The 230,686-nt window shown below is 35.0% G+C and carries 156 protein-coding genes; 112 read left to right on the forward strand and 44 right to left on the reverse strand.

What is annotated here, in order from left to right; translation table 11 throughout:
- The 3 genes from DFQ02_RS09320 to DFQ02_RS09330 form a co-directional block, all read left to right on the forward strand.
- A partial coding sequence (locus DFQ02_RS09320) for a T9SS type A sorting domain-containing protein (protein ID WP_147297758.1) occupies positions 1-734 on the forward strand: 734 nt, incomplete at its 5' end.
- 1 nt (position 735) lies between these two features.
- Complete coding sequence (locus DFQ02_RS09325) at positions 736-1,443, forward strand: fibronectin type III domain-containing protein (protein ID WP_116524164.1); 708 nt, start codon at positions 736-738, stop codon at positions 1,441-1,443.
- 157 nt (positions 1,444-1,600) lie between these two features.
- A complete protein-coding gene (locus DFQ02_RS09330; protein WP_116524165.1) occupies positions 1,601-3,514 on the forward strand; it encodes a hypothetical protein in 1,914 nt (637 codons plus the stop codon).
- On the opposite strand, the gene DFQ02_RS09335 is transcribed toward DFQ02_RS09330, so the two are convergent.
- On the reverse strand, positions 3,511-4,386 hold the full coding sequence (locus DFQ02_RS09335) for an AraC family transcriptional regulator (protein WP_116524166.1): 876 nt from the start codon (positions 4,384-4,386) through the stop codon (positions 3,511-3,513). The genes DFQ02_RS09330 and DFQ02_RS09335 overlap by 4 nt on opposite strands.
- Before the next feature lie 177 nt (positions 4,387-4,563).
- Here DFQ02_RS09335 and DFQ02_RS09340 point away from each other — a divergent pair, with 177 nt between their 5' ends.
- The 29 genes from DFQ02_RS09340 (at position 4,564) to DFQ02_RS09480 (ending at position 65,110) form a co-directional block, all read left to right on the forward strand.
- Complete coding sequence (locus DFQ02_RS09340; RefSeq protein ID WP_116524167.1) at positions 4,564-7,830, forward strand: family 78 glycoside hydrolase catalytic domain; 3,267 nt, start codon at positions 4,564-4,566, stop codon at positions 7,828-7,830.
- 17 nt (positions 7,831-7,847) lie between these two features.
- A complete protein-coding gene (locus DFQ02_RS09345; protein ID WP_116524168.1) occupies positions 7,848-10,382 on the forward strand; it encodes a family 78 glycoside hydrolase catalytic domain in 2,535 nt (844 codons plus the stop codon).
- Between the two features lie 17 nt (positions 10,383-10,399).
- Positions 10,400-13,648: a family 78 glycoside hydrolase catalytic domain gene (locus tag DFQ02_RS09350; protein WP_116524169.1), complete on the forward strand. Its 3,249-nt coding sequence runs from the start codon at positions 10,400-10,402 to the stop codon at positions 13,646-13,648.
- Positions 13,649-13,658: 10 nt separating this feature from the next.
- Positions 13,659-15,068: an L-fucose/L-arabinose isomerase family protein gene (locus DFQ02_RS09355; protein ID WP_116524170.1), complete on the forward strand. Its 1,410-nt coding sequence runs from the start codon at positions 13,659-13,661 to the stop codon at positions 15,066-15,068.
- 137 nt (positions 15,069-15,205) lie between these two features.
- Positions 15,206-17,968 carry a family 78 glycoside hydrolase catalytic domain gene (locus DFQ02_RS09360; protein WP_116524171.1) on the forward strand — a complete coding sequence of 921 codons (2,763 nt, stop codon included), beginning with the start codon at positions 15,206-15,208 and terminating at the stop codon, positions 17,966-17,968.
- 214 nt (positions 17,969-18,182) lie between these two features.
- Entirely contained in the window at positions 18,183-18,455 is a 273-nt protein-coding gene (locus DFQ02_RS15380; protein ID WP_116524172.1) for an aldose epimerase family protein, read from the forward strand.
- Between the two features lie 68 nt (positions 18,456-18,523).
- Positions 18,524-18,745 (forward strand): aldose epimerase family protein, encoded by a 222-nt coding sequence (locus DFQ02_RS15440; RefSeq protein ID WP_116524342.1) that lies wholly within the window; start codon positions 18,524-18,526, stop codon positions 18,743-18,745.
- 209 nt (positions 18,746-18,954) lie between these two features.
- Positions 18,955-21,336, forward strand: a complete 2,382-nt coding sequence (locus DFQ02_RS09375; protein ID WP_116524173.1) for an alpha-L-rhamnosidase-related protein — start codon at positions 18,955-18,957, stop codon at positions 21,334-21,336.
- Between the two features lie 20 nt (positions 21,337-21,356).
- Positions 21,357-23,717: an alpha-L-rhamnosidase-related protein gene (locus DFQ02_RS09380; protein WP_116524174.1), complete on the forward strand. Its 2,361-nt coding sequence runs from the start codon at positions 21,357-21,359 to the stop codon at positions 23,715-23,717.
- 14 nt (positions 23,718-23,731) lie between these two features.
- A complete protein-coding gene (locus DFQ02_RS09385) occupies positions 23,732-24,436 on the forward strand; it encodes a 3-keto-disaccharide hydrolase (RefSeq protein ID WP_116524175.1) in 705 nt (234 codons plus the stop codon).
- 1 nt (position 24,437) lies between these two features.
- Positions 24,438-26,432 (forward strand): heparinase II/III domain-containing protein, encoded by a 1,995-nt coding sequence (locus DFQ02_RS09390; RefSeq protein WP_220340255.1) that lies wholly within the window; start codon positions 24,438-24,440, stop codon positions 26,430-26,432.
- Positions 26,429-27,979 (forward strand): sulfatase, encoded by a 1,551-nt coding sequence (locus DFQ02_RS09395; protein ID WP_116524176.1) that lies wholly within the window; start codon positions 26,429-26,431, stop codon positions 27,977-27,979. Before DFQ02_RS09390 ends, DFQ02_RS09395 begins: the two co-directional genes overlap by 4 nt.
- A 3-nt stretch (positions 27,980-27,982) precedes the next feature.
- Entirely contained in the window at positions 27,983-29,071 is a 1,089-nt protein-coding gene (locus DFQ02_RS09400) for a PKD domain-containing protein (protein WP_116524177.1), read from the forward strand.
- Positions 29,072-29,083: 12 nt separating this feature from the next.
- Positions 29,084-30,871 carry an amidohydrolase family protein gene (locus tag DFQ02_RS09405; protein ID WP_116524178.1) on the forward strand — a complete coding sequence of 596 codons (1,788 nt, stop codon included), beginning with the start codon at positions 29,084-29,086 and terminating at the stop codon, positions 30,869-30,871.
- 37 nt (positions 30,872-30,908) lie between these two features.
- Positions 30,909-32,072, forward strand: a complete 1,164-nt coding sequence (locus DFQ02_RS09410) for a glycoside hydrolase family 88 protein (protein ID WP_116524179.1) — start codon at positions 30,909-30,911, stop codon at positions 32,070-32,072.
- A 61-nt stretch (positions 32,073-32,133) separates the two neighbouring features.
- Positions 32,134-34,884 carry an alpha-L-rhamnosidase gene (locus DFQ02_RS09415; protein ID WP_116524180.1) on the forward strand — a complete coding sequence of 917 codons (2,751 nt, stop codon included), beginning with the start codon at positions 32,134-32,136 and terminating at the stop codon, positions 34,882-34,884.
- Positions 34,874-36,310 carry a sulfatase gene (locus tag DFQ02_RS09420; RefSeq protein WP_220340256.1) on the forward strand — a complete coding sequence of 479 codons (1,437 nt, stop codon included), beginning with the start codon at positions 34,874-34,876 and terminating at the stop codon, positions 36,308-36,310. The genes DFQ02_RS09415 and DFQ02_RS09420 overlap by 11 nt, the downstream gene beginning before the upstream one ends.
- 72 nt (positions 36,311-36,382) lie before the next feature.
- Positions 36,383-39,604 carry a glycosyl hydrolase gene (locus DFQ02_RS09425; RefSeq protein WP_181896386.1) on the forward strand — a complete coding sequence of 1,074 codons (3,222 nt, stop codon included), beginning with the start codon at positions 36,383-36,385 and terminating at the stop codon, positions 39,602-39,604.
- A 47-nt stretch (positions 39,605-39,651) separates the two neighbouring features.
- Positions 39,652-42,915, forward strand: a complete 3,264-nt coding sequence (locus tag DFQ02_RS09430) for a glycosyl hydrolase (RefSeq protein ID WP_116524182.1) — start codon at positions 39,652-39,654, stop codon at positions 42,913-42,915.
- Positions 42,916-42,940: 25 nt separating this feature from the next.
- The gene (locus tag DFQ02_RS09435; protein ID WP_220340257.1) at positions 42,941-44,374 is read left to right on the forward strand and encodes an arylsulfatase; all 1,434 of its coding nucleotides are present in this window, start codon (positions 42,941-42,943) and stop codon (positions 44,372-44,374) included.
- Positions 44,375-44,466: 92 nt separating this feature from the next.
- A complete protein-coding gene (locus DFQ02_RS09440) occupies positions 44,467-45,858 on the forward strand; it encodes a sulfatase (protein ID WP_116524184.1) in 1,392 nt (463 codons plus the stop codon).
- Between the two features lie 305 nt (positions 45,859-46,163).
- The gene (locus DFQ02_RS09445) at positions 46,164-49,481 is read left to right on the forward strand and encodes a glycosyl hydrolase (protein ID WP_181896387.1); all 3,318 of its coding nucleotides are present in this window, start codon (positions 46,164-46,166) and stop codon (positions 49,479-49,481) included.
- A gap of 115 nt (positions 49,482-49,596) precedes the next feature.
- A complete protein-coding gene (locus DFQ02_RS09450; protein WP_116524186.1) occupies positions 49,597-52,527 on the forward strand; it encodes a sugar-binding domain-containing protein in 2,931 nt (976 codons plus the stop codon).
- Between the two features lie 6 nt (positions 52,528-52,533).
- Positions 52,534-55,455, forward strand: a complete 2,922-nt coding sequence (locus tag DFQ02_RS09455; RefSeq protein WP_116524187.1) for a sugar-binding domain-containing protein — start codon at positions 52,534-52,536, stop codon at positions 55,453-55,455.
- A gap of 5 nt (positions 55,456-55,460) precedes the next feature.
- Positions 55,461-58,556 (forward strand): glycoside hydrolase family 2 TIM barrel-domain containing protein, encoded by a 3,096-nt coding sequence (locus tag DFQ02_RS09460; protein WP_116524188.1) that lies wholly within the window; start codon positions 55,461-55,463, stop codon positions 58,554-58,556.
- A gap of 3 nt (positions 58,557-58,559) precedes the next feature.
- Positions 58,560-60,836 (forward strand): glycoside hydrolase family 3 N-terminal domain-containing protein, encoded by a 2,277-nt coding sequence (locus DFQ02_RS09465; RefSeq protein WP_245940248.1) that lies wholly within the window; start codon positions 58,560-58,562, stop codon positions 60,834-60,836.
- Positions 60,837-61,071: 235 nt separating this feature from the next.
- On the forward strand, positions 61,072-62,124 hold the full coding sequence (gene rhaT, locus DFQ02_RS09470) for an L-rhamnose/proton symporter RhaT (RefSeq protein WP_116524189.1): 1,053 nt from the start codon (positions 61,072-61,074) through the stop codon (positions 62,122-62,124).
- Positions 62,125-62,410: 286 nt separating this feature from the next.
- Positions 62,411-63,871 carry a sulfatase family protein gene (locus tag DFQ02_RS09475; protein ID WP_116524190.1) on the forward strand — a complete coding sequence of 487 codons (1,461 nt, stop codon included), beginning with the start codon at positions 62,411-62,413 and terminating at the stop codon, positions 63,869-63,871.
- A 15-nt stretch (positions 63,872-63,886) separates the two neighbouring features.
- Positions 63,887-65,110: a mandelate racemase/muconate lactonizing enzyme family protein gene (locus DFQ02_RS09480; protein ID WP_116524191.1), complete on the forward strand. Its 1,224-nt coding sequence runs from the start codon at positions 63,887-63,889 to the stop codon at positions 65,108-65,110.
- Positions 65,111-65,125: 15 nt separating this feature from the next.
- Here DFQ02_RS09480 and DFQ02_RS09485 read toward each other — a convergent pair whose 3' ends face one another.
- Complete coding sequence (locus tag DFQ02_RS09485; protein WP_116524192.1) at positions 65,126-66,016, reverse strand: hypothetical protein; 891 nt, start codon at positions 66,014-66,016, stop codon at positions 65,126-65,128.
- 174 nt (positions 66,017-66,190) lie between these two features.
- Between DFQ02_RS09485 and DFQ02_RS09490 the strand changes: the two genes are divergently transcribed.
- The 8 genes from DFQ02_RS09490 to DFQ02_RS09525 all read left to right on the forward strand — a co-directional run bounded on the left by DFQ02_RS09490 (position 66,191) and on the right by DFQ02_RS09525 (position 79,594).
- The gene (locus tag DFQ02_RS09490) at positions 66,191-69,037 is read left to right on the forward strand and encodes an alpha-L-rhamnosidase (protein ID WP_245940249.1); all 2,847 of its coding nucleotides are present in this window, start codon (positions 66,191-66,193) and stop codon (positions 69,035-69,037) included.
- A 70-nt stretch (positions 69,038-69,107) separates the two neighbouring features.
- Positions 69,108-70,619 (forward strand): nucleoside hydrolase-like domain-containing protein, encoded by a 1,512-nt coding sequence (locus DFQ02_RS09495; protein ID WP_116524194.1) that lies wholly within the window; start codon positions 69,108-69,110, stop codon positions 70,617-70,619.
- A 13-nt stretch (positions 70,620-70,632) separates the two neighbouring features.
- Entirely contained in the window at positions 70,633-72,030 is a 1,398-nt protein-coding gene (locus tag DFQ02_RS09500) for a BNR repeat-containing protein (RefSeq protein WP_116524195.1), read from the forward strand.
- Positions 72,031-72,174: 144 nt separating this feature from the next.
- The gene (locus DFQ02_RS09505; protein ID WP_116524196.1) at positions 72,175-73,572 is read left to right on the forward strand and encodes a 3-keto-disaccharide hydrolase; all 1,398 of its coding nucleotides are present in this window, start codon (positions 72,175-72,177) and stop codon (positions 73,570-73,572) included.
- Positions 73,573-73,574: 2 nt separating this feature from the next.
- Positions 73,575-74,912, forward strand: coding sequence for a Gfo/Idh/MocA family protein (locus tag DFQ02_RS09510; protein ID WP_116524197.1), 1,338 nt, complete (start codon positions 73,575-73,577; stop codon positions 74,910-74,912).
- Positions 74,913-74,922: 10 nt separating this feature from the next.
- Positions 74,923-76,179: a Gfo/Idh/MocA family protein gene (locus DFQ02_RS09515; RefSeq protein ID WP_116524198.1), complete on the forward strand. Its 1,257-nt coding sequence runs from the start codon at positions 74,923-74,925 to the stop codon at positions 76,177-76,179.
- A gap of 15 nt (positions 76,180-76,194) precedes the next feature.
- Positions 76,195-77,982, forward strand: a complete 1,788-nt coding sequence (locus DFQ02_RS09520; RefSeq protein ID WP_116524199.1) for a glycoside hydrolase family 43 protein — start codon at positions 76,195-76,197, stop codon at positions 77,980-77,982.
- A 22-nt stretch (positions 77,983-78,004) separates the two neighbouring features.
- Positions 78,005-79,594, forward strand: a complete 1,590-nt coding sequence (locus tag DFQ02_RS09525) for a sulfatase (protein ID WP_116524200.1) — start codon at positions 78,005-78,007, stop codon at positions 79,592-79,594.
- 128 nt (positions 79,595-79,722) lie between these two features.
- Here DFQ02_RS09525 and DFQ02_RS09530 read toward each other — a convergent pair whose 3' ends face one another.
- The 4 genes from DFQ02_RS09530 to DFQ02_RS09545 all read right to left on the reverse strand — a co-directional run bounded on the left by DFQ02_RS09530 (position 79,723) and on the right by DFQ02_RS09545 (position 86,585).
- Positions 79,723-81,243, reverse strand: coding sequence for a RagB/SusD family nutrient uptake outer membrane protein (locus tag DFQ02_RS09530; RefSeq protein ID WP_116524201.1), 1,521 nt, complete (start codon positions 81,241-81,243; stop codon positions 79,723-79,725).
- A gap of 12 nt (positions 81,244-81,255) precedes the next feature.
- The gene (locus tag DFQ02_RS09535; protein WP_181896388.1) at positions 81,256-84,630 is read right to left on the reverse strand and encodes a SusC/RagA family TonB-linked outer membrane protein; all 3,375 of its coding nucleotides are present in this window, start codon (positions 84,628-84,630) and stop codon (positions 81,256-81,258) included.
- Positions 84,631-84,789: 159 nt separating this feature from the next.
- On the reverse strand, positions 84,790-85,926 hold the full coding sequence (locus tag DFQ02_RS09540; RefSeq protein WP_116524203.1) for a FecR family protein: 1,137 nt from the start codon (positions 85,924-85,926) through the stop codon (positions 84,790-84,792).
- Positions 85,927-86,015: 89 nt separating this feature from the next.
- Complete coding sequence (locus DFQ02_RS09545) at positions 86,016-86,585, reverse strand: RNA polymerase sigma factor (protein ID WP_116524204.1); 570 nt, start codon at positions 86,583-86,585, stop codon at positions 86,016-86,018.
- Between the two features lie 336 nt (positions 86,586-86,921).
- Between DFQ02_RS09545 and DFQ02_RS09550 the strand changes: the two genes are divergently transcribed.
- Complete coding sequence (locus DFQ02_RS09550) at positions 86,922-87,698, forward strand: 3-keto-disaccharide hydrolase (RefSeq protein ID WP_181896389.1); 777 nt, start codon at positions 86,922-86,924, stop codon at positions 87,696-87,698.
- A 55-nt stretch (positions 87,699-87,753) separates the two neighbouring features.
- Here the strand turns inward: DFQ02_RS09550 and DFQ02_RS09555 are convergent, their stop codons facing one another.
- Both DFQ02_RS09555 and DFQ02_RS09560 read right to left on the reverse strand, forming a co-directional pair.
- Positions 87,754-88,491: a ThuA domain-containing protein gene (locus DFQ02_RS09555; RefSeq protein WP_116524205.1), complete on the reverse strand. Its 738-nt coding sequence runs from the start codon at positions 88,489-88,491 to the stop codon at positions 87,754-87,756.
- A 99-nt stretch (positions 88,492-88,590) separates the two neighbouring features.
- On the reverse strand, positions 88,591-89,454 hold the full coding sequence (locus tag DFQ02_RS09560; RefSeq protein ID WP_116524206.1) for a hypothetical protein: 864 nt from the start codon (positions 89,452-89,454) through the stop codon (positions 88,591-88,593).
- 475 nt (positions 89,455-89,929) lie between these two features.
- Between DFQ02_RS09560 and DFQ02_RS09565 the strand changes: the two genes are divergently transcribed.
- The 33 genes from DFQ02_RS09565 to DFQ02_RS09725 all read left to right on the forward strand — a co-directional run bounded on the left by DFQ02_RS09565 (position 89,930) and on the right by DFQ02_RS09725 (position 155,496).
- Positions 89,930-92,980: a SusC/RagA family TonB-linked outer membrane protein gene (locus DFQ02_RS09565; RefSeq protein WP_116524207.1), complete on the forward strand. Its 3,051-nt coding sequence runs from the start codon at positions 89,930-89,932 to the stop codon at positions 92,978-92,980.
- 18 nt (positions 92,981-92,998) lie between these two features.
- The gene (locus DFQ02_RS09570; protein WP_116524208.1) at positions 92,999-94,588 is read left to right on the forward strand and encodes a RagB/SusD family nutrient uptake outer membrane protein; all 1,590 of its coding nucleotides are present in this window, start codon (positions 92,999-93,001) and stop codon (positions 94,586-94,588) included.
- Positions 94,589-94,743: 155 nt separating this feature from the next.
- Positions 94,744-96,138 (forward strand): cellulase family glycosylhydrolase, encoded by a 1,395-nt coding sequence (locus DFQ02_RS09575; protein ID WP_116524209.1) that lies wholly within the window; start codon positions 94,744-94,746, stop codon positions 96,136-96,138.
- A 25-nt stretch (positions 96,139-96,163) separates the two neighbouring features.
- Complete coding sequence (locus DFQ02_RS09580; RefSeq protein WP_116524210.1) at positions 96,164-98,338, forward strand: beta-xylosidase; 2,175 nt, start codon at positions 96,164-96,166, stop codon at positions 98,336-98,338.
- A gap of 76 nt (positions 98,339-98,414) precedes the next feature.
- A complete protein-coding gene (locus tag DFQ02_RS09585) occupies positions 98,415-100,301 on the forward strand; it encodes a glycoside hydrolase family 88 protein (protein ID WP_116524211.1) in 1,887 nt (628 codons plus the stop codon).
- Positions 100,302-100,500: 199 nt separating this feature from the next.
- A complete protein-coding gene (locus DFQ02_RS09590; RefSeq protein ID WP_116524212.1) occupies positions 100,501-103,077 on the forward strand; it encodes a hypothetical protein in 2,577 nt (858 codons plus the stop codon).
- Between the two features lie 409 nt (positions 103,078-103,486).
- Entirely contained in the window at positions 103,487-103,801 is a 315-nt protein-coding gene (gene rhaM / locus DFQ02_RS09595; protein WP_116524213.1) for an L-rhamnose mutarotase, read from the forward strand.
- A gap of 98 nt (positions 103,802-103,899) precedes the next feature.
- On the forward strand, positions 103,900-106,095 hold the full coding sequence (locus tag DFQ02_RS09600) for a BNR-4 repeat-containing protein (protein WP_116524214.1): 2,196 nt from the start codon (positions 103,900-103,902) through the stop codon (positions 106,093-106,095).
- Between the two features lies 1 nt (position 106,096).
- Positions 106,097-106,804, forward strand: a complete 708-nt coding sequence (locus tag DFQ02_RS09605; protein ID WP_116524215.1) for a fibronectin type III domain-containing protein — start codon at positions 106,097-106,099, stop codon at positions 106,802-106,804.
- A gap of 8 nt (positions 106,805-106,812) precedes the next feature.
- Complete coding sequence (locus DFQ02_RS09610; protein ID WP_116524216.1) at positions 106,813-109,494, forward strand: DUF4955 domain-containing protein; 2,682 nt, start codon at positions 106,813-106,815, stop codon at positions 109,492-109,494.
- Positions 109,495-109,678: 184 nt separating this feature from the next.
- Entirely contained in the window at positions 109,679-111,856 is a 2,178-nt protein-coding gene (locus DFQ02_RS09615) for a beta-N-acetylhexosaminidase family protein (RefSeq protein WP_116524217.1), read from the forward strand.
- Positions 111,846-113,351 (forward strand): nucleoside hydrolase-like domain-containing protein, encoded by a 1,506-nt coding sequence (locus tag DFQ02_RS09620; protein WP_220340259.1) that lies wholly within the window; start codon positions 111,846-111,848, stop codon positions 113,349-113,351. Before DFQ02_RS09615 ends, DFQ02_RS09620 begins: the two co-directional genes overlap by 11 nt.
- Before the next feature lie 10 nt (positions 113,352-113,361).
- Positions 113,362-115,518: a hypothetical protein gene (locus DFQ02_RS09625; RefSeq protein WP_147297752.1), complete on the forward strand. Its 2,157-nt coding sequence runs from the start codon at positions 113,362-113,364 to the stop codon at positions 115,516-115,518.
- A 3-nt stretch (positions 115,519-115,521) separates the two neighbouring features.
- The gene (locus DFQ02_RS09630) at positions 115,522-117,090 is read left to right on the forward strand and encodes a nucleoside hydrolase-like domain-containing protein (RefSeq protein ID WP_116524220.1); all 1,569 of its coding nucleotides are present in this window, start codon (positions 115,522-115,524) and stop codon (positions 117,088-117,090) included.
- A gap of 190 nt (positions 117,091-117,280) precedes the next feature.
- Positions 117,281-120,070, forward strand: coding sequence for a family 78 glycoside hydrolase catalytic domain (locus DFQ02_RS09635; protein ID WP_116524221.1), 2,790 nt, complete (start codon positions 117,281-117,283; stop codon positions 120,068-120,070).
- Between the two features lie 3 nt (positions 120,071-120,073).
- Positions 120,074-122,827 carry a family 78 glycoside hydrolase catalytic domain gene (locus tag DFQ02_RS09640; RefSeq protein WP_181896390.1) on the forward strand — a complete coding sequence of 918 codons (2,754 nt, stop codon included), beginning with the start codon at positions 120,074-120,076 and terminating at the stop codon, positions 122,825-122,827.
- Positions 122,824-123,801: a family 43 glycosylhydrolase gene (locus DFQ02_RS09645; protein WP_116524222.1), complete on the forward strand. Its 978-nt coding sequence runs from the start codon at positions 122,824-122,826 to the stop codon at positions 123,799-123,801. Before DFQ02_RS09640 ends, DFQ02_RS09645 begins: the two co-directional genes overlap by 4 nt.
- 19 nt (positions 123,802-123,820) lie before the next feature.
- Positions 123,821-125,275: a sulfatase gene (locus DFQ02_RS09650; protein ID WP_116524223.1), complete on the forward strand. Its 1,455-nt coding sequence runs from the start codon at positions 123,821-123,823 to the stop codon at positions 125,273-125,275.
- 147 nt (positions 125,276-125,422) lie between these two features.
- Positions 125,423-126,466, forward strand: a complete 1,044-nt coding sequence (locus DFQ02_RS09655) for a GntR family transcriptional regulator (RefSeq protein ID WP_116524224.1) — start codon at positions 125,423-125,425, stop codon at positions 126,464-126,466.
- A gap of 224 nt (positions 126,467-126,690) precedes the next feature.
- Complete coding sequence (locus DFQ02_RS09660) at positions 126,691-130,728, forward strand: hybrid sensor histidine kinase/response regulator transcription factor (protein ID WP_116524225.1); 4,038 nt, start codon at positions 126,691-126,693, stop codon at positions 130,726-130,728.
- Positions 130,729-130,891: 163 nt separating this feature from the next.
- Positions 130,892-133,933, forward strand: coding sequence for a glycoside hydrolase family 2 TIM barrel-domain containing protein (locus DFQ02_RS09665; protein ID WP_245940250.1), 3,042 nt, complete (start codon positions 130,892-130,894; stop codon positions 133,931-133,933).
- A 14-nt stretch (positions 133,934-133,947) separates the two neighbouring features.
- The gene (locus DFQ02_RS09670) at positions 133,948-137,454 is read left to right on the forward strand and encodes a glycosyl hydrolase (protein ID WP_116524226.1); all 3,507 of its coding nucleotides are present in this window, start codon (positions 133,948-133,950) and stop codon (positions 137,452-137,454) included.
- The gene (locus DFQ02_RS09675; protein WP_245940251.1) at positions 137,444-138,865 is read left to right on the forward strand and encodes a BNR-4 repeat-containing protein; all 1,422 of its coding nucleotides are present in this window, start codon (positions 137,444-137,446) and stop codon (positions 138,863-138,865) included. The genes DFQ02_RS09670 and DFQ02_RS09675 overlap by 11 nt, the downstream gene beginning before the upstream one ends.
- Before the next feature lie 32 nt (positions 138,866-138,897).
- Entirely contained in the window at positions 138,898-140,241 is a 1,344-nt protein-coding gene (locus DFQ02_RS09680; RefSeq protein ID WP_116524227.1) for a sulfatase-like hydrolase/transferase, read from the forward strand.
- A 34-nt stretch (positions 140,242-140,275) separates the two neighbouring features.
- Positions 140,276-142,198, forward strand: coding sequence for a hypothetical protein (locus tag DFQ02_RS09685; RefSeq protein ID WP_116524228.1), 1,923 nt, complete (start codon positions 140,276-140,278; stop codon positions 142,196-142,198).
- Between the two features lie 6 nt (positions 142,199-142,204).
- A complete protein-coding gene (locus DFQ02_RS09690) occupies positions 142,205-144,025 on the forward strand; it encodes a glycoside hydrolase family 2 protein (protein WP_116524229.1) in 1,821 nt (606 codons plus the stop codon).
- A 9-nt stretch (positions 144,026-144,034) separates the two neighbouring features.
- Complete coding sequence (locus DFQ02_RS09695) at positions 144,035-145,528, forward strand: sulfatase (protein WP_116524230.1); 1,494 nt, start codon at positions 144,035-144,037, stop codon at positions 145,526-145,528.
- Between the two features lie 40 nt (positions 145,529-145,568).
- Complete coding sequence (locus DFQ02_RS09700; protein WP_181896391.1) at positions 145,569-146,987, forward strand: sulfatase; 1,419 nt, start codon at positions 145,569-145,571, stop codon at positions 146,985-146,987.
- 5 nt (positions 146,988-146,992) lie between these two features.
- Entirely contained in the window at positions 146,993-147,775 is a 783-nt protein-coding gene (locus tag DFQ02_RS09705; protein WP_116524232.1) for a DUF1961 family protein, read from the forward strand.
- Between the two features lie 57 nt (positions 147,776-147,832).
- Positions 147,833-148,903 carry a sulfatase-like hydrolase/transferase gene (locus tag DFQ02_RS09710; protein WP_116524233.1) on the forward strand — a complete coding sequence of 357 codons (1,071 nt, stop codon included), beginning with the start codon at positions 147,833-147,835 and terminating at the stop codon, positions 148,901-148,903.
- Between the two features lie 48 nt (positions 148,904-148,951).
- Entirely contained in the window at positions 148,952-151,819 is a 2,868-nt protein-coding gene (locus DFQ02_RS09715; RefSeq protein ID WP_116524234.1) for a glycosyl hydrolase, read from the forward strand.
- Complete coding sequence (locus tag DFQ02_RS09720; protein ID WP_116524235.1) at positions 151,812-154,358, forward strand: heparinase II/III domain-containing protein; 2,547 nt, start codon at positions 151,812-151,814, stop codon at positions 154,356-154,358. Before DFQ02_RS09715 ends, DFQ02_RS09720 begins: the two co-directional genes overlap by 8 nt.
- The gene (locus DFQ02_RS09725) at positions 154,351-155,496 is read left to right on the forward strand and encodes a lactonase family protein (RefSeq protein WP_181896392.1); all 1,146 of its coding nucleotides are present in this window, start codon (positions 154,351-154,353) and stop codon (positions 155,494-155,496) included. Before DFQ02_RS09720 ends, DFQ02_RS09725 begins: the two co-directional genes overlap by 8 nt.
- 87 nt (positions 155,497-155,583) lie before the next feature.
- On the opposite strand, the gene DFQ02_RS09730 is transcribed toward DFQ02_RS09725, so the two are convergent.
- A complete protein-coding gene (locus DFQ02_RS09730) occupies positions 155,584-156,624 on the reverse strand; it encodes a GntR family transcriptional regulator (protein ID WP_116524350.1) in 1,041 nt (346 codons plus the stop codon).
- 496 nt (positions 156,625-157,120) lie between these two features.
- Here DFQ02_RS09730 and DFQ02_RS09735 point away from each other — a divergent pair, with 496 nt between their 5' ends.
- The 5 genes from DFQ02_RS09735 (at position 157,121) to aldA (ending at position 164,779) form a co-directional block, all read left to right on the forward strand.
- On the forward strand, positions 157,121-159,226 hold the full coding sequence (locus DFQ02_RS09735) for a bifunctional aldolase/short-chain dehydrogenase (RefSeq protein WP_116524237.1): 2,106 nt from the start codon (positions 157,121-157,123) through the stop codon (positions 159,224-159,226).
- A gap of 105 nt (positions 159,227-159,331) precedes the next feature.
- Positions 159,332-160,612: a sugar isomerase gene (locus DFQ02_RS09740; protein WP_116524238.1), complete on the forward strand. Its 1,281-nt coding sequence runs from the start codon at positions 159,332-159,334 to the stop codon at positions 160,610-160,612.
- Positions 160,613-160,622: 10 nt separating this feature from the next.
- Positions 160,623-161,999 carry an FGGY-family carbohydrate kinase gene (locus tag DFQ02_RS09745; protein ID WP_116524239.1) on the forward strand — a complete coding sequence of 459 codons (1,377 nt, stop codon included), beginning with the start codon at positions 160,623-160,625 and terminating at the stop codon, positions 161,997-161,999.
- Between the two features lie 27 nt (positions 162,000-162,026).
- Positions 162,027-163,316 (forward strand): class II aldolase/adducin family protein, encoded by a 1,290-nt coding sequence (locus tag DFQ02_RS09750; RefSeq protein WP_116524240.1) that lies wholly within the window; start codon positions 162,027-162,029, stop codon positions 163,314-163,316.
- Between the two features lie 23 nt (positions 163,317-163,339).
- Complete coding sequence (aldA, locus tag DFQ02_RS09755; RefSeq protein WP_116524241.1) at positions 163,340-164,779, forward strand: aldehyde dehydrogenase; 1,440 nt, start codon at positions 163,340-163,342, stop codon at positions 164,777-164,779.
- Between the two features lie 107 nt (positions 164,780-164,886).
- Here aldA and DFQ02_RS09760 read toward each other — a convergent pair whose 3' ends face one another.
- The 5 genes from DFQ02_RS09760 to DFQ02_RS09780 all read right to left on the reverse strand — a co-directional run bounded on the left by DFQ02_RS09760 (position 164,887) and on the right by DFQ02_RS09780 (position 169,729).
- On the reverse strand, positions 164,887-165,555 hold the full coding sequence (locus tag DFQ02_RS09760) for a carboxylesterase family protein (protein ID WP_181896393.1): 669 nt from the start codon (positions 165,553-165,555) through the stop codon (positions 164,887-164,889).
- A 180-nt stretch (positions 165,556-165,735) separates the two neighbouring features.
- Positions 165,736-166,314 (reverse strand): LutC/YkgG family protein, encoded by a 579-nt coding sequence (locus DFQ02_RS09765; protein ID WP_181896394.1) that lies wholly within the window; start codon positions 166,312-166,314, stop codon positions 165,736-165,738.
- A complete protein-coding gene (locus tag DFQ02_RS09770; protein WP_116524244.1) occupies positions 166,307-167,674 on the reverse strand; it encodes a LutB/LldF family L-lactate oxidation iron-sulfur protein in 1,368 nt (455 codons plus the stop codon). Before DFQ02_RS09770 ends, DFQ02_RS09765 begins: the two co-directional genes overlap by 8 nt.
- 2 nt (positions 167,675-167,676) lie before the next feature.
- Entirely contained in the window at positions 167,677-168,429 is a 753-nt protein-coding gene (locus DFQ02_RS09775) for a (Fe-S)-binding protein (RefSeq protein WP_116524245.1), read from the reverse strand.
- Between the two features lie 268 nt (positions 168,430-168,697).
- Positions 168,698-169,729, reverse strand: coding sequence for a LacI family DNA-binding transcriptional regulator (locus DFQ02_RS09780; protein WP_116524351.1), 1,032 nt, complete (start codon positions 169,727-169,729; stop codon positions 168,698-168,700).
- A 156-nt stretch (positions 169,730-169,885) separates the two neighbouring features.
- On the opposite strand from DFQ02_RS09780, the gene DFQ02_RS09785 reads away from it, so the two are divergent.
- The 4 genes from DFQ02_RS09785 to era all read left to right on the forward strand — a co-directional run bounded on the left by DFQ02_RS09785 (position 169,886) and on the right by era (position 173,530).
- Positions 169,886-170,932 carry a sugar kinase gene (locus DFQ02_RS09785; protein ID WP_116524246.1) on the forward strand — a complete coding sequence of 349 codons (1,047 nt, stop codon included), beginning with the start codon at positions 169,886-169,888 and terminating at the stop codon, positions 170,930-170,932.
- Between the two features lie 92 nt (positions 170,933-171,024).
- Positions 171,025-171,693, forward strand: a complete 669-nt coding sequence (locus DFQ02_RS09790) for a bifunctional 4-hydroxy-2-oxoglutarate aldolase/2-dehydro-3-deoxy-phosphogluconate aldolase (protein ID WP_116524247.1) — start codon at positions 171,025-171,027, stop codon at positions 171,691-171,693.
- Positions 171,694-171,805: 112 nt separating this feature from the next.
- Positions 171,806-172,537 carry an FKBP-type peptidyl-prolyl cis-trans isomerase gene (locus tag DFQ02_RS09795; protein ID WP_116524248.1) on the forward strand — a complete coding sequence of 244 codons (732 nt, stop codon included), beginning with the start codon at positions 171,806-171,808 and terminating at the stop codon, positions 172,535-172,537.
- A gap of 114 nt (positions 172,538-172,651) precedes the next feature.
- On the forward strand, positions 172,652-173,530 hold the full coding sequence (gene era, locus DFQ02_RS09800; RefSeq protein ID WP_116524249.1) for a GTPase Era: 879 nt from the start codon (positions 172,652-172,654) through the stop codon (positions 173,528-173,530).
- Positions 173,531-173,789: 259 nt separating this feature from the next.
- Here the strand turns inward: era and DFQ02_RS09805 are convergent, their stop codons facing one another.
- Positions 173,790-174,314: a GTP-binding protein gene (locus DFQ02_RS09805; protein WP_116524250.1), complete on the reverse strand. Its 525-nt coding sequence runs from the start codon at positions 174,312-174,314 to the stop codon at positions 173,790-173,792.
- A 116-nt stretch (positions 174,315-174,430) separates the two neighbouring features.
- On the opposite strand from DFQ02_RS09805, the gene der reads away from it, so the two are divergent.
- The 7 genes from der to DFQ02_RS09840 all read left to right on the forward strand — a co-directional run bounded on the left by der (position 174,431) and on the right by DFQ02_RS09840 (position 181,725).
- The gene (gene der / locus DFQ02_RS09810; protein WP_116524251.1) at positions 174,431-175,735 is read left to right on the forward strand and encodes a ribosome biogenesis GTPase Der; all 1,305 of its coding nucleotides are present in this window, start codon (positions 174,431-174,433) and stop codon (positions 175,733-175,735) included.
- A gap of 81 nt (positions 175,736-175,816) precedes the next feature.
- On the forward strand, positions 175,817-176,638 hold the full coding sequence (locus tag DFQ02_RS09815; protein ID WP_116524252.1) for an ABC transporter ATP-binding protein: 822 nt from the start codon (positions 175,817-175,819) through the stop codon (positions 176,636-176,638).
- Positions 176,639-176,641: 3 nt separating this feature from the next.
- A complete protein-coding gene (locus DFQ02_RS09820; protein WP_116524253.1) occupies positions 176,642-177,439 on the forward strand; it encodes a hypothetical protein in 798 nt (265 codons plus the stop codon).
- 1 nt (position 177,440) lies between these two features.
- A complete protein-coding gene (locus tag DFQ02_RS09825) occupies positions 177,441-177,806 on the forward strand; it encodes a GntR family transcriptional regulator (RefSeq protein WP_116524254.1) in 366 nt (121 codons plus the stop codon).
- A complete protein-coding gene (locus DFQ02_RS09830) occupies positions 177,807-178,553 on the forward strand; it encodes a hypothetical protein (protein WP_147297753.1) in 747 nt (248 codons plus the stop codon).
- A gap of 134 nt (positions 178,554-178,687) precedes the next feature.
- Entirely contained in the window at positions 178,688-179,128 is a 441-nt protein-coding gene (locus tag DFQ02_RS09835) for a protein-disulfide reductase DsbD domain-containing protein (RefSeq protein ID WP_116524256.1), read from the forward strand.
- A 32-nt stretch (positions 179,129-179,160) separates the two neighbouring features.
- Positions 179,161-181,725, forward strand: a complete 2,565-nt coding sequence (locus DFQ02_RS09840) for a TlpA family protein disulfide reductase (RefSeq protein ID WP_116524257.1) — start codon at positions 179,161-179,163, stop codon at positions 181,723-181,725.
- Between the two features lie 83 nt (positions 181,726-181,808).
- Here DFQ02_RS09840 and DFQ02_RS09845 read toward each other — a convergent pair whose 3' ends face one another.
- The 5 genes from DFQ02_RS09845 to DFQ02_RS09865 form a co-directional block, all read right to left on the reverse strand.
- Positions 181,809-182,624 carry a TPM domain-containing protein gene (locus tag DFQ02_RS09845; protein WP_394343006.1) on the reverse strand — a complete coding sequence of 272 codons (816 nt, stop codon included), beginning with the start codon at positions 182,622-182,624 and terminating at the stop codon, positions 181,809-181,811.
- A 64-nt stretch (positions 182,625-182,688) separates the two neighbouring features.
- Positions 182,689-183,126, reverse strand: a complete 438-nt coding sequence (locus tag DFQ02_RS09850) for a TPM domain-containing protein (RefSeq protein WP_116524258.1) — start codon at positions 183,124-183,126, stop codon at positions 182,689-182,691.
- 12 nt (positions 183,127-183,138) lie between these two features.
- Complete coding sequence (locus DFQ02_RS09855; protein ID WP_116524259.1) at positions 183,139-183,735, reverse strand: LemA family protein; 597 nt, start codon at positions 183,733-183,735, stop codon at positions 183,139-183,141.
- Positions 183,736-183,815: 80 nt separating this feature from the next.
- Positions 183,816-184,145, reverse strand: coding sequence for a MerR family transcriptional regulator (locus DFQ02_RS09860; RefSeq protein ID WP_116524260.1), 330 nt, complete (start codon positions 184,143-184,145; stop codon positions 183,816-183,818).
- Positions 184,145-185,116: a M23 family metallopeptidase gene (locus DFQ02_RS09865; RefSeq protein ID WP_116524261.1), complete on the reverse strand. Its 972-nt coding sequence runs from the start codon at positions 185,114-185,116 to the stop codon at positions 184,145-184,147. The genes DFQ02_RS09860 and DFQ02_RS09865 overlap by 1 nt, the downstream gene beginning before the upstream one ends.
- A 221-nt stretch (positions 185,117-185,337) precedes the next feature.
- Here DFQ02_RS09865 and alaS point away from each other — a divergent pair, with 221 nt between their 5' ends.
- The 6 genes from alaS to DFQ02_RS09895 all read left to right on the forward strand — a co-directional run bounded on the left by alaS (position 185,338) and on the right by DFQ02_RS09895 (position 194,165).
- A complete protein-coding gene (gene alaS, locus DFQ02_RS09870) occupies positions 185,338-187,950 on the forward strand; it encodes an alanine--tRNA ligase (protein ID WP_116524262.1) in 2,613 nt (870 codons plus the stop codon).
- 37 nt (positions 187,951-187,987) lie between these two features.
- A complete protein-coding gene (locus DFQ02_RS09875) occupies positions 187,988-188,953 on the forward strand; it encodes a GSCFA domain-containing protein (protein ID WP_116524263.1) in 966 nt (321 codons plus the stop codon).
- Between the two features lie 246 nt (positions 188,954-189,199).
- The gene (locus DFQ02_RS09880) at positions 189,200-191,053 is read left to right on the forward strand and encodes a PQQ-binding-like beta-propeller repeat protein (protein ID WP_116524264.1); all 1,854 of its coding nucleotides are present in this window, start codon (positions 189,200-189,202) and stop codon (positions 191,051-191,053) included.
- Between the two features lie 228 nt (positions 191,054-191,281).
- Positions 191,282-191,566: a hypothetical protein gene (locus DFQ02_RS09885; RefSeq protein WP_116524265.1), complete on the forward strand. Its 285-nt coding sequence runs from the start codon at positions 191,282-191,284 to the stop codon at positions 191,564-191,566.
- Between the two features lie 5 nt (positions 191,567-191,571).
- A complete protein-coding gene (locus DFQ02_RS09890) occupies positions 191,572-193,518 on the forward strand; it encodes a tetratricopeptide repeat-containing sensor histidine kinase (RefSeq protein WP_181896395.1) in 1,947 nt (648 codons plus the stop codon).
- Positions 193,515-194,165 carry a response regulator gene (locus DFQ02_RS09895; protein WP_116524267.1) on the forward strand — a complete coding sequence of 217 codons (651 nt, stop codon included), beginning with the start codon at positions 193,515-193,517 and terminating at the stop codon, positions 194,163-194,165. The genes DFQ02_RS09890 and DFQ02_RS09895 overlap by 4 nt, the downstream gene beginning before the upstream one ends.
- A gap of 180 nt (positions 194,166-194,345) precedes the next feature.
- On the opposite strand, the gene DFQ02_RS09900 is transcribed toward DFQ02_RS09895, so the two are convergent.
- The gene (locus DFQ02_RS09900) at positions 194,346-194,651 is read right to left on the reverse strand and encodes a rhodanese-like domain-containing protein (protein WP_116524268.1); all 306 of its coding nucleotides are present in this window, start codon (positions 194,649-194,651) and stop codon (positions 194,346-194,348) included.
- Between the two features lie 106 nt (positions 194,652-194,757).
- On the opposite strand from DFQ02_RS09900, the gene DFQ02_RS09905 reads away from it, so the two are divergent.
- Entirely contained in the window at positions 194,758-195,507 is a 750-nt protein-coding gene (locus DFQ02_RS09905; RefSeq protein WP_116524269.1) for an enoyl-CoA hydratase/isomerase family protein, read from the forward strand.
- Positions 195,508-195,598: 91 nt separating this feature from the next.
- Here DFQ02_RS09905 and DFQ02_RS09910 read toward each other — a convergent pair whose 3' ends face one another.
- The 5 genes from DFQ02_RS09910 to DFQ02_RS15200 all read right to left on the reverse strand — a co-directional run bounded on the left by DFQ02_RS09910 (position 195,599) and on the right by DFQ02_RS15200 (position 199,522).
- Positions 195,599-196,207 carry a hypothetical protein gene (locus DFQ02_RS09910; RefSeq protein ID WP_116524270.1) on the reverse strand — a complete coding sequence of 203 codons (609 nt, stop codon included), beginning with the start codon at positions 196,205-196,207 and terminating at the stop codon, positions 195,599-195,601.
- Between the two features lie 10 nt (positions 196,208-196,217).
- Positions 196,218-196,418 carry a hypothetical protein gene (locus tag DFQ02_RS09915; protein ID WP_116524271.1) on the reverse strand — a complete coding sequence of 67 codons (201 nt, stop codon included), beginning with the start codon at positions 196,416-196,418 and terminating at the stop codon, positions 196,218-196,220.
- 63 nt (positions 196,419-196,481) lie between these two features.
- Positions 196,482-198,251, reverse strand: a complete 1,770-nt coding sequence (locus DFQ02_RS09920) for an aromatic amino acid hydroxylase (protein WP_116524272.1) — start codon at positions 198,249-198,251, stop codon at positions 196,482-196,484.
- 417 nt (positions 198,252-198,668) lie between these two features.
- The gene (locus tag DFQ02_RS09925; RefSeq protein ID WP_116524273.1) at positions 198,669-199,229 is read right to left on the reverse strand and encodes a DUF4136 domain-containing protein; all 561 of its coding nucleotides are present in this window, start codon (positions 199,227-199,229) and stop codon (positions 198,669-198,671) included.
- Positions 199,230-199,348: 119 nt separating this feature from the next.
- Positions 199,349-199,522 (reverse strand): DUF5522 domain-containing protein, encoded by a 174-nt coding sequence (locus DFQ02_RS15200; protein WP_181896401.1) that lies wholly within the window; start codon positions 199,520-199,522, stop codon positions 199,349-199,351.
- Between the two features lie 43 nt (positions 199,523-199,565).
- Here DFQ02_RS15200 and DFQ02_RS09930 point away from each other — a divergent pair, with 43 nt between their 5' ends.
- From DFQ02_RS09930 to hemL, 3 genes are read left to right on the forward strand one after another with little or no spacing between them, the layout of a single operon-like run.
- A complete protein-coding gene (locus tag DFQ02_RS09930) occupies positions 199,566-200,477 on the forward strand; it encodes a 1-aminocyclopropane-1-carboxylate deaminase/D-cysteine desulfhydrase (RefSeq protein ID WP_116524274.1) in 912 nt (303 codons plus the stop codon).
- Positions 200,478-201,266 carry a glucosaminidase domain-containing protein gene (locus DFQ02_RS09935; protein ID WP_116524275.1) on the forward strand — a complete coding sequence of 263 codons (789 nt, stop codon included), beginning with the start codon at positions 200,478-200,480 and terminating at the stop codon, positions 201,264-201,266. It begins immediately after the preceding gene.
- A gap of 3 nt (positions 201,267-201,269) precedes the next feature.
- The gene (hemL, locus tag DFQ02_RS09940; protein WP_116524276.1) at positions 201,270-202,556 is read left to right on the forward strand and encodes a glutamate-1-semialdehyde 2,1-aminomutase; all 1,287 of its coding nucleotides are present in this window, start codon (positions 201,270-201,272) and stop codon (positions 202,554-202,556) included.
- A 72-nt stretch (positions 202,557-202,628) separates the two neighbouring features.
- Here hemL and DFQ02_RS09945 read toward each other — a convergent pair whose 3' ends face one another.
- The 3 genes from DFQ02_RS09945 to DFQ02_RS09955 form a co-directional block, all read right to left on the reverse strand.
- The gene (locus tag DFQ02_RS09945; protein ID WP_116524277.1) at positions 202,629-203,102 is read right to left on the reverse strand and encodes a hypothetical protein; all 474 of its coding nucleotides are present in this window, start codon (positions 203,100-203,102) and stop codon (positions 202,629-202,631) included.
- A gap of 142 nt (positions 203,103-203,244) precedes the next feature.
- Positions 203,245-204,462 carry a hypothetical protein gene (locus tag DFQ02_RS09950; RefSeq protein WP_116524278.1) on the reverse strand — a complete coding sequence of 406 codons (1,218 nt, stop codon included), beginning with the start codon at positions 204,460-204,462 and terminating at the stop codon, positions 203,245-203,247.
- A 79-nt stretch (positions 204,463-204,541) separates the two neighbouring features.
- Positions 204,542-206,041, reverse strand: a complete 1,500-nt coding sequence (locus DFQ02_RS09955) for a hypothetical protein (RefSeq protein ID WP_116524279.1) — start codon at positions 206,039-206,041, stop codon at positions 204,542-204,544.
- Positions 206,042-206,191: 150 nt separating this feature from the next.
- Here DFQ02_RS09955 and DFQ02_RS15205 point away from each other — a divergent pair, with 150 nt between their 5' ends.
- The 5 genes from DFQ02_RS15205 to DFQ02_RS09980 all read left to right on the forward strand — a co-directional run bounded on the left by DFQ02_RS15205 (position 206,192) and on the right by DFQ02_RS09980 (position 209,728).
- Positions 206,192-206,335 carry a hypothetical protein gene (locus DFQ02_RS15205; protein WP_181896396.1) on the forward strand — a complete coding sequence of 48 codons (144 nt, stop codon included), beginning with the start codon at positions 206,192-206,194 and terminating at the stop codon, positions 206,333-206,335.
- Positions 206,336-206,803, forward strand: coding sequence for a hypothetical protein (locus DFQ02_RS09960; RefSeq protein WP_116524280.1), 468 nt, complete (start codon positions 206,336-206,338; stop codon positions 206,801-206,803).
- Positions 206,804-206,909: 106 nt separating this feature from the next.
- A complete protein-coding gene (locus DFQ02_RS09965; protein ID WP_116524281.1) occupies positions 206,910-207,392 on the forward strand; it encodes a hypothetical protein in 483 nt (160 codons plus the stop codon).
- 462 nt (positions 207,393-207,854) lie between these two features.
- Positions 207,855-209,147, forward strand: coding sequence for a DUF2157 domain-containing protein (locus DFQ02_RS09975; RefSeq protein WP_116524283.1), 1,293 nt, complete (start codon positions 207,855-207,857; stop codon positions 209,145-209,147).
- A gap of 11 nt (positions 209,148-209,158) precedes the next feature.
- Positions 209,159-209,728, forward strand: a complete 570-nt coding sequence (locus DFQ02_RS09980) for a GDYXXLXY domain-containing protein (protein WP_116524284.1) — start codon at positions 209,159-209,161, stop codon at positions 209,726-209,728.
- Between the two features lie 434 nt (positions 209,729-210,162).
- On the opposite strand, the gene DFQ02_RS09985 is transcribed toward DFQ02_RS09980, so the two are convergent.
- The 3 genes from DFQ02_RS09985 to lysS form a co-directional block, all read right to left on the reverse strand.
- Positions 210,163-210,792 (reverse strand): hypothetical protein, encoded by a 630-nt coding sequence (locus DFQ02_RS09985; RefSeq protein WP_116524285.1) that lies wholly within the window; start codon positions 210,790-210,792, stop codon positions 210,163-210,165.
- 181 nt (positions 210,793-210,973) lie between these two features.
- Positions 210,974-212,839, reverse strand: coding sequence for a helix-turn-helix domain-containing protein (locus DFQ02_RS09990; RefSeq protein WP_116524286.1), 1,866 nt, complete (start codon positions 212,837-212,839; stop codon positions 210,974-210,976).
- A 494-nt stretch (positions 212,840-213,333) separates the two neighbouring features.
- Positions 213,334-215,025, reverse strand: a complete 1,692-nt coding sequence (gene lysS, locus DFQ02_RS09995; protein ID WP_116524287.1) for a lysine--tRNA ligase — start codon at positions 215,023-215,025, stop codon at positions 213,334-213,336.
- A gap of 130 nt (positions 215,026-215,155) precedes the next feature.
- Between lysS and DFQ02_RS10000 the strand changes: the two genes are divergently transcribed.
- Both DFQ02_RS10000 and lipB read left to right on the forward strand, forming a co-directional pair.
- Positions 215,156-215,314: a YqaE/Pmp3 family membrane protein gene (locus DFQ02_RS10000; protein ID WP_116524288.1), complete on the forward strand. Its 159-nt coding sequence runs from the start codon at positions 215,156-215,158 to the stop codon at positions 215,312-215,314.
- Positions 215,315-215,343: 29 nt separating this feature from the next.
- Positions 215,344-216,042 carry a lipoyl(octanoyl) transferase LipB gene (gene lipB / locus DFQ02_RS10005; protein ID WP_116524289.1) on the forward strand — a complete coding sequence of 233 codons (699 nt, stop codon included), beginning with the start codon at positions 215,344-215,346 and terminating at the stop codon, positions 216,040-216,042.
- Between the two features lie 82 nt (positions 216,043-216,124).
- Here the strand turns inward: lipB and DFQ02_RS10010 are convergent, their stop codons facing one another.
- From DFQ02_RS10010 to rsfS, 6 genes are all read right to left on the reverse strand, one after another.
- Positions 216,125-216,391, reverse strand: coding sequence for an acyl-CoA-binding protein (locus tag DFQ02_RS10010; RefSeq protein ID WP_116524290.1), 267 nt, complete (start codon positions 216,389-216,391; stop codon positions 216,125-216,127).
- Entirely contained in the window at positions 216,391-217,041 is a 651-nt protein-coding gene (locus DFQ02_RS10015; protein WP_116524291.1) for a phosphatidylserine decarboxylase family protein, read from the reverse strand. The genes DFQ02_RS10010 and DFQ02_RS10015 overlap by 1 nt, the downstream gene beginning before the upstream one ends.
- A complete protein-coding gene (locus DFQ02_RS10020; RefSeq protein WP_116524292.1) occupies positions 217,031-217,852 on the reverse strand; it encodes a phosphatidate cytidylyltransferase in 822 nt (273 codons plus the stop codon). The genes DFQ02_RS10015 and DFQ02_RS10020 overlap by 11 nt, the downstream gene beginning before the upstream one ends.
- A gap of 4 nt (positions 217,853-217,856) precedes the next feature.
- Complete coding sequence (locus tag DFQ02_RS10025; protein WP_116524293.1) at positions 217,857-218,465, reverse strand: LUD domain-containing protein; 609 nt, start codon at positions 218,463-218,465, stop codon at positions 217,857-217,859.
- Positions 218,466-218,598: 133 nt separating this feature from the next.
- The gene (gene ftsH / locus DFQ02_RS10030; protein ID WP_116524294.1) at positions 218,599-220,581 is read right to left on the reverse strand and encodes an ATP-dependent zinc metalloprotease FtsH; all 1,983 of its coding nucleotides are present in this window, start codon (positions 220,579-220,581) and stop codon (positions 218,599-218,601) included.
- Between the two features lie 8 nt (positions 220,582-220,589).
- A complete protein-coding gene (gene rsfS, locus DFQ02_RS10035; RefSeq protein ID WP_116524295.1) occupies positions 220,590-220,961 on the reverse strand; it encodes a ribosome silencing factor in 372 nt (123 codons plus the stop codon).
- Between the two features lie 93 nt (positions 220,962-221,054).
- On the opposite strand from rsfS, the gene DFQ02_RS10040 reads away from it, so the two are divergent.
- Positions 221,055-221,783 carry a biotin--[acetyl-CoA-carboxylase] ligase gene (locus DFQ02_RS10040; RefSeq protein ID WP_116524296.1) on the forward strand — a complete coding sequence of 243 codons (729 nt, stop codon included), beginning with the start codon at positions 221,055-221,057 and terminating at the stop codon, positions 221,781-221,783.
- A 1-nt stretch (position 221,784) separates the two neighbouring features.
- On the opposite strand, the gene DFQ02_RS10045 is transcribed toward DFQ02_RS10040, so the two are convergent.
- Both DFQ02_RS10045 and pyrE read right to left on the reverse strand, forming a co-directional pair.
- Positions 221,785-222,180: an SRPBCC family protein gene (locus tag DFQ02_RS10045; protein ID WP_116524297.1), complete on the reverse strand. Its 396-nt coding sequence runs from the start codon at positions 222,178-222,180 to the stop codon at positions 221,785-221,787.
- A gap of 46 nt (positions 222,181-222,226) precedes the next feature.
- Positions 222,227-222,871, reverse strand: coding sequence for an orotate phosphoribosyltransferase (gene pyrE / locus DFQ02_RS10050; protein WP_116524353.1), 645 nt, complete (start codon positions 222,869-222,871; stop codon positions 222,227-222,229).
- Positions 222,872-222,991: 120 nt separating this feature from the next.
- On the opposite strand from pyrE, the gene DFQ02_RS10055 reads away from it, so the two are divergent.
- Together DFQ02_RS10055 and DFQ02_RS10060 are read left to right on the forward strand one after the other, a co-directional pair.
- On the forward strand, positions 222,992-223,573 hold the full coding sequence (locus tag DFQ02_RS10055; protein ID WP_116524298.1) for an NUDIX hydrolase: 582 nt from the start codon (positions 222,992-222,994) through the stop codon (positions 223,571-223,573).
- A gap of 175 nt (positions 223,574-223,748) precedes the next feature.
- Positions 223,749-225,368 carry a SulP family inorganic anion transporter gene (locus DFQ02_RS10060; RefSeq protein ID WP_116524299.1) on the forward strand — a complete coding sequence of 540 codons (1,620 nt, stop codon included), beginning with the start codon at positions 223,749-223,751 and terminating at the stop codon, positions 225,366-225,368.
- A gap of 41 nt (positions 225,369-225,409) precedes the next feature.
- On the opposite strand, the gene DFQ02_RS10065 is transcribed toward DFQ02_RS10060, so the two are convergent.
- The 3 genes from DFQ02_RS10065 to DFQ02_RS10075 form a co-directional block, all read right to left on the reverse strand.
- Entirely contained in the window at positions 225,410-225,856 is a 447-nt protein-coding gene (locus DFQ02_RS10065; protein WP_116524300.1) for a HEAT repeat domain-containing protein, read from the reverse strand.
- A 59-nt stretch (positions 225,857-225,915) separates the two neighbouring features.
- Positions 225,916-226,371, reverse strand: coding sequence for a pantetheine-phosphate adenylyltransferase (coaD, locus tag DFQ02_RS10070; protein WP_116524301.1), 456 nt, complete (start codon positions 226,369-226,371; stop codon positions 225,916-225,918).
- A 101-nt stretch (positions 226,372-226,472) separates the two neighbouring features.
- A complete protein-coding gene (locus DFQ02_RS10075) occupies positions 226,473-227,456 on the reverse strand; it encodes a D-alanine--D-alanine ligase (protein WP_116524302.1) in 984 nt (327 codons plus the stop codon).
- A 136-nt stretch (positions 227,457-227,592) separates the two neighbouring features.
- Between DFQ02_RS10075 and DFQ02_RS10080 the strand changes: the two genes are divergently transcribed.
- Positions 227,593-228,153: a PASTA domain-containing protein gene (locus DFQ02_RS10080; protein WP_116524303.1), complete on the forward strand. Its 561-nt coding sequence runs from the start codon at positions 227,593-227,595 to the stop codon at positions 228,151-228,153.
- Positions 228,154-228,162: 9 nt separating this feature from the next.
- Positions 228,163-229,200 carry an RluA family pseudouridine synthase gene (locus tag DFQ02_RS10085; RefSeq protein WP_116524304.1) on the forward strand — a complete coding sequence of 346 codons (1,038 nt, stop codon included), beginning with the start codon at positions 228,163-228,165 and terminating at the stop codon, positions 229,198-229,200.
- Between the two features lie 287 nt (positions 229,201-229,487).
- Here DFQ02_RS10085 and DFQ02_RS10090 read toward each other — a convergent pair whose 3' ends face one another.
- Positions 229,488-230,291, reverse strand: a complete 804-nt coding sequence (locus DFQ02_RS10090) for an alpha/beta fold hydrolase (protein ID WP_116524305.1) — start codon at positions 230,289-230,291, stop codon at positions 229,488-229,490.
- Positions 230,292-230,686 lie beyond the last annotated feature (395 nt).

A 230,686-nucleotide genomic window follows, 5' to 3' on the forward strand; every position in this document is an offset into this window, starting at 1 on the left:
CATACCTTCAAATCATAGATTTAGGCATTGTACCACAAGACCCCTTAGCAGCAAATAATTTTACCATAGAGTCTGTAGGAGAGACCTGTGCCGATAAAAATAACGGTAAGCTTATTATTACGGGTAATGCTACGCATGATTATACAACCACGATCAGTGGAGTAGCATATGATTTTACCAAGGAATTGACTGTTGAGAATTTAACTCCAGGCACATATGATTTTTGTATTGATGTGGTAGGAGAGAATTATAGTCACTGTTATGAAGTTACCATAGCGGGAGGCGCAAGTTTAAGTGGAAAAATAGAGGTTGTTAAGAAATCAGCCAATGTATCCGTTACCTCAGGCACAGGGCCCTATAAGGTTTACAAAAACGGTTTGGAGCTTTTTGAGACCCATCAAACCAATTTTACAATAGCGGTAGAGCATGGTGATGAGATTCAGGTAAAGAGCAAAGAAGCCTGCCAAGGAAAAATGACAAAGACTATCAATTTACTAGAAGATGTCAAGGCCTATCCCAACCCATCTAATGGTCTATTTGAGTTATACATTCCCAATGATGTAGAGACCCTGAACTTAGAGGTTTATAACATCCAATCACAGTTAATAAAGTCAAAAACATACAGAATAAATAACGGTAAAGTTAGTTTAGATCTAACAGATAGTCCAAACGGAATCTATTTTGTAAGAATGAATTTAGAAAAACCAGTATTCACAAAATTAATAAAGAAATAAAATGAAAAAGGCATATTTATATTTAGTTGTATTCACAAGTATTTTAATGTCATGTAGTGGCGGCGGTGATGGTGATGGCGGTGGTCCAGATCCAGATGTAGAGAACACGGCACCTACAGTTCCCACATTGGTTTACCCATTAAGCAATACGTTATGTATAGACAATAATGTTGTATTTGAATGGAACGCCTCTACCGATAGTGAAGGCAATGCGATAACCTATAGAGTTGAGGTATCTGAAAACAGTAATTTCTCAACATTGTCACATGATCTATCAAGTTCCACAACCTCAAGAGTTATTAGTTTAGAAAAGGGTAAATCCTATTATTGGCGATTAAAGGCCAGAGACGTTAAAGGAGCGGAGAGTGGCTATTCCTCGGTTAGTCAATTTTTAACAGAAGGCGATGGTGTATCCAACCATTTACCATTTGCACCAGAGTTGGTAGCACCAGCAATGAATTCAGAGATAGATGGTACGAGTACGACATTGAGTTGGACCGCCAGTGATGTAGATGGCGATACTTTGAGTTATGATGTGTATTTAGATACCAACAGTAGTCCATCAACAAAAGTATCAGAGGGTCAATCAGGGACTAGTTATGATGCCACAGGATTAAGTGCCGCATCTACCTATTACTTTAAGGTAGTAGTTAAAGATGGTAACGGAGGGGCAACCATTGGACAAGTGTGGAGTTTTAAGACTAAATAATTTAAATTATTTTCTCAACTTATTCTAAGTTGAAACACTAATAATAACAAAACCAGAATCTAAATTCTGGTTTTTTTTATCCATTCAGGATAAAACAGGATAGATGTAAAATCAATTTTTGGTACTTTCAAATTCCAATAATCTCATAATATAAAAAATGCAAAGACGCAACTTTATACAATTATCAACTCTTGCAGGCGTAGGGCTTTCATTACCTATATCAGGTATTTTAAACGCTTGTGAAAACCATATAGAGCACTCAATAGAATTTAAAAATTTAACGTCCAGTCTTTTAAAAGATTGGTGTGATGGGATGTTAAAACAGCAAATTGTAAATCCATCTAATTTAGAAGAACACGGCGCTTTAGAGTGTCCTTCTTGTTCACACATACATGGCCGTTGTATGGATGCGGTGTATCCTTTTTTATATATGGCAGACAAAACAGGAGACGAAAAATATGTAGAAGGTGCAAAATTGGTAATGCTTTGGGCTGAAAACAATGTGTCTCAAGAGGATGGTAGCTGGACCGTAATTACCAACCCTAAATCTTGGAAAGGTATTACGGTTTTTGGAGCGATTGCCTTGGCTGAAGCATTGCACTATCACGGTCATGTTTTAGATCAAGAAACTAGGTTAGCGTGGATGAGTCGCCTTGAAAAAGCAGGGCAGTATATCCATGATACCTTTACCATCGATTTTACCAATATCAATTATCCAGGTACGGCAGTTTATGGGTTAGATTTAATAGGAGATGTTGTAAATAGAGATGATTTTAAAGCCAAGAGTAAGACATTGGCATTAGAAGTAAAAGCCTATTTTACACCTAATGAAGGGTTGTTGTTTGGTGAATGTAAAAAGAGTTCCAGTAAACTAAGTGAAAAAGGATTGCATGGTGTAGATTTAGGGTATAATGTAGAGGAAACCTTAAACAGTTTAGTAATGTATGCGCTAAAAGAAAAAGATGAAGATTTATTGCAAATTCTAACCAAATCTTTGAATAGCCATTTAGAGTTTATGATGCCCGATGGTGGATGGGACAATAGTTGGGGTAACCGCATGTACAAATGGACGTATTGGGGTAGTAGAACTTGTGACGGTAGCCAACCCGCATTCGGAATGATGGCACACATCAACCCAGCTTTTGGTACAGCAGCGGTTAAAAATACAGAGCTTTTAAAACAATGTACATCAGATGGTTTAATTCATGGCGGACCGCATTATGTGTCGGCAGGTATTTTACCCTGTATTCACCATACCTTCACACATACAAAACCTTTAACAGCATTATTGGATCACTGGGAGCATTTGCCAGAAATAAATGCAAACACAGAATTACCAAGAGCTACCGCAGATGGGGTAAAACACTTTAAAGATTTAGATGTCTTTTTATTTGCCAGAGGCGATTGGAGAGGAACAGTAAGTGCTTATGATGCAGAGTACCATTACAAAGAAGATTTTCGTCAGGCGTCTGGTGGAGCCTTAGGTGTATTGTATCACAATAAAGTGGGCATGCTTTGTGCTGCCAGTATGGCAAAATATGAAATGGTTGAAAAAAATAATCAACAAGAACAACCAGGAAAAGATATTTGTTTAACACCAAGGATAGAAACTTTTGTAGATGAGGTTTGGTACACCAATTTATACGATTTACCAGCTACAGTTACTTCTAAAGATGAAAATGACACTATTGAATTGGTTGCAGATGTAAAATTGAAAAATGTAGCTAGAGAAGAAGTAAAAGAAACAGCTTCTAAATTCGATATTAGATATAAGTGTGATTTAAATCAAACGGTAATTTCAGTAAAAACAGACCAGAATATTACTTCGCCAACTGCTTTTGTCTTACCTATTGTTTCGCCAAACAATGAGGTTATTTCTAGTGTAAGCGATACGGAAGTTACCATTCAAAAACCAGAGGGGTTAGTTACCATCAAGGCAAATTCACCAATCAATATGAAAGCACTTGAAGGTAAAAGAACATTTAATATGGTGCCAGGTGTAGAGGCTCTACCATTTGAAATCTTTTTTGAAGATAATAAGGCCTTGGTAATATCCATTACTGTTAGTTAATTGGATAAATTTCTAAATATCCCAGGAGCTAAACCTGTTTTTCGTTTAAATAAACGGTTAAAATAAACATCTGATTCAAACCCCAATTCAAAAGCAATTTCTTTTTGAGATTTATTGGTGTTTAACAGTAATTCCTTAGACTTTTCAATTTTTAGAAGCAAATGGTACTGTAATGGCGAAATACCTGTTTGCTTTTTAAAATCAATCCTAAATTTGGAGTAACTCACACCTAATTCTTGTGCTACTTTTTTCAAATTTAAAGTTGAATAAATATTTTTGTACATGATGCTTTTGGCTTTTGCTACTAGCGAGTTTAAACTTTCAATATTACTGCCACCACTTTTAATATTATATAAATCAGCCATAAGCTGTAGGCAAATACCCGATGCTGTGCGCTGAAAACCATAAGGTTCTTCATCAAATAATTTAAAGAGCGAATTAAAATGTTGTAATATAGAAGGTTTGTTACACTTTGATATTACAGGTTCATTTGTACTGAAAAACCCATTTGATAGGAATTGAGAAGCAATCTTACCTGAAAATCCTACCCATCGTTCAGTCCATCCGGTGCTTTTTTTTGGTTTATAACGGTGCCAGATACCAGGAAATAATAAAAAAGCATCACCATCGGATACGTTTATTTTTCCCGTAGCCTTGCTTTCAAAAATACCTTCGCCTTTAGTAATTAGAACTATATGAAATTCGTTTAATATACGCCCCTTATCCCATGTAAATATATATTGGTCTGGGTGGTCTTTAGAAGGATATTCTGTGTTTTTTTCAATAACATTTCGTCCTAAATTATTAATATAAAAACCCCATGAAGTTTCTATTCTACTGGTTATTAAGTATTTTCTGTATTTATTTATCATATCATTTTGTGCAACTAATATATCAATTTGTTAATTGTTAATTTTAAGAAATTAAGAGAAATTTACAAACAAGTTATAAATGAAGTGGATTGAAATCTTGCGGGAGGGGACAGGATAGTAATCTATGTGTTTTTCGTTTTATTTATTACTTTCAAACTAAACCAAATAGTATATCGCATGAAACTAAAGAACGCTGGCAGCATTTTTCCAAGTTCTATATTATTGTTAATAATTATAAGTGGACTAATATGTATCTCTTGTGGGCAATCGCTTTTAAGAGTTAAAGATTTAAAATGTGAGTACCGTACAAATCCTCTCGGTATCGATAATACAATGCCAAGATTTGGTTGGAAATTAATTGATGAAAACAACGAGAGAGGACAAAAACAAACCGCTTATCAAATATTAGTGTCTAGTAATATTGAAGGATTAAAAAATGATAAAGGTGATGTTTGGGACTCGGGTAAATTGAAAGCGGATAAATCGGTCAACATTGAGTTTTTAGGAAAACCTTTAGAATCTGGAAAAGAGTATTTCTGGAAAGTGAAAGTTTGGGATGCTAGTGGTTTAGAATCCAAATGGAGTGAGGTTGCTAATTTTTCAATGGGCTTATTGAACCCAAAAGATTGGAAAGGCGAATGGATATACAAAAAAGACCAAAATAAAAAAGACCATAATTGGTATAGAAAGAACGTGTCTTTAGATAAAACACCACAATCTGCCTTTATTCATGTAGCATCTTTTGGGTATCACGAATTGTACGTGAATGGGAAGAAAGTTGGTGATGAGGTGATGAATCCTGTCAACTCATTCCTTAAAAAGCGCTTACCCTATCTCACTTATGATATTAAGGATTATTTAAACGAAGGTGATAATGTTATTGCTATTTGGCATGCAGCAGGTTGGGCAAGATGGGGACGTGTAAAAGATTATTTCGACCCGCCTTTTGTATTTAAGGCTCAGGCTCATATTGATTTAGGTGAAGACAGGATTGTCATAGTTTCAGATGCCTCATGGAAATGCAAAAAAAGCTATAGTGCTTACCATAGTTCTTGGGATATATTGGATTTTGGTGGTGAAATTATTGATGAACGTTTACGTGAAGACGATTGGAATACTGCTGAATACGATGATGGTAATTGGGCAAATGCAGTTGTTTTTGATGAAACAGAAATGCAAGAAGTTGAAGTAACCAATATCAATTTGGGACCTAAAGGGGCTATACGAGCACCAAGTACAGATGCTAACCCACCAATAAGTAAAATTACAGCGACCTTAAGTGCACAAATGGTAGAACCTCAAGTGAAATTTAAAGAAGTGAAACCTATTGGTGTTACAAAAACTGAAGATGGCCATTATGTGATTGATATGGGCGAAAATTACACCGGTTACTTCGAAATGAACCTGTATAACGGTAAAGCGGGCGATACCGTTACTTTTGAAATTGCCGACCATAAAGAGGTGTCCACGTCTTGGGAACAGCGCAGTAAATATATTTATGATGAAACCGGCAAAGGCCATTTTACCAATCGATTCAATTTGGCAGGAGGCCGCTTTGTAACCATTTATGGTATTAATTATAAACCCGAATTAAAAGATATTAAAGGCTATGTTATTACGAATAATCGTAAACAAATAAGTCAGTTTGAAAGCTCAAGCGAGTTGTTAAATAAGATATATCAAGTGAATCTGAATACCTACATCGCTAATACAATAGATGGTATTTTGGTAGACTGTCCGCATCGCGAACGCCGTGGTTGGGGCGAAGTTACCGTGGCCGCCATTTACGGAGATGCACTACCTAATTTTGAAAGTGGCGCCTACATGATGCAATATGCACAATTTATGCAAGATGCACAGGCTGAAGATGGTAAAATGCGAGCTGTAATTAATGGCGACGATTTTGAGTTTTTAATGTGGATGGCAAATAGCCCAATTACTATTTGGGAAACTTACCGTATGTTGGGAGATAAACAGTTGTTAGAAAACCACTATCCGACTTTAAAAAAATGGATGCATTGGTTGTATGAACATTCTAATTATGAAACTCAAGATGCTTTAAGAATTGGTGAACGAGGTACTCTAGAATTCCCAGGATTGGGCGATTGGTGTACCCCTAGAGGTAATTTTTGGACGTCGAGTAATTCACCAGAGTCGGAGCATTTTAATAATTGTGTGTATGCTTTTATGCTAGAATCGGCTTTAGAAATCGCAAAAACCCTCAATAAAAAGGACGATGTAAAACTATTTTCAGACCGTTTGAAAGTACAACGAAAAGCAACACATCAAAAGATATATGATACCCAAACTGGGAAATATGGCGAAGGGCATCAGGTAAATCAAGCTTTTGCTTTGCTTTCTGGAGTTACTCCCAAGTCAGAACAACAAAAGGTATACGATAATTTAGTAGACCAAGTTTTATATAAATTCCCATATTACGACACCGGTAGTTCGGGACAAGCCCTCTATACGCGCTATTTTATAGAGCATGGTGAACGCATGGATTTAATTTATGAACTGTTAAAAGATAAACGTCACCCGAGTTACGGATACTTTTTAGAACAAGGTAAAACCGTCTGGCCAGAACGTTGGTCGGCAATCGGGAACAGTCAAATTCACACCTGTTACACGGGTATTGGCGGTTATTTCATAAAAGGTTTTGCGGGAATTAGGCCAGACCCAGAGCAACCAGGAATGCAACAATTTATCGTGAAACCAGCTCCGGTAGGCGATTTAACCTATGTAAATACCAGTTACCAATCTCCTTATGGAGATGTCGTTTCAAATTGGAAAATTACTGATGATACTGCAACGTTTCATATTGAAATCCCTGTAAATACTTCAGCTAAAATTTATATCCCATCAAATGAAATCGACTTAGTTATTGAAGGTGGGATGAGTATTGAAAAATCAGAAGGTATTAAATATATCGGTTCAGAGAAAAGCGATGCGGTCGGTAATTATATCATTTTTGAAGTGGCTTCTGGTGTGTATGATTTTGAAGTATCAAAATTACCAAAAGTAACATACCCAGACCCAATAAATAAACCTGATAACTTGGCATTAATAGGGCGTATAAACGCTTCTACAATGACTATCGATTCTGAAAAACTACCTCTTTATGAAGCATTTAGAGCAAATGATGAAAAGTTAGAAACACACTGGAAAGCGAATTCTAAAACTAACGAATGGTTGGAAGTGGAATGGTTTAAACCACAGACCTTTAACAAAATTGTGATTCATGAAAAAGGGAATAATATTTCAAACTATAAAATTCAATATTTTGAAGATGAAACTTGGGTAGATTTGGTGCAAGATACCTCTTGCGGGGTTAATAAAATGCATCAATTTCAAAGTGTAACGGCTTCAAAATGTAGAATACTAATAGAAGCTTCGAGAGCTATACCTGAAATTTCAGAAATCGAAATAAATTATTCAAACTAAATATTTTCAAAACTGAAATGAATAATAAAATGTATTTAAATAAAAACAAAATTAAGGCCTTTCTTTTTGGAACAATAATTTGTCTTTCAAGTAGTTGTTTGCAATCCAAGAAAAAGGATTCCGAGACGGCATTACATGTAGATGTATTCACTTCCATAAACTGGGACAGCGCCAAATGGATTGGTTATACCAAAGACCATCGTCCCGAAAAATGGGCAGCGAGAGATTTGGTACGTAACCAACCACCCATGAATATTAATACTTGGGAGCCCACGGAAGAGGACCTAAAAGTAACCCGACGTAAAACCCATCCTTCTGTGCTTCTAAGAAAAGCGTTTTCAATAACTAAGGAAGTAGCATCAGCAGAAGTAGCCATTTGTGGATTAGGACTTTATGAACTGTATTTAAATGGTGAAAAAGTAGGCGACCGTGTGCTCGACCCAGCACAAACCTCCTATGATAAACGTGCTTTTTATGTACGTCATGATGTAACCAAAGCGCTTCGTAAAAACAACAGTTTGGGAGTAATGTTGGGTAATGGGTTTTACGGACAAAATATGGCGTTTGCCCCTGGGCTTTCTTATGGAAAACCTCGAGCAACAATGGTGTTAAATATCCTCTATAAAGATGGGACAAAAGAACAAATTGTGACTGATGAAAGTTGGAAAGCACACAGCAGTCCTATTCTTTTCGATAATATTTATCATGGAGAAACTTACGATGCACGTGAAGCGATAACTGGTTGGAGTAGTTATAAGTTTGATGATACCTCTTGGGAACCTGTTGAGATAATGAAAGCACCAACACAAAATTTATTGGAGCAGGATTTAGAACCCATCCGAAAGATTAGAACAGTTACACCTATAGCGGTTTGGAAAGCAGAACGGGGATGGATATTGGATATGGGACAAAATATGACGGGTTGGTTAGCCATTTCCGTAAAAGAAAAGGAAGGTACTGTTGTAAAAATGCGTTTTGCCGAACACCTCATGCCTGATAAACAAAACATAGACCCTGCATCTACTGGTATTCACGTTACTGGAAATACCCAAACCGATATATATATCTGTAAGGGTGATGGAACTGAAACTTGGGAACCCCGTTTTACCTATCATGCCTTTCGCTATGTTCAAATTGAAGGACTCAGTGAAAAGCCAGATTTAAGTCAATTTACAGGATGGTTAGTGCGCACCGATGCAGAGAGAATAGGGACTTTTAAATCTTCGGACACACTTATAAATAAGTTTTACGATGTGTCCATGTGGACTATCGAAGATAATATTCAAGGGTTGTTGAGTGATTGTCCGCACCGCGAGCGCTGTGCGTGGATGGGCGATGCTTATGTAGTAGCCGAAGCAGCTAGTTTTAATTTCGATTTAAAACGCTTGTGGCAAAAAACATCTGCCGATATGGAAACGGTTTTAGGGGTGTCTAAAGCACATTTTAAAGACCCTTTTCCTTATGATGCGCGCACACCTGCAAATATTTCCGTTGGAAAGCGTCTCTGTTTACAAGCACGACCAGACTGGGGGGCTGCCACCATTATGGTACCATGGTTTTCGTATGTGTATTATGGAGATAAGTCAATTATTCAAGGCGCTTGGGAGATGATGGAAGGTTGGATGGCTTACCTAGATGAAAAAGTACAAGAAGGCGGTATTATAAACGGTGGATTTGGCGATTGGTGTCCTCCAGGAGGTAATCCAGAAATGGATACAGCACCCGCATTAACGTCAACTGCACTGTATTATCAGTCTTTAGTATCTATGGAAAAAATGGCATTGGTTTTAGAAAAAAGAGAAGTCGCTAATAATTATGCTGAAACAGCGAAATTGGTCAAGACGGCTTTTAATAAAACCTTTTTTAAAGAAAAAACGAAGTCCTATGGTTCTCAAACAGGTAATGCCTTTGCGTTGTATTCTGGTTTAGTTCCTAAAGGCTTAGAGCAATTGGTTGCTGATGATTTAGCAAACCTTATCATGAAAGATAAAAATGGGCATTACAGCACGGGTATTTTTGGGCATCGTCCGTTATACACCGTATTAAATGATTACGGACATGATGCGGTGACAAAGCACTTATGGAGTATTACCGATTATCCTAGCTTAGGATTTATGACCGAGGAGCACGATTTAACCGTATGGCCAGAAGGCGTTAGCAATTGGGATAAGAACGAGCGGTATTATCGACATTCATTTAACCACCCCATGCAAAGTGGATTTGCTGCTTCGTTTCATGAAAGTTTAGGAGGCATAAGACCTAATGAGGATTATCCCGGATTTAAAAAGTTCTATCTAAAACCAACATTTCTTGAAGGTGTAGATTGGGTTGAGGTAACACACAAATCCCCGCAAGGCACGATAGAAAGTTCGTGGAAAAAGGAAGGTGAAGAAATTATTTGGACCATTTCAGTACCAGAACAATCAGAAGCTATTGTGCAGTTACCATATTATCAAAATGAACAAATCAAATTAAATAATACATCAGTTAGAGCTAATATGTTTAATGTATCATCAGGTAAACACATTATACGAATATCAAATTCAAAATAAAAAATCATAGTGTTAAAATGAAGTATCTAAGGAATTTTAGAACATATCTAATCATTGTATTGACTCTTAATCTGTTTGGTAGTTGTAATACGAAACCTTCCCAAGTAAAGGTTACAGACCTTAAATGTGAATATAAATCAAACCCTTTGGGTATTGATAACACGGCGCCAAGGTTAAGTTGGAAACTTTTAGAAGATATGCAAACAATGGGTCAGAAACAATCGGCGTATCAAATTTTAGTGTCTAGTACTTTAGAAAATTTGGAAAGCAATAATGGTGATGTTTGGGATTCTGATAAAATTGAAACCAACCAATCGGTAAATGTCAATTATCAAGGAAAAACATTAGAATCGGCTAAACAATACTTCTGGAAGGTGAAAATTTGGGATAAAGATGAAGTCCCTTCAAACTGGAGCGAACCCGCTATATTTTCTATGGGCTTATTAAACCAATCTGACTGGAAAGGCGATTGGATTATGAAACCAGACCAAAAAAAGAAAGACCATAACTGGTACAGAAAGAATTTTGAATTAAAAGAAAATCCATCTTCGGCATTTGTGTTTGTGGGGTCTTTCGGTTATCATGAATTATATGTAAATGGTCAAAAAATCACGGATAATGTGTTGAATCCTGTGTCTTCATACATGAAAAAACGCATTCCGTACCTCACTTATGATATTACTGATAAATTGAAGGAAGGTGATAATGTGATTGCCATTTGGCATGCTGCGGGTTGGTCTCGATGGCGACGTATTAGGGAATACCGAAATATTCCTTTTGTGTTTAAAGCACAAGCTGAAATTGTTGTAGGAAATGAGCATATCACTTTAAAAACTGATGCGACTTGGAAAACCAAAAAAAGTCATTCTGAATATTATGGCGATTGGGATATTTTGCGCTTTGGCGGTGAAACCATTGATGACAGATTAAAGGAAGATAACTGGTGTAACGCCGATTATGATGATAGCGATTGGATAAAAGCTACTATATATAATCACGAAGTATTAAACGCGAAAATACCCGAGGGTAATAACATTAGTTTTGCATTAAATAGTAATAAGGATAGGGAGTTGCGAGCTTTATACGAACCCATAAAGGCAGAATTAAGTGCACAAATGGTAGAGCCTCAGGTAAAATATGAGGCATTTAGGGCTAAGGCTATCAGAAATAATAGAGATGGCTCTTATCGTATAGATATGGGACGAAATTATACAGGGTTCTTCGAAATGAAATTGCATAATGGTATAGAAGGCGATTCTGTACTTTTTGAAGTTAGCGACCAGAAAGAAGTGGTGATGAACTGGAAACAAAAGAGCAAATACATTTTTGGAAAATCTGGAAAAGGCATATTTACCAATCGTTTTAATGTAGCTGGAGGGCGCTATATCACGGTTTATGGTTTTAAATACGAACCTAGGGTATATGACGCCAAAGGTTATGTAGTAACTAATGATAGAAAGCAAATAAGCCAATTTAAATCTTCCGATTCATTGCTAAATGGAATTTACAAAGTAAATCTGGATACCTATCTCGCAAATACGATGGACGGTATTTTGGTAGATTGTCCACATCGCGAACGAAGAGGTTGGGGCGAAGTTACTGTGGCAGCCATGTATGGTGATGCATTGCCAAATTTTGAAAGTGGCGCCTATATGGATCAGTATTTACAGTTTACACGCGATGCACAATTATCAGATGGGCAAATACGCGCGGTTTTAAATGAAGAAGACCGCCCATTTTTAATGTGGAAAGCCAACAGTCCTTTAACCGTTTGGGAAACCTACCGTATGTTGGGTGATAAAAAAGTGTTGGAAGATAATTACAAGTCCATGCAAAAATGGATGCATTGGTTATACAAGAATTCCAATTTTAGTCAAGGAGGTGCTCTAAAAATTGGCGAGCGTGGTAAACGGGAGATGCCTGGGTTAGGTGATTGGTGTACACCACGTGGTAATTTTTGGGATAGCAGTAATTCTCCGGGAGCGGCACATTTCAATAATTGTTTATATGCTTATATGTTGCACTGTGCCCAAGGTATAGCAAAGGCTTTGGGTAAAACTGAAGATGAAAACGCCTATGCCAATAGATTGGAAGTACAACAAAAAGCAACACATGCTTTGTCATATAACACAGATTCTGGAAAGTATTTAGATGGTATTCAGGTGAATCAAGCGTTTGCATTACTAACAGGCGTAACTCCAACAGAGGAGACCCAAAAAGTAACCTCCCAATTGGAAAACAACGTGTTATATGATTTTCCGTACTACGATACAGGGAGTTCTGGGCAAGCCCTTTACACGCGCTATTTTATAGAATCTGGTGAGCGTATGGATTTAATTTACGAATTATTAAAAGACAAGCATCATCCAAGTTACGGTTACTTTTTAGAGCAAGGGCATACCACTTGGCCAGAACGATGGTCGGCCATAGGCAATAGTCAAATACATACCTGTTATACAGGTATTGGAGGCTATTTTATAAAAGGATTTGGTGGTATTCGTCCCAATCCAGAACAACCGGGGATGCAGCACATGCTTATTAAACCTGCTGTAGTTGGCGACTTAACTTTTGCAAATACCGAGTATCAATCCATGTATGGAAAGGTAGTTGTTAATTGGAAAAAACAGGATAATGGTGCTTCGTTTCATATTGAAATTCCAGCAAACACTTCGGCTAAGGTGTATTTACCTTCAAATGATAAAAATGATATTTATGAAGGTGAACAATTAGCTGAGAAATCTGAAGGTGTTGAATATGTCGGTTCAGAAAAAAATGAAGCGGTTGGTAATTACATCATATACAATGTAGCGTCAGGTGTTTATGATTTTAAAGTGAATGCATTACCAAAAACAGAATTTCCAGACCCAATAGATTTACCAAGCAATTTAGCATCTATTGGTAGGATGAATGCCTCATCTATGTTTATTGAAACAGAAAAACTACCCGGATTTGAAGCCTTCAAAGCTAATGATAACAACGAAGAAACCCAGTGGTTTGCCAATGGTAAAACGAATCAATATTTAGAGGTAGAGTGGGTAAAGCCTCAAACATTTAGCAAAGTGCTTATTGACGAATACGGACAAAATATTTCAAAGTATACCATTGAATATTTTCAAAATAATGAATGGGTTATTTTGACTAACGGCTCTAAATGTGGAGCAAATAAAGAACATGTTTTTGATGCGGTAACTTCCAATAAGTGTAGGGTATTCATTGAAGCAGCAGATAAAGCACCCTCCATTAAAGAAATTAAAATTTTTAAATAAATAGTAACAGATGAAAGTAGGATTATTTGGTATCGGTTTAGATACGTATTGGCCGCAGTTTGAAGGTTTATTAGAACGATTAGAAGGCTATCAGCAGCAAATTGCAGATAAAATGGAAGGCTTTGGGGCTGAGGTGATAAATGTTGGTTTGGTAGATTCTCCTGAGGTAGCAAGAGAGAAAGCACAGATATTAAAAACAGAAGATATAGATATCTTATTTTTATATGTATCTACTTATGCTTTGTCATCTACAATATTACCTGTGGTGCAAAAAGTGAAATGCCCTGTAATAATTTTAAATATTCAACCCGTAGCAGCCATAGATTACGAGAACTTCAATAAACTGGGTGATAGAGGTAAAATGACAGGTGAATGGTTGGCACATTGTCAAGCATGCTCTGTACCTGAATTTGCTAATGTACTCAATCGTTCAGGAATTGATTATGAATTTGTTACTGGTTATTTGGATGAACAATCGGTTTGGGATGACATTCAAGATTGGATCGATGCCGCCAAAGTAGCTAAAGTTATGGCGAATAATCGCTTGGGTGTTTTAGGGCATTATTACTGTGGTATGCTAGATGTATATGCGGATCTAACAAAACAATCGGCAGCTTTTGGTACACACATTGAAATTGTAGAAATGTGTGAAGTAAAAAAATACCGCGATGCTGTGACTGAGCAAGAGGTTGAAGAAAAAATCACCGAATTTAGAAGTGCCTTCGAAGTAATTGATGCCTGTGAACAATCTGAATTAGTGCGTGCCGCAAAAACTTCTATAGCTTTAGATAAATTGGTTGAAAACCATAATTTGGGGTCTATGGCTTATTATTATGAAGGGGAAACGGCTAACAAATATGAAAATATAGTAACATCTGTCATCGCAGGAAATACGCTACTAACAGGTAAAAATGTTCCAGTTGCAGGAGAGTACGAAGTGAAAAATGCCCAAGCTATGAAAATTATGGATGCTTTTGGAGTAGGCGGTTCGTTTTCAGAATTTTATGCCATGGATTTTAATGATGATATCGTCATGTTAGGTCATGATGGTCCTGCACATTTTGCTATTGCAGAAGGGAAAGTGCAGCTAGTACCTTTGCCTGTTTATCATGGAAAACCAGGAAAAGGACTATCTATTCAAATGACGGTGAAACATGGTCCTGTAACCTTACTTTCTGTTGTAGAAGGAAAAGAAGATGTCTTTTTATTAGTTGCCGAAGGCGAATCGGTTGAAGGTCCAGTACTTCACATTGGTAATACCAACAGTCGTTATCGTTTTTCTATCGGTGCAAGAGCTTTTATGAATGAATGGTCCAAACAAGGGCCATCGCATCACTGTGCCATAGGTGTTGGGCATATTGGAAATAAGATTGAGATGTTGGGTAGTATATTAAAATTGCGGGTGGTTCGTATTTGTTAGTAAAGCACAAAAATCTGGAATAAAACTTGTTTAAGTTGAAAGAAAATGCTACGCTAACGCATAAAATTACAACTAACAAACAGGAAGCTCTTAGTGTTAGTTTATGTAAAAAAAGAAATCAATTATAAAAAACAATTATGCACTATTTTAACAAATTAATAGTATTATTAGTCATTTTAGTATTGCCTTTTACATTATTTGCTCAAATCGTACCTTACGATTTAAAATTAGAGTACAGAGAAAATCCAGAGGGTGTAGATGTAAAGAAACCACGTTTTTTCTGGAAATGCAAAAGCAATGAATCCGAACAGTATCAAACTGCATATCGTTTACTGGTAGCCACCTCAATTGAAAATTTGAAAAGTAATAAAGGTGATGCTTTTGACTCAAAAAAGATAAAAGGCTCTGCCAGTACCCAAGTTGAATACAAGGGATTGGCATTAAAACCTGCCTCAAAGTACTTTTGGAAAGTAATGGTTTGGGATAAAAACAAACAGGCTTCAAATTGGAGTGAAACCGCAACGTTTACAACCGGACTTTTTGATGCTGCTGATTGGAAAGGTGCACAATGGATTGCCTGGCGAGATAATGACGAATGGACAAAAGAATGGTGGCGTAAAAAGGAAATTGAAGAACAGTGTGCCGAGTTTCGATTGCCAAGTTATTTTGGTGCTCGTATGAATATGTTTGAGCGCTATCATTTTTACCATGATAAACCCCACGATCCTGCACCGCTTTTACGCAAAAGTTTTGACATAGATAAAAAGGTGAAATCAGCTCATGCCTTTATTAGCGGAATAGGATACTATGAGTTATACGTCAATGGAAAACGCATAGGCAACTCAGTGCTTGATCCGGGGTGGACTGATTACCGAAAAACAATACTTTATGCTACTCACGATATAACCAAAAACCTACAAGATGGAACAAACACTGCAGGTGTAATGTTAGGTCGTGGGTTTTATGGCCAGTTAGCGATCGATCATTGGGGGTTTTATAAGAAAAACGGATACGTTGGTCAGCCCAAATTGTTATGTCGTATTAAAGTGGAATATGATGATGGTACGGTCACGGATATAATCAGTGATCTAAGCTGGAAAATTACCGGAGGACCTGTTATTTACGACGGTCCGCATATGGGAGAGATTTATGATGCTACTAAAGAAATTAATGGCTGGAATGAGCCTGGCTTTGACGATAGCGATTGGGAAAACGTTAATCCTGCACCGCATCCGGGCGGAGAGTTGGTCGCTCAATTATGCCAGCCTATCAGGGTTACAAAAACGTTTCATCCCATTAAAACAGCAGGCAAAGGAAGTTACGGACAATGGTTCGATGCCGGAACTAACATGTCGGGCTGGGTACGCTTACGCATTAAAAATGCAAAGAAGGGACAACGCGTAAATGTGTTCTTTGGTGAGCATGAAGATCCGTTGTCGTCAGGACAGCCTGGGCGTCTGCAGCAAATGGCTTACATCTGTAAAGGAGACGCTGAAGAGTTTGCTGAATGTCGATTCTCATACAAAGGCTTTCGTTATTTTCAGGTTCAGGGTTTTAAAGGAATGAAGTTTGATTTGGAGGATGTTGAAATAAAATATGTGCATTCCGATGTTCCTCAAGTTGGACAATTTACATCGTCTGATGAAACGGTAAATGCAGTTCACGAAATATGCAGAAAGTCGCTAATATTCAACTTACACAGTATTCCAACTGATTGTCCCCATCGTGAGAAAAACGGCTGGCTTGGCGATGCCGTTACAGGCATGGAGTTTGGTATGGCCAATTATGATCTGGCTGCACTCATGACCAAATTTACCCGCGATATTTTCGACACTCAGGATGAAAAAGGCGGAATGGCTGCTATCGCCCCAGCAAATCATTACCGCAACGGCAATTCAACATTATGGTCTTCAGCTGCAGTACACATTCCATGGTACATGTATAATTATTATGGCGATACCCGGCTATTTGAAAAGTATTGGGACAAAATGATGTTATGGGTTGATTTTTCATGGAAAAATAACAATTCGATTGAAAAGGATGGCATGTTTTCAGAAGCATATAACGATTGGTGCCCTCCGTATGATAAAACTTATAAAGGTAGAGGAAAACCGGGTGGTAATGAGGTGATTGCCTCTATGAACTTTTACCTCGTATTAAAGCGCTTAGCCTATATGGCAGATCTTTTAGGTAAAAGTGAAGATGCAAAACGACTACATACACAAGTTGAACGCATTTATACCGGTATCCAAAAATGGGCGTTTGACAAAGAGAAAGTGGAGTATGCAGGCTTAAAATATTTCGATGAGTTTTTACCGGTGGTTAATATTCTTGCTCTCAACTACAACATTGTACCAGAAGAGTATCGCAGTCGGTTAGAAAAGAAAGTAGTTGACAATATAGTTATCGATAAAGACAATCATCTGTGGGGTGGGGTGTTTACCGTACACTCTGCTTACGAATATTTACCCAAAAATGGCTATGCCGATTTAATACACAAAGTTTTGATTAATGAAACCTGGCCATCGTTTGGATGGATGATTAAAGAGGGGGCAACTACACTACCCGAAGGTTACAAATTTGAGTCTTCAGACATTCATCATTTTATGGGTGCTGTAGATAATTTCTTTTATCGTCATATGGTAGGCATCAATTCAGACCCTGAAGCTCCAGGTTTTCAAAGCATCATTTTAAAACCAAATTTTATTAAAGCCATGTATTTTGCCAAAGGAAGTTACATTTCAATTTATGGTACAATTAAAGCAGAGTGGAAAAAGGTAAACGATGGAACCTATGAATACAAAATTGAGATTCCAACAAATTGTCGGGCTAAAGTGCTGTTGCCAAATAATACAGTGGAAGTAAAAAGTGGAATGTATTCTTATATCGTTAAAATTTAGTTTTCACACTATTCCAAAAAAATTGGTTTGGTTCAAATAGAAAGAAGAAAATAAAACAATGAATCCTACACATCGAATCTTTTTAATATGTAGCATTTGTTTTAGTTTTGGTCGTACAAGGTGGAGTGTCAGAAAAATATTCTTTTCAATCTTCAAGCAGAAAACTTTAAGACTATTATCAATGGCAAAGATGTTGGACTTTATTTCTTAAAAAATGGCGCAATCAACACCTGTCAACCTTAGCAACCATGCGTTTTTCAATTTAGGAGGAAAGCCCTTTGGAACTATACACAATCATATTCTTAAAATAAATGCCGATAGATTTACCTCTGTTGACGAAATCCTAATTCCATTTGGAGAGAATGCTTTTGTAGAAGGTACTCCATTCGATTTTAGAAAAGGAAATATAATTGGTAAAGATTTGCCATTACAAGAAAGCAACGAACAGCTTAAAAAAGGAAAGGATACGGCCATAATTTTGTGTTGAATAAAAGTAATGAAGGAATAATGTTGGCCGCCGTTGTGGTAGAACCAAAAAACGGAATAAAGATGTAAATTTTCACAGAAGAACCAGGTCTACAATCCTATGGTGGAAATTTCTTTAACGGCTCCGACACAGGTAAATATGGTAATAGGCATAACTATCGCGAAGCATTTGCGCTGGAAACTCAACATTTCCCCGATGCTCCAAATCAGGAATTATTTCCATCAATTATTCTGAATCCAGGTGAAATTTACCAAAGTAAATCGGTTTTTAAGTTCTCTATCGAATACTAGCTGTGTATGGGATATTTTTAAATTGAATATAATTAGCATGATTAATTTCTAATAAAATTAAGAAATTGGGAAGTTTATTGAAATTACGGGTAGTTAGGGTTTGTTAAAATTTCATTCTCGTCCATGACATTACAGGATAACTATAATGTAAACTTTGGTTAATTTTCCGTTTTTAAATCAAAGAAAGTATTTAACACAAACTATCAGTAATGTCAACATCACATAAAACAATTCAATTTCTGATAAACACAATTATAGTCTTTTTTTTAACCATTAGTTCTTCAGCTTTTGCTAATAATCCAAATTGGGACAATGCCCAATGGATTTGGCAACAAGAAGACAGCCCTTCTAATACTTGGATGAGTTTTAGAAAGACTGTAACACTAGACGAAATTCCTAAAAGCGTTGAAGCTTACATCTCAGTAGATAGTAAATTTTGGCTTTGGATCAATGGAGACATGGTAATTTTTGAAGGCGGTTTATCTCGTGGGCCAAGTCAAGCTGGTGAGTGGAATCGTAAAGAAAAAATAACACCAGCCAACTCTTGGTATGAAACGTTAAACATTCAACCTTATTTAAAAAAAGGAGAAAATACCATTGCTGTTTTGGTGTGGTATTGGGGACGTGAAACCCACAAAGGAACCCATATCGACAGTGGAAAAGGAGGTTTATTATTTTCTTCAGAAATAGGAAATCAACACTTGGTTTCTGATAGCACTTGGAAGGTTCTACAACATCCAGGTTATGATAATACCATTGAACCTGCTAGCAGAATGCTAGTTCAATATAGCGTAAAGTTTAATGCTCAAAAGGGATTAAATGATTGGACAGACCAAGCTTGGTACAGCCAAAGTTTTAACGATGCTAATTGGGCAGACGCTTCAGAAAAAGGAAAATTAGGAGTAGCTCCATGGTATAATGTTGAAAAAAATATAGTGCCACATTTAATCAATCATGGATTGCAGGATTATGCAAATCATGAAGATTTAAAAATCCCTTTTGTTAGTGATGGTACAACTATAAAAGCGAGGTTACCATTCAATAAGCAGGTAACGCCTTATCTGGAAATTGAAGCCAAAGCAGGAGATAGTATTTTTATCACCACCGATAATAATAGAAATAGTATCCATGCTACATACATTGCCAAAGACGGATTACAAAAGTTTGAAAGCTACTCATGGTTTAATGGCCATGAAGTGCAATATACCATTCCTGCAGGCGTAAAAGTAAAGGCGTTAAAATACCGATGGATGAGTGTAGGTGAAATGGCGGGTAATTTTCAAATAGACGACCCATTTTACAACCGCTTGTGGGATATGGGTAACAATACACTTTTTGTATGTGCTCGCGATAACTTTATGGATTGCCCAGACCGTGAACGTGCTCTTTGGATTGGTGATGTAGCAGACCAAACAGGCTATTTGTTTTATGCTATGGATGATGCGGGGCGTAAACTTTTAAAAAAGGCCATTTTGCAAACAGTGTATTTTAGTGAGAATGATGTCATTGGCGCTTTAGGCCCATTGCGAGTTCGGGAGTTGGTTTGCCAAAGTTTACAGTTTATTGCTCAAGTGGTTTGGCCATATTACTTGAATACAGGTGATAAAGAAACCCTTGAAATTGCTTATCCGTATTTGTACAGGTATTTGGATTTATTTCCAATGCGAGACAATGGATTTCCAGAATATAGAAAAAGTAAAAGTCCAGATACTTGGAACTGGTTGGATTGGGGCGTAAAAGGTACTATAGACGAGCAACCGATACAAATGGCTTTCTACTATTTAGCTTTAAGAAAAGCTAAAAAAATGGCAGAAGTTTTGGGTAAAGAAGATCATATACAATGGTATGATGAGCGCATGACTTCCATGAAATCGGCTTATGAAAAAGAATTTTGGAAAGATGGTTTTTACAGTAGTAATGCAGCAAAGTTTAAAGACGATCGTGCCAATGCTATAGCTATTGTATCAGGTATTGCAAACCCAGAATATTACAATCAAATTGTTGACAATGTGTTAATTCCGAACCGGTTTTCTAGCCCGCATTTCGAATGGATGGCAGAAGAAGCCATGTTTATAGCAGGCAGACCAAAAGCCTCTTTGCAGCGTATGAAAGAAATGTATCAAAGTCAAGTTGATAAAAAGAATATGACGACGCTTTACGAGAAGTTTCCTGATGGAGGAAGTTACAATCATGCTTGGAATGGTTCCAATACCATATTATCCAAATACGTTGCAGGTGTAAAACCAATTAAAGTGGCTTGGAGTGAATTTCAAATTATGCCAACAATGGTACATTTTAAGAAGATAGAAAAAACAATCCCAACCGTTAAGGGTAATGTTGTTATTGGGATTAATGAATCAGATAGCTCTTATCAATTAAACTTAGAATCACCAAATAATACTGATGCAATTATTGGTATTCCTACATCAGAAAAACAAGTTGCTTCAGTTGAAATAAACGGAAAAATAGTTTGGAAAAAAGGGAAAGCAAAAAAGAGGATTGCAGGTGTAAGTTATGTTGGTGAAGATGATCAATTTTTGAAATTTAAATTATCTTCAGGAGAATGGAGTGTAAATGCTGAGTACAAATAAATGGATTCTCAGAAAATAGCATGGAACTAAAAAAAAGCACATTCGTATTTTTATTTGCTTTATTAACTTCAATTTCAGCAATTGCAAATTCGCCTATCTGGGAGAATGCAAAATGGATTTGGCAAGAAGAAGCTGGACCTGCTAATACTTGGGTAGCCTTTAGAAAAGAATTCAACCTTAAAGAAATTCCTAAAAACGCATTGGCAAATATTGCTGTAGATACCAAATATTGGCTTTGGGTAAATGGTGAAATGGTATTGTTTGAAGGAGGCTTAGCACGTGGTGCTGCCCCAAATACTAATTATTACGACGAGGTTGATTTAAAATCTTATTTAAAAAAAGGAGAGAATACTATTGCCATTTTAGTGTGGTATTGGGGAAGAACCCGAAAAGTTCATGACGATAGTGGTAAAGGTGGTTTGTTATTTTATGCCGATTTTGGACAGCAAGTTTTAAAATCAGATGATACTTGGAAAATGAAAGTGCACCCTGCGTATGACCCCAAAAGCGGAGGAGGAGGAGGTAGTGCCAATCGCGTCAATGCTTACAATGTAAAATTTGATGCCCAAAAAAGTTTAGGTGATTGGACAGATAATGCTTGGTACTCGAACAATTATAATGATAAAAATTGGGATAAGCCCATTTTAAAAGGTGTTGCCAATGGTAAACCTTGGGGGACTTTAGTGAAAAGAGCCATTCCACAATGGAATGATAGGGGTTTGGTAGACTACGAATCTCTTGTACTAAAATCGAATAAAGAGAAGATTAATTTACCTTTTAAGAACACAACGGATTCATTACTCGTTATTAGTGCCAAATTGCCTTTTAACAAGCAAATAACGCCCTATTTAAAAGTAAATAGTAAAGCTGGTAAAACTATTGTAGCAGATATGGAAAATCCCTTCAATATGCTTAAGGGAACTTTTATCACTAAGGATGGTGTACAGGAATTTGAAAGTTATTCTTGGATAAATGGACATGTTGTAGAATATTCAATTCCTGCTGGAGTGGAAGTATTAGCACTAAAATACAGATGGACCGGAGTAGGAGAAATGACTGGTAATTTTGAATGTAGTGACCCTTACTTTTCAAGACTGTGGTGGATGGCAAGAAATACGCTTTATGTTTGTGCAAGAGATGGTTTTATGGACTGCCCAGATAGAGAACGTGGTTTGTGGATAGGCGATGTGGCCGACCAAACAGGTGCCATTTTTTATTCCCTTGATGATGCAGGGAAGCAACTCTTAAAAAAAGGAATAGACAATACTATTGCTTATAGAGCGGGAGATACCATACAAGGCTTAGCGCCTGGTTTTGGTGCTTATCGAGGTAAAAGTAGTGAGCTAACAGGACAAAGTTTACAATTTATAGACCAAGTTGTTTGGCAGTATTATTACAATACAGGTGATAAAAAAACTTTAGAAAATGCATATCCGGCCATTTTGAAGTATTTAAAACTCTGGGAAATGCAATCCAATGGGTTACCCGAACATCGCAAGGGATATGCCAATTGGATTGATTGGGGGATAGACCCAGACCAAGTTCCCGTAAATGTTATTTTGTATTACATGGCATTGAATGCCACAAAAAAAATGGCGACTACTTTAGATAAAGAGCAGGATTTAGAATGGTTAAATCCAAGAATAGAGAGTATTAAGGCCAATTTTGAAAACGAGTATTGGCAAGGGAACCGTTATGGTAGTAAAGATAAGGTCATTGAAGAACGTACAAGTGCTTTAGCCATGATTAGTGGTTTGGCCAAAAAAGAACATTACAATATTTTGGTAGATAGTGTTTTAGTACCCGTGCGAAAATCGAGTCCGCATATGGAATGGATGGCAGAAGAAGCCATTATGCTTACTGGTCAATATGACAAGGGTTTAGAACGTATGAAAGTGCGTTACGAAGAACAAGTAAATATGGAATGGCTAACTACTTTATATGAGAAGTTTTTGCCAAAATTAAGGGGTACTTATAATCATGCTTGGAATGCTCCCAACTACGTGTTGTCTAGATACATTGCAGGTATTAAACCAACAAGTGTTGCTTGGAAAACCTTTGAGGTAAAACCAAATTTAGCGCACATGACTTCTGTAAAGCAGGTTGTACCTTCTGTAAAAGGAGACATCACTATGGAAGTTAATAAAACAGCAAGCAAATATCAACTAGATTTAATCTCTCCAGATAAAACCACAGCTACAGTTTACATTCCTAAAGAAGACAAAGCAATTTCAAAAATTTTGGTAAATGGTAAAGAAATTTGGAAAAAGGGGAAATTGAAAACCAAGTTAAAAAATCTAAGTCTCATTGATGAAGATGTTGATTTTATTTCATTTGAGGTTGAGGAAGGAACTTGGAATTTTACAGCTGTATATAAATAATGTGAAAAAATCTTATGAGAACCAAACAACAAATTTTTATTCTATGTAGTGCTATTCTAATTGGTTTGAGCACTTTAGCACAGAATAATCAAAAAAATAAAAAACAACTACTAAATACAGATAAAGAGCCAAAGTTAAAAAGTAAAAAATTCAAATCGTTGTTTGATGGAGAAACATTAAATGGCTGGTCGCCCAAACAAGGAACTATGAAATTTGAGGTCGTCAATGGAGATATTGTCGGTACTTGTAGTGCAGGACCAAGTACTTTTTTATGTACCGATAAAACGTATACAGATTTTATTTTTACTTGTGAAATGAAATGGGAAGTTGATGGAAATTCAGGTGTTCAAATTCGTTCTCGAATCCGAAAAGACCCCGATAGAAATACCGTAATTGGTCCACAAGCCGAAATGGAAGATTTGGCAAAAAAAGGACGTGGTTGGTCTGGAGGTATTTATGGTCAAAATTGTGGTGGTTGGTTTTATCCATTAAAAGCCCCTGAACATAGACTACTAAAGAATGCTATTGATAGAAGTGGCTGGAACAGACTTACCATTAAAGTAGTAGGAAATGTTTTTAAAACTTGGGTAAATGGAATTCCTGCGGCACATTGGATTGATGAAGAAAATGAATATCCAACAGGTTTTATCGGTCTACAGGTTCATGGAGGGAAACAAGGTATTATTCATTGGAGAAATTTAAAAATCAGAGAACTGTAAGATGAATGCCAGTTGTTTAACAAGAAATAAACAAAAGTCTTTAGTTGAAAATGCTAAAGCTAAATCGATGAATACACCATTGATTTTTTTGTTTTTAGTAATTCTTTCTATTCATTTTTCAATATATGCACAACGTGATTTTTTGGTAGCATCTTGTACTCCTGAAGAGTTGCAGGAAATGTTAGTGATGGATCAGAAATGGGTAATTTATCCAGACTACAGCAATCGCGAAGCATGGGACAATTTATTGGGAAGTCATAAAGTAAGCTTGATTGAAAACGGAGAAGCTTATTTAGATTACGAATGGCAAGTGGTTAAAGCAACCGATTATCTCGATTATTCGAGAACGGGTAATCGTCAAACCATGCAAGACCCATATTTTGATAATCAAGATGCGATAAGCGCTTTAATTTTAGCTGAATTAGCAGAAGGAAAAGGACGTTTTTTAGATCAGATCATTGATGGTATATTTATGAATTGCGAAATGACGTCTTGGGTACTATCGGCTCACTTTAAAATTTCGTCCAAAGAAGTTAAAAACCATTTTCCCGATGTAAACGAAAACTTAATTGGATTGTATTCCTCGCAAACTGGAGCTATGTTATCTTGGGCACATTATTTTTTTAAAAATGAGTTTGATAAGGTCAATCCACTTATTTCAGATCGTATTCAATTTGAAGTAAAAAAGCGCATTTTAGAGCCTTATATGAATATGAACTATTGGTGGACAGCACTTCCTCCTTATGAAAACAAAAAACCAAAAGTAAACAATTGGAATCCTTGGTGTAATGCCAATTTATTGCAGTGTTTTATGTTGATGGAAAATGATAAGGACAAATTAGCAAAAGCAGTGTATCGGTCTATGCAATCGGTAGATATGTTTATTAACGAAGATAAAGACGGTGCTTGCGATGAAGGCCCTGGATATTGGGGTGTTGCTGCAGGAAAAATGTACGATTATTTGTCATTATTAGAAAAACTCACAGCAGGTAAAATTTCCATTTTTGATAAGCCTGAAATAAAAGCCATGGCAGAATATGTTTATCGAGCTAATGTTGGCAAAGGTTGGGTCGTTAATTTTTCAGATGCCTCGGCAAAGTCAAAAGGAAATCCTTATTTTGTTTATGGTTTTGGTAAAGCGGTGGCAAGTCAAGATATGATGCAATTTGCTGCTTATCTGAAAAAAGAAAACCCTGAGATAAACATTGCTTACAATAGAGATATTGATAGAGCTTTAAGAAATGCAACCATATCTAAAGTACTAGAAGATACAACACCTGTTTTTAAAACTCCTGAATATTCTTGGTATCCTAAAACAGAATACTGTTTTATGAGTAATGAGGAAGGTCTTTTTCTGGCTACAAAAGGAGGGTATAATCAAGAAAATCATAACCATAATGATGTTGGGTCATTTATGTTTTATGTAAATGCCACACCCATATTTATTGATACAGGAGTAGGTTCTTATACCGCCAAAACCTTTGGGCCAGATCGTTATACTATTTGGACCATGCAAAGTAATTATCACAATGTGCCAATGATTAATGGCGTTGCACAAAGTCCAGGAGCAATTTTTAAAGCTACCAACACACGTTTTAATAAAAATAAAAAGACATTTACTACGGATATTTCTAAAGCATATCCAGAAAGTGCTGAGGTTACGTCATGGATACGTAACTATCAACTAAAAAAAGATGGGCTAACTATAAAGGATAAATTTTCATTATCCGAAACACTAGCCCCCAATCAATTAAATTTTATGACATGGGGTAAAGTTAATATAGATAATCCAGGCAAAGTTTCAATTCAAATTGAAAAAGAAAAAATAGACTTATTTTATAATGAACAAGAATTCTCGATCGCTTTAGAATCTATTCCGCTCAATGAGAAAAAGTTGAGTGGTGTTTGGGGGGCAACTATTTACAGGCTTACTCTTACTGCAAAGTCATTGCAAAAAGAAGGCGAGTATACGTTTCAAATTAAAAAGACCAAATGAAAAAAATAATAACTGTTTTAGTATTGAGTTTCATGTTTATTGTTGTTAAAGCACAAGAAACTGACAACAAAAAAATGAATGTAGTGTTTATTTTGGCCGATGATTTGGGTTGGGCAGATGTAACATTATATGGCAAAACAAAACTATACGAAACACCAAATTTAGAACGATTGGCTGCTCGTGGCGTAACGTTTACTCGTGCATATGCTGCTAGTCCCTTATGTTCTCCAACAAGAGCCAGTATTTTAACAGGGCAAACACCCGCAAGAACGGGAATTACCTCACCTGCTGCACATCAACCTAAAGTACAATTAAAAGCATCCGTACCTCCAAAAGCGGCTCCAGATTCTAAATCAGTTGCCTGCCAACCTGTTACAAGACTGGATACTATTATTCCAACACTTGGTAAATTATTAAAGGCTCATGGTTACAATACGGCTCATTTTGGTAAATGGCATTTAGGTAAAGAACCTTACACACCTCTTCAACATGGATTCGATGTAGATATCCCACACTGGCCAGGACCTGGACCAGCAGGTAGTTTTGTAGCACCTTGGAAATATCCAAAGTTTAAGGCGAATTATGAAAATGAACACATTGAAGATAGAATGGCAGATGAAGCTATAAACTGGTTACGTTCCATTGATTTGAACGAGCCATTTTTCATGAATTATTGGCAATTTTCGGTGCATGCTCCTTTTGATGCTAAGGAAAGTTTGATTAAATATTATCAGTCTAAAATAGATTTTACAGACTTACAACATTCGCCAACCTACGCAGCTATGGTACATTCTCTAGACCAAGCTGTAGGTCGATTATTAGATGAAATAGACAGGTTAGGTATTAGCGACAGAACTGCTTTTGTTTTCTTTAGTGATAATGGAGGAAACATGTATAATGGAATCCGAGAAACAACGCAATCAGGAGAAGAATTCATTACAGAACCCACAAGCAATCGTCCTTTACGAGGAGGTAAAGCCACCATTTATGAAGGCGGTACAAGAGTGCCTTGTATTGTGGCATGGCCAAAAATTACACAAGCAGGAACAACATCAGATGTGATGATTCAATCCACCGATTTTTATCCAACAATATTGAATCAATTAGGAATCCAATTCCCTAAAAAACATAAAATTGATGGTGTAGATATTACAAAAGCATTACAGGGCGAAAACCAAAATAGAGGGCCAATCATTACCTATTTTCCGCATCAACCAAAAATACCAAATTGGTTACCGCCATCGGCTTCAGTTCATGAAGGTGAATGGAAGCTCATAAGAGTGTTTCATAACGGAAAAGATTTTGCTCATCAATACTTTTTATATAACTTAAAGCAAGATATTGGAGAAGTACACAATCTTGCAGGAAAGTATCCAGAAAAAGTAAAACAATTAGATGCCATAATTGAAGCGCATCTACAAGATTCTAATGCTGTTTTACCAATTGTAAATCCTGCATTCGAACCAGAAAAATACCATCCTGAAACTGTAGGTATTCAAAAGGGTGGTTTACGAGTAGCAAAGAGAATTGATAGAACTAAAAATTAGGAAATGCGTACACTGTTTTGTTTTGTATCAGTAGTGGTTTTTGGTTTGGGTTTTATTACATGTAATGCCCAATCCACTCGAGATACGATTTACCCCATTTTTCAATTTCCACAACACAAAATGCCTCGAATAGATGGTGACTTTTCCGACTGGAATCTGGTTCCAGACACCTATGCCATTGGCTTAGACCAAATGAAGGAAGCTATCAATGGCAATGGTTTTAATCTGGATGCAACCGATTTAGATATTTCAGTCAAAGTAGGGTGGGTAAAAGACTTGAACCGATTGTATTTTTATGTTGAGGTTTTTGATGATTTCTGGGAATTTGAACAACTTGATATTAAACAGGATATTTTTGAATTGGTCGTTGACGCCGATGTTTCTGGTGGTAATTTTATAAAAAAATGGAACGCCAACAAAAAATATATTCCTATCGAAGAATTGCACTTTAGAGGTCATGGAGCGCATGCTCAAAACTATCATGTTTTTATGCCTGCCGTAAATAAGGACTGGGCCATGGTTTGGGGTAATACGCCTTGGATTAAAGACTTTCCTTATGCCAATGCTGCTTATCAGCATAATTTAAAACAGGGTAAATCTGGAGCACTTAAAATGGAATTTTGGATTACACCATTCGATTATGCCGCTATTGAGGGTATCAATCGTTCCGCTATTTCAACGCTTAAAGAAAATGAAATTATTGCTATGTCTTGGAGTGTTATCGATTATGATAATGATAACAAAGAAAGAAAGGATTTTACAAGTCTTTCGCATAATATTAATATGATTCATGATGCCGATTTTATGAATGCGTTTAGATTAATGCCACTGATTGAGGAATTTGCACCTGAACTTCAAGCCAATTGGTCTTTTGTTGAGGTAAATAGAGAAAGACGTGTTTTTGCTTTTAAAGATGAATCTGTGGGTGACGTTGAAAAGTGGACTTGGGATTTTGGAGATGGAACAACTTCTAATGAACAAAATCCGGTTCATCAATATAATTCTGCAGACCACTGGACTGTGGTACTCACAGTAGAAAATAAAAACGGTAAATCCATACGTTCTAAAGTTTGGGATGTGGTTACAAAATAGATATAATGTTTTATGACGTTTAATTTAAAAGTATATGTAATTTTTCTTTCGCTTTTGGCGTTTGTCGTATCCGCTTTTGGTCAAAACAATACTGCTCGAATAGATGCACATATTCACCTTTACGATATTAATCGAGACAGTAGTTTTACTTTTTTAAACAAACAAAATAAAGATACCAACCCAGAGCTATTTCGTCCGCATTTAGAAAAAGACTTTTTAGAGGTAGCCAATTCATCAGGGTTTAACTATGCATATCTTGTTGAAGCAAGTACCAGAAGGGAAGATAACTTTTGGCTATCTCAAATAGCTAACGAATCAAAGCATATACTCGGTTTTACAGTGAATTTAAATCCTTTGGATGCTAATTTTATAAGTGATTTAGATTCTTTAAAAAAGAATACCAAGTTTAGAGGCGTTCGTCCAAGATATAAGGGATTGGATTTTTCAAATCCTGAAGTATTAAAACAATTAAAAGAATTAGACAAACGTAATTTAGTGCTTGAAATTAATGGGTTAAAACATGTAGAAACCATCGCTAAACAATACCCAAACATGCCTATTGTAGTCAATCATTTTGGAGGGGGAAAATTAAAAAATGGCGTATTGCAAAATGAAGAAAATTACAAAAAAGCACTTCAAGAAGTGGCATCCTTTCCAAATGTATTTATGAAGATTTCTGCGCTTTATACCCTTTCTGGAAAAAATAAAGCTCCTAAAAAACTAAAATATTACAAACCTTTATTAGATGCTAATCACAAGGCTTTTGGTCCAAATCGAGTGCTATTTGGTAGCAATTGGCCTTTGTCAAGTTTACGAGGAACCTACAATAATGCAGTTCAAATTTTAGAAGCATATTGTAAATCTCGAAACGATTTGAGCGAGGAACAATTGTTTTTTAATAATGTTAGAAAGGCTTATGGATTGATAAATCCTACCATTCCCACTTTTATGGAGTTGAGTAATAATGAACTTCGTTTAAAATTAGATTTAAGAAGAGGAGGAGCTATTGCTTATATTTCTAAATCAGACGTGGATAGAAATATTGTAAACGTTCATGACGAAGGTAGATACATTCAGCAATCGTATTATGGAGGCAAGATTATTAATAGACAAAGTGAAGGACAAAAACGAGCTTGGTCTCCTTGGTCTTGGAATCCCATTCAAGTTGGTGATTGTTATCGAAATAGAGCAGAAATTCTAGAGTACAAACAAGAAGGAAACACGCTGTATGTAAAATGTATTCCTATGCTTTGGGATATGAAAAACAAAGCAGCAGAAGCCATTATGGAACAATGGACAACTTTAGAAGGTCATGTTATTAAAGTTCAGAATAAGTTAACTTGCCACCGGACAGATACTATTTATGGCGAAGGGAAAACCCATAATCAAGAGTTGCCAGCAGTGTATCCAATATCAGCTTTAAATAATTTGTATTCTTATTTTGGCGATAAGCCATTTACGGGAGCGCCTTTGAGTAATCCAAAAGTGATAAATTTACGAAGTGGTTTTTGGGGCAAATACAAAAACAATATGGTTACCGAAAGTTGGATGGCTTTTGTAAATGATGATTTATGGGGAATAGGAGTGTATTCTCCAAAATGTACTAACTTTTTAGCAGGTATGGCTAAAGACCCAGGTTACGAAGCAAACGACAGTGCAACTTCGTATATGGCTCCAATCCATCCTGCAACATTGAATAAAAATACGGTGTATGAGTTTGATTATTACTTAATTGTGGGAGAGTTGAATGACATTAGAAACGATATTTACGCTTTAAAAAAATCAATAAAAACGGAATAAAAAACAAACAATAGATAAATGATTGAAAAAATATAAAATGAAGAAACTAATTATAGTATTGACAGTTTTAGCAGGATTGAGTTCCTGTAAAAATCAAGATTTTGATGTCGATGCAACCTTAAAAAAAGCTGAAAATCAGTTTTCGGTGCTATTAGATGCATCCTATGCCGAAAATAAAATACCAAGAAGTCTTGATGAACACGGAAATATAGATTGGGCAAAACGAAAAATGGATTGGACGCAAGGGTTCTTTCCTGGTGCTTGTTGGAAATTATATGAGCATACGCAAGATGCAAAATGGAAAGAAGGCGCTCACCATTTTCAAAACCTATTTATTGATGCTAAAGATATCAATACAACCCACGATTTAGGCTTTATGTTTTATTGTTCTTTTGGTGAAGGGTATAAATTAACCAAAAACGAAGCCTATAAACAAGTGGTTATTGATGCTTCAGAATCCTTAATATCTCGATATGACTCTGTAGTCGGTTGTATTAAAAGTTGGGATTTTGGTAAAGACAGATGGACGTTTCCTGTGATTATAGACAATATGCTGAATTTAGAAATGCTATTTGAGGCTTCAATTTTAACTGGAAATGATAAATATAAACATATAGCTATTAATCACGCCAATACTACACTGAAAAATCATTTTAGAGACGATTATAGTACTTGGCACGTGGTAGATTACAATCCAGAAGATGGGTCTGTATTTAAAAAACTAACACACCAAGGTTTACATAATGAAAGCAGTTGGGCAAGAGGGCAGTCTTGGGCATTGTATGGTTATACCATGTGTTATCGTTACACAAAAGACCCTAAATATTTAGAGCAAGCCAAAAATATTGCTGCATTTGTTAAAGCAAATTTACCAGAAGATTTTGTGCCAATTTGGGATTTTGATGTGAAAGATAAAGACATTATGTATAAAGACGCCTCTGCGGCTGCTGTTTATGCTTCTGCATATTTAGAACTGTATACCTATACCAAAAACACAGCATATAAAGAGTTGGCAGAAAATATTTTGAAGTCTTTAAGTTCGGATGCCTACTTTTCTGAATTTGGTAAAAATGGCGGATTTATATTAGAGCATAGTGTTGGTAATTTTCCTAGAAATGGCGAGATTGATGTTTCAATCAATTATGCAGATTACTATTATTTAGAAGCGCTTTTACGTTTAAAACACATTAATGAAGAATAAAATTGAAAGTATTAAAGTATTAAAGAACTATGAAATCTTAAATATAGTAGCATAAAAACCTATGAAAATTAACATCATATTTATAGCATTATTGCAATGTCTGTTTTTAAGTTGTAATGGAATATCCAAAAATACAGTTCAAGTTCCAGAACAATTGCTAGTTTCTGAAGGATTTCAAAATCCTTTGGGATTTTATGATGCTACACCTTCATTTTCATGGAAATTAGCTCCAACCGTTAAAAAACAAATGGCTTATGCCATTGTTGTAGCTTCAAAACCTGAATTGTTACCAAATCAACCAGATATTTGGAATTCAGGTAAGGTCACCTCAAATCAATCTACTTTTGTAAAATACGAGGGAAAACCCTTAAAATCAAGACAAAACGTTTTTTGGCAAGTTCAATATTGGGATGAAAATGATAACCCATCAAATTGGAGTGAAACCGCTCAGATTGAAATGGGCTTATTATCTAATTCTAATTGGAAAGCCAAATGGATAAAAATACCAGACCCTGAAGAATGGAATACTACCCAATATGGTACACGATTATTCAGACCACAATATTTAAGAAACGATTTTAAATTAGATGCTGAAGTAAAAAAAGCACGCTTGTATATTGCCTCAAAAGGGGTGTTTCAAGCAAACATTAATGGGCAAAAAATTGGTAATGATGTGCTTACACCAGGTTGGACACCTTACCATAAACGCATTGAAACACTAACCTATGATGTTACTGAAAATTTACAGAATGATAAAAACTCCATAGGCATTATCCTCGCTGAAGGATGGCATTCTGGAAGATTCGGACCTAGAAGAAGATGGGACACTGTAGTTGCGCCTCCTCAAGTAATTTGTCAGTTAGAAATTGAAGACCTTAAAGGAAATGTAAAAACAATAATTTCAGATAAAAATTGGAAAGCTACTAGAAAAGGGCCTATACGAACATCAGGATTGTATGATGGCGAAGTATATGATGCGAACTTTGAAATGCTGAATTGGAGTCAACCTAATTTTGATGACAGTTCTTGGGAAACTGTTGAAACCGAAGATATAAATCTAAAAACTCAACTATTTCCTAAAAAACAAGCTCCTTTAAAAAATAAAATGGAGTTGCAACCTGTTCAAATGATGCAACAAGATGATAATTCAGTTTTATTCGATTTTGGTCAGAATATGGTAGGAGTTGTGCAATTAAACATGCCTGTTAAAAAAGGTGACACCCTTAAGTTAAGACATGGCGAAATGTTGGATGCCAAGGGTGAATTATTCACAAAAAATTTAGGTTCTGCAAAATCAATAGATTATTACATCGCAAAAGAAGATAAAATAGTTACTTGGCAACCTACATTTACCTTTCACGGATTTCGTTATGTGGAGTTAAGCGGATTTAATTCAGCTCTCAAACCAGAAAAATCTTGGGTAACAGGATTAGTTCAGTATTCTGATTTTGAAATGGAAGGTGAATTCAAATCCTCTAATTCTAAACTCAACCAACTGCATAGCAACATTCAATGGGGATTAAGAGGGAACTTTTTTGATGTGCCTTTAGATTGCCCACAACGAAGTGAACGTTTGGGTTGGACAGGAGATGCACAGGTATTTATACCAACTTCATTGTATTTATCAGATACGCACGCGTTTTGGTCAGCTTGGTTGACAAGTATGAGAGAAGAGCAATTTGCTAATGGAGGTATTCCTGTTGTTGTTCCAAATTTTACAGGGAAATTTGCACAAGCAGGTTGGTCTGATGCCTGCACTATTGTGCCTTGGGAATTGTATTTTAGAACAGGTGATAAAGGTGTTTTAGAAGATAATTATAAGATGATGAAACGTTGGTGTGCCTATCATACTTCCGAAGCAACAAATTACATCAGCCATATGTCTACTGTAGGCGACTGGTTGCAACCCTATTCTCAACAAAAAGACGATAGAAGAGGTGATACGCCTAATACATTAATTTCTACGGTATTTTACGCGCAGTCCGTTAAGTTGACAATGAAAGCGGCTGAAATTCTAGGTTTAAATGAAGATAAAAAGTATTATGAGCAACTTTTAGATTCCATTTCAATGGCTTTTGAAAACGAATATTTTAATGATGAAGGTCAAATAAAACAACCTTATACACCAACACAAACAGGCTATTTATTGGCTTTAGGGTTTGATATTTTATCAGAAGAAAAAGCAGATAAGGCTATTTATCATTTGCTAAAAGAAATAGAAGCAACTGATAATCATCTAAGAACAGGATTTATTGGCACGCCTTTACTAGCGCCAGTTTTAGATAAGACAGGTCATACTGATAAATTGTTTGAAATTTTATTCAAAGAAACCTATCCTTCGTGGTTTTATAGCATCAATCAAGGAGCTACCACAATGTGGGAACGTTGGGATGGTTACACGCACGATAATGGTTTTGCAGATAGAGCCTTATCATTTAATCATTACGCCTATGGCGCAATTGGGCAATGGATGTACGAGCGCATTGCAGGAATTGCACCTTTAGAAGCAGGCTATAAGAAGATTTTATTTGCGCCTATGCCTCACTTAAAATTGAAAGAGGGTTCAGGCAGTTATGAATCGCAGTATGGAACAATTAAGTCATCTTGGAAATTTGTAGAAAGTGATTTTGTTTACAATATTAGAATACCACCAAATACAAGTGCTAAAATCAAAATCCCATTATTTAGTAAAAATTCCCAAGATGTAACACTCAATGGAAAAAGCACAAAGTTCGGGATAGAAGGGAATACCTTAATTTTGGATAACATATATAGTGGTTCTTATCAATTTATATATAAAAATGCAAAGTAAAAAGTCGGTATTTATTGTTTGTTTTTTAATGGTTGCATTTAGTGTGATAGGGCAACAACCCAGAAAATCAAATATTATCCTCATATCAATTGATGACTTAAATGACTGGGTAGGATGTTTAGGTGGACATCCACAGGCAAAAACTCCAAATATTGATAGGTTAGCTAAACAAGGCGTTCTTTTCACGAATGCACACTGTCAGTCTCCAGTATGTAACCCCTCAAGGGTAAGCATAATGACCTCTTTATATCCGAGTACTTCTGGAATTTATTTTTTAAATCCCGACCTAGCAGAGTCAGAGGTGGCTAAAAATAACCGACTGATGCCACTAAGATTTCAGGATGAAGGATATTTTGTAACAGGTGCAGGAAAGTTGTTTCATAATGCAAATGGAGTAAATGAAAAATACGTTCCAAATTATGGTGGTGACTTTGGTGGGTTTGGTCCTTATCCTAAAGAGAAATTAACTGCGTTTCAAGGACATAAACTTTGGGATTGGGGAGTTTATCCCCAGAACGATGAACAAATGCCAGACCATGAAATAGCTAATTGGGCTGTAAAACAACTTCAAAAGCAATACGATACTGCCTTATGGCTAGGTGTTGGATTTTTTAGACCACATGTACCCCAATATGCTCCAAAGAAATGGTTTGATCTGCATCCAATAGAAACACTTCAGTTGCCTGTGACCATACCTAACGATTTAGTGGACATCCCACAGTATGGAATTGATATTACACGAAAAAAACATATAGCCCCTATGTACCAATGGGTTATTGAAAACAATGAATGGAAACCATTAGTACAATCCTACTTAGCCTGTGTAAGCTTTGTTGATGCTCAAATAGGCAGGATATTAGATGCCATTGAGTCAGGAGGTTATACTAACAATACCTATATTGTTTTGTATAGCGACCACGGGTTTCATCTGGGAGAAAAGGAGCGCTTCGCCAAACGTAGCATTTGGGAAGACAGCACCAAAATACCACTAATTATTGCTGGTCCTGGAATTGAACCTGGTCAATGCTCCAAGCCGGTAGAACTTATAGATATTTATCCCACATTATTAGCATTAATAGGACTCAATCCAGATAGTTTACATGAAGGGAATTCTTTAGTTCCATTACTCAAGAATCATGAATTAAATTGGCCACATTATGCCCGAACAAGTTTTGGACCTGGTAATTATGCTATTGTTTCAGAACAATATAGATATGTAAAATATAACAATGGAGCTGAAGAGTTTTATAATCACGAAGATGACCCGCATGAATGGTACAACCAAATAAACAATTCTAAATATAAAGAGCAGATAGCTTTACACAGGCAACAAATACCTGAGGAATGCCATGTAGTACTTGGTGAAAATTCAACAGGACATAAGGCCTATAATGCAGCGGAGACAAATAAATCAAATAAAAAGTAATAATTATAATTTTTAATAATGCGAAAATATATTTCACTAATTAGTTTGTTCATATTTGTACCTCTTTTTTGTATGGGTCAAACAGTATCAAAAAAATTAGAGCAAAACTTCAAAAATCCCCCAGCTTCAGTGAAGCCTCGTACTTGGATGCATGCCATAGATGGCAATATGAGTAAGGAAGGTTTGACCAAAGACTTAGAGGCGATGCAACGTGTAGGTATTGGAGGTATCTTATTATTCAATATCGACCAAAAAATTCCAGATGGAAAAATAAAATACGGCTCACCTGAACATCACGATATGTTAAAGCATGCAGCAGCAGAATGTGAGCGTTTGGGTTTGAGTTTTGGAATACATAATTGTGATGGTTGGTCTTCTAGTGGAGGTCCATGGATTACTCCAGAACAAAGTATGAAAATGCTGGTTTGGAGCGAGCTTCAAATAAAAGGAGGTCAGTTAAATGTAAAATTACCACAACCCACAAAAAGGGAAGACTACTACAAAGATGTTACTGTTTTAGCTTATCCTTCACTACCTTCAGAATTAGATGATGCTACCAATACGCCTATTATTACCTCCTCAGAACTAAATTTAAAAACGGATGGTTTAGTTGATGACTTACTTGATGGTAGATTAGTACTTCCTAAAAAGAAGAATGCACTTCCTTGGTTACAGTATGAGTACCTAGAAGAAAAGTCGATACAATCTATCTTAATTGTTTGTAACCAACGCGACCCAATTGCTACACTGCAAGTATCTAATGATGGGATTAACTTTACAGCAGTTCGAGAACTTTATACAGTACGTACAGGAAAAAGGGAGTGGACTATTAATGATAGCTTTGAGGCAGTAACGTCAAAGTATTTCAGGATAACGTTTAACCAAACAATGTCTTTGCAAGAAGCCCGTTTATCCAATACGCAAAGCATTCATAATGTCATGGGTCGAATTAGTATGGGGCGTACAGAAGACTCGAATTTGATACCTATTGGACAACCTAAAAAGTCAATGGTTATTGATAAAAGCAGTATCATAAACTTAACATCATATCTAAAATCTGATGGTACATTGCAAGCAAAATTACCAAAAGGTGACTGGACGATAATGCGTTTTGGTTATACATCAACAGGAGCGTTTAACAATCCTGCTTCAGATGCTGGTAGAGGTTTAGAATGTGATAAATTTAGCAAACCCGCTTTTAAAACTCATTACGATGCTATTATTAAAAAAGTAATTGAGAACACCAAAAAAATAGCACCAAATGCTATGCAATATGCGGAAATAGATAGCTATGAGATGGGTGGACAAAACTGGACTGATAATTATGAGCATTTATTTAAAGAAAAGTATGGTTATAATTTGTTAGATTTTTTGCCTCTTTACGCAGGACGTTTTGTGGAAAGTGAGGAGATTTCTGATGCTATACTTTGGGATGTGCGTCAATTTAACTGTCATTTAATGGCAGAGAATTACTTTGGTTATTTTGCGGAGTTGTGTAAACAAGATGGTATTAAAAGTTATATAGAACCTTACGGTTTTGGACCGCTAAATGATTTAGATGTTGGCGCTAAAGCAGATATTAATATGGGAGAATTTTGGATGGGTCGTGAAATGACCGCGGTTCAGTCTGCGGTATCTGCCTCTCATATTTATGGTAAAAATGTGACCTCAGCAGAATCCTTTACATCAAATCCACAGATTAACTGGAAAGGGCATCCTGCACTAGCTAAAACTTCGGGTGATTTGGCTTGGGTATATGGTATCAACGAATTTATGTTTCATCGTTTTACACATCAAGCCAACCCAAATGTTGCTCCTGGAATGACTATGGGTAGATGGGGTTTTCATTTTGACCGAGTTCAGCCTTGGTGGGATAATGCAGGACAAGCTTGGTTTACTTACATGATGCGTGGTCAGTACTTGTTACGTCAAGGAGTTCCTGTATCCGACTTTTTAGTGTTTATTGGCGATGGTTCTCCAAATTCGGTGTATCTACGTAAAGATTTTGAACCAGCAATTCCAGCAGGCACAAACTTTGATTGTACTAATGCTGATGTGCTTTTCAATCGTATTAGGAGTAAAAACAAAGTCTTAGTACTTCCAGAAGGGACAACCTATAAATCGTTGGTGCTCAAAAATTCTAAAAAATTAAGTCTGTCGAGTTTAAAACGGATTTATGAAATAGCAAAAGCAGGAGTTCCTGTAATTGGCGAGTTACCTGAGCAAGTAGCAGGCTACTTCAACACAACTGAAGAAAAAGCTGAGTTTTCAAAAACTGTAGCAGCTTTAAAAGCCTTACCAAATGTATATGCTGGTTTTGCGTGGGAAAAAATGATGAATAAGGAAAAGATTGTCAGTGATTTTACTATTGAAAGTCGAGACGATATTCCATTTATTCATCGAAAAGATAAGAAGATGGATATGTATTTCTTTTTCAATCCAGATGATTCAAAGCAACTGTTTGAATGTAACTTTAATGTTAATGGAAAAGTTCCAGAGTTATGGAATCCAATGAATGGGGAAATTATAAAAACGGCTCAGTTTAAACATCAAGATGGTAAAACCAAAGTTTGGATTCATTTGGAGGCTGAAGAATCTGTATTTGTGGTATTTAAAGAGGCGTCAGTAGGTGTACCTACGATTACAGATATTGATAAATTTTCATCGACATCTTATGTCTTAACTTCTACTAATGCATTGCAAGAAGAAAAATCAGCAGAAAGTATCGACCTAACTTTTGAAGATGATTGGAGTGTCACTTTTCATAACTTAAATTCTGAAGAAAAACGTTTCAAATTCCCTGAATTGATAGATTTATCAAACCACAAATTTGAAGATATAAAATATTATTCAGGAACTGCTGTTTATGAAAACAAATTCAAAATTAGTAGAAAACAACTAGCTAAAAACATAATGTATACCTTAGATTTAGGTGAAGTAGCCATAGCAGGAAAAGTTACTGTAAATGGAACTGATTTAGGAGTAGTTTGGAAAGCACCTTTTGAAATAGACATTACTTCGGTATTGAAAAAAGGGATCAATAATATAAAAGTAGAAGTGAGCAACCAATGGACAAATCGTCTTATTGGTGATGAGCAATACCCGAATGAAACGGGTTTTGACCGAACAGCTGAAGTGATGCCAGATTGGTTTTTAAACAACGAGTCAGCTCCTTTAAAAAAGCGTTCTACGTTTACAATTACCAATTTTTACGGACGTGACAGAACCTTGCTGTCAGCAGGTTTAATCGGACCAATCACAATAAAAACAACCAAGAAAATAACCATGAAATAGTTTCAATTAAACCTATTGAAACAGACAATATAAAACTAACTTTACTCATGAAAAAAATGTCAACGTATCAACCAAAATTATTGTTGCTTCTAGTATTTGTTCTACTATATTCATGTAATGAATCAAAGAGTCAACAAATTTCAGAACAGAATTACGAAGTCATTAAATCGGATTTTGTTACGCCTTCCGAAGACAACACCATTTGGTGTTATTGGTATTGGATAAATGATGATATTTCAAAAGAAGGCATCACCAAAGATTTGTTGGCGATGAAAAAAGCTGGAATTGGTGGTGCCTTAATTGGTAATATCAATCCTGCACATAAAGATGGAAAAGTACCGATGTTGAGTGAAGATTGGTGGAGCCATATGGTGCATGCTGTAGAAGAAGGCAAACGTATTGGTGTAGATATTGGTATTTTCAATTGTCCTGGTTGGAGTCAAAGTGGTGGCCCTTGGGTAGATGATACCAAGGCGATGCGTTATTTAACTTTTAGCGAAACCAAAGTTGAAGGTGGTAAAGCGTTAACATTATCATTGAAAAAGCCAAAAGAAAAGTTTCAAGACACGCATACTTTTGCGTTCAAATCTTCAGATGTTGAAAAACGAAGCACACAATTTATTCCTACAAAAATCACTGCTAACTGGAACGATGTTGATGTAAGTGTTTTGACTGATGGCATTAAAGAAGCAGACACGAGCTTTGAACCAAAAAAGGGAGAAACCTTAGAAATTAGTTTTGACCTTGCTGAACCAATTACAGCACGTTCTATAACTATCATTCCGAGTAAAGCATTTAAATGTAATATGAGTTTGTTTGCAGTTGTAAACGGTGAAGAAGAACTTATCAAAGAATTTCAGTTCGACCGTTTTCGCATTACACCAAACGTAGCGTCCATAGAAACAGGGGATTTTGCTACCATACTTCCAGAAAAAAAAGCACAGCAGTATGTATTAAAATGTAGCAACTTGAGAACCCAGAGAAATACAGGTTTTGGCTTTGCCGAAATTACTATTTCAGAAGCTCCTGTATTAGATAAATACATAGAGAAACAATTGGGTAAAATGCACTCTACACCAAAACCTGATTGGGATACCTACATTTTTGGAAGACAAGAAGCACTGAAAGACAAGAGTTTTACAGTGAACCCAGAGGAGGTTATCGATTTGAGTGATAAACTGGATAAAAATGGCGTTCTCAATTGGGATGCACCAGAGGGGAATTGGACGATTATGCGAATGGGAATGACCCCAACAGGTACAAAAAATGCACCAGCTGCACCTCAGGGTGTAGGTTATGAAATTGATAAAATGAATAGTAGTTTGGCTCAATATCATTTCGATAATTTTGTAGGTGAATTTTTAAAACGTATTCCCGAAGAAAGCAAATCTGCTTTTAAATATGTTGTAGCAGATAGTTACGAACAAGGCTCTCAAAACTGGACAGATGGTTATGAAGTTAGGTTCAAAGAAAAATACGGATACGACCCTATTCCATTTTTACCAGTGCTTTCTGGTAGAATTGTAGGAAGTGTGGAATTATCCGAGCGTTTTCTCTGGGATTTACGTCGTTCTATTTCAGATGATGTAGCCTATGAATATGTAGGAGGGTTAAAAAAAGCCAGTAACAAACACAATCTTCAAACATGGCTGGAAAATTATGGTCATTGGGGTTTTCCTAGTGAATTTATGATGTATGGTGGCCAGTCGGATTTAATTGCTGGCGAATTTTGGAATGAAGGAACATTGGGTAATATCGAATGTAAAGCATCCTCTTCAACGGCGCATACGTATGGAAAACCAATAACTTCTGCAGAAGCGTTTACTTCCTCAAGAAAAATGTATTTAAGGCATCCTGAAATGCTAAAAAAACGAGGCGATTGGGCATTAACGGAAGGCATCAATCATTTTGTATTGCATTTGTACATTCAACAGCCAGATGATACAAGAAAACCAGGGATGAATGCTTGGTTTGGTACAGAATTCAATCGTCATAATACTTGGTTCAGTCAAGCAGATACGTATTTTGATTACTTGCGTCGATGTCAACATTTACTACAACAAGGAAAATATGTAGCCGATGTATGTTATTTTATTGGTGAGGATGCACCAATAATGACAGGAGGTCGCGTGCCAGAAATTCCAAAAGGCTATTCTTATGACTATATTAACGCAGAAGTAATTTTAGATAGACTTACTGTTAAAGATGGTCGTTTTGTATTGCCAGATGGTATGTCTTATAAAGTAATGGTATTGCCACCTTTTAAAACCATGCGTCCAGAATTATTGACCAAATTGGAACAATTAGTTGCACAAGGAGGAACAATTTTAGGACAAAAACCGGAAAAATCACCAAGTTTAACAAATTATCCTACATCTGATAACATAGTAAAAGATTTGGCAAGTAAAATGTGGAATGCTAGCTATGTTGATGGCAAAATGAAAGCAACTTATGGAAAAGGAAAAATTTGGGATGGTTATGAATTATCAGAAGTTTTTGATGAAATAAATCTAGCAAAAGACATTGAGGTTGCCGAGGATGCACCTGTTTTATGGACACACCGTAAATCATCAGAGATGGATATTTATTTTATAAGCAATCAAAGTGATGATAAGCTAAACATAGCACCAGTTTTTAGAACCGATAAAAAGTTAAAACCACAATTGTGGAATGCTGTAAGTGGAGAAATTAGAGATTTACCAGAGTATGAAATAACTCCAACGGGAATTAAAGTACCATTGCAATTTGAAGGTGCTCAAAGTTGGTTTGTTGTTTTTAGTAAAGAAGCTAAAACCGATAAAACATCTAATTTTCCTGAATACAAACCGCTAGTAACATTAGACAAAGATTTTAAAGTCGATTTTCAAAATAAAGAGATTGGACCAAAAGAACCGCTCGTGTTTAACAAGCTACAAGACTGGTCAATTTCAGATAATGAACAAATAAAATTCTATTCAGGTACAGCAACTTATACCAAAACCTTTGCAATTGACGAACTTCCTGAGAACCAAGAAATGTATATCGATTTAGGAAACGTATCAGTAATGGCTAAAGTAAAATTAAATGGAAAATATGTTGGAGGTGTATGGATGGCTCCTTACCGATTAAACATTTCAAAAGCTATTAAAAAAGGTGAAAACAAACTAGAGATAGAAGTAGTAAATCTATGGAGAAATCAACTGATACGAGATAAACAGCTACCAGAAAATGAAAAATATACCTGGTTAGTTACCGACGATATTACGCCAGAATCAAAACTACAAAAGTCAGGATTATTAGGGCCTGTGGTTATTGAATCTGTAGCATATTAATTTTGAATTAAATTAAAAATATTTAATGAAACTAAAACTAATAATCCTCAACATCCTTTGTATGGTTCTCATATTGGGAACTATAAGTTGTAAGATCAAGCAAGTTGATGTAGAAAAAGAAGTTGCTTCAAAACCTAATATTATTTTTATTCTAGCAGACGATTTGGGGTATGGCGATGTGGGTTTCAATGGTCAAGACAAAATAAAAACTCCAAATATTGATAAACTGGCAGCAAACGGTATGGTTTTTACCAACCATTACACTGGTTCTACGGTATGTGGACCTTCTCGAGCAGTTTTGATGACAGGGAAGCATACAGGACATGCTACCGTTCGTGGCAATCCTAGATGGACAGCAAGTGGCAATCCTGTAGATATTAATGCAGAAGATGTTACAGTAGCCGAAGAACTAAAACGAGCCGGCTATACCACAGGTATTATTGGTAAATGGGGGTTAGCAGAAAATCTTGGAGATGGTTTACCTAATAAACAAGGTTTCGATTATTTCTATGGATTTAATCAGCATTCACCAGCACATCATTACTATCCAAAAACGATTTTTGAGAATGAAAATGAGTTAACTATAGAAGGTAACGACCCTCAAACAAAAGAAGGGCAACATATTCATTATTTAATAACAGAAAAAGCAACTGAATTTATTGATAAAAACCATAAAGCACCTTTCTTTTTGTATTTGTCTTATACGATTCCGCATTTTGAATTAACAATTCTCGAAAAAGAAAAAGAGCAATACAAGAATTTAGGTTGGCCAAAACGAAAAATGACACCAGGGCATTATCGTCATGATGAAGATGGCCACATTACCTATGCTGCTATGGTGTCTACCATGGATAGAGATATTGGAAATCTTTTAAAACAGTTGGAAAGTCTTGGGTTAGCAGACAATACTTTAATTGTTTTTACTAGTGATAATGGACACGAATATGATGATTTACAGAACGAATTTTTTAATAGTAATGGCGATTTTAAAGGGCATAAACGCGATTTGTACGAAGGTGGTATCCGCACACCTTTTGTGGCCTATTGGCCAAATAAAATTAAGGCAGGTTCAAAAACTAATCACATTTCCGCATTTTGGGATTTTTTACCCACTGCATGCGAATTAGCAGGTATAAGACCTTCTGATAAAATTGATGGAATTTCTTACGCACCAACACTTTTAGGAAACGATAATCAGCAAGAGAAACACAATTATTTGTATTGGGAGTTTAATGAAAGACAAGGTCCAATACAAGCCGTTAGAAAAGATAATTGGAAAGCAGTGAAATTTGATAAAAAGCCTGTTGAGCTTTACGATTTGAATCAGGATATAAGCGAGCAAATTAATGTTGCAGAACAATATCCTGAAAAGGCACAGGAGTTGCTTCACTTTATTAACAATTCTCGTACTGAGCATCCCGAGTTTCCTTTGGTAAAAAAGACTTTAAAGAAAAAATAATTATTGAAATTGCAAAACCAAATTATTAATTTTTGTCACCCATGTTAAATATTTTATTGTCATAACCTTAAGTATCAAATAAAACCACTAAAATGAAATTAAAACTAATTATTGGAACGATACTAATAGCATTTTATAGCTCCTGCGATAGTCAACCTAAAAATAACACTAAGCCAAATATCTTGATTATAAATATTGATGATATGGGGTGGAAAGATGTTGGCTTTATGGGCAGTGAATATTACGAAACCCCAAATATAGATTATTTGGCAAGTCGAGGCATGGTGTTTACTAATGGCTACGCAGCCTCAGCTAATTGTGCACCCAGTAGAGCTTGTTTAATGACTGGACTTTGGACACCGCGACATGGAATTTATACTGTGAATTCTTCCGAAAGAGGAGAGTCTAAAGACCGTAAACTCATCCCAACACCTAATACCACTATATTAGCACCAGAGCACGACATTATACCAAAACTTTTAAAGCGTAATGGTTATAAAACCTGTCATGCAGGGAAATGGCATTTAAGTAAAAACCCTTTAGAATATGGCTTTGATATCAATATAGGTGGAGGCCATAATGGTCTCCCTTCAAGTTATTATCCGCCCTATAAAAATGTAAATATTGCAAAGGGTAACAGTCAATACTTAACCGATTTGGTCATGGAAAACGCCTTGAAGTTTGTAGACACTATAGCCTCACCATTCTTTCTATATTATTCGCCTTATGCAGTACATACGCCAATAATGCCGGTGGATAGTCTCTTGCCTAAATATAAAAAGAAAGCACCATGGAATGGTCAAGGAAATCCGGAATATGCAACCATGGTTGATAATCTTGATAGAAATATTGGGTTGCTAATCAATAAATTAAAAGAAAGAAACCTTTTTGATAATACACTTATTGTTTTTACTTCAGATAATGGGGGTTTATATGGTATTACCAAACAAAAACCACTAAGGGCAGGGAAAGGAAGTTACTATGAAGGTGGCATTCGGGAACCCTTTTTCTTTGTTTATAACGGAAAAATTGAACCAAATTCAAAAAGCGAAGTACCAATTACCAATCTTGATATTTTTCCAACCATGCTGAAATATGCAGGGATTGAAAACACCCAACTTGAACTAGATGGTGCTAATCTGTCTTCGGTATTAGAAGGGGAAACAGAAACGTTTGAGCGATCCTTATTTTGGCATTTCCCTATTTATTTACAGGCTTATAATAAAAAGGATAATGAAAATAGAGACCCTTTATTTAGAACAAGACCAGGCTCTGTGATGCGAAAAGGGGATTGGAAATTACATTATTATTTTGAAGATAATGGTGTGGAACTGTATAATCTGTCTCAGGATATTGGTGAGAGAAATAATTTAGCAACTATCAATTTAGAAAAGAAAGAAGAATTACTTGACGATTTAAAAAATTGGTGGAAACAAACCAATGCCCCTATTCCAACAGATTTAAATCCTGAATATAGAGAATAAAAGTGATAGCGCTTGATTTATAGGCAGTTAAGTTTATTATGGATAATTTTTGTCACTATTCTTGCAAATTATCGGAAAGGATTTTAAATTTTTAAAAACATCTTAAAATATAAGTTGAAGATGTGCCAAAGAATTTTTCAAGCAACGAATCAAATGAAATCAAGCACCTAAAAATGAACATTGAAAACAAAAATAAAATAGTTATACACAAAGCCGAGAAAATTAGTTTTAATAATAAGGTAGTATTCAATCAACCAATTTGTAAAATTAAAAAGATTAAAAAACACACATTAACAGTTGTTTTAATGATGCTTAGCATCTCTGTTTGCTTTGCCCAAACGAATCAGTTATTAGAGTCAAGTTTTCAAACCCCACCAAATCAATATAGACCACAAACTTGGATGCATGTTTTAGACGGCAATATGTCAAAAGAGGGGTTAACTAAAGATTTGGAGGCACTTGCAGATGCTGGTGTGGGAGGTGTGTTGTTATTTAATATTTCCTATGGGATTCCAAATGGCAAAGTAACATATAACTCGCCAAAGCACATTGCTTTATTAAAACATGCTGCTGCTGAATCTGAACGATTAGGTCTAAATTTTGGCATTCACAATTGCGATGGATGGTCTGCAAGTGGCGGGCCTTGGATAACGCCTGAACAATCCATGAAAATGGTGGTTCACAGTGAAACGATCGTAAAAGGAGGTAAAAAAAGCACATTAAAATTGCCACAACCTACTATACGAAAAGGGTATTATCGAGATTTGGCTGTATTGGCATATCCATCTTTTCAATCAGAACTTGATGACGCCAATAATATACCTACCATAAGCTCTTCGGACAAAAAGTTGGATATTAAAAAATTAACCGATAGCAAAATTGACACTTTTACAGTAATAAATGGTTCTGAAAAAAATCCGGCGAGTATTATCTATGCCTATTCTAAGCCTTTTACCTTACGTTCCCTTTTAATTTCCACAGGTACACGACATTCAAAAATAAAAATTTATGTATCGAACAATGGGCAGGATTTTACAGAAATTGAAAAACCGGACAATCCTCGCCCGGGAAAAAATGAATATAGTTTGTCAAAAATATACGACGGCGTTACCACGCAATTTATTAAAGTTGAAACTACGGCTAAGGTAAGGCTATATGAAACGTCATTTTCCTCAACCCAATTAATTGGTGATCAATTGGGGCGTGTGTCTATCTCAAAAACCGTCGCTTCAAAAGTTACACCAATTGGTATTCCTTCAAGGGAAATGATTATAGATCCTTCTAAAGTTATAGATTTAAGCAAGCAAATGGACGAGCATGGCAACTTAACTGTAAAACTTCCTAAAGGATATTGGACGGTCATGCGTTTTGGTTACACTACTACCGCAGCGTTTAATCATCCGGCATCTGATTCAGGCAGAGGTTTGGAGGTGGATAAATACAATCGAGAGGCTGTAAAAATACATTACGACGCGTTTACAAAAAAGGTGATAGACGCAGCTATGCCAATTGCACCAAATGCCATGAAATATGTTGAAATAGATAGTTATGAAATGGGAGGTCAGAACTGGACGACAGATTACGACAGTATTTTTAAATCTCGTTTTGGATATGATTTAATACCTTTTTTACCTATTTATTCAGGTCGATTTATAAAAAATGCCGATGTAACAGAAGCCGTTACCTATGACATTAGAAAACTAAATAGTGAGCTGATGGTAGAAAACTATTTTGGTTACTTTACAGAATTAAGCAATAAGGATGGCATAAAAACTTACATTGAGCCTTATGGAAATGGACCCATGGATAATTTAGCTACAGGTGGTAAATCAGATATACCCATGGGTGAATTTTGGACAAGTTTTCCAGGAGCCTCTGCGCAAAGCAATCCGCCTACTATTGTTAGTGCAGCGGTTGAATCGGCCCATTTATATGGAAAGAATGTTGTGTCGGCCGAATCTTTTACAGCCTCTGCCAAGTTAAATTGGAAAGGGAATCCTGCGGAATTTAAAAAATCGGGAGATCGTATTTGGACTTTAGGTGTTAATGAGTTCATGTTTCACAGGTTTGCGCACCAGCCAAATACACACGTTACACCGGGAATGACTATGGGGCCTTGGGGTTCGCATTTCGACCGTACAAACACCTGGTGGTATAATGCCGGCAAAGCTTGGTTTAAATATTTGGCACGCGGGCAATATATGCTTCGTCAAGGGAATCCGGTATACGATTTTCTTCTTTTTCCTGGCGATGCATCTCCTAACCCATCATTTGATCCTAAACTACCTGCACAAATTAAATATTTGAATACCAATAGTGAAGCTCTTATTAACAGAGTTATTGTAGACGAAGGCCAATTGAAACTTCCTGAAGGAACGACTTTTAAAGCTTTAATATTAGGCAATATCCAAAAAATTGAATGGCCCACATTACGCCGCTTAAAAGTTTTGGCTGATCAAGGAGCGGTTCTTATTGGTGAACGTCCTACTACTATTGCCCAATACCAGATAAGTCAGGCAGAAAAAGACGAGTTTAATGCCTTGGTAGAATATATTTGGAACAAACCAACTACTTACAATGAAATGAATTGGGAAGTATTGTTACCAAAACTAAAGGTGATTCCCGATTTTACGGTAAAAGGGAAAGAAACTTACGATTATATTCATCGAAAAACCGAAACAGAGGACATTTATTTCTTTTACAATATGGATGATACCCCTCAGATGTTAGATTGTACGTTTAATATCACAGGAAAAATACCTGAACTTTGGAATCCATTAACAGGTGAAATTGTTAAATTGGCGCAGTTTACAACCAAGGAAGGAAAAACACATGTGCCTATATTTTTGGAGCAGTCAGGTGCTGTATTTGTGGTGTTTCGTCAGCCAATTAATAATACGTTAAATGTTAGTGCTGAACCTCAAACTGATGTTCAATATGTTTATAAAGATAATGGTGTGATACAAGCTGAAATTAAGGAAAATGGCAACTACCAGGTTTTTACGTCTCAAGGTGAAAAAAGGCAGTTTAAGATTAACGATATTGCAGCTCCTTATTCCATTGGAGGTAGCTGGGAAGTCCAATTTAGAAAGGAAGACGGCTACGAGGCAAAACATACGTTCTCAACATTAAGCGATTGGAAAGATCATAATTTAGATGCGATAAAGTATTACTCAGGCACGGCTATATACACTAAAAATTTTACGATTGACAAAGAATTATTAAAATCAAATCGAAAATTATACCTCGATTTAGGTCAGGTTTGTATAGCCGCACGGGTACTCTTAAATGGAAAAGATTTGGGTGTTTTATGGGTAGCTCCTTATGAGGTGGATATAACTAATTTTGCCAAGGAAGGTCTTAATGAACTCAAAATTGAGGTGACTAACCTATGGACCAACAGGTTAGTTGGAGATGAGGCATTACCCGATACTAGTGGTTATGATAAAAATGCTAAAAATATGCCTGAGTGGTATACAAATAATGAGCACAAACCAGCAGGGGATCGACATACATTTACGGTATTTAATTTTTACAAAACCGACAAAAATTTGATGCCTTCCGGACTTTTAGGTCCTGTTCAGTTAAAAACGGGGGTTGATTTTTTAATCCAGAAGCCTTAATCGTACTTTTAATTGGTAGGTTTTAGTGAGTAATACGCTATCAGTCAACGATTCAGTTAGTTATTAATATGCATAGAATAAATATCAATTAAAAATATATTTTTTAGGAAGAGTTATGAAGTATATGTTTTTTACAGTTTTAACTGCTTTTTTGTCTATAATTTGTTACGGACAGAAAGTAATTAATCTTGCCGGAGAATGGCAAGTGAAACTAGACACTGAAAATAAGGGAATTGAAGAACAGTGGTTCAATGAAAACACATTTACCGATGTGTTAACCTTACCGGGTTGTATTCAGGAACAAGGTTATGGAAATATTCCCGGACCAAACACCCCTTGGTATGGTAACACTGAATGGGCAGGTTCCGGAGGTCTGAATGGTTGGGGACCTGATTACCTGAGCAAGTACAAAGAGCGGGGTATCTATAAAATGCAACACTTTTTACATCCCGAAAGGCATTTCATCGGTGCTGTATGGTATCAACGTAGCATCGAAGTACCAAAAGCATGGGAAGGCAAGCAGATTGCTGTTTCATTTGAACGCGTTCACTGGGTTTCACAACTTTGGTTCGATGGCAAAGAAGTTGGCAAAGCGACAAGTCTTGCTGCACCGCATCAATATAGTTTAGGTCAACTTACTCCCGGCTCACATACCATCACTATACGTGTTGACAATTCTGAATATGTGCATATGGGATATAATGCTCATTCAGTATCGGAGCAGACCGCCGGAACATGGAATGGTATTGTAGGTGATATCAAATTAGAAGCACGACCTGAAGTTTGGATAGAAAGATTTACTGTTTCTCCAAAGCCGGTTGATGGTATGTTAAAGGTGAGCCTTCAATTAGGAAAAACTATTACAGCAAAAGGAAAATGGGAACTGACTCTGGATGCCATTGGAATAAGTAAGGGTAATGAGCATAACCCTGAACCATTGGTATTAAAAGGGAATGTTAATGAAATTGATGGTAAAATGCTCCATTTTGATTATCCAATGACAGATAAAGCTCTGTTGTGGGATGAATATGAACAGAATCTTTACCAAATAGAAGCGAAGTTAAAAACAAAAAAGTCTAACGATTCCCGTCAGCTGACTTTTGGTTTGCGTGATATATCTGTAGATGGTATGCACTTTAGTGTAAATGGCAATAAAACATTCATAAGAGGCAATAACGATTGTGCTGTGATGCCTGCCACCGGCTATGCCCCAATGGATGTAGAATCATGGCGCAAAGTATGGCGTACCTATAAAGATTTTGGTCTTAATCTGGCTCGTTTTCATTCCTGGACACCGCCAAAAGCAGCATTTATTGCAGCTGATGAAATAGGAATCTATATGGCACCAGAGGTGGGCGAATGGGGAACTGTTAAAACAAAAGAGCAGTTTGATTTTATGCGTGCCGAAGCCAAACGTATTTTGGATGAATTTGGACACCACCCAAGCTTTGTAATGATGGGGTTGGGAAATGAATACGATGGAAATCACGACTTCTTCACAGAAGTGGTACAGGAATGGAAGGCTTATGATAACTCTAAGCTTTATATGGTTAAAGCCAATTCATGGAGTCCCGCCGAGGCAGATTATCAGGTGCAACGCGGCATTTGGCCTGAGCGCACCACTAAACTTCGCTACCAGTTTGGTTGGCCTCCAACACCCGATCGTACGGAATATAATCTTTCTGCTCCAAATACGGCTATCGACTGGCGTGAGGCTTCATCCTCATTCAAAGTTCCGGTAATGTCACACGAGATTGCGCAGATTTGTACCTATCCCGATGTGGAAACCGAACTCAAAAAGTACACGGGTTACCTGAAAGCGGATTACCTTGAAATAGCCCGTGATCAACTTATAGAGCGAGGCATGTACGCCTTGCTTCCTGAAATTGTGGAGTCATCGGGCAAGTGGCAGGTAGAGCTTATCCGTGAGGCCTTTGAGGCGGCTTATCGCACTCCTGATATGGCAGGTTTCCAATGGTTGTCGTTGGCCGATTTTACAGGGCAAAGCAGTGCCCCGGTTGGTTTAACCGACCCATTTTACGATGCTCGTCCATACGTGGATTTGGAATACATTCGCCAATGGTGTGCCCCAACTGTACTTTTAGCGCGAATACCGAAACGTGTATTAACACAAAGTGAAACCTTCAAAGCCGACCTCGAAGTCACACATTTTGGCAAAGAAGAGCTAGTCCTTAATGATCTTACAGCTACACTTCGCAAAGACGATGGTACAGTGATAAAAACATGGGAGCTTCCTAAAAAGACATTTATACAAGAAAGTGCACAGGCTATCGCTTCAATTGAATTGGCACTTGGAAGTATTGCTGCTCTGGCCAAAATCAACTTACAAGTTGAGTCTAAAGCGAATAAACTTATGAACGATTGGAATATTTGGGTTTATCCTGATGCGCCAGCTGAAACATTCCCTGCAAATGTTCATGTTGCCAAAGCCTGGAACGAGGAAACGCAAAAGCGACTTGAAGCGGGTGAAACCGTTTTGCTATTGCCTCAAATTGGTGATATGAAAGGTAACCTGCCTTCGTGCTTTACCAACCATTTCTGGACAGCGATAGGTGAAAAAGGTGGACAATCATCGGCTTCGGGCATGTTGATAAATCCTGAACATCCACTTTTTGCGGCTTTTCCAACCGATGCACATGTGAACTGGAACTGGTGGGATATTTTGAATCATGCACAGCCTATGATTTTAGACGCCTTTGACGCTAAAAATCCATGGCCAAAAGACTACCGCTCCATCATTCAGCCTGTGGATTCGTGGAAAATTAACCGCAAATTAGCATTGGTAGCAGAGGCAAAAGTGGGCAAAGGGAAGTTGCTGATTTGTAGCATCGATATTGAAAGTGATTTAGAAAATCGTCCTGCAACCCGTCAGTTCCGAAAATCTCTGTTAAACTACCTCACAACTTCCGCATTTAATCCTCAATGGGAGATTCAACCCGAAGCAATTGCAGAAGTATTCGAAAAAGAAACAGGACCGGCAAAAGAAATAGATTTTAAATCGAATGCTTTGCCAATTGACAATTAGAAAACCATGTATATAAGAATTAAAGATATACTACTAATTGTTCTTTTAGCAATTTCAACTTCACTTGCTTTCGGTCAAGAAAAAATAAACCTTGCCGGAGAATGGCAGGTGAAATTGGATCCTCAAAACAAAGGAATGGAAGAGCAATGGTTCACTGAAAGTTCCTTTAAAGATATGTTAACCTTACCCGGTTGTATTCAGGAACAGGGCTATGGCGAAGTTCCCGGACCAAACACCATTTGGTGGGATGGAAAAACCTTAGAGGGATGGTTCACATCTCGTCCTTGGATAAACCCAAAGTACAACACCGCTGAAAACTTCAAAACGCAGGCCTTTTTAGTGCCCGACCGATATTACATTGGTGCTGCATGGTTTAAGAAAGAAATTGAAATACCCAAAGATTGGGAGAATGAAAATGCTATGCTGTTTTTAGAGCGTTGCCATTGGGAAACTCAGCTTTGGATAAATGGAAAATTCATCGGTTCAAACCGAAGTTTGGGAACACCTCATGAATACTTATTGGGGAATTTACCAGATGGAAAGAATACAATTGTATTGCGAGTTGATAATTCCAGTAAAGTGGATTTAGGATCAAGGGCTCATGCAACATCTGACCAAACTGCCGGTACATGGAATGGTATTGTGGGTAAGTTGGAGTTAAGAAAACAAACTCCAATTCATATAAAAAGAGTACGCGCCTTTCCTAATATTAGCGAGAAGTTAGTCAGCATCGAAGTGCAAATTACGGGATTGCAAGAGCTCAAAAAAGCCACTTGGGAAATTGAAGTGAACGTTAAGGGTTATAATGGCAACAAACACACCCTTGAACCAAAAATCTTTTCAGGAAAGATAGATACAGATTCCTCTATGCTTGTCAAATTAACTTACCCTTTGGGTGAAGAAATGCAATTATGGGATGAATTTGATCCTAATCTGTATGAGTTAACCCTAAACATGAAGGTGAAGCAGAAAAGAAATGAATTCACAGATAATTACACACAAAGTTTTGGGGTAAAGGAGTTTAAAATAGATGGCTCACAATTTACCATCAATGGGATAAAAACTTTTTTGAGAGGAAATGCCGATTGTGCTGTAATGCCCAAAACAGGATATGCCCCAATGGATGTGGCGTCCTGGAAAAAAGTATGGAAAACATACAAGGATTTTGGTTTAAATATGGCTCGTTTTCACTCTTGGTGTCCTCCACGTGCTGCTTTCATCGCTGCCGATGAAGTGGGAATTTACCTGGCACCGGAAGTAATGGAATGGGCATCTGTAACTACACAAGACCAACTGGACTTTTTCCTTGAAGAATCAAAAAAAATACTGGAAACCTATGGCAATCATGCCTCCTTTATTCAAATGGGCTTAGGCAATGAAAAAGGTGGAAAAGCTGAAATTTTCAAAGAATTATTAGATCGCTGGAAAGCCTGGGATAGTCGCCATTTATATACCATAAAAGCAAATGCGAATTATGAAGGCAAAGGATTTGCAAATGAAGGAGCAGATTTTGAAGTGCTTAGAAAATCAGGCAAAGAGCCTACAGTACCTGCGCGCTATCAAGCAGGATGGCCTCCAAAGCCACAAAATTCTGCCTTTATAAACCGAGCTCCTCAAACGGTGATCAATTGGCAAGAGGCAGTAATGAGAGAAAAACGTCCCATTATTCAGCACGAAACGGCACAGATTTGTGCTTTCCCCAATATTGAAGCTGAACTGCCCAAATATACCGGCTACCTGAAAGCCACTTATTTGGAAATTGCAAAAGAGCAAATGAAAGAAAGAGGCCTGTACAATCAGTTGCCTGATTTTGTTGAAGCATCTGGTAAATGGCAGGTAGAGCTTACTCGTGAAGAAATGGAAGCAGCTTACAGAACCCCGGGTTTGGCAGGATTTCATTGGTTAGGCTTAGCCGATTTTACAGGACAGCATACGGCTCCGGTTGGGTTTACTGATGCTTTTTATGATGCCAAATCTTATGTAAATACTGCAAAGGTGCGCCAATGGAATGGGCCTACTGTTCTGTTGGCGGCAATGCCAAAGCGAATACTTACTTCCATTAACGATTTTAAAGCAGATGTTCTGATAAGTCATTTTGGTAAAGAAAAATTGAATCTACAAGTGACTGCTGAATTGAAAAATCAAGAAGGAGAAGTCTTTCAATCATGGCGCTTACCTCAAAAAGAAATTACTCAAGGCAGCGGACAAAAACTGGGTGAGGTTTCTGCATCGAATCTGAGAATTACCAAAGCAAGCCGTTTGATTTTAGAACTTAAATCAGCCGACAATCAGTTTGTTAATCAATATGATTTGTGGGTGTTTCCGGAAGTTAAGAAAGCTGAAAACCCGCATAAAATAATAGTTTCCGGAGTGTGGGATGAGAATATTGAGGCTTATTTAGAGCAAGGAAAAACGGTATTGTTATTACCAAAACAGAATGATTTAAAAGACCAATTACCTATCTGTTTTACCAATCACTATTGGACCAGTTTTGGTAAAAACGAAGGACAATCTTCGGCAACAGGGGTATTGTTCGATACTTCGCATCCAATTTTTAAGGACTTTCCTACAGAAAAACACGTAAACTGGCAATGGTGGGATGTTTTGACTTATGCACACCCTATGGTTTTAGATTCTTATGATTCTAATCTATCTTGGCCAAAAGACTACAAATCGCCCATACAGCCCATTGATAGCTGGAAGATTAACCGAAAATTAGCCCTTTTAACTGAAGCAAAAGTTGGAAAGGGAAATTTGATTATTTGTTCTATAGACATTGAAACAGATTTAGAAAATCGTCCGGTAACTAAATTGTTGCGAAATAATTTATTAAAATATATATCTTCAGATAGTTTTAATCCAAAAGTGACAGTGGGTGTAAAAACAATTCAAGAAATTTTTTCTATAGAAAAACAATCAGAAAATTAAAAAAGATGAACTCAAAAAAAATCTTTTTACAAATAATTATAGGCCTTTTAGCAATTAGTGTTTGTTCTCAAAACAACGATTGGGAAAACCAGTATGTTACTCAAATCAATAAAGAAAAACCAACAGCAACACTATTTTATGACGATAGCTCACAAGACGTAACATCGCTAAATGGTACATGGAATTTTGCCTATTATAAAGATGTTAGTGAAGTCCCTAACGATGCAAAACCAAAAGCGTGGGATAAAATTGAAGTACCAGGTACTTGGGAAATGCAAGGTTATGGAACACCAATTTATACGAATCAAATTTATCCTTTCGATAAAAATCCGCCTTTTATTGCAGGTATCAATGGTAACCCTGTGGGGGTTTACCAAACTCAATTTGATATTTCAGAAATAAAGGATAAGCAAATTTATGTACATTTTGGTAGTGTCGCTTCTGCATTCTATTTGTGGATAAACGATCAAAAAGTGGGATATAGTCAGGATTCATGGTCACCGGCCACCTTTAATATTTCATCTTATATAAAAAAGGGTAAAAATACCTTACGCATGCAAGTATTTCGCTGGAGTGATGGTAGCTATCTTGAAGATCAGGATGGCTGGCGCATGAGTGGTATTTTTAGAGATGTATTTTTGGTAGAAAAAGAAGCAGTTCATATTAAAGATTATTTTGCAAAGACAGATTTGATTGCTGCTGGGGCTAAACTTAACTTAAAAATAGATTTAAGTAATAATCTAGGTCAAAAATTAAAAAAGTATAACATTCATATATCTTTAAAGGATAGTGATGGAAAGACGATAGCTCAACAAGAAGTGCATGCTGATGCACAAGTGAATTTATCAAGTGAATTTTCCAGTATAAAGCCATGGTCAAATGAAGTGCCTCATCTTTATACTTTAGATATTCAACTTAAAAAAGGAAAAGAACTCATTGATGAGGTACAATCTAAAATTGGTTTTAAAGAAGTAGCCCTTTCAGATAAAAATGAATTATTACTTAACGGAAAACCATTCATCATTAAAGGGGTAAATATTGTAGAACACGATCCTATTCAAGGTAAATACATCACCAAAGACCGTATGGAAAAGCAGATAAAGCTGTTAAAACAATACAATATCAATACCATAAGAACAGCACACTACCCAGCTGATCCTTACCTGTATAAATTATGTGATGAGTATGGCATGTTAGTGATTGATGAAGCCAATGTAGAATCTCAAGGGATGAAGTACGAAGAAGCATCTTTAGCCAAAGACGCTAGTTGGGAAAAAGCTCATGTAGAACGTTTAGAAGCGATGATGCAACGCGATAAAAACCATCCTTCTATTATTTTATGGTCTTTTGGCAACGAGGCAGGTAATGGTATCAATATGGAAGCCATGCAACGCAGAGCCAAAGAAATAGATATGAGCAGGCCTACGCACTATCATATCATAGATGGAGGTGTGGCATACGATACCTATGGCGGTGGTATTATAAAGTTTGGAAAACCAAATACGTTTGGACGTTATCAGTCTGTAGATGACATGGAATACCTTGGCAAAACGGGTACAGACCGCCCATATTTGCTCAATGAATTTGCGCATTCCATGGGAAATAGTACGGGCAATTTACAAGAATATGTAGATGTGTTTGAAAAATACCCTAATCTTATTGGTGGTTGTATTTGGGATTGGGTAGACCAAGGATTAACTAAAAGCACCAGTGGTCTTTATGGAAATAAAATTGAAGATGAGAATGCGTCTCATGAGCAAAGTAAATTGCCTGGAACAGATTTTTATTGGGCTTATGGAGGCAGTTTTGGAGATACCCCAAATTCGGGAAGATTTTGTATTAATGGTTTAGTTTTTCCAGATTTAACGCCAAGTAGCAAAACCCAAGAGGTTAAAAAAGCCTATCAAGACATTGCTTTCAAGTTAATAGATTTTAAACAAGGCAAGATTCAAATCAGCAATAAGTACCATGTAACAAATCTTAAAAGTTTTGATTTTGAATGGCTATTACTTAAGAATGGTGAAGAGATTAAGCGGGTTCCATTTGAGGTTGACTTGTTGGGTTTGTCAAAAATAGATATCAAACTTCCAGATTGGAAACCTGAAACAGATTCTGGAGGCGAATACGTGCTTCAAATTTCAGCAATGCTGAAAAATGAAGAGAAATGGGCTTCAAAAGGATTTGAAATAGCTTTTGAAGAATGGGTAATGGCACCTCAAAACCAACCTGAATTACCGTTGAAGTCTGATTCCAAAGTAAAGGTTGATGAAAAGGACAATCAATTAATAATTACAGCATCAGAACATCTATTTAGCTTTAATAAAGAAAAAGGGATGCTTCAAAAGGTAATTAAAAATGATGAGGAACCAATCTTTGATGGCATGGCACTTTCGTTTTATCGGGCTCCTGTTGATAACGACCTCTCTTTCAAAAAGGATTGGGAAAATTTTCGACCTGATAGTTTAGCGTGTAAAGTTAATTCGTTTGATGTGGAAGTTCTTGAAGGTAATGTAAAACTCTCGATTGCTAAAACTTATAATTCAAAGAATAGTCAGTCGGGGATTTCAACCCATGAAATGTTTACTATTTCTGGTGATGGAGTAGTTTTAGTTGCTTTAAAAGTGCAATATTTTGGAGATGATTTACCAAAATCTTTACCGCGGATTGGTTACACTGCTAAAATACCAAAGAGTTATGATGAAGTAAATTGGTATGGAAAAGGACCAGGAAGTTCTTACAATGATAGGAAAACGGGTATGCGAATGGGTATTTATCAAGCCTCAATAGACGATTTGTTTACCAATTATATCAAACCACAAGCCAATGGTAATCGTTCAGAAGTAAGATGGGTTAAGGTTGGTAATCAAAATCCAATTGAAATAAAAGGGGCAAAACCAATTAATTTTTCACTTCAAAAGTTTGATGCATATCAGTTGGCAAAATCACGTTTTACGTATCAACTTAAAGAGAATGAATTCAATATTTTGAATATCGACTTAGAGCATGGTCCCGTTGGTAATGGTAGTTGTGGTCCTAGTCCTTTACAAAAGTACAAGGTAAAGCCAGAGGCAAAAGTGTATCAATTTAAAATAAAATTTTAGCAAATGAGGTTTTTATTTAATTACATAACACGTTTATTACTAATTGTTTTAATGGTAGCTCCAACTTTAATAACTGCACAAAAATTAATCTATAAAGATGCTTCTTTACCCATAGAAGATAGGGTAAATGATCTACTTAATAGAATGACAGTAGAAGAGAAAGTTGGACAAATGCTCATGTTTGGCGCCCAAAGAGTAGCAAGAAAAGGTAAAGATGGCTCGTTAGTCATTACCGATTGGGGTAAACCATACTTTACGAATGGTTTAGGTGGTTTAAAGTTTCCTTTTCAGAAAGAAACTCCAGAAGAGTCAGCAAGACTAAATAACGAACTTCAAAAAAAGATTATAGCGTCCAACCGATTTGGAATACCAGCATTATTTGTTGGAGAAGCCTATAATGGTGTAGATGCCAAAGGATGTACAAGTTTTGGTCGTCCACTTAATTTGGCTGCTTCTTGGAATGTAAACTTAACGCACGATGTATGGAGTGCTATTGGTCGCGAATCTCGTTTACGTGGTTGGCACATGGTGCATTCTCCTGTTGGAGATATTGCGCGCGATCCTCGTTTTGGAAGAATGAGCGAAGGATATGGAGAAGATACTTTTTTAACCACAGAAATGTTGGTGGCTGCTGTAACTGGGGTACAAGGAGATTACAATGGAACAGGATTTAATACGTCTCATATAGGTGCAGTGGTTAAACATTTTGCTGGTTATAGCCAAGTTGTTGGAGGTCGTAATTTTGCAGCTGTAGAGGTGTCTCCTCGTGTTTTACTTGATGAGTTGTTACCACCTTTTAAAACGGCTGTTCAACGCGGTCATGCTCTTGCTATTATGCCGTCGCACGGTGATATTAACGGTGTGGCTAGTCATGGGAACCCTTGGTTATTAACAGATTTGTTACGAAAACAATGGGGTTTTAACGGTTATGTCGTCTCAGATGCTTATGATGTTGGACGCTTAAATTTTTTAATGAAAGTTGCAGAAAATATTGAAGAAGCAGTGAAACTTGGTTTAAAAGCAGGTGTAGATTTAGACTTATATAGTGAAGATGTTTACGAGCTGCTTCCAGAAATGGTAAAGAAAGACCCTAGCTTGTTACCCTATATTGATAGAGCAGCTGGTGATATGCTACGTACTAAATTTATTATGGGCCTTTTTGATAATCCTTACATTGACGTTGAGGAAACAAAAAAGGGAGTACGTTCTAAAGAGAACCTATCATTGGCAAAAGAAATGGATGAAGAATCCATGATTTTACTTAAAAATGAAAACCAGATATTACCTTTAAATAAAAAAGAATCACGTAAAATAGCATTAATTGGACCTTTACTTGGCGAAGACACGAAAGAAGCATTTGAAAGTGTAGCTGGAGATAAAGTGTCTTTTGTTGCTGAAAAAGGATATGAGCTGACAAACCGAAACTCAAAGCATCCTGAACTAACACCCAGAAACGATGCGGCTTTAGACAAAATGGTAGAACTTGCTAAAGATGCAGATGTATCAATTCTTTTTGTTGGAGGAGATCGCTTTACAGCTCAAGAGGCTACTTTTTTCAAGTGGGTTATTGGAGATCGGGCTACTATAGAACCAGTTGGTGTTCAAGATGAGTTAATTCAAAGAGTTAAAGCATTGGGTAAACCGGTAATAGTGGTGTTGAAACACCGTAGAACATTATCATTCAATGTAATCAATGACAATGCAGATGCTGTCTTGGATTGTTGGGAAATGACCGAGTTTGGAGACGAACTTGTAGCAAAAGTGCTCTTTGGTGAATTTTCGCCTTCAGGGAAATTACCGGTTACTGTGCCACGTACAATTGGTCAAATTCCTTATCACTATAGCATGAAGGAGATTAGTTTCTTTAAAGATTATCTATTTTTAGAATCTGGTCCATTATATCCGTTTGGCTATGGTTTAAGTTATTCTAAGTTTAGCTATTCTCAACCTAAATTAACAAGTGATATCTTAGAACGTGATGGAACAATACAAGTAACTGTAGATGTTATGAATACAGGAAAGGTAACCGCTAAAGAAGTGGTACAAATGTATATTAAAGATATGTTTGGTTCTGTACTAAGACCTGATAAGGAACTGAAAGGTTTTGAAAAGATTGAATTAAAACCTGGAGAAACAAAAACAGTTCAATTTACAATTACTCCAGATATGTTAGTTTTTACAGGAGTAGAAATGAAACCGATTATAGAGGCAGGAGATTATGAAGTAATGTTAGGTACATCGTCTCAAGAATATCAGAAGACCTCATTTCGTCTTAAATGATTTTAGATAAATGACGATTACTAGAAATTCAAAAAACTTTTATCATGGATTAAAAATTATTTTACCTCAACAGTAAAATATTAAAACAAATATGTATGTTGCTAGATTTGAAGGTAATAAGGAATGGTAGGCTCAGGATTATATATGTTTATTTAATTCTCATGATAGTGCAGGATAGTTTAAAAGACATCAAGATTTATTTTTAAGCCTTACAAATAAACTTAAATAAGAAAATATGCAAGCATTAATAGGTGTTATATTTCATTCCTTAGGAGGAATTGCTTCTGGTAGTTTTTACATGCCGTTTAACAAAGTAAAAGGTTGGGCCTGGGAAAGCTATTGGATAGTTGGTGGTTTAATGTCTTGGTTAATAGTGCCTCCACTAGCGGCTTATTTAACAGTTCCAGGGTTTTTAGATATTATAGCAGCAGGTTCTAGTACCATTGTATGGTTTACTTTTTTAATGGGGCTGCTCTGGGGTGTAGGAGGTTTGTCCTATGGACTAGGAGTTCGCTATTTAGGAATGTCTTTAGGTAATTCAGTAGTTCTTGGTTTTTGTGCTGCCTTTGGAGCTATAGTGCCCTCTATATATTACAACTTTAGTCCTATGGAAGGGAAAGTGTCTTTTACAGATATGCTTGGTTCTTCAGGGGGACAGATAGTATTATTAGGTGTTTTGGTTTGTCTTCTAGGTATTGGATTATGTGGAAGAGCCGGTATTTTAAAAGAAAAAGAGCTTTCAGACGAAGAAAAAAAGAAATCTGTTTCAGAGTTTAATTTAGTTAAAGGATTAGTAGTGGCCATTCTTTCGGGTATTTTAAGTTCCTTTTTTAGTTTTGGTATTGAATCGGGAAAGCCCCTTGCAGATGCTGCAGTAGAAGCCGGTTATGATCATCTATTTGCTAACAATGTAACATTTGTAGTTATTTTATGGGGAGGTTTAATAACCAACTTAGTTTGGACAACCATTTTGAGTATTAAAAATAAATCTTATAAAGATTTTACAAATAAGAGTACTCCAATTCGCAACAATATAATATTTTCTGCAATGGCAGGAACCATCTGGTTTTTACAATTCTTTTTCTACGGAATGGGTGAAAGCAAACTAGGTAGCGGTGCTAGTTCATGGATTTTACATATGTCTACCATTATTTTAACAGCTAATTTTTGGGGTATTTACCGTAAAGAGTGGAAAGGTGTTGCTAAAAAGACTAAGATAACCATAACAGCAGGTATTGTGGTGATTTTATTGTCTGTGGTTTTGGTTGGAATTGGGAATTCAATCTAGATAATGAATTTAACCTGAAGCTTCAGGTTAGTTATTAGCATGATACAAAATAGATTATGAATGATTTATTTTGTATCATGTTTTTTTTTAAGAGGCTTTAATTGGGTAATAACAATTTTATCTTGTGACACCTATTGAGAACATTTTCTGCAAGCGATTCTCCTTGTCTTTTTTTTGTTTAGTTCTTTAAAATTACTGTATTATACAGGCCAGTACAGGATAATCAACTTGCTATTGTTTTATACTTTTCAAAAGTTAGATTAATATCCAAGTTGAATTCAAAATAATGACTCATCAAACAAAAAAAATTTATCTTTTATTATTATTGATTTTGGTGGTTTTCTCATGTAAACATAAAACCTCCGAAGAAAATATTAAGGAGCAAAAACCTAATCTGCTATTTATTTTTGCCGACCAATACAGGCAAGCCTCTTTAGGGTTTTTAAATGAAGACCCTGTGCACACACCAAACATAGATCAACTCGCTGAAGAGGGGGTGTTTTTTAGTGAAGCTGTTTCAAATAATCCATTATGCAGTCCATATAGAGCTATGCTCATGACCGGCCGCTATTCGCTTTCTACTGGAGTTGTAGAAAATTGCAACTCACAAAGAACAGCGTACGGCAATTATTTAAAAAAAGATGAAGTTTGTATTTCTGATGTTTTGGTTAATAATGGTTATAGCGCAGGTTATGTTGGTAAATGGCATTTAGACGGTCCAGAGCCAACACCACCCGATGTAAAACGCGTTTGGGATACGTGGTGTCCACCAGATAGAAGACATGGGTTCTCTTTTTGGTATGCTTACGGTACTCATAACAGGCATAACGACCCGTATTATTGGACCACCGATGGCGGGGAAGAAGATAAAGTATACCCTAAACAATGGTCGGCAGAACACGAAGCCAATGTGGTTATTAATTATTTAGAAAACAACGAAAATCAACGTAAAAATGATGAGCCGTTTGCCTTATTTTGGTCTATCAATCCACCCCACACACCTTTTACCCAAGTTCCAGAGCGTTATAAAAAACGCTATGAAGGTTTGGATTATAAAGAAGTATTAAATCGTCCAAACGTTCAGTTTAGCGATAACCATGAGTTGAAACGCGGTGATAAAGGTGTAGAGGCCCGATTACATGAAGCTAAAGACTATTTTGCTTCAGTTAATGGTGTAGACGACCAAATAGGGAGAGTTATAGAACAACTAAAAACCTCAGGATTATATGACAATACTATTATTGTGTTTTCTGCCGATCATGGTGAAATGTTAGGAAGCCAAGGCTTGATGCACAAAAACGTATGGTTTAAAGAAGCTTATGCCATACCTTTTATTGTGCATTATCCGAAGAAGCTCAAACCCAAAACAGAAGATTTGTTAATTTCTGTACCAGATTATATGCCAACACTGTTAGGGTTAATGGATTTAAAGAATAAAATTCCAGATGCTGTTGAAGGTCTAGATTATTCTAATCTATTTTTCGATAAAGAAGTCATTCGTCCAGAGAAGCAACTGTACTTTGGAGGAAAAAGTTTTGCATCAAAAGGAGATACTCGAGGGTTTAGAACCAAAGATTATACCTATGCTGTGGTAAAGGGTGAAAATGATGAGAAGTTTCATTACCTCTATCATGATGCCAAAGACCCTTATCAAATGACCAATATTTGGGGTAAAAACCCTAATCTTGACCATAAAATGGAAGTTGAATTAGCAGAATTACTAACCTCTATGAACGACGCTTGGTAAACCTAGACTTTAATAATGAAAATTAACCGCAGAAATTTTATCAAAGGTATCTCTAGTCTAGGGCTGTTCAGTTTATCATATCCTTTACTGTCATCATGTATTAGTAATAAAGATGTATTGACTTTAAAAATCACTAGGATTGAATTTTATCAGTACAATATTAATATTCCGCGATATTTTTCTTTTGGTACATGGTTGAATCGTCAGCACATATTTATGAGAATAACTGCGGGCGACCAGTATGGTTGGTCTGAAATTCCTGCTTCCAGAAATAATCCAGATGTTGATTTGAGTCCATGGGTACATTATGTGAAACAATTCAAGGGTTTAAGTATTGTAGAAGCGCAAAAGTTATTACAATCGCAACAAGTAAAAGGCTCAAAAACATCTTTAAAATTTTTGGAGCTAATGGATATGGGCTTGCTTGATTTAGCAGGAAGACTAGAAAATAAGCCAGCTATAGAGCTACTTGGTTTAAATCATCGAGAGCCAGTGCCTGGGTTATATTGTATTTTACATAAAGATGAAGATAAGGTTAGAGAAGAAGCTCAAAAAAGTTTAGAGCAAAACCTAGGGCATCACATGAAATTTAAAATGTATGGAGATATGGAGGTCGATCTCAAGTTATTGCGAATTATTCGTGAGGTTTTAGGTGAAAAGGCTGTGGTGATTTCTGATGTCAATAAAGGGTATAAAAAATGGAAATCGTTAGAAGAATTGGCTGAGATTCTAAACATTTTTAGAGAAAATGGACTTAATGCTGTTGAAGACCCTGCACCATTAACCACAGAACAATGGATTGCACTTCAAAATACGACTAGAGATTTAGACTTAATTCCAGATGCACCTATGCGACCCGCTTGGGAGGGTGTAGATAAACTACAAAAAGGCATGGGGCGAATTATCAATCTTCATCCTTCTACTATGGGGAGTTTCAACCATACTGCACTGTTGGTAAATAAAGTACAAGACATGGGGGCAAAAGTAATGATTGGTGATGATAGTTTAGTTGGACCTGCATGTTCTGCATGGCAACAAATAGCTATTGGAGCAGGGGCCACTTGGGTGGAGGCTATTGAGAAAGAAGAGGATTCTAAAGACTATATGGAATGTGTATTAAAATCTTCTACTACCAAACGAAGTGATGGTTATTATAAAATGAACTCAAAACCAGGTTTTGGACTAGAGCTGGATGAAAAAAGATTAAATTCTTTTTGTAGTCGTTATATCGATGTTTAGCAAATTAAAATTGAATTATTCTACTCGACATAATTCTACATCCTTAAATTCCACGTGAGCCGTAACATCACCCTCATCACTTGCGCCATAAGCACCATAGCGTGTAACAACGTCTTCTGTGGTATGATTGTGTTCAATAAATACTTTAATATTCCCTATTTTTATTTTTGAAAATGCTGTGCCGTCGGCATCGTAACCAGTTTCGTAAACAAAATCATAATCTTGATGATAGTTTAACGTTGTAAAATCTTTTACATCTCTTGCTCCACCAGTATCTGAGGTGTAAGGATTTGTAGTAGTATGAGTTTCAAGTTGTACTTTGTTATTAGCGCCTTTTTTTGCATAAATTAAAAATTGAGCGCTTCGGTTGGCGCTTCCAGCTTCCTCTCCTTTTAATATATCCCCATTAGCATGTGATTGTATGATACAAGTATTTCCATCGCTTAAATCAATAATTTTTAACGACCCAGAAAGAATCATTTTTTTATTGGTACCTTGTTGTAGGCGTTTGAAAAAGCGTTCTACTCGAGTCTTTGTACCATCGTACCGGATGGGGCCACCAATAATTTTATAACTACCCCAACCATCAGCCAAGTTTTCATACCCTCCAAGAGTACTATCGGTTCTGCAATCTAAGGTGCCTTTATTGTTTGGGTTAGAAACATCATCACAGGATTTTGACCCTAAGGCACTAGGTCCAAGATTTGGAAAATCTGAGGGGTCATCACAGTTTTGATTAGTTGGTGTATTATTCTCAGGCGTTATGCTGTCTTTGGGTTCTTCAGTGGCAGAGTCTTCTTGTTCTACTTCAGAGGTAGGTTTACTAGAGCAGGATATACAAAAAAGTAGAAAAATGCTTAGTACAATTGTACCTCTAATACGGTATTTTAATAGATGCTTTGTCATTGTTTTATTGAGTTCATGCTCTTATTTAGAGTTAAAGGTAAAAATTTGGTAAAATATTAGTATCCTGTTCCATCTAGTTTTCTTTACTCAGAGCGGGAGGGTGCAGGATAATGGAACCCAATAATTATATTATTTTTCGAACATAAATTCTAAATTAAAATTTATAATATGAAAATGAGACAACTATACGTTTTGTTACTACTGGTATTAACCGTATCATGTAATGAAAAATATGAAGCCAAAGGTACTCTGGTTTTTAACAAAGTATTGGTAAATTCCAAAGAAAATCCACAAACCATTGAGAGTGAAACTCCTGTTTTTTCATGGGAGGTTAATGCTGAAGGTTTTAACAAGTCCCAATCGGCCTATCAAATTTTAGTGGCCTCTGCAGAAGATAAGTTGAATAATAATGAGGGTGATATTTGGAATTCTTCAAAAATAAAAAGTACTCAATCTGCACATGTAAAGTTTGAAGGTGAAGCTCTGGAGGCTCTTAAAAAGTACTTTTGGAAAGTAAAGATTTGGGATGAGAAAGGAACATCTTCTAGGTGGTCTGATGTTCAAACCTTTGAAATGGGGTTGATGAATGAAGCTAATTGGGGAGAAGCCAAATGGATTACCCTAAATAAGGATACCAGAACTTCAGAATATCGCTTTAGAGATTATAAAACAGGGCGCATGGATAAGCCAGTTCCTGTAGAGGGGTTTCCTGCAAGTTATTTTAGAAAAGAATTGAATGTTGAAAAAGATATTGAGAATGGGCAAGTTTACATTTGTGGATTGGGATATTATGAATTGTTTTTAAATGGTGAAAAGGTGGGCGACCATGTGTTAGACCCAGCACCGTCAAATTATGATAAGCAAGCTTATTATGTGAATTATGATATTACCGATGATCTAAAATTCGGTAAAAATGCTTTTGGAATTAATTTGGGAAATGGGTTTTACGGACAAAATATTTCTTGGAAAAATGACCCTGAATCCGATAGAGATTTAGCTTTTGGACCACCAACGGTACGTTGTTTAGTAAAGTTGAAATTTGCTGACGGTTCTGAATCCGATTTTTATACTGATGCGTCTTGGAAAGAATCTACAGGACCTATTGTTTTTAATAATATTTATGGTGGCGACACTTATGATGCACGATTCGAAATTGGTGATTGGACAACAGAGGATTACAACGATTCAGACTGGGGTAATGCTAAAGAAGCTTCACCAAAAATTAAAAAGTTTAGTGCGCAACAAATCCCACCAATTAAAAAATTGCAAGAATTGGAACCTCAAAACGTTTTTAAAGGTGCCGATGGCGAATGGATTGTAGATTTTGGTCAAAACATTGCAGGTTGGATTAAGTTAAACGTTAAAGAGAAAGAAGGCCAATTTATTGAAGTAATCACTACAGAAGCGTTATTGACCGATGGAAGTGATATCTTTTTGGGATCCACAGGTGGGGGTGCTAACGGAATGCCTCAAATTTATGAATACATCTGTAAAGGAAGTGAGCTAGAATCTTGGGAACCAAAATTTAGCTATCATGGTTTTAGGTTTGCTAAAGTGAAAGGTGTTTCTACAAAACCAGATGCTAATATGATTAAAGCAGTTTTAGTCGCTACAGATATTCAGGAAACAGGAAGTTTTAGCTCTTCTGATGAACTGTTGAACAAAATGCATAGTATTAGTAAATGGACTATTGTAGACAATATTCATGGCATACCAGAAGATTGTCCACACCGTGAAAAATGTGGTTGGTTGGGTGATGCCCATGCATTTTGTGAGTATGCACTTTATAATTACGATATGTACGATTTCTACAAGAAATATATGGATGACATCCGTACACAAATGCGACCAACAAAAGGGTATAATAATCCAGAAATAAAGTTTCAAGTACCCACCATGATTGCTCCAGGAAAACGCACCTCTACCTATGCAAAAATAGATTGGGGTGTAGCCACCATGTATTTGCCTTGGTACAACTACAAATTTTATGGAGATGATGACATTGTTTTAGAGTATTACGATGCCATGAAAGGCTTAACAGATTTCTATCTAAATTATAAAGGGGAAAATGGAATTATGCAAGATGGTATGGGCGATTGGTGTCCACCACGATGGGATAGAAGATTAAACCCTTCTGCTATGGAGTGTGATCCAATCATTTCGGCGAATGCTTATTTTTATGATGTCTTGGGTATTATGGAACGATTTGCTAAGATGAATAATGATACAGATTATGAGTTGAAAATGAAACAAGAAAAAGAAGCTTTAAAAACAGCTTTTAATAAAGAATTTTTGGTTGAAATTCCGGGTACAAAATACAAATGGTATCAAAGTCAAACAGCAACGGTACAAGCCTTACAATTTGGAATCGTACCAGAAAATGAGGTCGATAATGTGGTAAACGGATTGGTGCACGATATTGTTGCTGTTAAAGGCGGGCATCACTCCACGGGAATCCATGGCAACAGATATATTTATACCGTTTTGTCTAACTACGGAAAAGCCGATTTAGCTTATGATATCTTAACCACACCCGAGTTTCCTAGTCAAACGTATGTTATGAATTCAGGTTTTACAACATGGCCAGAGCGTCAGTTTGTTTGGGAAGACATGGAAGGGCCAACCAATTCTTTAAATCACCCCATGCATACGGGTTTTGCAACGTATTTTTATGAGAGTTTAGGAGGCATACAAACATCTACAGAAAACGCTGGTTTTAAAGAGTTTGTTGTTAACCCGCAATTTCCATCTCAACTAACAAGTACAACTGTTGAGGTGCCAACGCCTTATGGAACCATACATAATGCTTGGAAGTTTGAAAACAATACGTTTAAAATGAATCTTAAAGTACCATTCAATACCAAAGCTAAATTAGTTTTAAGTCAGGAAGAATTAGAATCATTAGTGATTAATGGAAAATCATTTGCTGATGCGAAAAGTGAATACAATTTAGAAATTGAGGAAAACTCAAATGTAATTATTGGTTCTGGAGATTATGAAATAACTTATTCAAAATCTTAACTCATAAAATTTTATGATGTTGGTGTGTTTTAAGTCAGTTATATAGAATATTTAAGTTGAAATATTGCTTATGAAATCATTTAAACCCATATTAATTATTGTTTTTATCATTTCCTTTTTTGGATGTGCTCCTGAAATGGAATTTAAAAACATTGAAAAGTCTAGAGTCATTATTCTTGCCGATATGGGTAATGAACCGGATGAGGTTCAGCAAATGTTACATATGTTGATGTGTTCCAATACTTTCGATTTAGAAGGTCTTATAGCGGTTTCCAGTCCGTTTCGAGGTTTAAATCATCCAAATCCGGAATATCAAACTTTAAAACCTGAATTATTTCATGAGCTTATAGATGCCTATGAAAAGGTGCTACCCAATTTAAAGCTACATGCTAGTGGTTGGCATGACCCAGAGTATTTAAGGCGTATTGTGGTGGTTGGCCAACCAGACAACAGGCGCATAGGTATTGGTGAAGGAAAAAGCACAGAGGGTTCTAATTTGATAATTGAAGCCTTAAATAAGGACGATAATAGACCCATTCATATCATTTGTAATGGAGGCGCTGGAACCATAGCTCAAGCTCTTTTAGACTACAGATCAACCCATAGTGAAGCTGAATTAGAATCAGCTATAAAGAAGCTTTACATATTTGAAAATGCTGGACAAAGTACACTTGGGGCTTGGACGTGTAGGGAGTTTCCAAACATCCATTGGGTTCGAAGTATTTACCAAACCAAAGCTTATGGTGGGCCTTGGGCGCATGACTTAGGTCCTCATCATTGGAAGCCTTTTGATTATAGTGCCAAAGGACAAGACGATTGGGCTAATGAACACGTAAGGACAGGGCATGGACCTTTAGGTGAACTGTATCCTGTGAGAGCTTATATAAATGAAAATGCCTATTTCACAGAAGCATTGCCCAATTTCATTGAAGGAGGCGGAACCATACCATGGATGCGCTTTGTATCTACAGGGCTAACAGACCCTACACAGCAAACTTGGGGAGGTTGGAGCGGAAGATACACCCTTGAAAAAGTAGAGAATATTCCAGCGCGATTTGATTTTGTGGCTAAAGAAGAAGCACAGTTTAGGACTTGGGCGATGTACACTGACGCTAAGGACAGATGGACAGACCCTGAAACAGGTAAACAATACGCCGATAAAAATGTGGGTATATTCAGATGGCGACAAGCCATGTGGAATGATTTTAAAGCAAGAATGGATTGGTGTGTAAAGCTATTTGATGAAGCTAGTCATTACCCTACAGCAGTAATCAATGGTGATGAAAGTGATGCTATTTTATTTTTGGAAAGTAGAACAGGTAAAACATTGACTTTTGATGCGTCAATGTCCACAGACCCTGACAATGATAGTTTGAGTTATAATTGGTTTATATACTCAGAAGCAGGGGATATGCCATATAACAAAGCACTCCCTATTGAAAATGCTTCAGCGAGTAAAATAGCGTTTGAAACTCCAGATGATGCGCAAGGTAAAGTGTTGCATCTGATACTTGAAGTTTGGGATGATAATAAAATAGTTCCTTTAGTCGATTATAGGCGTGTGGTAATTAAGGTTAATTAAAAATGAATTTACGATGAAGAGATATGTGATTTATGGTTTAGTTGGTGGCTTGTTTTTGTTGTGGAACTCATGCAAACATAAAGGAAAAACTGAAGTAGTTTCCTCAGAAGTAATTGAAGAAAATATAAAGGAACCCACCATTGTTGAGCAAATAACTGTCGATTCTGTCTGGGCTGCCAATGGCGTTGCTTTCGATTTAAAAACGGTTGGGAATCAACAGTATGTGGCCTATTTTGATAGAGATAGAATGATGACTGTGGCTTCAAGGCAGTTGGATAGCGATAAATGGATTAAAAAAACCTTACCTAACCAGCTTATTTGGGATTCTCATAATTATGTAAGTTTGGGTATTGATGAAATGGGGTACATTCATGTGAGTGGCAATATGCATGTAGACCCTTTGGCTTATTTTAAAAGTGAAAAACCTTGGGATATCACTACTATGGTTGAGTTAAATGCCATGGTAGGTGATGATGAAACAAGGGTAACATATCCTAAGTTTTTTAATGATAAATCTGGAAAACTATTATTTTCTTATAGGTCAGGGAGTTGTGGCAACGGTAATATTTTAATCAATCATTTTTTACCAAAAGAACAACGATGGGAACGTTATTTAAATAAACCATTATTTGAAGGCATTGAAAAAGATGATGATAGAGCTGCTTACCACAAGTGGGTTAAAGATTCTAAAGGCGATTTCCACTTTGTTTGGATGTGGCGCTGGACCCCAGCTGTGGAGACCAGCCATAATATAGCCTATGCAAAAACTCCCGATTTGGTGAATTGGGTAAATGGTGCAGGAGAAACAGTGAATTTACCGTTTAAACCCGAAGACGAAAAGGTGATGGTGGATGCCACACCATCAAAAGGTGGTTTGCATAATAGTAGGTATAAATTGTTTTTAACACACAATGATGAACCTATAATTGGTTACACTAAGTATGATGAACAAGGATTGACACAATTGTATCTAGCAAAATTGGTAGAAGGCAAGTGGGTTTCAAAGAAAATATCAAATTGGGATTTTAGATGGAAGTTTGTTGATGGTGGTGCTTTTATGACTATTGGAGGTAAATTTGATTTTGTTGGTGTTTCAAACGATAATATATTGGCAATAGATTGGGAAACGGAAAAGGGTGAATCAGGTCAGTATTTAATGGATTTAGAAACTTTGAAGCATATCGATGGTACAGCTGAAATTCAGCTTAAACACCCTAAAGGTATAGAAAAACCTTTAACCAATAGAGAGGGTATGCTGGTTAGAATGGCTTATGATAAGGGGAAAATTGTTAATGATAATTCAAAATATGTACTGAAATGGGAAGCCAAACATGGTGGCTTTAGGCAGCATGCACCTAAAGTTATTCCAGAGGGGCCCATTAGTGAATTAATATTACTTAAAATACAGTAGAATTAAGTAGCTTTATGCGGCTTTTTAAACTTAATCATCAGGCTGCTGATTATTTTAGAATAGGACTGGATTCTCTTTATTTATGAATTGGTTTCTGAGTGAAACATATAATAACTAAATGACAAATAAATTAAATTTAATTAAATGAAAAACTTTTTAATGGGCTTACTTTTATTGAGCATTGTATCATCCTGTAAAGTTGAAAAGAGTGATTTTGTACCGCTTTTTAATGGCAAAAACCTAGAGGGTTGGGAAGTTAAAAATGGAACAGCACCTTTTACTGTTGAAGATGGTGTAATTGTGGGAACTTACGTAGGAAATACACCAAATACATTTCTGTGTACTAAAGAATCATATTCAGACTTTATTCTCACATTTGAAAGCTACCTTGAAGATGATGCGAATTCTGGGGTGATGTTCAGAGCTCAGAGCAGACCTGACTATATGGATGGTAGGGTGCATGGTTATCAAATGGAAATGGATCCGTCTAAGCGAAAATGGACGGGTGGTATTTATGATGAGGCCAGAAGAAAATGGTTGTACAATCTTGAACGAAATCCAGAAGCAAAGAATGCATTCAAACTCAACGAATGGAATACGTTTCGAATTGAAGCAATCGGAAACAACCTCAGAGTTTGGGTTAATGGAGTACAAACTGCAGACTTGGTTGATGATATGGATGACTCTGGATTTATCGGGTTACAGGTGCATTCCATAGGAAAGAAAAAGGAGATTGAAGGCAGGCAGGTGAAATTCAAGAATATCAAAATATGCACAACGAATTTAGAGCAAAACCGAAAGGTGATTGAAACACCTATTGCCCAAAATAGTTACCTCACCAATCAGCTTTCCGAAAGAGAAGTAGCAGAAGGCTGGAAACTCCTTTGGGATGGAAAAACAACTGAAGGTTGGAGAGGCGCTAAACTAGATGCATTTCCCGAAGAAGGTTGGTCTATTGAAGATGGCATGCTAATTGTAGCAGATTCAGGAGGAGAAGAGTCTGAAAATGGAGGCGATATAGTAACTATTAAAGAGTACTCAAGCTTTGAGTTGCAAGTAGATTTTCTATTGACTGAAGGGGCTAATAGTGGTATCAAATATTTTGTGGATACAGAACTCAACAAAGGTAAAGGGTCATCCATCGGATGTGAGTTTCAAATACTGGATGACAAACGGCATCCAGACGCTAAAAGGGGGAAGGATGGCAACCGAACTTTAGCATCACTATATGATATCATCACGGCGAATGCTCAAAAATTTAATCCCGATTTACCTTACAATAAAAAACTTGTCAGTGTGCACGAGGGTAAATACATTTGGAATCGTGCAAGAATTGTAGTCAATGGAGCTGATGTTGAGCACTATCTAAATGACATTTTAGTAGTGAAATATAATCGTAGCGGTCAACAATGGAGAGACCAGGTAGCGGCGAGTAAATACAAAGATTGGCCAAATTTTGGTGAAGCCGAATCAGGAAACATCCTGCTTCAAGACCATGGAGATCAGGTGTTTTATAAAAATATAAAAATTAAAGAATTATAATTATGAGTACTTCAAGAAGGAATTTTATTAAGAAAACGGCGGCTGGCACCGCTGGAATAATAGCGGGAGGTCTTTCAATGTCTGCTCAAAGTTATAGGAAGATTATAGGTGCAAACGATCGAATCTATGTCGCCATTGCCGGTTTAGGACGCAGAGTAGGAGGTATTTATACCCCCATTACCATGGCAAAAAATAATGTAGAACTGGTTTATCTGTGTGATGTTATGGAAAGTCAACGCCTTAAAGCGGCTAAAACGTTATCAGACAAATTAGATTATACACCTAAACTAGAAAATGATATTCGTAAGGTTTTGGCCGATAAGCAAGTCGATGCATTTTTTAATATTACCCCAGATCATTGGCATGCACCAGGATCTATTATGGCATTAAAAGAAGGAAAACATGTCTATGTAGAAAAGCCTTGTAGCCATAATATGGCCGAAAATGAACTACTAGTTGCAGCCCAAAAGAAGTACAACAAAGTGGTACAGATGGGTAACCAACAACGTTCGGCAGAACATACCATTGAAATTGTTAAGGAAATCAAAAACGGTATCATCGGTACACCATATAAAGCCTTGGCTTTCTATAATAATAGAAGAGGCGAAGTGCCTTTACAAAAGCCAGCTCCAGTTCCAGATGGTTTAGATTGGGACTTGTTTCAAGGGCCAGCAGTGAGAAGAGAATATACCTCAGAAACATGGAATTATAATTGGCATTGGTATGGTTGGAATTACGGTACAGCCGAGTTAGGAAATAATGCCACACACGAATTAGATGTAGCACGTTGGGCACTAGGCGTTGATTATCCAAATTTTGTTCAGGTTGATGGTAGAAAAACAGCATTCATTAACGATGGGTGGGAAATGTATGATACTATGGAAGCAAAATTTGAATTCGATAATAATACCACGATAGTTTGGGATGGTAAAAGCCGAAATTCATATTCTACTTATGGAGCGGGGCGCGGAACGATTATCTATGGTAGCGAGGGTACTGTTTTTGTTGATAGAGGTTTGTACCATCTTTACGACCGCAAAGGAGAACTAGTCAAAACTGTAGATAGCAAAAGTAAAGAAGGTGGTTTAGCACTTGGAGGCGGTGGTGGTATCACCACGTTGCATGTAGAGAACTTTTTCGACGCCATTAGGGGCAAAGCGTCTTTATTCGCTCCAATAGATGATGCCTCAATTAGTATGGCATTAGTACACTATGGTAATGTGGGATATCGTATTAATAAAGACTTTAAAGTAGATTCCAAAACTGGTAAAATGTTAGATAAGGATGCCATGAAACTTTGGGGTAGAGAGTACGCCAAAGGCTGGGAGCCTAAGTTATAAATTACATTTAATGGCAAGAACGAGAAGAGACTTTATTAAATTAAGCTCACTATCTGCTACGGCTATTGGTCTGGGGTTGGTAGCTTGTAATTCTAAAGAGAATTTTAAATTAGCTGAAGTTCCAGATTCAGAACGTATTAAGGTTGGTCTTATTGGTATAGGAAACCGTGGGAAAAGCATACTAAAAGCATTAGAGTTTGTGCCTGAGATTAAAGTAGAAGCATTGTGTGATACTTTAGAATTTCAAATGGATACTGCTAAACAATATATAGCAAATGAAGTAAAAACGTTTACTGACTTTAAGGCACTTTTAACATTACAAAATATAGAGGCTGTAATCATTGCAACACCATTGCATGAACATTTTAGAATAGTCATGGCTTCATTTGAAGCAGATAAACATATTTTATGTGAAAAGACTTTAGCCTACAACATAGATCAATGCAAAGAGATTAAGAAAAGAGGAGATCAAAGCAATAAAGTTTTTCAGGTATCCTATCAATATCAATTGCATCCAGTTTTTAATGCCATAAAAAACATTATCAATGAAGGATATTGTGGTACTATTACGCGCATTGATTGTTATTGGGATAGACATAGTAATTGGCGAAGAAAGTTACCAGACCAATCCCTTGAACGTCAAATGAATTGGCGTATGTACAAAGAATACTCAGGAGGATTAGTAGCTGAATTAGGTTCTCATCTATTAAATATGGTAGATAACTTATTGGGAGCACATCCAACAAAAATTGTTGGTACTGGAGGGATAGATTATTGGAAAGATGGACGTGAAACGTTTGATAATGTGAATGTTTTGTTTGATTACCCCAATGGTGTTAAGGTAGGATTTTATTCTCAATTAAGTAATAGTTACGAAGGGTATCAGATGAAAATCTATGGAGATAAAGCAACCATTATATGTCATGGTATGAATAGTGCCGAAATTATTCCGGAGGGTAAAAAGGTTGACGAAAAATGGAAGGATAGTGTGGATAGTGTAACGGGAGCTTCAATTAAGATACTTGATAACGATAAAAAAAGAAAAATTTACCCAGCCAAAAACGAGCATATTGTATATCCAACAGACAATGATAATTTTAACGTTACCTGGCGTTTGTATAAAAATTTTGTAGCAGCCATAAAAGGTGAAGAAGATTTGTTATTAGGACTAAAGGATGGCTACCAAAGTGCCATTTCGGTTCATTTGGCAAATGATGCCATTCGTAATGAAAAAATTGTAAAATGGTTGCCTGAATATGATATCTAGAAATTAATAATCTGAATGAAAATAATAGATTGTAAAATATTGGGTCTGTGTGCTCTTGTATTGGGATTTACTTTGGTGTCATGCCAGTCTAAAACAGAAAAAAAAGAAACTACAGTTATTCAAAAAATAACCACGGCTAAAACAGGAAGCTTTGGTGACCAAGGCGATGGTACTTACATCAATCCTGTGCTAAATGCGGATTATCCCGATTCTGATGTAGAACAGGTGGGAGACACATATTATATGATTACTTCCAAACAACACATGTCTCCGGGAATGCCTGTTTTGGAATCTAAAGATATGGTTAACTGGACCAATGTTGGGCATGTGTTTGATAGTTTGTCTTGGGCACCAGAATACAATTGGGATAGAATGAATGGCTATTCTTTTGGCACTTGGGCAGGCGATTTAGCTTATCATGAAGGCACTTGGTACTGTTACCAAATAGATTACCAACATGGTTTAATGGTTGCAACAGCAAAATATATTACAGGACCTTGGAGTAAACCAATTTTTATGTTGCCTAAGTCGGAAGTTTTAGATGATCCCGCTGTGTACTGGGATGAAGAGACCCATAAAGCATATGTTATAGTAAACACAGCAGGCAAACAAAAAAGTCCAGATAACAAAATTGAAGGCAACGAAAATCGGATATATGAAATGAGTTGGGATGGTACAAAAATCCTAGACGAAGGTAAATTAGTTTATACAGGTATGGGTGCAGAAGCTGCCAAAATTTATAAAATAAATGGTATTTGGTATATCTTTTTGGCACAATGGACCATGGGTGACCGTTCTACAAAACCTGGGGTTAAAAATCCTAAAAACGATAGAAAACAAATCGTACTGCGTTCCAAAGAAAGTATTTATGGTCCTTACGAAGTAAAAACTGTCTTAGAAAAAGGTACAGCGTTTAATGATCGTAGTGCTAGTCAAGGAGCTTTAATGCAAGCTCCTGATAAATCGTGGTGGTATATGCATCAACTTATTCAAAATGACACCATTCCATTTCAGGGGCGCCCACAGTGTTTAGAGCCTGTAAACTGGGTAGATGGTTGGCCAATTATTGGGGTTGATGAAGATAATGATGGTATTGGAGAGCCAGTAAAACAATACAAAAAGCCAATTGATGGCTTCCCGATTACTGCACCAAGCTCCGATGATGATTTTTCGTCCCCAAAACTAGGATTTCAATGGGAATGGAACCACAACCCTAGAATTTCACACTGGTCGTTAACAGAACGTCCTGGTTGGTTGCGTCTAAAAGCAAGTAAAGTATTACCTAACGAAAAAGGCTATGGGCCAAATATTAATGAGTGGACTAACAACGATGGTTCCGATTCCGATTTTTGGCGTGCATGCAATACCTTAAGTCAACGTATTATGGGCACAACCACTGGAACTGCGGTGGCAAAGTTCGATATTTCTGGTATGCAACCACATCAACTGGCAGGCTTTGTGCGCTACGGAGGTGTGTTTAATTTGTTAGGTATTGAGGTGGATGAAAACGGAGAAAAGCACATTTTTTATATGGATACGTTTGGTGAAAAAACACAAGGTCCACAGATTGTTGGTCCAGATTTTTACGTACGCACTACTAATAATGGTAATCAAGCGAATTACGAATATAGTGTAGATGGTGAATATTATTCAGATTTTGGGCCAACCTTCACTATTGCGTTTGGTAAATGGACCGGTGACCGTTTAGGCTTCTTTTCATGGAACGAAAAAGAAGATGCTGGCTACATTGATGTTGATTGGTTTACCTATGATTACGATGGGCCAAAAGCCGCAAAAGAATAAAAATTTAAATTAAAAACTACTTATGAAGTATATAAAGTTATTGCAAATTGCTCTATTGTTAACCGTTTTATGTTGTAAAAGCAACCAACCAGATGTCGTTAAAATTGATAAAAAACCAAATGTGTTATTCATTTTGGTTGATGATTTAGGCTATCACGATTTGGGTGTCACAGGAAGTGATTTTTATGAAACACCAAACGTAGATAAATTGGCAACCGAAGGGGTTATGTTTACCAATGGTTATGCAGCAAGTAGGGTTTGTAGTCCATCTAGAGCTAGTATCATGACTGGTAAATTTACGGCACGTCATGGCATAACAGATTGGATAGGGGCAAAGGCAGGAGAAGAATGGCGTATAAGAAACAGACACGATAAAATGTTGCCAGCAAATTATGTGATGCAATTACCAAATGAAGATGTAACGATTGCCGAAGCGTTTAAAGAGCATGGGTATATAACCTTTTTTGCAGGTAAATGGCATTTAGGAGGCAAAGGGTCTTATCCAGAAGATCATGGTTTTGATATTAATATTGCAGGTATTGATGCAGGGTCACCAAGGGGTGGTTTCTTTTCGCCTTGGAGTAATCCTAAATTAAAAAATAAGGAAAAAGGCGAAAATCTAACTATGCGGTTAGCAAACGAAACGGCAGATTTTATAACTAAACATAAAGACTCTGCTTTTTTTGCATACTTGTCATTTTATGCAGTGCATGCACCCGTGCAAACCACGCAACAAAAATGGGCTAAGTACAGAAATAAGGCCGATAGTATGGGGATTGCCGAAACTGGTTACGAGATGGAACGTGTATTGCCCATTAGAAGAATTCAGGATAACCCTGTTTATGGTGGTTTGGTGGAATCTATGGATGATGCGGTTGGTGTTGTTTTAAAAGCATTAAAAGATAATGGACTGGATGAAAATACCATTGTGGTATTTACCTCAGATAATGGTGGTGTTGCCTCGGGAGATAACTATGCCACTAGTAATTTGCCATTACGAGGTGGTAAGGGCTACCAATGGGAAGGTGGCATAAAAGAACCTTTTTTTGTTAAGGTACCTTGGTTAAACTACATAAAATCTACGGAAGTACCTGTGGTGAGTACCGATCTATATCCTACGCTGTTGGATTTGGCAAATCTTCCCTTAAAAAATGAGCAACATTTAGATGGTGTAAGTTTAAAGCCTTTACTTGAGGGATCTCAAAAAGAAATCAATAGACCTTTATTTTGGCATTATCCGCATTATGGTAATCAAGGAGGAGAGCCTTCTTCCATCATACAAAAAAATGGTTGGAAGCTTATTCATTACTGGGAAGACGGACGGGAAGAATTGTTTAAGTTACCTTCCGAAGAAAAAGATAATGAGAATGTAATATCTCAGTATTCGGATATCGCTAATAATTTAAAAAATGAACTTCTCACATGGTTAAAAGAAGTGAATGCGGCCTATCCAATCACAGATACCGAGTTTAACGCTACTAAGCGCAAACAATATTTGCAAAATATGGTAAACAAAAAACTACCAAATTTGGAAGCGCAAAGACTGGAAATGTTATCTCCAGATTTTAAACCTAATGATGATTGGTGGGGTAGTCAGGTTTATAAGGATTAAGCAGTTTTGTATTTGTCTATGCCATTAAGATTAAGAGTGTAAATAAAAAAAGGAGATGAAATATGAACATCTCCTTTTCAAAAAAACTAAAACAAAACTAACTAACTACTACATTTATTTTAATCATATTAATATCCAGGATTTTGTGGCTGCAAATTAGGGCTAACTTCTAATTCTCTGATGGGGATGGGGTAGAGTAGCTCATCAGCCGTAATTATATAAGACTCTGGTTCTATACCAACAATGTCTGATGAAGGCATAGTTGGGTTTGCAAGCTCTTCTTGACCATGTGCAGTCATTACTTCAACAGCTTTACCAGTTCTTACCAAATCAAACCAACGATGATTTTCAAAGGCTAGTTCAACTCGTCTTTCCTGAGCAATAGCATCTCTAAAAGCGGCTTGATTTGGCAAATCTGTAGGAGTCAATGCAGGTAAACCAGCACGTGTTCTTACCATATTGAGTAAATTAAAAGGTGTATCGGTTTGATATCCCTGCTCGTTGATGGCTTCTGCTTGCATGAGTAAAGCATCAGCATATCTGTAAATTGGCCAATTATCTGGTGTTCTAGCAAACTCAGGATCTGAATCATTATCATATTTTTTAATATACCAAACAGGGCTTGGGTTTCTGTCAAAATAGGCTACAGAGATATCTTTTCTTAAATCATTAGGTTCATAAGCGTTAACAATACTGTTTGTAGGAATATTTCTTCCACCCCCCCCATCGGGACCTACAACAACCACACCTCTAGAATCTAATGGCGCAAACGTGTAAATAAATCTACTAGATTCACCTTCTGGACCTTCTTTGAATTGTGCTTCAAAAATAGATTCATCATGGTTTTTGTTTGACGGATCAAAAACTGCTGCATAATCATCTAGTAAACTATATTGATTAGAACCAATAATACTGCTTAGTTGGGATTGCGCATTGGCATAGTCTTGTCTGGTTAAATATACTTTAGCTAGTAACATTCTAGCAGCTCCTTGAGTAGCTCTTCCTACATCGCTTCCAGAGTAGGATACTGGTAAAGCAGACACAGCAAAGTTAGCATCAGAAATAATAGACTCGTAAACTGTATTAGCAGGAGTTCTAGTAATTGCAAATGCTTGTTCAGGAGATGTTATAGGTTCTAATACCAAGGGAGTGTCTCCCCAATAGCGAACGGCGACAAAATAAAAATAAGCTCTAAAGAATTTAAGTTCTGCTTCGGTGCGCTTTTTAAAGTCCTCATTAAGATCAGCACCTTCTAAAAAAGATAGGGTAAAGTTAATATCTTTAATGGCATCATAAATTAAAGTCCAATATACATTTATCCAAAATGCTCCAGAATCCATAGTAAAGCGATCTATAAAGTTGAATTGTCGGCTACCACCAAGTTGACCACCATCAAGAAGTTGGTCGGGCATGGTATTGTCAGATCTTACTTCTTCGAAAATATAAGCATCTGTTACATATTTCTGTAGTGCAGAGTAAACAGCAATGGTGGCTTGTTCAAAATCTGCCTCAGTTTTGTAGAAATTACCATCTGTCTGAAAAGTCTCAGGTGGGATGTTTAAAAACTCTTCGTTACAACCAGTAATGGCGAAAACGATAACAAGAAATGACACATTTCTTAACCTTAAAATTGAATTATATATTTTCATTGTATCTTCTTTTTAAAATTTAATGTTAGCACCAAACGTAAATGTTCTGTTGGTAGGGTATCCAAATTCATCAATACCTAGTTGTTGTACATTATTTCCAAAACGACTTACTTGAGGGTTCCAACCACTATAGTTGGTAAATTTGGCAGCATTCTGTACACTGAGGAATAATCTCATTTCAGTTAAAAAATTAACCTTATCTAAAAGTGTTTGTGGTAGTTTATAACCAAATGTGATATTTCTTATCCATAGGTGATCTCCTTTTTCAAGCCAATGTGTTCCGGCTTGATGTGTGTTTCGAAAATGAATTCCAGGGATTAAACCATCTCCAGGCTCATCTGGTGAAATGAATCTGTTCAAGAACTTTGAACTCACATTCCAACGTCCTTTGGCATTGTATAAAACTTCATTTGCTTGTGGTAAGATGTCATACCCAAACATACCTGTTGCTAAAACTGATAATGAAAAATTCTTATAGTTAAATACATTGTTAAACCCAAGTATAACTTTAGGATGTGGATTTCCTATATCTGACTGATCTAACCCATCTATAGTACCATCCTCATTAATGTCTCTAAAAATATAGGCTCCAAAGTCTCTTGAGCCTGGTGCAGCCCCTAAATTAGGGTCGTCTAACTGTGCTTGTGTGGTAAATATGCCATCAACTGTCCAGCCCCTAAGCGAACCAACTGGTAAGCCTACTCTGGTAACATTAAACCTTGAGTTGATTTCTGAAATTTCATCAGGTAACGACGTTACTTCATTCTTTAAAAAAGATAAATTTAAATTACCATTCCATGAAAAATTACCATCAGCACTGTAAAGGTTTGCCCCTAGTTCTAGATCTAATCCAGTATTTTCCATTTCACCAACATTGGTTCTTACAGTACCAAAACCAGAAACCGCTGGAATTGATAAATTAAAAAGCATATCTTCTGTGGTTTTCTTGAAATAGCTCACATTTAAGCTTACCGCACTATCAAATAATGCCATTTCCATTCCAATATCCAGTTGCGTACTGGTTTCCCATTGTAATGTACTTGACGGTAAAGACGTTAAAGATTTCCCTAGAACAACATTATCATTTAGAACATAATTAAAATTATTACTTAAATCATTTGCATTAGGAATTGAAATTACGTTACCAAAACGATCAAAATCACCGATTGCGGAGTTACCTGTGATACCATAACTACCTCTAAGCTTTAGTTCATTTATAATACCATCTTCAGGAAAGAAGTCTTCTTCAGATACTCGCCAACCAACAGAAGCAGAGGGGAAATTTCCATACTTATTATTAGTTCCAAATCTAGACGAACCCTCTCTTCTAAAATTTAACTCTACAAGGTATTTTGATTTATAATCATATCCCACACGCGCAAAAAACGCGGCTAAAGACCAGTTACTTCCATCGGTTACCGCAGCAGTAACCTCAGCAGCCTCTAGATAATTCAAAACATCGTCACTCGGGAAACCTCTCCCTGTAACATTGGTGTTCTCGCCAGATTGTTTTTGAGCTGTGTATCCTAATAAGGCACTAACAGAGTGGTCTCCAAACATGTTATCATAACTTAGGAGATTGTCAACTCCCCAATTTGTTATATCTCTTTTTGAATTAGTGGCTGTATTTACAAACGGAGGGGCGCCTGGCGATAAGTTAGAAGCATTACCAATTCTAAACTGTCCTATAGTAGTTGGTGTAAGGGTGTTCTGTTCTATAGTTAATACACGACCATATAATTGTGGTTTATAATGTAACCCTGGCAATAAGGTAATGTCTAAGTTAATACTAGCATTGATGTCTCTTTGAATAGTATTGTTTTTACGTTCCAAAGCTTCAAAAAGCGGGTTTGCTCGTGCAAAGTAGCCAGGGGAATCTGCCGCTATAAAAGGGATAATATCTCCATTTTCATCATAAGGAGACTTTAGCGGACTGGAGGTTATTGCTTTCATTATAATACCTCTAGAGCCATCTTCTGGTAATAAGTTATTTTCAGAAAATGAAACGGCTACGTTAGAACCAACTTTTAACCAATCTTTTACATTGGCGTCTAAATTTGTTCGTAAGGAGTATCTTTTAAAATCACTATTAATAAGCACCCCTTCTTGACTTAGGTAACCTCCTGATACAGCTCCTTTAAATTTACTGTTACCACCTCTAAAAGTGACGTTATGATCTTGAAAGAGTGCATCTCTAAAAATGAAATCTTGCCAATCAACAGTTTTAAGATTAGGGTCATTTAAAGCATCGAGGTAAATTTGAGGAACAGCGTTGTTTGTACCGTTACGGTCATTAAGTTCTGCAACTCTTTCTGCATTATACTGAGCATATTGACGGGCATTTAATACTTTAGGTCTCCAACCATTTGGAACACTTTGAATACCTGTAGAACCTGAGTAGGTAAATTGAGTTTCGGCTTCTTTTGCTTTTATAGTTTGAATTAAAATTACACCGTTGGAACCTCTTGCTCCATAAATGGATGTTGAGGCTGCATCTTTTAGAACTGTGATTGATTCTATGTCATTAGGATTAAGACTCTGAGGAATACCATTCCCTATAGGAAAACCATCAATTACAACTAATGGTTGGGTTCCTGCATTAATAGAACTAATACCTCTTACTCGTATTGCAGGGGCTTCTCCAGGTGTTCCAGAATTATCATTGATAATAACACCAGATACTCTACCTTGCATAGCTTGACCAGCTGTAGTATTGGGCATGTCTTGAGCCCCTTTTAAATCTACTTCAGAAATTGCAGATGTTATTTTCTTTCTACTTTTCGAACCATATCCAACAACTACAACTTCATCTAAACCAGCAGCATTCTCTATAAGTCTAATAGTAATTGGAGTAGAGGTATTGGCGGTAACTTCTTTAGTAGTAAAGCCTATATAAGAGATAACAAGTATGGCATTATCTGATGAAACATTAAGCGAAAAATTTCCATCAAAATCTGATGTAACACCATTACTAGTTCCTTTTTCAATAATGTTTGCTCCTGGTAAAGGGGTGTTATTGCTATCTAACACCGTACCCGTTACAGTTTTTTGAATATCTTTTTTGGTACTTAATTCTTTAACAGGCTCTTCAACATAAATAGCGCCCTCTTTTGTGAGTTTAAAATTATAGTGGCTTAGTTTTGATATTTCTCTGAACAGGTCAACTATTTTGATTTCCCCTTTTTTAACTTTAATTTTTGGGGTTTTATCAAAACTTCCTGATCGATAAATAAAATTGTATTCTGTTTGTTTTTTTACAACATCTAGAACCTCCTCAATGGACATTATTGCATTTTCAGGAAAGGTGATTTTTTCGTCTTGAGAAAATCCATTTTCAGTGCTTAAGGCAAAAGTTAAGAATGAAAAGAAAAATATAAGAACTTTCATGGTAAAAAGTAGAGGTGCTTTTAGACGTGAAAAACAGCACCAGTTTAGCTTGGTTTTCATAAATTTGAATATTCGTTAATAATTAGTTAATTGATTTTTAATGAATCTCGGGTGGTTGTTTAAATTTTCCAGGTCTAGACACCACCCATTTTTTTGTTATCATATCATAGTTATAGTTTTATTGGTTATACGGTATTTTACTTCATTAGTATTTTGAATAATATCTAAGATTTGTTTTAGGTTTGAGTTTTTCCTGAAAACACCATTAAACTCTATAGTTTCTTTTGTTTCATCTTCAAAAGTTATGGAGACATCGTACCACCTGGATAATACTTTTGTAATCTCTTTTAATGAGGTGTTTTTGAAACTAAATAAGCCATCTTTCCAAGATATTTGATTGTAAACGTCTACCTTGGTAACACTTAGGCTTTTAGAACCAAGGTTTAAATTTGATTGCTCACCTGGTACTAGTTTTTGATACTGATTATTAAAATTGTCAACTAGCACTTTTCCTTCAACCAGGGTAGTAAAGATTGTGTTTTCGTCTTTATAGGCTTTAATGTTAAACTGAGTACCTAGAACTTGTACATCTTGGCCTTCAGAATGCACAATAAAACCCGAACCATTATGTTTTGTACTTGGGGACACCTCAAAATAAGCTTCACCATAAACTAATTCAACTTCTCTGGTTTTATTAGGAGTAAAGGCTACTGGATATCTAAGCCTGGTTTCAGAATTCATCCAAACTTTAGTGCCATCTGCAAGTACTAAATAGAATTGTCCTCCTCTTGGGATGGTTAGTATGTTTTGTTTAATCAAATCACTAGATGGAGATTTAGCCGATTTATATATAAGCTGTTCGCCATTACTAGAGGCTTCTTTGTTATTATAAACCATACCTTTTTCCAAAGCTATTTTTGATCCGTCATCCAGTGTTAAGGTTGCTTTATCAGTTCCTATTTTTATTGGGTTGTCTTTGGCTACTTCATACTCCTGATGAATTTTAGATTTATCCTTTAGGGAATTGAAATACCACAAACTTCCCAAAGAAATAAATATGGCTGCAGCTGCTGCATATTTAAAGTTTGAAACACTTTTTTGTATATCAGTTCTTTTTGAAATTTTATACCACCCCTTTTCTAAATTGACGGTGTCAATACCTCTATTGCAATTTCGTTGAACTCTTTTAAAATAATCACGATGTTTTGGTGATTCATTGTACCAAGTCTCAAAAATTTTCTCCTCTTCTTCAGAAAGCGTTTGTTTTATTTTCTTTATGATTAGTTTAAAATCCATAGTGTTAAAATCAATGATGATTTATTAATAGACAAAAGAATGCTTAAAAAGGGTGACAAAAACTTATAAAAAAAAGTGCTTTATTCTATCTAGAATTGCAGTATTGTTAAAATGAAGGTGGTAGTAAATAGGACAAACTGTGCTAATTTTACCTTGGCGCGTTTTAATTGAGTTTTAACAGTGTTTACAGATATGTTGAGTTCGTTTGCTATTTCTTTATATTGATAGTCATTAACAAACCGCAACTTTACAATCAGCTTCATTTTGTTGGGTAAACTTTCTATTGATTCCAAAACTCTTTGGTAAAGAATTTGTTTGTTGTTATCTTCTAAGGTATAGGGGGTTTGAACATTTTTGTTAGCATAGTCTAAAATGAACACATCATCCGTGTAAGATATTTTAAGCGCTTTTAATTTATTTAAACACTGGTTTCTTACCATGGCATATAAATATGCTTTTAGGCTTGTTTTTATTTCAATAGTTTCAGCTTTTTCCCAAAGACAAACGTACACATCTTGAACAATATCTTCACTTAAGCCTTTGTCAAACAAATATTGGTTTGCGTAAACAACTAACTCGAAATAATGCTCTTGAAAAAGTTCTTTAAAAGCTAAATGATTCTTATTTCGTATTTCAAAAAGAATTTCTCTCGGGTTCATATTATTAATTGACCTAAATCAAAAGCAAACTTTATCAGTAATATATAGAGTGTAAGTTTGAATAAAAAGGTGTCTTGATTTAGTTAGTTCTATTTTGGCTTTAAAATACTATACGTTAGTTGGTAGTTCAATATAGAATCAAAAAAGGATATCACTATCCTGTACAATACTGTTTTAATTACGCTGTTTATAAAGAGTATTAAAAATGCTATAAATTTTGGTTGTCAATACAAAAAATAAAAAGACTACAGGGTGGATTTTTCAATCAGTACTGTACAGGATAAATATATATCAATCATAACATAAATTGCCAAAAGTCTAAATCTAAAATATGCTATGAAAAAAGAAATTATGTTTTTTGTTTTAATGATTTTATCTGCACTGAATATATTTTCATGTAGAAATGAAAAAAATCATCATCATAATAGTAATGAAAATGCGTATCACACAATTTTCAATGGAGAAAATCTCGAAGGTTGGGAAGGAGACTCCATCTATTGGCGTGTTGAGAATGGTAATTTAGTTGGTGAGGTGACTCCAGAGACTATATTGAAAAGAAATTCATTCATCATTTATAAAAAGGAACAACCTGAAAACTTTGAATTAAAATTAGAATATCGTGTTAGCGCATTGGGAAATAGCGGTATTAATTACCGAAGTGAGATTATTGAAGGTATGCCTTTTGCGTTAGGAGGTTACCAATGTGATATAGATGGTAGAAATAGGTTTACGGGGCAGAATTATGAAGAAAGAAAGCGCACCACATTGGCTTATATGGGCGAAACTGTAACTATTCCGCAGATGCCTGATAGTATCCCAACAAGTAATATTCGTGATAATGTTAAGAAGAATTGTTGGCAAACAAGATTGGTTATGGACACCCTCGGAACTAAAGCCCAATTAAAATCCAATATAAAATCAAATGATTGGAATCAAGTTCATATCAAAGTTCATGAAAATAACATGCAACATTATGTAAACGGTGTTCTAATGAGTGAAGTAACCGATTTAGATACTATAAATAGAACTATAAAAGGTTATATTGGAGTGCAGGTTCATGTGGGTCCTCCAATGAAAATAGAATATAAAGATATAAAGCTGAAGCACCTTTAATTTGGCAAAGTTCACTGAAACTAAAAAGTCTTCAGTTTTTTGAAAGAATGGTAACTTATTCCATAACTTTTTTACTGGCCCATATGATTGCTCCTATGATATGTTTTCTGAATACAATATCATCATAAATTTCCGGTCTGTGTCCTAATTGCGTTTGAAAAACGCGACTACCCTCAAATAGGTGATACCAAGCTATTGGGTGGTCTCCCATGGTCATGTTTTTGCCATGAAAGTTCTTCATTTCAACAGAGTTTTCGTTTAATGAGATGAGAACATTGACATCATCTCTAGGGCTTCTGTTCAAAGAATACCATTCGTCTTCCCAGACCATACTTTCTGCTTTTAAGTGTTGAGTGGCTGGGTGCGTATTATTCTCAATGTTAATTCTGCCTTTTTGAATACCAGAATGACCAATAAATCTGGCTCCTACCAAATTTCCAAACCATGGCCAATTTAATTCAGTTACTGTTGCGGAATGGATACCTACAAATCCTTTACCAGATTGAATGTAATTTTTAAAAGCTTCCTTCTGGTTATTGTTCAAAATGTCTTTATTGGTAAGTAGAAAAACTATAACATCAAATTTATGCAATATGTCTTTTGTAAAAAAGGTAGCATCTTCAGTAAAGGTGCATTTCCACCCGTTTTCTTCTCCCATCTCAACAAAACTTTTTACGGCGTTAGGTAAACAGTCATGACGGTAATGACCGGTTTTGGTAAATACCAATATGTTTTGACTTGAAGCAGAAAAGCAAAAGCAAAAAAAAATAATTTTAAAGACTAATATTCTCATATTCAGAAATTTAAATTCTTGCACAATTTGTGTTTAAGTTTTAAAGAGTGTTCTGTTGTAGTATATGAGCGATTAATTTTTAAGTTTTTGCTTAAAAGCCTATTTTTTCTTTTTCTCTGGATTACCATTAACATAGTTCTCTAAAAAGCCTTTAACAACCTCTAAACTTCCAGCTTCTAATCCATCATTAACATTGGCTCCAGTAATCCAATATAATACCATGCCAGCGTCGGAGCAGTCCCATTTACCTTTTTGAAAGTTCACAATATTATCTATTTCAGCAATATTACCTATGGTCCAAATAAGTCTAATTCGTGGATCTTCATGCTCTTTAGCCCAATCCCATTGGTCATGGTCTAGTTTTAAATTAATATTCTGGTCTGGAATACGTACTTCCTCAACACCAAAATCTAAAATTTGTTGCCATGAATAAAAATCGCCTGCATTATCATTGGCAGGATGGTGTGTTACAACCTTAACATATTGGTGCTTTTCTTTAGGTGTTTTTTTTAAGGCTATTCCTATAATATCAGGTTCACCAGCTTCAATAATCCAAAGCGGGTCGTCTTCTGTAGAGGCGTTAATGGCCCAACATAAATCATTTATAGTAGCTTCTCTTTGCCACATGGCATCGTAAAAAGTTAACAATTCAAAACCGCCCCAGCGTCTGGCAGTCATATCACAAGCTATTTGCATCAAATGATGACGTTCCTTTTCAGCACCAACAGATATCCTATCGTCCCTGATTAAATCACAACTATGAGAATAGTGTACTAATCTGTCTTCCAATCCTGTAGCGCGCAATAAGGCTAGCGTAACTGCAGTGCCTCCAAGGTCATCAGGGTCTGGCGAATTACCATCGGCCACAACAGCGATACGACCCGAAGGAGGGGCTATTTGCTGTGCAGAAATGGTCTGATTGAGTAGTAAAATAGTAATTAGTATTAGTAATATTTTATTCATTTTTAAAAGTTTGAAAAGTTAATATTATTAAAGTATGTTTTGTAATGATTGTTTGGTTTATCTAAAACATGCAATAAAAGTAAATTAGTGGATTTAATATGTTAACCTGTGCTATCCTGATAAGTACGTAAATACATAAAATTGTAGAAAAAAAATTAAGCTATTTATGTTGTGTTTTAAACGATTATGTGTGCTGGTTTTTTAAATATTTAACACTCTTTTGGAAGCAAATTTTGTGTGATTTACAGCTTTTTTTTTAGTGATTTTTTATCAAAAATTAAAAAATTGAAGAAAGTTATAATAACTAATTTGGTTTTGATATTCAGATAATTAGATCTTTTATTAGAGGTAATGACATCCAGATTTTTATAAGAAAAAACACCTAGCAGCACAGGGCATAACAGGTAGTGCAGGATACTTCACAAAATTTTAACAAATATTTTAGTGACCTATTAACAAATTAACTTAAAAATTTATGAAACTAAGAACTACGCTAAATGAGGCACTTAATTTGAGGCAAATTAAGTTGTTTACCATTTTGTTTTTTTCGTGTGTGGCAATGTCGTTTGCCCAAACTGTAACAGGAACTGTTACAGCAGATGGTCAGCCGCTCCCTGGGGCTACCGTTTTAGTTAAAGGAACTACAACAGGGACCAGTACTGATTTTGATGGAAACTTCAGTATTAATGCAGATGCTAACAGCACACTTGTTTTTTCTTACGTAGGTTATGCTACAAAAGAAGTGGCTGTTGGAAATCAAACAGTCATTAATGTGGTGCTAGAAGCAGACAACGCTTTAGATGAAGTGGTTGTAATTGGTTACGGTACGCAAAGAAAATCAGACTTAACAGGATCTGTATCCTCAGTAAGTGCTGAAGATTTAACTGTGGTGCCAGTATCTAGGGTAGATCAAGCCTTACAGGGTAGAGCTACTGGTGTGCAGGTAACACAAGTAAGTGGTGCGCCAGGTGCAGGTACGGTTATTCGTGTTCGTGGTGGTAACTCTATTACGGGTAGTAATGAGCCACTTTGGGTCATTGATGGTATTGTTGTTGGTACTAACTTTAACCTAAACAACATTAATAGTAATGATATTCAATCTATTGAAATCTTAAAAGATGCCTCTTCTATTGCTATTTATGGGTCTAGAGGGGCGAATGGTGTGGTGTTAGTAACTACAAAAAGTGGTAGAGGTGCAGGAACAGGGAAGCCACAAGTAAGCGTAAATGTTTACACGAGTTCACAGATGGTTCCAGAATTACCACATATGCTTACTCAAGAAGAGCAAATCGATTATACGAATGAAGATGCTGCATTTAGAAATACGGCTATACCATTTCCTAACGATCCTTCAACCTATCCTGATAATGATTGGTTTGATTTAATAATGGGAACGTCTCCTATATATAGTGCAGATGTTTCTATTTCTGGAGCAACAGACAACTTAAACTATTATAACTCTATCAGTTATTTTAATCAAGACGGTATTATTAAAAGCTCTGCTCTTGAAAGATTTGTTTTCAGATCTAATTTAGATTACACGTTAAGCGATAAATTAAAAGCTGGATTTAGAGTAAACTATTCGAGAATTAATCAAGATAATGGGGTTGTAGGTTTTAATAGTGCTTTTGGAACATTGAGAACACAACCTATTTTTAATGATGATGGTACCTATAGTGGATTTAATGATGTTATAGGGGCACCATTTAACAACCCATTGGCAGCTATAGAGTTAAATACCAATGAGACGTTTACCAATAACTTATTAGCAACAGCATATTTAGAATATAGCCCTATTGAAAACTTAGTTATCCGTTCTACTTTTAGTCCAGAGTTTAACAACATCAAACAAAACAGATTCAATTCAAGTCAGTTACCAGGTCTTTTGGCACTCAATGTGCCTGATGGTGGTGAAGCTAGTGTAAGATCTGTGGCTAGTACAGGATGGAATAATGAAAATACCATTCAATACACTACAGATTTTAATGAAGATCATAGTTTGGTAGCATTGGCAGGAGCCTCTTTCCAAAAAGTAACAACTGAAACAGCGACTGCTCAAGCCTTTGGTATTACTAGTGATGCTACTGGATTCAATAACTTAGGCTTTTCAGATCCTGCAAGGGCTACTATAACAAGTGATTTTGACGGATTTCAAATTGCATCTTTCTTTGGAAGGTTAAATTATTCTTATAAAAACAAATACCTTTTAACCTTAGTAGGAAGAACCGATGGTAGTTCGCGTTTTGCGCCCGGTAATAAATATGAATTCTACCCATCTATTGCAGGTGCTTGGAAAATTACTGAAGAGCCATTCATGCAAAATCAAAATGTATTCCAAGATTTAAAATTAAGAGCTAGTTGGGGTAAATCTGGTAACCAAGCTATTGAAGCCTACAGAACGTTAGGACTTTTAACAGAAGCTAATACCACTTTAGGTGGGGCTGAATTACCTGGTTTAACAATCGGAAGACCTGCAAACCCTAACTTAAAATGGGAAACTACCAGTTCTTATGATATTGCAATAGAAGCGTCTTTGTTTGGTGGTAAGGTATTTACAGAGTTTAACTACTACTATAAGAAAACAAACGATTTGTTATTAGATGTAACGATACCAAGACAGACAGGATTTACAAGTCAATTACAAAACGTTGGTTCATTAGAAAACAAAGGTTGGGAGTTAATGATTAATTCTACTAACATAAGCAGAGGAGACTTTACTTGGGGCTCAACAGTAACCTTATCAAAAAACGAGAACAAAATATTAGACCTAGGTGGTGCTGAGTTTATTGATGTAACAGTAGATGAAATTTTAGGGTCTGATAACACGCGTTTAATTGTTGGGCAGCCTGTACCTGTATTTACTGGTGCTAGATATTTAGGCACTTGGAAAAGTCAGCAAGAAATTGATGCTTCTGGATTTACAGGACCTGCAGCAGTAGGTGGTGCGAGATTTGAGGATGTTAACGGAGATGGTATTATCTCAACAGAAGATTACGTAATAGCAGGGGATCCTACACCAGATTTAATATTTGGAGTTGAAAATAACTTTTCTTATAAGAATTGGGATTTATCATTCTATTTCCAAGGAACTGTTGGTAACGAAGTATTTAACTTACTAATGCGTAATAATTACTTCAATCGTGGAGAAACTACCAAATTTGGTGGTATTGCAGATCGTTGGATACAAGGTGTTAATGAAACCTCTGATATTCCAAGAGCAGGAACGGATACGGTAGGTGGTATACCGCCAAACACGGAGTATATTGAGGATGGGTCCCACTTACGTCTAAGATCTGTAAGATTAGCTTATAATGTACCAGTTGATACTTGGGGATTGAATGGGGTTAAAGATGCCACCATTTATTTTTCAGGAAGTAATTTGTTACTATTATCTAGTACACGTTTAATTGATCCTGAAGCAAGTAATTTTGGGAGAAATGGTTTAGGTAATATAGCACAAGGATACCTAGGTGGTCAGTACCCTAATCCACGTATTTTAACCCTTGGTCTTAACGTAACATTTTAAAAAATAAAAAAATAGATTATGAAAACAAAACACATATTTTTATATATCTTCATGGTTTTCTCATGTTTTGCATGTGAGGAGTTTTTAGAAGAAGAACCGAGAGCATTAATCTCGCCAGAAACGTTTTTAGCGTCGGCAAGTGATGCGAGGACATACATAAATGGTTATTATGCCATTTTAAAGAACAACTCCATTTATGGGCAAGTTGGTCTAGACCATTTTTATGATAACGGATGTGACATTATAGAACCTAACCGTATCGCTAACTTTGTTGCAGGTATAGGTAATTATGAGCTGAATGAAGCCAGTGCCGATAGATCCGTACAAAAGATGAGTGTATCTGATACTTGGAAAGATTTTTACAGAGTTATACTGAATACAAACACGTTGATTGATAGAATTGCTGATAATGAGAATATTTCACAAGAGGAACGTACAGATTTTATTGCAGACGCAAGGTTTGTACGCGCTTTATGTTATTGGCACATTACCAATCTTTGGGGAGATGCACCATTTTACACAGAGGTGCTTACCCTTGAAGAGATTGGATCTTTAGGAAGAACAGATGAGGCTATTATTTTAGATGCTGTATTGGATGATTTAACTTTCGCTCAGGCAAATTTAAAAGATGCTTATACAGGGGATCAAGCAGGAAGAGCTTCTAAATGGGCCGCGGCTTTAATAGAGGCTAAAATTCATATGCAGAGAAGAAACTGGCAAGCTGGTTTAAATAAATGTTTAGAAATTATTAACCAATCGCCTCATGAGTTATTACCAACCTATGCTGAAGTGTTTGATCCTAATAATGAGTATAATGCCGAAATTATATGGTCTTTAGACTTTGCTAAAGATATTAGAGGACAGTTTGAAGAAGGTGTACTTAGAGCCGATGGTTCATTACCTGGTTTTGCAGGTAACGGTAACTGGAGACCTAGTATGTTTAACCCTCGTATAAGAGATGAGCCTAGAAACAATGGTGACAGAGCTGCTTTAATTGCGGCTTTAGCAGCAAATGGAGAGGCTTTTGATGGTACAGGGTTACAGGTGGCGTCAAAGGATTTTGCTGAGAAATTCCCAATGAACGATTTACGTCGACCTTTAAATGTTAATGACCGTTATGAAGGAATTCAATTAAACTTTCCTTACATGCCTAAATTCATGAATTTAAAGGTGGCTACATCACCGCGTTTTAACCACTCAGATAACAGAATGGTATTCCGTTTGGCAGATGTGTATTTAATGGCTGCAGAGTGTGAAAATGAATTAAACGGACCAGCAAACGCTTACCAATATATTCATCCAATAAGACAACGTGCGTATGCAACTCAGGCAGAGTGGGAATTATCAGGGCTATCTCAACAACAATTTAGAGAAGCTATTTATGATGAGCGTAAGTGGGAGTTAGCTGGTGAAGCATGGAGAAGATATGACCTTATTAGATGGGGTATCTTGTTAGATGTGGTTCAAGATTTAGAATACCGTTTCTGGAATCCGGCAGGCAATATCAGACCTTGGCATGTAAAATTGCCAATTCCATTACAGGAACTTATTAACAACCCAGCTTTGTTGGAGTCAGACCCAACCAATAATGGGTATAGAAGTAATTAATAGCAAGTAATTTGTTTTTTTGAATTGTTTAGTTTTAAAAAGCCGAAAGAAAAATTCTTTCGGCTTTTTTTTATACGTTCAGTTTAGCCATTCTCAGTATAGTACAGGATACATAAATTCGTTAAGGATTTTACTTTTATACACAAATGCATTCTATGAAATTCTTTATTCTTGTTTCCATTTATCTTATAAGCACGCTAAATGTATTAGCCCAGATTAAGCATGGGCTTCGAGATGAATTAGGTAGACATATAATTCCTAGGGGATTTGTTATAAATACGAACGACCATAAAGGTGAAGTTTTTTTTAATACCGATGATTATACCAGAATGGTTAGAATGGGGGCCAATGTTCAAGTAATACGCTTAGAACTTGGTAAGTTAAGTGATTTTCCTGGTGGGCAATTAGAACCTAATTATTTGTTGAAATTAGATTCTTTAGTGACCATGGGTAAAAATGTAGGTATTAAAACCGTGTTTAAAATGACCGTTTATGGTGTTGATCAATTTAAGTGGGAGACGTTTTGGTTGAATAAAAATAAAGAATACAGTACATATATAGATGCTTGGAAAGTCATTTGGAACAGATATGCTGAAGATTCAGCAGTATTAGGATATGATGTAGTGAATGAACCCAGAAAATTAACCGTGGATATCTCCTATAACAACTTAACCAAAAAGTATCTCATTCCATTATACCAATACATAATTGATGAAAGTCAAAAAATAAACCCTGACAAAAAAATATTACTGCAATCTATTTTCATGAATAAGGGTGAGAAAATAGATAATAATCAATATGCAGAAATTACAGCCCCAATTAATAGAAAAAATATCATCTTCGCACCTCATATTTATCAGAACAAAATAGATTTTATAAAACGAAATATGGATCGTTTTGACAGAGAATCAGATATGATGAAGGCACCTATACTTATCGGTGAATGGGGGTTTCCCACCTTTGCAAAAACTGACACTTTAATAAGTGGCAAATTAGGTCAATTAGAATATAGGGAGCTTTACATCAAAACCGCCGAGGTTTTTGATCAAATGGGTGTGGGCTCTATAAAAGCTTGGTTTTTAGGAAATAGAAGTATGCAGAATTTTCTTCCAGGAGGCCCTTCAACTTGGGCTATTTTTAGTGATAGCACCGATGCAGGAACCGTTGAACGTAAATACATCACAGATGTGATTTCGAGGCCTTTTCCACAAGCCATTGCTGGTGATATTCAAAACTTTATGTTCAACCATGCCACCAGAACGCTTTACTTAAACATTATTTCAGATAATAGTAAAGGGGCCTCTAAAATATTTATAGGCGCTAATAGACATTACCCCGATGGATTTTCCATAATTATAAACGAAGATTTTATTATGTATTACAATCCATTAAAAAATGTTGGGTTAGAAACCTATAAAGTACCAAAAGGAGTCAATCCATCAGATTTTATATGGGACTCATATGCTCAAAAACTTGTTATTTTAAAATGGCCCTTAGATAAGGAGGCGTATAACATAAAAATTGTTCCAGGAATTAGAAATTTTAAATAATAGTAACACATAAACATAATAATTAATGAAAAAAGCACCCCTATTAATTTTACTGGTTTTAGCCCTTTTTAGTTGTAATTCAAACTCAAAAGCCATCAGTTCTACTAGTCCAGAAGATCAAGAAATTGCACAAAAGGTTGAAGCGCTTCTTGCTCAAATGACATTAGATGAAAAAATTGCAGAAATGACGCAGGACGCTCCAGCCAATGAACGATTGGGTATTCCTGTTATGAAATACGGAGAAGCATTACATGGATTATGGTTGGTGCTTGATTATTATGGTAATACAACCGTTTATCCGCAAGCAGTAGCTTGTGCTTCAACTTGGGAACCTGAACTCATTAAAAAAATGGCATCTCAGACGGCAATAGAGGCACGTGCTTTGGGTATTACACATTGTTACTCTCCTAACTTAGATGTTTATGCAGGTGATGCGCGCTATGGTCGTGTTGAAGAATCTTATGGTGAAGATCCCTATTTAGTGTCGCGCATGGGCGTGGCATTTATTCAAGGGTTACAAGGTATGGGCGATGAGCAATTTGATGAAAATCATGTGATTGCAACTGCCAAACATTTTGTAGGATACCCAGAAAACCGCCGTGGTATCAATGGTGGATTTAGTGATATGTCCGAACGTCGTTTGCGTGAGGTGTATCTTCCATCGTTCGAGGCGGCAGTAAAGGAAGCTGAGGTTGGCTGTGTTATGCCAGGGCATCAAGATTTTAACGGTGTACCTTGTCATATGAATACATGGTTGTTAAATGACATCTTAAGAGAAGAGCTAGGTTTTGATGGTTTTATTGTTTCAGATAATAATGACGTTGGAAGGTTGGAAACCATGCATTTTATTGCTGAAACCAGAACTAAAGCTGCTATCTTAGGATTAAAAGCAGGGGTGGATATGGATTTGGTTATAGGGAAAAACGAAAAACTAGCAACGTATCACGCTAATGTTTTGAAGGATACCGTGATGCAGGATCCTTCATTAATGAAATATATAGACAAAGCTGTATCTCGTAACTTGACCGCAAAATATAAATTAGGTTTGTTTGATTCAGAACCAAAAGACATTGATCCAGAAACCGTAAATGCTGGTCGTGATGAGCATCGGAAGTTTGCATTGGAGATAGCCGAAAAATCCATAATCATGTTAAAAAATGACAATAATCTTTTGCCTCTGGATGTATCGAAAATTAAATCATTAGCTGTTATTGGCCCCAATGCACATGAAGAAAGACCAAAAAAGAAAACCTATGAGTTATTAGGAGGATATTCAGGATTACCGCCATATTATGTATCTGTTTTAGATGGTTTAAAAAAGAAAGTGGGTGATAATGTTAAAATAAATTACGCCAAAGGTTGTGATATTGATAGTTTTTCAAAAGATGGATTTCCAGCGGCTATTGCTGCAGCAAAACAATCAGATGCTGTTGTATTGGTTGTGGGAAGTTCTCATAAAACCTGTGGTGAGGGCGGTGATCGTTCGGATTTAGATTTGTATGGCGTTCAAAATGAATTAGTAGAAGCCATTCATAAAACAGGAAAACCTGTGATAGTGGTTTTGATTAATGGTCGCCCGTTGAGTATAAACTACATCGCTGAAAATATTCCGTCTGTACTTGAAACATGGTATGGAGGTATGCATGCTGGTGATGCTGTTGCTAATGTTCTTTTTGGTGATGTTAACCCCGGTGGTAAATTAACCATGTCATTTCCGCGCTCTGTTGGGCAGGTGCCAGTAACGTATTTGGAGCGTCCAGACTTTATAGGTTCTGGAAAAGGAAAGTATCGTTTTAGTGATAAATCACCATTATTCTCCTTTGGCTATGGATTAAGTTACACCACTTTTGAAATATCTGAGCCAAAGCTTCAAGATAATAGTATTGCTACAGATGGAAGTACAACGGTTTCTGTAGAGGTCACAAACACGGGAGAAAGAGAAGGTGATGAAGTAGTACAACTATATGTGCGTGACGATTTTGCCTCGGTAGGCCGATACTTAAAACTATTGAAAGGTTTTGAGCGTATTAGCCTAAAGCCAGGCGAAACCAAAACCGTTCGTTTTAATCTTGGATTTGATGAATTAAATCTTTTAAATAAGGACTTGGTGAAAGTGGTTGAACCTGGAACCTTTACCATTTCTGTAGGGACATCTTCTTTAGAAAAAGATTTAAAGAAAGTTTCGCTCTTAGTGGAGTAGTGCTTTAATGCTCTAGTTAACCTAAGATGATTTACATCTTTTATTGCGATTGAGAACTAAATAAAAATTCACTTCAATGAAGCACACCTATAAAGCTGATTTTAATAAGATACTAGTGGCTAAAGTCTTGATGATTTTGGTTTTAACATTACATGTTAGTTTTTTATCTGCACAGGTTATTGAAAAACCAATTTTAGACCTAAAAATAAAAGGTAAGAGCCTCTTTGTTGAAGCCATGTTGCCCGATAATTTAAGGCAATTTGAGCTTCGTATTGAAAGTTCTCGAAATAAGCCCATGACTAGGTTTTCCTCCGTTTCGCCATTTGATCCAGATAGTTTAATCCGCAAGACATTATATAATAAAACAGACCATGAAACTTGGTTTCCTGTGGTTGATATAAGTCCAGAGCTGGGAATGGAAGGTGTCTGTGTATTTAAAGACAATCCCACAGGGACTTACACCTTTGGTGGGCCTTATTACGATGATTCGCATGAACTAAAAAAACAAATTATTTTTCCCCCGGGTAGGTTGGAGCATTGGGAAAACTCATTAAGGCTAAGTTCCAAGGAAATTGAAATAGAGAACTTTTATTTGAGAAAAACCTATCCGGTATTATTGAAGGAATTCAGGCATGAAATAGCTTTACTTTCTGAAGATTGGAGTGGGACAGTAAGTATATTTATTAATGGTGAAGATGGGCCTTATGAGTTCGCAAGTAAAGATATTTCACCAGACTATTCTGAATGGAAAAATAAAGAACTCGAACAGCTTATGGGAGAGGGCTTGTCTAAAGAGCGTTTGATAACATCGTTGAGTGCCGTGATTGACAATGGTTTGAGGCGACAAAATTTAAATCCAGACAGTCCAACCTATGGTTCCTTTTTTACTTTTTACGATTTAGAGGCTCGTCTACACCGTTCAGTCTACTGGCTATGGGGTGGTTCTCCAATCGTAAAAATGGTTTTAGATGCCATAAAAGTTCCAGAAATTGCCAATAAATATGACACCGAAGAACTGATTCAGCGTATGGACCTAGTGGGGAAACTTTATCTAAAATATCAGGTTCGCGAGGAAAACCATCCATCTCGGGGGTCGTTTCTAGTCATTTGGCTCAGGACACCAGGTGGCTATGAAAAATGGGTAGGAACATCAGATTCCGGAATTATGTATAAATGGGCTTTGGCTCCTTTGTATGAAACAACAAGAGATACTGCCTATTTGGAGGCGGCCAATTTTTGGAATACCGAAAAGGGCAAATTAATAGAACAGCACGATATTTTACCGCACAACTATTTGTATGATATCAATAAGTTTCACAAAAATATCTTAGATGAAACGGGTTGGGATCCAGAAGGGCACAGTGTATTTTATAGAATTACTGGCGACGAAAGCTTTAAAGAAGTAGCCAAACGTTACATGGATAAGCACATGGCCAAATTCCAAAATGACAATGGTTTATGGAACAGAAGCTGGTCGTTAGAAAAGAACATAGCTGTGCCTCCGCTAAAAATGACTCGGGGAACCGGTTGGACCATGGAAGGCATGTTGGCAATGAACGAAATGTTCCCAGATACCATTTATCTGGAGTATGCTAAAAAACTTGCAGACCAATTAGTGGAAAACCAAAACCCCGATGGCTCATGGAATTTTGTGTTTGATTCACGCGAAGGCTATCGAACCGCTATTCCTACCGATAAAGGGACGCCTCTGTGGAGTTTGTTGATGTACAGGATATATCAAACCACAAACAACGCCAAGTATTTGGAATCGGCTCGTAAAGCACTTACCTGGTGCCTAGAAAACCAATACCTCGGGCCAGATCCGGAAGCTATTGGTAGTATTGTTGGACGAACTAACGCCTCTATGGTTGGATACCGCTTTTACTACGATGCCACCTGTGCCTATTCAACAGGCTTTTTTGGCTTAGCAATACTGAAAGAACTAGAGTTACAAGAAAAGTAATGGATAGTATTTTTTGTAGATGATACATATAAATAGCGAATTAACACTTAGCTAATTTTTTGTGGGTTTGCTTTTAAAGAATAAGACTGTTAAATATCATTATCTTGTTGTAACCATAAATGATTAATTAAAAACTTCCATGAGATTTGATGTTATAAAATATTTAGCGTTCACTAGTGTTTTTTTCTTGACCCTTTCAATGAAGTCACAATCATTTGAAGAAAGTAAACTAGTTAATGATGTTGAAATAAATATTATTGATTTAACTGAGGTTTCTAACAATCCCAACAGCCCAATAGCTTTTGGTAAGCACAATTTATTGGAAGCCATCAAGCAGTCTGGAGGACGCATAAATTTAACTCAGGAAATAGGAGAAACGTTCCCAAATAGAAGCCTTGTTATAGGTTCTTTAGAAAATGAGATAGTCGCAAAATTCGTTTCAGGTAATCCAGAGATACAACCAAATAAACCCGAAGGCGTTTTTTACCAATGGCAGAAAACCGAAAGCGGAACCGTGCTAGTAATTGGGGGTACCGATGCCAAAGGACTCATGTATGCACTTAATGAACTAGCAGAACGTATTAAGTCACATGATCTTGTCGCCCTCTCAGAAGTTGAAAATACCTTTGAGTATCCTGAAAATAAGGTAAGGGGGCTGGATAAATTTGTAACAGACCAGAACGATGACGTTTGGTTTTTTTCAGAAGATTATTGGCAATACTATTTAAAAAGTTTAGCCACTAATAGGTTTAACAGGCTTACCTTGATAACGGGTTACAATGATGGTAAACAACAGGATTTTATGATACCTGTTTATCCATATCTTTTTGATGTCCCTGGATTTGAAGATGTATCTATAAGAGAAAACCTGAATAGAACACCTCAAGAATATTTAGACCAATTGAGACGTATAGGGCAACTATGTGATCAATATGGATTGGAGTTTGTATTTGGTATTTGGGGTCATGGCAGAAGTAATGAACTTATTTATGGACTGCCAGAAGATGCAATGGAATATACCAATTATTGCTCTAAGGGCATGTATGAATTGTTACATAAAATTCCTGAAATTGATGGTATTCAGCTCAGGGTAAATTACGAATCTGGTGTTGGTGGTTTTGGTAATACGGCCGAATTATTTTGGAAAGCCATCATTGAAGCCGTAGGACATGTCTATAAAGAACGTAACGGGCAACTCTTTTTAGATTTAAGAGCCAAGGGGCTTACAGAACAAATTAGGGAGTGGGCTATAGAAACTGATATGAACATTACAGTTACTAGTAAATACAGCTGGGAAGGTGTTGGGTTGCCATTTCATCCTACCCAAATGCGGCACCGGGAATTATCTAATTTAGATAATATCGATTTACGCCAAAGGTACGGGTACGCCGATTTTTTGAATAAATCCCGCAATTTCGATTACATCAATAGGCTCTGGGGTATTGGCACCATAAGGCTATTTACATGGGCAGACCCAGACTATGTAAAACGTTTCTCTTCAACCACAAATTTTGGAAAGGCAAAAGGCTTTCAAGTGACGCCGCCTATGGCGAGAAAGCAAAACACATGGCCTCTTTTTAACAGCGATTCCTTAAGCTATTTTACATGGGAAGACCAACGCTATTGGGCTTGGTATAAACTATACGGAAGGTTAGGGTATTCAAAAAACACGCCTCCTGAGGTATGGGAAAGAGCGTTTAAAATACATTATGGAGACGCCTTTAAGGAGGTTTTAGAAGCTTATAGTTGGTCTGGTAAAATACTGCCTTTAATCACATCTTCTCATCTTACGTTTCACCCCGCCAACTATAATTGGGCAGAAATGGATAGTGGTGGTGCTCTATTTGTAGAACATAATGCCAATCCGTATCATATTGAAAAAGGAAGAACCTACCAATCTGCCGAACCCGGAGACCCTGGTTTGTTTTATGGTATTGATGATTACGTGAAAGACGTTATAAATAATGATATAAAGCGTAAAATAAATCCGGTTCAGTTAGCAGCATTATATGATTCACTTTCAAACAAAACCTTAGAGGCTTTGGCAAAAGTTAATAAGGCCGATATACCAAAGGCATATTTAAAAGAATTCAAAACCAATACAATAGATATGCAGGTAACTGCAGCACTTGCCAAATATCATTCATATAAAACTAAGGCGGCAACAGAGGTTGTTTTTTATCAGGAAACAGAGCAACACGGATATTTAAAATCTAGCCTTAAGAGTCTTGAAAATGCAAAGGATAGTTGGAAGCATGTAATAAACCTAGCGGGTAGTTTATATCATAGTACCCCAAAGTTTTTACATGATAATGGCACCTGGCAAGATAGATTAGTGGAAATAGAAAAGGATATAGCGAAAATTGAGGAGCTCCTGGAAGATACAAAGGACAATAGCTTTAAAAGCCATTGGAATGGTTCTAAAAACTCAAGCAATCAAGGTCAAGTGAATTTTTCGGCAGAGGTACCGCAGTTAGCTGCAAAAAATAAGCCCATAAAAGTTAAGCTATTCACAGAAAAAAAACTCAATGAAAATCAAGTACCCATGGTTCATTACAGACAAGCCAATATGGCTTCAGGCGCCTTTAAAACCTTGTCTATGACCTGGGATGGCAGCTGTTATAGTGCCAATATACCTGTAAAGGATATAAATCCAGATTATGACCTACTCGTTTATTTTACCTCTGTTAATATGAACGGTCATGTTATAATGCATCCTGATTTATTTCATAAAAAAGTGTTGACACCTTATTATGTTGTGGAAATAACCAAATAGATAATTTGTGAAATTTGCTAAAAACAAGGTTCTAGGAAGATACAGCATAAAAACACAAAGGTGTCCAAAATCAAACTAGTGTTAAGGGTGAGTTTTGTAATTGAATATTCTTTTTTCTGGATTTGAAACCATAAAAGGAGGTATTTAAAAAAAATCTATAGAGGTTTTTTACATAAACGTAACATATTTAAGTGTCTCAAAAGCAATAGATATTTTAAGTGTTTTAAAAAGATAACCACATAATACTTATTTTTAAAATATCAGAAAAAGGTATTTAGTTAGAAATAAAAAACAAATCAAAATGTGAAATTTCATAATTAAGTTTTTTAAGACCACAGGATGCTGCAGGATAGTTGAGGTAGGTTAGTGTTCTATTTTTAAAAAAAATATATTAATTAAGATATTTGTTATGCAAAGACTAGCCTTTAAAATGAAATTAAATGAAGGCCAAAAGGAGGCCTATAAAGAACGTCATGACCAACTTTGGCCTGAACTAAAAAAACTGCTTAAAGATAGTGGGGTTAGTGAGTATTCTATTTTTTTTGACGAGGAAACCAGTACTTTGTTTGCTTTTCAAAAAGTATCTGGCGAGGGCGGTTCTCAAGACTTAGCTGATAACCCCATTGTTAAAAAATGGTGGGATTTTATGGCAGATATTATGAAAGTAAACCCAGATAATTCACCAGTTTCCATTTCTTTGGAAGAGGTGTTTTTTATGGAGTAATCTTAGTTTTTTTATCATAACAGTGCAGGATACACATAAAAATTAAAGTGCTTATTTTTACAAAGTTATTCTGAGCTATAATAAGAAAAAAACTACTTATGAAAAAAAATTGCACTTTCCAATGGAAAAGTCGGGCGATGTTTTTTTTGTTGATGCTACTGTTATCTTCAAGTTTACTTAAAGCCCAAGTTGTCCTTGAAACTGAAGTTAAAATAAGCGACTTTGGTTTACATTTTAACGGTAGCAAGGTTACTGGTGGTGCCTCAAACCCTGGAGATAATGCACCTTATGATTATTTTTTTGGACGCAACATATCTGCGCATGGCGATGCGGTAAAGTCTTTTGGAAATTTCGTATTTATGACTTGGTATCGCGGTCCTAAGGCAGACCGACATTTAATGCTTTCACGCTATAACAAATCAACAGGTGTTGTTGCTACTATTGAATTTCCGCATAGACACACCGGATATCAAAATAGATATTGGATAGGTGAATCGCATAATACCTGTGCTGTTGGTATTAGTCCTAAAGATGGAACCATTCATCTATTATACGATATGCATGCTTACAGTGCCACAAGACCTTCAGATGGAAGTTTAGCTAATGATTATTTTAGATATTCCTATTCGGTTCCTAATGCTGCAACCGTTGCAGATAATGAATTTACATTGGATAAGTTTGTAAAAGATAATGGCGTGGATGGTGATTATAAACATTTGCGAACACCTGGAAGCGTAGCGCAATCTGAATTTGTAGCATTAACCTATCCGAGCTTTTTTCTTAATGACGAAGGTGACCTTTTGTTTTTTATGCGTGAAGGTGGGAACAATAATGGTATGTACAAGTTTAGTAAATATGATGCGGCTTCTGGAACTTGGGGCAATTTCATAGATTTTAATAGATTAAATGCTAGGAGTCAACCGGGGATTACTTATAATTGGGGTTTATACGGCGATATTAAATATGCCAATGGAAAAATACGAATAGGTTTTCAACGAAGGTCTTCTAACAATAATGATAAATATGAATACCAAAACGGTATTTATTATGCGTATTCAGATGATCCAAGTGGTGCTACTGGTTGGAAAAATTACAAAGGAGAACCGTTTGACCTACCATTATGGGATGCCGATGTTATAAAAGTAATGGAACCAGGAGATTACGTAGCAACAACTCAAGCAAATAAAGTACACATTGTAGGTAATTTCGATTGGACGGTTACCGATAATGGCGATGTGCATTTTATAAGTAGAGTTAGAGATAATGAAAATAACGTTACAAAGTACTTGCACACGTATCAACCATCAGGAACTGGAGATTTTATAACTTCTGAGGATTTTTCTGGGGGTTCAGCCTTGTATACTTCGGGTAATGATGTTTACCTAATAGGATTAAGTAATGGACGTGTTTTTGTAGATAAAACAGAAGGCGGTACTAACAATTTCCAAAGAGTTTATCACGCTACATCGGGTAAAACTTTTGATCATGGTGTCATAAATATAAAAGATGGTAAAGTGTATTATTATCTCATGGAGGACACCTCAGGCAGTGCAATGCCCTTGTACCTTCAAATCATAGATTTAGGCATTGTACCACAAGACCCCTTAGCAGCAAATAATTTTACCATAGAGTCTGTAGGAGAGACCTGTGCCGATAAGAACAACGGCAAGCTTATCATTACAGGCCATGCTACCCATGATTATACAACCACAATCAATGGAGTAGCATATGATTTTACCAAGGAATTGACTGTTGAGAATTTAACTCCAGGCACATATGAATTTTGTATTGATGTGGTAGGAGAGAATTATAGTCACTGTTATGAAGTTACCATAGCGGGAGGCGCAAGTTTAAGTGGAAAAATAGAGGTTGTTAAGAAATCAGCCAATGTATCCGTTACCTCAGGCACAGGGCCCTATAAGGTTTACAAAAACGGTTTGGAGCTTTTTGAGACCCATCAAACCAATTTTACAATAGCGGTAGAGCATGGTGATGAGATTCAGGTAAAGAGCAAAGAAGCCTGCCAAGGAAAAATGACAAAGACTATCAATTTACTAGAAGATGTCAAGGCCTATCCCAACCCATCTAATGGTCTATTTGAGTTATACATTCCCAATGATGTAGAGACCCTGAACTTAGAGGTTTATAACATCCAATCACAGTTAATAAAGTCAAAAACATACAGAATAAATAACGGTAAAGTTAGTTTAGATCTAACAGATAGTCCAAACGGAATCTATTTTGTAAGAATGAATTTAGAAAAACCAGTATTCACAAAATTAATAAAGAAATAAAATGAAAAAGGCATATTTATATTTAGTTGTATTCACAAGTATTTTAATGTCATGTAGTGGCGGCGGTGATGGTGATGGCGGTGGTCCAGATCCAGATGTAGAGAACACGGCACCTACAGTTCCCACATTGGTTTACCCATTAAGCAATACGTTATGTATAGACAATAATGTTGTATTTGAATGGAACGCCTCTACCGATAGTGAAGGCAATGCGATAACCTATAGAGTTGAGGTATCTGAAAACAGTAATTTCTCAACATTGTCACATGATCTATCAAGTTCCACAACCTCAAGAGTTATTAGTTTAGAAAAGGGTAAATCCTATTATTGGCGATTAAAGGCCAGAGACGTTAAAGGAGCGGAGAGTGGCTATTCCTCGGTTAGTCAATTTTTAACTGAAGGCGATGGTGTATCCAACCATTTACCATTTGCACCAGAGTTGGTAGCACCAGCAATGAATTCAGAGATAGATGGTACGAGTACGACATTGAGTTGGACCGCCAGTGATGTAGATGGCGATACTTTGAGTTATGATGTGTATTTAGATACCAACAGTAGTCTATCAACAAAAGTATCAGAGGGTCAATCAGGGACTAGTTATGATGCCACAGGATTAAGTGCCGCATCTACCTATTACTTTAAGGTAGTAGTTAAAGATGGTAACGGAGGGGCAACCATTGGACAAGTGTGGAGTTTTACGACTAAATAATAAAGCTAATGTTTAGAAATTTAAAAATTAATAAGGGGTATGTATCCTTCCTTAAAAAAATAATTTATTCTTTAGTTTTTTTAATGGGGCTAGTAACGTATGCCCAAAACATTGAAGCACCTTCTTGGGTAGATTTTGCATCTAAAAAGTTAACAGGCAATTTATCTGAAGCTACTTTGAGTGATTTTTCTTATACAGGTTACCATTTTTCAGAAAAAGAATTACCAGATGTCTCTAGCTGGAATACGATAAGCGTCACCGATTATGGAGCCATTCCAGATGATACAGGTTATGATGATACAGCTATTCAAGCAGCTATTGATGCTGCTGAGGCAAGTAATGAGCCAACCGTTGTGTTTTTTCCAGCGGGTAGGTACATCGTTTCTAGTGAAACAACTAAAACGCAACCCATAATTATTAGCGGAAGTCACATTGTATTAAAAGGCGCTGGCAAAGGTGCTGGAGGCACAGAAATTTATGCTGATAAATTCAATGAAAACAAGTTTGGTAGTGGTTCAACGCATTATCGCTTTATGTTTAAACCATCCAATACAGACTCAAATGACATCACACAGGTAACTGCAGAGATAAAAAAGGGTGATTTTGAAGTTCAAGTTGCCAGTACTGCTAATCTATCGGTTGGTCAATATGTAGATTTATTTCAAAAAACAACAGATAATCTAGAGGCCAATATGCCTGGATTAACACCTAATATACGATGGACTATCATTAATAGAGATGGTATTCGTCCTTTTGAAAAACATATCATTACTAAAATATCTGGTAATAAAGTAACCTTTAAAAATCCTGTTCAGCTAAATATGCCGGTGTCTTCTACAACGGTACTTAAAACTTTTCAAACCATTGAAGAGGTTGGGGTGCAAGATATTTTATTCACCAGTGGTTGGAAAGATTATCCGGAAAACTTCGTGCACCACGCCAATGATATTGTAGACTATGCTTGGCAAGCTTTGTTTTTTACAAATGTTGTAAACGGATGGATTAAAGATTGTCATTTTAAAGATTGGAATGAAGATATTTTTATCGATAGAAGTATGGCGGTAACTGTTAAAAATATCGATATTTCTGGTAAAAGAGGCCATACTAGTTATTTTTCTAGATACAGTTATGGCGTACTTTTCGAAAATTGTTTTGATAATGCAGATGAAGGTCTAAGTGATGGTAGAAAAGGTATGTTGCATGGCCCAGGAATGCGTTGGAGTACCACAAGTTCAGTTTTTGTAAATTGTCCCATGCAACCCGACCAATCCATAGATTGTCATGCTTCTCACCCTTACGCCAATTTATTGGATAATATTCAGGGTGGAAAGCTTTTAGGTAATGGTGGCGCAGAGACATCTTACCCAAATAGTGGGCCTTATTTAACATTTTGGAATTTTAAGCATGATGCTTTTTTTACCACTAGGCTTTACGATTTTTGGTTTATTTCCAACACATCGGAAAGAAGAACGCATACCTTCCCAAATCCTATTTTTGTTGGTTTTCAGCCTGGTCCAGGAGAGACGATTTATTTTAAAAATGAAGGTTTGGATGAGTTGCGGGGACAACAAGTATATCCTAATTCATTATTTGATGCGCAATTGCAGTTACGATTTTATAATAGGTACATGTCGGCGTCGTCATCTAAAATGAATGCCGAAGCCAAATTGGCGAATGATGATGAAGATGCTACATTTTGGGAATCTGAAAATGCTGGTGCTGGAGAATGGTTGATGTTGGATTTAGGTATTAATAAAACGGTTAAAGGAATTACCTTAAAAGAGGCTTCTTCACGAATTAAAGATTGGACATTAGATTATTGGAATGGCAGTCAATGGGTAGAACTTGTTTCAGATTCTGAAATAGGTACCGAAAAAACTGTTAATTTTGATCTTATTGTTGCACGCAAACTTCGATTTAATATCGTGAATATGTTAGCGGGACAAGAATCTGCTTCGGCTTCAATCACGGCATTTAGTATTGTGCCAGGACCTTTAGAGTTACCAGCAAATAATTTCACTATCGAAACAATAGGAGAAACATGTGTAGATAAACAAAATGGAAAAGTTATTATTAGTGCTAATGCAACATTTGACTACATAGCCACTATTAATGGAGGAACTTACAATTTTAATAATACTACCACCATTGAAAATCTTTCACCAGGAACTTACAGTTTATGTATTACTGTAGATGGTGAAGAGTTTGAACAGTGTTATGAAGTTACTATTGATGGCGGTGTAAATTTAACTGGTAAAATACAAGTGGTTAAACAATCGGTTGAAGTTTTGGTTGATTCTGGTGCTGCTCCTTACACCGTATATAAGAATGGTGAAAAAATATTAGAGACCTATCAATCTCATTTTAATATTGATGTAAATCACGGAGACAATATTGAAGTTAAAAGTAAGGATGCCTGCCAAGGAAAAATGTCTAAAACCATCAATTTACTTGAAAATCTTAGGGCCTATCCTAATCCATCATCAGGATTATTCGAAATTTTTGTCCCTAATAACGTAAAAATGGTTGATTTAGAAATCTACAATATGCATTCGCAATTAATTGGTGTAAAAAAACAACAACTTAATTCAGGAAAACTTTCTTTAAATATAGAGGACAAGCCAGATGGAATTTACTTTGTAAAAATTAACTTAGAGAAACCGGTTTTTGTTAAATTGATTAAACACTAATTTAAATATTAAAACTATTCTTGCCCAGAGTAGTTTATATAAAAAATTTAGAGCATTTAAAAGCCATAGAGTTTTAAACTTTATGGCTTTTTCTTTTAGAAAAATAGACTTGCAGTAAAGAGCAGGATGAACACCTTTTTTTTAAATGATAGATTTAAGAAATTAAAACTTAGATTATTATCAAATGAGAAAATTTACCCTCCAAACTTTCATTATTATTTGCTTATTACAATCTCTTTTACTCCCTTCCTGCAGCCATAAAGAAAATATAGTTAAAGTTGTTACACATTCTGATGCACTTCAGGTTTCATTTGCTTTACAGGATGTAGAATTGGCTTTAGGTTCTCAATATCGGCTTGCTAATGCAGAATTTGTAGATAATGCAGATATAGTGTTGTCTATAAAAAAAATGGATACATTAAAGCCTGAAGGTTTCAAAATTGATAAAACAAAAAGCATACTAGAGGTTATTGGCTATGACGAAGCAGGATTGATGTATGGTACTTTAGAACTGGCGGAGCAGATTAAATTATATGGACTTGACGGTATAAAATCGATGGTTCGTAACCCGTATTTAGAAATGCGAGGGCCTAAATTTAATATCCCCCTAGATGTACGCACACCAAGTTACACCGATGTTTGTGATGCGGCTCAATTCAATATACCACACATGTGGGATTTCAGCTTTTGGAAAGACTATATCGATACCATGGCACGCTACCGTTATAATTATATTTCACTGTGGAGCTTGCATCCGTTTCCGTCGTTGGTGAAAGTGCCCGGATATGAAGAAATTGCGCTAGATGATGTACAACGTTCAACAATAGATTGGGAGGAGCATTATAATCTCATGGGTATTGGTTTTGATGCTCCAGAAATTTTAGAAAATGTCGAAGTTTTAAAAAGAATTACCATAGATGAGAAAATTGAGTTTTGGAAAAAAGTAATGGCCTACGGAAAGCGCAGGAACATTGATTTTCATATAATCACATGGAATATTTTTGATTATGGCACACAAGGGAAATATGGCATAACCGACGATAGAGATAATGAAATTACCAAGGACTACTTTAGAAAAAGTATTAAGCAATTGTTTGTTACCTATCCAGATTTAGCGGGTATTGGTTTGACAACAGGAGAGAACATGAAAGGTGCTAATCATGAGGAGCGTGAAGATTGGGCTTATGACACTTATGGCCTTGGTATTTTAGATGCCGCCAAAGAAATGCCTGAAAGACAGTTTAAATTTATCCACCGGCAACACCAATCTGGTGCTAAAGAAATTGCTGAAAAATTTAAGGCGGTTGTTGAGGCTGAAAATGTAGAATTTTTGTTCTGTTTCAAATATGCTAAAGCCCATGTGTATAGTGCAACACAACAACCGTATCATGAAAATGCCAATTATTTAGAGCAAATTGAAGGTATGAAAACCTTATGGGGTTTGCGTAATGATGACACCTTTTACTTCAGGTGGGGCGCTCCCGATTTCACACGGGAGTTTATTAACAATTTACCCTATGAAGATGTCGCAAAAGGAATTTATTTTGGTTCTGACCAGTGGATTTGGGGGCGAGATTTTTTAACTATAGCACCAGAAACACACAACCAGATTGAGGTTGAAAAACATTGGTATCAATGGCTATTATGGGGCAGATTAAGTTATGATCCTTCCATATCAAATGACCGCTTTAAGGATATATTGGCAAGTCGATTTCCTGATATAGATGCTAATAAATTGTTTTCTGCATGGCAAAATGCTTCTATGGTGTATCCTATTACAACCGGATTTCACTGGGGAAGTCTCGATTTTCAATGGTATATTGAAGGATGTAAGAGTCGGCCAAGTCAAGCAGAAAACGAAACTGGGTTTCATGATGTAAATCGTTTCATCTCTCTGGGTGTACATCCAAAATCAGGAAATCAATCCATTCCAGATTATGTAAAAATGGTTTCCAACGGAAGTACTACCCCTTTAAAAACACCTTTACAGGTTTCAACAGAACTTCAAAAAGTATCAAATAGTGCATTAATAGATATTGAAGAATTTAAGGATATCCAGAATAAGGAATTGCAATTCACTTTAAACGATATTCAAACCGTTTCGTTTTTGGGGAAGTACTATGCCCATAAAATTGAAGGTGCCACTTATTTAGCGTTATTTCGAGATTCCAATAAAAACGAGTATCAAGAATTATCGGTAAAAGCTTTAGAGAATGCTCTTAAATTTTGGAACCAATATGTCGAGCAAGCCATGTTACAAAATCATAACCCTTTGTGGACCAACAGAGTGGGCATAGTAGATTGGAAACAAATTACGGAATGGGTAAAACAAGATATCGAAATCGCAAAATATGAGCAGTAATATGAAGGTTTTAAAAATAATAGTACTTGGCTTTTTGATTGGTTTCGGGCCGTATGCATTGAGTCAATCTTCAAAGCACCGATTGGTGATTTTGGCCGATATGGGTAACGAACCCGATGAGGAACAGCAAATGGCTCACATGCTCATGTGTTCCAATGAATTTGACCTTGAAGGACTTATTGCAGTGAGCGGAAAGTATTTACATAACAAGCATAGATTGGTTGAAAGACAAAGGCTATATCCAGATTTGTTTGAAAATCTTATTGATGGTTATGAAAAGGTTTTTGAAAACTTGAAAATACATACCAAAGGTTATCCAGAACCAGCCTACTTAAGAACCATTGGGGCCTCAGGGCAACCTGGATATGGTATGGGCGATGTTGGAGATGGAAAAAGTACCAAAGGGTCGGAGTTATTAATTGATATTTTTAAAAAGGAGGACTCACGTTTAATTTATATTGTGGTGAATGCAGGTTCTAACACATTAGCGCAAGCATTAAATGATTTTAAGGCGAGTCATTCGGAAGAGACCTTGAATAATGTGTTAAAAAAACTGAGGGTGTTTGAAAATGGTGCACAAGATGACGCAGGGGCTTGGATTTGCGCCAATTATCCTGACATTCATTGGACACGAAGTAACTATCAAACCTATGCCTATGGTGGGCCTGCTTGGGCTTGGGGAAATGACCCTGATGCCGATAAAAAAGGGCCTCACACGTGGAAACCCTACGCCTATAACGCCACAGGGCAACATCAATGGGTACTAGAGCATATCAAAAACCATGGAGCCTTAGGGAGATTATTTCCTTTGAGAGAAACACCAACGGGTAGACTGGCCTTTATTGAAGGCGGAGGGACTATTCCTTGGTTGGGGCTTATACATCAAGGATTATCTGATATAAGTCAACCCAGTTGGGGTAGTTGGAGTGGTAGATTTTCAGAAAAACCGATTAAAAATGTACCCTCAAGACATGAAAGTGTAAGAGTTGATGAGGAGGCATACGGTGATTATTATTTATTTACCGAAGTTTCAGATGTTTGGAAAGACCCAGAAACCAATCTAGTGTATAATTCAATTTATGCACCTGTTTGGAGGTGGCGGCAAGCTTACTATAACGATTTTCAAGCCAGAATGGATTGGTGTGTGGCTTCTTTTGAAAAAGCCAATCATCATCCAGTAGCCTCAATAAATGGGGATAACACAGAAAAAATTCATTTTATACCAATCACTTCTGGAGATACTATTTCATTGGATGCTTCTGGTTCTTTAGACCCAGATGCCGATAATCTAACCTATAAATGGTGGGTTTATAGAGAGGCAGGAACTTACAAAGGAAATACACAATTAATTAAGAACCCTACACAGGCTATTACTGAGATTGTAGCTCCAGAGGATGCTTCAGGTAAAACCATTCATGTTATTCTTGAAATTGAAGACAATAATAGTATTGCTTCATTGCACGATTATAGGCGCATTATTTTAACCGTTGAATAATTTTAACTTTATGAAGTTTATCAAAAAAAAGCTACCCTTTAAAATTGTTGCAACCTTTGTGCTACTTCTATGCATAGGATGTGAAAAAGAATCATCTTTCACTATTAATATCCAAAATACTATCAATGCCCCACAAGTATTACATGGTATTAATAAGTTGACGGATTTCGCAGAAAAAAATACTGTTACCATAGCCCAAAATAATGATGCTTTAATCATAAAAACGGTCTTGGATTCTTCAGCCTTAAAAACAGAAGCCTTTTCCATTAATTCAAATGATAACTTAGTCACGGTAACTGGAGGCGATGCTACTGGCATTATGTACGGACTGTTGGACATTAAAGAACAAATAGCATCAGGCAATAAGGCTATTGAAAATAAAGATGAAGCGCCAAATTTGGCATTTAGGGCGCTAAAATTCAATTTGCCATGGGAGGCTTATCGAAGCAGTAAAACATTAGAAGCGCATACCGAAACTTGTAAGGATACACTGTTTTGGAGGGATTTTTTAGATATGATGGCTGAAAATCGTTTTAACAAGTTAACCTTGTGGAATTTACATCCATTTAGTAGAATGGTTAAAACCGAAAAGTATCCCGAAGCCTGTAGTCTTTCTGATGAAGAAATGAACAGATGGGAAACGTTATGGCATACGCTTTTTAGAATGGCTAAAGATCGTGGTATTGAAACCTATATGGTTAACTGGAATATTTTTGTGTCTAAAGAATTTGCTGAACATCACAAGGTGTCTCATATTTCTATAAAGAAAGAGACTCATGTTGGTGTAGGTGATACTTCTGAAGTTGTTAAAGATTATATGCGCGAATGTGTTAGAGAGACCATTGATAAATATCCTAACCTTACAGGTTTAGGAATTACCCTTGGAGAGGGTATGGGCGGAATGACAGCAGAGGAACGTGAAGAATGGATTTTGGAAACAGTGGTAGAAGGTGCTAGACAAGCCAAACGAAAAATAAAATTTATTCATCGTGTACCACTCTCAGCAGGAACGGGTAGTGGTGGTTCTACAGATGTGTCGGTTGAAAAGTTAACCCGACGAACATTAGACACTTTAACCTGTTTTGATGGCCCCATAAATATCGAACTGAAATTTAATTGGTCTCACGGCCATTCAACACCAAAATTAGTAAAAGTACATGGAGGCGAACTTAAGGATACTTATTGGAACCCACTGCCTGAAAACTATTATTTAGCGTGGATGATTCGTAACGAAGATTTTTTCATTCTGCGTTGGGGACAACCAGATTTTATTAGACAGCATATTGCAGAAAACTTACATCCGTATGTGAATGGCTATTATGTGGGTTCAGAAACTTACATTCCTGCTAAAGACTATATTACTTCATTAAAAGGCGCTTCTACTACGTATGCTTTTGAAAGGCAATGGATGTTTTATAAAGTTTGGGGGCATTTACTTTATAATCCCGATACACCAGATTCTTATTTTATTCAAGCTTTTGAAAATCGTTTTCCAAGTCATGGAAAAGCATTGTTTGAAGCCCAGTCCAAAGCAAGTAAAGTACCATTAATTATTGCTTCCTTCTGGAATGCTAAATGGGATTTTACCTTGTATTCCGAAGGTATGTTAGGCTTTAATGATGGGCCACCAGCTGTAAAACTATTGTCATTACAAACTTTAGCCAATAGAACACCAATGGACCCAAGGTATACGGGTATTAAGGAATTTGTTGATACAGGAAAGAAGACAGTTTTGGGTAAAATTACACCCATCCAATTAGCTGATTCATTAAGTGTTTTTTGTAATGAAGCCTTGAGAATAGTGCAACCAATTAATTATGAGACTAATACAGATTTACTTTATGAAAAAGCCGATATTCAGGCTTGGGCTTATTTGGGGCTTTATTTTTCTGATAAATTGAAATCAGCCGTAGCATATCAACGATATTTAAATACAGAAAAAGAAATATTTCATCAAGAGGCTGTGACGTGCTTAGAAAGTGCTACTAAAAATTGGTCAAAATTGGTAGATGTCACCAAACCTGTTTATCAACCTGTTCCTATAGAACATAAGGGCTATCGAGTAAAAAGTAATTTGTTCCATTGGTCTATAGTTCAGGAAGAAGTGGAAGCAGAATTGAAATGGTTAAAGATATTAGACCTTAAATCAATTAAAGAATTAAACTAATATATGAAGGTAAAAAGATTTATTATTTATAGTCTTTTAATAGTTGTGTTGTTCTCTTGTAAGGATAACAATCAAAAAACCATAAGAGGAAACAAGGAAGATATCAATACCAATCCTAAAATTTTCCCATCTGTTATGGAAACAGACCAAAATTCAAACAAAAACAGATTCATTTTAATGTCTGATATTGGCCACGATCCAGACGATGAACAGCAATTTGTTCATTTGTTAATGTACTCCAATAAATTTGATTTGGAAGGATTAATAGCGGTAACAGGACGTTATTTTAGACCAAATCCCAAGGATACCGTAAAAGTGCTGATGCCAGAGTTATTTCATTATTATATTGACGGTTATGAAAAAGTATACCCAAATCTGCAATTGCATGAAAAAGGATGGAAAACACCAGGGTATCTCCATAGCATTGTTGCTTCGGGTCAAGAGGGGAATGGTATGAAAGATGTTGGTTTAGGTAAAACTAGTGAAGGCTCTAAATTGATTATAGAGACTCTACTAAAAGATGATGATAGACCTATTTTTGTGCTTTCAAATGGCGGTATGAATACATTGGCGCAAGCGTTGTTCGACCTAAGAAATGATTACCCAAAAGAAAAATTAAAACCACTGATTTCTAAACTAAGAGTTTATGATAATTCGGGACAAGATGAAAGTGGTGCTTGGATTTGTCATGAATTTCCAGACTTGTTTTATATTCGGGCTATCCATCAAAATAAAAGTTTTGGAGGACCTTCAAATACTAATCTAGGACCCCATATTTGGCAACCTTACGAGTATAGTCCTTTTGGACAACATCAGTGGTTTAAAGAAAATTTGCAAACCAATCACGGTAAATTGGGTGTCTTATATCCAAATAGAAAAGTAGATAACACCTTTCATTTTATTGGGGGTGGTGGGACCATACCTTGGTTGGTGCTTGTTAATCCTGCATTATCTGACATGTCTGAAACTTCTTGGGGCGGTTGGGGCGGACGTTACTCAGCGAAGAAAAATGACAACCCACCATCTGGATTTTCAATTGTTGAAGCTGATGAACAACCGTATTTACCATACAAGGCTTATACCGATGGAGACCCTATTGTAGATACCTGGACAAACCCCGATGATGGAAAAGTTTACGCCGATGAATACACGCCTGTTTGGCGTTGGCGCAAAGCTATTTGGAACGATTTAAAAGCTAGAATGGATTGGTGTGTTCAGCCTTTCAATAAAGCGAATCACCGTCCTGTGGCTGTATTAAATGGCGATAGTACCAATCAAATAGTAAAGTCAAAATATAACTATCATGAAGAGGTGATTTTAGATGCTACCGGTTCAACAGACCCAGATGGTGATAATTTGAGCTATAAGTGGTGGATATATCTCGAAGCTGGAAAAAAATCATACAACAAGCCCATAAAAATTGAAAATGATACCCAAATTAAAACATCATTTAAAATCCCCCTAGATGCAGCAGCCAGAGAATTACATGTCATTTTAGAGGTGCATGATAATAATAGTATAGTGCCTTTAATTGAATATAGACGTATGGTCATTATTGTCACTAATTATTAAAGAGGCTAACAGAATGGATCCTTCATTCTAATAGTCTTTTTAAAATCAATAAAGTGTATCAGTGTATTGTCTTTTTTTAATGACAGTACAGGATAGTTTTTTGCCAAAAAAACAGCATCTTGCTATGCGGTTTCAGTAACAATATAAAATTGAGTTTTAACTCAATCTTTAACAATTCAACTTTAGTGTAATGACAAAATCAAGACTCTTTTTTGCAATATTTTCATATGTTGCTTTTACTTTTTTTTTATTGTCTTGTAATAACGAATTAAATCAAGCACCAGCATCACTGACTATTTCCGAAGGCTTTAAAAATCCTATGGGGTTTCATGACGATAAACCAACCTTTTCATGGCAACTTCCAGTTACAACAGATGTTAAGTCTCAATCGGCTTATCAAATAGTGGTTGCATCTTCAAGAGAATTATTACCTAATAATCCTGATTTGTGGGATTCTACAAAACAAGAAAGTAATCAATCAACCTTTATTGAATATAAAGGAACTGAATTGCAATCACGCCAAAAAGTATATTGGCAAGTGCGGTATTGGAATCAAGATGGCCATGTTTCAGAATGGAGCGACATTAATTTTTTTGAATTAGGTTTACTAAATAATTCGGACTGGAAAGCAAAGTGGGTTGGATTGGACACTGCAAAAGATAGTATTAAATGCGTTCGAAAGTTTTTAATGCACAGGCCACAATGTTTAAGAAAGGGGTTTGAAATTTCTACTGAAGTCGCGTCAGCGAGATTATACATTACAGCAAAAGGTGTTTTTGATGTGCACCTAAATGGAAAGGATGTAAGCGATGATGTGATGCCTCCTGGTTGGACGCCCTATAACCACCGCATTGAGACTTTAACCTATGATGTTAGTGAATTAATAGCTTCTGGAAATAATGTTTTGGCAGTTGAATTGGCCTCTGGTTGGCATTCAGGAAGAATTAGTAGGGGCAATGCACTTTATGAAAATTTTGCATCACCAAAAATATTATGCCAGTTAGAAATTACTTTGAAAGATGGCTCTAAACAAACCATTATTTCTGATGACACTTGGAAAGGCACAACCAACGGACCCACACGATTGGCAAGTATTTATGATGGCGAAGTTTATGATGCGAACCTTGAAATGCCAAATTGGACAACTACCAGTTTTGATGACTCAACATGGATTCAAACGGAAACAGATGTGATAACAGATTCTGTAAAGTTAGAACCCAAAAGGCACAACACAGTTAAAACTAGGACTACAATTGATAATGTAAAATTGGTTTCTGCAAAAAATAATACGGCTATTTTTAACTTCCAGCAAAATATAGTAGGAGTTCCTAAAGTAAAAGTTCCTATGAAAAAAGGAGATACTTTAAAAATTCGATTTTCCGAAATGTTGTTGAATGATGGTACGTTTTATACAACAAATTATCGTTCAGCAAAATCAACAGATTATTATATAGCGTCAAAAGATGGTATTGTAGAATATACACCTAAGTTTACATTTCATGGTTTTCAATTTTTAGAATTAAGTGGTTTTGATCAAAGTGCTAACCCTGAAGCAAGTTGGGTGCAAGGTTTAGCGCAATATTCCAATTTTGATCAAAACGGAACCTTTACTTCTTCCCATGAAAAATTAAACCAATTGCAAAGTAACATTACTTGGGGTTTGCGAGATAATTTTTTTGATATCCCTACAGACTGCCCACAACGCGATGAGCGCCTAGGTTGGACAGGTGATGCCCAAGTTATTAGTCCAACAGCCATGTTTAATTATGATATGTATTCGTTTTGGTCGGCATGGTTGCAAAGTATGCGGGAAACACAATCGGAACACGAAAATGGCTTGATTCCATTTATCATTCCAGATGTACTTCAAAACAACAATGCCAGTTCTGGTTGGGGCGATGCCTGTGTTATTATTCCCTGGGATTTATATCACCTTACAGGAGATAAAAGCTTACTTCATGAAAATTACGAAATGGGAAAGAAATGGATAGGATATTATCAGTCAAAGGCCAAAAATTTTATACCAAACATGCACTCTTTTGCAGATTGGTTGCAACCATTTCCAACGAAAGAAGGAAAAGAGGGCAATAAAGGTGATACGCCTAGAGATTTAATTAACACCGCTTATTTTGGACATTCGGCACATTTAATATCTAAAATTGCAGGTATTTTAGGTAAAGAAGACGATGAAAAAAAATTCAAAGATTTGTATAAAGCTGTTGCTAACGCTTTTGAAAATGAATTTTTTGATGAACAACATGGAAAGCTAAAAACCGAGCACGAAACACAAACAAGCTATTTGCTTGCTATCTATTTTGATTTACTAAAACCTGAAACCAAGAAAAAAGCGCAACAACATTTATTGGCAACCATTAAAAAGGCAGACAATCACTTAGGAACAGGATTTTTAGGAACCCCTATTTTACCCAAGGTTTTAGATGATATGGGAGAAATAGATTTGATGTATAAAATTCTATTTAAAGAAACCTATCCATCGTGGTTTTACTCCATAAACCAAGGCGCAACAACCATGTGGGAGCGCTGGAATAGTTATAGTCAAGCAGAGGGCTATAATCCACAGCCTATGAATAGTTTGAATCATTATGCTTATGGTGCTATCGGCCAATGGATGTATGAACGAATAGCTGGTTTAGCATCTTTAGAGCCAGGATACAAGAAAATAAGAATTGCACCCATACCAAATACCGAGTTTTTAACATCGGCTTCTGCAAGTGTAAAATCCCCCTATGGTGAAGCATCTTCATCTTGGAACATTGAAAATGGTGAATTCACCTTGGATGTGGTTATTCCGCCCAATACCTCGGCCGAAGTTCAAATTCCTTTTGGAACTGAGGCTAATTTAATGGTAAACGGAAACAATTTCACGGAAACTTCAAATGTAAAATTAATAAGTTCTGATAAAAATGTAGTTAAACTTTTAGCAGAACCAGGAACCTATAACTTCCAAACTAAATTTTAAATCATGTTTAAAAAATCAAATTTCAAATTCTTTGTATATGCAGTAAGCGCTTTTATTTTTTTGAATATGGCATCATGCAAAGAACAAGTTGTATTGAGAGCTCCCGAAAATTTAACCATTTCCGAGGGGTTTGAAAATCCTTTAGGATTTTACGATGCTAATCCAACCTTCTCTTGGAAATTACCAGTCTTAGAAACTGTAAAAAGTCAGTCGGCTTATCATTTAGTAGTGGCATCTAGTGAGGATATGTTGCCTGATAATCCTGATTTGTGGGATTCTGGTAAGCAAGTTACAGACCAATCGGTTTGGATAAACTACGATGGTAAATCTTTACAATCGCGTCAAAAAGTTTATTGGCAAGTAAAATATTGGAATCAAGATGAAGAAGGTTCTAACTGGAGTGAAATAAATCATTTCGAATTGGGCTTGTTAAGTAATGAGGATTGGAAAGCCCAATGGGCTGGCTTAGATACTGCTAAAGATAGTATAAGAGGAAGAGAGAAAGTTTTGATACATAAACCGCAATATTTGAGAAAAGGCTTTGAGTTATCCAATGATGTGGCATCGGCCAGATTATATATCACGGCAAAAGGTGTTTTTGATGTGGTTATTAATGGTCAAGATGTAAGTGACGATGTTATGTCTCCTGGATTTACATCTTATGATATACGCATAGAAACATTAACTTATGACGTTACCGATTTAATAGAGTCTGGTCAAAATACTATTGGCGTTGAATTAGCATCAGGGTGGTATTCTGGCCGTTTACTATGGGGAAATCCACCATGGGATAATACTATTTCTCCAAAAGTTCTCGTGCAGTTGGAAATGACCATGAAAGATGGTTCAAAAGAAATTGTAATTTCTGATAAAACTTGGAAAGGAACAAGCAATGGACCACTTCAGTTCGCTGAAATTTATGACGGGGAAATCTATGATTCGAATTTTGAAATGCCTAATTGGACAACCAATAATTTTGATGACAAAAATTGGACTCCTGTTGAAGTTACACAAATTGATAATCATGTAAAACTAGAGCCAAAACGTCATACCACTGTTAAAGATAAAATTAAACTGGTGCCTGAGGAGATTGTAAAAAAGAATGGCGCCGTAATATTCAATTTAAAACAAAACATGGTTGGAGTGCCCTTGGTGAAAGTGCCCATGAAAAAGGGTGACACACTAAAAATAAGGTTTTCTGAAATGCTATCACCAGATGGTACATTTTATACCGATAATTACAGAAGTGCCCATTCTACTGATTATTATGTGGCTTCTGAGAATGGGACGATTGAGTATCAACCCAAATTTACATTTCATGGTTTTAGTTATATTGAGCTAAGTGGTTATGATGATTCAAAAGAGCCACAAAAAGATTGGGTAACTGGCATAGTTCAATTTTCAGATTTTGAAGAAAATGGTACGTTTAACTCTTCACACGAAAAATTAAATCAATTACAGAGTAATATTGTTTGGGGATTACGAGGAAACTTTTTAGATATCCCTACCGATTGCCCACAACGTAACGAACGTTTGGGTTGGACAGGTGATGCGCAAGTATTTGGGCCAACATCTATGTTTAATGCCGATGTGTATAAATTTTGGGCTAGTTGGTTGCAAAGTGTACGAGAGGCACAACTTGAAGATGGTGCTATTCCTTGGACGGTTCCTGATGCACGAGGTAATAAGATTGCTAGTTCCGGGTGGGGCGATGTATGTACCATCATTCCCTGGAAAATTTATCTAAGAACAGGAGATATTGGTTTTTTAGAGGATAATTTTGAAATGATGAAAAAGTGGGTAGCACACCACGAACTGAAATCTAAAGACTATGTGTCGAATATGATGTCCTTTTCAGATTGGTTACAACCATTTCCTGAAGAAGGTGGTACAAGAGGAGATACATCCAAAGAGTTGATTGGCACTGCCTTTTTTGCTCATTCAGCTGAATTAACAGCTAAAACAGCCGAAGCTTTAGGCAAAAAAGAAGAGCAAGGAAAATATGAAGAAGTCTTTAAAAAAGTTTCTAAAGCTTTTGATAAAGCATTTTTTGATGAATCAGGAAAATTAAAAGAAGGTTTAGAAACCCAAACATCTTACCTATTAGCTCTTGCTTTCGAATTACTACCTGAAAATAAACGAAAAAATGCGGAAGACAATTTATTGAGAAAGTTGGAGGATGCAGACAATCACTTAAGAACTGGTTTTTTAGGAACACCGTTGTTGTCTCAAGTATTAGACGACATGGACAAAACGGATTTAATGTATCAATTATTGTTCAATGAAACCTACCCATCATGGTTCTATTCTATTAACCAAGGTGCTACTACTATTTGGGAGCGTTGGAATAGTTATGATAAAGAAAAAGGATATAACCCTATGAGCATGAATAGTTTGAATCATTATGCGTATGGGGCCATTGGAGAATGGATGTATGAAAGAATAGGAGGGATTGCACCACTGGAAGCAGGATATAAAGTAATTAGAATCGCACCTGTTCCTAAAGAACCTTTAACTTCTGCATCAGCATCATTAAATACACCTTACGGAGAAGCATCCTCTTCATGGGAAGTAAAAGGAAATGAATTTCAATTACAGGTGGTTGTGCCTCCAAATACAACTGCAAAGGTTGTTTTACCAGGAACTCCAGAGTCTATCGAAGAAACAAATAGTATTGAACCAATAACCAATGAAGCTGGTAATTATGAATTCTTAGTACAACCAGGAACATATAGTTTTACATCTAAGTTGCCATGAAAAAAGGATTTTTTATAATAGCTATTCTCTTAATTTCAGTGTTTTCTTTTTTAAGTTTCAATAGTAAAATAGGAACTTCAAAAGTTGAGAGTGCAACTAAAATGGATTGGCCAAACCAGAGTGAGGGTAATAACCCTGTAATTCGTCACATTCGTACAGCAGACCCATCTGCACATATATGGAATGACGGCAAGGTTTGGATGTATACATCACGTGATATGGAAGATGCTACATTTTACGATTCTATGGATGGTTATCGGGCTTTTTCTTCAACCGATATGGTCAACTGGATAGATCATGGCGAAGTGTTGCACTCTAAGGATATTTCTTGGGGCGTCCCAGGATGGATGTGGGCACCAACGGCTATTTACAAAAAAAACAAATACTATTTACTTTATCCACATTCTGTAAAAGGCTCAAAAGACGATATGCGATGTGGGGTGGCCATCAGTGATGTTCCAGAAGGTCCATTTAAGGATATAGGCTGGATTGATGGTGTAGAAGGCCAATGGTTAGACCCTTGTGTTTTTGAAGATGAAGATGGCAAAGTCTATTTATATTGGGGTGTTAGAGAGCCTAAAGTAGCACGTTTAAAAGATAATCTTTTAGAATTAGATGAAAAACCAAGAACCGTTGAATATGGTAACACAAACTTTTTTGAAGCCAGTTATATGCATAAACGTAATGGAAAATATTACTTCTCGTATAACGCTGGTTTAGGTGGTTTTTATGCAATGGGAGACAATCCTTACGGACCATTTGAATACAAAGGGGCTATCAATCCAAAACAACGGCAAGACCATCATTCTATTATAAATTACAAAGGAAAAGATTATTTCTTTTACCATTGGCAAAATTGGAATGGCGGTTCAAAGTTTAGTAGAAATGTAGCTATTGAGTATCTCTATTATAATGAAGATGGCACTATTCAAGAAATTTTTGCCTCTGAAGAAGGTGTTAAGAAAGTTGAATAATACTATCTAAGATCATAAAATGAAAAAAATAGTAGTCATAGTTTGCTTATTAATTAGTGCACAAAGTTTAGTTTTTTCTCAAAAAAAAGAGCCCCCTAATATTTTGGTGTTTTATATAGATGATTTAAGAGCAGAATTAGGTTGCTATGGAAGTGAAACAGCAATTACTCCAAATATAGATAAACTCTCTAATGATGGTATTATGTTCAATAAGGCATATACCCAACAAGCCATTTGTGCGCCCTCCAGAATGAGTACCTTAACAGGTTTGCGTCCAGAAACTTTAGGAATTTATAGCATTTTTACCCCTTTACGAAAAGTACATAAAGATGTAGTTACTTTACCACAATTGTTCAGACAAAATGGATACAAGACTATTAGTACAGGTAAAGTTTATCATCATACCATAGATGATAAAGAAAGTTGGACTCAACTGGTGGTAAGACCATCCAAGAGATATTTGAAACCAGAAAGTCTAAAAGCTATTGCAGATTTAAAATCAGGGGGTAATAAAAATCCTAAAGGACCCGCTTTCGAAGATGCCGATGTTGCAGATGAAGCCTATGTAGATGGAGAAATAGCAAACAATGCTATTAAAATGTTGAACAAATACAAGGATGATAAATTTTTACTATTCGTAGGTTTTACAAAACCTCATTTGCCTTTTAATGCGCCTAAAAAGTATTGGGATATGCATGACAAAAGCAAGTTTGACATTCCTTCAAAAGAAAAACCAGAAGGAATGTACAGATTGGCTTTAAGCCAATGGGGCGAGTTAAAAGGATACCATGGTATACCTAAAGAAGACCCTTTAAATGATGATATTACAAGAACACTAATACATGGTTACCATGCCTGTGTAAGTTATATGGATGCTCAAGTGGGTAAGGTGATGCAAACCTTAGAAGAATTGGACTTACGTAAAAATACCATGATTGTTTTTATGAGCGACCATGGTTATAAAATTGGCGAATATGGGGCATGGTGTAAACACTCTAATGTAGAAATTGATGTTCGTGTACCTTTAATTATAAGCCGTGAAACCAATGATAAAAATCGTGTAGCTGGCCAAATGTCTAATGCCTTGGTGGAAAATGTAGATATCTTTTCAACGTTAACAGAAATTTGTGGATTAGAGAGTCCTAAATCTGATGGTAAAAGTTTAATCCCGGTATTAAATAATCCTGAAATAAAATGGGATGAAATTGCTACAAGTGTGTATGCTAGAGGTAAAAATATTATGGGTTGTACTGCCACAGATGGTAATTGGCGTTATACAGAATGGCGGGATTCTAATAGCCATGAAATTTTAGGAGCAGAATTATATGAACATAAAAACAGTTTGTTATCTTTTGAAAACCTCTCTGGTAATGAAGGTTATAAAGACGTTGAGGAAAGCATGAAAACACTTTTGGAATCACAATTCCCAAGAGATGCTAAACCATTTCCACAAAACGATATTCCCAGAAATTAATAAATACAAGAATTCATCATTTACAAAACAACCACTTAAATATATATGTAGTAGGAATTAGTGTTAAAAAATTTTTGGTTACCCTAATTTAGATTTTTGGTTTGGTAGGCTTTCATAATTTTGGAATGACTAAAAACTATTTAAGCCATGTTAGAACTTATAAAATTAGATACTAACTCTATTGTACCCAAATATTTACAGATTATTAATTCTGTAGTGCGCAATGTTTCAAATGGTAACGCTAAGTTTGGAGATCAAGTACCCTCAATAAATAGCCTAAGTAAAGAATTTTATTTATCAAGGGATACTGTAGAGAGAGCATACAAGGTTTTAAAGAAACGTAAAGTTATAGTTTCTGTACCCGGAAAAGGTACTTACATTGCCAAAACTCAGTTAATCTCAAAATTAAATATATTATTTTTTGTAAATAAACTAAGCCCTTACAAAACCCAACTTTACAATTCATTTTTAAAAGAAATGGGTGAAAGGTGTCATGTAGATCTTCAAAGTTATCATTCTGATGAAACCCTGTTTTTAGAATTAATGGCAAAGTATAAATCGGTGTATGATTATTTTGTAATTATGCCTCATTTTAGAACTGAAAGTTTATCTCATAGAAGTTTTACAAAGAAGGTAGAAGCAGTAATAAATGAATTACCTAAGGAAAATTTAATTTTATTAGATAGTAAAAGTTCGCAAATAGAAGGTAACTTTATAGAAGTGTATCAAGATTATGAAAATGATATTTTTTCAGCTTTAAGAAGTGCTAAAGATAATATAGCGAACAAGTATAATAAGTTAACTCTAGTTTATCCTAAAACGGCATTCTATCCATATCCTAAAGAGATAGTAGATGGCTTCAAGGCTTTTTGTTGTAATTTTTCTTTTGATTTCGAAATAATAGAGGAGATATCAAATGAATTTAAATTAGAAAACAAAAATTTATACATTACTATAGAAGAGGATGATTTAGTGGCAGTAATGAATCTTGTTAAGAAGAGTAATTATAAATTAGGTGTAGATGTTGGAGTTATATCTTATAATGATACACCTTTAAAACAAGTTTTAGGTATTACCGTTATTTCATGTGATTTTGAGGCTATGGGAATTCAGGCAGCAAAAATGATTACTGAAAATATCAAGGAAAAAGTAAAAGCGCCTTTCTTCTTTATTGATAGAGAGTCTGCTTAGAATTTGGTTGTTTTGTTAGCAAAGGGAAGCTTTAGGGCTTCCCTTTTTATTTAAACTTTTTTTGATTTAAAGTTTTATAGACAACAAAATATTAACCATAATTAATGTTATAATATTGAGGTAGTATTTTTATAATATAACACTTGACCTATTCATTTTGAGAATAAATTATCGATAACTCTAAAACATTTTTTAACTTGTGCTTTAGGTTATCAGAGTTACTAATGAGGCATAGCATATTTTATTTTTTTTTATTATTTCAGATTGGTTTTTTACAATCTCAGGTTGGTGATTTTAATTTTAAAAATTTCAATCTATCTGATGGTTTATCCAGTAGTACCGTAAATTATATAAAGCAAGATAAACTTGGGCAAATATGGTTAGCTACAAATAACGGTCTTAATAAATTTAATGGAGAGGAATTTGTTGTCTATAGAAATTTACCTGAGGATAAATCAACAATAAGTAGTAACAATGTACATAACATCCTAGAAGATAAAGATGGAAATTTATGGATAGGAACTTTCAACGGTTTAAACAAATACGAACCTCAAAAAGATCAATTTAAAAGATATTTCAAAACTTCTGATAAAAACTCCTTAAGTGGTAATAGAATTTTTGCAAGTTTCGAAATGAAAAATGGAAATATATGGTTTGGAACAGAAGATGGTATTTCCATTTATACAAAGAAACATGACAGTTTTATAAGATTTCTAAAAAACAGTAAAAAACCTACACTGATATTAGATATACATGTTGACAAGAAAAATACCGTTTGGTTGGCTACTTTTAATGGCATCATAGAAGTAAGCAGGAGTAAGGAAGGACAATTTAATCACCAAACATACCGTCCAAGGAATTTGAATAAGCGGTTTTTTATTTACAAAATATTAGAAGTAGAACCAGATGTCTTAGCACTAGCTACAAAGTATCACGGATTTTTACTATTCAATAAAAAAACAAAACAATTTAGTTCTCCTGAGGAATTTGATTTTTTTAAAAATATAGAGATTAAAGATTTGTATAAAGATGAGAGTGAAAACCTTTGGTTAGCGACAACAACAGGGCTTTTCATCGTAGCACCATCAAAAGAAATAACTACTGTTAATAGCAGTATTTACGAAGATATTGGAAGTGTAAAAAACCATTTTAAAAAAATATATAAAGATAATAATGGTTCCATTTGGTTAGGTACTCAAGATGTTGGAGTGATGACATGGCACAAAGCCAATCAGAATTTTAGAAGATTTAAAAATTCTAGTACCTATAATAATATTGCTAATTGTATAGTTTCTGATGACGAAAAAAATATTTACTATGGTACTGAGGGTGGAGATTTAAATAAAATAGATAGTAGTGGTATCGTAACAAAACTTTTTGATGTTCAAAATAAAACAAAAACGACAGTTTATCCTATCAAGACTTTATATAGAGATGGGAATTTACTCTGGATTGGCGCCATGAAAAATGGTATTAAGATTTATGATTTACAATCACAAAGAGAGTACGAAAATTATCTTTCTTCTGAGTTAATAAATTTTTTAAAAGACGTATCTGTATTAGATATTAAAAAGGGTTTTGGTAATAATATTTGGATAGCAACCATAGGGAGAGGTTTGATTAAATACAATACTAAACAAAAAAAAATGAGGGCTTTTAACTCACGTCACTTAAAAAGCAGTTACGTTAAAGTCATTCATAAAGACAAAAGAAATTTAATTGTTGTTGGTTCCGACCACTTGAGCTTTTTAGAAGCAGAAAAGAAAGAAAATTTTAAAATATCAAATTATCCAAGTATAGTAGATTCCAGTAGATTAGATATAGTTTCATTGCATAAAGATACAAGAGGAATAGTCTGGGTAGGTTCAAGAACAAGAGGACTTTTTAAATTTACAAAAGATAAGAAATATGAAAGTGTAATTGTTTCCGCTAAAAATAGAATTTTTACAGTCAACGCAATTTTAGAGAGCAATAAAGGATTACTTTGGTTAAGTACAGATAAAGGTATTGTAGAGTATAATCCTGTAAGGCAAGAAAGTATAATTTATAACCAACAAACACTAGCTCAGGATAACGATTTTAGAGTAAATGCAGCTCTCAAAGAAAACAATCAATTATATTTTGGAGCAAAGCAAGGCATAATAACTTTTGAACCGGATAATATTGTTACATTAAAAAATACACCACGGGTAATATTGTCTTATCTTAAAATAAAAAACAATGAAATTGATGCTTTAAATAAAAATGAAACCATATTAAAAAACTTAAACTATTCAAAGGAAATTGTTTTGCCGTACAATAATGCTAGTTTTTCTATAAATTATGCTTTCCCCAATTACATCAACCCCAATAATAATCAATACGCCTATAGGCTCAAAGGTTTAGATAATAACTGGTTATATACTAAACAAACCGAAGCATTTTATACCCTGCAAAATGCAGGTACTTATACTTTTCAGGTCAAAGCTGCCGGTTATGATGGTGTTTGGAATAATAAAATAACTGAGCTTGACATAACAATACAACCTGCCCCTTGGCTTACGTGGTGGGCTTATCTTATTTATTTTGTTTTAACGTTTGGTTTATTCTTTAGTATTTCTTGGATATTACAATCTAAATCAAGACTGAGGCAAAAACTAGAGTTTGAGTTTGCCGAAAAGAAAAGAACGGAAGAGTTAAATAAAGCTAAACTGCAATTCTTTACGAACATTTCGCATGAATTTAGAACACCTTTAACACTCATTTTAGGACCACTTCAAAATATATTAGATAATTATAATGGGTCTAATGTGATTTATAAAAAATTAAAAATTATTGAAGGGAGTGCTAATCATCTATTGAGGCTCATTAATAGATTGATGGATTTTAGGAAACTTGAAAGTAATCAATTAAAATTGGAAGTGGCAGAAGGAAATATAGTAAAGTTTTTACAAGAAATATTTTTATCGTTTTCAGAGCACGCCAAAAATGGTCATTATAACTATGAGTTTCACACCTCTGAAGATGAAATTTTTGTGTATTACGACAGATATAAATTAGAAAGGGTTTTTTACAATTTAATATCGAATGCTTTTAAGTTTACCAAAGCAGGAGGGGATATCAGTGTTCATGTTTTAAAAGATGACATTAATCTGATTGTAGAGGTTAAAGACTCCGGAATTGGTATCCCAGAGGAACATCTTGATAAGATTTTTGATCGCTTTTTTGAAGTGTCTAAAAATAACCAAATAGAAGAATTCAAGAAAGGTACTGGAATTGGGCTCTCTATAGCTAGTAATATTGTTAAGTTACATCAAGGAGAGATATTTGCTAAGAATTTACAGACTCAAGGCTCTGTATTTACTGTTAAGTTAAAATTAGGTAAAGAACATTTATCTGAAAGTGATATAATAGGAAATTTCAAAATGAGTGATGATGTCTCTCAATATGCTGCCCAGATTAATGTTAAGGATATTGAGTTAACTAGTAACCCAGAAGATTTGCTTAGAGAAAACAGAAAGTATACAATTCTTGTTGCTGAAGATAATGCAGTGTTAAGATCCTTTATCAAAGAGATTTTAAAACCAAATTACAATATCATTCAAGCAGAAAATGGAAAAGAAGCATTAGAAAAAGCATTAAAACATTTACCAGACTTGATAATTAGCGATGTAATCATGCCAAAAATGGTAGGTACAGAACTCTGCTCTAAAATAAAAACAACTTTGGCAACAAGCCACATTCCCGTCATTCTTTTAACATCTAGATCGTCTTTGGTTTATAAATTTGAAGGTTTAGAAAGTGGTGCAGATGATTATATTAGTAAGCCTTTTAACTTAAAGGAATTTAATCTCAGAATTCATAATATATTAGAATCGAAGCAGCGATTAAAAGATAAGTTTACCTCTGGTAATGATTTTACCTCGATAGATGTGTCTCTAACATCACTTGATGAACAACTATTAAAAAAGGCTTTTAAAGTTGTAAAGGATAATCTATCGAATCAGGACTTTAATGTAACTCAGTTTTCTGAGGATTTGGGTGTTAGTCGTTCCATGCTTTTTAATAAAATAAGGGCTTGGACTAATTCTACTCCTAATGAATTCATACAGGAAATAAGGTTAAATCATGCCGCCAAATTATTAGAGCTTAATAAATTAAACATCTCTGAGGTTTCATACCAAGTAGGATTTAAAAGGTCTAAGTATTTTAGTCAATGTTTTCAAAAAAAATATGGGGTAACACCATCGGAGTATCAAGAAAAGCTTACAGTTAGTAACTAAAGTATTATCTTATTTAACTATTTTATTTTAGTCGTTCTCAGTGAGTAAATAAGGAAGTATTGTTCTAATTAAAACACGTGATGGTGCAGGACACTACAGGATTATTTTATCTTTATTTAAAGTTATGTTTGTTTCTAAAACAATCCTTTATTTTACATAACCAATGAGAACTATTTTTTCTATTCTTTCGCTGGCGTTTTTAATGCTGGCTTCTTGTGATAATCAAGAAAAAACAACAAGTGCAAATTTCAACAATGATTGGCTTTTTATCTTAGATGAAGACCAAGAAGAGTTTTCCAAGGAAGAACTGGATGATAGTTCATGGACTAATCTTGATTTGCCTCATGATTGGTCTTTCGAAAAAGGGGTGCGCAAAGGAGGCGACCAAGGTCAAGGTGGTGGTTATCATGATGGCGGTATTGGTTGGTATCGTAAATACTTCAATGTTGCAAAAGAAAGCTTATCTAAAACTACCTACATCAATTTTGATGGGGTGTATATGAACAGTGAAGTTTGGGTAAATGGTAATCCTCTGGGTAAAAGACCTTATGGTTACATTAGTTTTAGATATGACATTTCAAAATATTTAAAAGCAGGAAAAAATACCATTGCTGTTCGTGTAGATAATAGTTTAGAACCGTCTGCAAGATGGTATCACCCTTGTGGTATTTACGCAGGCGTATCTTTAATTGAAAAGAACCAAACACATATTGAGCCCAATAGTATTTTCATAACTATGCCTAGTATAGCAGAGGACAAAGCTTCTGTAAATGTGAAGCTTAATGTTGTAAATGCATCTAATAATTTAGAGAGTAAAATTACAATTATAGCGCCTGATGGTACGGTTTTAACATCTGCAAAAAGTGGAGTTGAAGCATCAAAATCAAAAATAAATTTAGAGGTTGAAACTCCTAAGTTGTGGAGTCCAGAATCACCAAACTTGTACAAAGCAATAACTCAAATTCTTGATGGTGAAGAAATCTTAGATGAAAAAACTACTGTTTTCGGATTTAAAACCGTGGAGTGGAAAACCGAAACAGGCTTTTGGTTAAATGGTGAAAATGTGAAACTAAAAGGCGTTTGCGAACACTGGGAAGGTGGTCCTGTTGGAGGTGCATGGACGAAGCCTATGTTACGTTGGAAGTTGGAGTTACTTAAAGGGATGGGTATTAATGCTATTCGACCGTCTCATAATCCAGCACCACCTATGTTTTATGATATCTGTGATGAAATTGGCCTGTTGGTCATGGATGAAATTTTTGATGGTTGGCATAAAAAAGCACCAGAAGATTACGGAAAACAAGCCTTTGACGAATGGTGGCAAGCTGATGTAAAAGAATGGATTACCAGAGACCGCAACCACCCGAGTATTTTTGTGTGGAGTTTAGGGAATGAGACTCATAGCGATGTGGCACCAGAATTAGTGAGCTTTGGAAAAAGTTTAGACCCAACCCGTTTGTTTACCTCAGGAGCAGGAAATCCAGAAGATATGGATATTCAAGGTGTTAATGGTGGTTCTGAAACAAAAGCGTTTATAGAAAATAATAAACTAACCAAACCTTTTATTTCTACCGAGGCGCCTCACACTTGGCAAACCAGAGGCTATTATAGAACACAAACTTGGTGGCGTGATAATGAACTACCAGGAACCTACGAATTGCCGAACTTAACAGAAAAGGAAATTTTCTTTTATGAAGGCTTAAATCCCAAAGATTGGAAGAACAGAAAACAGCGCTACAATTCGTCTTATGATAATGCAACGGTGCGGGTTTCAGCAAGAAAATATTGGGAAGTTATGCGCGATACCCCATGGCATAGTGGTCATTTCCGTTGGACAGGTTTTGATTATTACGGAGAAGCTGGTTTAGTTCATGGTGGTTTGCCTTTTAATTTATTTATGGGAGGTGCTCTTGATGTGGCTGGTTTTGAAAAAGACCTATACTATTTCTATCAAAGTCAATGGACCCAAGAACCCATGATTCACATGCTACCGCATTGGACGCACCCAAGAATGGAAAAAGGAACGGTCATTCCAGTTTGGGTCTATTCGAATACTGATGAGGTAGAACTCTTTTTAAACGGGAAATCTTTAGGGAAAGACAAACCAGGAACCGTTTGGAATGAGATGCAATGCGAGTGGTTAGTGCCTTACGAAGAAGGCACTATTGAAGCCGTTGGATATATTGATGGCAAAGAAGTGAATAGAACGTCTTTTTCAACAGCACAACAACCGTCCACTTTACAAAATACAGTGACTAAATTAGACGCAGAAGGCGATTTTAGAGCGAGTTATATACTAACTTCAGAAGGAATGGATGCCAATGGTAATTTAAATCCTTATGCAGAAAATAGGGTGTATTATAATATTGTTGGTGATGTGGATAAAGTGTCTATGGAAAACGGAAATCCTATAGACCCAACCAGCAGAACAAAATCGGATTATAGAAGTATGTTTTTTGGGAAAACCAGATTATTTTTAGAAGAAGGTCAAAATGCAAAAGAGGCTTCTGTAATTGTAGGTTCTATTTTAGGGGATAAAGCCTTATATGTCTCTGATGACATTACTATTGATGTACAATCTGTGTCGTTATTTGGAAATAATGCTTCCAATGATTTTGAAGTGCTTTACACGATAGATGGCAAAAACCCAGAAACGGATGGTATAGCTTACGCGGAACCTTTTAAAGTTGAAGACGGTACTACTGTAAAAGCTATCGTAAAACAAAACGGAGTTCTTGTTTTAACTATGGAAGAAACATTCGGTAAAAACGAAGGTCTTTTCTGGGGAGATGAACATTCCGCAGATATGTGGATTGGTAGAGGCGTTAATATTTCTGCTGAAGATGGTGCCTTAACAGGATCAGCTAAACCGAGTAGAAATGCACATCGTTTTAAGGGTTCTGGTTTTGTAGATTTTAAAGGTGGTGAAGGTTCCATTACATGGTATCAAGAAAATGATGGTGAACGCGGAGATTACAGTATTCGTTTTAGATACATGCACAACAATGAAGGCAAACTATATCCTATGAAGTTGTATGTAAATGACGAGTATGTTCGAGATATGGAGTTTCCTGCAACAGGCGGTTGGGAAAAGGAATGGAAGTTTGTACCGGCTATTATTGTACTAAAATCTGGAGCGAACAATATAAAGTTAGTTACCAAAGGGGAAAGTGGCCCTTATATTGATGAGTTGTTCATTGACTAGAGAGTATTTATATAATGAAACAAAGCCTTTCTGTATTGCTTTTTTGCTTTTTAAGCATTTATTTTTCTGTAGCTCAAATTAATCAGAAAAATAATGAAAACCTGTTGCATAAAGGCTTTCAAAACCCACCTAATCAGGCCAAAGCCAGAACCTGGTGGCATTGGATAAGTGGAAATGTATCTAAATCTGGAATTACCAAAGATTTAGAAGCGATGAAAGCTGTAGGTATTCAAGAAGCACAGTTGTTTAATGTACATTTAGGTTTTCCTCAAGGACCAGTTAAATATTTAAGTGAGGAATGGCTTGATTTGTTTGAGTTTTCTGCAAAGGAAGCTAAACGTTTAGGGCTCGAATTAGCATTTCATAATAGCGCAGGTTGGTCGTCCAGCGGCGGGCCTTGGGTTACCAAAGAAAATGCAATGCAAACAGTGGTGTTTAGTAAGCTAGAGTTGCAAGGCAATCAAATCTTTAAAGGTGAATTGCCTAAACCCAAAACTAAGTTCAATTATTATCAAGATATTGCAGTTTTGGCCTTTCCTAAACCCAAAACGCATATCAAGATTGACGGTTTAGATTATAAAAACCTTTCGGAGCGCATTCGAAATCATTTATTGCCTGATGATAAAGAAATATCAAAAGATGCCATTATTCAAAAAGAAGATATCCTTGATTTAACATCAAAATTCAACGAAGATGATGGTTTAGAGTGGAACGTTCCAAAGGGGGAATGGATTATACTAAGATTAGGGCATACACCCATTGGAACTACAAACAGACCAGCACCACCAGAAGCCAAAGGCTTAGAGGTAGATAAAATGAGTAAAAAAGCCTTAGATGCTTATTGGGAAGGAGGCATACAACCCATTATTGATAGGTTGGGTGATTTAGTAGGAACTACAGTAAACAATTGCTTGATTGATAGTTATGAAGTTGAAACGACCAATTGGACTACTGGTTTTGATGTTCAATTTGAAGCCTTAAGGGGTTATGATTTAACAACGTATTTACCAATATTAGCGGGGTATTATGTGGATAGTGGTGAAGTGTCAGAACGTTTTTTATGGGATTTTAGAAGAACCATAGGCGATTTAATAGCAGAAAACTATTATGCTTATTTTGCTGAATTATGCCATAAAAACGGTATGAAATTTTCTGTAGAACCTTACTGGGGCCCTTTTGATAATATGCAGGTTGGTGCTACAGGTGATATAGTGATGTGTGAATTTTGGAGTGGAGGCTATCCATTTTTCGATTCACCTAAATTTGTGTCTTCTATAGCACACTTAAATGGCAGTACCATTGTTGGAGCCGAGTCTTTTACAGGCATTGGTGGTTGGGACAAACACCCCGCAAACATCAAGTCAATTGGAGATAGAGCTTGGGCAGAGGGCATCACACGATTTATTTTTCATACCTATGTGCATCAACCCTGGGATATAGCGCCTGGTTTGGCCTTAAGCTATCACGGTTTTGATTTTAACCGATTGAATACTTGGTGGTTTCAAAGTAAGCCTTACATGAATTACATTGCCCGTTCTCAGTTTCTATTACAACAAGGTGCAAATGTGGCCGATGTTTTGGTGTTTACTGGAGAATCTTCGCCCAATACCGCATTTTTATTCCCCGAAATTAAAACAATGGGGTATGATTACGATTTGATAGGTGCCAATAAACTTTCGGAGCTTTTTGTAAAAAATGGTGAAATATGCACACCAGTTGGTGGTACATATAAAGTTTTAGTGTTGCCAGAATCGGATTGGATAACCCCCAAAACACTTAAAATTGTTGAAAGTTTAGTGAAAGCAGGCGCCAGAGTTATCGGTAATAAACCCTTTAAATCACCAAGTCTTAATAATTACCCGAGTTGTGATGATGAAGTCAAAATGATTACCAATAAACTATGGGATAATAATGATATTCAACCCATTTCAATTAGTCAGTATCTCCAAAATGAGAATAGACCAGATTTTACAATTGAAAAAAATAATGGAGATGATATCAATTTTATTCATAGAAAAACGGAGGAAGCCGATATCTATTTTATTGCCAATGGTAAAAAGCAAAGTAGAAATTTAAGCTGTAATTTCAGAGTTTCTGGTAAACAACCCGAATTTTGGAACGCAGAAACAGGTTATATTAGTTATCCCGCTGTTTGGAAGAATAATGCCGATGGCACCATAACATTACCTTTAAGTTTAGAAGCAGAACAATCCATATTTGTTGTATTTCAAAAGGCATCAACTTCCCAAAATAATTTAGTTTCAGTAAAAACTGAATTAGAGTATCCAAAACCAGAACCGCTTTCAAACTTAAAAATTATGAAGGCAGAATATGGTACATTTTTGCAAGAGGGTTTGGTTGATATTACAGAAAGGGTAGTCAATGCTATTGTAGATAATAAACTGGATTTTATAATTTCTAGAGCTTTCTGCAATTGCGACCCCGCTATGGGTTATAAAAAAGAGTTTAGATTGGAGTATCAAATTGGAGATAAGACACATGAGCTTTATGCTGAAGAACGCGAGCATATCACTATTGATGCAGGTGATGAGAACCTAAAGGTATTAAAAGCTGTATTTGGAAAATTTAAACCTGAAACGCGGGGTATTCCTAAACATTATCCGTTAATTGATGTCACAAACGTAATTCAAAATAAGATAGAAACTGGAAAATTCGATATTCAAGTCAATGATAAATTAACTGACAGTAATGCTATTGAAGGAGACAAACCTGCACTTCGAGTTACCTATGAAACCGATGGGGAAGCTTATACCATTATGGTGCCAAAAGGTCAAATTTTAAAGCTTTCAAAAGATAATTCCAAACCACAATTGCTTTTAAACTCAGGAATACCAAAATTGGTAACACCTTACAATGGTAAGTTAAGTTACACTACAACATCTGGTAAAACTAAAACTTTAGTAGTAAAAAAAGTACCCAGACCAATAGAGCTTACAGGTACTTGGGATGTTAATTTTGTTACGCCTAACGGTAAAACAAAAAACACAAAATTTGATACCTTAAAATCTTGGTCAGAAGCTTCAGAGGAAGATATTCGTTATTTTTCAGGTACCGCTGGCTATACAAAAACCTTTAGTTTGCCAAAGGAATTCTTTAAAGGAGAAAATAAAATAGAATTAGATTTAGGTTTTGTTGCTGTAATTGCAGAGGTCAATATAAACGGTAATTATGTAGCTACCTTATGGAAAGCACCTTTCAAAATAAATATTTCAGATTATATAAAAAAAGGGGATAATACCTTAGAAGTAAAAGTGACCAATTTATGGCCAAATAGGTTAATTGGCGATGAGAATTATTCGTTAGATTATGACGTTAAAGGTGTTAGATTATCCACTTTGCCAGATTGGTTAATAAATAATAAAGAACGGCCATCTCAGAGGACTACTTTGCCGTCATGGAAACATTGGAGTAAGGATGATATCTTAAAAACCTCAGGGCTTTTAGGTCCTGTTAAAATTCAATTGTATAACAATATAAAACTTAAAAATATTGAAAATTAAACTGTTTTATAAAACGCTCATGCTTTGTCTTTGTTTGGTTAGTTGTGCAACAAAAGCCAAAGAAACCAAAGCAACCCTGGAGGATAACGAAATGGTAGATTATTTTGCCGATAACGGTTTCGGAAATGCTGTAGCTGTAGTACAACACCCAGCAGGAATTTATCATAATGGCGTCACCTATGTGTGTTATCAGGGGCCTTTAGAAGACCCGTATGTGGCTTCATATAATCATAATACGAAAGAATGGAAAGGTCCCTATAAAGCAGGTATAAGTGACATGGGTAAAGACCCCAATCATAAAACAGATAACCACGGAAAACCCTCCATGCTGATAGATGATGCGGGTTATATTCACATTACGTTTGGGGGTCATGGAGGTACAAAAAAGCTAGGAGAGAATCCTTTGGGAAATCATCATTATGGTAAAAACAAACATGTAGTTTCTAAAAGACCACTAGATATTTCTGGTTGGGAGGAATTAGAAAATATTTCACCTTTTGGTACTTATAACCAATTTATTAAAATGGACAACGGTGATATCTATTTGTTTTACAGGCATGGTGCACACAGAAGCAATTGGGTATATCAAAAATCTACAAACAATGGACGAACATTTGATGAACCAGTCTCTTTTTTAAAGCACAAACGCAGAACGGATATGGCAGCTGTTGATTCTTGGTATCCATGGATTACAAAAGGGGATAACGGTGAACTACACATTGTTTTCGATTATCATTTATGTAGTGATACAACACCACAAACTAAAGGCTTAGGACACATTGCCAAGCGTTATGATATATATTATATCGTATTTAACACCAAAAATAATGTATGGAAAAACATAAAGGAAGAGCCGTTGGCAATACCTGTAACAAGAGAAGAAGCTGATGAAAAAGCCTTGGTAGCTAGAACACCAGGAAATTGGACATTTCAAGGTGTTGTTGATTTAGATCCTGATGGAAATCCACATATAGGGATGACTATTGGTAAGGAGATTGAAGGCTCAAGGCGTAGTGCTTCAAAAAATATGCATTATTTTAAATGGAATGGCACAGAATGGTTACATTCAGTTAATGCAGGTTTAGCAAAAGGTAACGGAGATTTAGAAGTTAAATCGGTGAATGACATTGATTTTTATATTGAAGCCGAAGATGAAAATAATTTTGGTGAAGTCGCTAGATGGAGTAGTACAGATGGAGGAGGAACTTTTAACAAAACCAAAGTTTTACTCAAGAAGTCAAAAGCAAATTTTGCTATTTCTGCGCTAATTGAAAATCCACACCCAAATGCTAGACTTATTGTAGCAGAACATAAATCAGGGACTAAATATAAAAACATGTATCTTTTGGGAGATAATGGTCCGGTGATGCGTTATAAAAATGAAACACAAGTACTAAAAAATAATAATTAACAATAAACTATAAATTTAATACATCAATAACAATGAAAAAGCTAAATAGATTAAGCTACTTAATACTGCTTATAACCGTTTGTTTCTCTTGCGGAAACAAATCGAAAACATCTGAGAATAAAATAGAAGATTCGAAGGAAGCAGAACAACAACCCAATATTGTGTTTATATTATCTGACGACCAAGCATGGACAGATTATAGTTTTATGGGGCATGAGCATATTGATACACCACGCTTAGACCAATTTGCTTCTGAGAGTTTAACTTTTACACAATCCTATGTACCAACACCGTTATGTTCGCCATCTTTGGCAACAATAATAACGGGGTTATATCCAAAAGATCATGGTATTTTAGGAAATGATAAGGTATACGAGCGTGTTCAGGGTAATCGTGAAGAAAGTAAGAAAAACAGGGCGGAAGCTTATAAGCCAATTATAACCGCTTTTGAAAAACAAACCACACTTCCTGACATGTTGAAAGAAAAAGGATATTTATCGTTTCAAACAGGAAAATGGTGGCATGGTAACCACAAAATTGGTGGTTTTGATTATGGAATGACGCACGGTGATCCTGAGCGTGGTGGACGTCATGGTGATTTTGGTCTTGAAATTGGTCGAAAAGGATTAGATACTATAAGCAGTTATTTAAATTTAGCTGCTAAAGAAAAGAAACCATTCTTTTTATGGTATGCACCATTCTTACCACATGCACCTCACACGCCTCCACAACGCCTTTTGGATAAATATTTACCAAAGGCACCTACCGAATATGTAGCGAAATATTGGGCTATGTGTGAGTGGTTTGATGAAACTTGTGGACAGTTATTTGATATGATTGAAGCAAAAGGGCAAATGGAAAACACCTTATTTGTATATGTGTGCGATAATGGCTGGGTACAAGAACCCAATAAAAGTACATACGTGAAAACCTCAAAAAGAGCGCCTTACGATTTAGGGATTAGAACACCAATTATGTACAAATGGAAAGGTAAAATTACACCTAAAATGGATGAAAAAACTATTACAAGTAGTATAGATATGGTCCCTACTGTGTTAGATATTTTGGGTATTGAAAAACCAGAAAACCTTCCAGGAGTTAGTGTTTTAGATGAAGAAGCTTTAAAAGAACGTAAGGGTGTTTTTGGAGAAGTATATGCACATGATTTTGATACCATTGAAAATAGTATGTTTTATAATATGGCCATTTTCCCGCCTTATAAAATTATCATTCCAGACCCTGAAAGAAAGAAAGGTGAAGTGGTGCAATTATTTAATATTGTAGAAGACCCGTTTGAGAAACATAACATAGCAGATGCAAATCCAGATATTGTTGCGGATTTAACAGCAAAAATTACAGCATTTAGAGCAGAATAAATCTAATAGTCACTAAATATTAAAATATATTCAGATGAAAAGGAGGGATTTTATTCAGTTATCAACTATCACTGGTGTAGGATTATCATTGTCAGCCACAAGTTTTTTAAGTTCGTGTACTTCAGGAGTTAAAGAATTTCATTCATCTGAATATAGAACCTTGGTTTTTAATTTGTTGAAGGACTGGTGCGATGGTATGATAAAAACCCAAATCATAAAACCATCAGACCCTAAAATCCATGGACTTTTAGATTGTCCTGCTTGCGAAACAGTACATGCTAGAATCATGGATGCTGTGTATCCATTTTTTTATATGGCAAAGGCTACAGGAGATAAAAAGTATCTAGAAGCAGGTATTTTGGCATTCGAATGGGGTGAAAATGTAACCAGAGATGATGGGGCTTGGACTAACGATCTAGACCCAAATTCATGGGATGGTACTACTGTTTTTGGAGCTGTATCCTTGGCTGAAACTTTGAAGTATCATGGTGATTTATTGGATGAAGGCACTCAGGAACGATGGTATAAGCGTTTAGAACAGGCTACTGAGTTTGTGTATAATAGATTTTATAAGATAGATGCTTCCAATATCAACTATGGTGCAACAACCATTTATGCTTTGAATTTAATTGGTAAGTTGCTGGATAACCCTAAATACATAGCAAGAAGTAAAGAACTAGTACTTCAAGTTAAAAGCCATTTTACAGAACCCAATGCGCTTTTATTTGGTGAGATACAAGGTAAGGATAAGAAAAAATTGAGTCCAAAAGGCTTATATGGTATCGATTTAGGCTATAATTTAGAGGAGTCTCTAAATAATCTTGTATTATATGCTTTGGAAGAAAAAGATGAGGACTTATTACAACTCCTAAAAAAATCTTTAGATACTCATTTAGAGTTTATTTTACCTGATGGGGGTATTGACAATAGCTTTGGAAACCGAATGTTTAAATGGACCTATTGGGGCAGTAGAACAAGCGATGGTATGCAGCCAGCATTTAGTTTTATGGCTAACCATAATCCGGCACTAGGTACAGCAGCTTTTAAAAATACGGAGCTTTTAAAGCAATGTACCCACAATGGTTTATTACATGGAGGACCGCATTATGTATCTCATGGTATACAACCTTGTGTGCACCATACCTTTGCCCACGCCAAACCACTAGCAACCTTACTGGACCACTGGGATAGTTTGCCGAAAATAAATAAATCAACTCCTTTGCCTAGAGCTATTGCCAATGGAGAGCGGTATTTTGAAGAGTTAGATGTTTCGCTTTTTGGCAAAGGGGATTGGAGAGGAACCATTTCGGCCTACGATTCTATATATAGTCCAACGAAAGATGTAAGACAAGCCACAGGAGCTTCTCTTGGAATATTGTACCACAACAAAGTGGGGTTACTTTGTACAGCTAGTACGGCAATTTATAAAATGTTGGAAGCGTATAACCAGCAACCACAACCTGGAGAAGATTTTGCGCTAACACCAAGAATAGAAACTTATAAAGATGAAGTTTGGTACGCCAATTTGTTCGATTTAGAGGCCACTTTTGAATCAAAAGATGAGAAGGATAATTTGGTATATAAGGCTAAAGTGCAATTAAAAAACGAAGCTTTTGAGCAGGTAACAGAAACAGCGTCAAATTTCAATTTAAATTTTACTATTACTCCAGAAAAGCTAGAAATTACTGCAACTACTAAAGAAGATATAAATAGACCCACCGCTTTTGTATTACCAATCGTATCTCCAACCGGAGAAAAAGTAATGCAAGTTTCAGAACAAGAAGTTACTATTGAAAAGCCAGAAGGCTCAGTAAAAATTACTTCAAGTTCATTCATACAAATAAAAGACACACCAAAGAAAAGGTTATTTAATATGGTACCAGGCGTAGAAGCAGTACCATTAATTATGCCTTTTGAAGATAAAAATCAAGTTAAAATTACAATCAAAGTTATTTAAAATCACATGAAATATATTGTTAGTACGGTCCTACTGTTCATTTCAATTTGCACATTTGCGAATCAACCTTTATTACAAAACAGTTACTTAAGAAACGGACAAAGCCTTAACGGGAGGTGGCATTACATTGTAGATGTTTACGAAACAGGGTATTACAATTACAGAATGGAACCACATGATGGTACTGAAAACCCAGGTTCTAGTGCTTATTTCTTAAATAAAAAACCACAAAATAAAACGGATAGGGTAGAGTACGATTTTGATGCAGCGCCAACTATGGTCGTTCCTGGTGATTGGAATTCACAAGAAGAAAAACTGTTTTATTACGAAGGTACGGTTTGGTATAAGAAATCTTTCAACGTTGAAAATTACGATGCTTCCAAACGTTACTACTTACATTTTGGAGCGGTAAACTACAAAGCCGATGTGTATTTAAATGGCAAGAAATTAGGCGTGCATGTGGGTGGTTTTACACCTTTTAATTTTGAAATGACACATCTTTTAAAAGAAAAAGACAACTTTTTAATTGTAAAAGTAGATAATAAACGAGCTGCAGATGAAGTACCTACACTAAGCACAGATTGGTGGAATTACGGGGGCATCACCAGAGATGTTACTATTTATGAGTTAGATGACACGTTTATTGAAGATTATAAAATTCAACTCACTAAAAATAACAATAAGGAGGTTTCAGGATACATTCAATTAAATGGAGAAAATAAAGGAAATCAAAACGTTAACCTTTCCATCCCAGAATTAAAAATAAATAAAGCCTTTATTACTGATGACGAGGGTTATGTTGGGTTTGAATTTCCTGTAAAACGTCTAAGTTATTGGAGTGATACAAATCCGAAATTATATGAAGTAAACATAAGCATTTCAAAAGATAAGATATCAGATAAAATCGGTTTTAGAACCATTGAAACAAAGGGCAAGGAGATTTTATTAAATGGCGAAAAAATATTTTTAAAAGGGATTTCTATCCATGAAGAAAACGTCATGCGTGGTGGTAGAGCATGGTCTATTGAAGATGCCAAGGTATTGTTAGGTTGGGCCAAAGAATTGGGTTGTAATTATGTGCGTTTAGCACACTATCCGCATAACGAAAACATGATTCGTCTGGCAGATGAAATGGGTATTTTAGTTTGGGAAGAAATACCGGTGTATTGGACGATTCAATGGACAAACACCGAAACTTATAATAAGGCCGAAACTCAGCTAACAGAACTTATTCAACGCGATAAAAACAGAGCTTGTTCTATCATTTGGTCAATGGCCAATGAAACCCCAACGTCTAAAGAACGTTTAACATTTTTAACCAATTTAGCTTCAGCAGCCAGAAAACTAGATGACACACGTCTCATAAGTGCGGCTTTGGAAGACCATGGTAAAGATGAGGACAAAAATATCATGATTGTTGAAGATGAATTTGCTGAGGTTGTAGATGTGTTAAGTTTCAATCAATATTATGGTTGGTATGGCGGTAAAATTGATAACATCAAAAACATACGTTGGGAAATAGATATCGATAAACCAGTCATTATTTCCGAGTTTGGTGCTGGTGCGCTTCAAGGATATCATGCCGATAATATGACACGTTGGAGTGAAGAATTTCAGGAGTTGTTATATGAGGAAACTTTGCCTACTTTGGCAAAAATTCCTGGAATAAGTGGCATTACACCTTGGACTCTAGTAGATTTTAGGTCACCAAGACGCACTTTAATTCCATACCAAAACGGCTGGAACAGAAAAGGGCTAATTTCAGAAACAGGAAATAAGAAGAAAGCGTTTTATACGCTTCAAAAATTTTATCAAAACATCGAATAAATTAAAATTATGAAAAAACTAATCTATATAGTCGCTATTTTCAGTTTACTAATCAATTCTTGTAAAACGAAACCATCGACAGAGCAAGTGATTACAGAGGAAAACACAAAACCTAATGTATTGTTTATTTCAGTAGATGATTTAAACAATATGATAGGACCCATTGACAATTTTTCAAATGTAAAAACCCCAAATTTTGATAGGTTAGCTGAAATGGGCGTAACCTTTACAAATGCACATGTTCAAGCGCCACTTTGTGGCCCTTCTAGAGCGTCCATCATGACGGGGTTGCGACCCTCTAATACTGGAATTTATGGAATGGTTCATGATAATGAAATAAGAAGGCAAGGAAACCCTGCCACTAAAGACATTACCTTTTTACCCGAATATTTTAACAATAACGGTTACCATACCATGGGGATTGGCAAGTTATTTCATAATCATGCACCAGATAGTGTGTTTCATGAATCTGGTGGACGTGTAAAAGGGTTTGGACCATTACCTAAAAAACGCTTTGTATGGGATGGCTACGGAAAGGGAATTAAAGGTGTACATGGTAGAACGAGTACAGACTGGGGTGCATTTCCAGAAAATGATACCTTAATGCCAGACCACGCTTCGGCAAATTGGGCCATTGAGCGTTTACAACGCGATTATGACCAACCATTCTTTTTGGGGGTTGGATTTTTAAGGGTACATGTACCTTTATATGTACCTCAAAAGTGGTTCGATTTATATCCTTTAGAAGACATTGAAACACCACCTTATAGAGCAGATGATTTAGTAGATATTCCAGATGTTGGTTTACAGATTAACGATTTACCTATGATGCCTTCTACAAAATGGGCGATTGAAAGTGGTGAGTGGAAAAAAATTGTACAAGCCTATTTGGCCTGTATTAGTTTTGTTGATAATGAGTTGGGGCGTATTTTAGATGCCTTAGAAAATAGCAAATATGCCGATAATACTATTATTGTCTTGTTGTCTGACCACGGCTATCGTTTAGGTGAAAAAGAAACCTTTGCTAAACATGGGCTTTGGGAAACTGCTACAAAAGCGCCATTAATGTTTGTAGGACCAGATTTACCAAAAGGTAAAAAGATTGACGCTCCTGTGGAATTTTTATCCATTTACCCAACATTATTAGAATTAAGTGGTCTTCCTACTTATAGTAGAAATGAAGGTAAAAGTTTAGTGTCTATGATGACCAACAATGAAGGTGTTGAGGAATCGTATGCATTAACTACCTATGGCATGAATAATCATGCCGTCAGAACCAATCAGTTTAGGTATATTCAATATGAAGATGGTACTCAAGAATTGTATGACCATGCTAATGACCCTAACGAGTGGAATAATATTGCAAGTAATGCGGAATATAAAGACAAAATGGAGGAGTTAAAAAAATTATTACCAACCAGAAATGTAAAGTGGGATGAAAAATCACAATATACGTTTCAACCTTATTTTGTAGAGCAGAAGGCAAGAACTAGTTTAGAATAAAAAGATATAGTCTATCGGTCGTAAAGATAAAAATCAAACCATGTTTAAAATAATTAATTATACTTTCATTTGTTTTCTTGTATTGGTGTCTTGTAAAAATGCACAAGAGAAAACCTTAGTAAAGCAAGAAACAAAACCCAAAAATATTTTGTTTATCGCCGTTGACGATTTGCGCCCAGAATTGAATTTTTATGGTGCCAATCATATAAAATCACCTAACCTTGATAAACTAGCTAGTGAAAGTTTGGTGTTTAATCGAGCCTACTGTAACGTGCCAGTTTGTGGTGCTTCAAGAGCAAGTTTGCTTACAGGTGCTAGACCAACGCGTCATCGCTTTATTGATGCTAAAACGGAAAAAGACCATGATTACCCAGAGGCTGTATCATTGCCCATGCTTTTAAAACAGAATGGATATAAAACAATATCAACTGGTAAAATATACCATGGCGGTAAAGACGATAATGCTGCTTGGGATTCGAGATGGTTTCCTAAAGGAAATGTTAGAGATTATCAATTAACTGAAAGTTCAGAGCAAGCAATAGCAACAGGTTATGGACCTCCTTTTGAAAATATAGCTGTTGAAGACGGTGCTTATTTTGACGGTAAAATTGCTAAAAAAGGGATAGAAGACTTGCGAAAACTAAAAGAAGGGAATCAACCATTTTTTTTGGCACTTGGTTTTATGAAACCACATTTACCATTCAATGCACCCAAAAAGTATTGGGATTTGTACGATAGAAGTACTATTGAGCTTCCTGAAAGCTACGTGCAACCAAAAACGACACCTAAAGAGGCCTTTCATAAATTTGGGGAATTACGTAAATATAGTAATATCCCTAAAAATGGTGATGTGCCAGAAGATATGGCTAAAGAAATGATTCATGGCTATTATGCCTGTGTTAGCTATGTGGATGCACAAATTGGTTTGGTTTTGGAGGAGTTAAAGCGTTTAGAGTTAGAAGACGAAACCATCGTAATTTTATGGGGTGACCATGGTTGGAATTTAGGTGACCATAAATTATGGTGTAAACACGTCACTTTTGCAACCGCTTTAAGAACACCACTTATCATAAAAGTTCCAGGTAAAACAAGTGGGCAAAAAACGGATGCCATAACCGAATACATAGATATTTATCCAAGTTTAGCGGAGTTAGTTGGTTTGGATAGTCCTAAAACCGTTGAAGGACAAAGTTTTGTGCCAATTATAAATGGAGAAATACCAGAAAAGGATTGGGGAGTTTCTAAATTTAGGGATATGGTTACCTTAATAAAAGGCGATTTGTTTTATACGGAATGGGTTAAAGATGATGGGATAGCTTATGCGCGTATGTTATTCGATCATAAAACAGATCCTTTAGAATTAGATAATTTAGCTGAAAAGCCAGAATACCAAGACACTGTAAATCAACTTGCTGTGGAGCTTAGAGAAAAATGGGGTAAAGATTTCTTAAGTAAATAGTATTTATGAAGTGGAATGTATTCTTATTGGTGTTTTTAGTCCTTGTAGTTTCTTGCAAAACAAACAAGCCTCTTAACAAAAAGAACAGCGATACTCAAGATGATTGGAAATTAGCTTTTCAGGATGATTGTACCGAAGACTGGACAAAACAATGGACTTTAGATGGTTTAATTGCTACGGTTGAAAATACTCAAGAAGGCATGCATTTTAACGCAGGTCCTGAAGCCGGAAATGATGAACATCATGCTGTTTTATGGACAAAAGATTCCTATAGTGGAGATGTAAAAATTGAGTTTGATTACATAAAAACCGATGACGCCAATAAGTATGTAAATATTCTATACATTCAAGCAACTGGAGATGAAGAGGGTGTTTACGAGAAAGATATTGCTAATTGGAAGCGCTTACGAGAGGTTCCTAAAATGAGAATGTATTTCGAGAATATGAACACGTTTCATATTAGTTTTTCAGCTTTTGGTAATGATGGTGCTGGCTTACACTATGTGCGCGCACGACGTTATCCCAAACCAAAGGACAAACCCTTTAATAGTATTGTAGTTGAGCCATCGTACGATATGCAAGGTTTATTTGAAAAAGGAAAAATCTATCATATAACGGCCATCAAAACTTCAGAAAAGCTCAGTTTTAAAATGGAGCATCAAAATGAAACACAATATTTTGGATGGGATATTACCAAAGTAGCTCCAATTTCAGAGGGAAGAATAGGGTTACGACACATGTACACACGTACAGCTATTTATAAAAACTTCAAAATTTATACGAAGTAGTGGAATGGAATAATATCTTTTTAAAACAAATGAAGTATTAAGAAAAACTAGGCAAAAATGAGAAGCGTTTTAGGTTTATTACTTATTAGTGTTTTGTTATTGGGTTGTAAACAATCGAAGCAAACAAAACAAATTTCGAATTTAGAATCTGAAGCATTAGAGGAAAATCAACCTATAGTAGTGCAGTTTATTATTGATGGTTTAATGAAAGATGCCGCGGAAACAGCTATTGCCGCCGGTGCTGAGCATCTGAAATATTTTTCCGAAAATGGAGTCGTTGTAGAAGATGCTTATTCTAACAGTCCTATGGGGCGTGTAAAATTACCAGATGGCACTGAACCTTGGGGAGGTGCATCGCCACCAAATATTGGGATGCATACGGGAACGCATGTTTTTGAAAACCAAGATTTAGACGATATTTTTCTTTCTGCAAGACAAAACGGTATTAAATCAGTGTATGTTGGTGGTCATACTTTGTATGACGTTTTTAAAACACCAGATGTGTATTACGCTGAAATTATGCCAGATGAAAAAGTGGTAGCGTTGGGCATAAAACATATAAAGGAAGATGGTGCAAGATTGGTAAGGTTGCATTTACAGGAAATTAGAAGCTACTGGAAAGGTCCACAAGATAAAGCCAACCCAGATTCAGCATATATTAAAGCCATTTTAAATGCGGATGCACAATTAGGGAAATTGATAAATTTCTTAAAGGAGGAAAATTTATGGAAAAACACATTTTTTATTATTTCTGCAGACCATGGTATGGGTACATTAACTAAAAGTAATCATCTGCCAGAACAATTATCTTCATGGCAGATTTACATGAATTTTTATGGTCCAGGTGTTAAAAAAGGAACGACTATTCCTTATGCCGAATCTCCAGACGTAGCTATAATGACTAATTATTTTATGGGCTTGCCAAACCTAAAAGGTTACACTTCAAAAGTAAGTACTTTAAAACAATTGGGTACAACAGGAACTTTTCTTAAAAATATTCTAGAGGGAAATCCTAATGATATTTCACATCCCCAATGGATTAAAAGTTATCTAGATGATAATGCTGGGTCTCCAGCTAATGATTATTTACATTACAGAGAGGCGATGTTGAAGTTTATAAATAATTAATTGCAACAAATAAGAAAACTCTTGATTGAGTTGTTAAAGACTTGTAAAATGAATAAATCCATTTTTTTTAAAATAGTTTTAGTTTCATGTATTGGTTTTTTACTTAATTGTGACTCTGATAGTGAAAATAAAATAAATCCATCTCATAAATCAACTCAAGATTTATTCTCAGGTTTTCAAAATCCACCTGCCGAAGCAAGACCATTTGTACGTTGGTGGTGGAATGGCAATAAAATAAAAAAAGAGGAACTAGACAGGCAGCTAGAATCTTTAAAAAATGTGGGGTTTGGTGGTGTTGAAATAAATCCCATTGCTATGCCAGATGCGACGCCAACAGATGAAAAATCTTTGGTTTGGATGAGTGATGAGTGGGTAGACCTTGTAGTGCATGCCTGTAAAAAAACACAAGACTTAGGTATGATTACCGATATGATTGCAGGAACGGGTTGGCCTTTTGGTGGTGAATTTTTAAATGAAGATGAAACTTGCCAACGCATAGTTACAGATAATATATGGTACAAGGCAGGTGATGTTATTGAGATAAGTGAACAGTATTTAATTAATTATTACAAGAATAAATTTAAAAATAGCCGTGACGAGAAACGCAACAGCGAACGCACCATATGGAGCCTATCAGGTGTTTCATTGATCCCTTCTAATTGTATTTCCATAGATCAAATAATTGACCTTGTCGAACACCAGGATGACTCAGGTAGTATTTTATATACCATAAAAGGAGAAGGGAAATATATGCTGTCCTATCAATTATTACAACAAGATTTTAGGGATGTTACTTTGGGAGCGCCAGGAGGTGCTGGTCCTGTTATAGATCATTACAAAAAGGAAATGACTTTGGCCTATTTAAATAGGATGAAAAAAATTTCAGAGCGTTCGGGGATGCCTTTAAATCAATTAATTCGAGCTTTGTTTTGCGATAGTATAGAGGTCTCTGGTGCCAATTGGAGTGATGGGTTTTCAGAATTGTTTTTCAAAACATATGGCTATAAACTTGACCCTTGGATGGCTTTTGTGTTTTACCAAGGTCATCAAGATTATTCGAAAAGTAACTATACCAATAATTTTTCGGAAGAATTCAAAAGTCAAATTAAGCGTGTGCGTTTTGATTATAATAACATGTTAGTGGAAACGTTTTTGAAGAATTTTACCAAGACGTATAAAGCGTTCTGTGAAGAAAATGGCATTTTATGTCGCTACCAAGCCTACGGAACCCCGTTTTTAATGGGAATGATGGATGGTTATATGATACCCGATATTCCTGAAAGTAATAACTGGATTTATTCGGCTAAAATGAAAGATTCGCTCTGGCAATGGAGTCAGTCTCATGGCTATATGATATGGAATTTATACGCTTCATCAGGAGCGCATCTAACGGGTAAAAAAATAACCAGTTGCGAAACTATGACCAATACCAATGGTGTTTTTAGAACCACGTTGGAGGAGATTAAACAGCATGACGACATGAATTTCATAACCGGTATCAATCACTCGGTTTTACATGGGTATAATTATTCTCCAAAGGATGCGCCTTTTCCTGGTTGGATTCGCTACGGTGCTTATTTTAGTGAGCAAAACCCATGGTGGAAACATTTATGTAGTTGGGTAGATTATAATGCGCGATTGTCTTATGTGTTTCAAAACTCAAAAGCTGAAAAATCTATTGCCATCTTAGGGCCAACTTCCGATTTGTGGGGCGATAAAGGTTTGGCAAGAGAGCCGTTTCATTTAGAACCAGAGTATTTGTATAAGTTATGGGAACCTATAAGTCAGTTAGGGTATTCATGCGATTATATTAATCAAAATGTATTGGTTAATTCGGAGTTAAACGATGGCGTTTTAACCTATGGAGATATGAATTTTAAACTGCTGGTGTTAGCCAACTTGGAATCAGTAGATATTAAAGTAGCTAAAAAATTAAAAGATTTTGTGGCTTCTGGTGGAAAGATTGTCGTTATTGATGGGTTACCTGATAAGTCTTTAGGATATGGTGATTATCAGGCTAACGATGCCCTTATTTCACGAATTATGACTGATATTCAAAGTAATTATACGTCATCAATTATTAGCGTTAACTCACCAAATTCGATTGAGAAATTATTCTCATGGACGGAAGAAGTTTTAAAGAAATCTCAACTCTCACCAGATGTTGAAATTAGTAATCCTAGTAAAAATGTATTTCAAATTCATCAAAACACTTCAAAAGAAATTATTTATTTCTTTACCAATATCAATCGTTACGAGACTTCTAGTTTTAAGGCGAAATTCCCGTTTCAAAATAAATATCCATACCTCTGGAATCCTGAAAATGGTGAGCGTAAGCCTTATTATTTTGAAACATCTTCAAATGAATTAGACATCAGTTTAGAGCCACTTCAATCTTTATTGTTAGTATTTGAAGATGAAAAACCAGATATTACAGCTGAGGATAAGAAAACCAGGTTGGTGTTTTCAAAAGAAATACAAACGAATTGGGAGGTAGTAGGGAATAGAGTTGATGGAGAAAGTTTTACATGGAATATGACTGCTTTACAGGATTTTGGTGCATCAAAAGATAAAACACAAAATACGTTTGCAGGAACTCTAATCTATAAAACGAAAATTACTGTTCAAGACGCTATTACACATTTAGATTTAGGCAATGTGAATGAAGGCATTGCAGAACTCTATATAAACGGTGAAAAAGTTGGTAAACATTGGTACGGAAGTGCCATATATCCTGTGTCCGATTTTCTAAAAGAAGGCGAAAACGCTATTGAAATTCACTATACCACTGTTTTGGCAAATTATTGCCTATCTTTAGATATTCCCGCTATTAATAGATGGACGATTAGATACAAAGATGAGCCTTTAACTTCAGTCGGCTTGGAGGGACCAATTAAACTGATGACATATGAGTAATAGAAATCATAAAATAATACAACGCATGAAACAATTAGAACAATTAAGACTAACAGCTTGCTATGTATTATTGGTATTGATTTTAATAACTCAGTTTAAGGTATGGTCTCAAACCCAAGAACGCCCATTTATATTGGTAAAAGCTTCTGAACGTCAAAAAATTCTCGATAAAATAGAAAAACAAGATTGGGCAAACGAGATATATACCAACTTGCAAAAGGAAACCGATAAGCAAGTTGAGGTTTTCTATGACAATCCTGAGGCATTCGTTAAACAATTGCCGTTTGATTGGTCTAAAAGACAACAAAATCAATTTCCTCCATTTTTAAAAACAACACATATAGCTAATGGCGTTCAAGAAAACCTAGATAATGCCACCGATGAAGAATGGCAATCCGCAGAACTTTTAATTGAAAATTTACAAGTGGCTTTAAACTGCGGTATTATGTATTACTTAACCGAGGATGAAAAATATGCCTATGTAGCGAGTAGTATTTTGTACTCTTTTATAAAATCTGTGCAACAATCAGAAGTTTCACAATGGACAGGAAGAGGGGGTTGGTTGTTTCCTTATGATGGGTTCCGGGAAGTCCAGGTAATAGGTTACAAGTTACCATTGATATATGATTTCATACATACATATCTCAAAAATGAAGGTACATCTTTTGATATCATTGAAAACAGAAAAGTAAGCTTTCCTTTTAACGAGGCTCAAAAGGTATTTAAAACATATGCAAATATTACAGTTAATTACGGACAAACAGGCTCTAATCATTGTGTTTTAGAAGCTCCTAATTTAGTTTACAATGCTTTGGCTATGGATAATGAATCCGAGCGTGAAAAATGGTTGTCTTATTTTTTATCAGAAAGTACAGAGAATCAAGATGCGTTGCCAATTATGTACAAAAATTATAAAAAAGAAGGTGATATTTGGCCAGAAACCTCTCAATATTTAAATCATTCTACATCTCTTTTGGCGGAATTAATGCTGGTTGTAAACAGATATGATTCATCATTAAAGTTAGGGGAGAAGTATCCAAATGTTTTACATGCTTTACCTAGGTTGGATTATTTTGTATATCCCAATAACGAGATTGTGCGTTGGGGAGATGGTCACAGACGTGCTCACGCACCTTATGAGGCTTATGATAATGCCTATGTGTTAGCACAAATGGATGGTCTAACTGAATTACAAAATAAATTTGCGCCGCTTATTAGTAGAGCTATAAGTAAAGGCAAGTATAAACGAAAAAGTATGGAGGCTTTATTTTGGTATGATAATGATTTTAAAGATGCACCGGCCACTATTGAATTGCCCAGAACTGATAAAGTATATCATGCAGGTATTATCATACAACGTAATTTAAGTAGTACCAATAGCCCTAAAGATGGTTTAATGTGTTTTGTAGGAGGGGCTCACATGGTACATGGGCATGCTGAAGGAATGAATATAGAATTGTATGGAGAAGGACAAGTGTTGGGTGTAGACCACGGAAGAAAAAAGTATGGACAAGATTTACACGAAAATTATTCCAGGATTTTTGCAGCTCATAATACGGTTATCGTTAATGGGAGTTCCCAAGGCGAAGGTGGCTGGGTTAATTTAGGAATTAATAAAGTTAAGTCTATCGCCATGGAACCAGAAGTGGGAAGGGAAGCTATTTCTCCATATCATTCATTTACTTTAACAAGTTTTGAAGACGATAAAGGTAATAAGGCGGAAGCAACACAAGAGCGTACCTTGGCTTTAATTAGAACGTCGCCAACATCAGGCTATTATGTAGATGTATTTCGTTCAAAATCTAGACTTCCAAATGAATATCATGACTACTTGTATCACAACATTGGAGATGAACTCACTTTCGAAAATAAGGATTTAGACCTTAAAAATACACCAAACAGATATATGTCAAATGCCAATGAACCATGGAAGCGAAATAAACTTTACAGGCATCCGGGTTGGCATTTCTTTGAAGACATAAAAACTTCAAAAACATATGATAATGATGTAAAAGGGACATTTCATACCAAAAAGTTGAAGCAAGGTGCTGTTTTTATGCAATTACATATTCCCGGTTTTGAAAACAGAACCTATACAAAAGTAAAAGCACCAACAACTTTCGAGTCTCCTGAGCCTTATGATAGTTTGCCAACACCAACCTTAGTCATTAGAAAAGAAGGCGAGGCATGGAAGAATCCGTTTGTAGTGGTTTTTGAGCCTTATAATGAAATGGAAGTTCCATCGATTCAGTCAGTTACTAAAATTGAGCAGGATAGATTGTATAAAGGCTTAAAAGTTATCAGTAAAACTCCCTCTGAAACTTTGATACAATATATCATTACACAATCTAAAAATCAAGTGTTTAAAAGTGACACGTTTGATATTTATTTTGAAGGCACTTTTGCAATAATCACTTTAGATGAAAATGAAACCTTAAAGAGTATTTATATTGGGGACGGTAAAGCCTTAAATTATAAAAATGAAACTATCCAAACAGAATCAGATAATACGTATTATAAAGAATTTAACAATGAATAAAGCACTATTTATTAGCGTAATTTTTTTCTTAGGACTTTTTTTTCACGGGTGTAAAACAAAAGAAACAAAAAGTAAGACACTGATGTTTGTTGGAAGCTTTACAGATAAAAAGGCAGGTGAAGGTATTCACGTATATGAATTCAATAATGAAACAGGTGAAGCACAATTAGAATTCACTTTAGATAGTGTAATCAACACGTCTTTCTTAAAATTATCTCCAGATGGAAAGTATTTGTATGCTGTTGCAGAAAGTCAAATGCCCTATCATGGAAAAATAGCTTCTTTTAAAATAGACCCAGAGAATTCAAAAATTCATTTTATTAATGAGCAAGACTGTGGTGGCTTGAATCCGGCACATTTAGAAATTGATAAAACAGGTAAATATTTAGTGAACTCAAATTATTCTGATGGAAGTTTAAGTTTGTTTGAAACTAATATTGATGGTAGTTTAGAGCCTTATTCTCAAGTTCTAAAATTTAAGGATAGTAGTATAATTAAAAGTAGACAGGAATCATCACACATGCATTCGGCTAATTTTTCTCCTGAAAGTAACTATGTTTTTGCTCAAGATTTGGGAGCGGATAAAATTCGAAGATTTGAATTTTTTAAAAGTAAAGACTCGGTAGCTCTTTTGAACCAAATAGAAATAAAAACAAAATTAGGGAGTGGTCCCAGGCATTTCGCATTTCACCCGAATGGCAAGTTTGGTTATTGTGTTGCAGAATTAAGCGGGGATATTATTGCTTTTAATTATCAAAATGGGGCGTTAGATTATATAGCTGACTATCCTTCCTATGAACAAAAATTAGACATTTATAGGACTGCTGATATCCACATTTCACCTGACGGCAAGTTTTTGTATGCCTCAAACAGAGGGCCAGAAGAAGACAGTATATCCTTTTTTTTAATTAATGAAGATGGTTCACTAGTATTGGTTGGACATGAACCAACTTATGGAAAACATCCAAGAAATTTTGGGTTAAGTCCATCTGGAGATTTTTTATTAGTGGCAAATCAATTTTCAAATAATGTAGTTGTATTTAGAAGAAATATTGAGACTGGTAAATTAATCAAGTTACCGTATGAAATTCCTGTTGGGAGTCCTTCTAGTATCCAAATGTATCATTACAGTCTATAGTATAATTATAGAATTCATCTAATTTATACCAATGTAAGAAATCTAAAAAACTCTTATTGAGTATTGATTCCAAAAAAAGACAGGATGTTATAATGAATCTCTTTCAATAAAGTTAAAAGGTACTTTTATAGTGCCTCTTGATTTATTACGTATCATATTGGCTGCTGTTTCACCCATTATTTTGAAATCAGTAGACATTACGGTAATTCCTAACAATTCTTTTAGAGGGGTGTCATTATATGAAATGATTCCAATTTCAGAGCCCAGTTTAAACTCATCTTCACGCACTTGCTTTAATAAGTTAACCAGATCAGATTCTTCTATGGTAATGAATAAATCACCTTTTTTTAGAATCATGTCATCGTAAATTTTATCAAGAATTTCAAAATCTAATTTGTATTCAACACAAAATTTTCTAAACCCATGTAAGATTCTTCTTGGATAAGGATAAACAGATTGCTCAGGATATACTAGAATAATCTTTTCATAGGTTTTAATTTTATCTAGTCCCTTTTTTAAAGCAAAATAAATATCGTTTTCAAAATCTTGGAATATTTCAGTTTGAACACTTTTAAGTTCTGGTTTTACATTGTCTAATATTATTAGTTTTTCAGTGGGTATTTCTTCTAAAGCTTTAATAACTTTTTGAGTAAGTGTAACATGTTTTAAATCCTCTGTTTTAAAATGAGGCATTATAATGTAGTAGTCATAAGCCGCTTTATTTTTATCCAAAAGATTTAGAAAAAGGGTTTCATCACAGTGATATACCTGTAAGTCTACATGAGCGTTAGCACCAATGGTATCAATAAAATGATTGTATATTCTTAGTTTATAGTTACTTAATTTATTAATTAGAAAAAATATATTAACCTTAGAGATTAATTTAGTTCTGGATATGTAAAAACCTTTTCCTCTAATGGATGTAATAATGTTTCGGTCTTTAAGAATACTGTATGCTTTTTCAACGGTATCTCTAGAAAGATAAAACTCTTCACTAAACATATTAATTGAAGGGATTTTTTCATCCATTTTTAGATTACCTATTGATATGTTGTGAATTATAGAATCAATAATCTGTTGATATTTAGGTACCCTAGAGTTTTCGTCAATTTTTATGAATTTCATCATTTCCATCATACATTCATTAAGTGAAATTATTTAGTCGCAAATTTACAGTTTTAAGATAATTAAAATCAATTAAAAAGCAACAAATAGTTTGTGTTTATTGTGCAAAATAACTTGCTTAAATGTGAGGCATAGTAGTGCAAAAATTATTCAACTGATGGGAGTAAGTTTAGAGATGAAATTTAGAATTGTAATTTTAGTGTTTGTCTTAATAAAAACGAACCTGTTAAAAGAACTAGAATCTTGAAGGTTATTAAGGTAGTTAGAATTGATGTATTTGGAGTTTAATTGTAGCTCATATTTTGTAATAATTTTAAAAACTTACAAAGCAATATGGTTTTATTAGAGGTGTTTATATTATTGTTTTTCAGTTTTTTAAGTTTGAAACTACTTGCTTTTATTGTTAATATCATTTAAATATTAAAATTGCGGTATAGTACAGGATACAAAAGTTTGTAACGTGCTATACTTTTGAAACAATAATTATTATAAGAGAAAAATGGAAAATACTACAAAAACTTTTAAATACGTTGATTACTTATGGGATCAGGAAAAGGCTGAATCGTTAAATGATAACCAAGTTGAATTATTTCTGTATCGCTCTAATATTTTAGGAGCAGATTTAAGAATAACCAATTATGGTGGAGGTAACACGAGTTGTAAAACGATAGAAACTGATCCATTAACGAATGAAGAAGTTGAAGTTATGTGGGTTAAAGGATCTGGCGGTGACATAGGGACATTAACAAGGTCTGGCATTGCTGGATTGTATACAAAGAGATTGAGAGATTTAAAAAACGTATATCAAGGATTACATGATGAAGATAGAATGGTTGGTCTATTCAATCATTGTATTTATGATTTAGATAGTAAGGCACCTTCTATTGATACACCTTTACACGGTTTGTTACCATTTGCTCATATAGATCATTTACATCCAGATGCTTTAATTGCTGTGGCAGCTGCTCAAGATAGTGAAAAAGTAACCAAAGAAATTTGGGGAGATACCATGGGCTGGGTACCTTGGCAACGTCCTGGTTTCGATTTAGGATTACAGCTAGAAAAATGCTTGGCTGAGAATCCTGGAATAAGAGGTATAGTGTTAGGAAGTCATGGTTTATTTACTTGGGGAGATACATCTTACGAGTGTTATATGAATAGTTTAGAAGTTATTGAAATGGCTTCTGAATATATTGATAAAAAAATTAAAGAAAAAGGAAGCGTATTTGGAGGACAAAAAGTAGAAAGTCTTCCTAAAGAAGAAAGATTAGAAAAAGCAGCACAGTTAATGCCGCTTTTAAGAGGTCTTTGTTCTTCTGAAAATAGAATGATCGGTCATTTTTCTGATACCGATGTGGTAATGGAATATATTAATAGCAATGATCTGGAACGTTTGGCTCCAATGGGAACCTCTTGTCCAGATCATTTTTTAAGAACTAAAATCCAGCCTTTAGTATTGGATTTAGATAAAACTGAGGACCTTTCAGACTCAGATGCTGTTTTAAAGAAATTAGAGCCTGCATTTGAAGCATACCGTCAGGAATATGCAAATTATTACAATACTTGTAAAAGAGACAATAGTCCTGCAATGCGTGATGCTAATCCGGTAATCATTATATATCCAGGAGTTGGGATGTTCAGTTTTGCTAAAAACAAACAAACTACTCGTGTGGCAAGTGAGTTTTACATAAACGCTATTAATGTCATGAGAGGTGCTGAAGCTATTAGTGCCTACACATCATTACCAAGACAAGAAGCTTTTGATATTGAGTACTGGTTACTAGAAGAAGCGAAGTTACAACGTATGCCTAAAGAACAACCATTATCTAGAAAAGTAGCTCTGGTAACTGGAGCTGGTGGTGGTATAGGTAAAGCAATTGCCGATAAATTAGCTGCTGAAGGTGCTAATGTTGTGCTTACTGACATAGCAGAAGATAGGTTAATTGAAGCCAATGCAACCTACAAAAGAGATGTGTCTACTTATGCGGTTTGTGACGTAACAAAAACAGAGTCTATTGAAGAGGCTTATAAAAAGGCGTGTATAGAGTTTGGGGGTGTAGATATAGTTGTGCATAGTGCTGGTTTAGCTATCTCTAAGCCACTAGAAGATACTACAGATAAAGATTGGAATATATTACAAAATATATTAGTTAAAGGACAGTTTGATTTAGCTAAGCAGTTTGCAGCTATTGCCAGAAAGCAAGGTATTGGAGGAGATTTCATTTCAATAGCAAGTAAAAATGGTTTAGTAGCAGGTCCTAATAACGTTGCCTATGGTACTGCAAAAGCAGCACAACAACATATGGTACGTTTATTAGCAGCTGAATTAGCCAAAGATAAAGTAAGAGTTAATACCGTAAACCCAGATGGTGTAATTGTAGGAAGTAAAATTTGGGAAGGTGCTTGGGCTGAAGGAAGAGCCAAAGCAAATGGTATTACCGTTGAAGAGTTGCCAGCATTTTATGCAAAAAGAAATCTATTGCATGAAATCATTACACCAGATGATATTGCAAATGGAGTATTCTCTTTAGTGGGCATACTCGATAAATCTACAGGGAATATTATTAATGTAGATGGCGGTATGGCAAATGCTTTTGTGAGATAATTTAAAATTTAAATAATAGTAATTTGATTAGTTTAGTTTAGTTTGAAAAAAAACTTCCTTAAAGCAATTTTAGGGAAGTTTCTTTTCTTTTAAAAAGTAATAAGTATGAAAATACAAGAGCAACAAGTATTAGAAAGCAACAAAAGCAGCCTAAAGAGTCATAAGGAAAATTTTGATTTTTTAGCAAACAAACTTAGTAAGAACGGACATGATGTGAAAGCCATAGTTTCTAAGTTATCAGATTTTCAGGTAGCTATCCCAAGTTGGGCCTTAGGAGCTGGAGGAACACGTTTTGGTAGATTTTCATTTTATGGAGAGCCGTCTACTTTAGAGCAAAAAATTGAAGACATTGGAGTTATCCATAGTTTGACTCAAACAGCAGGAGCTGTATCCTTACATATACCCTGGGATATACCCTCTGATTATGCCGCTATTAAAGAAAAAGCAGATGCTTTAAATATTAAGTTTGATGCTGTTAATTCTAATACATTTCAAGATCAACCAGGTGCCGCCGAAACTTATAAATATGGTTCTTTAAGCAATCTAGATAAAGCCGTTAGAGAGCAAGCTATTCAGCATAATATTGATGTTATCAATATTGGTGATAAGTTAGGTTCAAAAGCATTAACAGTTTGGTTGGCAGATGGTTCTTGTTTTCCAGGACAAAATAACTTTCAAACAGCTTTTCAAAATACACAAGATAGCTTAATTGATATTTATAAGGCATTACCAGACGATTGGAAAATGCTTGTAGAGTACAAACCATACGAACCAAATTTCTATAGTACGGTAATACAAGATTGGGGAGCATCATTAATGCTAGCCAATGGTTGTGGAGACAAAGCATATACCCTTGTTGATTTAGGGCATCACTTACCAAATTCTAATATTGAACAAATTGTATCTATACTTCAGTTAAAAGGTAAATTAGGAGGTTTCCACTTTAACGATAGTAAATATGGAGATGACGATTTAACCGTTGGTAGTATTAAACCATACGCCTTATTCTTAATTTTCAATGAGTTGGTTTATGGAATGCAAAACAACCCGCAAAATCCTGATTTAGCATGGATGATCGATGCTAGCCATAATGTAAAAGATCCATTAGAAGATTTAATCCAGTCTTTAGAAGCCATTCAAGAAGCTTATGCTAAAGCTTTATTAGTAGATCAAAAAGCCCTTAAAGATGCACAATTAGCGCATGATGTTGTGAAATGTCAAGAAATATTGCAAGGAGCTTACAGAACAGACGTAAGACCATTAATAGAAAAAGCAAGACTTGATGCAGGTGGTGTTATAAACCCAATTAGTGCTTACAGAAGCTTAGATGTAAGAGGACAACTAATTAAAGAACGCGGCAAAAACACTGTAGCAACAGGCTTATAATCTGTGCGATATGAGAACAAAAGTAACAGCCGTTTTTGATATTGGAAAAACCAATAAAAAATTTTTCTTATTTGATAAAGATTTTAAAGAGGTTCATAAAGAATATACTTCATTTGATGAAACCGTAGATGAAGATGGTTTTCCAACCGAAAACTTGGGTGCTTTACAACAGTGGATTAAAGGGGTATTTGATCGGATATTAGAGGCCAGAGAGTTTAATATTAAAGCTATTAACTTTTCAACTTATGGGGCAAGTTTTGTTCACATTGATGAAAATGGCAAACCCGTAACGCCTCTATACAATTATTTAAAACCTCTTAACCAAAATATCATTGATGATTTTTTCAGTAAATACGGCCCTAAAGGAGAATTTTTAAAAACCACCGGTTGTGCAGATTTAAGTATGTTAAACTCTGGTTTACAGTTGTACTGGTTAAAACATTCGCAACCTGAGGTTTTTAAAAAAATTAAATACTCGTTACACTTACCACAGTATTTGAGTTATATTTTTACAGGACTTCCGTTAAGTGAATATACAAGTATAGGATGTCACACTGCTTTATGGGATTATGAGAAAAAGGATTACCATCCTTGGGTCTATAAAGAGGAATTAGATAAAATCCTACCTCCAATTGTTTCTACTGAAACAAGTATAAACATGAACTACAATGGAAAACGCATCAAAATTGGTGTAGGAATTCATGATAGTTCAGCAGCTCTTTTGCCTTATGTAAGAAGTATTAGAAAGAAGTTTATATTGGTATCAACTGGCACGTGGAGTATTGTTTTCAATCCTTTTACACAAAACCCAATAGCATCAGAGTCTGATGATGGAGACACGATAAATTATATGCGTATTAATGGGAAACCTGTAAAGGCAACTCGACTTTTTTTAGGAAACGAATACAAAGTTCAGGTTGCTAAGTTAGATAAACATTATGGGGTGAGTGATGACTATCATAGATCTGTAAAGTTTGATTATAATATTTATGAAGACATTACCAAAGATTTTAGACTTTGTTATAAATGGGAAGGTTTAAAAGATGAAAATGCACCAGAAACAACACAGATGCCTTATGATACTTATGAATATGCATACCATCAGTTGATGAGTGAACTTGTTTTACTACAAATTAACTGTATTGAACAAGCCATAGGTCATGATGATATTTCAAGAATTTATGTTGATGGTGGTTTTAGTAATAATGATGTTTATATCAAATTACTAACACATAATTTCAGAAGTAAAAAATTAAGTACCACAGATGCTTCTTTGGGATCTGCATTGGGTGCCGCAATTTCAATTTCTGATACAAAATTAAATTCTAAATTTTTAAAGAAAAATTATGCTTTAAAAAAGCATGTACCTTTTATAATTGTAGGGTAAATAAACAAATTCAAAAAAACAAATACAATGTCAAAAAACATAAAACTAGTTCACCCTAGAGATCAGATTACTGAAGTCATTAGCAGAATCTATAAACGTGGTATGACAACCACCTCGGGTGGAAATATTTCAATTATTGATGATAATGGGGACATATGGGTAACACCATCAGCCATTGATAAAGGGTCTTTAAGGGCTTCAGATATTATTTGTGTTAAAAAGGATGGAACGGTAATAGGGAAGCATAAGCCTTCATCAGAATTTCCATTTCACAAGGCCATTTATGAGGCAAGACCAGACATCAAGTCGGTTATTCACGCACACCCGCCTGCATTGGTTTCTTTCAGTATAGTTCGTCAAATACCTAATACAAACATTATTTCACAGGCTAAACATATTTGCGGACCTATTGGTTACGCTAATTATAGATTACCAGGTAGTGAAGATTTGGGAGATGTTATTGCAGATGAGTTTAAAAAAGGTTTTAAAGCCATCATCATGGAAAATCATGGGACTGTATTAGGAGGAAGTGATTTAACTGATGCTTTTGAGCGTTTTGAGGCTTTAGAATTCTGTGCTAGAACTATAGTGTATGGTTCTCAAATTGGAACACCAAATTACTTAACTGATGATCAGATTGATGAATTTGAGGCACAAGCCACAGGAGTGCTTCCAGAAATGCATAAAACAGAATATCCTTCTGATGAAGTTGAAAAACGTTTAGAGATTTGTAAAATAGTTAAGCGTTCTTGTGAGCAAGGTTTAATGATTAGTTCTTACGGTACCGTTTCTATGCGCTGGAAGGATAATGATTTCTTAATTACTCCAACGAATGTTAACAGATGGGACATAGATTTAGATGATATTGTTCAAATAAGGGGAGGTCACAGAGAAGCTGGTAAGATTCCTAGTAGAGCTACATGGATACATCAAGAGATATACAATAGAAACCCCAATGTAAACTCAATAATCATGACACAATCTCCATATTTGATGGCTTTTGGTGTTACTAATAGCTACTTAAATGTGCGAACCATCCCAGAGAGTTGGATCTTTTTACAGGATATTAATGCAGTAAAGTATGGCGCTCATTTCAGAAAAAATAACAATTCTGAAATAGTTGATAATTGTCCTACGGCTTTAATTATTGAAAATGATTCGGTTATAATTACCGGAGACAAATTACTTCAGACGTTTGATTATTTAGAAGTTGCTGAATTTAGTGCTAAGTCTATTGTTTTAGGAAATTCTTTAGGAGAAATGGTGCCAATCAATGATGAACAAGTAGAAGATTTAAGAGTGAAATTTTTATCTTAAGAAGATAATAAATACATATCAAAATGAAACATTATAAGCAATACATTAATGGACAATTTGTAGAATCTAAAGCTACATCTGTCATTGAAATTTTAAATCCTTGTACCGAAGAAGTATTGAGTACAATTTCTACAGGAACAGTAGAAGATGCCAATAATGCCTTAGAAGCAGCAAAAGCAGCACAACCAGCTTGGGCAGCCTTACCTGCGATTCAACGTGCTGCATTTTTACATAAAATGGCAGATGTTATTAGAGAAAATCGTGTTTTTTTAGCAGAAACACTGTCTAAAGAACAAGCTAAAGTAATTGGTTTGGCTCAGATAGAAATTGATGTAACTGCCGATTATTTTGATTATAACGCAGGTTGGGCAAGACGAATTGAAGGTGAAATTATTCAAAGTGATAGAGAAAAAGAACATATTTATTTACACAAAGTGCCAATAGGCGTAGCGGTAGGTATTTGTCCTTGGAACTTCCCGTTTTTTGTAATGGCTCGTAAAGTAGCAGCATCTTTAATTACTGGTAACACCTGTGTGATAAAGCCAAGTTCTGAGGCTCCAAATACCATTATGGAGTTTGCTGATTTTATTCAAAAGATTAATTTACCAGCAGGTGTTTTAAATTTTGTTTGTGGTAATGGAAGAACTGTTGGAAATGCACTATCTGCGAGTCCAATTACAGGCATTATTAGTTTAACAGGGAGTGTTGGGGCAGGACAAAAAGTGATTAGTGCTGCAGCTGAAAATATAACTAAAGTGTCTTTAGAATTAGGAGGTAAAGCACCAGCTATTGTATGTGCAGATGCTAATTTAGATTTGGCAATTAATGCAGTGGTGTCATCTAGAGTAATTTTTAGTGGTCAAGTTTGTAATTGTGCCGAGAGAGTTTATGTAGAAGACGGTATTTATGATGAGTTTGTAGATAGGCTTACTAAAAAGATGAGCGAAGTTACTATTGAAGATGCTCTAACTGGGGTAAATGCAGATATGAGTAGTTTGGTTTCTAAAGATCAATTAGACAAGATTACCGAAATGGTTGAATTTGCCAAAAAAGAAGGTGCTGAAGTACTTTTAGGAGGAAAAAGACCAGAACGATTTGATAGAGGTTATTTCTATGAACCAACACTTTTAACCAATTGTAGACAAGATAGCCAGATTGTACAGGAGGAAGTTTTTGGGCCAGTGTTACCAGTATTAAAATTTAATACATTAGAAGAGGCTATTGCCATGTCTAACGATACGGAATTTGGTTTAACATCATCTATTTTCTCTGAAAATTACAATAAAATAATGAAGGCTATTGACGGGTTGCATTTTGGTGAAACCTATGTAAATAGAGAGCATTTTGAAGCCATTCAAGGGTTCCATGCCGGGTGGAAAAAATCTGGTGTAGGTGGCGCTGATGGTAAACATGGTATGGAAGAATACTTACATACCAAAGTGGTTTATGCTAAATATTACTAAGCTTAAATTTTGGTAGAAATAATAAAACAAAACACAGCCGAGACAATTGTTTCGGCTGTGTTTTGTTTTTATCTAGCTGTTAAGCTTACTCTTATAATAAGAAATATTTATTTTTTATTAGAAAAAGTAAGCATCCAATCTATCCAATCCATATTACTAAATACATTTTTGTTTCCTTGAGCATGATTTGCTCCAGGAAAGACAATATAGCGTACATGTTTGTTACCGGCAGCTTTCAATAAGGAAGTCATTTTTTCTACGGAAGCAACGTTTTTATGATCCTCACCACCAACCATTCCAAAAACTGGTAACCTCACTAGTTCCTGTACGTTATCATTATCTGATACACCACTAAAACCACAAGGTGCTGCTGCTGCAAACCGGTATTGAGATTGTTGTATCCAGTCCCATGTGCCTTTACCACCCATACTGTGTCCCATAACATATACACGGTTTTCGTCTATTTCAGGATATGTCTTCAGAATATAGTCAAGCATTATATTTAGTGTATTCGGATCCCAATTATCAAAAGAATTAGGTTCCAACAATATTAAATCTTTACCTGCTAATTCCACAATAGAAAGTCCTTTTACTTCTGATGAGCGCTTTAGTTGTTCTTCAAGCGTCCAAGTTTTTCCACCAGCACCATGGAGTGATATTAAAAGTGGTAATTTACTTTTTGTAGTATTTTTTGGAAAAGCCATAAAAGCTGTTTGCTTCAATTGTCCCAATCGAGGTTGTAAATCTTTAGGCCAATTTAGAAGTTTTACTTCCATGTTTTTGAACTTACTGTTTATATCATTACATATTTTTTCTATAGTTGAAATCTGTTGAAAACTACTTAATATAAAAAACGTAAAAAAGATGAAAGCTAATTTTTTCATTTTAAAAGATTCGAATTTATATAATTTTATAGAGTTGGTTTATTTTGAAAACAAATCTATTTAAATCTCTTATTAAATTAATAATACAGCTAAGCTCATAGCGCCGTGGGCACCCACTACTAAACATTGTTCAATATCTGCAGTTTTTGAAGGGCCTGATACAAATACGCCAAAATCCCTATGGCGTTCTGCTATTTGGTCATATGCCTTAAGCATGTGTAAACAGATATTTTCTTTTTTAAGAATAATTACCAAATCGTTAGTTATAAATGGTAATACACGTACAATACTATTACTCGCAGTAACCCATACAGCACCATTTTCAGAAACACCAAGTTCAGCTTCTAAAATGGCTAAGTCTATGTTCTCAAGAGTATGAGGCTCCGTGTTTTTATCTATTGTAATAGTTCCTAAAGCAGACTTTTTTGTTGTACTAACAATATTTGTCTTGTTGGAGTGAAGTACTTTAATTTCTGTGTCAATACTTTTTTTGTCAATTTCTTTAACAAAACCACCAACTACCTTAAGATTGTTTTTAAAAGTTTCTAAAAGATTGATGTCTTCTTCAAATGAAGCTTCATTAATGTCTGGCAGTTGGAGTAATTCAGGCTTATTTTGTTTTACTGATTTTAATATAGCTTCTCTACCCATTTTTTTGTCGTTTTTTATACCAATCATCAAAGTTTTGTCCTTTTACTTCTGGTAAATCTCTTGCTTTACCCCAAGCATTAAGTTTGTTATATATCATAAACCTAGGAGCATTTTTTAGCATAAATCTAGCTGTTTTTCCAGCGGCTCTATAAAGGCCTGGTTTAGATAAAACAACTCCTGCTGTTTTTAAAATAGACTTTTTAACAACGGGCTGTTTTTGTTCTTTCACAATCACTTGACGCCACTTATAAAGTTGTTCATGAATGTTAATTTTAACCGGACATACGTTAGAACAAGAACCACATAATGTAGAGGCAAATGGTAACGAACTGTGTTTTTTCAAATCTTTTCCAGGGGATAGAATAGAGCCTATGGGGCCAGGTATGGTATAATCATAACTGTGACCGCCGCTTCGTCTGTAGATAGGGCATGTGTTCATACATGCACCACATCTAATACAGTGTAGTGAAGCTCTAAAATCTTCTCTACTTAGTTGCTCTGTTCTTCCGTTATCTACTATAACAATATGCATTTCTTTACCGTCTTCTGGTTTATTGAAATGAGAAGAATATGTGGTGATTGGTTGGCCAGTGGCACTACGAGCCAAAAGTCTTAAAAAAACACCCAAATGTTTTTCTTGAGGAATAATTTTTTCAATACCCATACAGGCAATATGGGCTTTTGCTAAATGTACACCCATATCTGCATTACCTTCGTTAGTACAAACAACTACACCTCCAGTATCAGCTACTGCAAAATTAACACCAGTAATGGCAACATCGGCATTTAGGAACTTATCTCTTAAATGTTTTCTTGCTTCTCCTACTAAATATTCTGGATTACCTTGACTAGGTTTTGTTCCAAGGTGCTCTTGAAATAACTCATCCACATCTTCTTTAGTCTTGTGTATGGCAGGTAATACAATATGACTTGGTGGTTCCTGAGCCAATTGAACTATACGTTCACCTAAATCTGTATCCACAACTTCAATGCCTTTACTTTCCAAAAAGGGATTCAAATGGCATTCCTCAGTTAACATAGATTTACTTTTAACTACCTTTTTTGCGTTGTGCTTACTAAGTATATCATTAATGATGTTATTGTGCTCCTCAGCATTAGACGCCCAGTGAACATGAACGCCATTATTTTTAGCATTTGCCTCAAACTGGACTAAATATTCATCTAAATTTGATAAAACATTCGCTTTAATATTAGATCCTAGTTGCCTTAAATACTCCCATCCCTGAACATTGTGAGCAGATTTATCACGTTTTTCCCTAACGTACCATAAGGCTTTGTCATGCCAGTTTACTTTTGCTTCGTCTTTGTTAAATTCAGCTGCCTTTGTTGCGTGACTCATAACTATAAACTACAATTTAGTATTTCGGCAATATGCATTACCTTAATTGGTTGTTTGTTTCTGTTAATTATTCCTTCCAGATGCATTAAGCAAGAGTGATCTGCTCCTGTTAGAACTTCCACATCACTATTTAAGTGATCTTGAACACGATCTTTACCCATTTTAGACGAAATAGCTTCTTCAAAAACAGCAAACGTACCTCCAAAACCACAACATTCGTCTTTTCTATTGATAGACATTAATTCCAAGCCTCTTACTTGATTCAATAAATCTTCTTCGGTGGAGTAATGTTCTTCTTGCACTTCAGAGCAGGAGCCAAGCTTTAATCCTCGTAATCCATGACAGCTTTTGTGAAGACCAACTTTATGTGGAAATGAAGCTCCCAAATCTGTTTTTCCCAATATTTTTACTATAAACTCACAAAGTTCGTAGGAATTATTTCTCACCCGCTTTACTTCAGGTGTTTGTTTTAGAATGTCAAAGTGATGTTTAATATGATAAATACAACTCCCTGAGGGACCCACAATAAAATCGTATTCTTTGAAATTTTTAACAAAGAGCTTACAAATCCCTTTAGAATCTTCCTCATAACCAGAATTTCCTAGTGGTTGACCACAGCATGTTTGTCCTTGTGGATAGTCAACATCAACATCTAATTTTTCTAATAGTTCTAAAGTGGCAATACCTACTTGAGGGTACAATTGATTAATGTAGCAGGGGATGAATAATCCTACTTTTATTTTTTTCTTTTGCATTGGTTAGTTAACAAGGTAAACTTTACTATAAAATTAAAATAATACTATTCATTTGCTGTCCTGTTCTAACCTGTTTTATAGAAATAAGACTGGGTATGTTTAATTAAAAGGTTTATAAACTAAAGTAGAGTTTTAAAAATTAATCTAGACATTTATAAATAAGTGATGTAATTATAGAAATTAGTTATTTCTACAAATAGGATTTTATGACCAAGATTAAGAATAAAATAATTTACCTGATATTTATATGAAACACTCATTTTAAAATCTAATTTTTAGATTTTTTTGATGATTCTCTTACTATTAATTCAGCATCCAAAATTTGTTTATTTAAAGACTGAGTAACAACGTCTTTCTTAGAATGCTCTAAAAAAGTTAGGGCAGCTAACCTTCCAATCTCAGAACTTTGTTGATTCACACTAGATAGTGTTGGTGTAACCATACCTGTAAAAGGTTCGTCTCCAAAGCCCACTAATGCAATGTCGTTAGGGACGTCAATATGTTGTTCATTTAATACCTGTAATGCACCTAAAGCAGCATAATCTCCGGCAACATAAACTGCATCTGGACGTTTTTTTAATTTTAATAATTGTTGCATTTTAATTCTACCATCTTCAGTAGTTAAGTTGCTTTCAATAAGTAATTCGTTTTCTAGTGGGAGATGGTGCTTTCCTAAGGCGTCAATATAACCTCTAATACGGTTATTGTAAATTCTAGTATGTTTATAACCACCAATATGTGCAATTCGTTTACAGCCTTGGTTTACCAAATGCTCAACAATCATATGGCTACTTTCATAATCATTTATACCAATGTAATCAACATTCAAATCGTTTTCGCCCCGGTCAAATAAGATCAGCGGAATACCTTTAGATTTTATCTTTTCATAATAGCTTAAATCAACGGTTTCATTGGCCATAGATGCAATAATTCCATCAACTTGTGTAAACAATAAGGTATCAATATTAGCGCATTCTTTTTTATAAGATTCATTAGATTGTGTGATTATGATATTGTACCCCTTTCTATTTAAAACTTCTTCCATGTTTTGAATAACAGAAGAAAAGAAGTTACTATTGGTTCTGGGTACAATAACACCTACTAAATTGCTTTTTCCCTTCCTTAAGGCACTTGCTAGGTGGTTGGGCTGGTAATTTAAATTTTTAGCAACTTGCTTGACAGCTTTTTTTGTTTTTTCACTAATTCGGGAATCATCATGAAGCGCTTTTGATACGGCAGCAGGAGAGATATTAAGTACATTTGCAATATCTTTTATTGTTGCTTTTTTTTTATTTCCCAATTTTGTTTTATATTTGCTTAAACGTTTAAGCAAATATATTACTTTAGTAAGAAAAATCAAAACACTTAACCTATTTAAAAGCGTTTTGATTTATTTTTTGTTTTATGGTTAAACGTTTAAGCATAACTAATAAATATTTTAAATAAGAATTAAAAAATGAGTAGAGTAGTCACGTTTGGAGAAATCATGTTAAGATTATCTCCTCAAGGATTTTTAAGATTTTCGCAAGCAAACAATTTTGATGCTGTTTATGGTGGAGGAGAGTCAAATGTTGCAGTTTCATTAGCCAATTACGGCGTTGATGTTGATTTTGTTACACGTTTACCAAAGAACGATATTGGAGAATGTGCTATGATGGAAATGCGAAAAAGAGGTGTTGGTGTTGATAAGATTGTTTGGGGTGGAGACCGTTTAGGTATCTACTTTTTAGAAACCGGTGCGGTATCAAGAGGTAGTAAAGTGGTTTATGATAGAGCTAATTCTGCTATGGCAGAAATTCAATCAGGTATGGTTGATTGGGAGGAAGTTTTTAAAGGTGCAGATTGGTTTCACTGGACAGGTATTACACCAGCTATTTCTCAAAGTTCAGCAGATGTTTGTTTAGAAGCTGTGAAGGCTGCCAGTAAATTAGGGTTGACAATTTCAACAGACTTAAACTACCGTCAAAAACTTTGGAAGTACTGTGACACTGCTCATAGAGAAAAAATAATGACCGAATTAACATCTTATTGTGATATTATATTAGGGAACGAAGAAGATGCTGAAAAACATTTTGGTATCCACCCTGAAGGATTGGATGTACACAAGCATGGTCACGAAGTAAAGGCTGAGGCATTCCTATCAGTATGTGATCAAATGCTTAAAAAATTCCCTCGTGCTAAGAAGGTTATTACTACGTTGAGAGGTTCTATTTCTGCATCTCACAACACATGGGCAGGGGTGTTGTATGATGGTAAAAAAATGTATGAGACTCGTCAGTACCAAATAACAGATATTGTTGATAGAGTAGGTGGTGGTGATTCTTTTATGGGAGGATTAATCTACGGATTATTAAAATACCCTGAAGATGATCAAAATGCATTAGACTTTGCTGTAGCAGCCTCTTGTTTAAAACATACTATTAAAGGTGATGCCAATTTAGTAACAGTAGATGAAGTTGAAAAACTAATGGGTGGAGACGCTTCAGGGCGTGTAGCCAGGTAATATTTGTGTTTGTTGTTGAGCTGTTAAGAAGTCGTTTATTCGGTTTTTCAGTTTAACAACAAACACAAATTAACAATTAAACAATAAAAAATATGGCACAATTTTCAAGATTAGAAGTAGCCCAAGCCATGAAAGAAACAGGAATGATTCCTTTGTTTTTTCATAGCGATATAGAATTAAGTAAAAAAGTATTAAAAGCATGTTACGATGGTGGTGCTCGTTTAATGGAGTTTACTGCTCGTGGTGATTTTGCCCATGAGGTTTTTGGAGAATTAACTAAATATGCTATTGCAGAATTACCGGGAATGATTATGGGTGTTGGTTCTGTGACTGATGCTGGACAAGCATCCTTATATATGTCTTTGGGAGCAAACTTTGTAGTTACTCCAGTTTTAAGAGAAGACATAGCTATAGCTTGTAACCGTAAAAAAGTGTTGTGGTCTCCTGGTTGCGGAACATTAACTGAGATTACTAGAGCTGAGGAATTAGGTTGTGAAATAGTAAAATTATTCCCTGGAGATATTTATGGACCTCAGTTTGTGAAAGGGATAAAAGGACCACAACCATGGACTAGTATTATGCCAACAGGAGGGGTGTCTCCAACCGAAGATAACTTGAAAGCATGGTTTGATGCTGGTGTTACTTGCGTTGGTATGGGATCTAAATTAATTTCCAAAGATATTATTGCTAACAAAGATTACGCTAAGTTAGAGCAAGATGTAAAAGATGCTTTAGCAATTGTTAAGGCGGTCAGAAAATAATTTACATATTTATAGTTGATAAAGAGCCGCAATTTATTGCGGCTCTTTTCTTTTTATTTTAAACTTAAATTTCGTTAATTCGCATCACGTTAAAAACTAAAAAAATAGACACATGAGAATAGAGAAGATTTTAAGCATTATGCTTGTAGCTACATTAGTAGTTTCTTGTAATAAGAATGGTGCTCAAAACAAAGAGTTGAAAACAGCATCAGACTCCTTAAGTTATGCCATTGGTATGGATGTGGCCAGAAATGTTGCCTTGTCCTTTAAAGATGATAATTTTGATCATGACCTTTTTTATCAAGGTTACAGAGGTGTAGCTGATTCCTCTGATGTAAAAATAGACCCAACTTTAGTACAAGGAATCATTCAAACCTACATGCAAAAAAAGCAACAAGAGCAGTATGAAAAGCAACAAGCTGAGGCTATAAAGAAAGCCGAAGAGCAATATGCTGATGAAAAGGCTGCGGGTGAAAAATTAATGGCAGAGAATATTTCTAAAGAAGGTGTACAAACTACTGAAAGTGGATTGCAATATATAGTACTAAAAGAAGGAGAAGGGGATAAACCAACAGCAAGCGATAGAGTTAAGGTGCATTACCACGGTACTTTATTTGATGGAACTGTGTTTGATAGTTCTGTTGATAGAGGAGAGCCGACTACCTTTGGTGTTGGGCAAGTAATTAGAGGATGGACAGAAGGTTTACAGTTAATGACTGTAGGGTCTAAATACAAATTTTTTATACCTCAGGAATTGGCATACGGTCATCAACAAAGAGGTGAGCACATTAAACCTTTTACGCCGTTAGTTTTTGAAGTGGAATTAATAGAGATTGTTAAGTAATTAATCTTAGAGACAACATAAGCAAAAAGCAGGAAGTTTTCTTCCTGCTTTTTTGTTTTTATTTTTCATAGGGCAAATACCAATCAAGGTTGTAACTTTGCACAAAATGATTATATGGCACATAAAGCGGGTTTTGTAAATATCATAGGCAATCCTAATGTTGGTAAATCAACTTTGATGAATGCTTTTGTGGGTGAAAAATTGTCTATAATAACATCAAAAGCACAAACAACCAGACATCGTATTTTGGGTATTGTAAATGGCGATGATTTTCAGATATTGTTCAGTGATACACCTGGTATTATTAAACCTGCTTACGAACTGCAGGAGTCTATGATGGACTTCGTGAAATCAGCTTTTGAAGATGCTGATATTTTGGTGTATATGGTTGAAATTGGAGAAAAAGCACTTAAAGACGAAGCGTTTTTTAAAAAAATAACCAATTCTGAGATTCCTATTTTATTGCTTTTAAATAAAATTGATACCTCCGATCAGCAAAAACTTGAAGAACAGGTGCAACTTTGGAAAGAAAAAGTGCCGAACGCCGAGATTTATCCTATTTCGGCATTAGAAGGATTTCAAGTAAATGAAGTGTTCAACAGGATTATTGAGCTGCTTCCTGAGTCGCCTCCGTTTTACCCTAAAGACCAGTTAACAGATAAACCCGAACGTTTCTTTATAAATGAAAGTATCAGGGAAAAAATTCTACTTCACTACAAAAAAGAAATACCTTATGCGGTTGAAGTAGAGACTGAAGAATTTCACGAAGAAGAGAAAATTATCAGAATCCGCTCTGTGATTATGGTAGAGCGTGATACTCAAAAGGGTATTATTATAGGTCATAAGGGTAGTGCCCTAAAGCGTGTTGGTGTTGAGGCTAGAAAGGATTTGGAAAAATTCTTTGGCAAAAAAATTCATTTAGAACTTTATGTTAAGGTGAATAAAAATTGGCGTTCAAATCAAAACCAATTAAAGCGATTTGGGTATAACTAAAAATAAACTAAATTTTTAGTAGCTTTTAAAAGTTAAAACATTCTTTAATTTCTCATAACCATTACTTTACATAGTTAAAATAGATTTGTGTTATTAAAGTTTGATACTTCAACAGCGCCAAGTACAGCGGTTTTTGAGTTAGTTAGTTTAGTTGAAAAGTCTTAATGGAATTTATCATTTAAGACTTTTTCTTTTTTATGATTTAGCTTTCTTAATCTGCTGAAGCCTTTTAAAATTTTAGATTTGATGATAAATTCAATTAACCTTGTTCTAAATCGTAATTCGTAACGGTTTTTTTGAGGACCTCATTCATGAAATCATTTAATTTGTGCATGTCATTTTTACTAGACGCTTTTCCAATACTGCCTGCAAAATACAACGAAAACCAAATAATCACCATTAAAATCATAATACCAATTTGTAGAATATAGTCGGTTTCAAGTTTCCAGTTGGAGTAAGCCCAAGCTCCAAACGCTATAAACAGGCATGCTACAATAAAATGGAAAAACATAAACATAGTCCACACGGTAGGGTTAGGTCCAAATAAGCCATGAAGCATACTCGTTTTATCGTCAATTTCATCAATTTCTAAATGCAACTGTGGGGTCCAAAACTGTTGCTCTCTTTTCGGAAATTTTATAAAAACATGGTTGTCTAATCGCGTAACTATAAATTGAGACTGCTCTTTTTTAGAGGTTTCAAAAGCCTTTAAAATAACCTCATTATGTTCGCTAATTTCTCTCTTAAACCTAGGGCGTAAAACAATATCGTTTGTTGTTGGCATTTAGTTAGTAGTTTAGTTTTGTTAAAGTACTATTTTTTATTTAAATCTTAATTGTTTCTAAATAAGGTGTACTTTTGCACAATGTTTCCAAAAGGAAGCAAAAATCAAGGAAGTATATGAGTAATATTGTTGCTATAGTAGGGAGACCCAATGTTGGAAAATCAACGTTTTTCAATCGTCTTATTCAAAGACGTGAAGCTATTGTAGACGCTGTTAGTGGCGTTACAAGAGACCGTCACTATGGTAAAAGCGATTGGAACGGGAGGGAGTTTTCTCTTATTGACACGGGTGGTTATGTTGTTGGTAGTGACGATATTTTTGAGGCTGAAATTGATAAACAAGTTGAGTTAGCTATTGATGAAGCAGATGCTATTATCTTTATGGTTGATGTTGAAACTGGTGTAACTGGAATGGATGAGGATGTTGCAAAATTGTTGCGTAAAGTAGATAAGCCAGTTTTTCTCGCAGTAAATAAAGTAGATAATAATAAACGTGCCGAAGATGCCGTTGAATTTTACTCATTAGGTTTAGGAAATTATTATACCATTGCTAGCATTAATGGAGCGGGTACAGGGGAATTATTAGATGCTTTAGTAGAGGCACTACCAGAAAAAGAGGAGGTTGTTGAAGAAAACTTACCCCGTTTTGCTGTGGTTGGGCGTCCTAATGCAGGAAAATCATCGTTTATAAATACGTTGATAGGAGAGGATCGATACATTGTTACCGATATAGCTGGTACAACCAGAGATGCTATTGACACAAAATACAACCGCTTTGGGTTTGAATTCAATTTAGTTGATACGGCAGGAATACGAAGAAAATCTAAAGTAAAAGAAGACCTGGAGTTTTACTCGGTGATGCGCAGTATAAGAGCTATTGAACATGCTGATGTTTGTTTATTGGTTTTAGATGCTAATAGAGGTTTTGACGGACAAGTACAAAATATTTTCTGGCTTGCAGAGCGGAATAGAAAAGGTATTGTAATTCTAGTTAATAAGTGGGATTTAGTAGAGAAAGACCATAAATCGGTTAAGGAGTACGAAAAAGCCATTCGTAAGCAAGTAGAACCTTTTACTGACGTGCCTATTGTATTTATTTCAGCATTGACCAAGCAACGTATTTATAAAGCTATTGAAACAGCTGTTGAGGTATATCAAAATCGTTCTAAGCGTATAAAAACAAGCGAACTAAACGATGTGTTTTTACCTTTAATTGAAAATTATCCGCCACCTGCATATAAGGGTAAGTTTGTTAAGATAAAATACGTTATGCAGTTGCCTACACCACAACCACAGTTTGCTTTTTTCTGTAACTTACCACAATACGTAAAAGACCCTTATAAACGCTTTTTAGAAAATAAACTCCGTGATAATTTTGGGTTTACTGGAGTACCCATTAGCGTATATATGCGAAAGAAGTAGTTTTTTTCAATAAATCATTGTTCTTTTAAATAATAAACTTATCTTTGTGTCATACTTAAATAGTATACTAATACATTATATATGATAGCAATCAATAATCTGTCTTATGGTTACAGTAAGCAAAAACCTTTGTTTGAAGATTTAAACCTAAGCCAGAATAATGGAAATATTATAGGCTTGTTGGGTAAGAATGGTGCTGGAAAGACAACACTTTTAAAGCTAATATCAGGATTATTGGAAATACAAAAAGGGGAATTGACGGTTAATGGTTTTGAACCTTTTAAGAGAGTGCCTGATTTTTTGTCTAATATTTTTTTTGTAAGCGACGATCCTTTTCTTCCATCGTTAACTATTAAAGCTTACCTAAAAGTCTATGGTGCGCTTTATAAGAATTTTGATTTTGAAAAAATGCACAAAATTATAGATGCATTTGAGCTCAAAGCAGATAAAAAGTTAAAAAATATGTCTTTCGGACAGCAAAAGAAGTTTATTATTGCTTTTGCATTGTCTACTAATTGTAGTGTATTACTATTAGATGAGCCTACAAATGGGTTGGATATTCCTTCAAAAAAAATATTTAGAAAAGTATTGGTAGATTTTATTGAAGATGATCAATTGGTCATTATTTCCACACATCAAGTTAAAGATGTGGAAACCCTCATAGATAAAATTGTTCATATTGAAAATGGACGTATTGTTTTTGAAAAAGACGTATTCAAAATAACAGAGAAGTTTCAGTTTAAAACAGTAAATACCATCAGTGGCTTATTAGATGTTAAATATTCTGAAAAATGTCCTGGTGGTTATAGGGTTATTATACCTGTTATAGAAAACGAAGAAACAGAGCTGGATATAGAACTTTTATTTAATGCCATTTCCAATAATGTAGAAATTAATATATAAGCTATGGGTTTGCAAAAATATTTTAATTTAAATAGGTTTTATAAGTACTTCAAGTATGACTTGACTTTAAACGGAAAAACTTACGCTCTAGCTTTGCTTGGACTATTTGTAGTTTTATTTATAGTAGATGTTTTTACGCTGAGCACAGCAAGTTCTAGAGTGAATTTTAATAGAAACTATTACACTCCTATATTCATATTTTTTCTTGTTTTAACGGGAGTTGTAAGTGCTGGTACATCTTTTTCAGCCTTGCGATCTTCCAAAACCAGCATACATTATTTGCTCATCCCGGTTTCAAACTTTGAAAAGTTTATTGTTCAATTTCTTATTCGTATCATGGGGTTTGTGTTATTGTTTTTACCGCTTTATTGGCTTACGTTTAAACTTGCATATGGTTTTTATAGTCTTTTTGCGATAGTCTCAGAAAATGTTGAAAGTTACAATATGTTAAGCCCATTTCAATGGCAAGAAAATAAAGTGGATATATATATTCTTGTTTCTCTTGCCAGTGGATTGATTTTATTTGCTTTCTGTGGTGCGGCTAGTTTTAAAAAATATGCACTATTTAAATCTATTTTAACTTTTGCGCTATTTGTTTTAGCTTGGTTTTTATTGATGGTAATTCTGTCTCACATATTTTATGACCATGATTCTAAAGAGTTATTGGAAATCAACTTAAGAAGTTATAGGGTTCAGGACGGTGTTTACAATACTCAAATTTATGCTACGATTCTTTTTGCTGGATTAAGTTTGATTTTATTACCACTAGCATACTTTAAATTGAAAGAGAGAGAAACCTAATATGGAGTTTAAGGAAAATAGAGGGATTTATTTACAGATAGCAGATGACCTGTGTAATCAAATATTAGGCGGTAGGCTAAAACCAAATGATAGGGTGCCGTCTGTACGTGATTTAGCTGTGGAGTTAGAAGTTAATAGAAATACCGTTATGCGTAGTTATGCCCATTTACAAGACGAAGGTGTTTTTGATAACAAACGCGGTGTTGGGTTTTTTGTTGCAGAACATGCCATTGAAAAAATAAAAGAAAAAGAGAAAACGTATTTTTTTGAAAACGATTTACCTGGTATACTTCAAAAAATTAGACTTTTAAAATTAAACAGCTCTGAGCTAAAAAAACTCATACAGGAAATACATAAAAACGACTAGATGAAAACGTCAAAATATATACAAGTCGCTTTATTAATATTCATTTTTGCTACTACTTTAGTGTTGTTTTTGGATGCTAAAAGTATTACCATAACTCCAAAGCCACTACATAAAGTAAAGGGCTATTATGACTCTAAATTGCTTGATGATTTTTCTGTGATTGTAGCCGAAAAAAACAGTAAATTCTGGATCAGAAATGATTCTATAAGTAGCGTTTATTATCAACATAGAGATAAGGATGGGCGCTCAAAATCAGATTTTGGATTTGAGTGTTTTAGTTTAAAGAATGATACCCTGTTTGTAAGTAGTGTAGATGAAAATTATTGGTTATATGTAAACACCCAATCTGTGAACAAAATTATAGGTAAAGAAAATTCAGAAATAGGATTATCCGGTTATTACAGTGACACACTAAATATAACAATAACAAAAGCTAAAATTAAAGGTTCTTTAAGAAACGATTCCATAAACGTATTAAAAATTGATGCTAATAATCATTCTGATATTAGTTTTGGGAGAATCACAAGAAAAGTTATTGACAGCATTACCAAAGAGGAAAAATTCATACCGCTTAATGATAAGCTAAAGGAAGCTGAGATTACTTTAAAAGATCATTCAAAGATTAAAATAACAAAACCTCAGAAACTTATTATTGAATCTGATGATACTAGTCATTATACAATTTTTAATGGTAACTCCAACGGAAAAGAACTCATTACGACTTCAACATTAGAAATAGTTAATTAACATCTACAAATATGACTAACTGAGATAACTTTATGGTGAAAGTTAAAATTCGTACAATTTATATTTTGTTTAAGAATTATTTTACAAATAATGAGCTATATTTATCTTCGATTTAACACTTGTATACATTTATAATGAAAAAACTACCCTTTTTGTTTTTGTTTATTTCGCTTTCAGGCTTTTCCCAAATGCTTGAGCCAGTAAAATGGACAACTTCCATAGAAAAAAATTTAAATAAGCAGTACGATATTGTTTTTACTGCCACTATTCAGGAGGGTTGGCATTTATATTCTCAACACTTAGAAGAAGGTGGGCCATTACCTACTATATTCAAGTTTGAACCAAATAACAATTATCAATGTATTGGTAAACCAACGGAACAAGAACCTATAGAAGTATTTGAGGAGGTTTTTGAAATGAACGTGAAATACTTTGAAAAGAAAACGGTGTTTAAACAACGTATTAAAATAAAACATAACACACCATTTAAAGTAAAAGGTGAAATCACTTATATGTCTTGCAACAAGCACCAGTGTTTACCAGGGCAATTTAACTTTGAAATAGAAATTCCTTAAATAAACATCAATCAATTAAAAAACGAACACTCATGAAAAACATTATTTCCATGCTTTTCTTCGGATTAGTCACGCTGTATTCCTTTGCACAAAAAACTATAGAAAATCCTGAATATGGATTCTCAACTTATCCAGGAGAAATTCTAAAAATTGAAATACATGATACCACAACGGTAATGCATTTTAAAATTAAAAAACTGCCTTGGGGTTATTTCCACTTGCATAAAGAGTCTCATATTATTTCAGGTAAAGACAATGATAAACAATTTGTTACCAAACTTACCGGAGCAAATTTTGGAAGAAATGATTTTCCTGAATCTGGTGAAGTAACATATCAATTATATTTTCCCCCACTTGATAAAGCAGTTACCACTTTTGATTTTGGTGTTGATAAAGAACGAGGTTGGCAAGTCTATAATATTGTTTTGCAAGAAGATGAAAACATAGCCCTTTTACCTAAATCGCTAAGAGGTAACTGGTTTTTAGCCGATGGTAGTAACCATTGGCACTATGGCTTCAATACCAAAAATGCTATTGTTGAAGGGCAGGTTTGGGATTATGAAACCGTAGAGCAAAATGGTAAAAAATACACGATTACCTTAGAACATGATGGTAAACTAAAAACCATTTATGCCAAACAAGGTAAAAATGGGTTGGTTGCTTTTGGCACTTCTCCAAAAACATTAAAAGATTATGGTTTAAAACGCGTATACAACCCAAAATTTGAATTGGAAAATGATGTGCCTTTTGAAACTGTAGCTTTTGCGATGGATTCTGCCACTTATTCTGGATATATTAAAGGGTTTTCAGCAAGAATGAAACAAAAAACGGGAATGTTGTATGTTAATAATCCTTTTTTAGGAGGTCAGGAATCTTATTTGGTTAAAATAAATGATGATGGAAATTTTAAGGTGAAATTACCCCTAACATATCCTCAAACGGTTTACTTAAGAATGCCTAATGACCGATACGATGTGTTTTTGGAGCCTCAAAAGGAAGTGTTTCATTACATAAGTAATAAAGACTCGTTTTTTATGGGAGATAATGCCCTAGTGAATACAGACCTAAAAGATTTAAAAGATATTAAGCTGATGTTAAGTAGGGAGGTTTACAAAAAAATAGGTGAAATATCTCCTAACAATTACACAAAATTATGTCTTGAACTTAAGGAAGAAGTACTGAATAAACTTAGCACTTACCAAAAGGATCACTTTATAAGTAAAAAAGCATTACAAATAAAAAACGCAGAAATAGAATTGGAGTACTACAACATGCTTTTGGGTTATAATATGAATCGTCGTTCTGTAGCTTATCAGAATGAAAAAGCTAAAAGTGACAAAGAAAAACTCCCTTACAAGGAGTTTGAGGTGAGTGAAAGTTATTATGATTTTCTGCCTAAAGATGTTTTAGATAATAAGCTGTTAACCTTGTCTAGTAGTTATTACTTTTTTACCAATAGGTTAATGTACGCCGATATTTTTAAAGAGAATAGACTACCAAAATTAGGTAAAGTAGAACTAACAAAATTATTACAAAAGAAAGGTGTGGAATTTACTACCGATGAACTTAATATGGTGGAATTTAGTAAGCAAGTTGAAACTCCTGAAATACTTGCTAAAGAAGATAAATTCAATAAAGATTATGGAGATTTAGAACAAGAATTTTACAGAAAGTATAGAACACATTTCAAAGATGCTGGAGAGTTTATTAAAGCACAGAACCAACCTAAACATCATTTTATACTCAATTTAGTAGACTATTTTGAAACTAAAAACATTAAAATTTCTGACGAGGAAGTTAAATTGGTAGAGGCACTAAACGTTTTAAGGACACCTGCAGAAATTGAAGATGAGCGTTTATTTAATAAAGAGTTTGCAAATGCTATCAAAACGTTTTATGATAAATACAAAGATTATAGTTCTGAGATTTTCAGAGAGCGATTAAATGCTGAAAGAGATAAAAAAATACAGGCATTTTTTGGAACCGAACATTCCTTTTTACAAGACGTAATGAAAACACAAACGTTTAGTAAAAAGTTTGAAGATTATGAAGTGTATGGTGAAGAAGATTTAAAAACGTTGCAGGCGTCATTAAGTACGCCATTTCTAAATGAGTATTTAGCATTTTGTAATACCCAAACCAAGGAAAAAATAGAACGAAACAAAACCAAAGGAGGCTATACTGTTCACAATGTTGAGAAAAAAGAAGGTGATGAGCTGTTTGCTTCTATGCTAAAAAAGTTTGAAGGTAAAGTAGTGTATGTAGACTTTTGGGCTACTTGGTGCGGACCATGTAAGTCTGGGATTAAAAGAATTGCACCACTAAAAGCAGAAATGGCCAATGACGATGTGGTGTTTTTATATATAACTAACCAAACCTCACCAGAAGGTACATGGAAGAATGCTATTGTTGATATTAAAGGTGAGCATTATAGAGTTTCTGCTGATGAATGGAACTATTTGTCTGAAAAGTTTAAGATTTCTGGAATTCCACATTATACCTTAGTGAATAAAGAAGGAGAGATTGTAAAACCAAAAATGCCCCATATGGATAATAGCAGTTTAAAAAGGATTTTAAAAGATGAATTGTCTAAATAAAAATGCCAGTAATAAAAGTTAAAACAAAAAGAGAGAAGTGTTTTTTAACTTCTCTCTTTGTTAGTTATTTTATTAAAAAGTGTTTACCAACTTCCACCTGCACCACCGCCAGAAAAACCACCACCGCCAAAGCCGCCTCCAAAACCGCCTCCAGACGACCAACCACCACCAGAACTTCCCCAACCACCACGGCTACCAGAAGAACGTCCCATATTACTGAGAATAATCATATCCCAGATATCTAAGCCGCCAGACTTGCCTCCTCGATTTCCTCCTTTACCACCACCTCGTTTGTTCTTTGAAATGGAGATGAGAATAACAACAAAAATGAAAATAAAGACTAAAAGAAAACCAATAGGAAAATCGTTTTTTTCCGATTTTCTTTTAGCTTGATACTCCCCTTGTAAAACTTTAAAAATGGCATCAGTTCCTTTATCTAATCCGTTATAATAATCACCAAGTTTAAATTCTGGAATAATCACATTTCTAATGAGTTCTCCAGTGATGCCTGCGGTTAACTTATGTTCTACACCATAGCCAGGAGCAATCCAAATTTTTCTGTCGTTTCTGGCTAGTAGTATAAAAACACCATTATCTTCTTTGGCTTGACCAACACCCCATTTGTGAGCCCATCTTGGAGCTAATAGGCCTATGTTTTCACCCTTAGTAGTGTTTATTATGGCAACAACTATTTGGGTAGATGTAGTATCAGCATACTTTTTAAGTTTTACAGTTAAATAAGTGGAATCTTTTGTTGATAAAAGTTTTGGTTTAGTGTAATCGTAAACAAATGTTTGCTTCTTATCTGAAGGCTTTTCTGGAATCTCAAACTGCGCAAAAGAAATATTAAAAGAAAAAAGAGTAATGCAAAGTATTGAAGCCAAAGAAATCATTTTCATTTTGAAATACTGTTTATTGTACTCTGGCAAATGCATACCAATCAATGAATACCGCATACTGATTTTAGCCTTTAGAAATATCGTTAGAGAGTTCGTTGGTATCACAATCTGTGTATGGGAAATGTTTTTTCAGTTGTATTCCAGACATTAAAATACCCTCAACCAACCCTTGCTTAAAATTGCCTTTTTTAAAGTGAGACTGAATAACATCTTTAGTGCTATCCCAGAAGTTATCTTCAACAACGTCATTTATGCCTTTATCTCCGTATATTACAAAATTTCTATCCTCAACAGCTACATAAATCAATACCCCATTTTGGGCTTTGGTATTCTCCATTTTGAGCATGTAAAACACCTCTAAGGCTCTATTGGTAGCATCGCCATTAGAGGTTTTTTCAATATGAACACGAATTTCGCCCGAAGTATTTAGTTCTGCTTTTCGAATAGCTTCAACGATATCTTGTTCTTCTTGAGTGGTTAAGAAATCTTCAATTTTTGACATTTTTAGAATTTATTAAAACTTCATCTCATCTACCTCAACAGGTTTTTCAGCACCCGCCTCGGCATTAAAGTTTGGTTTTTCATCAAAACCTAAAATACCAGCAATGAGATTACCAGGAAACTGTCTTACATGGATGTTATAAGGTTTAATAGCTTCATTAAAGCGAGTTCTAGCCGTTTGGATAGTATTTTCAGTGCTTGTTAATTCATCCTGAAGTTTTAAGAAATTTTGATTCGCTTTTAATTCAGGATACCTTTCAACCGTTACTAACAAACTCTTAAGCGCGCCACTTAATCCTCCTTGAACCTGATTATATTGTGCTAATTGTTCGGGAGTGATATTGGAAGGGTCTATGGAAATTGATGTGGCTTTAGCTCGAGCATTTATAACGCCTTCAAGAGTACTTTTTTCAAAATTCGCAGCGCTTTTTACAGTATTAACCAAATTGCCAATTAAGTCGTTTCTGCGTTGGTAAGAAGTTTGAACATTTCCCCAAGCTTCCTTCACAGATTCGTCTAATCTTACAGCCGTATTATTAAAACCTTTTCCCCAAGAGAATAAACCGAATACTATTACCGCAGCAATAATCCATGGTAAAAATTTTTTCATGATATGATAATTTTAGATAATTGTTAATTGTATGACACTTTGTTTTGTAAAAAGTTACACAAAACATCAGGTATTTTTTATTAAAGATGTTCTTTGATTTTAATCAATTGGTCTTTAATGTTTTCTAGTTTGCTTATAATTTCAAAGTTGCTTAGCGCTTCTTTTTTATCCTCCTTTAAATGAATTTTGGCGCCTTCTAAAGTGAATCCTCGTTCTTTTACTAAGTGGTATATGAATTTAAGGTTTTTTATATCCTCAGGTGTGAACTTACGGTTACCTTTAGCATTTTTTTTAGGCTTTAATACATCAAACTCTTTTTCCCAAAACCGAATTAATGATGTGTTTACACCAAAAGCCTTAGCAACTTCTCCAATACTGTAATAGCGTCTTTCGGGTAAATCTATATGCATTAGTCAAGAGATTGGTTTTCTAAAGAAGCGTGTTCTAACATTTTACTAAATTCTTCGGCTGTTAAGCTTCCATAGTAAAAGTTAATAGGGTTGATGCGTTTACCATCTTTAAAGATTTCATAGTGAAGATGTGGAGCCTCAGAACGTCCAGTACTACCAACAAAACCTATAAGGTCACCACGCTTTACTTTTTGGTTTTTACGTACGTTATATTTAAATAAATGCGCATACAAACTGGTATAGCCAAAGCCATGATCTATACGAATGTGTTTACCGTAACCACTAGCTCTGGAGTCTGCTCTAACAACTTTACCGTCTCCGCTCGCATAAACAGGTGTGCCTCTGGGTGCGGTAAAATCCATTCCCCAATGCATTTTTCTAGCTTTGGTAAAGGGGTCTGTACGCATACCGTAACCAGAAGCCATTCTGGTTAAATCTTCATTACTAACGGGTTGAATAGCAGGTATAGCAGCCAATAGTTTTTCTTTTTCTTCTGCTAAAGCTGCAATTTCATCTAAAGACTTAGATTGAACAACTATTTGTTTTTGCAGAATATCAATACGTTTGCTGCTTTCAATAATGAGTTTAGAGTTATCGTAGCCTTCTAAGTCTTTGTAACGGTTAATACCACCAAAACCTGCTTTTCGTTGTGCTTCTGGAATAGGGTTGGCTTCAAAATAAACCCTGTATATATTATTATCTCTATCGGCTACATTAGCCAATACAGCCTCAGCCTCATCCATTTTTTTGTTGAGAATTTCGTATTGAAATTTCATATTCAGTAACTCACGCTTTAAAGCTTTTTCTTTGGGAGATTCTATATATTGTCCAATAATAAAGTTTGCAAAAAAGCCAAATAATGCTGCCGCCATTAGAAATACCATAACATACTTGAAGGTACGCCTTTTTTTACGCTCAACTTTGCGGTACGAAAGCGATTCTGGATCGTAGTAATATTTTACCTTACTCATTACGTTATTTATGCTATTTTTGCATCGATAAAATTCAAGCCTTAAACTTGTAATTAATTGCTAAACGATTAAACCTACCAATTATTTTGATGTTTGTTTATAGTTCTTTAAGATACTGTTTCACAAACATCTTCAACAAAAAATAAATTTTGGTGAGTAAAGATAAAAATTGTTTTACAATTAATGTAATGAAACAAAAAAAGAGAATATCCTTAAAGTAAATGAAGTCACAAGAAATTCGATCTAAATTTTTAAGTTTTTTTGAAAATAAGAAACACGCCATAGTGCCTTCCGCACCCATGGTTTTAAAAGATGACCCAACGTTAATGTTTGTAAATGCAGGTATGGTACCTTTTAAAGAATTCTTTTTAGGTAATGCAGAACCTAAGAACCAGCGGGTAACAGATACTCAAAAGTGCTTACGTGTTTCAGGAAAGCACAACGATTTAGAAGAAGTGGGGTATGATACCTACCACCACACATTATTTGAAATGTTGGGGAACTGGAGTTTTGGCGATTATTTTAAAGAAGAAGCCATAGCTTGGGCATGGGAATTACTCACTGAGGTTTATGGTATTGATAAAGATATTCTATACGTAACGGTTTTTGAAGGCGATGATGAAGACGGACTACCAATGGATTCTGAAGCTTACGATTTTTGGAAAAAGCACATATCAGAAGACCGTATTTTAAAAGGAAACAAAAAGGATAACTTTTGGGAAATGGGAGACCAAGGTCCTTGTGGTCCTTGTAGTGAAATTCATGTGGATATTCGTTCTGCAGAGGAAAAAGCTAAAATTGATGGTAAGGATTTAGTAAATATGGACCATCCGCAAGTGGTTGAAATTTGGAATTTGGTATTCATCCAATTTAACAGAAAAGCTAATGGTTCCTTAGAGTCGCTTCCAAATAAGCATATAGATACTGGAATGGGCTTTGAACGTTTGTGTATGGTTTTACAGGGTGTTCAAAGTAATTATGATACCGATGTGTTTACGCCAATCATCCGTGAGGTGGAAACCATCACCAACAAAGATTATGGTAAGGATGAAAAAGTTGATATAGCTATACGTGTGATATCAGACCACGTACGCGCTGTAGCCTTTTCAATTGCAGATGGGCAATTACCTAGTAACAGTGGTGCTGGTTATGTGATTAGAAGAATTTTACGTAGAGCTGTTCGTTATGGATTTACGTTTTTAGATAAAAAAGAACCTTTTATTTACAGGTTAGTTGATGTGTTGAGTGAAAAAATGGGCAAAGCATTCCCAGAGTTAAAATCTCAAAAACAACTTATTGAGAATGTTATTAAAGAAGAAGAACAATCATTTTTGAGAACTTTGGAGCAAGGATTGATTTTACTTAATAGGATTGTTGAAGAAACTAAGGATGATATTGTCTCGGGTGAAAAAGCTTTTGAGCTTTATGATACCTATGGCTTTCCAATTGATTTAACGTCACTTATTTTAAGTGAAAAAGGTTATACTTTAGATGAGAATGGTTTTAAAAAAGAACTACAGAAACAAAAAGACCGCTCTCGTGCCGCCAGTGAAATGTCTACAGATGATTGGACCATTTTAATTGATGATTCAGATCAAGAATTTATTGGTTATGACACACTGGAAGCCAATGTGAAAATAGCCAGGTACAGAAAAGTAACTTCAAAAAAAGAAGGCGACATGTATCAGTTGGTTTTTAATTTAACTCCGTTTTATGCTGAGGGTGGTGGGCAAGTTGGTGATAAGGGCTATTTAGAAGATGCTCATGGCGATGTGGTTTATATTTTAGATACCAAAAAAGAAAACAACGTCATTATTCACTTTACCAAAAATTTACCAGAGGACATCAACAAAACTTTTAAAGCGGTTGTTGATGCTAAACAGCGACACAGAACAGAGTGTAACCACACCGCAACGCATTTATTACACCAGGCATTACGTGAAGTTTTAGGAACCCATGTGGAACAAAAAGGGAGTGCGGTACACTCAAAGTACTTGCGTTTTGATTTTTCTCATTTCGCTAAGTTAACCGTGGAGGAATTACGTGACGTTGAAAACTTTGTTAATGCCCGAATAGATGGTAAACTACCTTTAGAAGAAAAACGAAACATTCCTATGGAAGAAGCCATAGCTGAAGGTGCCATGGCTCTTTTTGGAGAAAAATATGGGGACACAGTAAGAGCGGTTCGTTTTGGTCAATCTGTAGAGCTTTGTGGTGGTACTCACGTGAAGAATACAGCAGATATCTGGCATTTTAAAATTGTTTCAGAAGGTGCAGTAGCTGCAGGTATTCGTCGTATTGAGGCTATTACAAATGATGCTGTTAAAGATTTTTACCATGAAAATAACAGAGCATTTTTTGAAATGAAAGATTTGCTTAACAATGCCAAAGAGCCTGTTAAGGCACTTCAGAATTTACAAGACGAAAATGCGAGTTTAAGAAAGCAAATAGACGCACTTTTAAAGGATAAAGCTAAAAATATCAAAGGGGAATTAAAAAGTGAATTGACCAATCTAAATGGTATTCAGTTTTTAGCCAAAAAAGTAGATTTAGATGCTGCTGGAATTAAGGATGTTGCTTTTGAATTAGGGAATCAATTTGATAATTTATTTTTATTGCTTGGTGCCGAACAAAACGGAAAGGCATTGTTATCTTGCTATATATCTAAGGAGTTGGTAGCTAGTAAGAAGTTAAATGCTGGACAGGTAGTTCGCGAACTTGGTAAGCATATTCAAGGCGGTGGTGGTGGCCAACCATTTTTTGCTACTGCTGGAGGAAAAAATCCAGCAGGTATTCAAGAGGCTTTGGTGGCAGCTAAAGATTATTTGAAGTAACTTGTCATCCTGAACTTGTTTCAGGATCTCATTATATATGAATCTTCAGACCAAAATACCATTATCTAGACAATCTATTAACTTTATAGGATATGAGTCTAAGATTCTTTTATTAGGATCGTGTTTTGTTGAAAATGTTGGGGCTAAACTAGAATATTTCAAATTTCAATCTGTAGTAAACCCATTTGGTATTTTATTTCACCCTAAAGCCATTGAAAATTTTATTCAATATACGTTATATAATAAAATTTATTCTAAGGATGATTTGATTTTTAACAATGAACAATGGCATTGCTTTGATGCGCATTCAAAATTGAGTAATGCTTCAAAAGAAGATTTACTTAACACTTTAAATGAACAAACCAAAATAACATCAGAATATCTTAATAAAGCGACCCATATTATTGTTACTTTAGGAACTGCGTGGGTTTATAGAATTAAAGAGACTGGGAATGTCGTCGCTAACTGTCATAGAGTACCCCAAAAAGAGTTTTCAAAAGCGTTGCTTTCTGTTGATGATATTCAGGAATCGCTACAAAATACGGTGAGCCTAATTAGAAATGTAAATCCAAAGGCTTCAATAATTTTTACGGTGTCTCCAGTAAGACATTTAAAAGATGGTTTTATTGAAAACACACAGAGTAAAGCGCATTTAATTACAGCCATTCATGGAATTTTAAATAGTCAGTCATCAATAGGAAATAGTCAATTACATTATTTTCCATCTTATGAAATTATGATGGATGAGCTTAGAGATTATCGCTTTTACAAGGAAGATATGATACATCCAAACCAAACAGCGGTAGATTATATTTGGGAAAAGTTTATTTCTGTTTGGTTAGATACTCGTGCTAAAAAAACAATGGATGAGGTTGATGCCGTTCAAAAAGGAATGTTGCACAAACCATTCAATCCAAAATCCGAAGCGCACCAAGAGTTTCTTCAAAATTTATCTTTAAAGAAACAACAACTTCAAAAGCAATTTACTCATATAAGTTTTTAAAATACCACTTTTTGTGTATGTTTCTGACTAACGAATGGTTAAGTTGTTACTTTAAAATTTAATTATTCAATAATGTTACCCCAACAGATATAATTCATTTGTATGAGCTAATTTTATAGCTCTAATACTCTTTTTTAAATAGATATTTTATTTCAATTTCAATCAAAATACGCAATTTATCGTATTGATTCTATGTCTCTTTAGTTGCAATTTTGAGAAGCTATTAATTGTAAACAAGATTCAACAATGAGAAATTTAAAACAAATCGTGATGCTAATAATGGTTTTGTTATTAGCACACACAGGATGGACTCAAAAAACCACTCCAGATTATCAATACGCTTTTGATGGTCAGGTGAAATGGCTAATGCTTCATGAGTCTGGAACGCTATTGGCTTCAACGGGTGAGGCTTTAGCAGGAATTAGACCAAATAGTAGTGAGGTTTCATTCAAGTTAGAACGTCTAAAACGTGTAAAAGAAGAACATTTAGAGTTTGTACCTAATACACCTTACGTTATTATAAAACCTCGCGGTATTTTTATGCATACTGTTGTGATTGACGTAGTAAAGGGGAAAATTGTTTTTGATTCTAAAGCCGAAAATTGGCAAAATGGTGTTACAAGCAGATACTTTTTATATCCTGAAATGATGATAGTAGTTAACGGGATGCACAAAGAGGAAGGGCTTGGAAATTATACTGCTGGTGTAGGTATGTACGATTTAAAAACTGGAAAGTTGGTTAAAATATTTGAACGTAAAGGAACAAACCCAATGACTGGTGAACCTGATATTTTAGGCGATGATATTATTATCCCTGGATTAAAAAATGTGGAGTGTTACTCCATAAGTTCTGGTGCTGTTAAATGGACAGCAGATGTTAAAAACGCAACAAGCATTGTTACAAATGAAGCTTCGAAAGAAGTATATGCATTCCGTTCAAAAGGAGATAATACCGTAGTTTATAAAATTAATGCTGATAATGGAGCATCGTTGTGGCCTGAGGGTAACAAAATTAAGGGTGTTATCTCAACTATTGAATTTACACAACAAGGGTTAGCTATTGTTACTAATATTTTGAGTGGAGGAAGTAAGTTAGCCAGTAAATTAAAAGGTTCAGGGACTTCAAAGGTTTATCTACTAGACTTAAATTCTGGAGCTGATTTATGGGATAAATCACCTAAAACAAAAGGCATAATAAATCATTTTTATGTAGAAGACGATGGTATTATTTTCGGAGTATCAGATGGTGGTATCAATAAAATTGCTTTTGATGGAACACCTCGTTGGAAAAAACCTTTAAAAACAGGTCCAGGTATTCAAATTATGGCTACAGTGCCTAAGGGGCTTTTATATATTTCCGAAACTGATGCAGATATAATTGATATGACAACAGGAGAATCGGTATTTGGAAAAGCCATCAAATATAAGCGTTCAGCATCAGTAGTATCAACCTATGATTCGAAGATGGATCGTTTTTTAATTTCCTGTAAAGATGGTGTTTATGAAGTAGACGGGAATAATGGAGAATATAACTTAATTGCTAATGATATTACTTTTGGAGGCAAGGAAGACCCAACGGGAATAGAAGTTAGGGCAGGTGGTATTTTATTGACCTCTGATCAAAACCTAGAAATGTTAGATTTTCAAGGCGGCGCGAATTGGGATGTATACCATCGTGCTCCAGGCAAAAGTGCTTTTGGAGCTATTTTAATGGGGGCATTAACGGCTACTTCTATGGCTATGGGGTCTGCACACGCTGCTAGAGCAGGTTATATGAAAGGTGCTGGAGTTCCAGCTTATCACTCTGCGGTTCAAAGAGAGGAAGATGCAGCCGATGCCTATGCTGCTATTGCTGATGCAGCCTTTCAAGAAATGATGAAGCGCTTTAAGGCAACAAAAGCTACGGCCAACTCATCATTCATTTTAACTAAAGTTGATGAAGGTGTTGCATTGGTGAAAGTTGATAAAGATTCTGGTGAAACCATGAATGAAATTGTAATTGAAGATAAAGACCCTATGTACGAGGTTGATGATATTGCAGGCTTTCTATACTTTAAAGACAAAGGCAATAATATAAGTGCTTACGATTTAAATAAGTAAATCTTGTTGTTGAGATTTGTTTGATTAGGCGTGGTAAATTATTTTATTACGCTTAATCTTCTTAACAAGCATTTCGTCGAATAATTACAATAATAATTATTTTTAATTGTAAATTAATATCGCTATTAATCAGTTCATATAGAAAACACCAATTTGCAAAATTCAGTTTTTGTAATTGGTGTTTTTTTATGGTTTTATAAGTCTTTTATAACCGTATTGTAAGAAATAATGGATTTTAATACCTTTATAGAAGTTATTATATCTATAGCTATTGTAGCGTGTATGGGTTGCATTATAAAAATTTATGCTGCCACTTTAAAGATGAAGTCTAGGTTGGATTTTAATCATTTTATTTTAAAAGAAAAGCTAGTAGCGGCAAAACAAGAAAATAGTACTTTAGTTAATAAAATAGTTTTGTGTAATGAAATCAATTCAAAACTGATACAAAGTTTTTTTGATATCATTAATAAACTTCTTTCGCTTCAAAAGTTTATATTTGAGAAAGGTCAATGATTTTTATGAAAAAAAAGTTACTCTCACTCACTTTTTTACTTCTCATATCGTTTTGTTTCTCTCAGAATCATTTAAAGATAATAGACAGTCTAAAAACGGTCATATTTAACAAACCATCAGATTCCATAAAAATAAAAGCTTACGGAGATTTATGCTGGTATTATAGATCGGTGTCTATAGATTCTGCTTTTAAATATGGTAATTTAGCTTTAAAACTTTCTAAAGAAACCAGTAACCAAGCTGGAGAAGCGCAGGCATATAATGATATTGGTATTCTGCATTACGATTTGGCAGATTATACAAAAGCATTAAGATATTATGATGCTTCTTTGAAAATTAGAAGTATTCTTAAAGATACTATGGGTATGGCGGCTCTTTACAATAAAATTGGGCTTATTCATCAGAACACCTTTAAATTGGATTCAGCAATTTTTTACGCTACAAAAGCACTAAAAATTTATGAGGATAAAAATCACGTGCGCTATGTTGCCTACATTAAAAGTAATATAGCGAATATTTACAGAGGCTTAAAACAATACCAAAAGGCTTTGGAAACACACCTTGAAATTGCAGAGGTAAACAAAAGTATTAATGATAATTTAGGACTAACCAGAACATATAATAATATTGCCAATGCCTATCTGTTTTTAAAAGATACGGTGCAAAGCGAAACCTATTATTTAAAAAGTATAGACCTAGCTTTGAAGTATGATTACAAAAAAGAATTAGCCGGACTTTATAACAATTATGGTGGTATTTTACATGATATGAAAAAATACACCAAGGCCATTAACTATAATACAAAAGCATTAAAATTAAGAGAAGAGCTAAAGGATAATTATGGTATTACAAGTACCTCGTTACATTTAGCAGGTTTGTATTTAGATCTAGGAGATTTTAATACAGCAAGAAACTACCTTTATGAGGGTTTGAATTTGTCTGAAGGTTTCAATATAAATGAGTTAACAATGGACGCTTACGATAAGTTGGCTTCGTATTATGCCTTTAAAAGAATTCCAGATAGTGTATTGTATTATAAACAATTGTTTAAATCAATAAATGATACTATTTATAATAGTAGAATTACCAAAGAAGTTGCAGAAGTTCAAGAGAAGTATAATGCAGCAGAGCGAGAAAAGGAGATTCAAACCCAACGAGCCGAAATAGCTGAAAAAGAGCTTAAATTAAACAGGAAAAACACGCAAATAATTGGATTAGTATCACTAGCCTTGTTGTTATTCGTTTTAGGTTATTTACTCTATAACCAACAAAAATTAAGGAACAAACAGTTACAAAAAGAGAGTGAGCTTAAACAAGCTTTGATAGAGATTGAAACCCACAATAAGCTTCAAGAACAACGCCTTAGGATTTCAAGAGATTTGCATGACAATATTGGAGCACAACTTACTTTTATTATTTCTTCCATAGAAAATTTACAATATGGTTTTAAAATTACTAACAATAAATTAAAAGGAAAGTTAACAGATATAAGCGCCTTTACTAAAGAAACTATTTACGAGTTACGAGATACCATATGGGCAATGAATAAAAATGAAATTACTCTCGAAGATTTACAGGGCAGAATTTCTAATTTTATAGACAAAGCTAATGTATCTGCTTCAAACTTAAATTTTAGCTTTACTATTGCCGAAGCGCTTTCAAAAGCGTTTGTGTTCACATCTGTGAAAGGCATGAATATTTATAGGGTTATTCAGGAAGCGGTTAATAACGCTATTAAATATGCCGAAGCATCAAACATTGATATTCAAATTGAGAAAAAGGATGACAACGTATTATTTTCAATTAGTGATGATGGAAAAGGCTTCGATTTTAATGAAATTAATGCAGGTAACGGGTTAAATAATATGAAAAAACGTGCTACTGATATGGGGGCTACAATTATTTATAATAGCGAAACTGGAAAAGGAACAAACATTATCTTAACTCTATGATCATTAAAGTTGCTATAGCAGATGACAATAATTTTTTAATAAAAGCAGTAAAAGAAAAGCTGTCTTTTTTTGATGATATAAAAGTAAGTTTTACAGCTATCCATGGGGGTGATTTGTTGATTAAGTTAGAAGAAAATCACAATCTAGATTTGATTTTAATGGATATAGAAATGCCTGTTGCAAATGGCATTCAAGCTACAGAAAAAGTAAAACAAAAATATCCGCATATTAAAATAATTATGCTTACCGTTTTTGATGATGATGAAAATATTTTTAATGCTATAAAAGCTGGAGCTGATGGGTATTTACTCAAAGAAGTCAATCCAAAAGATTTATATCAAGGTATCAATGACACCTTAAGTGGTGGCGCTGCTATGAACCCTTCTATAGCCATGAAAACATTAAAGTTGCTAAGAAATCCTATTGATTTTGAAAACAGTCAAGAATGCGAAGACATAACATTAACCAATAGAGAGGTTGAGGTATTAGAACAACTTAGTAAAGGTTTAAGTTATAATGCTATTGCCAACAACTTGATTCTATCAACTGGAACTATCAGGAAACACATTGAAAATATTTACAGAAAACTACAAGTTCACAATAAGTTAGAGGCTGTGCAAAAAGCTAAAAAGAATAACTTAATTTAATCATTCTTTAACTTTTGGCTAAACTAACTACATAATCTCAGATGTATATTTGTAGTGTTAATTAACAAACTATAATCACATTGGTTAGACTTCTTATGTCGGAGGAAACTAATGTTTTTTTGTTTTATATACTTTTCCTTAATTGTTTTGAAGAACCTTTTAAAATCTAATAAGTTTAAATTAAAAGTTTCTGGATAAACTTTGCCAACCACCACCATTCATCACTTCAATGCCATGTGGTTTTAAAATACTGCAGGCGCTACCAGAACGCATACCACTAGCACAACATGTAATTACAGGTCTGTTTAATTTTCTAAGCTCATCAATTTTAGAATTGAGCATCTGTAGTGGTATATTTTTTGAACCTTTTATAGCGCCTTGTTGATACTCTTGAGGTGTTCTTACATCCACAATAATAGCACCTCTGCTTTTAAAATCTTCAATCATCCTTTTTTTATTTCCAAATAGTAAACTTAATAATCCCATCTTGTTTTTGTGCAAATGTCTCTATTCTTCTAAAAAAACAATGTAACAAGTGTTACCAATTAAGTTTCACGTAATTTTGTGTATATTCAACCCAGTAAAAACAACTATGGAATCTTACGTAAAACTTACCATTAAAGCTCAGGTTGGATACATTGAGTTTTTTCACCCTAATAAAAATGCCATGCCCAGCGATGTGCTTAAAAAGTTGGAGCAAACTATTTTAGAGGCAAGTAAGAATGAGGATATTAAGGTTATTGTACTTAAAAGTTCAGGAAATCGAACTTTTTGTGCTGGAGCTAGTTTTAATGAACTAATTGCTATTGAAGATGCCGAAACAGGAAAACAGTTTTTCTCTGGTTTTGCCAATGTGATTAATGCCATGCGTAAATGTCCAAAGCCTATTGTAGGAAGGGTACAAGGAAAAGCCGTTGGGGGAGGTGTTGGTTTAGCCGCTGCAACAGACTATTGTTTGGCAACACAGTTTGCATCAGTAAAATTAAGTGAATTGAGTATTGGTATTGGACCTTTTGTGATTGAACCTGCTGTTTCAAGAAAAATTGGTAAAACAGCCATGTCTCAAATGACTATTGATGCTGAAACATTTTTTTCGGCAGATTGGGCTAAAGAAAAAGGATTATATGCCGAAATTTTTAACACTACCGAAGAATTAGATGATGAGGTAAATACTTTAGCTAAAAAATTAGCTTCTTATAATCCTGATGCTTTAAAAGAAATGAAGCAGGTCTTTTGGAAAGGAACTGAGCATTGGGATGAGCTTTTAACTGAACGAGCAGGGATAAGCGGAAGGTTGGTTTTAAGTGAGTTTACTAAAACTATTTTGGATAAATATAGATAAGTAACATTGTCTATATTAAAAAAAATGCCCTTTAAAACTAAGGAGTTTTTCAAGAGCATTATTCTTTTAGAAAAAAACTATGCAATACTAATTATTCATAATCCTTAACCTTAATATCTTGTAAAGCCTTTTTTTCTCTTTTAGTTTTCTCTTTCTGTTTTTTGAGTTTTTCGTCAAGATCATCTAGTTTTTTCTCTGCTTTACGAACTTTTTCTTCTTTTTCGCTAGCCTCTTCTTCAGTAATTTCCTTTTCTTTTTTTTGTTTTTCCACGCGCTCTTTAGCTTTTCTCACACGTTCTCTACCCTCATCAAGCGTTCTTTCACTCCTTCTAATGCGTTCTTCCTTTTCCTCTATTTTTTCTTGAGTTTCTTGAGATCTTAATTTTCCAAACTCTTTACCACTCAGATTGCCTTTATTTCTTCCGTATGCATTGCCATCGCCTTTAAATTCCTTTTTCTCTTTAATTTTTTTATCAACCTTTTCTGTCTTCTGCTCTTTTATCCTTTTTTCGCCTTCGCTAATTGCTTTTTCCTTCCCTTCTTTTACTTTTTCCTTACCGTTTTGTTTAACCTCTTTTGAGTTCTTTTTCTGAACTTGCTCCAATTTCTTTTCCTTACTTTTTCCTTGAGCATAAATTTGAGGTGTTCCTATAAAGGTGAACAATAGGAGTAGTGAGAATAATAGTTTTATAGTTTTCATAATGAGTGTTTTAAATACTGTCAATTTCTTTAAGGTTTTCTTCAATCTCTTGAGTGAAATCTTTTAGTTCTTCAATCTCCTTAGTAACAGTTTGCTCCAAAGAATCAATTTTTTGAATAGTCTGTTCCATTTTCTTTTCTTCTTCTTTCTTTTTATCTGTACAGGATAATAATAATAGGAATGCTATTCCAAGTGTAAATGCTGTTTTCATAATTAGATTTTAAGTTAGTGTTGACTTTATGACCCTAAAAGATTGAATAAGTCACATGATATTTTATTTATTTGTTATATAGTTTTCTTTATAACGAATAATCTCTATCCCATCATCAATTAATTTACCAACTTCGGGTCTGTTATATTTTACATTATTTAAATGAGTCAAGGCTTTTTTACTTAATTCGATTTCGTTTCCAATATAGGCTAATTCATAAATCTCTAATGGTAATAACCAATCGCTTGCGTGGTTTTCAATTAGTTCTTCCAAGACTTTAGTTCTAGAAATGGTTCTATTAATGTCATCTCTATAGTCTCGTATCTGCTGATATAAAGCCTCTAATCTCAATCGTTCCTTAGTTTTTTTAACCTGAATAGTTTTTTCAGAAGGCACATGAGTAATCAAGTTAAAACTATTTAAATCTGCTGGACCTGAAAAGGCTGAAATGATTTCTTTTCCCACGGCCATATCATAAATACCCTGTTCAGGTTTAAACAATATAGTATCACCATGAGAAACGGTGCAGTTTTTAAAACTGATTAGAATAATTTTTCCTTGAAGATTACGTTTTCCAGTGATAATTTCCCCAGAAACTTTAATACCACCCTCAAATTCAAGTATTACCTTTTGTTCTTCATAAATATTGTAAGCGGCTAAGTCACGTGGACTCATGTCTTCAATAGCTAAATTGATACCTTTTAGTTTTCCAATCGGTGACCCTAACCCTTTTTTATGTGTTTCTATACCATGACCAACCAATTCCTTTTCCCTGTAAGCCAATGCTGTTTTACCTGTAGTTTGAAGATATATTGGTTTGCTATTCTTTTCAATAACATTAGTGAAAACACCAGATATTTGTAACCCAGTACTCAATTCAATAGAACCTAGAGCTTTTGAGTTAATTAGCTTTTTTACACCAGAGAGACCACCGGTTCTTAAAGCCATGGTGTTAGCAAATTCTTCTAATACCAAACTTAAATGTGCAAAATCTGGGGTAACATAAAGTTGAGGTTGAGGTTTTGTAATATCAAAATTTTGGTAGGTGGCTTCAAGGGTATACGGTATTTTTTTTACGGCATCAGTAAGACACCATTCGCTTTCACCAATTGATGACAATAGACCTGCACCATAAATTTTAGGCTTTTCAACAGTGCCTATTAGTCCATATTCAACGGTCCACCAGTGCAAATTTCTAATCAGTGCCATTTCACTGGGAGCGCCCATGTTTTGTTGTAATTCTTCGATATGTTTTTCGGCTTGTTCTATATCTTTCTCAGGGGTATGAGGCGCTTCCTTAATAATAGATAAGTGTCTTACTGCTTCATATAATTCGTAGTCTTTAGCCGAAGAGATTGCTTTACAGCCAATCTCTCCAAAACGCCTTAAGTATTCTGCATATTCAGGATTTGAAATTATTGGAGCATGACCTGCGCCTTCATGAATAATATCTGGGGCAGGGGTGTATTCTATATGTTCTAACTGGCGAATATCACTAGCAATTACCAACACATTGTAAGCCTGAAATTCCATAAAGGCATTCGGGGGGATAAAACCATCTACGGCCACAGCTGCCCAGCCTATATCCTTTAAAATCCTGTTCATACCGTACATGTTAGGGATGCTGTCTATAGAAACTCCAGTTAATTTCAATCCCTCTAAATACGATTTATGAGCTGCTTTACTTAAATAGTTTACATTTTTAAGCATGACGTATCGCCAAACAGCTTGGTCTATAGCAGAATAATCCTCATAATTTTGGGGTTTGATGAATTGTTTTAAGTGTTTGGGGAGCTTATTTAAAATAGGGTTTATTTCGATTGAATTTTTCATCATGTGCAGTAAAATGTTATTCTACTAAAAATACAAAATTCTTGAAGAATTGATTATGCATTATTTCTGTTGGTACTTGATTTTTATGATAATTAAAGGTTCTATGTATTATTCTATTCAATAATTTATTGTATAGAATTTCTTTTCTTTGTGAGAAGTAGATTTTGAATTTTCAAAATGAAAAACAATCCTCAGGAGATTCTATAATTTTACTAATAGACATTAATTATAATTTAGCAAAAGTTTATTTTCGAAATAAACCTAATAAAGAGAAAGCTTTAAACTAATTTTATCGTGCTTACATTTTCACAACAAATTTCCTCAATCATCAAGTGTTGATAAATAGGCTACTCAAGCAAAATTAGAAATTGATTAGCTGGATACAAAAAAAGCCACTTTTAAAGTGGCTTTGAAATTTTATTGAAGAGCTTCGGGAGGATACTTTTCAAAAATTTTGTCAACAAACTCTTTAATGCGTTCCTCTTTTTTCTCCATATTTCGGCTTAAGTAACCTGTACCAACACCTTGCCATATCAATTCTTTTTTGTTGGCATCAATTAAATCAACAAATAAAGTACCTTGGGTACTTGTAGATACCATGGGTTGGTTCCAGCCCCATCCAGGGCCCCAAAAACCAGGGCCCCAACCGGCTCCCCAGCCCCATCCGCCCCAACCCCAGGCGTTGTTGTAAACATCAACACGTTGGTTAGATTTGGTGAAAATGCTCACCAATAAATCGGGTTTTTCGGATTTTATATATCCTTTAGCTAACATATTAGCTTCAATAGCTCTTAAAATCCTACGTTTGTCTAGGTCGCTTATTTCAGCTTTGTCAATACCTGTTTTAAAAAAGGCAAAGGTTTTGTATTCGCCAAAATTTGCGTTTTTATCATAATCTGCTGCAACTCGTACAGAGCTGCATGATGAAACTACAAATAGTACGATAAGTAACGGAATGGTTCTTAATAATGTTTTCATAATGCAATTTTTTTAAATGATTACAGTAAATTTAATAAACTCATATTAACTGCGCTAGGTTATGTAAGCAGTTTTAAATTGCTTTTCGGTTAGTTAAATAACATCAATAATCATACCAACTAGTTAGTAGATTTTTTTGCAGAATTAGTTTTGAGATTGTAGCCATAAGGGCAGTGTCTACAATTGCTTTCACAACAATATCCGCGTTTTAAGTGATATTGCTCTGTAAAACATTTATAACCTTCAGGGGTTAAGTAATAGTCTCCTTCTTCTATGGGGATTATTTTTTTCATCATCACAAAGATACTTTAATTAGTAAAAAGTATCTTCGCGTAGATGAATTTTAAAGTAGAAAATAGTGTCAATCAACAGGTGGTTATACCTAAAAGTTGGGGTGTGGAATTATATGTAAAACGCGAGGATAAAATTCATCTGTTTGTCTCAGGTAACAAGTACAGAAAATTAAAATATAACCTTTTAGAGGCCAAGAATAAAGGGCATGATACACTTTTAACTTTTGGAGGAGCATTTTCAAATCATATTGCAGCTGTTGCCTACGCAGGCAAAATGTATGGTTTTAAAACCATAGGTATTATTAGAGGTGAGGAGTTAAAGAGTAATTTACATAAGAATAAAACTCTTAGTTTTGCTAATTCTAACGGTATGCAATTTGAGTTTGTCACTAGAGAGTTATACCGAAATAAAACAAGTGATGACTTTAAGAAACATTTAAGTGAGTTTTTTGGAGATTTTTATTTAATTCCCGAAGGTGGAACCAATCATTTGGCGGTAAAAGGTTGTGAAGAAATACTAACCCAAGCAGACAAGGAATTTGATTACGTTTGTTCTGCTGTAGGAACAGGAGGAACTATTTCAGGGCTTATTAATTGTTCAAAACCTAGTCAACAAGTTTTAGGTTTTCCAGCTTTAAAAGGAGACTTTTTAAAAGAAGATATTAGTAAATTTGTTACCAAGACCAATTGGGATTTAATTACCAATTATCACTTTGGTGGTTATGCTAAAATAAACCAAGAATTAGTGGCGTTTATTAATAAATTCAAAACCGATAATGCTATACCCTTAGACCCAGTTTACACTGGAAAAATGTTATTCGGAATTTTTGATTTGATTAAAAAGGGATTTTTTAAAAGAGGAACAAAAATTTTGGCTATTCATACTGGTGGCTTGCAAGGGATTGAAGGGATGAATTTAGTTTTAAAAAAGAAAGGATTACCAATTATTAAATAAATGAAAAAACTACTGTTTATAATATGTTTAGTCAGTTTTATGTTTAGCTGTAAAACTAGAAAAAAAATTGTTGATAAACCTGAAACAACAAAAACCCAAACCGTTGTAAAAGCAGAAGAAACCCCAATACCCAGCGTAACTCTAAAAAAGGTTTATACCAATGACACAGAGCGTTACATTGATGCCTATAGAGCCATAGCGCAGCACGAAATGCAATTGTATAATATACCCGCCAGTATTACTTTAGCTCAAGGCATTCTGGAGTCTGGTTCTGGGAATGGGAGATTATCGGTTGAAGCTAATAATCATTTTGGTATTAAATGTCATGATTGGATAGGAGCTAGAATTTATCATGATGACGATAAAAAAGGAGAATGTTTTAGAAAGTATAAAGACGCAAAATACTCGTTTAGAGACCACTCACTATTTTTAAAAGACAGAAAACGATATGCAGGCTTGTTCAAGCTTAAGCAAAGTGATTACAAAGCTTGGGCTAAGGGATTAAAGGCAGCAGGGTATGCAACAGACAGAAAGTATCCACAGAAGCTAATATCTTTGATTGAACGTTATCAATTATATAAATATGATAAAGAGGTTTTGGGAGATAAATATCAAAATGTAGAAGAGGCGGTATTACCTCAAACCTATATTGTGGTAAAAGGAGATACATTGTACTCCATTTCAAAAAAATATAATTTAACAGTAAAAGAACTTCAAAATATGAATGGTTTAACTGATACGGCGCTTAGCATTGGTCAAGTATTAAAAGTAGAGCCATCAAACAATTAAATAATGATTTACAAAAGAAGTAGCGCTTTGTTTACCGAAGCAGAAAAAGTAATTCCGGGGGGTGTTAACTCCCCAGTAAGAGCGTTTAAAGGTGTGGGTGGAACCCCTATTTTTGTAAAAGAAGCAAAAGGAGCTTATTTGTATGATGAAGATGGAAACCGCTTAATTGATTATATAAACTCATGGGGCCCTATGATTTTGGGGCATGCTCACAAACCCGTAGTTGATGCTGTTATTGAAAAAGCTCAGAAAGGAACTTCGTTTGGAATGCCTACCGAGATTGAAACCAAAATAGCAGAATTAGCGGTTTCTATGGTACCTAATATTGATAAAATTAGGTTTGTTAATTCGGGAACAGAAGCATGTATGAGTGCGGTTAGGCTAGCTAGAGGATTTACAGGAAAGGATAAAATTATAAAATTTGCGGGTTGTTATCATGGACATAGTGATTCATTTTTAATTCAAGCAGGTAGTGGTGCCAGTACTTTTGGAATGCCCAATAGTCCTGGAGTAACTCAAGGAACAGCCAAAGATACTTTATTAGCAACTTACAATGATATTGATAATGTTAAAGAACTTATTGAAGCTAATAAAAATGAAATAGCTTGTATTATAATTGAACCAGTTGCTGGTAATATGGGTTGTATTCCTCCTAAGGAAGGTTTTTTACAAAGCCTAAGAGATGTTTGTGATGCCAATGACATTTTATTGATTTTTGATGAAGTGATGACTGGTTTTAGACTAGCCAAAGGGGGGGCGCAAGAGTTATATGGAATTAAAGCAGATATTGTTTGTTTTGGGAAAGTTATTGGTGGTGGTTTACCTGTAGGGGCTTTTGCTTCAAGGAATGACATTATGAATCATTTAGCGCCGTTAGGTCCAGTATATCAAGCAGGTACTTTAAGTGGAAATCCCTTGGCTATGGCTGCTGGTTTAGCTATGCTAAATGAGTTGAATAGTGATGGTGGTATTTTTAAAAGGTTAGAAGACAAAACAGCATACCTTCATAACGGCATTAGTAGCGTTTTAAAAGCAAATAAGATTGTGCATACCATAAATAGAGTAGGATCCATGATTTCTGTTCATTTTGATGAGGGTGCAGTGACTAATTTTGATACGGCAGCTAAAGGTAACAACAATACTTTCAAAAAGTTTTTTCACGGACTTTTAAATCAAGGAGTTTACATTGCACCTAGTGCTTTTGAAACCTGGTTTATAACTGATGCTTTAACTTATGAAGATTTAGATTTTACGATTGAAGCCATAGATAAAGTAGCTCAAACGCTATAAAACAAAAAGGCAATTCAACATTCTGAATTGCCTTTTTCCTTTCAAACTATAATTAATCAACAAACTAAAACTCTATTCTGTTTTCTTTTCATGCATTCTCTTTTTGGCATGCTCTTTTTTCTTTTCATTACCTCTATTAGCCATTCTAGCTTGGGCTTTCTCCCACTTATCGTATTGCTCGTCATTCAAAATCTCTTTCATTTTTGTTTTCATTGCAATTTGTTGGTCTAACCTAGCATTTGCCATTTTAATGCGTTCTTCTTTTGTGGGCTTTTGTAGTTCGCCTTTTTCTTTTTTAGCTTTTATCTCTTCCATTTTTGCTTTTCGAGCCTCAGCATTTGCTAAAAGTATTTCTTTAACTTCTGCTTGCTGTTTTTCGTTTAAGTCTAAATGTAAAGTCAACCTTTTGGTTTGCATAGTAGCAGCATCTTCTGGTGAAAGATTACGCATCATTTGAGCTCTTTCTTTGTTGCTTTCACCTTTTTTTTGTTGTGCAAACGCTTGAACGGTCATTAGCGCAATTGCAATTAAAACTAGTTTTTTCATTCTTTTTATGTTTAAGTTTTTATGGGTTTTATTTGTGCTTTGGACTTGATTAGGCTAAAAAGGTTTAATGAAAAATTAATTTTAACTATAAATTAACAAATGATCAATAAATGGGAAATGAAGATGAAGCAGAAATAAACTATTATAAAATAGGGACTTTTAATTGTATACCTGTTTGAAAATCTGGAGCGTTATGAACCTCTAAATCTTGTTTTATAAAAAGTGATATTTTGTATTTAGATTGGTAGTAAGTGTAGATTAATGACCATGTAGACAAGTTATTGTAAAGTGTTCTAACACCGTGATGCCAGCCACCATTAATTTCTCGCCATTTACCTTTTAAATGGTAATAATTGGCTTCCTCTTTTTTGTTATATCTTGTTTGTATTTGAAAATTTATTCCTAACGCATTATAGTTGCCTCTCTTTGTAGATTTTGAGAGTTCTAAATTTCCTTCAAATGTTCCTAAATAGGTGTTGTTTCCTAGATCAATAGCGTCATCACTAAAGCTAATAAGGTTTTTACGAAGAATATTAGCACCTAATCCAAGGTTGAGTTGAAACTGATTTTTTAACGGAAAAAGTTTTACAGCGTTTGCAGATAATCCAATATCAACCGAAGGGTTAAATTTTGAAGTGTTTATTCCTAAATGACTTCCAAAATTAAAATAAACATTTCTGTTTTGGCATATTGACCAAGCAGGGTAATAGTGATGAGAAAATTCAATGCCTCCTATAAAAAAGTCATTGTTTTCAAGTTTTAAAGTATTTCCATTTCTGTCTAAATATTCAAAATTTACTTGATTTAAACCATAATAACGTCTTCCGTAAGGGTCTTCACCTCCAGCAATATTACTGTGAAACCACTCTATAGATTCATCACTTGTGAAAACTGAAAAGGGGTGCTTCCCTTTTGTGATGAGATAAGAGCGAAGCGCAATTGTAAATTCCTGATTGTTATTAATAGGAATAGTGAAATTTGCTCTAAATTCTTTAATAACAGCATCAATAACAATATTCATATACTCAGCTGGTGTTGTTTCTTGGTCTATGAAATTAAAAGGACGCAGATACCAAATAGTTTCGCTAAACTGTTTTCTAATGTCTGGATTTTCTGGGAAATACCCTTCAACAAAAGGATGAAATAAGTTTCCGCTGGTGTAATTAAATGAAAGTGTCTTGTTTTTAGGCACACTAAGTTTAAAGTTAGTATTGAGTCTGGAGCTAAAAATACCAAAATGATGAGTGCTTAATAGCGAAGGATTCTCAATGCCGTTTTTAATAGCTAAACTATCGGGTGTTTGCCCAGACATTAACGATGCGTAGGTTAATATAAGGAATAGGGTAGCCTTTTTAAACATGGGGGTAAAAGTAAATGAATTTTTTCTATTCTACCTTTTTTTTGATATGCTTAGAAATGGGTTGTAAATAACCCAAAACCTAGTCTTTTTTTATAACTTCTAAAGTAGTTTCGTAAATGGGGGTTTTAGTCATTTTACTCTTTAACCAAGCATAAAAGCTCATTACAAAAATATCTTCTCTTTCGGCATTTGTGAACTCAAATGAATTTTTAACTGTATCCTTAAATGATTTTGTAGTCATCTCTTCAGGATTATTATAAAAGCGTTTTACCAGCTCAATAAATGTTATGGCGCGTTCCTGTTTTGTTGCTTTTAAGTATTTGTAATAATTACGCTGAAAACTTAAAATTCTAGATTCCACTAAGTCAATATTTTTAAGTTCTATATGAAGTAATATTTCGGTTAGGTTCTTTTTTAAAATCCAGTCAATACCTGCTTTTTCAATATACCACTTGTCTGTATGGTAAAATTTTGAAAAGATATGAAGAGCTTTTTTAAAGTCGTTTTTTTGAAAATAAAACATGATTAAACTCATATGAATATCCAATAAAGATTCAATATCTGAGTGCTTTTTATTTATTAACGGTTCTAAAAGATTAATAGCGGTATCTTGCTTATTAGTAAAGTTCAAATTAAGAGAAAGGAGCAAATTGTATTTTAGTGAAAAAGTATTGTAATACTTTTTACGTTGAACCAGCATTTCATCATGCATGAGTTTTAAATACTCAAAAGACAAATCAAACCGCTTGTTTCTGAAGAATGTGTTAGCAATTATGTATAAAATCTGAATATGATAAAAAGGTTGTTTTTCTTCTGTTTTATAGGATATGATGGCATTATAGGTGTTTAATAAAAAGGGTTCAATTCTTAAATAATCATTGGAAGCAAATGCAGAAAAACTTACTATACTCATAAGCTGGTAAAGAGATTTAAAAGACATATTCTCGTTGATATCGATGTTGTATTCATCAAATAAATTGGTGAGTACAGCTTCAAAATCTATAACTTCTCCTTTGTAAGTCATCGCACTTAAAGTGTGTTTTGCTTTGGCGTAAACAATGTTGAGTTTGTCTTCTGAAATTTGCTTTTTTTGATTGTTATTGAATGTTGAAATCAATTCATCAAGTTTGATAGAAGGATTAGAATCTGCGTATTGAATTTTTGTGTGATAAATTTCATTTAGAATGGTAAACAGATGATGTTCTTTGGCAATTAATTCTGCTTTGGTTAAAATTTTAAAAGCGGTTTTGTATTCCTTTTGTTGTAAGTAATATCGAGCTGCTAGTATATATTTTATAACACCTATTTGAACAGAACTTTCCTCTTGTAAACTCTGATTGGCGGTAAAATCTATAATGGATTGATATAAACGCTTCCTCAAAGCGTGGTAGGCATTATTTTTTCGACTTCCATAAAGTTTAATACATATTTCCTCTGAATCTAACTTGTCATTTAATAGAAGTTTAAACAGCGTAATGTTTTTAACATCTCCTCTTTTATTGTGTTTTTCTAAGTGGCTTAAAAACTGATGTTGTTCTTCTTTTGAAAATGTTGAAATGATAGCATTTAAATCATTCATTTAATCGTCAGTATATATTTATTTATATCAATAAATATAGTATATTTTTATTTATAAAAAGATAATATATCGTCAGTAATTAGTTGATTTAGTTTTTTTAGAATCAGTGTTATTTTGCAGTTTTGTCTTATAATCATTAAAACAAATATTATGAAGCACTTGTATCAAAAAACAACGTTTGTTGCATTAGTTCTACTGGTTGTAGTATTAACTAAACCAGTATTAAAAGGCATTGAAAGTTTATTAAATACTTACTCTGAATTATTTGTTAATCAGGTTGTGATTCCGTTTTAGATGAAATTTAAAAACTTAAATACAGCCTTTTTTGTAACCACAGGTATATCAGTGGTGGTATTTATTTATTTGGTCTTTCTGGGCTATGATGAGATTAAAAGTCTAAAAGACGTTATAAAGATTATTGCAGCCATAGTGTTTCCTATTCCTATGCTGTTCTTTGTGAGGTTTATTTTAATAGAACGTTTTTTGCCTGAGAATACTGATGAATATAAGATCAAGAATCAAAAACCAGCAACAGTACTCTTGTTGGCTACCACATTAGTGAGTGTTGGACTCATGCAAATAGTTGAAATTTTAACACATCAAAAATTAGAAGACAATTTAATATTTGCGCACTTAATCAATTCAACAGCTGTAAGCTCATATGTGCTTAATTACATATTGTACAATAATTTAAGAGCCAACGGTATTTTAAGTGGAGTATTATTGGCGCTTTCTATACATGTGTTTTTTCTATCGGCATAAAAAGTTTAGATAAGGTTGTTAAATAACTAAAACATATAATCATTCAAAATAAAATTTTAATAAATCAAATCTCGCTTATCAATTCAAATCATCAAAATTTATAATCATGAAACAAGTATTTTTTAATCAAGGAGAAAAAAATAATTCAGACAAAAGAGAATTATTATTTATGTTTCAATCTATTGTAGTCATAGGTATGTTAACATTTACCGCTATAGCTTTTTTCTTTTACAACAATTTGTCTATTGAAAAAGGAATTAAAGTTGTATTTGCGCCATTTCTGTCGGTTGTACCCTTGTTGTTTGTTCTTTCCATATTAAGAGACCTAAGAAAGGGTTTTATAGAGGGCGATTATAAAAAGCAGGAAATTACTAAGTTCTGTATCATTACGTTGTCAATCACATTAGCGTTTACGGGAATAACCTATTTGCTATCATTAATTGACGCTCTAGAAATACTGTTAGCAGCCATAATGACTGTATTAAGTATAGTGTTCTTTTTAAGAACTAAGATTAAAGATATTCTAGGAATGTCTATTATAACAGGCATTGCAGAAGGTATTATTATTTATATGATCTTTTTGTTTTGATGATTGGTTAGCTAACTGAAACTCCGCAGCTAGTTTTTGGTTGCGGGGTTTTAAAAATAAAATTAAACACTTAACTAAGCTTTTATGATTGAAAAAATTCTAAAGGTTCATAAAGAAACCAAACTAGCAGATTTTGAGATTTGGCATTTTTTGATAAGGTTTACAATGTTTTTTGGGTTGTCAATTTCAATTTTGATTATGACAATTTTCATCTTTTTAATGTTTTACTCAGGATTTTGGACAGGTACTTTGTCAAAAACTGAAAACGCATTGATAGTGTTTTTTACATATACAATTGATTTAACGATTATCCTTTTTATATTAAAGTCACGTTACAAATTTCTTAGGAAACAAATGAATTTTACAAAGTGTAAATCTTATTTATGGATTGGTATTATGTTTATATTTATATACATGGCCTTGATGCCAATAACTATAGAATCATTTTAAAATGAAATAAAAATGAATTCAAAAATTCAAAATGAAATTAAAGAGCTTGTTCAGCAACAAGTCATATCACAAGAAATAGCTTCAGAAATTGAGGCATATTATCACTCGAAAAAATCCACTAGTCCAAACCGATTATTTACGGTTTTTGGAGTGCTGGGGTCTTTATTGGTAGGACTGGGTATCATATTGATTTTAGCCCACAATTGGGACAATTTTTCCAAGATCACTAAAACATTATTAGCTTTTCTACCCTTAATTATTGGTCAAGGATCTGTTGGTTTTTCAATTTTAAAAAATAAGAGTACCGTATGGAAAGAAGCTTCAGGAACTTTTTTGTTTTTTGCAGTAGGGTCTAGTATATCATTAATAAGTCAGATATATAATATTCCAGAAGATTTTAATGCTTTTCTACTCACCTGGATTTTACTGTGTGCGCCACTCATATATCTTTTGAAATCAAATACCCTAGGGATTTTGCATATTGTTTTTATGACTTATTACGCTATTGAGTTTGGTTTTGATTTTTTGTCAACTGGTAATACGCCATGGTATTATTTATTGTTGCTAGTTATAGTTTTACCACATTATTGGCAGCTTATAAAATATCAATTCAATACAAATATTACATCTATTTTTAATTGGTTATTACCATTGAGCTTGACGATTGTTTTAATAGCCTTTATTAATGATGTAGATGCACTAGGAATTTTAATGTACGTTATTTTATTTGGACTCCTCTATAATATTGGCAAGCTGCCCAAATTTGACAATGGGAGATTAAGGCAAAATGGCTATTTAATATTGGGGTCTTTAGGAACTGTTTATATGCTAATGATAACCAGTTTTGACTGGTTTTGGGATGACTTAATTAAAAAGCCATCAGATTTTAACTCGCAAGAAGCTTATATATCTTTAGTGCTGTTTATTATTGCTTTAGGAATCTTGGTTTACTCATATATCAGAAAACAGATAAAGTTTTACAATATTTCGCATTATGCGTTTATAATTTTTACTGTTGTTTTTCTAGTTGTTTTTTCGAATAAATACATTTCCATTGCATTAATAAATCTATTGATTTTAGTCATAGCCCTAATTACTATAAAAATTGGAACAAATAAATTTCACTTTGGCATTTTAAATTATGGACTATTAATTATAGCTATTCTAATTGTTTGTAGATTTTTTGATACCGACATGTCATTTATAATCAGAGGGCTATTGTTTGTAGGGTTTGGACTTGGGTTTTTCTTGGCAAACTATTTTATGTTTAAAAAGCAAAAGAAAAGGAAAATGAATTTAAAATAAAAATCGATAACATGAAATCAATTTATATATTCATCATATTTTTGGTTGTTGTGACAGCACAAATTTTTGTGCCAACACAAATGATTCTTGATAGAGAGGCTGTTTTAAATACAGGAGTACCTTATAAATTTAAAACAAGACCTATTGATCCAGCAGACCCCTTCAGAGGAAAATATATAGCGCTACGTTTCAAAGCAAATAAATGGTCAACTATAGATTCTTTGTGGGTAAGAAAAGAAAAGGTTTATGTGTATTTAGATACCGATAGTTTAGGTTTTGCTAAAATTCATTCGGTTAGTAAAGAAATTCAACCTGAAATAAATAAAGATTTTATTGAAGCCAAGGTAGATTGGTACAAAGAATACAATAATGAACTACACGTTACGTATCCTTTTAATAGGTTTTATATGGAAGAGGGAAAAGCTTATGACGCCGAAGTAGTTGTTAGAGAAAACCAAAAAAATATAGAAAATGTATATGCGTTGGTTTTTGTTAAAAATGGTGAATCTGTTTTAAAGGATGTTATTATAGACAATATGCCTCTTAAAGATTATGTAGGGAAAGAACCAAAACAAGAATAATCATTAAGATGTTCAATAAATTGAGGAATATCTCTTAATGAAATTATAAAATTTTGTAAATCCTGTTAAACCTTTCTAAACAAGCTATGCGGAATGACTTTTTTATCGTCAATTTGTAACATAGTTTAATTTTCATTTAAAAGAAATTAGATTTAACATTATATTTAGTTAAGTTATTAGTTAGTTTTACGAACAAACCCAGTCATGAAAATGACTGGGTTTTGTTTTTTATATTGTTTTCAGACATTTTAGAGCATAGCAGTGTTCTTGATGATTTGGATAGATTAGGTTTGTCGATTTAGACCTTTTGTCCGTAACCTCTTTTACGAGTCCAAATTATTTTACATTATAGAAAGACTTTTTAAATAAAAAAGGGAACCTATTATGATTCCCCTTATATAGCCCATTTTATTAAGGCTTATAATTTTGATAAATTACTTTTCTGATGCGCTACCAGGTACAATAATTAATTCTCCTTCCTCTATGAAGAAATCGGTGTAAAATGGATCCTCCCCTTCATTATCGGTAGTTCCAGGATGTACATAGGCATTGGTTTTAGCCCACCCAGATGCACCTTTAAAACGGCCAGTGCCTCCAATAAACAGTATCTCGTCATTAAAATGTAATTGATACTTTGGATTATTTCCTGTATATGGCCATATCTGGCCAGACTCAATGACACAGTGTAATTCGTCTCCATTGGCAGCAACAAATTTACCGGTTTCAATAAAGGAGTAGTTTACAGGAAAAAAAACTTCAGGAGTGGGTGCTGTACAAAATCTCATAAAGAGTCCCTGTAATTCACCTAGATGGGTCATTTCGCCGTTTCCTTTCATAACCATGGTTTCACTAAAAGAACCAGCGTCACATGTTTGGGAACCTGGCGCCTCTGCACGCCACACAGTAAATGAAGCTTTAAAAGGTAAACTTTTTTTAATACTGGATTTTAAAGTTAGGTTGTCTGTTTCAAGCAAGCTTTGTCCTGATTGCAACTCTTCAACGTTGCATGCAGTTATAATGAAAAGGCTTAATAGGGCTAAACAAAAAGGTTTTATAGTTTTCATAATTACATAGTTTTACTTATTATAAAATACATTTCATACACATAAAGATGGTTAAATATCTTATATGACATAAAGAAGCTATGTTGCAAAAACCTTAATTTTTTTTAAAAACTATGTTGATTAATTAAACTATGTTGCAGAAAACAAAGACAGTTTGTGATTTTAGAAATTAAGAGCAAATTTAAGGCAAAGAATCAGTATTATAGGGTAGATTCATTTTTTTCATAAGGGTTATAAATTTCGGGTGAGATTTCAAATTATTTGGAGAATACCAGTAAGGAACATCCGCTAAACGACCTCCACTATTATAAAACTCTTCAAGCTCATTCATCACTTTTTCATTTTCACCCCAAAAAGCCAGACTTTTGATTTTAAAATATTTGTTGTAAATATTATCAATACACCATTCCATTAAACCGTCTCTGCCAGCGGTTTTAAAAATGCTATTTAAAGCCTCATCTGTAGTATTATTTTTAATTACATTTCTTAACTCCTTTAAACTTTCTAAAGCCAATTCGTTATTTTTGAGCATATAATGCCCCCAAAACTGGTATAGTGGTGGCCGCATATGATCCTTATTCAAATCGCCCGCAATTTTAGATTCTTCTATAGCTTCATGAAATTGACCTCTATTTAAATAAAGTTTAGCACTTACCTCTCTTACTATATAAGATAAGGGGTCAAGTTCTAGAGCTTTATTTATATGTAATCGGGCTTTTTTATGTTCACCAATGCAACTAAGGTATTCAGAATAACGGTGGTGCAGTGTTGAATAATTGGCACCTATTTCAAAAGCTTTGGTAAATGCATGGTTAGCTTTTTCCCATTCCCAGTCTATATAGAAGTAAAGGGTGGCTAATACGGTATGTGCCTCCAGTAAATTGGGGTCTAATTCAATAGCTTTTAAAGCATAGTATTCTGCTTTTTTTCTATTTTCTATAATTTCCTCTTTGGTTGAAGACGTCCATGTTTTTAGAAAGTAGGTGTCACCTAGGCCGGCATAGGCTGTCGCATAATTGGAATCCTCTTCTATGGCTTTATGAAAATAGTCTATGGCTGTTGCATAATCTTTTTTCAACCTTTTTCCCCAATAAAATCTCCCTAGTTGATATAATTTATATGCTTCTAAATTTTCGGTTTGATTTCTTTTAATCTCTAAAGTTTGTTCCTCTGAAAGTGTTTCGTTAAGGCCTGAAGCTATTTGAAGGGCTACTTCACTTTGGACATCAAAAATATCAGATAGTTCTCTGTCAAAACTTTTAATCCAAACATGATCATCATGAGTTGCATCAATAAGCTGAACCGTTATTCTTGTTTTTTTCTCATGCCTTTGGACACTGCCTTCTAGGATATAGGATACACCCAATTCTGATGCTATAGTAGGGATGGTTTTTGTGGTGTTATGTTTGTATATTTCTGATGACGTTCGCGATATAACTTTAAATTCTTTTAAGGTAGCCAACCTGTTTAAAATACCTTCAACCAATCCATCAGCAAAAAATTGATTTTCCTCATCTCCACTAATATTTTTAAATGGTAAAACAGCAATTGATTTTTCATTTATAGCTAGAACTTCATTTTTTGAAAAATGGTTAATCATTAAATATCCAACAAAGAAGAGGGTGGCCAAAACCCCAATAATCTTGACAATTTTTAAAGTCTGATTATTAAAGCTTATAGACTTTTTCTTTTCTATTGTTTGTTTAAAAGTTTCTTTATTCAAATATTTTTTTGCTTCGCTAGGAGAGTACCCGTAATACTCGTGGAAACATTTGTGAAAATACGAGGTGCTTCCAAAACCAACTTTATAGGCTATTTCAGAGATGGTAATGGTATTTTTCTGAAGTAATTTATGAGCTTCCTGAAGCCTGACTTCTCTAATAAATTGGCTTATAGACTGTGATTTTAGTTTCTTTAATTTCCGGTGTAAATGAGAACGACTCAGACCTGCTATTTGAGATAGTTGATTTACACCAAATTGCTCATTTTGAAGGTTGTCAAGCACAGCTTGTTGTAAGCTATTTAATAAATCATCGTTCCCACTCATTCCTTGTAAAACTCTGAAAAAGTTGTAAAAATTTAAACTTATAAGATAACAAAAATTTGAATTTTAATTTATGATTAAAATCATCTAATATTTTCTATCTATAAACTAAGTTTAAAAATAATGAATTTATGTTCTTTATATAAAATTCATATTATGAGGTGCTTAAGTTTTAAAGTTGCGTTTTCCTTTTTGTTTACTGATTGTGTTTTCAGTATGTAAATATCAGTCTTCTTGATGACATTATAGAATGAATTAGGGTTTGTGTAAAGGATTTAATGATAAACCCTTGTGAAGAAGAATTAGTTTAAGGTTAATCTATAAAGCTATATACATCATAATCATACTTATGTTTGAAATAAATTTTTCATATACTTATTGGGACTATCCAGAAAATTTTAATAGCTCAATTGAAAAAGTATTGATAAGTTTAAAAAAATAGCATTAAAAAGGGAATCAAATTTGATTCCCTTTTTAATGAATTCTGTGTTTAGATTTTAAACAACCTTAACAAACAGACCTTCGTCAGTTTTTTCAACTTTAGCTAGACTATTTTTGGTGAGTTCTTTAATAGATTTGTCCCATTTTTTGTTTGATAACCCTGATTGTGTTTTTAGTTCAGAAAGCGCTATTGCTTCCTCTTTTTTTAAGATTTCAAAAATGGCTTTAGCGTCTTCACTCAATGTTATGGCCTTTTTCTCTGGTTTCATTTGAGGAAAGAACAATACTTCTTGAATAGACTGATTATTGGTTAGAAACATAATTAATCTATCCATTCCAATTCCCATACCCGATGTTGGCGGCATCCCGTATTCTAAGGCTCTTAAAAAGTCAAAATCTATAAATTCAGTGGCTTCATCATCTCCTTTTTCTGCAAGCTTTAATTGGTGCTCAAAACGCTCACGTTGGTCAATGGGATCGTTTAGTTCAGAATACGCATTAGCTATTTCCTTTCCACAAACCATTAATTCAAAACGCTCTGTTAATTCAGGATTGTCTCTATGCTCTTTACACAAAGGACTCATCTCTTTAGGATAGTCTGTAATGAAGGTTGGCTGAATGTAATTGCCTTCACATTTCTCACCAAATATTTCATCTATTAACTTACCTTTACCCATGGAATCATCTACTTCAATACCTAAATCTATAGCAGCCTGTCTAATCTCGTCTTCAGATTTTCCTGTAATATCAAAACCGGTAAAATGCTTGATGGAATCTGCCATGGTTACACGAGCGTAAGGCGCTTTAAAATCCACCTCGTGCTCTCCAAAAGTAGCTTTTGTAGTGCCGTTAACCGCTAAGGCACAATGCTCTAATAGCTGTTCGCAGAAATCCATCATCCAATTATAATCTTTGTAGGAGACATAAATTTCCATGGCTGTAAACTCAGGGTTGTGCGTTCTGTCCATCCCTTCATTTCTGAAGTTTTTAGAAAACTCATAAACGCCATCAAATCCACCAACAATAAGCCTTTTTAAGTAAAGCTCATTTGCAATACGCATGTACAACGGAATATCTAAAGTATTGTGGTGCGTTATAAAAGGTCTTGCTGCGGCTCCACCTGGAATAGGTTGCAAAACAGGGGTTTCAACTTCAAAATAACCTGCGTTGTTAAAAAACTCACGCATAGCATTAAATAGTTTGGTGCGTTTTACAAAAACTTCTTTAACATGCGGGTTTACGACCAAATCGGCATAACGTTGTCTGTATCTTTGTTCTGGATCTGTAAATGCATCGTATACAACGCCGTCTTTTTCTTTAGGCAAGGGAAGCGGTTTTAAAGCTTTACTAAGTAAAGTGAAATCCTTGACCTTAACCGTTTTTTCACCTACCTGAGTAACAAATAGCTCGCCTTCAATCCCTATAAAATCACCAAAATCAATAAGTTTTTTAAAGATGTCGTTGTATTTGGTCTTGTCTTCTCCTGGACAAATTTCATCTCGGTTAAAGTATACTTGTATTTTTCCTTCACTATCTTGCAACTGTGCAAAACTGGCTTTCCCTTGTACTCTAATCATCATTAATCTACCGGCAATAACCACTTGTTTTCCTTCTTCAAACTGCTCTTTTATTTGTTTTGAAGTATGATTTACCGGGTATAAGTCTGCTGGATAGGGGTTAATACCCAACTCACGTAATTTTCCTAATTTTTCTCTTCTTACAAGCTCTTGCTCTGATAATTGCGACATCTTTTATAGAGTGTGTGAAATTTTAGTGCACAAAGATACTATTAATCGCTAGCTTTTAAAATAAATTTTGGTGTAACAAAATCGTTATAATCACGTCACACAGTTAATCATCAATCAAATTATTATTTCTATGAGTTTTTGGAGAGTTTTATTGTCTGTAATCTGTCCACCTTTAGCTGTGTTAGATAAGGGATGTGGTTCTGTTTTTATTGTATTTCTGTTATGGCTATGTGGTTGGGTGCCAGGAGTTATTGCAGCCTTGGTAATACTTAACAATCCTAATAGGTAAACATAAAAAATATTGTAATTTTGCAGGCTATGAATAAGCAAGTAAAACTGCAAGATTTAGGTTTTAAAGACTACAAAGAAACTTGGGATTACCAAGAGCAGTTGTTTAAAGGTATTGTTGATACCAAAGTAATCAATAGAAGAGAAGAAACTAATGTGCAGACAAACAATTACTTTTTGTTTGTAGAACATCCACATGTATACACCTTAGGCAAAAGTGGTGATTTGTCAAACTTACTCTTAAACGAAGTACAACTTGCCGAAAAGGGAGCAACATTTTATAAAATTAATCGAGGTGGAGATATCACTTACCACGGACCTGGTCAAATTGTAGGGTATCCCATTCTAGATTTAGAGAACTTTTTTACTGATATACATAAGTACCTGAGATTGCTGGAGGAAATGATTATTTTAACTTTGGCTGAGTATGGTTTAAAGGCCAAACGAAGTACTGGAGAAACAGGAGTTTGGTTAGATGTGGGTACACCATTTGCTCGCAAAATTTGTGCTATGGGCGTGCGTGCTAGCCGTTGGGTAACCATGCATGGGTTTGCTCTAAACGTAAATGCCGATTTGGGTTATTTTGATAATATTATTCCTTGCGGAATACGAGGGAAAGCTGTAACTTCTTTAAATGTAGAACTTGGTAAGAAAACTGTTGATGAAGGAGAGGTTAAGGAAAAACTTCTAAAGTATTTTGCTGAACTTTTTGAGGCTGAATTAGATTGAGTATTTGTTCTTTATAAGATAGCTTTTAATATCAGATATTTTCAAGGTTTTAAACATAAATATTTTTAAGGAAACGTCTTCTTTATTCTCTATATAAAAAATACTTGTTAACAAGTTCGATGTATTTGCGTTTAGCTTCCAATTCAGAAATATTTCTGGCTTGAAAAAGGGCATTGGTTTTAAAAGCGTTTATTAAGGCTTCCCTACTCCTGGGTCTACCGTAATCATTTGTGGCTCTTTTATAGTAAGCGTACAATTTTAATAATGTGTCTGCTGGAAAAGGTTCAGTATGCTTATTAACCCTAGCAACAGCTTCTTGGAATTTTTTATTTAATTCTTCAATGCTCATTACATTTCCGCAATAATTGTTTCTCCGCCGCGCACTTTCTGGTTTAATGATACTTTTATATGGGTGTCTAATGGTAGAAATAAATCTACTCTAGAGCCAAATTTTATAAAACCAGCGTCGGCACCTTGCTCAGCTTTGTGGTTTTGTTTGGCATAGTTGACAATGCGTTTAGCTAAGGCACCAGCAATCTGTCTGTAAAGTACTTTGCCGTAGATTTCATTTTCAATAACCACGGTAGTACGCTCATTTTCTTCACTCGCTTTAGGGTGCCATGCTACTAAATATTTACCAGGATGGTATTTGCTAAAAATAACATTGCCATTTACCGGGTAGCGGGTGACATGCACATTGAGTGGAGACATAAATACACTTACCTGTAACCGTTTGTCTTTAAAATATTCCTTTTCAAAAACTTCTTCAATAACAACAACCTTTCCGTCAACAGGGGCAATAACTTGCTTGTCGTTAGAAACTGTATGTCTTTTGGGGTTTCTAAAAAATTGAAGAATTAAGATTAATAAAACCAATAACGCAATGAGAGCTAAAGTTCTCAACCAAAAAATTGTTATAAAACTATCAACCAATAAAAAGGAAGCTACTACAATTACAAATGTTACAAATATAATTTTATGACCTTCTTTATGAAACATAATTTATGAATCTTAAAAATGAATATATGAATGGAGCTGCAAAAATAATACTATCTAGTCTATCTAATAAACCACCATGACCAGGCATAATAACACCACTGTCTTTTACTCCAGCTTGTCTTTTAAACTTAGACTCAATTAAATCTCCTAAGGTACCAAACACACTAATTATAATACTTAAAATTAACCAATTAGTAAAATCTAATGTTTCTGTAAAGGTAGTGATAAAATAGCTTGCGATACAGCCGAAAAGCAAACCACCAAGGAACCCCTCAACAGTTTTTTTAGGTGAAATTTTGGGAAAAAGCTTTTGCTTGCCAAAGTTTTTACCAACTAAATAAGCGAAGGAATCATTAATCCAAATGAGCATAAAACATCCCAAAAGGATATTAGAGTTAAATACGTTTCTAAAGTTGGCTATTAATATTAGGAAAACAAATGCGCTGGATAAATAGAAGGTTGTTAAAATAAATCTTTTCGAGGCAAACAGAGGAATGGTTTTTTCTGAAAATAAATCCTTTATTAAAAATAGTTCAACAAAAATGGTAATTACCATGAGTATTTGTATAGCTTCATCTAAACCAAGTGGTGTATTGAGAACTAGCCTCCAATAAACAAATACAAAGTAAAAAATAATAAAGATTATGTATGGAAAAACACTTTTTAATTGAATTAGTTTTTTAAACTCTGCCAAACAAATAAGTCCAAAAATAAAAAAAAGAACAATTAAAGCATGCTCATTTTGTAAACAGCCTATCAATAATAAAATATAGAGTAGACCTGAAAAAGCTCTGATAATTGTTTCCTTCATTGTTCTATAAATCTTCTAAAAGTAGTAGATAAAGGTTTTTTGCGCTACTTCCATAACTCAAAAAGTCTTTTTCATCACCAGATTTAAAGTGCTTTATGGTTGTAATGTTTGTTGGAATTCTTTGTCTGTTTTTAGATTTTATACCCCGAAGTCCCTCACCTATATTTTCGACAATTTGACTGGTGGTAGCAAATACAATAAAGTTAAAAGGAAGTTCTGTTAGTTTTTTTTCGAAAATTTGCTTTGAAGATATTAGTAATGATCCATCGTTGGCAATTAAATTTTCGCAGGTAGTTAAGAAAAATGTTGAATCACTTATTCGAAGCGTGGGTTCTAGGTTGGAGTTCCTGAATTTATCCTTTAAGTTTGTATCTAGAATTAAAACTTTTTTATCGTGCCATTTATTTTCATCAATAATGTTTTCGAGGTTTTCATAAACTTCATTTAAGTCTTCGCAATACAAAAACTTACCACCATTAGCTTTAAAGTTTATAGTAAACCTTTCGTCTATTGGTAATTTAATTTCTGGCATATATTTACCTCTTTCGTCAGATTTCAATTCCTCACCAGAGCGCTCAGATTTGGAACCAAAAATTTTTCTAAAAAGACTCATTCAGTTGCTGCTATTACCCAATTCTTATTGATTGTAATCAAAGATAAAAAATCTTAAACTAACCTTGAGATTAATTTAAGATTTTTACCAAAAGCTTCAAAATATTATGTATGAAAGCTTATTTTTTTAAACTTTATTCTTCTTCCTGAGTAGAATCTTCGGTTTTGGTTTCCTTTTTGGGTTCTTCAGTTTCTGCTTCTTTTTCAAAAGCTCGTTTACCAAAAATACGTTCTAAATTGTCCTTAAATATTACTTCTTTCACCAGAAGCTCTTCAGCAAGTTCAATAAGTTTATCTTTATTATCCTCTAAAAGTTTAACAGCTCTTTCGTACTGTTCTTCAATAATATCTGAGATTTCTTTATCAATCAATTCAGCTGTTTGTTCACTGTAAGGTTTAGTGAAACCGTATTCACTTTGACCCGAGGAATCGTAATAAGTTAAATTTCCAATCTTATCACTCAAACCGTAAATGGTTACCATGGCTCTTGCTTGTTTGGTAACTTTTTCCAAATCACTTAGAGCACCCGTAGATATTTTTCCAAAAATAACCTGCTCTGCAGCTCTACCGCCTAGAGCAGCACACATTTCATCAAGCATTTGCTCTGGACGGACAATAAGCCTTTCTTCTGGTAAATACCAAGCAGCACCAAGTGATCTTCCTCTTGGAACAATAGTAACTTTAATTAACGGAGCTGCATGTTCCAGCATCCAACTTACTGTAGCATGTCCTGCCTCATGGTAAGCAACCGCTTTTTTCTCAGCAGGAGTGATTATCTTGTTTTTCTTTTCTAAACCACCAATAATTCTATCAACCGCATCAAGGAAGTCTTGTTTGTCAACTTCTTTTTTACCATTTCTTGCAGCAATTAAAGCCGCTTCATTACAAACATTGGCAATGTCAGCTCCAGAGAACCCTGGGGTTTGTTTAGATAGGAAATCAGTATCTAAGTCTTTGGACTTTTTAAGTGGCCTTAGGTGGACTTCAAAAATTTCTTTGCGTTCGCGCAAATCTGGTAAATCAACGTAAATCTGTCTGTCAAACCTACCGGCCCTCATTAAAGCTTTGTCTAAAATATCTGCTCTGTTGGTAGCTGCTAATACAATAACATTGGTATTGGAGCCAAAACCATCCATTTCTGTAAGTAGTTGATTTAAGGTGTTTTCTCTTTCATCGTTGCTTCCAGACATGGCATTTTTTCCTCGTGCTCTACCAATAGCATCAATCTCATCAATAAAAATGATAGAAGGTGATTTTTCTTTAGCTTGTTTAAATAAGTCACGAACTCTAGAAGCTCCTACTCCTACAAACATTTCAACAAAATCTGATCCCGATAGAGAAAAGAAAGGTACTTTTGCTTCTCCTGCAACCGCTTTTGCAAGTAGGGTTTTACCCGTTCCTGGAGGGCCAACAAGTAAGGCTCCTTTTGGTATTTTTCCTCCTAGCGTAGTATATTTTTCAGGGAATTTTAAGAAATCTACAATTTCCTGAACTTCTTCTTTAGCACCTTCTAAACCAGCAACATCTTTAAATGTAGTTTTTACCTCTGTATTCTGGTCAAAAAGTTTGGCTCTTGATTTTCCAATGTTGAAAATTTGTCCACCAGCACCACCACCAGCACCACCAGACATTCTACGCATAATAAAAATCCAAACCCCTATTAACAAGATAAACGGAAGGATGCCTATTAATAAATTTCCAAAAGTATCTGTTTCTGTGTCGAACTCAATTACAGGTTTGGTGTCTAAATCTTCTATAATCTCGTTTAGTTTATTTTCAAAATTTTGAAGATCACCAAATTCAAATTTATAATTTGGTAAGGCACTTCCGGTAGGAATAAAGGGTTGTTGAATTGATTTTCGGTGCTCTTCTTTAGATTCAGCCTCATTAGTTAAATAAACTCTAGCAACTCTTGTGTTTTTTACAATATCTATTTTTTCGACATCACCATTAGCCAAAAATTTAAAAAAGTCTGACGTAGTAGTTTTAGACCCCCCACTGCTACTCTCACCACTAAATAACTGGAATCCTAGAAATAGAGCAATTAGAATACCATAAATCCAAAATGGACTAAACTTTGGTTTTTTATCTTTTATATTTTTTTTATCGTTTGCCATGTAATTCTTTAATAACTTGTTTCTATAACTGTTGTTTTTGCATCACCCCAAAGACTCTCAATATCATAATATTCTCTAACATGCTTCTGGAATACATGTACAACAACATTAACATAATCTATTAAAACCCACTCAGCATTATCTTCACCTTCAACATGCCAAGGTTTGTCTTTAAGTTCTTTACTTACCTTTTTTTGTATGGAGTTAACTATGGCGTTTACTTGAGTGTTAGAAGTTCCTTCACATATTACAAAGTAGTCGCAAACAGTATTTTCAATTTCTCTAAGATCTAGAATATTAATTTCTTTTCCTTTTACATCTTCAATGCCACTTATAATAACCGATATTAATTGGTCTGCGCTTATTTTTTCTTTCGCCATTAATTTTATTTAATTTGTGCAAAGTTATTATTTTTTTAGTTCTTTATGCTTTAAAAAAAGCATAAGATTTTATAGCCCTACAATAACCTGTATATGCACATAATCAAACTTAATGCCACTGATTCTACAAATAGTTACCTCCGTAGATATATTGCTGAAAATAAGGTTGAAGATTATACGGTTGTTGTAGCTAAAAAACAGACCAACGGAAGAGGGCAAATGGGTACTTTATGGAGTTCTGAAACATCTAAAAACCTTACGTTTAGTATGTTTAAAGATTTAAGTGTACATACTGTTGAGTTTCCTTTTTACATAAGTATGGCCATTTCTTTGTCTATTTTAAAAACTTTAAAGATCTTGAATATTCCTGATTTAAAGATTAAATGGCCTAACGACATTTTGTCAGAAAACAAAAAAATCTGTGGAATTTTAATTGAAAATGTCATAAAGAATAAGTTAGAATCCACTATTATTGGTATTGGTGTTAACGTGAACCAAACAAAGTTTAAAGGACTTCCTAAAGCGGCCTCATTAAAAACCATTACAGGAATCCATTATGATTTAGAAGAGGTTTTACATAGAATAATGTTAAGTACCATGGAGTACTCTGCGCTGCTACAAAAAGGTGATTACGATACTGTTAAAAAAGAGTATGAAGCTAATTTATTTAGAAAAGACAAGCCTTCAACATTTAAAGACGCTGAAGGAAATTTATTTTCTGGATTTGTAAAAGGTGTTACAAAGTATGGTAAGCTAATGATAACCCTCGAAGATGAATTAGTTAAGAAATTCGACTTAAAAGAAATAGAAATACTTTACTAAACTAAATTGAATTTGGGATACTGGTGGCTAGTGTTTCAATAAATTTGCTAATGGGGCCTTTAATCATCATAGCCATCATGGGGTTAAAATCACCTGAAAATAGCAATTGTACCTCACTTGACGTTTCGCCTTTAGGTACAATATTTCCAGTTAAAGAAAAGTCTATTTTTCCACCAGCTGCTCCCAAAACAATTTTATTTGGAGCAACAACTTCTTTCTTTTTTAGTATAATTTCGGGCATACCTTTCAGAGCAAATAGAAATGTGTCTGCTTCTAAAACTTCAAATTTACTTATATTTTCAGGCATTAAAGCTTCAAAGTTTTTAACATCATCTAAAAAATTAAAAACTTCTTCAGGTGTTTTTTCTACGTTTATTTTAGGAGATTCTAAATTCATTATTTTGTTACGTTGTAGTTTGTTAAGCTGTTTAGCTGCAGATCAATCAAATTCCGTTCCATTCACTAGGGTTCGTATTCCATTCAGATAGGGTTTCCAATTGGTCTTCGGTAATATATCGGGTTTGTAAAGCTTGCTCTAATAAACTTTCATAATTACCCAAAGTTTGTAAACTTACATTTTCTTTTTCAAAATTTTGTTTGGCTACATCAAATCCGTAAGTAAAAATGGCTATCATTCCTTTTACATTAATTCCAGCATCCCTTAAAGCTTTAACAGCATTCAAACTACTTTTTCCAGTACTAATTAAGTCTTCAACAACTACTACATTCTGACCTTTTTCAATGAAGCCTTCAATTTGATTTTTTCTTCCATGACCTTTAGCATCTGGTCTAACATAAATAAAGGGTAATCCTAAATATTCAGCAACCAGCATACCAATACCAATAGCTCCAGTAGCAACCCCTGCAATAGCATCAGGCTTACCATATTGCTTTTCAATTTGTTTGGCCATTGTTTCTCTTACATAATTACGAATGGGAGGAAATGACAGAATAATCCGGTTGTCGCAATATATTGGAGATTTCCATCCTGAAGCCCAAGTAAAAGGTTCTTTTGGGCTTAGTTTTATAGCGTTTACCTGCAATAAAACTTCGGCTGTTTTTCTGGCAGTGTTTTTATTAAAAATCATGTTGGCAAAATTACAATTAAATGTTTGAGTTGAATTAGCATTAAAAATATTTTTTTCAACAATGATTGGTTTGTATTGAAAAATGATATTTTTACCAAAACCAAATTCTAAAAGTAACCAATGCATAAAGTTTTTGTAGGAGATAAACCTATAGTTTTAACTTCTGAGGTTGAAAAGGAAACTGATTTTAAAAATTATTTACTGGACACCGTAAACATTGGAAAGGTGATTAGAGATTTACGTAATTCTCAATGGAGTGAGGTTAGGTTAATTCATAAAAATCCCGATAAGCTTTTGAGTAAGTTTTTAAAGAAACTACCTAATGTCATTGCTGGTGGTGGAAAGGTTTACAATGAAAGGGGTGAAGTATTGTTCATTTTCAGAAATGACAAATGGGATTTACCAAAGGGTAAAGCCGAAAGAAAGGAAACCATTGAAGAAACTTCTATAAGGGAAGTAGAAGAAGAAACAGGTGTTGAAGGTTTGGAAATAACCAAACCTTTAGAAACTACCTACCATATTTTTAAGCGTAACGGACGCCACCGGATAAAAATCACCTATTGGTTTGAGATGAAAACTACATTTAAAGGTAAATTATATCCACAAGAAAAAGAAGGTATAACAAAAGTAGAGTGGTTAAATAAAAAAGAAACTGTAAAAGCTCTAGAGAACTCCTATGCTAATATTAGAACTCTGGTTTAGGGTTTTGAAAAAGAACAGTAGTTTTTGGTGTATATTAATTGCTTTAAGTTGGTTAGCAATGCAATAGCTATTATAATTAAATTCAAACGTTTTAGTCTTTCTATGTGTTTAATTATAGTAAATTACTTGTGACTTCTTTTATTAGCCTTAAATTTGCACTCTCAAAAATCGAGCCATGACAGAATTTATTAGAAAGCGTGCTAAAAATGCCAAAAATGATATTTTAAGTGGAGCTACAGTAGCTCTTGCATTAGTTCCCGAAGCGGTTGCGTTTGCTTTTGTAGCTGGTGTAGATCCTCTGGTAGGTTTGTATGCCGCTTTTATGATTGGTTTAATTACGTCTATATTCGGGGGTCGCCCAGGCATGATAAGTGGAGCCACCGGAGCCTTAGCAGTTGTTATGGTTAGTTTGGTTGCCGAAGGTAATGCTATGGGGGCTCCAGAAGATAACCTTGGATTGTATTACCTGTTTGCTACCGTAATTTTAATGGGATTAATACAAATTTTAGCAGGTGTTTTTAAACTGGGAAAGTTTGTAAGATTGATTCCACATCCAGTAATGATGGGGTTTGTTAATGGTTTGGCAATTGTAATTTTCTTAGCTCAATTAAAAATGTTTAGAGGTGCCGATGGTGCTTATTTTGCAGGTTCAGAATTATGGACCATGTTAGGTCTTGTGGCTTTAACAATGGGTATTATGTTTGTGTTACCTCAAATCAAACTAACAAAAAAACTACCCGAGGCTTTAATAGGAATCTTGGTTGTCTCAGCCATTGTAATTTTCGGAAAATTGGATGTTGCTACTGTGGGTAGTTTTATTAGAGATGGAGGAGGGGAAGGTTTGAAGGGAGGCTTGCCACAATTTCAAACAGACATATTTAGTAAAGTGCCTTTCAATTGGCAAACTCTCAAGTTTATTGGTCCTTACGCCATCATATTAGCAGCTATAGGATTGATTGAATCTTTAATGACATTAAACTTAGTTGATGAATTAACAGAGACTAGAGGTAATGCTAATAAAGAATGTATGGCACAAGGGGGAGCTAACATTATTACTGGACTATTTGGTGGTATGGGAGGTTGTGCTATGATTGGACAGTCTATCATTAATATTAAAGGTGGTGGCCGTGGTAGACTTTCAGGAATAGTTGCCGCTGTTTTATTACTTATTTTCATATTATTTGCATCTGAATACATTGAGCAAATACCTATTGCTGCCCTAGTTGGCGTGATGTTTATGGTGGTTGTAGGAACATTTGCATGGAGTAGTTTTAGAATACTTAGAAAAATTCCAGTTACCGATGCTGTAGTTTTAATTGCTGTTTCATTAATAACTGTTTGGAAAGATTTAGCAGTTGCTGTCATTGCAGGAGTTATTATCAGTGCTTTAGTATTCTCTTGGGAAAATGCCAAACGTATTAGAGCCCGAAAGCGTATGAAAGACGATGGTACTAAAATTTACGAAATTTGGGGGCCGTTATTTTTTGGGTCTATCAAGGCTTTTAATGAAAAATTCGATGCAAAAAACGACCCTCAAAATGTTGAGGTTGATTTTGTGGAGTCAAGAGTAAGTGATCATTCAGCTATTGAAGCTATCTATAATTTGGTTCATAAATATGAAGCCGAAGGAAAATCAATCAAGCTTAAGCATTTAAGTGAAGATTGTAAGGTGTTGTTATACAAGTCCAGTCCAAAATTTAGGGAAGTTATTGTTGAAGATATTGATGACCCGCGTTATCATTTAGCTGAAAACCCTGAGGCTTTTACCAAAGGGCTTTCTGAGTATAAGCTTTAAATTGGCTAAAAGTTTCTTTGTATCTTCGCAAGAAATAGAAGCTAACGTATAGGTTTTTTTAATTGTTCTTTAACTCTTTCAAAACTTTTTTTGCTGGCACGTTCCCAGCGGTAAATATTATACTTTTTACCTTTGTTGGCTTCTTGTTTTGCTTTTTTATTACGTTGTTTTTTTACCCAATCAAAGCGCTTTTTAATTATAGTAGCACCTAATTCATCTTGGCATCCAATTTGGTCAAGGGCGTTCAAAACAGCTATTGATACGTTTTGAACTTTGTCATCAATACTTTTAAATAAAACAGGAATGGAAGCACTTGAACCTAGTTCACCTAAAGCTTCTGCGGCTAGTTTTCTGGTTTTATAATTACCATGTTTTAGTGCATATTCAATTCTATTTACATAACGATACAGCATCCAATTGTAGATATCATTTTTACATGGCTGTATATTACTTAATTTAAAAAGGAAATATTTAATGTGGTGTAACATGAACTATTATTCTTACTTAATTAGTATAGAATAATTTGAAAATGTTACAAGGTAAAAATCTATTTCATCCTCACACTTTGGGGAACAAGTTTTGTGTAATCACCGTTATTTCTAATAACATCACGCACTATCGAAGAGGCGATATATGATGTTTCTGCCGATGTTAGTAGAAAAACAGTTTCAATTGGAGCTAGATTTCTATTGGTATGTGCAATAGCTTTTTCAAATTCAAAATCTGCAGGATTACGCAAACCCCTTAAAATGAATGCTATATCATTTTTTTTGCAGAAATCTACTGTTAATCCCTCATATGTCATTACCTTAACTTTAGGTTCTTTAGCAAACGCATGTTCAATAAACGCTTTTCGTTCTTCCAATGTGAACATATAATTTTTATCGGAGTTAATACCAATGGCTACTATGAGTTCATCAAAAAGCGTTACGCCACGTTTAATAATGTCGTAATGTCCTAGAGTAATGGGGTCAAAAGACCCGGGAAATATGGCACGTTTCATAAAAGCCCTCTTAATCTCCCCTATGGGGAGAAACGATTGTGTTGTAAATATACAAATCTTTAGATTTAATTAAAGAATTCAGTTTCCCTCTTTAGGAGGGGTTAGGGGAGGCTTATAAGAGCCTCGGTGATAGCATTATCAAACAAATCGGCGAGTGGAATACCTGCTTCGGCAGCTTGTTGGGGTAAAATACTTTCTTTAGTTAAACCAGGTACCGTGTTCACTTCTAGCAAATGGGGTTCACCATCTTTAAAAATGTATTCACTTCTGGAAAAACCGGTCATCTTTAAGGTTTCATAAACTTTTTTAGCAACCGTATTTACTTTTTCTTCCTGTTCTTTGGTTAATCTGGCGGGCGTTATTTCTTGAGATTTCCCTAGATATTTGGCTTCATAATCAAAAAAATCATTTTCACTTACAATTTCGGTGATGGGTAGTACTTTAGTTTCACCTTTGTAGGTTATCACGCCAACCGATACTTCAATACCATCCAGAAACGATTCTATAATAATTTCGTCATCTTCTTTAAAAGCCACGTCTATGGCATTTTGGAAGTCTTCCTTTTTATGGACTTTACTAACCCCAAAACTACTTCCTGCTTTGTTAGCTTTTACAAAACATGGCAGTCCGACTTTTTCAATAATCGTATCTTCATCAATAGTATCGCCTAAATTTAAGTAGTAAGATTCGGCCGTTTTTATACCGTAAGGCTTCAGAATACTTAAACAATCACGTTTATTAAACGTTACTGATGCCTGATACATGCCACAACTGGTGTGCGGAATCCCCAACAATTCAAAATAAGCTTGCATATAACCGTCTTCACCAGGAGAACCATGAATGGCATTAAATACACAATCAAAGGTGATTACTTCATTGTTAAGTTTAACTGAAAAATCATTTTTATTCACTGGAAATTCATCATCATTGTCATCAACGTAAACCCATTTATCTTTAAAAATATGGATGCGATATCCGTTGTATTTCGAATTATTAAGAGTTTCATATACGACGTTTCCGCTCTTTAATGAGATTTGGTATTCACTGGAGTACCCACCCATGATGATGGCAATATTTTGTTTCACAGAATAAAATTGTTAAAGGTTAGTCTGAAATGTATAATAAAACGTAAGTAATATTAGTTAAGCTAAAATATCATATATATCGCAAAAGAAAAAGCAGTTCTGTTTTTATATATTTGCGGTATTCAAAATTCTACCAATGAGCATTATAAAATTCTTAGTAAGCAAAGCTTTTTTAAAACAAATTTTATTAGCAGTAGTAGCGGTTGTTGTATTGTGTTTTTTAATGTTATGGTGGCTGAAAGGATATACCAACCATGGAGATTTTGAAACAGTTCCAGACTTAAAAGGAAAATCCATTAGCGTGGCTCAAATAGAATTAGATGAGAACAATTTGGTGATGCAGATACAGGACTCTGCTAATTTTAATCCAGATTACCCAAAGTTTTCGGTGATAGAGCAGGAGCCTATTGCAGGGACTCAAGTTAAAGAAAACAGAAAAATATACTTAACGTTAAATCCATCAGGTTACCGAAAAATTGAAGTGCCCGATTTAAGAGAGCGTACTTTTAGGCAGGCTAAACCAAATTTAGAAGCGTTGGAATTTAAAATAGGTAAAATTACCTATGAGGATAATATTGGTAAAGATTTAGTTTTAAAAATGTATCATAACGGAGAACTTTTAAAACCTGGTGATAAGCTTGCTAAAACATCCATCATAGATTTAGTACTAGGCAACGGGAACCGTCCAAGTAAATAATTTTTTTCAATGGAGGATTACACACCACAACTTCCCGAGGAAGATAATCTGTACGAACATTATACTTTTACTGTTGGTAAGGGGCAAGCACCCCTGCGTATTGATAAATATTTGATGAATTTTATTGAAAATGTCAATAGAAATAAAATTCAAACGGCTGCTAAAGAGGGTGGACTTTTTGTAAATGATATTCCAGTAAAGTCTAGCTATAAAGTAAAACCCGACGATACAATAAGAGTGATGTTTACGCATCCAACTTATGAAGCCTTGTTGGTAGGTGAAGATATTTCTTTGGATGTGGTTTATGAAGATGAAGAATTACTTGTTGTTAATAAGCCAGCAGGTATGGTGGTGCACCCAGGTCATGGGAATTATTCAGGAACCCTAATAAATGCTTTAATTTATAGGTTTGATAATTTACCAAATAATTCTAGTAACAGGCCAGGTTTAGTACACAGAATTGATAAAGATACCAGCGGTCTTTTGGTAGTTGCTAAAACCGAACATGCCATGGCGCATTTAACGTCTCAGTTTGCAAAAAAAACCAGCGAACGTGAATACATAGCTTTGGTCTGGGGTAACGTTGAAGATGATGAAGGCACTATAGAAGGTAACATTGGTCGTCATCCCAAAAACCGATTACAGAACACTGTTTTTCTAGGTGATGAAGCCGAAAAAGGCAAACCAGCCGTTACCCATTACAAAGTTTTAGAGCGCCTAGGCTATGTCACTTTGGTTTCCTGTAAGTTAGAAACAGGGCGTACGCACCAAATACGAGTCCACATGAAACACATTGGACATACTTTGTTTAATGACGAACGTTACGGCGGTGAAAACATATTAAAAGGAACCACCTTTACTAAATATAAGCAGTTTGTAGATAATTGTTTTAAGGTATTACCTCGTCAGGCACTACATGCTAAAACTTTAGGGTTTGAACATCCAAGAACTGGTGAGTTTATGCGTTTTACCTCCGAAATCCCTGAGGATATGCAACAGTGCATTGAAAAGTGGCGAGGGTATTCAAAGCATCAAGAATTGGAATAAAATGTCACTTCGAGTGTCTTGAACTTGTTTCGGGATGTATCGAGAAGTGGGTGTTATTCAATTTCGCTAGAGATTCTCAATGTGAGTTGGAATTTATTATCCGTGCACAAATCTTGGATAATTCCATTCTTGATTTAACGTTCACCCTATAATCAGGACAACCTAAAGTGGAAAAAACTCGTAAGTAACGATATTACTTACAACGTCGAGTTTTGTAATTGTTCGTGTAATGATAATAAGATCAATTGCGTCAATTTCAAGCAAGTATAGCTTTTACAGAGTTCATGTCAATGATCAGCAATGAACGATCGTATTGACGTAACAAACTCTAGATGACGAGCTAGATTGTCCAACCCGTGCCCCTCGCCATCGATGACCAATAACTTCATGTCTGGCATCAGGGTCTTTAGCTCTTCCAAACGAGCAAGATTCCGATCTTCGCTTCCTACAATTGCAAACGTTGGTACCTTCAAATTTCTAAGTTCCTGTTTGGTTACAACGAGCTGCGAGAACCCTAACACGAGGATGCCGAGTGCTTGAATATCCTGCCCCTGATCTATTAATCGTTGAGGCGGGTTACGTATCATATTGTTAGATCTCCTTTCTATAGATTGCTGGACATCTGCACTCCAGTTCCAAACGGGGGCAAATCCAATGAAGGTCACAGTCAAGAGTCGGTCGGCGTGCGTTGGCATCAAAGGACCAAGAACCCGTCCGCCCATGGAGGATGCTATGATATGGGCTCTATCAATATCGAGATGATCTAATAGCCGAATAATGTCCCGACTCATCTCAAGACCGTACGCTGAGATCTCGGATGGCTTGTCGCTCTTTCCATGTCCTCTGGCATCAAAGGCAATGACACGATAGTCCTGTGCAAGGCTTTTGAATATTTCCAACTGTGACCAATCATTAACGCTCCTTGTATATCCATGCATCAAGATGACAGCTTCGCCAGCTCCTTGCTCGACATAATGGATGCTGATACCATTAGAGTCAAAATATTGGCTTTCGGGTAAGCTTTGAGCAATAACATTTCCGCATGTTATGGCTGTCAGAAAGCCAAGGACTAATTTACTTTTCAAGGTCATATTAATCAGATTATATTTTTTTAAATCATAAATCTACAGTTATGCTTTTCATGACCATCGCGTATCTGAAACGATAATTTCTCCTGATAATTCGGCAGGCTAAAAGTCCGTTTACAAGCCATAATGTTGATAATGAAATTTTTGAAGCTCAAACCTCAAAATATTCTCTATTCCAGCTTCCAGTTCCTATCTAAAATCTTCTAAGGCCTAATTTCTTAAATTACTTACAACTCAGGGTTAAACGTATTTCTGTTTTAAGAATGAAAAGATAATAAATTCCTTAGCAATAATTAGAGAAAAGCTCTTCCTTATAATCTCTAATTATTGATTATCAATTCGCTTCGCGTTAGCGAAGGATAAATTGTGGAATTTAATAGATTGGGAATTCGAGAAAC

It is taken from the genome of Seonamhaeicola aphaedonensis (genome assembly GCF_003386195.1).
In the GTDB taxonomy this organism is placed as follows: Bacteria; Bacteroidota; Bacteroidia; order Flavobacteriales; family Flavobacteriaceae; genus Seonamhaeicola; species Seonamhaeicola aphaedonensis.

Bases quoted from the DNA above. Each gene is read 5' to 3' on its own strand.
- DFQ02_RS09325 (WP_116524164.1), top strand. From the start codon at position 736: ATGAAAAAGGCATATTTATATTTAGTTGTATTCACAAGTATTTTAATG.
- DFQ02_RS09330 (WP_116524165.1), top strand. From the start codon at position 1,601: ATGCAAAGACGCAACTTTATACAATTATCAACTCTTGCAGGCGTAGGG.
- DFQ02_RS09335 (WP_116524166.1), bottom strand. From the start codon at position 4,386: ATGATAAATAAATACAGAAAATACTTAATAACCAGTAGAATAGAAACT.
- DFQ02_RS09340 (WP_116524167.1), top strand. From the start codon at position 4,564: ATGAAACTAAAGAACGCTGGCAGCATTTTTCCAAGTTCTATATTATTG.
- DFQ02_RS09345 (WP_116524168.1), top strand. From the start codon at position 7,848: ATGAATAATAAAATGTATTTAAATAAAAACAAAATTAAGGCCTTTCTT.
- DFQ02_RS09350 (WP_116524169.1), top strand. From the start codon at position 10,400: ATGAAGTATCTAAGGAATTTTAGAACATATCTAATCATTGTATTGACT.
- DFQ02_RS09355 (WP_116524170.1), top strand. From the start codon at position 13,659: ATGAAAGTAGGATTATTTGGTATCGGTTTAGATACGTATTGGCCGCAG.
- DFQ02_RS09360 (WP_116524171.1), top strand. From the start codon at position 15,206: ATGCACTATTTTAACAAATTAATAGTATTATTAGTCATTTTAGTATTG.
- DFQ02_RS15380 (WP_116524172.1), top strand. From the start codon at position 18,183: ATGGCGCAATCAACACCTGTCAACCTTAGCAACCATGCGTTTTTCAAT.
- DFQ02_RS09375 (WP_116524173.1), top strand. From the start codon at position 18,955: ATGTCAACATCACATAAAACAATTCAATTTCTGATAAACACAATTATA.
- DFQ02_RS09380 (WP_116524174.1), top strand. From the start codon at position 21,357: ATGGAACTAAAAAAAAGCACATTCGTATTTTTATTTGCTTTATTAACT.
- DFQ02_RS09385 (WP_116524175.1), top strand. From the start codon at position 23,732: ATGAGAACCAAACAACAAATTTTTATTCTATGTAGTGCTATTCTAATT.
- DFQ02_RS09390 (WP_220340255.1), top strand. From the start codon at position 24,438: ATGAATGCCAGTTGTTTAACAAGAAATAAACAAAAGTCTTTAGTTGAA.
- DFQ02_RS09395 (WP_116524176.1), top strand. From the start codon at position 26,429: ATGAAAAAAATAATAACTGTTTTAGTATTGAGTTTCATGTTTATTGTT.
- DFQ02_RS09400 (WP_116524177.1), top strand. From the start codon at position 27,983: ATGCGTACACTGTTTTGTTTTGTATCAGTAGTGGTTTTTGGTTTGGGT.
- DFQ02_RS09405 (WP_116524178.1), top strand. From the start codon at position 29,084: ATGACGTTTAATTTAAAAGTATATGTAATTTTTCTTTCGCTTTTGGCG.
- DFQ02_RS09410 (WP_116524179.1), top strand. From the start codon at position 30,909: ATGAAGAAACTAATTATAGTATTGACAGTTTTAGCAGGATTGAGTTCC.
- DFQ02_RS09415 (WP_116524180.1), top strand. From the start codon at position 32,134: ATGAAAATTAACATCATATTTATAGCATTATTGCAATGTCTGTTTTTA.
- DFQ02_RS09420 (WP_220340256.1), top strand. From the start codon at position 34,874: ATGCAAAGTAAAAAGTCGGTATTTATTGTTTGTTTTTTAATGGTTGCA.
- DFQ02_RS09425 (WP_181896386.1), top strand. From the start codon at position 36,383: ATGGGTCAAACAGTATCAAAAAAATTAGAGCAAAACTTCAAAAATCCC.
- DFQ02_RS09430 (WP_116524182.1), top strand. From the start codon at position 39,652: ATGAAAAAAATGTCAACGTATCAACCAAAATTATTGTTGCTTCTAGTA.
- DFQ02_RS09435 (WP_220340257.1), top strand. From the start codon at position 42,941: ATGAAACTAAAACTAATAATCCTCAACATCCTTTGTATGGTTCTCATA.
- DFQ02_RS09440 (WP_116524184.1), top strand. From the start codon at position 44,467: ATGAAATTAAAACTAATTATTGGAACGATACTAATAGCATTTTATAGC.
- DFQ02_RS09445 (WP_181896387.1), top strand. From the start codon at position 46,164: ATGATGCTTAGCATCTCTGTTTGCTTTGCCCAAACGAATCAGTTATTA.
- DFQ02_RS09450 (WP_116524186.1), top strand. From the start codon at position 49,597: ATGAAGTATATGTTTTTTACAGTTTTAACTGCTTTTTTGTCTATAATT.
- DFQ02_RS09455 (WP_116524187.1), top strand. From the start codon at position 52,534: ATGTATATAAGAATTAAAGATATACTACTAATTGTTCTTTTAGCAATT.
- DFQ02_RS09460 (WP_116524188.1), top strand. From the start codon at position 55,461: ATGAACTCAAAAAAAATCTTTTTACAAATAATTATAGGCCTTTTAGCA.
- DFQ02_RS09465 (WP_245940248.1), top strand. From the start codon at position 58,560: ATGAGGTTTTTATTTAATTACATAACACGTTTATTACTAATTGTTTTA.
- rhaT (WP_116524189.1), top strand. From the start codon at position 61,072: ATGCAAGCATTAATAGGTGTTATATTTCATTCCTTAGGAGGAATTGCT.
- DFQ02_RS09475 (WP_116524190.1), top strand. From the start codon at position 62,411: ATGACTCATCAAACAAAAAAAATTTATCTTTTATTATTATTGATTTTG.
- DFQ02_RS09480 (WP_116524191.1), top strand. From the start codon at position 63,887: ATGAAAATTAACCGCAGAAATTTTATCAAAGGTATCTCTAGTCTAGGG.
- DFQ02_RS09485 (WP_116524192.1), bottom strand. From the start codon at position 66,016: ATGACAAAGCATCTATTAAAATACCGTATTAGAGGTACAATTGTACTA.
- DFQ02_RS09490 (WP_245940249.1), top strand. From the start codon at position 66,191: ATGAGACAACTATACGTTTTGTTACTACTGGTATTAACCGTATCATGT.
- DFQ02_RS09495 (WP_116524194.1), top strand. From the start codon at position 69,108: ATGAAATCATTTAAACCCATATTAATTATTGTTTTTATCATTTCCTTT.
- DFQ02_RS09500 (WP_116524195.1), top strand. From the start codon at position 70,633: ATGAAGAGATATGTGATTTATGGTTTAGTTGGTGGCTTGTTTTTGTTG.
- DFQ02_RS09505 (WP_116524196.1), top strand. From the start codon at position 72,175: ATGAAAAACTTTTTAATGGGCTTACTTTTATTGAGCATTGTATCATCC.
- DFQ02_RS09510 (WP_116524197.1), top strand. From the start codon at position 73,575: ATGAGTACTTCAAGAAGGAATTTTATTAAGAAAACGGCGGCTGGCACC.
- DFQ02_RS09515 (WP_116524198.1), top strand. From the start codon at position 74,923: ATGGCAAGAACGAGAAGAGACTTTATTAAATTAAGCTCACTATCTGCT.
- DFQ02_RS09520 (WP_116524199.1), top strand. From the start codon at position 76,195: ATGAAAATAATAGATTGTAAAATATTGGGTCTGTGTGCTCTTGTATTG.
- DFQ02_RS09525 (WP_116524200.1), top strand. From the start codon at position 78,005: ATGAAGTATATAAAGTTATTGCAAATTGCTCTATTGTTAACCGTTTTA.
- DFQ02_RS09530 (WP_116524201.1), bottom strand. From the start codon at position 81,243: ATGAAAATATATAATTCAATTTTAAGGTTAAGAAATGTGTCATTTCTT.
- DFQ02_RS09535 (WP_181896388.1), bottom strand. From the start codon at position 84,630: ATGAAAGTTCTTATATTTTTCTTTTCATTCTTAACTTTTGCCTTAAGC.
- DFQ02_RS09540 (WP_116524203.1), bottom strand. From the start codon at position 85,926: ATGGATTTTAAACTAATCATAAAGAAAATAAAACAAACGCTTTCTGAA.
- DFQ02_RS09545 (WP_116524204.1), bottom strand. From the start codon at position 86,585: ATGAACCCGAGAGAAATTCTTTTTGAAATACGAAATAAGAATCATTTA.
- DFQ02_RS09550 (WP_181896389.1), top strand. From the start codon at position 86,922: ATGAAAAAAGAAATTATGTTTTTTGTTTTAATGATTTTATCTGCACTG.
- DFQ02_RS09555 (WP_116524205.1), bottom strand. From the start codon at position 88,491: ATGAGAATATTAGTCTTTAAAATTATTTTTTTTTGCTTTTGCTTTTCT.
- DFQ02_RS09560 (WP_116524206.1), bottom strand. From the start codon at position 89,454: ATGAATAAAATATTACTAATACTAATTACTATTTTACTACTCAATCAG.
- DFQ02_RS09565 (WP_116524207.1), top strand. From the start codon at position 89,930: ATGAAACTAAGAACTACGCTAAATGAGGCACTTAATTTGAGGCAAATT.
- DFQ02_RS09570 (WP_116524208.1), top strand. From the start codon at position 92,999: ATGAAAACAAAACACATATTTTTATATATCTTCATGGTTTTCTCATGT.
- DFQ02_RS09575 (WP_116524209.1), top strand. From the start codon at position 94,744: ATGAAATTCTTTATTCTTGTTTCCATTTATCTTATAAGCACGCTAAAT.
- DFQ02_RS09580 (WP_116524210.1), top strand. From the start codon at position 96,164: ATGAAAAAAGCACCCCTATTAATTTTACTGGTTTTAGCCCTTTTTAGT.
- DFQ02_RS09585 (WP_116524211.1), top strand. From the start codon at position 98,415: ATGAAGCACACCTATAAAGCTGATTTTAATAAGATACTAGTGGCTAAA.
- DFQ02_RS09590 (WP_116524212.1), top strand. From the start codon at position 100,501: ATGAAGTCACAATCATTTGAAGAAAGTAAACTAGTTAATGATGTTGAA.
- rhaM (WP_116524213.1), top strand. From the start codon at position 103,487: ATGCAAAGACTAGCCTTTAAAATGAAATTAAATGAAGGCCAAAAGGAG.
- DFQ02_RS09600 (WP_116524214.1), top strand. From the start codon at position 103,900: ATGAAAAAAAATTGCACTTTCCAATGGAAAAGTCGGGCGATGTTTTTT.
- DFQ02_RS09605 (WP_116524215.1), top strand. From the start codon at position 106,097: ATGAAAAAGGCATATTTATATTTAGTTGTATTCACAAGTATTTTAATG.
- DFQ02_RS09610 (WP_116524216.1), top strand. From the start codon at position 106,813: ATGTTTAGAAATTTAAAAATTAATAAGGGGTATGTATCCTTCCTTAAA.
- DFQ02_RS09615 (WP_116524217.1), top strand. From the start codon at position 109,679: ATGAGAAAATTTACCCTCCAAACTTTCATTATTATTTGCTTATTACAA.
- DFQ02_RS09620 (WP_220340259.1), top strand. From the start codon at position 111,846: ATGAGCAGTAATATGAAGGTTTTAAAAATAATAGTACTTGGCTTTTTG.
- DFQ02_RS09625 (WP_147297752.1), top strand. From the start codon at position 113,362: ATGAAGTTTATCAAAAAAAAGCTACCCTTTAAAATTGTTGCAACCTTT.
- DFQ02_RS09630 (WP_116524220.1), top strand. From the start codon at position 115,522: ATGAAGGTAAAAAGATTTATTATTTATAGTCTTTTAATAGTTGTGTTG.
- DFQ02_RS09635 (WP_116524221.1), top strand. From the start codon at position 117,281: ATGACAAAATCAAGACTCTTTTTTGCAATATTTTCATATGTTGCTTTT.
- DFQ02_RS09640 (WP_181896390.1), top strand. From the start codon at position 120,074: ATGTTTAAAAAATCAAATTTCAAATTCTTTGTATATGCAGTAAGCGCT.
- DFQ02_RS09645 (WP_116524222.1), top strand. From the start codon at position 122,824: ATGAAAAAAGGATTTTTTATAATAGCTATTCTCTTAATTTCAGTGTTT.
- DFQ02_RS09650 (WP_116524223.1), top strand. From the start codon at position 123,821: ATGAAAAAAATAGTAGTCATAGTTTGCTTATTAATTAGTGCACAAAGT.
- DFQ02_RS09655 (WP_116524224.1), top strand. From the start codon at position 125,423: ATGTTAGAACTTATAAAATTAGATACTAACTCTATTGTACCCAAATAT.
- DFQ02_RS09660 (WP_116524225.1), top strand. From the start codon at position 126,691: ATGAGGCATAGCATATTTTATTTTTTTTTATTATTTCAGATTGGTTTT.
- DFQ02_RS09665 (WP_245940250.1), top strand. From the start codon at position 130,892: ATGAGAACTATTTTTTCTATTCTTTCGCTGGCGTTTTTAATGCTGGCT.
- DFQ02_RS09670 (WP_116524226.1), top strand. From the start codon at position 133,948: ATGAAACAAAGCCTTTCTGTATTGCTTTTTTGCTTTTTAAGCATTTAT.
- DFQ02_RS09680 (WP_116524227.1), top strand. From the start codon at position 138,898: ATGAAAAAGCTAAATAGATTAAGCTACTTAATACTGCTTATAACCGTT.
- DFQ02_RS09685 (WP_116524228.1), top strand. From the start codon at position 140,276: ATGAAAAGGAGGGATTTTATTCAGTTATCAACTATCACTGGTGTAGGA.
- DFQ02_RS09690 (WP_116524229.1), top strand. From the start codon at position 142,205: ATGAAATATATTGTTAGTACGGTCCTACTGTTCATTTCAATTTGCACA.
- DFQ02_RS09695 (WP_116524230.1), top strand. From the start codon at position 144,035: ATGAAAAAACTAATCTATATAGTCGCTATTTTCAGTTTACTAATCAAT.
- DFQ02_RS09700 (WP_181896391.1), top strand. From the start codon at position 145,569: ATGTTTAAAATAATTAATTATACTTTCATTTGTTTTCTTGTATTGGTG.
- DFQ02_RS09705 (WP_116524232.1), top strand. From the start codon at position 146,993: ATGAAGTGGAATGTATTCTTATTGGTGTTTTTAGTCCTTGTAGTTTCT.
- DFQ02_RS09710 (WP_116524233.1), top strand. From the start codon at position 147,833: ATGAGAAGCGTTTTAGGTTTATTACTTATTAGTGTTTTGTTATTGGGT.
- DFQ02_RS09715 (WP_116524234.1), top strand. From the start codon at position 148,952: ATGAATAAATCCATTTTTTTTAAAATAGTTTTAGTTTCATGTATTGGT.
- DFQ02_RS09720 (WP_116524235.1), top strand. From the start codon at position 151,812: ATGAGTAATAGAAATCATAAAATAATACAACGCATGAAACAATTAGAA.
- DFQ02_RS09725 (WP_181896392.1), top strand. From the start codon at position 154,351: ATGAATAAAGCACTATTTATTAGCGTAATTTTTTTCTTAGGACTTTTT.
- DFQ02_RS09730 (WP_116524350.1), bottom strand. From the start codon at position 156,624: ATGATGAAATTCATAAAAATTGACGAAAACTCTAGGGTACCTAAATAT.
- DFQ02_RS09735 (WP_116524237.1), top strand. From the start codon at position 157,121: ATGGAAAATACTACAAAAACTTTTAAATACGTTGATTACTTATGGGAT.
- DFQ02_RS09740 (WP_116524238.1), top strand. From the start codon at position 159,332: ATGAAAATACAAGAGCAACAAGTATTAGAAAGCAACAAAAGCAGCCTA.
- DFQ02_RS09745 (WP_116524239.1), top strand. From the start codon at position 160,623: ATGAGAACAAAAGTAACAGCCGTTTTTGATATTGGAAAAACCAATAAA.
- DFQ02_RS09750 (WP_116524240.1), top strand. From the start codon at position 162,027: ATGTCAAAAAACATAAAACTAGTTCACCCTAGAGATCAGATTACTGAA.
- aldA (WP_116524241.1), top strand. From the start codon at position 163,340: ATGAAACATTATAAGCAATACATTAATGGACAATTTGTAGAATCTAAA.
- DFQ02_RS09760 (WP_181896393.1), bottom strand. From the start codon at position 165,555: ATGGAAGTAAAACTTCTAAATTGGCCTAAAGATTTACAACCTCGATTG.
- DFQ02_RS09765 (WP_181896394.1), bottom strand. From the start codon at position 166,314: ATGGGTAGAGAAGCTATATTAAAATCAGTAAAACAAAATAAGCCTGAA.
- DFQ02_RS09770 (WP_116524244.1), bottom strand. From the start codon at position 167,674: ATGAGTCACGCAACAAAGGCAGCTGAATTTAACAAAGACGAAGCAAAA.
- DFQ02_RS09775 (WP_116524245.1), bottom strand. From the start codon at position 168,429: ATGCAAAAGAAAAAAATAAAAGTAGGATTATTCATCCCCTGCTACATT.
- DFQ02_RS09785 (WP_116524246.1), top strand. From the start codon at position 169,886: ATGAGTAGAGTAGTCACGTTTGGAGAAATCATGTTAAGATTATCTCCT.
- DFQ02_RS09790 (WP_116524247.1), top strand. From the start codon at position 171,025: ATGGCACAATTTTCAAGATTAGAAGTAGCCCAAGCCATGAAAGAAACA.
- DFQ02_RS09795 (WP_116524248.1), top strand. From the start codon at position 171,806: ATGAGAATAGAGAAGATTTTAAGCATTATGCTTGTAGCTACATTAGTA.
- era (WP_116524249.1), top strand. From the start codon at position 172,652: ATGGCACATAAAGCGGGTTTTGTAAATATCATAGGCAATCCTAATGTT.
- DFQ02_RS09805 (WP_116524250.1), bottom strand. From the start codon at position 174,314: ATGCCAACAACAAACGATATTGTTTTACGCCCTAGGTTTAAGAGAGAA.
- der (WP_116524251.1), top strand. From the start codon at position 174,431: ATGAGTAATATTGTTGCTATAGTAGGGAGACCCAATGTTGGAAAATCA.
- DFQ02_RS09815 (WP_116524252.1), top strand. From the start codon at position 175,817: ATGATAGCAATCAATAATCTGTCTTATGGTTACAGTAAGCAAAAACCT.
- DFQ02_RS09820 (WP_116524253.1), top strand. From the start codon at position 176,642: ATGGGTTTGCAAAAATATTTTAATTTAAATAGGTTTTATAAGTACTTC.
- DFQ02_RS09825 (WP_116524254.1), top strand. From the start codon at position 177,441: ATGGAGTTTAAGGAAAATAGAGGGATTTATTTACAGATAGCAGATGAC.
- DFQ02_RS09830 (WP_147297753.1), top strand. From the start codon at position 177,807: ATGAAAACGTCAAAATATATACAAGTCGCTTTATTAATATTCATTTTT.
- DFQ02_RS09835 (WP_116524256.1), top strand. From the start codon at position 178,688: ATGAAAAAACTACCCTTTTTGTTTTTGTTTATTTCGCTTTCAGGCTTT.
- DFQ02_RS09840 (WP_116524257.1), top strand. From the start codon at position 179,161: ATGAAAAACATTATTTCCATGCTTTTCTTCGGATTAGTCACGCTGTAT.
- DFQ02_RS09845 (WP_394343006.1), bottom strand. From the start codon at position 182,624: ATGAAAATGATTTCTTTGGCTTCAATACTTTGCATTACTCTTTTTTCT.
- DFQ02_RS09850 (WP_116524258.1), bottom strand. From the start codon at position 183,126: ATGTCAAAAATTGAAGATTTCTTAACCACTCAAGAAGAACAAGATATC.
- DFQ02_RS09855 (WP_116524259.1), bottom strand. From the start codon at position 183,735: ATGAAAAAATTTTTACCATGGATTATTGCTGCGGTAATAGTATTCGGT.
- DFQ02_RS09860 (WP_116524260.1), bottom strand. From the start codon at position 184,145: ATGCATATAGATTTACCCGAAAGACGCTATTACAGTATTGGAGAAGTT.
- DFQ02_RS09865 (WP_116524261.1), bottom strand. From the start codon at position 185,116: ATGAGTAAGGTAAAATATTACTACGATCCAGAATCGCTTTCGTACCGC.
- alaS (WP_116524262.1), top strand. From the start codon at position 185,338: ATGAAGTCACAAGAAATTCGATCTAAATTTTTAAGTTTTTTTGAAAAT.
- DFQ02_RS09875 (WP_116524263.1), top strand. From the start codon at position 187,988: ATGAATCTTCAGACCAAAATACCATTATCTAGACAATCTATTAACTTT.
- DFQ02_RS09880 (WP_116524264.1), top strand. From the start codon at position 189,200: ATGAGAAATTTAAAACAAATCGTGATGCTAATAATGGTTTTGTTATTA.
- DFQ02_RS09885 (WP_116524265.1), top strand. From the start codon at position 191,282: ATGGATTTTAATACCTTTATAGAAGTTATTATATCTATAGCTATTGTA.
- DFQ02_RS09890 (WP_181896395.1), top strand. From the start codon at position 191,572: ATGAAAAAAAAGTTACTCTCACTCACTTTTTTACTTCTCATATCGTTT.
- DFQ02_RS09895 (WP_116524267.1), top strand. From the start codon at position 193,515: ATGATCATTAAAGTTGCTATAGCAGATGACAATAATTTTTTAATAAAA.
- DFQ02_RS09900 (WP_116524268.1), bottom strand. From the start codon at position 194,651: ATGGGATTATTAAGTTTACTATTTGGAAATAAAAAAAGGATGATTGAA.
- DFQ02_RS09905 (WP_116524269.1), top strand. From the start codon at position 194,758: ATGGAATCTTACGTAAAACTTACCATTAAAGCTCAGGTTGGATACATT.
- DFQ02_RS09910 (WP_116524270.1), bottom strand. From the start codon at position 196,207: ATGAAAACTATAAAACTATTATTCTCACTACTCCTATTGTTCACCTTT.
- DFQ02_RS09915 (WP_116524271.1), bottom strand. From the start codon at position 196,418: ATGAAAACAGCATTTACACTTGGAATAGCATTCCTATTATTATTATCC.
- DFQ02_RS09920 (WP_116524272.1), bottom strand. From the start codon at position 198,251: ATGAAAAATTCAATCGAAATAAACCCTATTTTAAATAAGCTCCCCAAA.
- DFQ02_RS09925 (WP_116524273.1), bottom strand. From the start codon at position 199,229: ATGAAAACATTATTAAGAACCATTCCGTTACTTATCGTACTATTTGTA.
- DFQ02_RS15200 (WP_181896401.1), bottom strand. From the start codon at position 199,522: ATGAAAAAAATAATCCCCATAGAAGAAGGAGACTATTACTTAACCCCT.
- DFQ02_RS09930 (WP_116524274.1), top strand. From the start codon at position 199,566: ATGAATTTTAAAGTAGAAAATAGTGTCAATCAACAGGTGGTTATACCT.
- DFQ02_RS09935 (WP_116524275.1), top strand. From the start codon at position 200,478: ATGAAAAAACTACTGTTTATAATATGTTTAGTCAGTTTTATGTTTAGC.
- hemL (WP_116524276.1), top strand. From the start codon at position 201,270: ATGATTTACAAAAGAAGTAGCGCTTTGTTTACCGAAGCAGAAAAAGTA.
- DFQ02_RS09945 (WP_116524277.1), bottom strand. From the start codon at position 203,102: ATGAAAAAACTAGTTTTAATTGCAATTGCGCTAATGACCGTTCAAGCG.
- DFQ02_RS09950 (WP_116524278.1), bottom strand. From the start codon at position 204,462: ATGTTTAAAAAGGCTACCCTATTCCTTATATTAACCTACGCATCGTTA.
- DFQ02_RS09955 (WP_116524279.1), bottom strand. From the start codon at position 206,041: ATGAATGATTTAAATGCTATCATTTCAACATTTTCAAAAGAAGAACAA.
- DFQ02_RS15205 (WP_181896396.1), top strand. From the start codon at position 206,192: ATGAAGCACTTGTATCAAAAAACAACGTTTGTTGCATTAGTTCTACTG.
- DFQ02_RS09960 (WP_116524280.1), top strand. From the start codon at position 206,336: ATGAAATTTAAAAACTTAAATACAGCCTTTTTTGTAACCACAGGTATA.
- DFQ02_RS09965 (WP_116524281.1), top strand. From the start codon at position 206,910: ATGAAACAAGTATTTTTTAATCAAGGAGAAAAAAATAATTCAGACAAA.
- DFQ02_RS09975 (WP_116524283.1), top strand. From the start codon at position 207,855: ATGAATTCAAAAATTCAAAATGAAATTAAAGAGCTTGTTCAGCAACAA.
- DFQ02_RS09980 (WP_116524284.1), top strand. From the start codon at position 209,159: ATGAAATCAATTTATATATTCATCATATTTTTGGTTGTTGTGACAGCA.
- DFQ02_RS09985 (WP_116524285.1), bottom strand. From the start codon at position 210,792: ATGAAAACTATAAAACCTTTTTGTTTAGCCCTATTAAGCCTTTTCATT.
- DFQ02_RS09990 (WP_116524286.1), bottom strand. From the start codon at position 212,839: ATGAGTGGGAACGATGATTTATTAAATAGCTTACAACAAGCTGTGCTT.
- lysS (WP_116524287.1), bottom strand. From the start codon at position 215,025: ATGTCGCAATTATCAGAGCAAGAGCTTGTAAGAAGAGAAAAATTAGGA.
- DFQ02_RS10000 (WP_116524288.1), top strand. From the start codon at position 215,156: ATGAGTTTTTGGAGAGTTTTATTGTCTGTAATCTGTCCACCTTTAGCT.
- lipB (WP_116524289.1), top strand. From the start codon at position 215,344: ATGAATAAGCAAGTAAAACTGCAAGATTTAGGTTTTAAAGACTACAAA.
- DFQ02_RS10010 (WP_116524290.1), bottom strand. From the start codon at position 216,391: ATGAGCATTGAAGAATTAAATAAAAAATTCCAAGAAGCTGTTGCTAGG.
- DFQ02_RS10015 (WP_116524291.1), bottom strand. From the start codon at position 217,041: ATGTTTCATAAAGAAGGTCATAAAATTATATTTGTAACATTTGTAATT.
- DFQ02_RS10020 (WP_116524292.1), bottom strand. From the start codon at position 217,852: ATGAAGGAAACAATTATCAGAGCTTTTTCAGGTCTACTCTATATTTTA.
- DFQ02_RS10025 (WP_116524293.1), bottom strand. From the start codon at position 218,465: ATGAGTCTTTTTAGAAAAATTTTTGGTTCCAAATCTGAGCGCTCTGGT.
- ftsH (WP_116524294.1), bottom strand. From the start codon at position 220,581: ATGGCAAACGATAAAAAAAATATAAAAGATAAAAAACCAAAGTTTAGT.
- rsfS (WP_116524295.1), bottom strand. From the start codon at position 220,961: ATGGCGAAAGAAAAAATAAGCGCAGACCAATTAATATCGGTTATTATA.
- DFQ02_RS10040 (WP_116524296.1), top strand. From the start codon at position 221,055: ATGCACATAATCAAACTTAATGCCACTGATTCTACAAATAGTTACCTC.
- DFQ02_RS10045 (WP_116524297.1), bottom strand. From the start codon at position 222,180: ATGAATTTAGAATCTCCTAAAATAAACGTAGAAAAAACACCTGAAGAA.
- pyrE (WP_116524353.1), bottom strand. From the start codon at position 222,871: ATGATTTTTAATAAAAACACTGCCAGAAAAACAGCCGAAGTTTTATTG.
- DFQ02_RS10055 (WP_116524298.1), top strand. From the start codon at position 222,992: ATGCATAAAGTTTTTGTAGGAGATAAACCTATAGTTTTAACTTCTGAG.
- DFQ02_RS10060 (WP_116524299.1), top strand. From the start codon at position 223,749: ATGACAGAATTTATTAGAAAGCGTGCTAAAAATGCCAAAAATGATATT.
- DFQ02_RS10065 (WP_116524300.1), bottom strand. From the start codon at position 225,856: ATGTTACACCACATTAAATATTTCCTTTTTAAATTAAGTAATATACAG.
- coaD (WP_116524301.1), bottom strand. From the start codon at position 226,371: ATGAAACGTGCCATATTTCCCGGGTCTTTTGACCCCATTACTCTAGGA.
- DFQ02_RS10080 (WP_116524303.1), top strand. From the start codon at position 227,593: ATGAGCATTATAAAATTCTTAGTAAGCAAAGCTTTTTTAAAACAAATT.
- DFQ02_RS10085 (WP_116524304.1), top strand. From the start codon at position 228,163: ATGGAGGATTACACACCACAACTTCCCGAGGAAGATAATCTGTACGAA.
- DFQ02_RS10090 (WP_116524305.1), bottom strand. From the start codon at position 230,291: ATGACCTTGAAAAGTAAATTAGTCCTTGGCTTTCTGACAGCCATAACA.